The sequence below is a fragment of the Paucibacter sp. B51 genome, assembly GCF_027863535.1.
Lineage (GTDB): Bacteria > Pseudomonadota > Gammaproteobacteria > Burkholderiales > Burkholderiaceae_C > Paucibacter_A > Paucibacter_A aquatilis.
The window spans coordinates 2,836,105-3,060,706 of sequence record NZ_JAPIVN010000001.1; the positions used below are offsets into that span (position 1 = coordinate 2,836,105).

General features: G+C 66.3%; 194 protein-coding genes, 2 tRNA genes, 7 pseudogenes and 2 other annotated features (2 of these 205 running past the window's edge). Of the genes and pseudogenes, 81 read left to right on the forward strand and 122 right to left on the reverse strand.

What is annotated here, in order from left to right; all coding sequences use genetic code 11:
• Positions 1–314, forward strand: the final stretch of a protein-coding gene (locus OOB33_RS12140) for a methyl-accepting chemotaxis protein (protein WP_271008851.1). It extends 1,693 nt beyond the left edge of the window; only the last 314 of its 2,007 coding nucleotides appear in the window; its start codon lies off the left edge, out of view; the stop codon is at positions 312–314.
• An 18-nt stretch (positions 315–332) separates the two neighbouring features.
• Here OOB33_RS12140 and OOB33_RS12145 read toward each other — a convergent pair whose 3' ends face one another.
• Positions 333–989, reverse strand: coding sequence for a hypothetical protein (locus tag OOB33_RS12145; RefSeq protein WP_102769850.1), 657 nt, complete (start codon positions 987–989; stop codon positions 333–335).
• A 142-nt stretch (positions 990–1,131) separates the two neighbouring features.
• Positions 1,132–2,559 carry an argininosuccinate lyase gene (gene argH / locus OOB33_RS12150; RefSeq protein ID WP_271008852.1) on the reverse strand — a complete coding sequence of 476 codons (1,428 nt, stop codon included), beginning with the start codon at positions 2,557–2,559 and terminating at the stop codon, positions 1,132–1,134.
• 141 nt (positions 2,560–2,700) lie between these two features.
• Between argH and OOB33_RS12155 the strand changes: the two genes are divergently transcribed.
• The 4 genes from OOB33_RS12155 to OOB33_RS12170 all read left to right on the forward strand — a co-directional run bounded on the left by OOB33_RS12155 (position 2,701) and on the right by OOB33_RS12170 (position 7,523).
• Positions 2,701–3,828 (forward strand): sensor histidine kinase, encoded by a 1,128-nt coding sequence (locus tag OOB33_RS12155; protein WP_271008853.1) that lies wholly within the window; start codon positions 2,701–2,703, stop codon positions 3,826–3,828.
• 46 nt (positions 3,829–3,874) lie between these two features.
• Positions 3,875–4,723: a LytR/AlgR family response regulator transcription factor gene (locus OOB33_RS12160; protein WP_271008854.1), complete on the forward strand. Its 849-nt coding sequence runs from the start codon at positions 3,875–3,877 to the stop codon at positions 4,721–4,723.
• A 67-nt stretch (positions 4,724–4,790) separates the two neighbouring features.
• A complete protein-coding gene (locus OOB33_RS12165; protein ID WP_271008855.1) occupies positions 4,791–6,074 on the forward strand; it encodes a hypothetical protein in 1,284 nt (427 codons plus the stop codon).
• A 144-nt stretch (positions 6,075–6,218) separates the two neighbouring features.
• On the forward strand, positions 6,219–7,523 hold the full coding sequence (locus OOB33_RS12170) for a hypothetical protein (RefSeq protein ID WP_271008856.1): 1,305 nt from the start codon (positions 6,219–6,221) through the stop codon (positions 7,521–7,523).
• A 54-nt stretch (positions 7,524–7,577) separates the two neighbouring features.
• Here OOB33_RS12170 and OOB33_RS12175 read toward each other — a convergent pair whose 3' ends face one another.
• Positions 7,578–9,245, reverse strand: coding sequence for a M20/M25/M40 family metallo-hydrolase (locus OOB33_RS12175; protein ID WP_271008857.1), 1,668 nt, complete (start codon positions 9,243–9,245; stop codon positions 7,578–7,580).
• A 456-nt stretch (positions 9,246–9,701) separates the two neighbouring features.
• Between OOB33_RS12175 and OOB33_RS12180 the strand changes: the two genes are divergently transcribed.
• The 9 genes from OOB33_RS12180 (at position 9,702) to kdpE (ending at position 23,932) form a co-directional block, all read left to right on the forward strand.
• Positions 9,702–12,545: a TonB-dependent receptor domain-containing protein gene (locus tag OOB33_RS12180; RefSeq protein ID WP_271008858.1), complete on the forward strand. Its 2,844-nt coding sequence runs from the start codon at positions 9,702–9,704 to the stop codon at positions 12,543–12,545.
• 978 nt (positions 12,546–13,523) lie between these two features.
• Positions 13,524–13,613: a K(+)-transporting ATPase subunit F gene (kdpF, locus tag OOB33_RS12185; RefSeq protein WP_102767659.1), complete on the forward strand. Its 90-nt coding sequence runs from the start codon at positions 13,524–13,526 to the stop codon at positions 13,611–13,613.
• A gap of 1 nt (position 13,614) precedes the next feature.
• Positions 13,615–15,423, forward strand: a complete 1,809-nt coding sequence (gene kdpA / locus OOB33_RS12190; RefSeq protein WP_271008859.1) for a potassium-transporting ATPase subunit KdpA — start codon at positions 13,615–13,617, stop codon at positions 15,421–15,423.
• Between the two features lie 10 nt (positions 15,424–15,433).
• A complete protein-coding gene (gene kdpB / locus OOB33_RS12195) occupies positions 15,434–17,614 on the forward strand; it encodes a potassium-transporting ATPase subunit KdpB (protein ID WP_271008860.1) in 2,181 nt (726 codons plus the stop codon).
• 13 nt (positions 17,615–17,627) lie between these two features.
• On the forward strand, positions 17,628–18,224 hold the full coding sequence (gene kdpC / locus OOB33_RS12200; RefSeq protein WP_271008861.1) for a potassium-transporting ATPase subunit KdpC: 597 nt from the start codon (positions 17,628–17,630) through the stop codon (positions 18,222–18,224).
• A gap of 128 nt (positions 18,225–18,352) precedes the next feature.
• Positions 18,353–19,195, forward strand: a complete 843-nt coding sequence (locus tag OOB33_RS12205; RefSeq protein WP_271008862.1) for a TorF family putative porin — start codon at positions 18,353–18,355, stop codon at positions 19,193–19,195.
• Positions 19,196–19,222: 27 nt separating this feature from the next.
• A complete protein-coding gene (locus OOB33_RS12210) occupies positions 19,223–20,197 on the forward strand; it encodes a magnesium and cobalt transport protein CorA (protein ID WP_271008863.1) in 975 nt (324 codons plus the stop codon).
• Between the two features lie 211 nt (positions 20,198–20,408).
• Positions 20,409–23,156, forward strand: coding sequence for a DUF4118 domain-containing protein (locus OOB33_RS12215; RefSeq protein ID WP_271008864.1), 2,748 nt, complete (start codon positions 20,409–20,411; stop codon positions 23,154–23,156).
• A gap of 68 nt (positions 23,157–23,224) precedes the next feature.
• Positions 23,225–23,932, forward strand: a complete 708-nt coding sequence (gene kdpE / locus OOB33_RS12220; RefSeq protein WP_102767652.1) for a two-component system response regulator KdpE — start codon at positions 23,225–23,227, stop codon at positions 23,930–23,932.
• A 55-nt stretch (positions 23,933–23,987) separates the two neighbouring features.
• Here kdpE and OOB33_RS12225 read toward each other — a convergent pair whose 3' ends face one another.
• Positions 23,988–24,728, reverse strand: a complete 741-nt coding sequence (locus tag OOB33_RS12225; RefSeq protein WP_271008865.1) for a type 1 glutamine amidotransferase — start codon at positions 24,726–24,728, stop codon at positions 23,988–23,990.
• A gap of 172 nt (positions 24,729–24,900) precedes the next feature.
• Here OOB33_RS12225 and argJ point away from each other — a divergent pair, with 172 nt between their 5' ends.
• A complete protein-coding gene (gene argJ, locus OOB33_RS12230; protein ID WP_271008866.1) occupies positions 24,901–26,139 on the forward strand; it encodes a bifunctional glutamate N-acetyltransferase/amino-acid acetyltransferase ArgJ in 1,239 nt (412 codons plus the stop codon).
• Between the two features lie 238 nt (positions 26,140–26,377).
• On the opposite strand, the gene OOB33_RS12235 is transcribed toward argJ, so the two are convergent.
• The 3 genes from OOB33_RS12235 to OOB33_RS12245 form a co-directional block, all read right to left on the reverse strand.
• Positions 26,378–28,888, reverse strand: a complete 2,511-nt coding sequence (locus OOB33_RS12235) for a S8 family peptidase (RefSeq protein ID WP_271008867.1) — start codon at positions 28,886–28,888, stop codon at positions 26,378–26,380.
• Positions 28,889–28,903: 15 nt separating this feature from the next.
• Entirely contained in the window at positions 28,904–29,902 is a 999-nt protein-coding gene (locus OOB33_RS12240) for an AAA family ATPase (protein ID WP_271008868.1), read from the reverse strand.
• A 124-nt stretch (positions 29,903–30,026) separates the two neighbouring features.
• On the reverse strand, positions 30,027–30,467 hold the full coding sequence (locus tag OOB33_RS12245) for a hypothetical protein (protein WP_271008869.1): 441 nt from the start codon (positions 30,465–30,467) through the stop codon (positions 30,027–30,029).
• Positions 30,468–30,643: 176 nt separating this feature from the next.
• Here OOB33_RS12245 and OOB33_RS12250 point away from each other — a divergent pair, with 176 nt between their 5' ends.
• Entirely contained in the window at positions 30,644–31,093 is a 450-nt protein-coding gene (locus OOB33_RS12250) for a GNAT family N-acetyltransferase (protein ID WP_271008870.1), read from the forward strand.
• Between the two features lie 30 nt (positions 31,094–31,123).
• Here OOB33_RS12250 and OOB33_RS12255 read toward each other — a convergent pair whose 3' ends face one another.
• From OOB33_RS12255 to OOB33_RS12265, 3 genes are all read right to left on the reverse strand, one after another.
• On the reverse strand, positions 31,124–32,893 hold the full coding sequence (locus tag OOB33_RS12255; protein ID WP_271008871.1) for a hypothetical protein: 1,770 nt from the start codon (positions 32,891–32,893) through the stop codon (positions 31,124–31,126).
• A gap of 159 nt (positions 32,894–33,052) precedes the next feature.
• The gene (locus OOB33_RS12260; protein ID WP_442953004.1) at positions 33,053–33,718 is read right to left on the reverse strand and encodes an alpha/beta hydrolase; all 666 of its coding nucleotides are present in this window, start codon (positions 33,716–33,718) and stop codon (positions 33,053–33,055) included.
• 138 nt (positions 33,719–33,856) lie between these two features.
• On the reverse strand, positions 33,857–34,894 hold the full coding sequence (locus OOB33_RS12265; RefSeq protein WP_394341023.1) for a formylglycine-generating enzyme family protein: 1,038 nt from the start codon (positions 34,892–34,894) through the stop codon (positions 33,857–33,859).
• Between the two features lie 58 nt (positions 34,895–34,952).
• Here OOB33_RS12265 and OOB33_RS12270 point away from each other — a divergent pair, with 58 nt between their 5' ends.
• Complete coding sequence (locus OOB33_RS12270) at positions 34,953–36,215, forward strand: class I SAM-dependent methyltransferase (RefSeq protein ID WP_102767646.1); 1,263 nt, start codon at positions 34,953–34,955, stop codon at positions 36,213–36,215.
• A 682-nt stretch (positions 36,216–36,897) separates the two neighbouring features.
• On the opposite strand, the gene OOB33_RS12275 is transcribed toward OOB33_RS12270, so the two are convergent.
• The 10 genes from OOB33_RS12275 to OOB33_RS12320 all read right to left on the reverse strand — a co-directional run bounded on the left by OOB33_RS12275 (position 36,898) and on the right by OOB33_RS12320 (position 48,776).
• A complete protein-coding gene (locus OOB33_RS12275) occupies positions 36,898–38,652 on the reverse strand; it encodes a methyl-accepting chemotaxis protein (protein WP_102767645.1) in 1,755 nt (584 codons plus the stop codon).
• A gap of 141 nt (positions 38,653–38,793) precedes the next feature.
• Positions 38,794–39,312, reverse strand: coding sequence for a hypothetical protein (locus OOB33_RS12280; protein ID WP_133155153.1), 519 nt, complete (start codon positions 39,310–39,312; stop codon positions 38,794–38,796).
• Positions 39,284–40,534, reverse strand: coding sequence for a sialidase family protein (locus OOB33_RS12285; RefSeq protein ID WP_271008872.1), 1,251 nt, complete (start codon positions 40,532–40,534; stop codon positions 39,284–39,286). The genes OOB33_RS12280 and OOB33_RS12285 overlap by 29 nt, the downstream gene beginning before the upstream one ends.
• A gap of 17 nt (positions 40,535–40,551) precedes the next feature.
• A complete protein-coding gene (locus OOB33_RS12290; protein WP_271008873.1) occupies positions 40,552–42,948 on the reverse strand; it encodes a TonB-dependent receptor in 2,397 nt (798 codons plus the stop codon).
• 139 nt (positions 42,949–43,087) lie between these two features.
• A complete protein-coding gene (locus OOB33_RS12295; RefSeq protein ID WP_271008874.1) occupies positions 43,088–43,501 on the reverse strand; it encodes a DUF2946 family protein in 414 nt (137 codons plus the stop codon).
• A 52-nt stretch (positions 43,502–43,553) separates the two neighbouring features.
• Complete coding sequence (locus OOB33_RS12300) at positions 43,554–44,024, reverse strand: copper chaperone PCu(A)C (RefSeq protein ID WP_271008875.1); 471 nt, start codon at positions 44,022–44,024, stop codon at positions 43,554–43,556.
• Between the two features lie 38 nt (positions 44,025–44,062).
• Positions 44,063–45,355, reverse strand: coding sequence for a M20/M25/M40 family metallo-hydrolase (locus tag OOB33_RS12305; protein WP_271008876.1), 1,293 nt, complete (start codon positions 45,353–45,355; stop codon positions 44,063–44,065).
• Positions 45,352–47,139: a 2-oxo-4-hydroxy-4-carboxy-5-ureidoimidazoline decarboxylase gene (gene uraD, locus OOB33_RS12310; RefSeq protein WP_271008877.1), complete on the reverse strand. Its 1,788-nt coding sequence runs from the start codon at positions 47,137–47,139 to the stop codon at positions 45,352–45,354. The genes OOB33_RS12305 and uraD overlap by 4 nt, the downstream gene beginning before the upstream one ends.
• Positions 47,140–47,142: 3 nt before the next feature.
• Positions 47,143–48,084 (reverse strand): allantoinase PuuE, encoded by a 942-nt coding sequence (gene puuE / locus OOB33_RS12315; protein ID WP_271008878.1) that lies wholly within the window; start codon positions 48,082–48,084, stop codon positions 47,143–47,145.
• Positions 48,085–48,110: 26 nt separating this feature from the next.
• On the reverse strand, positions 48,111–48,776 hold the full coding sequence (locus OOB33_RS12320) for a GntR family transcriptional regulator (protein WP_271008879.1): 666 nt from the start codon (positions 48,774–48,776) through the stop codon (positions 48,111–48,113).
• A 100-nt stretch (positions 48,777–48,876) separates the two neighbouring features.
• On the opposite strand from OOB33_RS12320, the gene uraH reads away from it, so the two are divergent.
• Positions 48,877–49,233 (forward strand): hydroxyisourate hydrolase, encoded by a 357-nt coding sequence (gene uraH / locus OOB33_RS12325; RefSeq protein ID WP_102767634.1) that lies wholly within the window; start codon positions 48,877–48,879, stop codon positions 49,231–49,233.
• Between the two features lie 21 nt (positions 49,234–49,254).
• Entirely contained in the window at positions 49,255–50,091 is an 837-nt protein-coding gene (xdhC, locus tag OOB33_RS12330; protein WP_271008880.1) for a xanthine dehydrogenase accessory protein XdhC, read from the forward strand.
• A 409-nt stretch (positions 50,092–50,500) separates the two neighbouring features.
• Here xdhC and OOB33_RS12335 read toward each other — a convergent pair whose 3' ends face one another.
• The 4 genes from OOB33_RS12335 to OOB33_RS12350 form a co-directional block, all read right to left on the reverse strand.
• The gene (locus OOB33_RS12335; protein ID WP_271008881.1) at positions 50,501–52,315 is read right to left on the reverse strand and encodes a glutamine--tRNA ligase/YqeY domain fusion protein; all 1,815 of its coding nucleotides are present in this window, start codon (positions 52,313–52,315) and stop codon (positions 50,501–50,503) included.
• A gap of 96 nt (positions 52,316–52,411) precedes the next feature.
• Positions 52,412–53,266, reverse strand: a complete 855-nt coding sequence (locus OOB33_RS12340; protein WP_271008882.1) for a LytR/AlgR family response regulator transcription factor — start codon at positions 53,264–53,266, stop codon at positions 52,412–52,414.
• Entirely contained in the window at positions 53,263–54,408 is a 1,146-nt protein-coding gene (locus OOB33_RS12345; protein ID WP_271008883.1) for a sensor histidine kinase, read from the reverse strand. Before OOB33_RS12345 ends, OOB33_RS12340 begins: the two co-directional genes overlap by 4 nt.
• A 152-nt stretch (positions 54,409–54,560) precedes the next feature.
• On the reverse strand, positions 54,561–56,099 hold the full coding sequence (locus tag OOB33_RS12350; protein WP_271008884.1) for a helicase HerA-like domain-containing protein: 1,539 nt from the start codon (positions 56,097–56,099) through the stop codon (positions 54,561–54,563).
• Between the two features lie 88 nt (positions 56,100–56,187).
• Between OOB33_RS12350 and OOB33_RS12355 the strand changes: the two genes are divergently transcribed.
• The 22 genes from OOB33_RS12355 to OOB33_RS12460 all read left to right on the forward strand — a co-directional run bounded on the left by OOB33_RS12355 (position 56,188) and on the right by OOB33_RS12460 (position 75,160).
• Entirely contained in the window at positions 56,188–56,913 is a 726-nt protein-coding gene (locus tag OOB33_RS12355) for a YebC/PmpR family DNA-binding transcriptional regulator (RefSeq protein WP_271010044.1), read from the forward strand.
• 78 nt (positions 56,914–56,991) lie between these two features.
• A complete protein-coding gene (gene purD / locus OOB33_RS12360) occupies positions 56,992–58,272 on the forward strand; it encodes a phosphoribosylamine--glycine ligase (protein WP_102769913.1) in 1,281 nt (426 codons plus the stop codon).
• Entirely contained in the window at positions 58,269–58,916 is a 648-nt protein-coding gene (locus OOB33_RS12365; protein ID WP_271008885.1) for a 1-acyl-sn-glycerol-3-phosphate acyltransferase, read from the forward strand. Before purD ends, OOB33_RS12365 begins: the two co-directional genes overlap by 4 nt.
• On the forward strand, positions 58,913–59,878 hold the full coding sequence (gene hemF, locus OOB33_RS12370; RefSeq protein WP_271008886.1) for an oxygen-dependent coproporphyrinogen oxidase: 966 nt from the start codon (positions 58,913–58,915) through the stop codon (positions 59,876–59,878). The genes OOB33_RS12365 and hemF overlap by 4 nt, the downstream gene beginning before the upstream one ends.
• Positions 59,869–60,501 carry a nicotinate-nucleotide adenylyltransferase gene (gene nadD, locus OOB33_RS12375; protein WP_243392899.1) on the forward strand — a complete coding sequence of 211 codons (633 nt, stop codon included), beginning with the start codon at positions 59,869–59,871 and terminating at the stop codon, positions 60,499–60,501. The genes hemF and nadD overlap by 10 nt, the downstream gene beginning before the upstream one ends.
• Positions 60,502–60,508: 7 nt before the next feature.
• Entirely contained in the window at positions 60,509–61,324 is an 816-nt protein-coding gene (rsfS, locus tag OOB33_RS12380) for a ribosome silencing factor (RefSeq protein WP_271008887.1), read from the forward strand.
• Positions 61,325–61,354: 30 nt separating this feature from the next.
• On the forward strand, positions 61,355–61,822 hold the full coding sequence (rlmH, locus tag OOB33_RS12385) for a 23S rRNA (pseudouridine(1915)-N(3))-methyltransferase RlmH (protein ID WP_102769918.1): 468 nt from the start codon (positions 61,355–61,357) through the stop codon (positions 61,820–61,822).
• Positions 61,819–62,430 (forward strand): Maf family protein, encoded by a 612-nt coding sequence (locus OOB33_RS12390; RefSeq protein WP_271008888.1) that lies wholly within the window; start codon positions 61,819–61,821, stop codon positions 62,428–62,430. Before rlmH ends, OOB33_RS12390 begins: the two co-directional genes overlap by 4 nt.
• A 139-nt stretch (positions 62,431–62,569) precedes the next feature.
• On the forward strand, positions 62,570–64,054 hold the full coding sequence (gene rng, locus OOB33_RS12395; RefSeq protein ID WP_102769920.1) for a ribonuclease G: 1,485 nt from the start codon (positions 62,570–62,572) through the stop codon (positions 64,052–64,054).
• Between the two features lie 132 nt (positions 64,055–64,186).
• Positions 64,187–65,476 (forward strand): Tol-Pal system beta propeller repeat protein TolB, encoded by a 1,290-nt coding sequence (gene tolB / locus OOB33_RS12400; protein ID WP_442953005.1) that lies wholly within the window; start codon positions 64,187–64,189, stop codon positions 65,474–65,476.
• 136 nt (positions 65,477–65,612) lie between these two features.
• Entirely contained in the window at positions 65,613–66,149 is a 537-nt protein-coding gene (gene pal, locus OOB33_RS12405) for a peptidoglycan-associated lipoprotein Pal (protein WP_102769922.1), read from the forward strand.
• Position 66,150: 1 nt separating this feature from the next.
• Positions 66,151–66,933 carry a tol-pal system protein YbgF gene (gene ybgF / locus OOB33_RS12410; protein WP_102769923.1) on the forward strand — a complete coding sequence of 261 codons (783 nt, stop codon included), beginning with the start codon at positions 66,151–66,153 and terminating at the stop codon, positions 66,931–66,933.
• A 160-nt stretch (positions 66,934–67,093) separates the two neighbouring features.
• Positions 67,094–67,930, forward strand: coding sequence for a tRNA threonylcarbamoyladenosine dehydratase (locus tag OOB33_RS12415; RefSeq protein WP_271008889.1), 837 nt, complete (start codon positions 67,094–67,096; stop codon positions 67,928–67,930).
• Between the two features lie 169 nt (positions 67,931–68,099).
• Positions 68,100–68,175, forward strand: a tRNA-Lys gene (locus OOB33_RS12420).
• Between the two features lie 183 nt (positions 68,176–68,358).
• Positions 68,359–68,434: transfer RNA gene (locus tag OOB33_RS12425), tRNA-Lys, on the forward strand.
• A 582-nt stretch (positions 68,435–69,016) separates the two neighbouring features.
• Positions 69,017–69,310, forward strand: a complete 294-nt coding sequence (locus OOB33_RS12430) for a DUF2249 domain-containing protein (RefSeq protein WP_271008890.1) — start codon at positions 69,017–69,019, stop codon at positions 69,308–69,310.
• A 24-nt stretch (positions 69,311–69,334) separates the two neighbouring features.
• Positions 69,335–70,555, forward strand: a complete 1,221-nt coding sequence (locus OOB33_RS12435; RefSeq protein WP_271008891.1) for an NnrS family protein — start codon at positions 69,335–69,337, stop codon at positions 70,553–70,555.
• 39 nt (positions 70,556–70,594) lie between these two features.
• Positions 70,595–71,104 (forward strand): RrF2 family transcriptional regulator, encoded by a 510-nt coding sequence (locus OOB33_RS12440; RefSeq protein ID WP_271008892.1) that lies wholly within the window; start codon positions 70,595–70,597, stop codon positions 71,102–71,104.
• Entirely contained in the window at positions 71,091–72,542 is a 1,452-nt protein-coding gene (ccoG, locus tag OOB33_RS12445; RefSeq protein WP_271008893.1) for a cytochrome c oxidase accessory protein CcoG, read from the forward strand. Before OOB33_RS12440 ends, ccoG begins: the two co-directional genes overlap by 14 nt.
• A complete protein-coding gene (locus OOB33_RS12450) occupies positions 72,542–73,747 on the forward strand; it encodes an NnrS family protein (protein ID WP_271008894.1) in 1,206 nt (401 codons plus the stop codon). The genes ccoG and OOB33_RS12450 overlap by 1 nt, the downstream gene beginning before the upstream one ends.
• Before the next feature lies 1 nt (position 73,748).
• A complete protein-coding gene (locus OOB33_RS12455) occupies positions 73,749–74,093 on the forward strand; it encodes a metal-sulfur cluster assembly factor (RefSeq protein ID WP_271008895.1) in 345 nt (114 codons plus the stop codon).
• On the forward strand, positions 74,090–75,160 hold the full coding sequence (locus tag OOB33_RS12460; protein ID WP_271008896.1) for a hypothetical protein: 1,071 nt from the start codon (positions 74,090–74,092) through the stop codon (positions 75,158–75,160). Before OOB33_RS12455 ends, OOB33_RS12460 begins: the two co-directional genes overlap by 4 nt.
• A gap of 39 nt (positions 75,161–75,199) precedes the next feature.
• Here OOB33_RS12460 and OOB33_RS12465 read toward each other — a convergent pair whose 3' ends face one another.
• The 8 genes from OOB33_RS12465 to ubiU all read right to left on the reverse strand — a co-directional run bounded on the left by OOB33_RS12465 (position 75,200) and on the right by ubiU (position 83,424).
• On the reverse strand, positions 75,200–76,015 hold the full coding sequence (locus tag OOB33_RS12465) for a Crp/Fnr family transcriptional regulator (protein WP_271008897.1): 816 nt from the start codon (positions 76,013–76,015) through the stop codon (positions 75,200–75,202).
• A 217-nt stretch (positions 76,016–76,232) separates the two neighbouring features.
• The gene (locus tag OOB33_RS12470; RefSeq protein WP_271008898.1) at positions 76,233–76,964 is read right to left on the reverse strand and encodes an anaerobic ribonucleoside-triphosphate reductase activating protein; all 732 of its coding nucleotides are present in this window, start codon (positions 76,962–76,964) and stop codon (positions 76,233–76,235) included.
• On the reverse strand, positions 76,961–77,185 hold the full coding sequence (nrdD, locus tag OOB33_RS12475; RefSeq protein ID WP_271008899.1) for an anaerobic ribonucleoside-triphosphate reductase: 225 nt from the start codon (positions 77,183–77,185) through the stop codon (positions 76,961–76,963). The genes OOB33_RS12470 and nrdD overlap by 4 nt, the downstream gene beginning before the upstream one ends.
• A gap of 31 nt (positions 77,186–77,216) precedes the next feature.
• Entirely contained in the window at positions 77,217–79,271 is a 2,055-nt protein-coding gene (locus tag OOB33_RS12480; protein ID WP_271008900.1) for a ribonucleoside triphosphate reductase, read from the reverse strand.
• 152 nt (positions 79,272–79,423) lie between these two features.
• Positions 79,424–80,686 carry a putative Na+/H+ antiporter gene (locus OOB33_RS12485; RefSeq protein ID WP_271008901.1) on the reverse strand — a complete coding sequence of 421 codons (1,263 nt, stop codon included), beginning with the start codon at positions 80,684–80,686 and terminating at the stop codon, positions 79,424–79,426.
• A 150-nt stretch (positions 80,687–80,836) separates the two neighbouring features.
• Positions 80,837–81,295: a ubiquinone anaerobic biosynthesis accessory factor UbiT gene (gene ubiT, locus OOB33_RS12490; RefSeq protein ID WP_271008902.1), complete on the reverse strand. Its 459-nt coding sequence runs from the start codon at positions 81,293–81,295 to the stop codon at positions 80,837–80,839.
• Positions 81,288–82,235: a U32 family peptidase gene (locus OOB33_RS12495; protein ID WP_271008903.1), complete on the reverse strand. Its 948-nt coding sequence runs from the start codon at positions 82,233–82,235 to the stop codon at positions 81,288–81,290. Before OOB33_RS12495 ends, ubiT begins: the two co-directional genes overlap by 8 nt.
• A 163-nt stretch (positions 82,236–82,398) precedes the next feature.
• The gene (ubiU, locus tag OOB33_RS12500) at positions 82,399–83,424 is read right to left on the reverse strand and encodes a ubiquinone anaerobic biosynthesis protein UbiU (RefSeq protein ID WP_271008904.1); all 1,026 of its coding nucleotides are present in this window, start codon (positions 83,422–83,424) and stop codon (positions 82,399–82,401) included.
• A gap of 166 nt (positions 83,425–83,590) precedes the next feature.
• Here ubiU and OOB33_RS12505 point away from each other — a divergent pair, with 166 nt between their 5' ends.
• Positions 83,591–85,609: a type IV pili methyl-accepting chemotaxis transducer N-terminal domain-containing protein gene (locus tag OOB33_RS12505; RefSeq protein WP_271008905.1), complete on the forward strand. Its 2,019-nt coding sequence runs from the start codon at positions 83,591–83,593 to the stop codon at positions 85,607–85,609.
• 11 nt (positions 85,610–85,620) lie between these two features.
• Positions 85,621–86,376 carry a response regulator gene (locus tag OOB33_RS12510; protein WP_271008906.1) on the forward strand — a complete coding sequence of 252 codons (756 nt, stop codon included), beginning with the start codon at positions 85,621–85,623 and terminating at the stop codon, positions 86,374–86,376.
• 77 nt (positions 86,377–86,453) lie between these two features.
• Here the strand turns inward: OOB33_RS12510 and OOB33_RS12515 are convergent, their stop codons facing one another.
• Positions 86,454–86,879 (reverse strand): SirB2 family protein, encoded by a 426-nt coding sequence (locus tag OOB33_RS12515; RefSeq protein ID WP_271008907.1) that lies wholly within the window; start codon positions 86,877–86,879, stop codon positions 86,454–86,456.
• A 28-nt stretch (positions 86,880–86,907) separates the two neighbouring features.
• Positions 86,908–88,929, reverse strand: coding sequence for a TonB-dependent receptor plug domain-containing protein (locus tag OOB33_RS12520; RefSeq protein ID WP_271008908.1), 2,022 nt, complete (start codon positions 88,927–88,929; stop codon positions 86,908–86,910).
• A gap of 302 nt (positions 88,930–89,231) precedes the next feature.
• Here OOB33_RS12520 and OOB33_RS12525 point away from each other — a divergent pair, with 302 nt between their 5' ends.
• Entirely contained in the window at positions 89,232–90,920 is a 1,689-nt protein-coding gene (locus OOB33_RS12525) for a cytochrome D1 domain-containing protein (RefSeq protein ID WP_271010046.1), read from the forward strand.
• A 59-nt stretch (positions 90,921–90,979) separates the two neighbouring features.
• A complete protein-coding gene (locus tag OOB33_RS12530) occupies positions 90,980–91,291 on the forward strand; it encodes a c-type cytochrome (RefSeq protein WP_271008909.1) in 312 nt (103 codons plus the stop codon).
• Positions 91,292–91,370: 79 nt separating this feature from the next.
• Here the strand turns inward: OOB33_RS12530 and mobB are convergent, their stop codons facing one another.
• Positions 91,371–91,874 (reverse strand): molybdopterin-guanine dinucleotide biosynthesis protein B, encoded by a 504-nt coding sequence (mobB, locus tag OOB33_RS12535; protein WP_271008910.1) that lies wholly within the window; start codon positions 91,872–91,874, stop codon positions 91,371–91,373.
• An 89-nt stretch (positions 91,875–91,963) separates the two neighbouring features.
• On the opposite strand from mobB, the gene napF reads away from it, so the two are divergent.
• Entirely contained in the window at positions 91,964–92,437 is a 474-nt protein-coding gene (napF, locus tag OOB33_RS12540) for a ferredoxin-type protein NapF (RefSeq protein ID WP_271008911.1), read from the forward strand.
• Here the strand turns inward: napF and OOB33_RS12545 are convergent.
• From OOB33_RS12545 to OOB33_RS12650, 22 genes are all read right to left on the reverse strand, one after another.
• Entirely contained in the window at positions 92,420–93,046 is a 627-nt protein-coding gene (locus tag OOB33_RS12545) for a NapC/NirT family cytochrome c (protein ID WP_442953006.1), read from the reverse strand. The two genes, napF and OOB33_RS12545, sit on opposite strands and share 18 nt — an antisense overlap.
• A gap of 10 nt (positions 93,047–93,056) precedes the next feature.
• Entirely contained in the window at positions 93,057–93,524 is a 468-nt protein-coding gene (locus tag OOB33_RS12550) for a nitrate reductase cytochrome c-type subunit (RefSeq protein WP_271008912.1), read from the reverse strand.
• A 2-nt stretch (positions 93,525–93,526) separates the two neighbouring features.
• Positions 93,527–94,393: a quinol dehydrogenase ferredoxin subunit NapH gene (napH, locus tag OOB33_RS12555; RefSeq protein WP_271008913.1), complete on the reverse strand. Its 867-nt coding sequence runs from the start codon at positions 94,391–94,393 to the stop codon at positions 93,527–93,529.
• Positions 94,390–95,187: a ferredoxin-type protein NapG gene (gene napG / locus OOB33_RS12560; protein WP_271008914.1), complete on the reverse strand. Its 798-nt coding sequence runs from the start codon at positions 95,185–95,187 to the stop codon at positions 94,390–94,392. Before napG ends, napH begins: the two co-directional genes overlap by 4 nt.
• A 40-nt stretch (positions 95,188–95,227) precedes the next feature.
• Positions 95,228–97,774, reverse strand: coding sequence for a nitrate reductase catalytic subunit NapA (gene napA, locus OOB33_RS12565; RefSeq protein ID WP_271008915.1), 2,547 nt, complete (start codon positions 97,772–97,774; stop codon positions 95,228–95,230).
• 104 nt (positions 97,775–97,878) lie between these two features.
• A complete protein-coding gene (locus tag OOB33_RS12570) occupies positions 97,879–98,190 on the reverse strand; it encodes a chaperone NapD (protein ID WP_271008916.1) in 312 nt (103 codons plus the stop codon).
• 96 nt (positions 98,191–98,286) lie between these two features.
• On the reverse strand, positions 98,287–99,021 hold the full coding sequence (locus OOB33_RS12575) for a tetratricopeptide repeat protein (RefSeq protein ID WP_271008917.1): 735 nt from the start codon (positions 99,019–99,021) through the stop codon (positions 98,287–98,289).
• Entirely contained in the window at positions 99,018–99,455 is a 438-nt protein-coding gene (locus OOB33_RS12580; RefSeq protein WP_271008918.1) for a cytochrome c-type biogenesis protein, read from the reverse strand. Before OOB33_RS12580 ends, OOB33_RS12575 begins: the two co-directional genes overlap by 4 nt.
• A 32-nt stretch (positions 99,456–99,487) precedes the next feature.
• Positions 99,488–100,012 carry a DsbE family thiol:disulfide interchange protein gene (locus tag OOB33_RS12585; protein ID WP_271008919.1) on the reverse strand — a complete coding sequence of 175 codons (525 nt, stop codon included), beginning with the start codon at positions 100,010–100,012 and terminating at the stop codon, positions 99,488–99,490.
• Entirely contained in the window at positions 100,009–101,970 is a 1,962-nt protein-coding gene (locus OOB33_RS12590; protein WP_271008920.1) for a heme lyase CcmF/NrfE family subunit, read from the reverse strand. The genes OOB33_RS12585 and OOB33_RS12590 overlap by 4 nt, the downstream gene beginning before the upstream one ends.
• Positions 101,967–102,425 (reverse strand): cytochrome c maturation protein CcmE, encoded by a 459-nt coding sequence (ccmE, locus tag OOB33_RS12595; protein ID WP_271008921.1) that lies wholly within the window; start codon positions 102,423–102,425, stop codon positions 101,967–101,969. Before ccmE ends, OOB33_RS12590 begins: the two co-directional genes overlap by 4 nt.
• On the reverse strand, positions 102,422–102,586 hold the full coding sequence (ccmD, locus tag OOB33_RS12600; protein WP_271008922.1) for a heme exporter protein CcmD: 165 nt from the start codon (positions 102,584–102,586) through the stop codon (positions 102,422–102,424). The genes ccmE and ccmD overlap by 4 nt, the downstream gene beginning before the upstream one ends.
• Complete coding sequence (gene ccmC, locus OOB33_RS12605; protein WP_271008923.1) at positions 102,583–103,335, reverse strand: heme ABC transporter permease CcmC; 753 nt, start codon at positions 103,333–103,335, stop codon at positions 102,583–102,585. The genes ccmD and ccmC overlap by 4 nt, the downstream gene beginning before the upstream one ends.
• Positions 103,336–103,364: 29 nt before the next feature.
• The gene (ccmB, locus tag OOB33_RS12610) at positions 103,365–104,033 is read right to left on the reverse strand and encodes a heme exporter protein CcmB (protein WP_271008924.1); all 669 of its coding nucleotides are present in this window, start codon (positions 104,031–104,033) and stop codon (positions 103,365–103,367) included.
• The gene (ccmA, locus tag OOB33_RS12615; RefSeq protein ID WP_271008925.1) at positions 104,030–104,656 is read right to left on the reverse strand and encodes a heme ABC exporter ATP-binding protein CcmA; all 627 of its coding nucleotides are present in this window, start codon (positions 104,654–104,656) and stop codon (positions 104,030–104,032) included. The genes ccmB and ccmA overlap by 4 nt, the downstream gene beginning before the upstream one ends.
• A 104-nt stretch (positions 104,657–104,760) precedes the next feature.
• Complete coding sequence (locus OOB33_RS12620; protein WP_271008926.1) at positions 104,761–106,377, reverse strand: cytochrome D1 domain-containing protein; 1,617 nt, start codon at positions 106,375–106,377, stop codon at positions 104,761–104,763.
• Entirely contained in the window at positions 106,374–107,690 is a 1,317-nt protein-coding gene (gene nirJ, locus OOB33_RS12625; protein WP_271008927.1) for a heme d1 biosynthesis radical SAM protein NirJ, read from the reverse strand. The genes OOB33_RS12620 and nirJ overlap by 4 nt, the downstream gene beginning before the upstream one ends.
• Positions 107,691–107,752: 62 nt before the next feature.
• On the reverse strand, positions 107,753–108,259 hold the full coding sequence (ahbB, locus tag OOB33_RS12630) for a siroheme decarboxylase subunit beta (protein WP_271008928.1): 507 nt from the start codon (positions 108,257–108,259) through the stop codon (positions 107,753–107,755).
• Complete coding sequence (locus OOB33_RS12635) at positions 108,252–108,758, reverse strand: Lrp/AsnC family transcriptional regulator (protein WP_271008929.1); 507 nt, start codon at positions 108,756–108,758, stop codon at positions 108,252–108,254. The genes ahbB (OOB33_RS12630) and OOB33_RS12635 overlap by 8 nt, the downstream gene beginning before the upstream one ends.
• Positions 108,751–109,839, reverse strand: a complete 1,089-nt coding sequence (ahbB, locus tag OOB33_RS12640; protein WP_271008930.1) for a siroheme decarboxylase subunit beta — start codon at positions 109,837–109,839, stop codon at positions 108,751–108,753. The genes OOB33_RS12635 and ahbB (OOB33_RS12640) overlap by 8 nt, the downstream gene beginning before the upstream one ends.
• Positions 109,840–109,859: 20 nt before the next feature.
• The gene (locus OOB33_RS12645; RefSeq protein ID WP_271008931.1) at positions 109,860–111,092 is read right to left on the reverse strand and encodes a cytochrome D1 domain-containing protein; all 1,233 of its coding nucleotides are present in this window, start codon (positions 111,090–111,092) and stop codon (positions 109,860–109,862) included.
• Positions 111,089–111,466 carry a c-type cytochrome gene (locus OOB33_RS12650; RefSeq protein ID WP_271008932.1) on the reverse strand — a complete coding sequence of 126 codons (378 nt, stop codon included), beginning with the start codon at positions 111,464–111,466 and terminating at the stop codon, positions 111,089–111,091. The genes OOB33_RS12645 and OOB33_RS12650 overlap by 4 nt, the downstream gene beginning before the upstream one ends.
• A gap of 121 nt (positions 111,467–111,587) precedes the next feature.
• Between OOB33_RS12650 and cobA (OOB33_RS12655) the strand changes: the two genes are divergently transcribed.
• A complete protein-coding gene (gene cobA / locus OOB33_RS12655) occupies positions 111,588–112,469 on the forward strand; it encodes a uroporphyrinogen-III C-methyltransferase (protein WP_271008933.1) in 882 nt (293 codons plus the stop codon).
• Here the strand turns inward: cobA (OOB33_RS12655) and OOB33_RS12660 are convergent.
• From OOB33_RS12660 to OOB33_RS12730, 15 genes are all read right to left on the reverse strand, one after another.
• Entirely contained in the window at positions 112,454–113,194 is a 741-nt protein-coding gene (locus OOB33_RS12660; protein WP_271008934.1) for a Crp/Fnr family transcriptional regulator, read from the reverse strand. The two genes, cobA (OOB33_RS12655) and OOB33_RS12660, sit on opposite strands and share 16 nt — an antisense overlap.
• A 170-nt stretch (positions 113,195–113,364) precedes the next feature.
• On the reverse strand, positions 113,365–114,072 hold the full coding sequence (locus tag OOB33_RS12665) for a Crp/Fnr family transcriptional regulator (RefSeq protein ID WP_271008935.1): 708 nt from the start codon (positions 114,070–114,072) through the stop codon (positions 113,365–113,367).
• 178 nt (positions 114,073–114,250) lie between these two features.
• The gene (locus OOB33_RS12670) at positions 114,251–116,113 is read right to left on the reverse strand and encodes a nitric oxide reductase activation protein NorD (RefSeq protein ID WP_271008936.1); all 1,863 of its coding nucleotides are present in this window, start codon (positions 116,111–116,113) and stop codon (positions 114,251–114,253) included.
• 16 nt (positions 116,114–116,129) lie between these two features.
• Positions 116,130–117,125, reverse strand: coding sequence for a 4Fe-4S binding protein (locus tag OOB33_RS12675; RefSeq protein WP_271008937.1), 996 nt, complete (start codon positions 117,123–117,125; stop codon positions 116,130–116,132).
• Complete coding sequence (locus tag OOB33_RS12680) at positions 117,118–117,927, reverse strand: CbbQ/NirQ/NorQ/GpvN family protein (RefSeq protein WP_271008938.1); 810 nt, start codon at positions 117,925–117,927, stop codon at positions 117,118–117,120. Before OOB33_RS12680 ends, OOB33_RS12675 begins: the two co-directional genes overlap by 8 nt.
• A gap of 2 nt (positions 117,928–117,929) precedes the next feature.
• Positions 117,930–119,372 carry a cbb3-type cytochrome c oxidase subunit I gene (locus OOB33_RS12685; RefSeq protein ID WP_271008939.1) on the reverse strand — a complete coding sequence of 481 codons (1,443 nt, stop codon included), beginning with the start codon at positions 119,370–119,372 and terminating at the stop codon, positions 117,930–117,932.
• Between the two features lie 9 nt (positions 119,373–119,381).
• Positions 119,382–119,807, reverse strand: coding sequence for a c-type cytochrome (locus OOB33_RS12690; RefSeq protein ID WP_271008940.1), 426 nt, complete (start codon positions 119,805–119,807; stop codon positions 119,382–119,384).
• A 317-nt stretch (positions 119,808–120,124) separates the two neighbouring features.
• Positions 120,125–120,760 (reverse strand): nitrous oxide reductase accessory protein NosL, encoded by a 636-nt coding sequence (locus OOB33_RS12695; RefSeq protein WP_271008941.1) that lies wholly within the window; start codon positions 120,758–120,760, stop codon positions 120,125–120,127.
• 5 nt (positions 120,761–120,765) lie between these two features.
• Positions 120,766–121,326: a nitrous oxide reductase accessory protein NosL gene (locus OOB33_RS12700; protein ID WP_271008942.1), complete on the reverse strand. Its 561-nt coding sequence runs from the start codon at positions 121,324–121,326 to the stop codon at positions 120,766–120,768.
• A complete protein-coding gene (locus tag OOB33_RS12705) occupies positions 121,323–122,147 on the reverse strand; it encodes an ABC transporter permease (protein WP_271008943.1) in 825 nt (274 codons plus the stop codon). The genes OOB33_RS12700 and OOB33_RS12705 overlap by 4 nt, the downstream gene beginning before the upstream one ends.
• Positions 122,147–123,127: an ABC transporter ATP-binding protein gene (locus tag OOB33_RS12710; RefSeq protein WP_271008944.1), complete on the reverse strand. Its 981-nt coding sequence runs from the start codon at positions 123,125–123,127 to the stop codon at positions 122,147–122,149. The genes OOB33_RS12705 and OOB33_RS12710 overlap by 1 nt, the downstream gene beginning before the upstream one ends.
• Positions 123,102–124,421 carry a nitrous oxide reductase family maturation protein NosD gene (locus tag OOB33_RS12715; protein ID WP_271008945.1) on the reverse strand — a complete coding sequence of 440 codons (1,320 nt, stop codon included), beginning with the start codon at positions 124,419–124,421 and terminating at the stop codon, positions 123,102–123,104. The genes OOB33_RS12710 and OOB33_RS12715 overlap by 26 nt, the downstream gene beginning before the upstream one ends.
• Positions 124,418–127,069 carry a NosR/NirI family protein gene (locus OOB33_RS12720; RefSeq protein WP_271008946.1) on the reverse strand — a complete coding sequence of 884 codons (2,652 nt, stop codon included), beginning with the start codon at positions 127,067–127,069 and terminating at the stop codon, positions 124,418–124,420. Before OOB33_RS12720 ends, OOB33_RS12715 begins: the two co-directional genes overlap by 4 nt.
• Before the next feature lie 106 nt (positions 127,070–127,175).
• Positions 127,176–129,122, reverse strand: a complete 1,947-nt coding sequence (nosZ, locus tag OOB33_RS12725) for a TAT-dependent nitrous-oxide reductase (protein ID WP_271008947.1) — start codon at positions 129,120–129,122, stop codon at positions 127,176–127,178.
• Positions 129,123–129,136: 14 nt separating this feature from the next.
• Positions 129,137–129,520: a DUF2946 family protein gene (locus OOB33_RS12730; RefSeq protein WP_271008948.1), complete on the reverse strand. Its 384-nt coding sequence runs from the start codon at positions 129,518–129,520 to the stop codon at positions 129,137–129,139.
• 201 nt (positions 129,521–129,721) lie between these two features.
• On the opposite strand from OOB33_RS12730, the gene OOB33_RS12735 reads away from it, so the two are divergent.
• Positions 129,722–130,129, forward strand: a complete 408-nt coding sequence (locus OOB33_RS12735) for a c-type cytochrome (RefSeq protein ID WP_271008949.1) — start codon at positions 129,722–129,724, stop codon at positions 130,127–130,129.
• 10 nt (positions 130,130–130,139) lie between these two features.
• A complete protein-coding gene (locus tag OOB33_RS12740; RefSeq protein ID WP_271008950.1) occupies positions 130,140–131,189 on the forward strand; it encodes an FAD:protein FMN transferase in 1,050 nt (349 codons plus the stop codon).
• A 32-nt stretch (positions 131,190–131,221) separates the two neighbouring features.
• Here OOB33_RS12740 and cobA (OOB33_RS12745) read toward each other — a convergent pair whose 3' ends face one another.
• The 9 genes and pseudogenes from cobA (OOB33_RS12745) to OOB33_RS12785 all read right to left on the reverse strand — a co-directional run bounded on the left by cobA (OOB33_RS12745) (position 131,222) and on the right by OOB33_RS12785 (position 143,318).
• Positions 131,222–132,013 carry a uroporphyrinogen-III C-methyltransferase gene (cobA, locus tag OOB33_RS12745; protein WP_271008951.1) on the reverse strand — a complete coding sequence of 264 codons (792 nt, stop codon included), beginning with the start codon at positions 132,011–132,013 and terminating at the stop codon, positions 131,222–131,224.
• The gene (locus tag OOB33_RS12750) at positions 132,010–134,829 is read right to left on the reverse strand and encodes a nitrate reductase (protein ID WP_271008952.1); all 2,820 of its coding nucleotides are present in this window, start codon (positions 134,827–134,829) and stop codon (positions 132,010–132,012) included. Before OOB33_RS12750 ends, cobA (OOB33_RS12745) begins: the two co-directional genes overlap by 4 nt.
• Before the next feature lie 16 nt (positions 134,830–134,845).
• A complete protein-coding gene (gene nirD / locus OOB33_RS12755; RefSeq protein WP_271008953.1) occupies positions 134,846–135,226 on the reverse strand; it encodes a nitrite reductase small subunit NirD in 381 nt (126 codons plus the stop codon).
• Positions 135,227–135,267: 41 nt separating this feature from the next.
• Entirely contained in the window at positions 135,268–137,700 is a 2,433-nt protein-coding gene (gene nirB / locus OOB33_RS12760; protein WP_271008954.1) for a nitrite reductase large subunit NirB, read from the reverse strand.
• On the reverse strand, positions 137,697–138,497 hold the full coding sequence (locus tag OOB33_RS12765; protein WP_271008955.1) for an ABC transporter ATP-binding protein: 801 nt from the start codon (positions 138,495–138,497) through the stop codon (positions 137,697–137,699). The genes nirB and OOB33_RS12765 overlap by 4 nt, the downstream gene beginning before the upstream one ends.
• 12 nt (positions 138,498–138,509) lie before the next feature.
• The gene (ntrB, locus tag OOB33_RS12770) at positions 138,510–139,415 is read right to left on the reverse strand and encodes a nitrate ABC transporter permease (RefSeq protein WP_271008956.1); all 906 of its coding nucleotides are present in this window, start codon (positions 139,413–139,415) and stop codon (positions 138,510–138,512) included.
• Between the two features lie 8 nt (positions 139,416–139,423).
• Positions 139,424–140,653: a CmpA/NrtA family ABC transporter substrate-binding protein gene (locus OOB33_RS12775; RefSeq protein ID WP_271008957.1), complete on the reverse strand. Its 1,230-nt coding sequence runs from the start codon at positions 140,651–140,653 to the stop codon at positions 139,424–139,426.
• A 300-nt stretch (positions 140,654–140,953) separates the two neighbouring features.
• Positions 140,954–141,562 (reverse strand): ANTAR domain-containing response regulator, encoded by a 609-nt coding sequence (locus tag OOB33_RS12780; RefSeq protein WP_271008958.1) that lies wholly within the window; start codon positions 141,560–141,562, stop codon positions 140,954–140,956.
• A gap of 587 nt (positions 141,563–142,149) precedes the next feature.
• Positions 142,150–143,318 (reverse strand): annotated as a pseudogene (locus tag OOB33_RS12785) (IS3 family transposase).
• Positions 142,975–143,091, reverse strand: a sequence feature (AL1L pseudoknot). Its footprint overlaps the pseudogene before it by 117 nt.
• Positions 143,319–143,633: 315 nt before the next feature.
• On the opposite strand from OOB33_RS12785, the gene OOB33_RS12790 reads away from it, so the two are divergent.
• From OOB33_RS12790 to OOB33_RS12805, 5 genes and pseudogenes are all read left to right on the forward strand, one after another.
• The gene (locus OOB33_RS12790; RefSeq protein ID WP_271008959.1) at positions 143,634–147,569 is read left to right on the forward strand and encodes a hypothetical protein; all 3,936 of its coding nucleotides are present in this window, start codon (positions 143,634–143,636) and stop codon (positions 147,567–147,569) included.
• 31 nt (positions 147,570–147,600) lie between these two features.
• On the forward strand, positions 147,601–148,491 hold the full coding sequence (locus OOB33_RS12795; RefSeq protein WP_271008960.1) for an RHS repeat domain-containing protein: 891 nt from the start codon (positions 147,601–147,603) through the stop codon (positions 148,489–148,491).
• On the forward strand, positions 148,488–148,919 hold the full coding sequence (locus OOB33_RS12800) for a hypothetical protein (RefSeq protein WP_271008961.1): 432 nt from the start codon (positions 148,488–148,490) through the stop codon (positions 148,917–148,919). The genes OOB33_RS12795 and OOB33_RS12800 overlap by 4 nt, the downstream gene beginning before the upstream one ends.
• A gap of 81 nt (positions 148,920–149,000) precedes the next feature.
• Positions 149,001–149,375, forward strand: a pseudogene (locus tag OOB33_RS24545) (transposase); the annotation flags it as partial.
• Between the two features lie 60 nt (positions 149,376–149,435).
• Positions 149,436–150,203, forward strand: a complete 768-nt coding sequence (locus tag OOB33_RS12805) for a hypothetical protein (protein ID WP_271008962.1) — start codon at positions 149,436–149,438, stop codon at positions 150,201–150,203.
• Positions 150,204–150,496: 293 nt separating this feature from the next.
• Here the strand turns inward: OOB33_RS12805 and OOB33_RS12810 are convergent, their stop codons facing one another.
• The 3 genes from OOB33_RS12810 to OOB33_RS12820 form a co-directional block, all read right to left on the reverse strand.
• A complete protein-coding gene (locus tag OOB33_RS12810) occupies positions 150,497–151,399 on the reverse strand; it encodes a nucleotidyl transferase AbiEii/AbiGii toxin family protein (protein ID WP_271008963.1) in 903 nt (300 codons plus the stop codon).
• The gene (locus OOB33_RS12815; protein ID WP_271008964.1) at positions 151,396–151,995 is read right to left on the reverse strand and encodes a type IV toxin-antitoxin system AbiEi family antitoxin domain-containing protein; all 600 of its coding nucleotides are present in this window, start codon (positions 151,993–151,995) and stop codon (positions 151,396–151,398) included. Before OOB33_RS12815 ends, OOB33_RS12810 begins: the two co-directional genes overlap by 4 nt.
• A 319-nt stretch (positions 151,996–152,314) precedes the next feature.
• On the reverse strand, positions 152,315–152,935 hold the full coding sequence (locus OOB33_RS12820; protein ID WP_271008965.1) for a hypothetical protein: 621 nt from the start codon (positions 152,933–152,935) through the stop codon (positions 152,315–152,317).
• On the opposite strand from OOB33_RS12820, the pseudogene OOB33_RS12825 reads away from it, so the two are divergent.
• The 3 genes and pseudogenes from OOB33_RS12825 to OOB33_RS12835 form a co-directional block, all read left to right on the forward strand.
• Positions 152,934–153,985 (forward strand): annotated as a pseudogene (locus OOB33_RS12825) (IS3 family transposase); the annotation flags it as partial. The gene OOB33_RS12820 and the pseudogene OOB33_RS12825 sit on opposite strands and share 2 nt — an antisense overlap.
• Positions 153,212–153,328, forward strand: a sequence feature (AL1L pseudoknot). It overlaps the preceding pseudogene by 117 nt.
• A 169-nt stretch (positions 153,986–154,154) precedes the next feature.
• A complete protein-coding gene (locus OOB33_RS12830) occupies positions 154,155–155,189 on the forward strand; it encodes an IS110 family transposase (RefSeq protein WP_442953044.1) in 1,035 nt (344 codons plus the stop codon).
• Positions 155,190–155,216: 27 nt separating this feature from the next.
• A pseudogene (locus OOB33_RS12835) lies at positions 155,217–155,432 on the forward strand (integrase core domain-containing protein); the annotation flags it as partial.
• A gap of 362 nt (positions 155,433–155,794) precedes the next feature.
• On the opposite strand, the gene OOB33_RS12840 reads toward OOB33_RS12835, so the two are convergent.
• The gene (locus tag OOB33_RS12840) at positions 155,795–156,007 is read right to left on the reverse strand and encodes a hypothetical protein (RefSeq protein ID WP_271008967.1); all 213 of its coding nucleotides are present in this window, start codon (positions 156,005–156,007) and stop codon (positions 155,795–155,797) included.
• A 273-nt stretch (positions 156,008–156,280) separates the two neighbouring features.
• Positions 156,281–156,487, reverse strand: a pseudogene (locus tag OOB33_RS12845) (IS3 family transposase); the annotation flags it as partial.
• Between OOB33_RS12845 and OOB33_RS12850 the strand changes: the two are divergent.
• The gene (locus tag OOB33_RS12850) at positions 156,441–156,749 is read left to right on the forward strand and encodes a hypothetical protein (protein ID WP_271010094.1); all 309 of its coding nucleotides are present in this window, start codon (positions 156,441–156,443) and stop codon (positions 156,747–156,749) included. The pseudogene OOB33_RS12845 and the gene OOB33_RS12850 sit on opposite strands and share 47 nt — an antisense overlap.
• Here OOB33_RS12850 and OOB33_RS12855 read toward each other — a convergent pair.
• From OOB33_RS12855 to OOB33_RS12905, 11 genes and pseudogenes are all read right to left on the reverse strand, one after another.
• On the reverse strand, positions 156,678–156,896 hold the full coding sequence (locus OOB33_RS12855; RefSeq protein WP_271008968.1) for a helix-turn-helix transcriptional regulator: 219 nt from the start codon (positions 156,894–156,896) through the stop codon (positions 156,678–156,680). The genes OOB33_RS12850 and OOB33_RS12855 overlap by 72 nt on opposite strands.
• A 467-nt stretch (positions 156,897–157,363) precedes the next feature.
• A complete protein-coding gene (locus tag OOB33_RS12860; protein WP_271008969.1) occupies positions 157,364–157,711 on the reverse strand; it encodes a DUF3325 domain-containing protein in 348 nt (115 codons plus the stop codon).
• Positions 157,708–159,327 carry a PepSY-associated TM helix domain-containing protein gene (locus OOB33_RS12865; protein ID WP_271008970.1) on the reverse strand — a complete coding sequence of 540 codons (1,620 nt, stop codon included), beginning with the start codon at positions 159,325–159,327 and terminating at the stop codon, positions 157,708–157,710. The genes OOB33_RS12860 and OOB33_RS12865 overlap by 4 nt, the downstream gene beginning before the upstream one ends.
• A complete protein-coding gene (locus tag OOB33_RS12870; RefSeq protein ID WP_271008971.1) occupies positions 159,324–159,614 on the reverse strand; it encodes a DUF3649 domain-containing protein in 291 nt (96 codons plus the stop codon). Before OOB33_RS12870 ends, OOB33_RS12865 begins: the two co-directional genes overlap by 4 nt.
• Positions 159,615–159,617: 3 nt before the next feature.
• Positions 159,618–161,753, reverse strand: a complete 2,136-nt coding sequence (locus OOB33_RS12875) for a TonB-dependent siderophore receptor (RefSeq protein WP_271008972.1) — start codon at positions 161,751–161,753, stop codon at positions 159,618–159,620.
• 82 nt (positions 161,754–161,835) lie between these two features.
• Positions 161,836–162,552 (reverse strand): cobalt ABC transporter substrate-binding protein, encoded by a 717-nt coding sequence (locus OOB33_RS12880; protein ID WP_271008973.1) that lies wholly within the window; start codon positions 162,550–162,552, stop codon positions 161,836–161,838.
• A gap of 197 nt (positions 162,553–162,749) precedes the next feature.
• Positions 162,750–163,082: pseudogene (locus tag OOB33_RS12885) on the reverse strand (transcriptional repressor); the annotation flags it as partial.
• 394 nt (positions 163,083–163,476) lie between these two features.
• Complete coding sequence (gene mauJ, locus OOB33_RS12890; protein WP_271008974.1) at positions 163,477–164,460, reverse strand: methylamine utilization protein MauJ; 984 nt, start codon at positions 164,458–164,460, stop codon at positions 163,477–163,479.
• Between the two features lie 133 nt (positions 164,461–164,593).
• Positions 164,594–164,983 (reverse strand): hypothetical protein, encoded by a 390-nt coding sequence (locus tag OOB33_RS12895; protein ID WP_271008975.1) that lies wholly within the window; start codon positions 164,981–164,983, stop codon positions 164,594–164,596.
• A 536-nt stretch (positions 164,984–165,519) separates the two neighbouring features.
• Entirely contained in the window at positions 165,520–166,044 is a 525-nt protein-coding gene (locus OOB33_RS12900; protein ID WP_271008976.1) for a hypothetical protein, read from the reverse strand.
• Positions 166,045–166,160: 116 nt separating this feature from the next.
• Positions 166,161–166,556 (reverse strand): WapI family immunity protein, encoded by a 396-nt coding sequence (locus OOB33_RS12905; protein WP_271008977.1) that lies wholly within the window; start codon positions 166,554–166,556, stop codon positions 166,161–166,163.
• Between the two features lie 794 nt (positions 166,557–167,350).
• On the opposite strand from OOB33_RS12905, the gene OOB33_RS12910 reads away from it, so the two are divergent.
• Positions 167,351–168,310 (forward strand): integron integrase, encoded by a 960-nt coding sequence (locus tag OOB33_RS12910; protein WP_442953008.1) that lies wholly within the window; start codon positions 167,351–167,353, stop codon positions 168,308–168,310.
• A gap of 53 nt (positions 168,311–168,363) precedes the next feature.
• Here OOB33_RS12910 and OOB33_RS12915 read toward each other — a convergent pair whose 3' ends face one another.
• Both OOB33_RS12915 and OOB33_RS12920 read right to left on the reverse strand, forming a co-directional pair.
• Entirely contained in the window at positions 168,364–168,810 is a 447-nt protein-coding gene (locus OOB33_RS12915; RefSeq protein WP_271008978.1) for a hypothetical protein, read from the reverse strand.
• A gap of 241 nt (positions 168,811–169,051) precedes the next feature.
• On the reverse strand, positions 169,052–169,321 hold the full coding sequence (locus OOB33_RS12920; protein WP_263569006.1) for a helix-turn-helix domain-containing protein: 270 nt from the start codon (positions 169,319–169,321) through the stop codon (positions 169,052–169,054).
• A 100-nt stretch (positions 169,322–169,421) separates the two neighbouring features.
• Between OOB33_RS12920 and OOB33_RS12925 the strand changes: the two genes are divergently transcribed.
• From OOB33_RS12925 to OOB33_RS12950, 6 genes and pseudogenes are all read left to right on the forward strand, one after another.
• Positions 169,422–169,895 (forward strand): RNA polymerase sigma factor, encoded by a 474-nt coding sequence (locus tag OOB33_RS12925; RefSeq protein ID WP_271008979.1) that lies wholly within the window; start codon positions 169,422–169,424, stop codon positions 169,893–169,895.
• Between the two features lie 128 nt (positions 169,896–170,023).
• Positions 170,024–170,119 (forward strand): annotated as a pseudogene (locus OOB33_RS12930) (DUF4880 domain-containing protein); the annotation flags it as partial.
• A gap of 129 nt (positions 170,120–170,248) precedes the next feature.
• The gene (locus OOB33_RS12935) at positions 170,249–171,007 is read left to right on the forward strand and encodes a FecR family protein (protein ID WP_271010049.1); all 759 of its coding nucleotides are present in this window, start codon (positions 170,249–170,251) and stop codon (positions 171,005–171,007) included.
• A 981-nt stretch (positions 171,008–171,988) separates the two neighbouring features.
• Positions 171,989–172,468 (forward strand): DUF3828 domain-containing protein, encoded by a 480-nt coding sequence (locus OOB33_RS12940; RefSeq protein WP_271008980.1) that lies wholly within the window; start codon positions 171,989–171,991, stop codon positions 172,466–172,468.
• A gap of 160 nt (positions 172,469–172,628) precedes the next feature.
• Positions 172,629–173,429 carry a nucleotide-binding protein gene (locus OOB33_RS12945; RefSeq protein ID WP_271008981.1) on the forward strand — a complete coding sequence of 267 codons (801 nt, stop codon included), beginning with the start codon at positions 172,629–172,631 and terminating at the stop codon, positions 173,427–173,429.
• A 110-nt stretch (positions 173,430–173,539) separates the two neighbouring features.
• The gene (locus OOB33_RS12950; protein ID WP_271008982.1) at positions 173,540–174,139 is read left to right on the forward strand and encodes a hypothetical protein; all 600 of its coding nucleotides are present in this window, start codon (positions 173,540–173,542) and stop codon (positions 174,137–174,139) included.
• Positions 174,140–174,477: 338 nt separating this feature from the next.
• Here OOB33_RS12950 and OOB33_RS12955 read toward each other — a convergent pair whose 3' ends face one another.
• The 3 genes from OOB33_RS12955 to OOB33_RS12965 are packed head-to-tail and all read right to left on the reverse strand — an operon-like array spanning position 174,478 to position 176,320.
• Positions 174,478–175,317: an ImmA/IrrE family metallo-endopeptidase gene (locus OOB33_RS12955; RefSeq protein WP_271008983.1), complete on the reverse strand. Its 840-nt coding sequence runs from the start codon at positions 175,315–175,317 to the stop codon at positions 174,478–174,480.
• Positions 175,314–175,709 (reverse strand): hypothetical protein, encoded by a 396-nt coding sequence (locus OOB33_RS12960; protein WP_271008984.1) that lies wholly within the window; start codon positions 175,707–175,709, stop codon positions 175,314–175,316. Before OOB33_RS12960 ends, OOB33_RS12955 begins: the two co-directional genes overlap by 4 nt.
• Positions 175,706–176,320 carry a hypothetical protein gene (locus tag OOB33_RS12965; RefSeq protein ID WP_271008985.1) on the reverse strand — a complete coding sequence of 205 codons (615 nt, stop codon included), beginning with the start codon at positions 176,318–176,320 and terminating at the stop codon, positions 175,706–175,708. The genes OOB33_RS12960 and OOB33_RS12965 overlap by 4 nt, the downstream gene beginning before the upstream one ends.
• 165 nt (positions 176,321–176,485) lie before the next feature.
• On the opposite strand from OOB33_RS12965, the gene OOB33_RS12970 reads away from it, so the two are divergent.
• The 3 genes from OOB33_RS12970 to OOB33_RS12980 all read left to right on the forward strand — a co-directional run bounded on the left by OOB33_RS12970 (position 176,486) and on the right by OOB33_RS12980 (position 179,973).
• Positions 176,486–178,039 carry a nucleotidyltransferase gene (locus tag OOB33_RS12970; RefSeq protein WP_271008986.1) on the forward strand — a complete coding sequence of 518 codons (1,554 nt, stop codon included), beginning with the start codon at positions 176,486–176,488 and terminating at the stop codon, positions 178,037–178,039.
• 8 nt (positions 178,040–178,047) lie between these two features.
• Complete coding sequence (locus OOB33_RS12975) at positions 178,048–179,643, forward strand: SAVED domain-containing protein (RefSeq protein ID WP_271008987.1); 1,596 nt, start codon at positions 178,048–178,050, stop codon at positions 179,641–179,643.
• A gap of 141 nt (positions 179,644–179,784) precedes the next feature.
• Positions 179,785–179,973: a hypothetical protein gene (locus OOB33_RS12980; protein ID WP_271008988.1), complete on the forward strand. Its 189-nt coding sequence runs from the start codon at positions 179,785–179,787 to the stop codon at positions 179,971–179,973.
• Positions 179,974–180,944: 971 nt separating this feature from the next.
• Here OOB33_RS12980 and OOB33_RS12985 read toward each other — a convergent pair.
• Together OOB33_RS12985 and fabR are read right to left on the reverse strand one after the other, a co-directional pair.
• Entirely contained in the window at positions 180,945–182,285 is a 1,341-nt protein-coding gene (locus OOB33_RS12985) for an integrase (protein WP_271008989.1), read from the reverse strand.
• 454 nt (positions 182,286–182,739) lie between these two features.
• Positions 182,740–183,474 (reverse strand): HTH-type transcriptional repressor FabR, encoded by a 735-nt coding sequence (fabR, locus tag OOB33_RS12990; protein WP_102769925.1) that lies wholly within the window; start codon positions 183,472–183,474, stop codon positions 182,740–182,742.
• A gap of 126 nt (positions 183,475–183,600) precedes the next feature.
• Between fabR and OOB33_RS12995 the strand changes: the two genes are divergently transcribed.
• Together OOB33_RS12995 and OOB33_RS13000 are read left to right on the forward strand one after the other, a co-directional pair.
• Positions 183,601–184,713, forward strand: coding sequence for a ferredoxin reductase (locus tag OOB33_RS12995; RefSeq protein WP_271008990.1), 1,113 nt, complete (start codon positions 183,601–183,603; stop codon positions 184,711–184,713).
• 8 nt (positions 184,714–184,721) lie between these two features.
• Positions 184,722–185,831, forward strand: coding sequence for a fatty acid desaturase family protein (locus tag OOB33_RS13000; protein ID WP_271008991.1), 1,110 nt, complete (start codon positions 184,722–184,724; stop codon positions 185,829–185,831).
• A 96-nt stretch (positions 185,832–185,927) separates the two neighbouring features.
• Here OOB33_RS13000 and OOB33_RS13005 read toward each other — a convergent pair whose 3' ends face one another.
• From OOB33_RS13005 to OOB33_RS13050, 10 genes are all read right to left on the reverse strand, one after another.
• Positions 185,928–187,979 (reverse strand): M13 family metallopeptidase, encoded by a 2,052-nt coding sequence (locus OOB33_RS13005; RefSeq protein WP_271008992.1) that lies wholly within the window; start codon positions 187,977–187,979, stop codon positions 185,928–185,930.
• 49 nt (positions 187,980–188,028) lie between these two features.
• Positions 188,029–190,080, reverse strand: coding sequence for a M13 family metallopeptidase (locus OOB33_RS13010; RefSeq protein WP_271008993.1), 2,052 nt, complete (start codon positions 190,078–190,080; stop codon positions 188,029–188,031).
• Positions 190,081–190,267: 187 nt separating this feature from the next.
• Complete coding sequence (gene nagA, locus OOB33_RS13015; protein ID WP_271008994.1) at positions 190,268–191,374, reverse strand: N-acetylglucosamine-6-phosphate deacetylase; 1,107 nt, start codon at positions 191,372–191,374, stop codon at positions 190,268–190,270.
• Positions 191,375–191,424: 50 nt separating this feature from the next.
• Positions 191,425–192,201, reverse strand: a complete 777-nt coding sequence (locus tag OOB33_RS13020; RefSeq protein WP_171828313.1) for a DeoR family transcriptional regulator — start codon at positions 192,199–192,201, stop codon at positions 191,425–191,427.
• Positions 192,202–192,356: 155 nt separating this feature from the next.
• On the reverse strand, positions 192,357–193,646 hold the full coding sequence (locus OOB33_RS13025; RefSeq protein WP_271008995.1) for a D-tagatose-bisphosphate aldolase, class II, non-catalytic subunit: 1,290 nt from the start codon (positions 193,644–193,646) through the stop codon (positions 192,357–192,359).
• A 37-nt stretch (positions 193,647–193,683) separates the two neighbouring features.
• The gene (locus OOB33_RS13030; protein ID WP_271008996.1) at positions 193,684–194,646 is read right to left on the reverse strand and encodes an ROK family protein; all 963 of its coding nucleotides are present in this window, start codon (positions 194,644–194,646) and stop codon (positions 193,684–193,686) included.
• Positions 194,630–195,832: an SIS domain-containing protein gene (locus tag OOB33_RS13035; RefSeq protein ID WP_271008997.1), complete on the reverse strand. Its 1,203-nt coding sequence runs from the start codon at positions 195,830–195,832 to the stop codon at positions 194,630–194,632. The genes OOB33_RS13030 and OOB33_RS13035 overlap by 17 nt, the downstream gene beginning before the upstream one ends.
• Before the next feature lie 185 nt (positions 195,833–196,017).
• Positions 196,018–196,977 (reverse strand): L-arabinose ABC transporter permease AraH, encoded by a 960-nt coding sequence (gene araH / locus OOB33_RS13040; protein WP_223696849.1) that lies wholly within the window; start codon positions 196,975–196,977, stop codon positions 196,018–196,020.
• Between the two features lie 89 nt (positions 196,978–197,066).
• Entirely contained in the window at positions 197,067–198,605 is a 1,539-nt protein-coding gene (araG, locus tag OOB33_RS13045; protein ID WP_271008998.1) for an L-arabinose ABC transporter ATP-binding protein AraG, read from the reverse strand.
• Between the two features lie 4 nt (positions 198,606–198,609).
• Positions 198,610–199,611 (reverse strand): arabinose ABC transporter substrate-binding protein, encoded by a 1,002-nt coding sequence (locus OOB33_RS13050; protein ID WP_271010050.1) that lies wholly within the window; start codon positions 199,609–199,611, stop codon positions 198,610–198,612.
• A 643-nt stretch (positions 199,612–200,254) separates the two neighbouring features.
• Between OOB33_RS13050 and OOB33_RS13055 the strand changes: the two genes are divergently transcribed.
• The 5 genes from OOB33_RS13055 (at position 200,255) to OOB33_RS13075 (ending at position 211,512) form a co-directional block, all read left to right on the forward strand.
• On the forward strand, positions 200,255–203,725 hold the full coding sequence (locus OOB33_RS13055; RefSeq protein WP_271008999.1) for a TIM-barrel domain-containing protein: 3,471 nt from the start codon (positions 200,255–200,257) through the stop codon (positions 203,723–203,725).
• 103 nt (positions 203,726–203,828) lie between these two features.
• A complete protein-coding gene (locus tag OOB33_RS13060) occupies positions 203,829–206,786 on the forward strand; it encodes a TonB-dependent receptor plug domain-containing protein (protein ID WP_271009000.1) in 2,958 nt (985 codons plus the stop codon).
• A gap of 89 nt (positions 206,787–206,875) precedes the next feature.
• Positions 206,876–208,189, forward strand: coding sequence for a DUF3472 domain-containing protein (locus OOB33_RS13065; protein WP_271009001.1), 1,314 nt, complete (start codon positions 206,876–206,878; stop codon positions 208,187–208,189).
• Positions 208,190–208,276: 87 nt separating this feature from the next.
• Entirely contained in the window at positions 208,277–209,656 is a 1,380-nt protein-coding gene (locus OOB33_RS13070) for a Gfo/Idh/MocA family protein (RefSeq protein WP_223696835.1), read from the forward strand.
• 8 nt (positions 209,657–209,664) lie between these two features.
• Positions 209,665–211,512, forward strand: a complete 1,848-nt coding sequence (locus tag OOB33_RS13075) for a beta-galactosidase (protein WP_271009002.1) — start codon at positions 209,665–209,667, stop codon at positions 211,510–211,512.
• Between the two features lie 51 nt (positions 211,513–211,563).
• Here the strand turns inward: OOB33_RS13075 and OOB33_RS13080 are convergent, their stop codons facing one another.
• Positions 211,564–211,782 carry a hypothetical protein gene (locus OOB33_RS13080; RefSeq protein ID WP_102769940.1) on the reverse strand — a complete coding sequence of 73 codons (219 nt, stop codon included), beginning with the start codon at positions 211,780–211,782 and terminating at the stop codon, positions 211,564–211,566.
• A 466-nt stretch (positions 211,783–212,248) separates the two neighbouring features.
• A complete protein-coding gene (locus OOB33_RS13085) occupies positions 212,249–212,455 on the reverse strand; it encodes a cold-shock protein (protein ID WP_058720877.1) in 207 nt (68 codons plus the stop codon).
• A gap of 369 nt (positions 212,456–212,824) precedes the next feature.
• Between OOB33_RS13085 and OOB33_RS13090 the strand changes: the two genes are divergently transcribed.
• Positions 212,825–214,042: a serine hydrolase domain-containing protein gene (locus tag OOB33_RS13090; RefSeq protein WP_271009003.1), complete on the forward strand. Its 1,218-nt coding sequence runs from the start codon at positions 212,825–212,827 to the stop codon at positions 214,040–214,042.
• Between the two features lie 58 nt (positions 214,043–214,100).
• Positions 214,101–214,955: an alpha/beta fold hydrolase gene (locus OOB33_RS13095; RefSeq protein WP_271009004.1), complete on the forward strand. Its 855-nt coding sequence runs from the start codon at positions 214,101–214,103 to the stop codon at positions 214,953–214,955.
• A 24-nt stretch (positions 214,956–214,979) separates the two neighbouring features.
• Here the strand turns inward: OOB33_RS13095 and OOB33_RS13100 are convergent, their stop codons facing one another.
• Together OOB33_RS13100 and OOB33_RS13105 are read right to left on the reverse strand one after the other, a co-directional pair.
• A complete protein-coding gene (locus tag OOB33_RS13100; RefSeq protein ID WP_223696834.1) occupies positions 214,980–215,363 on the reverse strand; it encodes a PilZ domain-containing protein in 384 nt (127 codons plus the stop codon).
• Positions 215,364–215,500: 137 nt separating this feature from the next.
• Positions 215,501–215,947 carry a hypothetical protein gene (locus tag OOB33_RS13105; protein ID WP_102769943.1) on the reverse strand — a complete coding sequence of 149 codons (447 nt, stop codon included), beginning with the start codon at positions 215,945–215,947 and terminating at the stop codon, positions 215,501–215,503.
• Between the two features lie 161 nt (positions 215,948–216,108).
• Here OOB33_RS13105 and OOB33_RS13110 point away from each other — a divergent pair, with 161 nt between their 5' ends.
• Positions 216,109–216,726 carry a DUF1134 domain-containing protein gene (locus OOB33_RS13110; protein WP_207796048.1) on the forward strand — a complete coding sequence of 206 codons (618 nt, stop codon included), beginning with the start codon at positions 216,109–216,111 and terminating at the stop codon, positions 216,724–216,726.
• A 215-nt stretch (positions 216,727–216,941) separates the two neighbouring features.
• Complete coding sequence (locus OOB33_RS13115) at positions 216,942–217,397, forward strand: hypothetical protein (protein WP_271009005.1); 456 nt, start codon at positions 216,942–216,944, stop codon at positions 217,395–217,397.
• A gap of 53 nt (positions 217,398–217,450) precedes the next feature.
• Here the strand turns inward: OOB33_RS13115 and OOB33_RS13120 are convergent, their stop codons facing one another.
• The 4 genes from OOB33_RS13120 to ppc form a co-directional block, all read right to left on the reverse strand.
• A complete protein-coding gene (locus OOB33_RS13120; protein ID WP_271009006.1) occupies positions 217,451–218,074 on the reverse strand; it encodes a sensor histidine kinase in 624 nt (207 codons plus the stop codon).
• Positions 218,071–219,762 carry a response regulator gene (locus OOB33_RS13125; protein WP_271009007.1) on the reverse strand — a complete coding sequence of 564 codons (1,692 nt, stop codon included), beginning with the start codon at positions 219,760–219,762 and terminating at the stop codon, positions 218,071–218,073. The genes OOB33_RS13120 and OOB33_RS13125 overlap by 4 nt, the downstream gene beginning before the upstream one ends.
• A gap of 186 nt (positions 219,763–219,948) precedes the next feature.
• Positions 219,949–220,152 carry a YjfB family protein gene (locus OOB33_RS13130; protein WP_271009008.1) on the reverse strand — a complete coding sequence of 68 codons (204 nt, stop codon included), beginning with the start codon at positions 220,150–220,152 and terminating at the stop codon, positions 219,949–219,951.
• Between the two features lie 72 nt (positions 220,153–220,224).
• Positions 220,225–223,068, reverse strand: coding sequence for a phosphoenolpyruvate carboxylase (ppc, locus tag OOB33_RS13135; RefSeq protein ID WP_442953009.1), 2,844 nt, complete (start codon positions 223,066–223,068; stop codon positions 220,225–220,227).
• Between the two features lie 117 nt (positions 223,069–223,185).
• Here ppc and hemC point away from each other — a divergent pair, with 117 nt between their 5' ends.
• Positions 223,186–224,115 carry a hydroxymethylbilane synthase gene (hemC, locus tag OOB33_RS13140; RefSeq protein WP_271009009.1) on the forward strand — a complete coding sequence of 310 codons (930 nt, stop codon included), beginning with the start codon at positions 223,186–223,188 and terminating at the stop codon, positions 224,113–224,115.
• Positions 224,116–224,128: 13 nt separating this feature from the next.
• Positions 224,129–224,602 carry the 5' portion of a uroporphyrinogen-III synthase gene (locus tag OOB33_RS13145; protein WP_271009010.1) on the forward strand. The gene runs 339 nt beyond the window's last position, so the window shows 474 of its 813 coding nt (coding positions 1–474); the start codon lies at positions 224,129–224,131; its stop codon lies beyond the right edge, outside the window.

Consider the following 224,602-nt stretch of genomic DNA (forward strand, 5'->3'; position numbering starts at 1 on the left):
CGGCCAATCTGGAACGGGTGCAGGCCGGCGGCGAGCAGGTGGGCGAGGTCGAGGCCACCATGGCCCGCATTGCCCGCAGTGCCGCGGCCATGAACCAGCTGCTGGCCGAGATCGCCAGCGGCGCGGCTCAGCAGCGCGAGGGCGTGGCCCAGGTCGGCGCCTCGGTGCAGGAGCTGGACGGACTGACCCAGCGCAATGTCGCCCTGGTCGAGCGCAGCGTGGCCTCGGCCCAGGCGCTGCAGCAGGAATCGGGCGAGCTGGTGGCCGGGGTGGAGCGTTTCAAGCTGCCCGAGGGCGAGCTCTTGGCGGCCTGAGTTGCGAGAGCGCTCCGCTCAAGGCCGCTCGGCCCAGGAATCGACAGCGATGTCAAAGCGCAGATTCATGCCCTTGCCAAGGGTGTCCACCTTGAGGGTGCCGGCCACGTTCTGGGCCAGGCTGCGGCCGCGCGCGTCGGTCTGGTAGCGCGAGCTGACGTCCAGCTGGATCACCATCACGAAGCGGCCCTGGATGTCGATGCGGTGTGGGCGTCCGGTCTCGGGGTCGACCCAGGCGCGCAGCAGCACCTTGCGGGTGAAGCTCTTGTCCTCGGCCTCGAACAGGGTCCAGCTTTGGCCGTCGAGCGCGACACCCTCGCTGCGGCGCACCGGGGTGTCGGGGCTGAGCCAGTCCTGGCCGCGGCCCAGGGTCTCGCTGATCTGCTGGTTCTGGTTCTCGCGCTCGGCGTCGCCCGGCGCCAGCGGCGGCTCGGCGGCGGTGATGCGGTAGATGGGCTTGCTGCCCTCCCAATGGTCGAGCTTGCGGCGGGTCAGTGTGGTGTCGGTGTAGTTGCTGGTGGCTTCGATGCGGGTGCTCGATTCATCGGGCACCACCTGCTTTTGCGCTTCCAGATGGGCCAGGGTCTTGAGCCACAGCGGGTCGGCCGCCTGGGCCTCGAGCGGCAGCAAGGGCAGGGCAGCCAGGGACAGGAGGAGCAGGAACTTGCGGCGCATGGCAGCTTTCGAGGCAGGAAAGCCGTGGATTCTGCCGAGCAGGCGCCACACTCCCGGGCCCCGGGGGCGAAGTAGCAGCTTCAGCGCCCCGCGGTAGCAGCTTGCCTGGCCGGAGATCGGGCCAGACCTCCAGAGTAGCCGTTCAAATCAGGCGGGCGCGGTGGCGCGCCACCTGGGCCCGCACCTGGGCCGGCGCCGTGCCGCCGAGGATGTTGCGGGCGTTCAGCGAGCCGCGCAGGCTCAGCACCTCGAACACATCGTCACCGATGCGGGCATCGAACTTCTGCAGCTCTTGCAAGGGCAGCTGGGACAGATCGACGCCGCTGGCGATGGCGGTCTTGACCGCGTGGGCGACGATTTCGTGCGCGTCACGGAAGGCCAGGCCCTTCTTGACCAGGTAGTCGGCCAGGTCGGTGGCGGTGGCATAACCCTTGAGCGCCGCGCGCTCCATGGCTTCCGGTTTGACCGTGATGCCGCCGGCCATTTCGGCAAAGATGCGCAGGGTGTCTTTCAAGGTGTCCACCGTGTCGAACAGCGGTTCCTTGTCTTCCTGGTTGTCCTTGTTGTAGGCCAGGGGCTGGCCCTTCATCAGGGTGATCAGGCCCATCAGATGGCCGACCACGCGGCCGGTCTTGCCGCGCGCCAGCTCCGGCACATCGGGGTTTTTCTTCTGCGGCATGATGCTGGAGCCGGTGCAGAAACGGTCGGCGATGTCGATGAAGCCGAAGCTTTGGCTCATCCACAGGATCAGCTCTTCCGACAGGCGCGAGATGTGCACCATCACCAGCGAGGCGGCGGCAGTGAACTCGATGGCGAAATCGCGGTCGGACACGGCGTCCAGGCTGTTCTGGCAGACACCTTCCATGCCCAGCGTGCGGGCCACGCGCTCGCGGTCCAGCGGGTAGCTGGTGCCGGCCAATGCGGCGGCGCCCAGCGGCAGGCGGTTGACGCGGCGGCGTGCATCGATCAGGCGCTCGGCGTCGCGGGCGAACATTTCCACATAGGCCAGCAGGTGGTGACCGAAGGCGACCGGCTGGGCCACTTGCAGATGGGTGAAGCCGGGCAGGATGGTCTCGGCGTTCTTCTCGGCCACATCGACCAGGGCGGTCTGCAAGGCCTTGAGCAGGAGCAGCAGCTCGTCGATCTCGCCGCGCAGCCACAGGCGCACATCGGTGGCGACCTGGTCATTGCGGCTGCGGCCCGTGTGCAGGCGCTTGCCGGCCAGGCCGACCATGGCGGTCAGGCGGGCTTCGATATTGAGGTGCACGTCTTCCAGATCGAGCTGCCATTCGAACTGGCCGGCTTCGATTTCGCTCCTGATCTGGGCCATGCCGCGCTCGATGTCGGCCAGGTCCTGGGCGGCCAGGATGCCCTGGGCATGCAGCATCTCGGCGTGCGCCAGGCTGCCCTGGATGTCGGCCGCCCACAAGCGCTTGTCGAAGAACACGCTGGAGGTGTAGCGCTTGACCAGATCGCTCATGGGCTCGGAGAAGAGCGCGGACCAGGCTTGCGCCTTGTTGGCGAGCTGGTTGTCACTGGGTTGGCCGGGGGCAGGGGAGGTGGATGACATGGGCAGAGGGCGCGCAAAGCTGCTGTGGGAGAGGCGGGGCCCAGGGGTGGCTGACGCACAATCCGAGGGCGCTTGATTCTATCGAGCCCCACCGTCCGCCTTGGCCTTGCCGGCGGCCTGACTTCAGGAGCCTTGCCTCTCGTGACCTCGCCTCGTTCCAAGTCTTCCTCCTCCGATGCCGAAGGCGGCCCTTCCAGCCGCGCCAGCGTCTGGCCCGACACCACCAGCCTGACCTCCATCCTCGGCCTGCCCACCCAGCCCGCCGAGGAGACCGAGGTGCTGCCCCTGTTCGACCCCGAGCGGGTGTTCGATGTCTGCCATGTCGGCCTGGTGCTGCGCGCGGTGCTGGGGGTGCAGGGCTTGCTGGCCCTGGGCCTGGCCTTGGCGGCGCGCCATCTGGATGAGTGGATGAGCTGGGTGGCCAGCGGCACCGTTGTCACGCTGTCGGCCGTGCTGCTGTGGCTGCTGCTGGTCTGCGCCGGTAAGCGCCTGCTGGCCCAGCTCAGCGAACCCTGGCAATGGGCCAGCCTGCTGGGCTTGGGGGCACTGTGCTCCTCGGCGGGCTGGCAGTTGCTGAACCTGGCGGCGCTGGAGCCCAGCTCCGGTTTTCGCTGGATCAGCATCGGCGTGGCCGGGGCGGCGGTGGCCGCCTTGTTGCTGGCCTGGATGAAACTGCGCGAGCGCTCGCAGCGCCCGGCCGATGCCCTGGCCCAGCTGGTGGAGCTGCAGGCGCGCATCCGCCCGCACTTTCTCTTCAACACCCTCAACAGCGCCATCGCCCTGGTGCGCCTGGATCCGCTCAAGGCCGAAGGTTTGCTGGAGGATTTGAGCGAGCTGTTCCGTGTGGCCCTGGCCGACGCCACCACGGTGGTGCGCCTGGACGAAGAGGTGGAGCTGGCGCGCCGCTACCTCGACATCGAGCAGGTGCGCTTCGGCGAGCGCCTGCGCCTGCACTGGGACCTGGACCCGGCGGCCAGCGGCGCGCGCGTGCCGCCTCTGCTGCTGCAGCCTTTGGTGGAGAACGCCGTGCGCCACGGTGTGGAGCCCAACGACGAGGGCGGCGATGTCGAGATCCGCACACGCCGGCGCGGCAGCGAGGTGGAGATCTGCGTCAGCAACAGCGTGGGCCGTGCAGCGCAAACATCTGGTCACGGTTTGGCCCTGCGCAATGTGCGCCAGCGCCTGCGCCTGATGCATGATGTGGCCGCCAGCTTTGAGCTGAGCCCCTCGCCGGGGCGATTTGCCGTGCGCATCGTCCTGCCGATCTGAGCCTGCTTCCCGAGTTTCGATGTCTAAGTTTTGTTGATCTTCCGCCATGCAGCCCGCCGCCCTGTCTGTGTTCCTGGTTGATGACGAACCCCTGGCGCGCCTGCGCCTGCGCAGCCTGCTGGAGACCTGTGTGGACCCGCGGGCCGAGGTGGTGGCCGAGGCCAGCAGCGCCACCCAGGCCCAGCATTGGCTGCGCGATCACAGCTGCGATCTGATCCTGCTCGATGTGCAGATGCCCGGGGCCGATGGCCTGCAGCTGGCCGACAGCCTGCAGCAGCAGATGGCCCAGCCGCCGGCCATTGTGTTCGTCACGGCCCATGCCGGTCATGCCTTGCAAGCCTTCGAGCTGGAGGCCATGGATTACCTGACCAAGCCGGTGCGGCGCGAGCGCCTGCAGGCCGCGTTGACCCGCGTGGCCCAGCGCCTGGCCGAGCGCTCGGCCATGCAGACCTTCCAGGCCACCCAGCCGGGTGAGCTGGAGCCGGAGCAGCCGGTCATCGTCGTCAGCGACCGCGGCCGTCTGATCCGCGTGCCGCTGAACGAGGTGCTGTACTTCAAGGCCGAGCTGAAATACCTGACCCTGCGCACCGCCACGCAAAGCCTGGTGATGGACGGCAGCCTGTCCGAGCTGGAGCCACGCCTGGGCGAGCGCTTTTTGCGCGTGCACCGCAACGCCCTGGTGGCCAAGGCCGCGGTGCGCCAGCTGGAGCGCCACGCGCCCAGCCACGCCAGCCCGGACGACGGCCTGGACACCCAGCTTGGCGGCCTGGACCCGGTGCAGGCCGAGGTGGCCGATGGCTGGGCGGTGCGCATCGCCCATGTCAATGAATGGCTGTCGGTGTCGCGCCGTCAGGTGGCGGCGGTGCGGGAAGCGCTGGCCGACCGCGGCAGCTGAGCACGCCCTATCATCGGGCTCCCAACAGAACTGACCATCAGGTCAGAGGGACCCGGGGAGGGGCACCATGGCCGCAGAGCCAGGCATCCGATTTCTTCGTCATTCATCGCGCTGGCTGCTGTGGCTGGGCGCACTGCTGGCGGCTGTGGGCCTGAGCGCTTCGTGGTTCGGGCTCGGGCGTCTGCAGGAGGGCGCTGGAGCGGCCGGCAGGGCGGCGCTTCAGTCGAGGGCCCAGCCCGGCGCGGCTTCGAGTGCCTCGACCAGCCCGTTCTGGAGCCTGGCCCGCGAGGCCGAGGACCGGGTGCTGGTGGAGCATTACCGCCGGGCCGGTGTGCCCACCGTGACGCCGCCGCCGGGTTCTCGCATCGATGCCGCCGAGTGGGAGGCGCGGCGCCGCGATGCCCGCTGGTGCGCCGAGGGTGGCTTGCGCTGGGACGGTGGGGATGAGCCGCCGCCGGCGCTGGCGGACCTGCGAGCGGCCCAACAGCAGCTGGTCCGGGCCTGGGCCCGGCAGCTGCGGCAGCGTGCGGATATCCAGGCCCAGGTGGCGGCAGAGTGGCTGGACATCAGCCATCCGACGGATGCCGCTTCGGCGGCGCGCGCGCGAGCCCGCTTGCAGGATTTGGCGCGCAGCAGCCGACAGCCGGTGGCGGTGTACCTGGCTTTGCACATGGGCTGCGCCGATGCGGCTGCATGCACCCCGGTGCCTTCCTCGCTGTGGGCTGAGCTGGAGCCGGACAACCGTCAGGCCTGGTTGGCTCTGCTCGCGCGGACCGATGCGCCCGCAGCGCAACGCGTGTGGCTGGCTCGGGCCGTGCTCGCGCCCCAGCACATCGACTACGGCCGCGAGGTTTTGAGAACCTTGCAGACCTTGCCGCACGAAGTGCAGCCCGGCATGCGTCGGGCGGCTCAACACGCCGTGTGGTCGGCTGCGGCATTTGGCGTTCCCCCGCAGTTCAGCGGCGGAGCTTTTCGCTTGTGCAAAAGCAGCGAGGCGAAGCCGGGCTCGGTCTTGCACGCGCAGTGCCGCATGCTGGCCCAGCAGCTCTGGCGTGACGGCGAGGACTTGCTCAGCCACGCCGTGGCGCTCAGTCTTGCCAAGGCGATGGATGCAGACAATCCGCAATGGGTCGAGCGCCGCGCGGAACAGCAGCGCCTGGAGGCTGCATCGCCAGCGGATCTCGACGCATTTCAGCGCGAACACGGGGGGCAACCCTTTGAGTGCGTGGCGCCCGATGTCGTCGCTCTGAGGTTGGGCGATCTGGCGAGCAAGGGCGAATGGGCCATGTTGCAAGCCCATGTGGAACGGCGCGGCGCCTCTGCGCCGCGGCCGGATTCGCCGACCCGCTGAAGTGCTGACTGAGCGAAGAAAGACGAGGCTGGGCAGCGCGGCTGAGGTGGTGCCAAGCCGCCTGAGCTTTACGTATCATTCCGCCCGATCGCGCAACACACACACGGAGAACAACAACAAGCGCGGCGTGCAGGAGGAGCAGGCATGGCCAATCGAGGCCCCAAGATTCAGTTCATTCGCCACGGCCGTCGCTGGTGCGCCTGGCTGGCCGGTGGTGGCGCACTGCTGGCCGCAGGCGCCTGGCTCTGGCTGCAGGAGCCGAATGGGGCCGTGGGTGCAGCAGATGCTGTTGCGGCGCCCACTTCAGCGCATGTTGCGACCAGCGCCTCCGCAGGTGCTCCGCCCGCGCTGAGCCCTTTCTGGAGCCTCGCGCGCGATGCCGAGGACCGGGTGCTGGCCGAGCATTACCGCCAGGCCGGGGTGGCCACGGCGACCCCGCCGCCGGGCTCGCGCATCAGCCCGGAGGAATGGGAGGCGCGGCGCGTCGATGCCCGCTGGTGCGCCGAAGACGGTCTGCGCGCGGGCAATGGCTTGAGCCCCTGGCCTGGCGACAGCAAGAGTCTGAGCCAGGCGAAAAGCAAGCAGGTGGACGAGGCCATCCGTCTGCTGCGGACGCGGAGCCAACCCATGTTCAGCGCCGTGGCGGAATGGCTGCAGTACCGCTATGCCGAGGACGAGGCCGCGCGCGGGCAGGCGCAGGAGAATCTGCAGAACCTGGCGCGCAGCAGCCGCCTGCCCCTGGCTGTGTTTCTGGCCCTGCGTGCCGAGTGCGTGGGTGGCTCGGTGACTTGCACGCGGGTGCCCGCCGCCCTGTGGGCCGAGGTCGAGCCCGACAACCGCCTGGCCTGGCTGGCCCAGCTCGCGGAGACGCGCCAGCCACAGGAGCAGCGCCGTGTCTTGCTGCGCGCCGCCGAAGCGCCGCGTCAGTTCGACTACAGCCGCCATGTGCTGCACGTCTTGCTGAGCCTGCCCATGTCGGGATCGCCGGGCTTGAGGGCGGCCTCGCAAGTTTTGCTGCGCGCAGACGCGGCGGCCTCGGAAGACTTGGTCGGTGCGCCGACGCCGCAGCATCTTTGCAAGACCTTGCGTGTCCGTGACGCGGAGGTTCAGCGGGCCTGCACGGGCTTGGCCGAGCATTTGTGGCGCGACAGCGAAGACCGGCAAGGCCACAATCTCGCGCTTGCCCTGGCGGCCGATTCGGCGGTCGACAAGCTATTGTGGGGCGAGCGAGCCCAAGAGCTGAAGCTGGTGGAAGACCAGGACGCCTTCGAGACGGTGGCGGGCATCAAGGACTTGCAGCGCCAGGCCCTGGGCTGTGGTGGACACCAGGCCCAGTTTCAGCAACTGGCCGATTACGCGGCTTTCGGCGAGTGGCGCTATTTGCAAGGCCGCCAGGTCGTTCGCGCTCAGGCCGAGGCGCTGGAGCAGGCGAAAAAAAGCCAGCCCTGAGTTGGCACCCAAGGGCTGGCGGAAGTTTCACTCGTCAGGGATTCGTCGGCCTTATCAGGGCTGGTAGCTGACGGTCAGCTTGTAGGTGCCGGCGGCGTAGCCCTTGAGCAGCACATAGACCTCGCTGTTGCCGCTCAGATTGATGGCGCAATTCTCGACGGAGGTGCTGCCGTCGGACTTGCAATCGAAGCTGCTGGTGGTGGGGGCGGCGCCGACCTTGACGTAGAGGTCGATGTCGCCTTCGCCGATGGTGCTGGCCTTGAAAGCACCGGCCTTGGCCTTGAAGGGGCCGAGCACCTGGCTGGCGCCGGTGGCGAGGCGACCCTTGAGCACCTCGACCTTGTCGCTGGGCACGCTGCTGCCGGGGCCGTCGCTGCCCAGCTCCACCGCATATGACAGGCCCAGGCGGGCGAACTTCAGCGAATGGTCAGCCTGGCTGCCGGTGTTGGCGTAGGTGTCGTTGGCGGTGTGGATCTTGGGGTTGTCCTGGTTGAAGGCGGCCTCGAAGGGCATGGACGCGGCATAGCCCTGGGCGGTCCAGGAGGCATGGTCCGAGCAGCCGTAGCCGCAGACATCGGTGCCGATGCTGAGCTCAGGCTGGTAGGTCTGGATCAGGTTGTTGACGAACTGATTCTGCGCCGCATCGGTGTAGTCGGTGTAGATGTAGATGTCCTTGGGCGAGCCCTTGTAGTTGGTCATGTCCAGCTGCATCACGCCCACCACATTGGCGCCCAGGCGCTTGTGGCTCTTGGCGATTTCCTGCGAGCCGCGCAGGCCCACTTCCTCGGCCGCGTAGGCCATGAACTGGATGGTGCGTCGCGGCTTGTAGTTGTTCGCCATCAGGGTGCGCAGGATCTCGGTCAGGCTGGCCACGCCCGAGGCGTCGTCGTCAGCGCCGGGCGCCACCGTGGTTTCGGTGGTGTTGGAGCCATTGATCGAGTCCATGTGGGCGCCCAGCACGATCACTTCGCGGCTGTTGTCGCTGCCCTTGATGGTGGCAATCACCGACTTCTGCGCCCAGTTGGGGTGGTTGAACTGCACCACCGAGAAGTCGCTGCGGCCGGCGCCCAGGTTCGCCCATTGCTGCTTGATCCAGTTCGAGGCAGCCACGCCCGAGCTGGTTTTGTAGAAACGGTTGGTGAAACTGGAGAGGTCGACGATGGTCTGGCCGATGCGGCTGGCCTGCATCTGGGCCAGCATGGGCGTGACCCGGGCTTGCTGGTCGATCACATAGCTGGGGCGCGAGGGGCCGCTGGCGCGGCCTGCGGCTGCCGCACCCGTTGCCGCGCCCAAAGTGCCGCCAGTCTTGGCGGCTTCGCTGCTGTGGGCTTGCAAGGTGGCCAGGCCGTCTTCCAGGCTGGCATGGAACATATAGCCGCCGCAGCGGCGCAGTTCTTCGTGGATGGAGTCGGACAGCTGGCCGAGCAGGTCTTCGTCGATCTGCACGAGGTGGATGGATTCGAGCTGGGCGGCCGCTGCGGTGCGGGCGGCGCCACTGCTCAGGCCGGGCCGGCGCGCGCTGCTGGCGGCGCTGAATTCACCCGAGCGGCTCAGGCCGCTGCGGACGCTCAGGCGCGGGCGGGCGCTGTCGCTGTGCTTTTGCAGCTGGGCCAGGGCGGCATCACCGAGGCTGATCCAGATCTTTTCGCCGGCCAGGCTGGCGCTGCTCAGGGCGGCCAGGCTCAGGCCGAGTGCGGCCAGCAGGGGGGTGGTTTTTTTCATGGCGGAGTCTCCTCGGTTGTGCCTTCTTGCACGCTCTCTTTGTGGGGCTGTGCGCGCAGCGCAGCCGGTGCGGCTGCTAATCGACCGATCTTAGAAGTCCACCTCGGAACTGGTCAGAGGGTTTTCGTGTGCGAAATCGGCCGGCCTGGGCCTTGAAAACCTAGGGTAAACACTGGTTTTGCCGAGCTTCATGGCAGTTTTCAGCCCCACGCATGCCACAAAAATGACGCAATTTCGCTGGTTAACCCGCAGTGTGGCAAAGCTGCATCCCTTGAATCCGCTACGCAAAAACCCTGTTTTCAGCTGCCAGAATGCGGCCCGCGCGGCTGCCAGGCTGGTCTGACCAGGACAGTGGGGCAGCGCCACCGCTCGGGTGGGTGCGCGCATTTCCCGTAGTAAGCAACAAGACGCTGCGGCCGGAAACCCCGTTGCTGGCAGTGTTCTGAAGGATCCCTGATGTCCCGTACTTTCAAGCGCCAGTCTCCCCTGGCCCTGACTGGCATTGCATTTGCCAGCGCCCTGACTTGCTCCACCGCCTTTGCCGCCGAGACGCAATCGCTGGAGCGCGTTGAAATCATTGGCAGCCACATCAAGCGTGTGGACGCCGAAGGCGCTTCGCCGGTGGCTGTGTTTCGCCGCGAAGACATCGCCAAGAGCGGTGTGGCCACCGTGCGCCAGCTGGTCGAGCAACTGGCTGCCAGCACCGGCAGCCTGAGCGACCTGGGCGGCAGCAACAGCTTTGCCGGCGGCGCCTCTTCGGCTTCGCTGCGCAACCTGGGCAAGCAGTCCACCTTGGTGCTGCTGAACTTCCGCCGTGTCGCCAGCTACCCGCTGGCCGATTACAACCAGACCTTCACCAACATCGACTCCCTGCCGGTTGAGGCCATCGAGCGCGTCGAAGTGCTGAAGAGCGGTGGCTCCTCCATCTATGGCTCGGACGCCGTGGCAGGTGTGATCAATATCGTCACCCGCCGTGACTTCCAAGGCCTGATCGGCAAGGTCAACCGCGAAGCCTCGTTGCTGAACAGCCAGTTCAACGACAAGGGCCTGACCCTGACCGGTGGCTACGGCGACCTCGCCCGCGACCGCTTCAATGTGCTGGCCAATGTGGACCTGTACAAGCGCAACGGCGTGATGTGGAACGAGGTCGTGGGTGACTCCAATCCGGCCTACGCTGCTTTCTCGACGGGCTTTGGCACGCCCTCGACCTACGCTTACCCGGGCAATGTCATGAGCAAGGGTAGCAATGGCAAGAACGCACTCAAGCCTTTGGCAGGCTGCACGGAGGCGAACCTGATCGGTGGCCTGTGCCAGTACGATCGCTACGAGCGTTTCGAAGCCACGCCCAAGGCAGAGCGCGTAACCGCTCTGGTCTCGGGCAAGCTGCAGATCAATGAAGAGCTGCAGGCCTACTCGGAAGTGTTGTTCTCCACCACCAAGACTCACTACGAAAGTGCCTACAACGCTTACGGCACGGCTCTGGGCACGACCGTCTGGGGCGACCCCCAGACCAATGGTCTGAAGAGCTTCAGCAACCGTGGCCTGCCTGCCGAGCACCCCCTGAACAACACGGGCGCCGAAGCTGAGTTCCGCTATCGCTTCTCCGATTCCGATGCGCACAAACTGGTCAAGACCGATCAGTACCGCGTCCTGGCCGGCCTGAAGGGCGTCTGGGGCGCATTCGACTGGGACACCGCTGCGGGTGTGATGGGTGGCAAGACCACCATGGACCAGCGCGGCGCGTTCAGCGAATCCGGCTTCAAGGAAGTCATCGGCGACTACACCAAGACCAAGCTGGACGCTGACTTCTTCAACAAGGCCAATGGCTACAAGATCGGTCAGGTCAACTCGGCCGCCGTGCTGGCCAAGCTGTTCCCGACCTACGGCTACGACGCTGAGGTCAAGCAGTACTTCATCGACGGCAAGCTGAGCGGCGAGTACGGCAGCCTGCCGGCTGGCGCCATCAACGTGGCCACGGGCTTTGAAGTCCGTCGCGAAGAAGTGCAGATCACACCCACCGGTGGCCTGGAGCGCGGCGACATCGTCGGCTTCGGTTCGGTGCGCTCGAACGCTTCGCGCAACTACGGCGCTGTGTTCCTGGAAGGCAATCTGCCCATCTTCAAGAGCCTGGAGCTGCAGGCCGCCGGTCGTGTGGACAAGTTCCCCGGCTTCGGCGCGCACTTCTCGCCCAAGCTGGCCCTGCGCTTCCAGCCGAGCAAGGAACTGCTGTTCCGCAGCACGCTGGAAACCGGTTTCCGCGCTCCCAACCTGACCGAGAACGCGCCCTCGACCAAGTTCGCATTCAACAACGGCATCAGCGACCCGAAGCGTTGCAACCAGGCTTCGGCTTACGCCAAGGACCTGAAGGCCCAGGCTGCCGCATTGCCCGCGGGCAACCCGGACAAGCAGCTGCTGACGGCCCAAGCCGACAACGTGCTGGGCGAATGCTCGCGCGGCGTGGCCAGCATCGTGTCCTACAACCCTTCGCTGAAGCCTGAGACCAGCCGCACCGCGACCTTGGGTCTGGCCTTCTCGCCGGTCAAGGACCTGAGCGCCACCATCGACTACTGGCGCATCGAGCGTAAGGACGAGATCGGCCTGAAGAGCGTCAACGACCTGCTGAACATCGAAGACACCCTGGCTTCGGGCGTCATCGGTCGTGGCGACCTGGCCAACGATCAGATCTTCGACGCCGCTGCGCGCGCCAAGTACGGCGTGACCGCGGGCCGTCTGCAGTCGGTGACTTCGACCTTCGAGAACCTGTTCCGCACCAAGACCTCGGGCTGGGACGTGACCGTCAAGGGTCAGGTCGCCACGGAAGTCGGCAAGTTCGGCGCCGATCTGGACCTGACTTACACCACCGATCTGTACTACTGGAGCGCTGCGCGCAAGGGCTACGGCGACAACATGGCCGGCCGCTACGGCACGCCGCGTTGGAAGTCCAAGCTGACCCTGAGCCACAGTGTGGGATCGGTGGCTCAGGCCCTGACCTTCCACTACCAGAACAGCACGGCCCTGAACGGCGACTTCAACGCGCCGGCTTGGACGCCGGCCGACTGTGCCAAGACCAAGAATCTGAGCGCTGAGCAATGCCGTTATGGCGCCTACTCGCGCCTGGACTACAACGTCAGCTACAGCCCGATCAAGGCCTTGAAGCTGAGTGCCAACGTCCGCAACATCCTGGGCACCCGTGCCCCGGTGGACTACCGTGGCTTCGGCGTTGGTGGCGTGATCCCCCCGGATCGTGAAGACGTCCAAGGCCGCATGCTGCGTCTGGCTGCCGAGTACACCTTCTGGTGATCTGAGCTGCCCCGGGGGTATCGGGTTCGAGCCGACTTGCGAGAGGCGGCTTGGATCCCGAGGCACTCGAGCATGAACCTGAAAGGCCGGCTTGATGCCGGCCTTTTTTATGCCTGCCCTGTTTACGGTTTGCCGGCTTTCGGCGCAGAGCAGCCCTTGGTTTTGCTCGTGAGCCCCTGCAGCCCGCGCCGCCGCCGGGCTCATGGTTTCGGGGTCGGCCCTGGCGGGCCGACTTCCCTGCGCTGCTCGCGCCTCGGGGCTGGCGCATAACTCACTTCGCTCCCTGCGTTCGCTTCGTTCAGACAGAAGCGCCAAGTCAGAACTTGAAGCGCGCGGGTACGCGCGCGCCCCGAGGCGCTGTGCTGCTCGGCCCGACACAAATCGCCCGGCAGCGGCACGGGCTGCAGGGCGCTTGCATCGCGGTCGATGTGCCTCTTCCACGGTGGAGCAGGCCACATCCGGAGGTGGCTCGCCCGCCGAAGGGCCATTTGTGCGCGGCCGAGGGCGCAGCGGAGCGGCTCAGGCGCGTGTACTCACGCGCTTCAAGCTCTGACTCGGCGCCACTGTTTGACCACAGTGAGCGCAGCGAACGGAGGGAGTTTGGCGCCGCTGAGCCGCGCAGTGAGCACCGAGGAGAGTCGGCTCAAAGAGCCGACCCGCGAACCATGAGCCCGGCGGCGGGCCGAGCCACCGCAGCCTGAGCGATCAGCGCAAGGGACGACCGCAAAGTGCCGGAAGCCGCCCCACCTTGCGGCGGTCTTTACACCTTCTTGATACCCATCCCCCCAGCTTCTACACGGGCCTGATGCGTCTGTTTTTAAGCTGACTTCATTGCAACAAGGTCCGTCAAACGACCGTGAGGATGAAGAAGATGATGCTGATGGATGGGATCTTTCTGGTCCTGAGCCTGGCCTTGTTTGGCCTGGCTGTGGGCCTGGCCCTGGCCAGCCACAAGCTGGCTGCGGCAGGGGGCAAGCCATGAGTGCCTTGTACTGGGTCAGCGGCCTGGTGGCCGCGGGCTTGTTCGCCTATTTGCTGTACGCCCTGCTGCGTGCCGAGGAGTTCTGAGATGGACGCCTGGGCATGGATGAATTTGGCCCTGTTCATGGGCCTGCTCTTGTTGGCCGCCTGGCCGCTGTCGCGTGGCTTGAGCGCGGTGGCGGCCGGTGATCTGCCGCGCTGGATGCGCCGGGTCGAGGCGCCGATCTACCGCCTCGCCGGAGTCAATGCCGACGAAGGCATGCACTGGAAGCAGTATGCGCTGGGGCTGCTGCTGTTCAGCTTCTTCGGCGTGCTGGCCGTTTACGGCCTGCAGCGCTGGCAAGACCTGCTGCCGCTGAATCCGCAGGGCATGGCGGCGATTGCGCCGGACTCGGCCTTCAACACCGCCATCAGCTTTGTCACCAACACCAACTGGCAGGGCTATGGCGGCGAGAGCAGCATGAGCTATCTGACCCAGATGCTGGCGCTGACGGTGCAGAACTTTGTGTCGGCCGCCACCGGCATCGCCGTGGTGTTTGCGCTGATCCGTGGTTTCTCAAGCAAGGCCGCGGGTGCGCTGGCCGGCACGGTGGGCAATTTCTGGGCCGACCTGACCCGCATCACGCTGTGGGTGCTGCTGCCGCTGTCCCTGCTGCTGGCTGTGGCCATGGTGGGGCAGGGCGTGATCCAGAACTTTGACGCCTACAAGGAGGTCAGGACCCTGGAGACGCAGAGTTATGCCGTGCCGAAGTTGGGCGCCGACGGTCAGCCCCAGCTGGATGCCGAAGGCAAGCCGCTGAGCCAGACCGTCAGCAGCCAGAGCCAGACTCTGGCCATGGGCCCGGTGGCCTCGCAGCTGGCCATCAAGATGCTGGGCACCAATGGTGGCGGTTTCTTCAATGCCAACTCGGCCCATCCCTTCGAGAACCCGACGCCACTGTCGAATCTGCTGCAGATGCTGGCCATCTTTCTGATCCCGGCGGCGCTGTGCTTCTGCTTCGGCCGCATGGTCGGTGATTCACGTCAGGGTGTGGCGATCCTGGCGGCGATGAGTGCGCTCTTCATCGCCGGCGTGCTCGCCGCCACCAGCGCCGAGCAGGCCGGCAATCCGGCCCTGAGCCCCCTGGGTGTGGACCAGGCCGCCAGCGCCGTGCAGGCCGGCGGCAATATGGAGGGCAAGGAGACCCGCTTCGGCATCAACGCCAGCAGCTTGTTTGCGGTGGTGACCACGGCCGCCTCCTGCGGCGCTGTCAACAGCATGCACGACTCGATGACGCCACTGGGTGGCCTGGTGCCCCTGGTGATGATGCAGCTCGGCGAGGTGGTGTTCGGCGGTGTGGGCACGGGCCTGTACGGCATGCTGGTGTTCGCCATCCTGGCGGTCTTCATTGCCGGCTTGATGATCGGCCGCACGCCCGAGTACCTGGGCAAGAAGATCGAGGCCTATGAGATGAAGATGGTGTCCATCGCCATCCTCGTCACGCCCATGGCGGTGCTGATGGGCACAGCCCTGGCCGTGCTCAGCGAGGCTGGCCGGGCAGGAGTGGCCAATCCGGGTGCCCATGGCTTCAGCGAGATCCTGTACGCCCTGACCTCGGCCGGCAACAACAACGGCAGTGCCTTCGCCGGCCTGTCTGCCAACACGCCCTTCTACAACACCCTGCTGGGTGTGGTGATGTGGCTGGGCCGCTTCGGCGTCATCGTGCCCGTGCTGGCACTGGCCGGCAGCCTGGCCGCGAAGAAGCGCATCCCGGTCAGCAGCGGCACCTTGCTCACCCATGGCCCGCTGTTTGTCGGCCTGCTGATCGGCACCGTGCTGCTGGTGGGCTTGCTCAACTACGTTCCGTCCCTGGCCCTCGGCCCCATCGTCGAGCACCTGCTGCTCTGGAAGCTGTGAGGGTATTGCCATGACAACTCAACAAAGCCAAACACAAGGCAGCACCTTCTCGCTGCTCGACCCCTCGCTGGTCAAGCCAGCGTTGCTGCAATCCTTCGCCAAGCTGGACCCGCGGGTGCAGTGGCGCAACCCGGTGATGTTCGTGGTCTTCGTCGGCAGCCTGCTGACCAGCCTGCTGTGGTTGCTCAGCTGGCGCCTTCCTGAGCTGGCCGGCAGCGAGGGCCGCGGCTTCATGCTGGCCATCTCGCTGTGGCTCTGGTTCACCGTGCTGTTCGCCAACTTCGCCGAGGCCATGGCCGAGGGGCGCTCCAAGGCGCAAGCGGCCTCGCTGCGCGGGCTCAAGAGCAAGACCTGGGCGAAGAAGCTCGGCCGGTCCAGCGCCGGGCCGTCCCAAGCTGGACCGCGTCCCCTCGGGGGACAGGCCGACGTACCCGCCGGCCCAGGGGCGCGCAGCGCTGTTCACGGCTCCAGCTGGCACCCCGTGCAATCGGATGAACTGCGCAAGGACCATGTGGTGCTGGTCGAAGCCGGCGATCTGATCCCGCTGGACGGCGAGGTCATCGAAGGCGTGGCCTCGGTGGACGAGAGCGCCATCACCGGCGAGTCGGCACCGGTGATCCGTGAGTCGGGCGGCGACTTCTCCTCCGTCACCGGCGGCACCCGTGTGCTGTCCGACTGGCTGGTGGTGCGCATCTCGGTCAACCCGGGTGAGTCCTTCCTGGACCGCATGATCTCCATGGTCGAAGGCGCGCGCCGCCAGAAGACCCCCAACGAGATCGCGCTGACGATTCTGCTGGTGGCCTTGACCCTGGTTTTCCTGGTGGTCACCGTGACCCTGCTGCCCTTCTCGATGTTCAGCGTCTCTGCGGCAGGCGCGGGCACGGTGGTGTCCATCACCGCCCTGGTGGCCCTGCTGATCTGCTTGATCCCCACCACCATCGGCGGCCTGCTCTCGGCCATCGGCGTGGCCGGCATGAGCCGCATGATGCAGGCCAATGTGATTGCCACCTCGGGCCGCGCGGTTGAGGCGGCCGGTGATGTGGACGTGCTGATGCTGGACAAGACCGGCACCATCACCCTGGGCAACCGCCAAGCCAGCGCCTTTGTGCCGGCACCCGGTGTCAGCGAGCAGCAGCTGGCCGATGCGGCCCAGCTGGCCTCGCTGGCCGATGAAACGCCGGAAGGCCGCAGCATCGTCGTGCTGGCCAAGACCCGATTCAATCTGCGTGAGCGCGAGATGGGCACGCTGGACGCCCAGTTCGTGCCCTTCACGGCCCAGACCCGCATGAGCGGTGTCGACCTGGCCGGTGGCCGGCAGATCCGCAAGGGGGCTGGTGATGCGATTCGCCGTTATGTCGAAAGCTTGGGCGGCAGCTTCCCGAAGGAGCTGAGCGCTGCGATCGACGACATCGCCCGCCGCGGCAGCACGCCCCTGGTTGTTGCCGACGGCTCCCATGCCTTGGGCGCAGTAGAACTGAAGGACATCGTCAAAGGCGGCATCAAGGAGCGCTTCGCCGAGCTGCGCCGCATGGGCATCAAGACGGTGATGATCACCGGCGACAACAAGCTGACGGCAGCGGCCATCGCGGCCGAGGCCGGTGTCGATGACTTCCTGGCCGAGGCCACGCCGGAGGCCAAGCTGCAGCTGATCCGCGACTACCAGGGCGAGGGCCGCCTGGTGGCCATGACCGGCGACGGCACCAACGACGCGCCGGCCCTGGCCCAGGCCGATGTGGCCGTGGCCATGAACACCGGCACGCAGGCCGCCAAAGAGGCCGGCAATATGGTGGACCTGGATTCCAACCCCACCAAGTTGCTGGAGATCGTCGAGACCGGCAAGCAACTCTTGATGACGCGTGGCTCTCTGACGACCTTCTCCATCGCCAACGATGTGGCCAAGTACTTCGCCATCATCCCGGCCATGTTTGTGGGCGTCTACCCACAGCTGAGCGCGCTCAATGTGATGGACCTGCACAGCCCGAGCTCGGCCATCTTGTCGGCGGTGATCTTCAACGCGCTGATCATCATCGCGCTGATCCCCCTGGCCCTGCGCGGCGTGCCCTACCGCGCCATCGGTGCGGCCGCGCTGCTGCGCCGCAATCTCGCGATCTACGGCCTGGGCGGCCTGATCGTGCCCTTCATCGGCATCAAGATCATCGACCTGATCCTGGTCGGCCTGCGTCTGGTTTGAGGAGCTCCCCATCATGACGAATCTGTTCAAGCAAGTCCGTCCCGCCCTGGCCAGCCTGCTGCTGCTCAGCGCGGTCACCGGCCTGGTCTACCCGCTGGTGGTCACCACCCTGGGCAAGACCCTGTTCCCGGCCGAGGCGGCCGGCTCCCTGATCCGCAACAAGTCGGGCGAGGCCATCGGCTCCGAGCTGATCGGCCAGAGCTTCAGCGAGCCACGCTACTTCTGGGGCCGGCCCTCGGCCACCGCGCCCATGGCCAACAATGCCGGCGGCTCTTCGGGCTCCAACCAGGGGCCCTTGAACCCGGCGCTGAGCGAGGCCGTGGCGGCCCGCGTGGCGGCACTGCGCGCCGCCGACCCGGGCAACACCCAGCCGGTGCCGGCCGATCTGGTCACCGCCTCGGCCAGCGGCCTGGACCCCCACATCAGCATGGCCGCCGCCCGCTACCAAGCCCCTCGCGTGGCGCGTGAGCGCCAGCTGCCGATGAAAGAGGTACTGCGCCTGATCGAGGCCCACACCGCGGCGCGCGATCTGCAGGTGCTGGGCGAGCCGCGTGTTCATGTGCTCAAGCTCAACCTGGCGCTCGATGCGCTGAGCGGCACGCCGCGCTGAGCTGCCAACTTTTCCGGACCCCGTGGTCCCGATGAAGCCCCAGGCGAAAGCCAACACAGTGTTTGAACGGGGGAGGGGCTTCATCACCCTTTGTCGCCTTTTGATTTCTTGAATGTTCTGAACTTCTGATGAAAACAAGTATTTCCTTTCTGACCCTGACCCTGACCCTGGCCCTGACTGGTCTGTCCTTCAACTGCCTGGCCCAGGCCACCGCGCCGTCGCCTGCCGCCACACCCGAGCACAGCCTCACGGGCAATCTGAGCCTCAACAGCGACTACCGCTTCCGCGGCATCAGCCAGAGCTGGAAGTTGCCCGCCTTTCAAGGCGGCTTGGACTACGCCCACAGCAGCGGCTTCTACGCCGGCACCTGGGCCTCCAATGTCTCGGGCAACAGCTACCACAACGGCGCCGGCCTGGAGCTGGACCTGTACGCCGGCTTCAAGTTCCCGCTCACGCAAGACCTGACCCTGGACCTGGGCGCGCTGGCCTACGTCTATCCCGGCGCCAAGCTGAACAGTGCGCCCGGCGTGGCCACGGACAAGACCTACAACAATGTGGACCTGTACGCGGGCCTGACGGCCGGCGCCTTCAGCGCCAAGCTGTCGATTGCCGCCACCGATTACTTCGGCCTCAACAGGGACACCGCCGGCCACGCCTACTTCAGCAGCCTGCCGGCGGCGGGCGGCAGCAAGGGCAGCGCCTATCTCGACCTCAACTACAACTTTGATCTCGGCTCGGGTCTGAGCCTGGGCACGCATCTCGGTCATTTGAGCGTGAAGCACTACGGTGATCTGTCCTACAGCGACGTCAAGATTTCGCTGAGCAAGGAGATCGCGGGCCTGAACTGGACCGGCGCCCTGGTCGGCACCAACGCCAAGCGCGACTTCTACCAGGCCGGCAATGCCGCCGGCCAGAATGCCAAGCGCCTGGGCAACACCGGTCTGGTGCTCAGCGTCGCCAAGACCTTTTAAGACTGCAGCGCGGGAGAGAATGCCGGCATGCTGATCAATTGCGCGGTCTACCAAGACGGGTCCAAGCTGGCCGATCTCTCGCCCGAGCGGCCCGAGGAATTGCAGCGCTATCTGCAGCAGCCCAACAGCTTCGTCTGGGTGGCGCTGCGCGATGCCGATGCCGCCGAGCTGGAGCCCTATCGGCGGCTCTTTCACCTGCATGAGCTGGCCGTCGAGGACGCCAGCCGCGGCCAACAGCGGCCCAAGGTCGAGGAGTACGGCAGCGATCTGTTCGCCTCCATGCACCTGGTCGACTGGGTGGGCGGCGACCTGAGCCTGGGCGAGGTGGCGGTGTTTGCCGGCGCCAACTATGTGCTCTCGGTGCGGCGCGGCAGCAAGCTGCATTTCCTCGGCGTGCGTGAGCGCTGCGAGCGCGAGCCCGAGCTGCTGGTTCACGGCCCCAGCTTTGTGCTCTATGCCTTGATGGACGCGGTGGTGGACCGTTACTTCCCCATCGTCGACCGCCTGGAGCTGGAGCTGGACGAGATTGAGCAAAGCATCTTTGTGCGCGGCGCCCAGCTCGACAACATCAAGCGCCTCTACGAACTCAAGCGCCGCCTGATGCTGCTGCACCGCGCGGTGGCGCCCATGCTGGAGATGCTGTCCAAGCTGCACGGTGGCCGCATCCCGCCCATCTGCGCCCGCACCGGCGACTATTTCCGCGATGTGGCCGACCACCTGGCCCGCATCGAGGGCGCCATCGATTCCCTGCGCGACACCTTGGGCACGGCCATCCAGGCCAATCTGTCCATGGTGGCCATCGAGGACAGCAATGTCACCAAGCGCCTGGCGGCCTGGGCCGGCATCTTCGCCGCCGCCACCGCTTTTGCCGGCATCTGGGGCATGAACTTCGAGCACATGCCTGAGCTCAAGCTGAGCTGGGCTTACCCGGCTGCGCTCGGTTTGATCGTTAGCGTCTGTGGATTTTTGTGGTGGCGATTCCGTCGCGCCGGTTGGCTATGAACGCTGACCCCTCGTCCAAGCTAGCGCTTGGCCGGCCTTGCAGGCCGCACTGCGCTTTGCAAAACGCAGCCCTTCGGCAGTCACCTCGCGCCCACCGGGCGCGAGGTGTACGGCCTCAGCCCCCCGAGGGAGCGCCAGCCTGGCGGCTGGCATCGCGGGCCGGCTTGGGGCGGCCCGGCGCTCGGCCCGACAAGACCCAATCGGATCAATCATGACTGACGAACGCCCCAACCCCGACGCCCTGCTGGCCCAGATCCGCGAGCAGGAGAGTGCGGAGCAGCGGGGTCGGCTGCGCATTTACTTCGGCTCATCGGCCGGTGTGGGCAAGACCTTTGCCATGCTGCAGGCGGCTCGCAAGCTGATGGCCGAGGGGCGCGATGTTCTGGCCGGCGTGGTGGTCACCCACGGCCGCAGCGAGACCCAGGCCTTGCTCGACGGCCTGCCCCAGCTGCCCCTGCGCGAGCTGGAGTACCGCGGCAAGAAGTTGCCCGAGTTCGATCTGGACGGGGTGCTGGCGCGCCGGCCCTCCCTGGTGCTGGTGGACGAGCTGGCGCACAGCAATGCTCCCGGCTCCCGGCACCCCAAGCGCTGGCAGGATGTGGAGGAGCTGCTGGCGCGTGGCATTGATGTCTACTCAACGCTCAATGTCCAGCACCTCGAGAGCCTCAACGATGTGGTGGGCGGCATCACCGGGGTGCGCGTGCAGGAGACCCTGCCCGATACCTTCTTCGATCGCGCCGAAGAAGTGGTGATGGTGGACACCCCGGCCGATGAGCTGCTCGCGCGGCTGGCGGCAGGAAAAGTCTATTTGGGCCCGCAGGCCCAGCGGGCCGCGCAGAATTTCTTCCGCAAGGGCAATCTGATGGCCTTGCGCGAGCTGGCCTTGCGCCGCACGGCCGACCGGGTGGAAGACGATGTGCAAGCCTGGCGCAGCAACGAGCGCGTGGCCCAGGTCTGGAAGACCGAGGCTGCCATCCTCTGCGCCATCGGCCCCAGCCCCGCGGCCGAGAGCGTCTTGCGCAGCGCTGCGCAGCTGGCCCAGCAGCTCAATGTGTCCTGGCATGCGGTGTATGTGGAGACGCCGACCTTGCAGCGCCTGCCCGATGCGCAGCGCGACCGCATCCTGCGCACCGTGCGCCTGGCCCATGAACTGGGCGCGCAAACCGCGGTGCTGCCTGCGCAAGACCTGGCCCCGGCCCTGCTGGCCTATGCCCGCGAGCACAACCTGTCCAAACTGGTGTTGGGACGCAGTGAGTCGCGATCGGCCTGGCGGCGCTGGCTGGGTGCTGTGCCTTTGCAGCAGCAGTTGGCGGAAGGGGCGCCGGAGCTGGACCTGATCACCGTGGCCGCCGCGGCGCTGTCGCCGGCGCGTCGCGCGGCCGCGACCAGCCAGGAGGCCGAGGAGCGCGAGCTGCAGTGGCAGCAGCTGGCCGGCCGCTACGGCCTGGCGGCGCTGGCTTGCGCGGCCACGGCCCTGATCAGCTGGCCTTTGCAACTGGCTTTTGATCAATCCAATATCGTCATGCTGTTCTTGCTGACAGTGGCGGGTGTGGCCTTGCGCCTGGGCCGCGGGCCGGCGGTGCTGGCCAGTTTTCTGAGCGTGGGACTGTTCGATTTCTTCTTCGTGCAGCCCAAGCTGAGCTTCGCCGTTTCCGATGTCCAGTACCTGCTGACCTTCGCCGTCATGTTGGTGGTGGGCCTGGTGATCGGCCAGCTGACGGCCGGCCTGCGCTACCAGGCGCGGGTCTCGGCCGAGCGTGAGGCACGCTCGCGGGCGCTGTTCGAGCTGACCAGCGATCTGGCCGGCGCCTTGCAGACCGAGGCGGTGCTGCAGGTGGCCGAAGGCGCCTTGGCCGAAGAGGTGCACGGCGAGGCCTTGCTCTATGTGCTGGACCTCAACGACGATTTGCAGCCCTCGCCACGCCAGGCCAGTCTGGCCCTGGCCGATCAACCCGATGCCGGCACGGCGCGCTGGGCGCTCGATCATGGACAGGCCGCGGGCCTGTCCACCGACACCCTGGCCGGCAGCGCCTGGTTCTACCTGCCGCTGAAGGCGCCCATGCGCACCCGCGGCGTGCTGGCCCTCAAGCCCAAGAGCAGCCGCAGCCTGATGCTGCCGGAGCTGCGCGCCCAGCTGGAGACCTATGGCCGCATCATCGGCCAGGCGCTGGAGCGGGTGCATTACGTCGAAGTGGCGCAGCAGGCCCTGGTGCACATCGAGGGCGAACGCCTGCGCAACTCGCTGCTCGCGGCCCTGTCGCATGATTTGCGCACGCCGCTGGCCGGGCTCTACGGCCTGGCCCAGACCCTGGACCGCACGCCCGCGCTGCCGCCCCAGGCGCGCGAGCTCAGCGCCGCCCTGCAGCAGCAGGCCCAGCGCATCAGCGCCATGGTCAACAACCTGCTCGACATGGCCCGACTGCAAAGCGGGGCGGTGCGCCTGAATCCGCAGTGGCAGCCGGTGGAAGAGGTGGTGGGCACGGCCTTGCAGGCCTTGCAGCCCGCCCTGGCCGGCCATGCCTTGCAGCTGGACATTCCGGCGGGCCTGCCCTTGCTGAACCTGGACGCGGCGCTGATGGAGCGGGTGCTGTGCAACCTGATCGAGAACGCGCTCAAGTACACGCCACCCGACAGCCACCTGCGCATCTCGGCCGAGCTGGCGCCGGCCTCGGAGCAGGCCCTGCTGCTGCGCGTGGCTGACAACGGCCCGGGCCTGCCGCCGGGGCGCGAGGAGCAGCTGTTTGCCAAGTTCAGTCGCGGCGAGCGCGAAAGCAGCACGCCGGGCGTGGGCCTGGGCCTGGCCATCTGCCGCGCCATCGTGCATGCGCACGGCGGCCAGATCCACGGCGAAAATCTGCCCGGCGGCGGCGCCTGCTTCGTCATCCGCCTGCCGCTCGGTGAACCGCCGGCGCTGCCGGCGGGAGATGAGCCCGAACCCGGGGCCGACCCGGTCCTTTGAATGTAAGTGCCGCGCTGCCGCTGCTGCCACTGTTCTTGTTGTCACCGCTGCTCTCAGCGCCTGAATCCATGAGCGAACCGCATCCCATTGCCCTGATTGTTGAAGACGACGCGAGCATCCGCCGCTTCGTGCGCCTGGCCCTGGAGGCCGAGGGCTGGCAGGTGCACGAGGCCAGCACCGTGCGCCAGGGCCTGGTCGATGCCGGCACGCGCCGGCCCGAGCTGGTCATCCTGGACCTGGGCCTGCCCGATGACGATGGCCTCAACTACCTGCGCGATCTGCGTGCCTGGTCGGGCGTGCCGGTGATCGTGCTCTCGGCGCGCACGGCCGAGGCCGACAAGATCGCCGCCCTCGATGCCGGTGCGGACGATTACCTGAGCAAGCCCTTTGGCGTCGGCGAGCTGATGGCCCGCGTGCGCGTGGCCCAGCGGCGCAGCCAGGCGGCGGCGCGCAGCAGCATGGATGAGCCGGCGCAGACGGTCTTCCGTTTCGGCGAGGTGGAGGTCGATCTGGCCCAGCGCCGGGTGCTGCGGGCCGGCCAGCCGGTCCATCTGACGCCGCTGGAGTACCGCTTGCTGACGCATCTGATTGCGCACGCCGGGAAGGTGCTGACGCACCGCCAGATGCTCAAGGCCGTCTGGGGCCCCAGCCATGTCGAGGACAACCACTATCTGCGCGTCTACATGGGCAATCTGCGCCAGAAGCTGGAGGCGGTACCGGCGGCGCCGCAGTACCTGCTGACCGAAACGGCCGTGGGCTACCGCCTCGTGGCTTGAAGCTCGGCGGCAGCCGGGGCGGGCGGGGCGGGCGGGGCCATCCGGCCCCGGGGCTTCACCAGCCCCCGTGCAGATGGCTGGCCAGGGGCTGGCGCAGGCCGCGCAGCCAGTGGCCGTAGACGCTGCGGGCCAGGCGGTGCAGCTCGGCGGTGCGGGCGGGCAGCTCGCGCAGCAGCTCTTTTTCGCTCTGCACCGTGCGGCCATGGCCTTGCGCCAGGGCCTGGCGGATCTCTTCGCGCGATTCGGCGCACCAGGCACGCACGCTGTCCTCGGTCACTTCCAGATGCGATTGCAGGCCCAGGTGTCGGCCATGGGCAAAGCCCTTGTTCAGGCAATGGCTGCCGAACAGGATGCGCTGGGCGCCGCTGGGGATCTCGAAGCTGTCGTGGTGCCAGTTGAACATGGTGACCTGGGCTTGGCCGCCCAGGCGCTCGCGCCCGGCCGGCGTGGCCCAGAGCCGGCTCCAGCCGATGTGGGGCCAGGCATGGCGGTGCACCCGCGCGCCCAGCGCCCGGGCCAGCAGCTGGGCGCCGAAGCAATGGCCCAGCACCGGCACGTCCAGGGCCACGGCCTGGCGCAGCAGGCCCAGCTCGGCCTCGATCCAGGGCAGGTCGTCGTTGACGCTGTGGTTGCTGCCCAGCACGACCAGGCCGCTGTAGTCGCTGATCCAGCGAGGCAAGGCCTGACCCCGCGGCGCGTGGAAGACTTCGCAGTCCAGGCCCTGGCTGCGCAGATGGCTCAGCAGATAGCCGGGGCCTTGGTTGCACTCGTGCTGGAGGATGGCGATCGGGTTCATGAAGCGGGCCGGCATGGCGTCCGGCCACTCGTTGCGAGGGCTTCAATTTAGAAGGGCCGCCATCAAGATCCTGCTCAGTTGGCGGGTGGCGGTGTCAAGAAGCCGTCAAGCCCGCGCGCCAGGCCGCGCCCTACAATTCGCGCACCTTTTCCCCTCATTGCTTGTGCCCGCCATGCCCGTCAACCTCACCGCCCCCGATCCCGCCAGCCTGCACCCCGTTCCCGGCGTTCGCCTGGGCGTGACCATGGCGGGCATCCGCAAGGCCGACCGGCGCGACCTCAGCGTCATCGCCCTCGATGAGGGCGCCAGCGTGGCCGGCGTCTTCACCAAGAACCGCTTCTGCGCTGCGCCGGTGCAGGTCTGCCGCGAGCATCTGGCCGGTCAGACCGAGGGCGCCGGCATCCGAGCCATCCTCGTCAACACAGGCAATGCCAATGCCGGCACCGGCGAAGATGGCCTGGCCCGCGCGCGCCAGAGCTGCACGGCCCTGGCCGAGCTGATGGGTCTGCAGCCCAGCCAGATCCTGCCGTTTTCCACCGGCGTGATCATGGAAGTGCTGCCGGTGGACCGCATCATCGCCGGCCTGCCCAAGGCCATCGCCGCCCTGCGCGACGACGCCTGGGGCGAAGCGGCACTCGGCATCATGACCACCGACACCTTGCCCAAGGCCGCCTCGCGCCAGATCCAGATCCAGGGCCAGACCGTCACCATCACCGGCATCAGCAAGGGCGCAGGCATGATCCGCCCCAATATGGCCACCATGCTCGGCTATGTCGCCACCGACGCCCACATCAACCCGGGCCTGCTGCAGACCCTGGTGACCGAGGCGGCCGATGCCTCCTTCAACCGCATCACCATCGATGGCGACACCTCGACCAACGACTCCTTCGTGCTGATCGCCACCCACAAGGCCCAGCATGAGCGCATCGAATCGCTGCACAGCGCCGAGGGTCAGGCCTTGCGCGAGGCGGTGATCGCCGTGTCGCAGCAATTGGCCCAGGCCATCGTGCGCGACGGCGAGGGCGCCACCAAGTTCATCTCGGTGGTGGTCGAGGGCGGCCGCGACGAGGCCGAGTGCAAGCTGGCGGCCTATGCCATTGCCCACTCGCCGCTGGTCAAGACCGCCTTCTTCGCCAGCGACCCGAACCTGGGCCGCATCCTGGCGGCGGTCGGCTATGCCGGCATCGCCGACCTGGACCAGGCCTTGATCGATCTGCATCTGGACGATGTCCATGTGGTGCGCGCCGGCGGCCGCCACCCCGATTACCGCGAGGAAGACGGCCAGCGTGTCATGAAGCAGAGCGAGATCACCGTGCGCGTCAGCCTGCACCGCGGCGCCGCCCACACCACGGTCTGGACCTGCGACCTCAGCCACGACTACGTGACCATCAACGCCGACTACCGCTCCTGAGCGAGCGCAGCGCGGCTCATGGCTCCGCGCAGCAGCCAGCAAAAAGCCCGGCATGCCGGGCTTTTTCTTTGGCGCATGGCGTCCTGAATGTCGGTTTGCGTTCAACCCAAAACTGAAAACCGACGCTGATTTACCACTCGAGTCTGGACGGATCAACAGGCTTTGAACCTGTGTCTCACCCAAGTCTGAACTATCGGTTTCTTGTTTCACTCAACTTTGAACGCTCGGCGTCACTTGGTCATCGAGCCCGGACCTCAACCGGCACCTCGGCCGCAATGTTGATTTGCTGGGCAACGAATGCGTAAAGGTCCTGCTCCGCAGCAGGTGCCTCGATGGAGATCAGCAGGCTGTAGATCGCGGCACGATCAAAGCGACGGTGAGAGGGCCGATTGCGCCACCAGCCCATGGTCGGAAAGACGGCCAGCTGCCCACGATTGGCCAACTGCGCGGCCGTTCCCGTCCAGCTGTCGGACACAAGGGAACCTCGCGTGCGCAACCGCTCACCGAGCGTCCAGCCTTGATCGTTGCCGCCGCCGCCCGGCAGGCCCTGCTCCTCGGCTGCTGCCTGAGCGTTGATCCGACCGCGGAACGCCGCTTCGGTCTCCAGTGGGCGCCGTACGGCGAAGCGCAGCGCATGTGACTGGTAGGCGTACTTGTCAACGCCACCACGCTCTCCCGGGTTCGGCTCGATGAAATACGACAGCGTGACCCGCAGCGTGACGGGCAAGTCGCCAAGCTCCTGCAGAACGTCGATGGGCCACGGCAGGTCGTGCAGGTGCATCTCGCAAGTCTTCACATCGCCATCGACCTTGTGATATGGCTGGATCTGGTCCTGCACGATCATGGTCAGCGAGTTGCTCGCGCTGTACAGGACACGCTCCAGGCTCGGCACGCCGTAGCCACAGTGCCGCAACAACTGGCGCATGTTGGTCTGGTTGCGCTGGCCCCCTGGCGTGTAAGTGTCGAGCATTGGCTGGGTCCAGCGCGCCGAGTGCACCATCAGTCCCCGAATGGTTTCCGGCCAGAAGCCGGGATAGGCGGCGGCGATGCGCGCGCACATGCCGGCGGCCAGGCCAGTGGCTGCACTGGTGGCCCAACTGAGCGAAAACAGCCGCTCGTTCGGCTCATGGCCGGTAGTCAGCAAGGACAGGCTGTCCATCGAACTGGTGAAACCCGATGCCTCGATGGCGGCGTTGCCGCCCTCCATGACGATGTCCGGTTTGTAGGGCCAGCCTTGCTGCCAAGTGGCCGACGTCGTCGTGTACGGGCTCAGCCCGCCGGCGCTGGCGATAGGCCGGTATCCGGGCGCGTCAGCCGAGATGGTCGTCATATCGGAATACGCCCCGACGGTCAGCGCATTCCAAGCTTGGCCTGGGTCATGGACGGAGCTGGTGCTCAAGCTGTGCGGGTACGCCGCCCACGCGGCACTGTCATTGGTGTTGCCTGCGGACAGAACGAACAGCCGTCGTGTGGCGCCCTGTCCTTCGTAATCGCAAGCCAGTCGGTCCACCTCGGCTGACCAGGATGAAGGCCGACCACGGTCGCGACCGTCGGTGGAGGACACCGCCATCGCGAACACGCGACGGCGCTCGACATCGGTGATCTCCACACGAGCGACCGCCTCCGCGGTGATCGCGCCAAATGACTCGCCCTCGTTATCACCCGGCCCACGCAGCACCTTCACCGACTCAAGGCGATGCGGAACCACCAGCGGCGCGTTCTCGGCCAGCGCGGCGGTGAGGTCGCCCAGCAAGGCCAGGCCTGCGAGTTCACTCCCATGGCCGTTCGCATCGTCTGGCCCCCAGGCCGGCTCTATGGCGTGGCGGTCCTCGTCTCCCACAAACGGCGCAAGAAGTGGGTGGCCGTGATTCACGCCAGTGTCCAGCAGCGTCACGTACGCGTTACCGGTCGGTTCGGAAACCAGCCGTTGCAGCAGATCGTCCTGCCAGTCGGCCTGCTCATCAAGCGGCAGGTTGGCGAAGAACTCGGCGGTGGTCTTGGCACGCCGCAGCTCCGCGATCATGTTCAACACCAGTGACGACTGCAGGAGTTGACGCTTGGCGCCATGGACCTGGGCGACCATCCGCTCGGGAAAGTGCAGCACGCGGTCGCTGACCCGCAGCCTTGCCATCTCGGCCACCTTGCGGAAATCGGCCAGCGTGCGCTCGGCATGCCCGCCGAGCGGCAGCCATGCCTCCCACCAGATGGCTTGGTCACCGTCGTCAGGCAAGGCGGCGACGTCATCCGTCCAGAGCGAATCGAAGGTCGCCACGCGCAGCGCGCTGATGGCGTCCACGAGCGCCTGGTGATCCAGTGGGGCACCCTTCTTGTTGGTCTTGCCTTCGACGTACTCGGTGATCAGGTTCTCGAAATGGCTCAGCTTGCCTTGCGGCACGAACACGGTGGCCAGGATCTGCGTGCCCTGGTGCCGAACGTTCATCAGCTCGATGCCACGATGGTCGCGGGCAAGGCTCGCGGCGGCCATGGCCACGCCCTGCTCGCTCTCGAACTCGACCTGGATGCCGATCACACTTTGCACGCCAGCTTCGGTTTGCTCGACCATACGCTGCTGTTGCGCTACGGCGACTTGTGCCAACTGAGCGCGCAGCGCGCCTGCATGCTGCTGCCGGTCCTTTGCCGGCACCGCCGCTTTGTCTCCGCCGCCGATGGCCTTTGCGGTATAGCCCTCAACACTGCGGGTGCCTTGAGGGAGCAGGTGCGGGCGGTGCTGCAGATCTCCGGTAGCCATTCAGCGAGCGCGCACTCAGGCCTTGGCCGCCGGCGTGCGGCGACGCACGGCCTGGCGTTGTTGGAGAAGAGCCTTGACATCGTCGGCCGGCACACTGACCTGGTCATGCATCACGGCTTCCTTGACCGCATCACTCACGGCGCGCGTGATTTCTGCATGGCTCAGCCCGACGGCTTCGGTCGTCAGCGCAGAGATGGCCTTGGTCGACTTCAGATAGCTACCCAGGCGCATGCGCAGCAGCGCACGAATCTCGTCTGCGGATGGCACGTGATACTCGACCAAGTCATCGAAGCGCCGGAACAGCGCGTCATCTAGGATGTCGACGTGGTTGGTGGCTGCGACGATCACGCTGCTGGACTCGTCCTGCTCGATCATCAGCAGGAAACTGTTGAGGATGCGGCGGATCTCGCCGACGTCGTTGGCCATGCCGCGCTGGCTGCCGATGGCGTCGAACTCGTCGAAGAAATACACACCTCTGGTGGAAGCCACAGCGTCAAACACCTGGCGCAGCTTGGCGGCCGACTCGCCCATGAATTTGGTGATCAACGCATCCAGGCGCACTACGAACAACGGGATGCCCAACTCGCCCGCCAAGGCAGCAGCCGTCATCGTCTTGCCGGTGCCAGAAGGACCGACGAGCAGGAGCTTGCGACGCGGGTGCAGGCCATGGCTGCGCAATTTGCTCAGATGTCGCTGCTCCTTCAGAACGCGCTGCAGCCCGGCGAGCACGGGCGGCGCCAGCACCATGTCCGACAGCCGGCGGGACGGATAGGACACGGTCAGCAGGGAAGCCAGCTCTCCCTTGGGGCGAGCAAGCGGAATGGCGCCGTCGGGAGAGCCCGAGGGTCGGCGCGACTTGGCGGCGTCAAGCAGATCGCGCAGTTCCTCGGCGAGCTTCCCGTGGCCCTGTTTGGCCTCGTGTGCCGCCATCTGCATTGCGACCGAGTAGAAATGGCGCTCGTCTCCCTCCGCATACGAGCGGAAGAGGGCTTTGAGTTGATCGCCATTGGCCATGTAGTCATTGTCGCGTAAAGCGGCCGGCGGAAGTCGTGTCTAGGGTTTGCATGGACTTCAGCGCCCATTCAGACTTGAACGCAATCAATTCGAGCTTCAGCGCAAACCGACACTGAAGACGCCCTCAGTGCTTGCAGCCCGGGCCATGGACATGAGGCACAGACGCCGCCTGCACCGGGATGCCGACCGGCTTGCCCTTGGCATGCGAGGGGTGCGAGCAGCCGGCGTGGCCGTGGTCATGGCCGTGGTCGTGGTGGTGATGCACATGCCCATGGTCGTGGCCATGGTCATGAGAACCGCAATCCGCATGGGCCGGCGCATCGACCACGCGCAGCGAGCCATCCTCGGCCACCAGCACATCACCGGCGTGCAGATGGGTGCCCTCCGGCAGCTGAATCTTCAGCGCCTGGCCCTGTTCATCGGTCACCTCCAGCGCATGCTGGTGGCTCTGTGCTTCGTCCAGCTTGACGACGGCCGCCCGCTTGAGCAAGGCCGGGGCCAGGCCCTGGCCGCCCGGCAGGCGTTTGGTGATGAGCAGGGCAGCGGAGGACGATTGGGTGTTCATGATGGGGCAGCAGAGGATGGAAATGAAAAAGCAGCAGGGTCGAAGCCGACAATGTAGCGAAGTCTGAATCGGTGTTTGAAAAGAGGGCGAAGGCGATGCAAGAAAACGGAGGAGCCCGTGGGCAAGAAACGGTGCAGGAGGGGCAGGAGGGGCGGAGGCCTGGATTCACCATTCGTTTGGCCGGCCCGGCCGATCACCCGGGTTTGGCGGCGCTGTACCGGCGCGCATCGCTGGCCAATGAGAGGGATCGTGAGTTCCTGCTGAGTGAGCCAGACTTGCTGCAGCTGGACAGCCTTGCCATTGACTGCGCTTGCATGTGGCTGGCCGAGGCGGCCGAGACCGGCGGCCGCATTCTCGGCTTCGTCAGCCTGGAGCCCGGCCCGGTGGACACCCAAACGGTGATGCTCGACGGCTTGTTTGTCGAACCTGATCTGTGGCGCCATGGCCTGGGCCGTGCGCTTCTGGCCCATGCTTGCGAGCGAGCCCACGCTTCGGGCGCTCGCTCCATGGAAGTGCTGGCCAACACCCATGCCCTGGCCTTTTATCGGCGCGAAGGATTCGAGTCGCTGGGCGAAGAGCCCCAGCGCTTCGGCGTCGCCCATCGGATGCGTCGGCAACTCGCCTGAGGCCCTGCGGCCGGCGTCGCGGCCAAGGCCTCAGAAATCCACCGCCTTGGTCCGCAAGCCGCGGGCGATCAAGGTGGCATTGATCAGCTGGGCTTGTTCGCGGCTGGCAAAGGGCCAGATGGCGGGGCGCCAGCCCTCGGGGGTCTGGAAGACTTGCGCCTGGCTTGCGCCGCCGCCCGGGTTGGCGGCCAGGGCCACCTTCATGCGTTCCAGCATGGCCTCGGCGTCGGCCTTGTTGGCGCTGACGGGGCCGACCAGGGCCACCACGGTCGCCTTGCCGGCTGTGGCCGCCGCGTTGCCGCTCGGCTTGCCGGCGCTCACGCCTCGCTCTTCCGACGGCTTGCCACGCGAATCCTTGGCCGTGGATTTGTCCGCCGCGTTGTCGACGGCGCTGTGCAGGCTGGGGCGCTCGCCGTCACGGCTGCTGATGCGGCCGGCGGTGATGGGCGAGGGCTTGGGGCCGTTCATCAGGTCGGCCACCGGGTCGGCGGGCTTGGCCGGGGCATTCTTGTCCTCGGCCTTGGCGGCCTCGCTGCCGGGGGCCGGGGCGTCGGCCAGCATGGGCCGGGCGTTCTTGCGCGGGATGGGCTTGACCAACTGCGGCCGGATGTCGGGTTGGGGCTCGCTGGCGGCCAGCTCGGGGCTGCTGTTGGCGCTGTCCTTGCCGGCGGCCTTGTCCAGGGCCGCTTGCTGGGCGGCAGCAATCGCGGCGGCCGTGGCTGCCGCGGCTTCACGCAGATCCAGCGGGGTGGGCAGGGCCGGCTTTAAAGGGGGGGCAGCGACTGCCGCGCTGGCAGCACTGCTGGTGCTCGACGGTGCCGTGTTCTCCGCGAACTCGGCCGCTGCCGACGCGGCGCTGGCTTCGGGGGCGGCCGGCCCGGCGGCTTCGCTGGCCTCAGGCTCGGCTGCTTGGGCCACCGCACTCGCGGGCGCAGAGGCTGCCACGGCGACGGCCGCGCTGGCGGCTGCAGCGGCCGCTTCCTCGGCCTCCTTGACGGCCTTGCGGCTGGGTAGGAGCAGCAGGGCGGCGCTCATCAGCAGCACGCCCAGGGGCAGCAGGGTCACGGCGCCCAGACGCCAGGGGCTCAGGCAGCGGCGGCCGATGATTTGCGGGCGCGGGTGGCCCTGGCCGACCAACACGCGGGTGCGCGAGCGGCCGGCGTCGATGGCCGCGGTGATCAGGTAGAGCTCGAACGGCCAGGCGCCGCCATTGCCTTGCGCGTCGCCACCGGCGCTGCCGCCGCCCATCATCAGCTCGTCGATGGGCACCACGCGCTGCGGCCAGCTGCCGTCGCCCGGCTGTTCCGAGTAGCCAAAGCGCTGGGCGAAGCTGGCGATGCGGGCCGGCGTCAGGCCGGCGATGAAACGTTCGCTGAAGGCCGGCCAGGTGTCCGAGCCGGCGGCGGGCCGCGGCTTGCCGGGCTTGGGGCTGCGGCTGCGCCAGTTGCGCAGGCCGCGCTTGAAGCGCTCGCCCCAGCTGCTGCGGTGCCAGAGTTCCTGGTCGGCCAGGGCGTCGAGTTCGGCGGCGTTGCTGTTGGCGGCGATGGTCGATTCCTCGCCCCAGGCCGCCAGGCTGTCGGGCGAGACCTCGTCGGTCAGCACCGGTTCGATCGGTTCCTGCGGGCGGCCGCTGCGGCTGCTTTTGCGAGCGGCAACGTCCGAGCTGGGCGCAGCTGCGCCGCCATTGCGCATGAAGGGCAGGGCCACGACGCCGATGGTGTGGACGTCGTAGATATTGATGCGTTTCGCGAGCGGGTGGCTGTTGTGCCAGGCCACCAGATGCTCGACCAATCGATCCATGGCGTGTCGGTCGCCCTTGTGTCTTCGTTCTTGCGTTGGGCTCGACCTGGGTTTCAGGGCCCGGGCGAGCCTGTGGAGTGTGCCTTGCAACTGTGCCCCAGGCGCGCCGGGGTGTTGGTCTTTGAAAGCCGGGATTTCCAGTTCAAACCGGCGCCGGCCTCAGCCCAGGGTTTTCAGCAGCCAGGCTTGCAGATCGCGCAGCTCTTCGGGGCAGACCGAGTGTTCCATGCGGTAGTCATGCCATTCGACCGTGTGGCCCAGGGCTCGCAACTGCTCGCGCGCCGCCTCGCCGCGGGCCGGCACCACCACCGGGTCCAGCCGGCCATGGGCCATGAAGATGGGTGTCAGGCGGTTGGCGTCGCTGCGCTCGGCCTCCAAGTGCTCGGCCAGCGGGTTGTAGCCCGAGAGCGCAACGATGCCGCCCAGGCGCTCGGGGTAGCGCAGGCCGGTGAACAAGCTCATGGCGCAGCCCTGCGAGAAGCCCATCAGCACGATGCGCTGAGCCGGCACGCCGCGGGCACGTTCGGCATCGATCAGGGCGGCGATGGCTGCGCCCGAGGCGCGCACGCCGTCGGCGTCTTCCTGGCGCTGCAGATCGACCTGGCGGATGTCGTACCAGGCGCGCATCACATAGCCACCGTTGATGGTGACGGCTTGTTCCGGCGCATGGGGAAAGATGAAGCGCACGGCGCCCAGGGCGCGCAGGTCCAGCTCTTCGCACAGGGGCACGAAGTCATGGCCGTCGGCACCCAGGCCGTGCAGCACGATCAAACTGGTGCGGGGATTGGGGCCGGTGTCGTGTTGCAGGGCGGGCAGGGTCATCATGGCGGTCGGTGGAGAGAAAAGGGGATGCAAGGCCGAGCTATGGGGTCGGGGCCCGAACGCCATTGTGGCCCGACCGGCTTCCAGGCTGGGTGACTGTGGCCACGGCCCGGCTGGGCCGGGCCGGGCCGGGCCTTTGGTTCAACGCTCGGCCTCGCGCATCAGGCGAAAGCCCAGCAGCACATAGCGGGTGTCAGGCCGGTTCCAGTTGCGAAAGCTGCTGCGTGTGTAGAACGGCCAGCTGTGCCAGCTGCCGCCGCGGCGCACCCGCACCTCGCCCTCGGGCGGGCCTTGCGGGTCGATGCGGGGCGAATGGGCGTAGTAGTCTTCGCCGTACCAGTCGGCCACCCATTCCCAGGCATTGCCATGCATATCGTGCAGGCCCCAGGCGTTGGGAGCGAATTGCCCCACGGGCGCGGTGAAGACATGGCCGTCACGGCCCGGCAAGGCCTGGTCCCGCCACTGCGGCCAGAGCGCGGCTGTGTCGGCATCGAAGACATTGGCCACCCGCAGCAGGCTGGCCGGCTTGTCGCCCGAGTGGTAGCGGCTGCGCGTGCCGGCGCGGGCGGCGTACTCCCACTCGGCCTCCGTGGGCAGGCGGTAGCGCCGCCCCTCGACCCGGCTGAGCCAGGCCGCCATGGCCTGGGCATCGGCCCAGCTGACATTGACGACCGGGTGATCGTCGCCCTGCGGGAAGCCGGGGTCGCGCCAGGAGTAGCGAGGCAGGCGGCCTACGAAGGCGTCATGGCGCGGGCTGGTGGCCGGGTCGTACTGGGCGTTGTAGCCGTAGGCGCCGGTGCCGTCGGCGATCGATTCCGGCACATGGCCGGAGGCTTCAACAAAGCGGCGGAACTGACCCACCGTCACCTCGTGCACACCCATCCAGAAGGGCTTGCTGATTTGCACCCGGTGCACCGGCCCTTCGTCCTGCAGCTTGCTGAAACGTTCGGGTTCGAGCGCCGGGAAGTCGCGCGCCAGACGGGCGGGCGATTCCCCGCTGCCCATCCGGAACTGGCCCGCGGGCAAAAGCCTGAACTGCATGCCCAAGCTGTTGCGATCAAGCGCGGGCTCGCCGGCGCTGCCGGGCCTGAGCCGCGGGCCGGCAGCCGCAGCGGCGCTGTGCAGCAATGAAAGTGCCAGCAGGCTGGCCCGCATGAACTTTTGAGCGCAGGATGTCATGGCTCGGATGGTAGGCGCACGCAATGACGGAAAATCGGCTTTTGCACGGACGCCGGCCATGTTTTCCCATCTGATCTCCGACCCCCAGGCGCCTGCCGCCCCCGCAGCCCAGGCCGACGCCCGCCAGCGCTTTCTCAAGCTGCTGCACACCGCCTTGCAGGACGGCAGCTTCGTCAAGCTGCTGCTGAGCAAGTACAGCGGCTCGCAGCCCCAGCTGGAGCGCCTGACCCTGCGCCCGGTGCAGCTGCGTGGCGAGGTGGCGCTGAGCCTGCTTTGGCGCTACCAGACCAAGGACATCACCAAGAACCTGGCCGTGCCGGAGGCCCTGGCCGAAGTGGACGCGCTGCTGGGGGCAGAGTTTCAGAACGCGCACCTGCAGACCCAGAGCCACGAGGTGCAGCTGGCCTTCAGCCGCAAGGGCCGCCCCAGCCTGCGCGTGGGCCGCAGCGCCGAGTCCGCCCCGCCTCAGGCCCAGGTGCAAACCCAGGGCCATGACAAGGAAAAACAACGTTATCTGGAACTGGATCGCCCCTTCTGGCGCGATCTGGGCGTGACCCATGCCGTGCGGCGCGGCGGCGAGGACGAGCTGCAGCTGGTGCCAGCCATGTCGCGCAAATGGAAGCAGATCAACAAGTTCATCGAGATTTTTGCCGCGGCGCTGAAGAACTCGGGCTTGGCCGAAAGCCCCGATGTGCATGTGGCCGATTTCGGCTCGGGCAAGGGCTATCTGACCTTTGCCATGCACGACTGGCTGCGCGCCCAGGGCAAGCAGGCCCAGGTGACCGGTGTGGAGCTGCGCGAGGACATGGTGCGCCTGTGCAATGAGGCAGCCCGCCGCCACGGCATGGAGGGCCTGCGCTTCGATCAGGGCGATGTGCGCAGCTACACCCCGCTGCGTCTGGACGTCATGATTGCCCTGCATGCCTGCGACATCGCCACCGATTACGCCATCCATTTCGGCCTGCGCACCGGCGCCCGCGTCATCATGTGCTCGCCCTGCTGCCACAAGCAGATTCGCCCGCAGATGCAGATGCCGGCCCAGCTGCGCCCGCTGCTGCAGCACGGCATCCATCTGGGCCAGGAGGCCGAGATGGTGACCGATTCCCTGCGCGCCCTGCTGCTGGAATCCCAGGGCTACGAAACCCAGGTCTTCGAGTTCGTCGCGCTGGAACACACCAGCAAGAACAAGATGATCCTGGCCGTCAAACGCCCCCAGCCCTTGAGCGCCGCCCGCCGCGCCGAGCTCTTGAGCCAGATCGCCGAGGTCAAGGCGTTCTACGGCCTGCGCGAGCAGTGCCTGGAGACTTTGCTGGCGGATTGAAGCCACCGCTGGTTTCGTCTCGCTTGATGGGGCGTTCTCGCCTCTGTGAGGCTGATGGGTTTTGCTCGTAAGGCCCTGCAGCCCGTGCCGCCACCGGGCTCATGGTTCCGGGGTCGATGTGCCCCCCGTCGGTGGAGAACGCCCACTTCGGAGGTGGCTCGGCCCGCCGACGGGCGATTTGTGCGCGGCCAAGGGCGCAGAGGAGCGGCTCAGGCGCGCGTACTCGCGCGCTTCAAGCGCTGACTCGGCGCCACTGTCTGACCGCAGTGAGCGCAGCGAACGGAGGGAGATTGGCGCCGCTGAGCCGCGGCGTGAGCACCGAGGGGAGTCGGCTCGCAGAGCCGACCCGCGAACCATGAGCCCGGCGGCGGGACGAGACACCGCAGCGTGAGCGATCGGCACAGTGGAGGACAGCCATGTGTCGGCTTGAGCCCTGGGCCGTTCAGCGCTTGTGTGCCTCAGAAGCAAAAAAAGCCCCGACCTTGCGGCCGGGGCTTGTGAAGAGCGCATGCCACCGCCCGGGACGCCGGCTTGGGAAGCAAGCGGGCGTGGGGCTGCGGTGACCGGGTGTTGCGCGTGCAGCGCAGGCTTGTGGCGAACGCGGGCGCTGGAGCGGGCTCCAGCGGGGCGCACGCGGCCTGCTCGCTGTGAAACGGAGAGCGTCGCCGGGGCGACGCCTGGCTTAGAAGGTGTCCCAGCCCCCGTCATCGGCCGGGGCTGGCGCTGGCGCGGGTGCCGGGGCGCGAGGGGCGGCTGCCGGGGCGGGCTTGCTGGTCTGAGTGCTTGCGGGCTTCTTGGCCGCAGCCGGCTTGGCCGCGTGCGAGGCCGCCTGGTGCGTGGACTTGATCGGTTTGCGGCTGGGCGCGAGCGCGGCTTTGTGCGCGCCCTGGGCTGAGAGCTTGAAGCTGGCCACAGCGTTCAGCAGACCCTGGGCCTGGTTGCGCAGGCTTTCGCTGGCCGCAGCGCTTTCCTCGACCAGAGCGGCGTTCTGCTGGGTGGCGCGGTCGAGCTGGGTCACGGCCTCGCCGACCTGGCTGATGCCCGAACTCTGCTCGCGGCTGGCGCTGCTGATCTCGCCGACGATGTCGGCCAGGCGCTGCACCGAACCGACGATGTCCTGGATGGTCTGGCCGGCGCGGTCCACCAGCTGGGTGCCGGTCTGCACGCGCTCGACCGAGTCATTGATCAGGCTCTTGATTTCCTTGGCAGCATCGGCGCTGCGCTGGGCCAAGTTGCGCACCTCGCTGGCGACGACCGCGAAACCACGGCCTTGTTCACCCGCACGGGCGGCTTCCACGGCAGCGTTCAGGGCCAGGATATTGGTCTGGAAAGCAATGCCGTCGATGACGCTGATGATGTCCGAGATGCGCTTGGAGCTGCCTTCAATGCCGCGCATGGTCTCCACCACCTCGCCCACCACCTGGCCGCCATCGCGGGCCACCTGGGCGGCGCTTTGCGCCAGCTGGTTGGCCTGGGCGGCGTTGTCGGCGTTCTGGCGAACGGTGGCGTTCAGCTCCTCCATGGTGGCCGAGGTTTCTTCCAGCGACGAAGCCTGTTCCTCGGTGCGCGAGGACAGATCGGCATTGCCTTGGGCGATCTGGGCGCTGGCGGTGGCCACCGATTCGGCGCCGTCGCGCACATCGCTGACGGTGCCCATCAGACTGGTTTGCATTCGGGACAGGGCGCTGAGCAACTGGCCGGTTTCGTCCTGCGAATCGCTGTGGATGGCCTGACTCAGGTCACCGCTGGCGACGCGGTCGGCGGCCTGCACGGCCAGGCTCAGCGGGGCGGTGATGCCACGGATCAGGGCCGTGGCCATCATGGCGGCCGCCACCAGGGCCAGCACCGAGACGATGGCCAAACCGGTCAACGCTGATTTGTAAACTTCGTCGGCGTCCAAAGCCGCATCGTCGGCGCCCTTGACATTGAGCGCCACGATTTTTTCAGCGCTGCTGCGGGCGCCCTCAAAGGCCTGGCGAGCACCGCCGCCCAGCTGCTTGCGCGCCTCATCGGCATTGCCGGCAGCGGCCGTGGCCAGCGCTTCTTTCGCCAGGGCTTGGTAGCTGTTCCATTGCGCCGTGAACTGCTCGTAGAGCTTGCGCTCTTCCGCACTGCTGATCAGCTTCTCGTACTGGGATGCGTCTTTCTTGAGCTCGTCCTGCGCATGGCTCATGGCACTCTCGGCGGCGCTGATCTGTTCCGGGGTGCTGGCGTTCACGCGCAGCAGCACGCCGATGCGGAACTCGCTCAAGTCCCCGTTCAAAGCCGAGGCATAGCGCACCGAGGGCAACCAGTTGTGGCTGATCTCGGAAGAGTCCATTTGCACCTGGTGCACTTGCCGGTAGCCGAACAAGGCCAGCAGGACAAGCAAGCCGGCCAGCAGGCCGAAGGCAGCGCGCAGCTTGCCGGCAATGGTCAGGTTCTTCAGAAGCTGCATGGAGACATCCCCCGGACGGCTCGAGGCCGCAGAGTTGCGATGAAGGTGCGAGCCTGTTCGGGCTCAGCACGCATCATCGGGGGAAGCGCCTTGCAGGAAAGGCGAATCAGACCGGGCGTAGGGCGCTTGTTCTCAGGACGTTCACTGGCCCGGCCTGGATCGGGCCCAGGCCGCCAGGTCCTCGGCCTGCGGTGGGCCCAGCACCCATTGCACCGGCCGCCCGGGGCGCAGCAGCGCGATATAGGGGGTGATGCCACGCCAGCCGGGGTCGACGCTGTAGCGCAGGGCGGCAGCCTGGCCCTGAAAGGCGAAGACCCGGTCGGCGCGCTTGTAATGCGGGTTGGCCAGCAGCCCGCTGTCATCCTCGCCTGGGGCCTGGTCCATGACGACGGCGATCAGCGGGGCGCGCTGGCGCTTGCGCTCTGGCGCGGCTGCCAGCTGGGCCAGCACGGCGGGGCAGTGGCCGCAGTCGGTGCTGGAGAAGACCACCAGGGCCGGTGTCTTCAGGCTCGCCTGCAGCTGCGCCCAGGCCTGGCTGTCGAAGGCTTCCACCTGACGCTTGGCTTGGGCCGGCGCCGCGGCCAGCAGCAGCCAGGCCGCCAGGCCGAGGGCCTGAGTCCGCCATCTCGTTTCAGGGCGAGTTCTTGAGGGCAATGACATGGATCTGCTCCTGGGTGCGCCAGAGCGCGTAGAGCCGCTGGCCGTGGCGCAGCAGGCGGGGGTGGTCGTTGTTCAGGCCGGTGGCGGCCAGTTCGCGCAGCTGGAAGCTGCTGCCGCCGTCGCTGGACAGCCAGGCGCGCAGGCGCTGGCTCTGCGTCGCGCCGTCGAAGCTGCGCCAGACGATGGCCAGCTCTGGGCCGGCCGCGATCACATCGGCGTGCTCGGCCCCGGCATCGGGCAAGGCCTGGACGGCGCCGACCGGGCGGCCCTGGGCGTCCAGCCGGCCATAGCGCACGGCCGCCTCGCCGCCGCGCAGGCCGAACCAGACGGCGTGGTAGCCACCGCCCTCGGCCGGCGTGAGGCCTGGGCCGTGGTGCGGGCAGGCATCCACGGCCCAGCGGTCCAGGCTGGCCCGCACCGGCGCGGCGGGCGGCTCCGAGGCCGCGCCCTGCAGCAGTGCAAAGCCATGGTCACGCTCATTCGGCTCGAAGACATGGCGCCAGAGCGCCGCCATGCCGCCCTCGGGCGTGGGGCTCAGGGCGATGCGGCAGCATTCGCAGCTGTGATCGGCCACTTTCAGATCAGGCCCGAAGCTCGCGCCGCCATCCGTCGATTCATTGCGGTAGATGGCGGCGCCGCGGTAGGGCTTGCCGGTCGGCTTGCCCTGGGCCGCGGCGGTCTTGCTCAGCTCCAAATCGCGCTTGTCGATCCAGACCGTGTGCAGCACGCCGCGCGCATCGAAGGCGATCGATTCGAAGCGGTGGGTGATGACTTGCCGGTCCGCGTGCACGGTGAAGGGCGGGCCGAAGCTGGCGCCGCCGTCTGTTGAGCGCAGCATGCGGATCTCGCCGGTGTAGGGCTTGGCCAGCGGCCGCGTGTAGCTGATCACCACGGTGGCTTGCGGGCCGAAGGCGATCTTGGGCCGGTTCTCGCCGTCGGCAACCGGCTTCTCGCCGGCGATGTCCAGCAGGCGCGGTGCTGTCCAGCTGCGCCCCTCATCGGCGCTGCGCTGCACAAACAGCCGGCCTTGCGCGTCCAGGCCGCTGAGCCAGAGTTCGCCCGCGGGCGAGAAGGCCGCGCCCACGGCCAAGGCGGGCTTGCCGGTCTTGGCCGGCCGGGCTGCCGCCGCGGCGTGGTCTCCGCCATGCTGCGCCCAGGCGGCCGGCAGCAGCGTGGCCGCCACGCTGAAAGCGGCGCAGAGTCTGTGCAATCGTGTCGTCATGTGGATCCCTTCTTCACTCAGTAGCGGGCCCGGATTTCGGTGAACAGGGTGCGGCCGGGGTAGGGGTGGGCCTGGTAGCCACGGCGGTCCGTGGCATTGTCCAGACCCAGGGCCAGCTCGAACTTGGGGCTCAGCTGGACGCTGCAGCGCAGGTCCACAAAGGTGAAGGAGGAGACGCCGCCGTAGACATTCGGGTTGCTGTCGAGGTTGTACGTGTCGTTGTAGGCGCGGCCCGAGTGGCGCAGGCCGAGGCTGGCCATCCAGCGGCTGTTCGGCCGGTAGGCAGCCAGCACATTGGCGCGGACCTTGGGCACACGCAGCCACCATTTGCCCACGCTTTGCGGGTCACGTGCATTGGCCAGCACTTTGGAATGGGCAAAGGCCGCGTTGACATCAAGGCTCAGGCCCTGGATGAACAGATCCTGGGTCTGCCAGACCAGCTCCAGGCCGTAGGTGCGCACCCGGTCCACATTGGAGACCCGGGTCACGCTGGGCAGCACGCTGGTGTCGCTCTGGCGCAGGATGGCGTCGCGCACATCGTCATGGAACAGCGAGACGCGCAGGCGCTGCAGCTCCCAGTCCTTCTCGGCGCTGAACTCCAGTGCGTTTGAGCGCTCGGCCTTCAGGTTTGGGTCGCTCTGGGTTTGCGAGGTGGCGGTGAAGGTGCCGTTGTACAGCTCTTCCACATTGGGGAAGCGTACGCCACGGCCGAAGCTGGCTTTCAGCGTCAGATCGGGCTGGGCCATCCAGGCGAGCGAAGCCTTGGGCGAGGCGCCGCTGAGCTTGCGCTCGGCATAGGGCAGGCTGCGCTGGAAGCTGCCGTCGCCCATGGCCTGGCATTGCGCACCGGCCTCGGCCTTGCAGCTGGCGACGCGCAGCAGCTGCAGGCCGTCCGTCGTGCGGAACTGCTCCTGGCGCAGACCCAGGGTCAGGGTCAGGTCGGGCTGCAGCTTCCAGGCGTCCTGCGCGTAGGCGGCAATCACCTCGCTGCGGCCGCTGTAGCTTTGCGTCAGCACCGTCTCGCCGCTCAGCCAGTTCGGCGCCTTGCGGCTGGGGCTGTTGAGCAGGTAGGCATTGCGATGCAGCCCCAGGGTCAGGGCATGGCGGCCATCACCCCAGTCGCCGGCCACCGGGCTGTAGGCGGCCTGCAGCTCCAGGGTGTTCCAGCCGGTGCCGTCGCGGCGCGTCCACAGGCCTTCGCCGCCGGCTTGGGCCTGCGGCTCGGGCAGGTTCGCCTGGGCCGCGATATCGCGCAGGATGCGGTAGTTGGAATAGACCAGGGAGGCATTCCAGCCGCTGGCGTAGCGGGTCTTCAGGGTCAGGCCGCCGTGGCGGTGCAGTTCGTCGCGGCTGGACGGCGCGAAGGCGCTGTCGGGGATGACGAAGCGATTCACGCCGTCGCTGACCGCGCCCGACCAGACGGTGTTGCCGGCCGCGTCGCGCAAGAACGGCCGGTTGCTGTTCTGCGTGTCATTGGTCCACAGGCCCAGCATGGCGCTGGCCATCAGCTCGGGTGTGAAGGCATAGCCCGCCTTCAGCTTGAGCATGTCCTGCACCGTGTGGTCGATGGCGCCACCGCTGGCGCCGAAGACGGCGCGTGCCGCGCCCTTGGGGTCGCGGTCGTAGACGATGCCGGTGACGATCTTGTCGCCCGGTTTGGCCGGGTCGAAGGCGCCGGTCTTGGCGTTCACACCGGCGCTGAAGTAGTTCATCGGCTGCGAGGTCGAGTCCTGGTGGTTCAGGCTGGCCGTGTACCAGAGGCCCGAATCCAGGCGGTTGCCGACATAGGCCGAGAGCTGGTGGCCGCCGTAGCTGTCGGCCTGGCCGTACTGCGAGAAGCGCTGGCTGTAGCCGGTCAGCCTTGCTGAGGCTTCCAAGCCGCGCGGCTCGCGCTCGGTCGTCACCACCGTGGTGCCGATCGAGTTGCCGGGGTAAATGGCCGAGAAAGGGCCATAGAGCATGTCGACGCGAGCGATCGCCTCGGGCGTGATCATGTTCCAGCGCGGGCCGTCGAAGCGGCCGAGGAAGTTGCTGATCAGGTAGCCGTCCACATAGGCCAGGCCGCGGCCCGGTTGCAGGGTGCCGAAGCTGCGGCCGCCGATCATCGAGTTGCGGTCACCGATATAGCGCTTGCGGATGCTGGTGTTGGGCAGGTATTTCAGCGCGTCCTCAGGGTTGAAGAGGTTCTGATCGCGCAGGTCCTCGGCGGTCTTGCTTACGCTGTTGCTGGGCAGATGGGCGGCCAGGCCGGAGCGCAGCGCAGCGCCGGTGATCAGCACCGGGGCGAGCTGCTGGTCGGTGGCCACGCCTTGGGCCTGGGCGACGGCCAGCGGGAAGAGGGCGGACAGCGCGAGCACGAGGGCGCGGCGGCGGGGCAGGGCGGCGCAGCGGCCGGCAGAAACAGGGGACGACATGGAGCGGAATCCGGGTGGCAGTGCGCACAGCGCGGCGGCTGTGGCAGATCGATCAATCAAGGGCTGGCTGGGCCGCTGCGAGAGCGGCGGTCCGGCTCAGAGCCAGGGCGGCGGCCAAAGGCCGGCCGCATGCGGTGGATCAGGCCGCGGTGGGTGGCGCGCGCGACTGCGGCGGCGCCCAGGCATGCATGCTCTGCGGCGCGCTGAGGAAGCGCACCGGCATGGCCTGGCGGGGTGAGCCGAGCAGGGGCAGGGCCTGCTGCGCTGGCGGCGGGGCGGCCGCCTGCTGGGCCTGCAGATCGCAGGCCGGGCAATGGTGGAAGAGGCCGTGCAGCGAATCCTTGTCCGCCGCCTGGCGCGCGGCCAGCACCGACTGCTGCGCGCGCGGCGAGACCACACTGCTGCGGCAGATCTGGCTCCAGCTGCTGGGTTCGCCGCGCAGGGCGCCCAGCACCTGGCTCAGGGCCGGCGCCAGCGCCATCAGCAGCACGCAGCAGGCCACCCAGCCGCTGAAGAAGCGGGCATGGCGGCGGAGCGGGGTCAGGTGAAGCACAGGCGCGATTGTAGGCAAAGGGTCGGGGCCGGCCGCTTGCGCTGGGTCATTGTCAGTGCTTGTGGGCGTGCTCGGCAGCGGCCGGCTTGCCCATGGCGCGGGCCTCGGCCTTGATCTCCTGTTCCACGCGCTTCTTGTCGCGGCCTTCGAACACCAGGGTCAGGTCCACGGCCTCGCCGGCGGCCAGCGGCTTCTTCAGGTCCATCAGCATGATGTGGAAGCTGCCCGGCTTGAGCTCGACCAGCTGGCCGGCCGGCAGATCCAGGCCCTCAACGGCACGCATCTTCATGGTGCTGCCTTCCATCTTCATTTCGTGGATCTCGGCCACGCTGGCCACCGAGGAGCGCACCTCGACCAGGCGGCTGTCGCTCTTGGCCTTGAGCTGCACAAAGGCACCGGTGGCTTTTTGCGGGGCCACGGTGGCGCGCACCCAGGCCTGGCCGATGTCGACCTGGGCCCAGCTGCTGGCGCTGGCCAGTAGGCTGAGGGACGCGGCGGCGAAAACACGAGTCAGGAAAGTCATGGTGAGGCGCTCAATCAGGTTGCTAGGAAAAATTGATTCTAGGTGGCGCTGGGCGCCGGGCAGAGCAGATCCAGAAGCGTCCGTGCGATCACTTGGGTGGCGCGGCGCAGGTCCTCCAGTTGCAGGTGCTCGTCGGCCCGCTTGGCATTGCTCTCCAGCACCGTGCGCGGCCCGGCGCCGTAGATGGCGGCCGGGATGCCGTGTTCGCCGTAGAGCCGCACATCGGTGTAGAGCGGCGTGCCCGAGGTCGGGATGGGCTCGCCGAACACGGCTTCGCCATGCTTCTGCAGGGCCTCGACCAGAGGCTTGTTGCCGGCCTGGGGCTTGAGCGAGCGGGCCAGCAGCAAGCGCTTGATGTCCACCGTCACCCCGGCGGCATGGCCGCCGAAGCGGGCCGCGGCGCCGCGGATCAGCTCACGCAGGTTCGCTTCCACGGCCACCGGGTCTTCCTCGGGAATCATGCGTCGGTCGAGCTTGAACACCACACGGCCGGGCACGACATTGGTGTTGCTGCCGCCCTCGATGCGGCCGACGTTGAGGTAGGGATGGTTGATGCCGGGCACCTCGGAGCTGATCTTCTGGTACAGATCGTTCTGGGCGTAGAGCACTTGCAGAATGGCCACCGCGCCTTGCAGCGCGTCGATGCCGGTGCTGGGGTAGGCGGCGTGCGAGGCCCGGCCTTGCACCGTCACCTCCAGCTGCAGGCAGCCGTTGTGAGCCGTCACCACCTGGTAGCTGAAGCCGGCGGCCAGCAGCAAGTCGGGCTTGCTGAGGCCTTGCTTGAGCAGCCAGCCCGGGCCCAGCTCGCCGCCGAATTCTTCGTCGTAGGTGAAATGCAGCTCCAGGCCGCCGCGCAGGGCCACGGCGCCCTCGGCCTGCAGGGCCTCCAGCGCGCGCAGGGCGAAGGTGTAGCTGGCGAAATCGCTCTTGCTCACGGCGGCCGCGCGGCCATACAGGCGGCCATCGACGATCTCGCCGCTGTAGGGCCCATGGCTCCAGCCCTCGCCGGGCGGCACCACATCGCCGTGGGCATTGAGCGCCACCACCGGCCCGCCCTCCGCATAGCGCCGGCGCACGATCAGGTTGGTGATGCTCTCCATGCCCTGGGCCTGCACCAGCTCGGCGGGCACGGCATGCTTCTCCGCGGTCAAGCCCATGGCCGCCAGCAGCTCGGCGGTGCGCTCGGCATGGGGCGCGTTATTGCCCGGCGGTGTGTCGGTGGGCACCTGCACCAGGGCTTGCAGATAGCGCACTTCCTCGTCGAAATGGGCGTCGATCCAGGCGTCGAGCTTGTTGTAGTTCTGGGCGGCCTGTGTCATGGGTTGTGTCATGGCGTGTGGCCCTCCGCGGCCAGTTGATTCAGCAGATGAGTGAAAGCTTGGGCGGCCAGCTCGATGTCGTCGTTGTTCGTCGACTCCAGCGGGTTGTGGCTGATGCCCTCGTTCTGGCCGCGCACAAAGAGCATGGCCTGGGGCATGCGCTCGTGCAGCTTCATCGCGTCATGGCCGGCACCCGAGGGCAAGTGGAAGACCTGACAACCGGTGGCGGCCACGGCGCGCTCCCAGCGGGCTTGCCAGCTCGCGTCGCTGGGCGCGGCATTGGCGGCCAGGGTGGGCTGCAGCGTCCAGCTCAGGCTACGGCGCTCGCAGATGCGGATCAGCGCCTCGCGCACTTCCGCGTCCAGCGCGTCGCGGGCGACGTCGCTGGGTGCCCGTAGATCCAGGCTGAACTGGCAGCGGCCGGGGATCACATTGATGGAGCCGGCTGGCACGTGCAGCTGACCCACGGTCCCCACGGTGCCTGCACTGGCAGCTGCACATTGCTCGACAAACAGCAGCAGCTCGGCCACCGCGGCGGCCGCATCGCGCCGCTGGCCCATGGGCGTGGTGCCGGCATGTGCAGCCTGACCGATCACCTCGCCCAGGTAGCGCCGGCCGCCGTTGATGGAGGTGACCACGCCCAGGGCCAGGTCTTGCCCGTGCAGCACCGGGCCTTGTTCGATGTGCACCTCGACAAAGCCGAGGTAGCGGGCGGGGTCGCGTGCCAGCGCCGTGATGGCCTCCATCGTGCCGGGCAGACCGGCGGCCTGCATGGCCGCGCGCATGGTGATGCCCTCGCGGTCTTGCAGCTCCAGCCAGGCCGGGTCGAACTGGCCGGTCAGGGCGCTGGAGCCCAGGAAGGTGGCCGGGTAGCGCTGGCCTTCCTCCTCGGAGAAGGCCACCACCTCGATGGCAAAGGGCAGGCGCCGCCCGCCGGCCTGGAGCTCGCGCACGCAGGCCATGGGCAGCAGCACGCCGAGGCGGCCGTCGTGCGGGCCGGCATTGCGCACGGTGTCGTAGTGGCTGCCGGTCAGCAGGCGCGGTGCGTCGGTTTGGGCGCCGTGATAGACGCCAACGACATTGCCGACGGCATCGATTTTCACCTCGTCGAAGCCGCTCTCAGTCATCCAGGTCTGCAGCTGCGCGGCCACAGCCTGGTGGGCCTCGGTCAGGTAGGTGGCGGTCAGCTGGCCGGCTTCGAGAAAGCCGGGCTCGGAGTGCCGGGCCAGCTCATGCGCCCAGTCCCAGACCTGGTTGCCCAGACGGGGCTCGACCCCGAACTTGTCATTCAAGCGGATCTCGGCGATGCGGTGGATCTGGCGCAGGCACTCGGCCCGCTCGACGTCTGCCGGTTGGGCCAGGCGGCGCGCAAAAGTGGCGATGATCTCGGCCCGGCTCAGGCCCAGGCCCCGCGGACCGCGCACGGCCAGGATGAAGGGCCAGCCGAAGCGTGCGTTGTAGTCGGTGTTGAGCTGCTGGATGCGCGCGAACTCCTCGGGGCTGCAGTCGCTCAGGCCTGCGCGGCTTTGCTCGCCCGTGGATTCGGCCGTCAGGCTGCGCGCCAGCATGGCCTTGCCGGCCAGCTCGGGGTGGGCGCGGATCAGGCCCAGCTGCTCGGCCTCGCTGGCCTCGCGCACGACCTGGGCCAGGGCTTGCTTTAGTGCCGTCAGATTGAGCAGGGGCCGTGCGGACGCGGCGCGTCGGGCGATCCAGGGTGAGTGCTCGTAGACGCCGTCCAGCAGGGCGACGAAGTCCTCGACGCTGGCCGCGTTCAGGGTGTTCAGGTTCAGACTCATGGCTCAGCGTTCCCAGACAAAGGCGGTGTTGGCGTCGAAGGGGTGGGTGGCGCGCCAGTGGCGGGCGATGTCGATGCGGCGGCAGATCCAGACGCGATCGTGCTGCTGCACATGGTCCAGAAAGCGCTGCAGCGCCCGCATGCGGCCGGGCCGGCCGAGCAGGCGGCAGTGCATGCCTACGCTCATCATGCGAGGCGTCTCTGCGCCTTCGGCGTAGAGCACATCGAAGCTGTCGCGCAGGTATTCGAAGAACTCGTCGCCATGGCTGAAACCCTGGGGCAGGGCGAAGCGCATGTCATTGCAGTCGAGCGTGTAGGGCAGCACCAGCTGCGGCGCCAGGCTGCCGTCACTCTTGCGCACGTTCAGCCAGAAGGGCAGATCGTCGCCGTAGTAGTCGCTGTCGTACTCGAAGCCGCCGAAGTCGGCCACCAGGCGGCGGGTGTTCGGGCTGTCGCGGCCGGTGTACCAGCCCAGCGGGCGCTCGCCGAGCATGCGGGTGAGGATGTCCATGCCGCGCTGCAGGTGCTCGCGCTCGGTGGCCTCGTCCACGTTTTGGTAGCTGATCCAGCGCCAACCGTGGCAGGCCACCTCATGGCCCAGGCTTTGCAAGGCACTGCAGAGCTCGGGGTGGCGCTCCAGAGCCATGGACACACCGAACACGGTCAGTGGCAGGCCGCGCCGCTCGAACTCGCGCAGCAAGCGCCAGACGCCGACGCGCGAGCCGTACTCGTAAATGCCTTCCATGCTGAGGTGCCGCGCCGGAAAGTCCGGCGGGCTGAACATCTCGGACAGGAACTGCTCGCTGCCGGCATCGCCGTGCAGTACCGAGTTCTCGCCGCCTTCTTCGTAGTTCAGTACGAACTGCAGGGCGAGGCGGGCCTGGCCGGGCCACTGGGCCTGCGGCGGCTGGGCGCCGTAGCCGATCAGGTCGCGGGGGTAGCTCATGTCTTGGTGCTCCAGATGAGTGGGGCTCAGGATTTCAGGGCCTGGGCCAGGTCGGCCACGCGCGGCTGCAGGCGCAGGCTGGTTTCCACATGGCCCAGGTGATCGCGCAGCAGCTTTTGCACCGCGCGCTTGTCGTGCGCTTCCAGCGCGTCGACCAGGGCCACATGCTCGGCATGCGACTCGGCGGCCGAGTGGTCGCTTTGGTACATCAGCGAGATCAGCGAGCTGCGCGAGAGCAAGTCTCCGAGCAGCTGCGCCAGCACCTCATTGCCCTGCATGCGCGCCAGCAGGCGGTGAAAGTCAGCCAGAAGGCGGGTGCGGCCGGGCACATCGGTGCGGGCGATGGCCTGGGCCTCGGCCTTGAGATGCTGGCGCAGCTCGGCGAGTTGGACTGGCGTGATCCGCTCCACCAGCTGAGCCAGCAGGCTGGATTCCAGCATGCGCCGCACCTCGAAGACCTGGCGCGCTTCCTCGACGCTGGGCTCGGCCACAAAGGCGCCGCGCGCCGGCGTCAGCGTCACCAGGCGGTCGCGGCTGAGCTGATTCAGGGCCTGCCGCACCAGGGTGCGAGAAACGGAAAAAATGTCCGCCAGCTTCTGCTCGGCCAGCTTGGTGCCCGGCATCAGGCGGCGCTCGACGATGGCTGCGGTGATGGCGGCCGTGATGCGCTCGGTGCTCGAAGCCGGTTCCATATCGGCTGCTGGGCTTGAAAGGGCAGGGGGCGGGGCTTTGGCTCGCATTGTGTGCCGAAGTGTATACACTTTGCCTTCAGTCACACCAAGAGAGACCTAGATGGGCAAGCTCACCACCCATGTGCTGGACACCATGCACGGCAGCCCGGCTGCCGGCATGGCCGTGCGCCTCTACCGCATGGACGCCAGCGGCAGCCCGCAGCTGCTCCACAGCCTGACGTTGAATGCCGATGGCCGCGCCCCGGCGCCGCTGTTGGAGGGTGAGGCCTTTCAGCCCGGCCGCTACCGCCTGGTGTTTGCGGCGGCGGCTTACTTCAAGTCACGCGCCGTTGCCTTGCCGGAGCCGGCCTTTCTGGATGAAGTGCCTCTGGATTTCGGAATTGCCGATGCGGGCTCGCACTATCACGTGCCGCTGCTGCTCAGCCCCTGGAGCTATTCCACCTACCGTGGCAGCTGAGCGGGTCGGGATTCCATCGACATGAGTGCATTGAGCCGCGAGATCGCCGCGCTGGAATTGCTGTTGACGCGGCAGCCTGCGGTGCTGGTGCGCGTGGCCGACGTGCAGGGCAGTGGGCCGCGCGAGTTGGGCGCCTGGATGGCCCTCAGTGCCGGCGGGCAGATTGGCAGCATTGGCGGCGGCCGCTTGGAGTTTGACGCCAGTGCTGAAGCGCGGGCTTTGCTGGCTGCGAATGGACCCGAGCCGGGCGGCGTTCTGCGCCGCTATGCCCTGGGCCCCAGCCTGGGTCAATGCTGCGGTGGCGTGGTGCAACTGCGCTTCGAGCGCCTGGGGCCGGCAGACATCGCCGGCCTGCGCGCTCGGCTGTTGGCGCCCGAGGCGCGCCAGCCGGTGGCCTTGTTCGGCGGCGGCCATGTCGGCCGGGCCATCGTCAAGCTCTTGATCGATCTGCCCTTTGAGCTGCAATGGCTGGACAGCCGCGACGAGGTCTTCCCGCCCGAGCTGGCGGCGCAGGTCCATCTGGCCGAGCATTCGCAGCCGGTGCAGGCGGCGGTGCCAGGTCTTGCTCCGGGCTCGCAGGTGCTGATCATGAGCTTCAGCCATGCCGAGGATCTGGACATCGTCGCCGCCTGTCTGGCGCGCCAGCGCGAGCGCGGCGATCTGCCCTTCATCGGCCTGATCGGCAGTGCCAGCAAATGGGCGAGCTTCCGCCAGCGCCTGCTGGCGCGGGGTTGTAGCGAGGCCGAACTGGCCCAGGTGCGCTGCCCTATCGGCCTGGCCGGCATCCAGGGCAAGCAGCCGGAAGTGATCGCGGTGGCGGTGGTGGCGCAGTTGCTGTTGCAGCAGAGCGGCGGCTGACGGCACTGAGCGGGCGCTCAGATCGGGCTTGTGCCAAGGGTCGCCGGGCGAGTGCTTCCGCTCATGGCTGGGCCAGCGGCCCAGCCCTTCGCCGGACTCCAACAGTCCTCAGGACTGTTGGAGTCCGGGCTCAGTCCCCCGGCCCGCGCTTCGCGCGGCCCTCCTCCTTAACTTCGCTTCAGCACTCACCCGACACCTCTTGTCAGTTCAACCGGTCGGCGTCTTCGTCGAAGGGGCAAGGCCTTGCTGGATCGGGACGGCTGGGTGCTCTGCGAAGTGAAGTGAATGAGGACCCCCCAGCCGCAGGCTGGGGGGCGGGGGGCATGAACGGAGCAGAATGCCCAGTCGGCCCGATCAACAACAAGCCCAAGGCTTGCGCTGTGCCGCAAGCCGCCGCTTCAAGCCTTGTTTACTTCGCGCCCCAGTTGTCGCGCAAGCCGGTGATCTTGTTGAAGACAGGCTTGTCGCTGCGGTGGTCGACGCGATCGGCGACGAAGTAGCCGTGGCGTTCGAATTGGACCTTCACATCGGCGATGGCGCCCGCGAGCGAGGGCTCCAGGTAGCCGGTCACGACCTTGAGGCTGCTCGGGTTGATGACTTCAAGGAAGTCACGGCCGCCGGCGTCGGGTTGGGCTTCGGTGAAGAGGCGGTCGTAGAGGCGCAGCTCGGCCGCGATGGCTTCGTGCGCGCCCACCCAGGTGATCACGCCCTTGACCTTGACGGCGTCAGCGCCCGGCGTGCCGCTCTTGGTGTCAGGCACGATGGTGGCCAGCACGGCGGTGATCTCACCGGCTTCGTTCTTCTCACAGCCGGTGCATTCGATGATGTAGCCGGCCTTGAGGCGCGCCTTGTTGCCGGGGTACAGGCGGTGGTAGCCCTTGCTCGGCACTTCCATGAAGTCTTCGCGCTCGATCCACAGGGCCGGGCCGAGGCTGAAGCTGCGCTGGCCCAGCTCGGGCAGGTGCGGGTGGGCGGGCGCGCTGCAGGGTTCGCGGTGTTCCATGCTGCCGAAGATGTCCGCGTAATTCGTCAGTTTGAGCTGCACCGGGTCGAGCACGGCCATGGCGCGCGCGGCCTTGCCTTCTAGATCGCTGCGCAGGCAGCCATCCAGCACGCTGTAGTCCAGCCAGGCATTGCTCTTGGTCACGCCGGTCGCTTCCACCATGGCGCGCACGCTCTCCGGCGTGTAGCCGCGGCGGCGCATGCCGACCAGGGTGGGCATGCGCGGGTCGTCCCAGCCGGCCACATGGCCTTCGTCGACCAGCTGGCGCAGCTTGCGCTTGGAGGTGACCACATAGCTGAGGTTCAGACGGCCGAACTCGTACTGGTGCGGCAGCGGGCGCTCGAGCAGGCCACCGTCGGCCAGATGGCCGAGCAGCCAGTCGTAGAAGGGGCGCTGGTCTTCGAACTCCAGGGTGCAGATCGAGTGGCTGATGCGCTCGAGCGCGTCTTCGATCGGGTGAGCGAAGGTGTACATCGGGTAGATGCACCACTGGTCGCCGGTGTTGTGGTGGGTGGCGCGGCGGATGCGGTAGAGCGCCGGGTCGCGCAGATTGATATTGGGGCTGGCCATGTCGATCTTGGCCCGCAGCACCATCGCGCCATCGGGGTGCTTGCCGTCGCGCATCTCGCGGAAGCGGTTCAGGTGGTGCTCCACGCCCAGGTCGCGGAAGGGGCTGTTGACGCCCGGGGTGCCGAAGTCACCGCGGTTGGCGCGCATCTCTTCCGGCGTCTGTTCGTCCACATAGGCCAGGCCGGCGCTGATCAGGTGCTCGGCGGCGCGGTACATGAAGTCAAAATAATTGCTGGCATAGAACAGGTGCGAGGTACCGCCCTGGTTCCAGTCCCAGCCCAGCCAGGACACCATCTCCTTGATGGCGTCCACATACTCCTGCTCTTCCTTCTCGGGGTTGGTGTCGTCGAAACGCAGATGGCAGATGCCGCCGTAATCGCGCGCCAGGCCGAAGTTCAGGCAGATGCTCTTGGCATGGCCGATGTGCAGATAGCCGTTCGGCTCGGGCGGGAAACGGGTGCGGATCTTGGCCGGATCCAGCGGGCCGGCCGCATGGTGGGCCGCATCGCCCGGGGTGCCGGCAAAGTGACGCTGGGGCTGGCCTTCTTGCTGTGCCAGGTCGCGCTCGATGATGGTGCGCAGGAAATTGTTGCCGGGCTTGGCGGCCTCGTTCTTGGCTTCGTCTTTGGCAGCGTCGTGGGTGTGGGACATGGGGTTTCAGCCGGCCGTGCAGGGCGGGATTGGAATGCGGTGAAGGCGAAATGCCTTGTTCAAAATCGACTTGGCGGCGATTTTATCGGCCCGGGCTCACATGCCCTTGAAAAGGGGTGCGTACAGGCGGCTGACGGTCAGCGTGTCGGGGCTGCCATGCAGATGCAAAGTGAGGCGGCCGCTCTCGTCGCGCACCGCACGATCGATGGCGTCGGCGCGCACGACCACGCTGCGGTGCACCTGCCAGAAGCGCTGGCCGTCCAGCTGCGGCAGCAGCTCGCGCAGGGAGATGCGTACCAGATGTTCTTTCTGCCGTGTCAGCACCCGCACGTATTTGTCGGCCGCTTCGAAGTACAGCACCTCGTCCACCGGCACCATCTGGATGGTCGATCCGACGCTGACTTGCAGCAGGCGCAGCGGCTCGGGCCGGCCGCTGGGGCTGACACCGACGCCGTGCGCCGGTCCGCTGGCCGACAAGGCGCTCGTACCCAGCAGCTGGCGCAGCTGATCCACTGCGCTCTGCAACAAGGCTGGCGCCGGCTGCTCAGCCTGCCGGGCCAGCAAGGCCTTGCGCAAACGCTCGCAGGTCTGAGCCAGTCGTTCCGCCTGCACAGGCTTGAGCACATAGTCCACGGCCGCGTGCTCGAACGCTTGCAAGGCGTACTGGTCATAGGCCGTGACGAAGACCAGCAGCGGGAAGGGGGCGCCTTCGCTGGGCCAGTCCTCGGCCAGCGCTGCGGCGGCCTCCAGGCCGCTCAGGCCCGGCATTCGTATGTCCAGAAAGCAGATGTCGGGGCGCAGGCGCAAGGCCTGGTCGACGGCCTCCTGGCCGTGGCCGGCCATGGCCACGATGTCCAGTGCCGGCCAGAGCCGGCGCAGCTCCTGGCGCAGGCTCTCGGCCAGCAGGATCTCGTCTTCGGCAATCAGGGCGGTACAAGCGGGCAGGTTCATGGCGCAGTGTCAGGGTCAGGTCTTGTCAGAGAGGTCAAAGGCAGATGGATGTGAGCCAGGGTGCCATGCGCTGGGGCGTCCAGCTTGAGCAGACTCAGACCCGCGGCAGGGCCGAACTGCGTGGCCAGTCGAGCGCGCACCTGGTGCAGCCCGAAGCGGGTGCTCTCGGCCTCGGTGGCAGGATTGGCGACCGACAGGCCGACCCCGTGGTCCAGCACCTCCAGGATCAGCTGTCCGTTCTCCTGACGCGCGCTGATGCGCAACAGGCCGCCGGCAATGGCCGGCTCCAGCCCATGTTTGATGGCGTTTTCCACCAAGGGCTGCAGCAGCAGCGGCGGCACCGGCAGTTCGGTCAGCTCAGCCGGCAGATCCAGCTGGGGCTGCAAGCGGCTGCCCATGCGCACCTGCATCAAGGCCAGATAGTCACGCAGGCGGGCGAACTCCTCGCGCAGCGGGTGGCTGCCGCTGCGCGAGGCGTTCAGCGTGGCGCGCAGGAAGGCGATCAGGTGGTCCAGCATGCTTTGCGCCCGGGCCGCATCCATGCCGATCAGCACCCTCAGATTGGCCAGGGTGTTGAACAGCATGTGAGGCTCCAGCTGCGATTCGAGCAGGCGCAGCTGGTTCTCGGCGGCCAGGCGCTCGGCGTTCAGGGCTTGGTTGCGGGCAGCTTCGACCTGACCCCGACCGACGAAATAGATCGTCAGCGCCAGACCTGGAAGCAGGGACATGCCCAGCATGCCCAGGGTGGAACGTAAATCGGAGCGCAACGGCCCCAGCACTTTCTCTCCCGTCAAGCTGTTGCCCAGCTCCACGGCCAGCGAGTAGCCGAGCAAGGTGCCCAGCACCAGGCAGACAAGTGACAGCGGCCAACCCGGCCAAGGCAAGGTGTCCTGACCTCTCCGCGTGCGTCGCAGATTGATCAGTGCCGTGCTGGCTCTGGCCAGCAACTGGATCATCAGGGAGCAACCCACGGTGATCAGGAAACAGTACAACCACTGCCTCTGGGTGCGATCCCAGTTGCGGCCTAAGGGGTCCGGGGTTTGCACGGTCAGCAGCAGACCCATGAAGAGCGTGATGCCGGCGATGATCAAGGCCTGACGCAGGAGGATCTGGGGCCAGTTCATGGAGGCGGGAGAGGGCATGGCGGGGAGTGCGGGCTAGGGGAAGACGGCCAAGGTGTAGCGGCTGAAGTGTGGCGGCAGGCCCATGCGTCGGCCAGCACGACGCGACCGCCCGCGCCTGGACGGCGCGAAATGAAGCCGACGGGCGCCAGGCGCGCACCGGCCTGAGGTTTTCAGCGGCGCCGGCTGCTGCTCTTGCCGCCGCTGCCACCCAGCAGACTGCCCAGCACGCCGCGCACGATCTCGCGCCCGACCGAGGAGCCGATGCTGCGCAGGGCCGACTTGGCCGCCGTCTCGGCCAGGCCTTCGCGTCGGCCGCCGCGCGGGCCGGTGCTGCCGAAGAGCACGTCCTTGAGGCCGCCGAGCAGGCCGCCCTCGTCCGCACTGTCGCTGGCCACGCCGCCGCCCGCTGGAGCCGGCGCGGACGCACCCGCCGCGGGTGCCCGGCCGCGCAGCTTTTCGTAGGCCGATTCACGGTCCACCGCCTGCTCGTAGACGCCGGCCACCAGCGAGCTCTTCAGCAAGGCCTGGCGCTGCTCGGGCGTGATCGGGCCGATCTGGCTGCCCGGGGGCAGGATGAAGACGCGCTCGGTCACGCTGGGCCGGCCTTTCTCGTCCAGCAGGCTGACCAGGGCCTCGCCCACGCCCAGCTCGGTGATGGCTGACGCCACATCCAGGCCGGCATTGGCCCGCATGGTTTCGGCCGCGGCCTTGACGGCCTTTTGGTCGCGCGGGGTGAAGGCGCGCAGGGCATGCTGCACTCGGTTGCCGAGCTGGCCCAGCACGGCATCGGGGATGTCCAGCGGGTTCTGGGTCACGAAGTAGACGCCCACGCCCTTGGAGCGCACCAGGCGCACCACCAGCTCGATGCGCTCGACCAGGGTGGCCGGCGCGTCCTTGAACAGCAGGTGGGCCTCGTCAAAGAAGAACACCAGCTTGGGTTTGTCCAGGTCGCCCACCTCGGGCAGGCTTTCGAACAACTCGGACAGCATCCAGAGCAGAAAGCTGGCGTAGAGACGCGGGGCGGTCATCAGCTGGTCGGCGGCCAGGATGTTGATCACACCCAGGCCTCGGTCCTGCTGGATCAGGTCAGCGATATTGAGCATGGGCTCGCCGAAGAACTGGTCGCCACCCTGGGCCTCGATCTGCAAGAGGCCACGCTGGATGGCGCCGACGCTGGCGGCCGAGACATTGCCGTACTCGGTGGTGTACTGCGCCGCGTTCTCGCCCACATGCTGGAGCATGGCGCGCAAGTCCTTGAGGTCGAGCAGCAGCAGGCCGGCGTCGTCGGCGATCTTGAACACCATCTGCAGCACGCCTTGCTGGGTCTCGTTCAGGTCCAGCATGCGCGAGAGCAAGAGCGGGCCCATGTCTGACACGGTGGCGCGCACCGGGTGGCCTTGCTTGCCGAACACATCCCACAGCGTGGTCGGGCAGGCGAGGGGAGCGGGGGCTTCCAGGCCGCGCTCTTTCAGCACCGCCTGCAGCTTGGGCGAGAGGCTGCCCGCCTGCGAGATGCCGGTCAGGTCGCCCTTCACATCGGCCATGAAGACAGGCACGCCGATGCGGCTGAGGTTCTCGGCCAGGGTCTGCAAGCTGATGGTCTTGCCGGTGCCGGTGGCGCCCGTGATCAGGCCGTGGCGGTTGGCCAGGGCGGGCAGCAAAAAGCACTCGATCGCGTCGCGGCGGGCCAGCAGAATCGGGTCAGGCATGGGGTGTCCGGGTGGCAAAGCTAAAATCGCAGTCTATCCAACTCAAATGAGGGTGCGCGCCCGGCGCATCCAGCAGGAGCAGAGCCATATGGCTGGTCATTCCAAATGGGCCAATATTCAGCATCGCAAAGGCCGCCAGGACGAGAAGCGCGGCAAGATCTGGACCCGCATCATTCGTGAAATCACGGTCGCCGCGCGCCAGGGCGGCCCGGACGTCAAGGACAACCCCCGCCTGCGTCTGGCGGTGGAAAAAGCCAAGGCCGCCAATATGCCGGCCGACCGCATCAAGTACAACATTGACAAGGCCAGCGGCAACCTCGACGGCATCAGCTACGAGGAAATCCGCTACGAAGGCTATGGCATCGGCGGCGCGGCCGTGATGATCGACACCATGACGGACAACAAGGTCCGCACGGTGGCCGAGGTGCGCCACGCTTTCAGCAAGTACGGCGGCAATATGGGTACGGACGGTTCGGTGTCCTTCCAGTTCAAGCACTGCGGCCAGCTGATCTTTGCCCCGGGCAGCTCGGAAGACAAGATCATGGAAGTGGCGCTGGAATCCGGCGCCGACGATGTGGTGACCGACGAAGACGGCGCCATCGAGGTGCTGACCCCGCCGACCGAGTTCGAAGCGGTGAAGAATGCGCTGGAAGCCGCCGGCCTGGTGCCCGAGATGGCCGAAGTGACCATGCGTGCCGAGAACACCATCACCCTCACCGGCGATGATGCGGCTCGCATGCAAAAGCTGCTCGATGTGATTGAAGACCTGGATGATGTCCAGGCCGTCTATCACAACGCCGCGATCGAGGCCTGAGTCGGCCCGCGCGATCCGCTCCGGCATGCGCCGTCAGCTAGCAAACACAACGCTCAAGCAGCGAATGGAAGTCATCGAATGAAGGTCTTGGTACTGGGCAATGGCGGGCGCGAACATGCGCTGGCATGGAAGCTGGCGCAGGCGGAACGCGTGAGCCAGGTCTTTGTGGCGCCCGGCAACGGCGGCACGGCCCGCGATGCGCGGCTGAAGAATGTGCCCATCACCGACGTGAAGGCGCTGGCCGACTTCGCCGAGGAGCAGAAGATCGCCCTGACCGTGGTCGGCCCCGAGGCTTTCCTGGCCGCGGGCGTGGTGGACGAGTTCCGCGCCCGTGGCCTGCGCATCTTTGGCCCGACCAAGGCGGCCGCGCAGCTGGAATCGTCCAAGGCTTTCGCCAAGGACTTCATGAAGCGCCACGGCATTCCCACCGCGGCTTACGAGACCTTCAGCGATGCCGCGGCGGCTCATGCTTATGTGGACGCACAAGGCGCGCCCATCGTCATCAAGGCCGACGGCCTGGCTGCCGGCAAGGGCGTGGTCGTGGCCATGACGCTGGAGCAGGCGCACGAGGCCATCGACTGGATCCTGGCGGACAACAAGCTGGGCGTGGTGCACAACGAGGGCGGCGCGCGCGTCGTCATTGAGCAATTCTTGCAGGGCGAGGAAGCCAGCTTCATCGTGCTCTGCGACGGCAAGAACGTCGTCTCCCTGGCCACCAGCCAGGACCACAAGCGCCTGCTGGACGGCGACGAAGGCCCGAACACCGGCGGCATGGGCGCTTACTCGCCCGCCCCGGTCGTGACGCCCAATGTCCACGCCAAGGCCATGCACGAAATCATCATGCCCACCATCCAGGGCATGGCTCGCGACGGCATTCCGTTCACCGGCTTCCTCTACGCCGGCCTGATGATCGACGAGCATGGCCAGCCGCGCACGGTCGAGTTCAACACCCGCATGGGCGACCCGGAAACCCAGCCCATCATGATGCGGCTGAAGAGCGATCTGCTCGAGGTGCTGCTGCACGCCACCGATGGCACGCTGGACCAGGTCGAGCTGCAATGGGACCGCCGTGTGGCGCTGGGCGTGGTGGTGGCTGCCCACGGCTATCCGCTCACTCCACGCAAGGGCGATGCCATCAGCGGCCTGCCGGCCGACGCCGAAAACGTCATGGTCTTCCATGCCGGCACCGCCGAAGTCGAAGGCAAGCTGCAGACCTCGGGCGGCCGCGTGCTCTGCGTCACGGCCCTGGGTGAGTCGGTGCGCACGGCGCAGCAGGCGGCCTACGAGGCCCTGGTCAAGATCCAGTTCGATGGCAAGCAGTACCGCCAGGACATCGGCCATCGCGCGGTGAAACGTTGAGCGCAGACGCGGCCCAGCGGCCCTCCGTGCCGCAGTGGATCAGCGGCCCCATGCCGGTGCAGCCGCAGGGCAGCCGGCTGGCGCGTGGCTTGCTGGCGCTGGCGGGGTGGAAGCTTGATTTCCCGGGGCTGCCGGGTCAGCAAGGCGTGATCCTGGTCTACCCCCACACCTCCAACTGGGATTTCATCCTCGGCCTGCTGGGCAAGGCGGCGCTGGGCGTGCGACTGCGTTTCTGGGCCAAGGACAGCTTGTTCAAGGTGCCCTTGTTCGGCCGCTGGGTTCGTAGCTTGGGCGGGGTGGCCGTGGATCGCAGCAACCGTCATGGCTTGGTGGGCGACACGGCCGCACAGATGCAGGCGGCGGCGCGCGCGGGCCAGATGTTCTGGCTGGCCGCGGCGCCGGAGGGCACGCGCTCGCTGGCCCAGGGCTGGCGCTCCGGTGCCTACCAAGTGGCGCTGCAAGCCGGTGCGCCGGTGGGCCTGGCCACGTTTGATTTCGCCACCCGTACCATTGCGCTCAATCGCTTCGTGCGCCTGAGCGGTGATGTCGAGGCCGATCTGGCCTTGATGGCCGAGCATTTCGCCCCTTATCGCGGCAAGCGCCACCACCTGGCCAGTCCGATCCGGATGAACACCAAGACATGAGCACTCCCACCAGCCTCGCCGCCGCCCTCGACACCCAGCGGGTTCGCGACTACCTGCTCGATCTGCAGGACCGCATCATCAAGGCCTTGCAGGCGGTGGATGGCAACCCCTTCGTCAGCGACGGTTGGACGCGCGAGCCGGGCAGCCGCCTGGAGGGCGACGGCCTGTCGCGATTGATCGAGGGCGGCGCGGTCTTCGAGCGCGGCGGCTGCAATTTCTCGCATGTGCGGGGCCGGGTCTTGCCTCCCTCGGCCACCCAGCATCGGCCCGAGCTGGCCGGCGCGCCCTTCGAGGCCATGGGCGTCTCCCTGGTCATGCACCCGCACAACCCCTTTGTGCCGACGGTGCACATGAATGTGCGCATGTTTGCGGCCTTCCCCGAGGGCCAGGAACCTGTGGTCTGGTTTGGCGGCGGCATGGACCTGACGCCGTATTACGGCTTCGAGCGCGATGCCCAGCATTTCCATCGCAGCTGCGAGGCAGCCCTGCAGCCGCATGGCGAGCAGCTCTACCCGCACTTCAAGCAGTGGTGCGACGAGTACTTCTTCCTCAAGCACCGCAACGAGCCGCGCGGCATCGGCGGCATCTTTTTTGATGACCATGGCGAGGGCGGCTTCGAGGCAGCGTTCGCCTTGATGCGCTCGGTGGGCGATGCCTTCCTGCCGGCCTACCTGCCCATCGTCGAACGCCGCCAGGGCTATGCCTACGGCGAGCGTGAGCGGGATTTCCAGGCCTACCGGCGCGGACGTTACGTCGAATTCAATCTGGTCTTCGACCGCGGCACCTTGTTCGGCCTGCAGTCGGGGGGGCGCACCGAGTCCATCCTGATGTCCATGCCGCCCATCGTCAAATGGCGCTATCAGTGGACGCCGGAAGCGGGCACGCAGGAGGCCCGGCTGTACAGCGATTTCCTGCGCCCGCGCGACTGGGCGCATGAGCCGGCCACGCATCTATGGCTCTAGACCCCGCCCTGTCGGCTCCACCCGGCATGCGCCGGGCACGGGTCGGCTTGTTCGGGGGCTCGTTCGACCCGGTGCATGTGGCCCACCTGGCCCTGGCCCGTTGTGCGCTGGAGCAACTGGGCCTCGATCGCTTGCTGTGGCTGCCTGCCGGTCGGCCCTGGCAGAAGACCGGGCGCGGCTTGGCTTCGCCCGAGCATCGGCGTGCCATGGTGGCGCTGATGCTGGCGGGTGAGTCGCGTTTTGCCATCGACGACAGCGAGCTGGAGCGCGACGGCGCCAGCTACACCATCGACACCGTGCGGGCCCGTCAGGCCGCACATCCGGACGAGGACTTGTTCCTCGTCATCGGCCAAGACCAGTACGAGCGCCTGCACAGCTGGCGCGAGTGGCGCGAGTTGCTGCAGCGGGTGACGCTGGCGGTGGCGGCACGGGCCGGTCAAGAAGTTCGGGGTTCTGCCGAAGTGCAGAAGGAGCCCCATTCCTTGCTGAAACTGGCCCTGCCAGCGATGCAGGTTTCATCAACCCAAGTGCGCGAGCTGGCCTCGCGTGGCGAGGACATCCGCCCCTTGGTGGGCGACGCGGTCGCGGGGTATATTGCCCAGCACCGTCTTTACAGTGAGTAGGTACTGAATGGACATTCGTAAGCTGCAACGCGCCATCGTCGATGGTTTGGAAGATGTGAAGGCCCAGAACATCGTGGTCTTCAACACAGAGCACCTGTCGCCCCTGTTCGAACGCGTGATCATCGCGTCCGGCACCAGCAATCGGCAGACCAAGGCCCTGGCTTCCAGCGTGCGCGTGACAGTCAAGGAGCGCGGCATGGATGTGCTGCGCTGCGAAGGCGAAGAGAACGGCGAATGGATCATCGTCGACTGCGGCGCGGCCGTTGTCCACGTGATGCAGCCGGCCATCCGCGACTACTACCACCTGGAAGAAATCTGGGGCGGCAAGCCGGTCAAGCTGGCGCTGAACGATGGCAAGACCAAACTGGTCAAGGCCTCGGAAGAAGAAGACGAGGATGACGCGGCACCGGTCAAAAAGACTGCGGCCAAGAAGAAAGCCGCCGTCAAGCCCTCGCTGCCGGGCAAACCGGGCGTGAGCAAGAAGGCTGCTGCTGCTGCTGAAGCCAAGCCCGCGGCCAAGAAGGTCGCCGCAAAGAAGGCCCCGGCCAAGAAGAGCGCCAGCAGCCGCGAGGTCGATGCCAAGACGCCGGCCGCCAAGACCATCAAGGTGGGCGCCACCAAGCCGGCCGCCAAGAAGCCCGCGGCCAAGAAGGTCGCGACCAAGACCGTGGGTGTGAAGAAGGCTTCGGTCAAGACGGCAGCCAGCAAGACCACCACCAAGTCGGCTGCCAAGCCAGCGGTGAAGGCCGCCGCCAAAAAGGTTGCCGCCAAGCCGGCAGCCAAGCCGGTGGCCAAGAAGGCCGCAGCCAAGAAGAGCGCGTGATCGAGACTGAGACCTGAGTCCGACTGAACGATGCGTTTGTTCTTGATCGCCGTGGGCCAGCGTCAGCCGGCCTGGGCGGATACCGCGTATGAGGACTTTGCCAAGCGCTTTCCGCCCGAGATGCGCCTGGAGCTCAAGGTCGTCAAGGCCGAAACCCGGGGCAGCAAAACGGCCGAGCAGCTGATGGCGGCCGAAGCGCAGCGCCTGGAGGCGGCCTGCCCCAAGGGCGTGCGCCGCATCATCCTCGACGAGCGTGGCGAGCGCCGCACCAGCAAGCAGCTGGCCGAGCGCATGCAGCTCTGGATGGGCGAGGGCCGCGATGCGGCTCTCTTCATCGGCGGCCCCGATGGCCTGCACCCGGACCTCAAGGCCACGGCCGATGAAACCCTGCGCCTGTCCGACCTGACCCTGCCCCATGCATTTGCCCGCGTCCTGCTGGCCGAAGGCTTGTACCGTGCCTGGACCGTCATGACCGGCCACCCCTACCACCGCGAATGAGCAGCCCCAGCCCTTTCATCTATCTGGCCTCGCAAAGCCCGCGCCGCCGTCAGCTGCTGGAGCAGCTCGGCGTTCGCCATGAGCTCTTGTTGCCCGGTCCCGAGGAAGACGCCGAGGCCCTGGAGGCCGTCTGGCCCGGTGAGGTGCCCGAAGCCTATGTGGCGCGAGTGACCCAGGCCAAGCTCGATGCTGCGCTCCTGCGCCGCGCTGCACGCGACCTGCCCGAAGCCCCGGTGCTGTGCTCCGACACCACGGTGGCGGTGGACCAGCAGATCCTCGGCAAGCCAGCCGATGCGGAGGACGCGCTGCGCACCTTGCGCCTGCTGGCCGGGCGCCGCCACCGCGTGATCACGGCCGTGGCGGTGGGGCAGGCTGGGCGGCGGAAGGCGGCGCTCAATGTCTCCGAAGTCGAGTTCGCGCAGGTCGGCGAGGACGCCCTGCGCCGCTATGTGGACAGCGGCGAGCCCTTCGGCAAGGCGGGCGCGTATGCGATACAAAGCCAGGCGGCGGCCTGGATTTCGCGCATCGAGGGCAGCTATTCAGGCATCATGGGTCTGCCCCTGTTTGAGACCGCGCAATTGCTGAGCGCCTGGGGCTGGCGCTTCTGAAGTTCGCTCCCCGCGAGCCGCGGCGCCGACGACCACAAGACGAGTCTTGTTGCATGAAGGCCCGAACGTTTCACGGCCCTCATGCAACAGCACTTGCAAGAGCATTTGCGACAGCATTCGAGGATTGAGACGAGACGCCATGGAAGACATCCTGATCAACTGGTCGCCGCAAGAGACGCGCGTGGCCGTGGTGGAAAACGGTTCGGTGCAAGAGCTCCATGTCGAGCGCACGCTGGAGCGGGGCCTGGTGGGCAATGTCTACTCGGGCAAGGTGGCCCGGGTTCTGCCGGGCATGCAATCGGCCTTCATCGACATCGGTCTGGAGCGCGCGGCCTTTTTGCATGTCGCCGATCTTCATCTGACCGGCACCCAGGCCGGGCGCAACCATCACGGCGAGGCCGGCGTGGCCACGCCGATCGAGCGCCTGGTCTTCGAGGGTCAGACCTTGACCGTGCAGGTCATCAAGGACCCGATCGGCACCAAGGGTGCGCGCCTGTCCAGCCAGATCAGCATCGCCGGGCGCATGCTGGTGTTCCTGCCGCAGGACGATCACATCGGCATTTCGCAAAAGATCGGCTCGCACGAGGCGCGCGAGCAATTGCGCGCGCGCATGCAAGCCCTGGTCGGCAAGCCGGAGGAGGGCGGGGGTGGCGGCTTCATCCTGCGCACCAATGCCGAGGATGCCAGCGACGAGGAGCTGGCCTCGGACATTGCCTATCTGCGCAAGGCCTGGGCCGCCATCCGCGAGCGCGCCTTCAATTCCCCGCCAGGAACCTTGCTGCACCAGGATTTGAGTCTGGTCGAGCGGGTGCTGCGCGACCTGACCAGCGAGCGCACCGGCTCCATCCGCATCGACTCCAAGCTGCAGTACGACGTGCTGCATGCCTTTGGCGAGACCTTCATGCCGGCGGCCACGGCCAAGCTCGAGCATTACCGCGGTGAGCGGCCCATCTTCGACCTCAACAACATCGATGCCGAGCTGAGCCGCGCGCTGGCCCGTCGCGTCGATCTGAAGTCGGGCGGTTATCTGATCTTTGACCAGACCGAGGCCATGACCACGGTCGATGTGAACACCGGCGGTTTTGTCGGCGCGCGCAATTTCGACGACACCATTTTCAAGACCAATCTCGAAGCGGCCGGCGCCATCGCGCGCCAGCTGCGCCTGCGCAATCTGGGCGGCATCATCATCGTCGACTTCATCGACATGACGCGCGAAGAGCACAAGTCGGCGGTGCTGACCGAGTTCCGCAAGCAGCTCAGCCGCGACCGCACCAAGGTCACCCTGGGCGGCTTCACCCAGCTGGGCCTGGTCGAGATGACGCGCAAGCGCACCCGTGAGTCGCTCTCGCGCATGCTCTGCGAACCCTGCCCGACCTGCGAAGGCCGCGGCCAGGTCAAGACCGCGCGCACGGTGTGCTACGACATCATGCGCGAGATCCTGCGCGAGGCGCGCCAGTTTTCGCCCAAGGAGTTCCGCGTCGTGGCCGCCGCCAATGTGGTGGAGATGCTGCTCGATGAAGAGAGCCAGCATCTGGCCGGCCTGTCGGATTTCATCGGCAAGCCGATCTCGCTGACCGCCGAGCCGACCAACCAGACCGAGCATTACGACATCGTGCTGCTCTGAGCGGTGCTGCCCGTGCCGTCAGGCGCTACATCGCCCATGCTGCGCTTCGGCTCCGGCGCCCTCAGGCAAAATCACCGTTATCGCCCTCGGCTTGTGCCCTGGGCCCATGACTTGTTCTCCATGAGCGCTTCCATGTCCGATCTGTTTTCGCGTCGTGTCCTTTTGCAGCAGGCGGCCGCAGCCTCTGCCGCCATGCTGGCGGGGCCTGCCCTGGCCCAGTTCCGGGTGGAAATCTCCGGTGTCGGCGGTTCGCAGCTGCCCATCGCCCTGCCCGATTTCCGTGACGAGTCGGCCAGCGGCCAGGCCGTGGCCGCCATCATCCGCGCCGACCTGGAGCGCAGCGGCCAGTTCAAGATCATCGATGCCGCGCCGGGCCTGTTCGAAGGCAGCGCGCCGAACTGGAGCGAGTGGCGCGGCAAGCAGGCCGATGCCCTGGCCGCCGGTTCGGTCAGCCGCCTGGCTGATGGCCGCTTCGACCTGCGCTACAAGCTCTGGGATGTGGTCAAGGGCGCCGATCTGGGCGGCGAAGCCCATGCCGTCACCGCTGAAGATGTCCGTTTGGCCGCCCACCGCATCGCCGACACCATCTACCAAAAGCTGACCGGCGAGCGCGGCGTGTTCGCCACCCGCATGGCCTACGTCACCCGTGCCGGCGGCCGCTACAGCCTGCGCATCACCGATGCCGACGGTGAAGGCGGTCAGGTCGCCCTGGCCAGCCCCGAGCCCATCATCTCGCCGGCCTGGTCGCCCAATGGCCGCGAGCTGGCGTATGTGTCCTTCGAGACCCGCAAGGCCGTGGTCTGGGTGCAGGATCTGCAGACCGGCCGCCGCCGCAAGCTGGCCGATTTCCGCGGCAGCAACAGTGCACCGGCCTTTTCGCCCGATGGCGAATCGGTGGTGATGACTTTGTCGCGCGAAGGCGGCTCCCAGCTCTTCGTGATGAACCGTGATGGCAGCGGTGTGCGCCGCCTGACGCAGAGCTCGGCCATCGACACCGAGCCGGTGTTTGCACCCGATGGCCGCTCGATCTACTTCGTCAGCGACCGGGGCGGCAGCCCGCAGATTTACCGCGTGGCGGTGGGCGGCGGCTCGCCCGAGCGGGTCACCTTCAGCGGCAACTACAACATCAGCCCCTCGGTCAGCCCGGATGGCCGCAGCATGGCTTTCGTCACTCGCTTGAACGGCAGCCAGTTCCGCATCTCCGTGATGGACCTCGCCTCGGGCGTGGTACAGCAGATCAGCGATGGCAGCGATGACGAAAGCCCGAGCTTCTCGCCCAACGGCCGCCTGATCGTCTATGCCACCCGTTCGGGCGGCCGTGATGTGCTGATGACCAGCACGCTGGACGGTCGCATCAAGGCGAAACTGATTTCTTCGCTTGCCGATGTGCGAGAGCCGACCTGGGGACCCTTCGGTCGTTGATTTCTTTGCAGTTCTGCAGATCGAAAGATGGCAAAGCTGTATGACAATTCGCGTTTGTCAATCCGCCGTCCAGACGGGTGGCTGGCTTTACTTTGATCCGAGCTTGAACCTCGAAAACGAAACAGGAGTGCTTTTCATGAAGATGACGCGTTTTGCTCTGTCCCTCGTGGCCGCTGCCGCTCTGGCAGGCTGCAGCACTGCAGTGAAGCTGGACGAGCCGGCACCGGTGGAAACCCGTCCGGTCACGCAAGCCGCGACGACCAACCCGGCTGCCAATGCCAAGCCCATGGCCGAGTCCAAGGTCCAGACCGTGGACCTGGGTGCTCAGCTGACGGCCGCTGTGGCCAACCAGCGCGTGGTGTATTTCGACCTGGACAGCTATGTCGTCAAGGACGAGTACCGCGGCCTGGTCGATGCCCACGCCAAGCGTCTGAACAACGACCGCAAGATTGCCCTGAGCCTGGAAGGCCACACCGACGAGCGCGGCGGCCGTGAGTACAACCTGGCCCTGGGCCAAAAGCGTGCCGAAGCCGTGGCCAAGTCCCTGAGCCTGCTGGGCGTGGCTGCCAACCAGGTCGAGGCCGTGAGCTTCGGCAAGGAGCGCCCTGCCGCTCAAGGCAGCGACGAAGCTGCTTGGTCCAAGAACCGTCGCGTCGAGCTGAAGGACAAGTGAGATGAAGCTGCCGCGGCTGCTGCCGTTCTGCCTGTTGCTGGCTCTGGCCTTGAGCCAGCCGGCACGGGCTGGCTTGTTTGAAGACGAGGATGCCCGCAAGGCCATTCTCGACCTGCGCGCCAAGCTGCAGCAAAGCGAGGACGCCCAGCGTCAGCGCGCCGAGCAGCTGAGCGCGCTGGTGCAGGAGCAACTGGGCCCGTTGCGCCGCAGCATGCTTGATCTGAACAGCCAGATCGACGGCCTGCGCTCTGAGATCGCGAAGTTGCGTGGTCAGAACGAGCAACTGGCACGTGATCTGTCCGAGACCCAGCGCAAGCTCAACGACCAGCTGCAGGCTTTTGATTCGCGTCTGAAGCCAATGGAGCCCCAGAAGGTGGCGCTCGACGGGCGCGAGTTTCAGGTCGAGCCTGAGGAGCGCCGGCAGTACGAGGCAGCCATGGGTTTGGTGCGTCGCGGTGATTTCGCTGAGGCCACCAGCGCGCTGAACAATTTTGCGCGCCGTTACCCGGCCAGCGGCTACAGTGATTCGGTGCGCTTCTGGCTGGGCAATGCCCAGTACGGCAAGCGTGACTACAAGGACGCCATCGCCAGCTTCAAGGCCTTCATCTCGGGCAACCCCGAGCATCCGCGCGCCGGTGAGGCACTGCTGGCCCTGGCCAACTGCCAGATCGAGCTCAAGGATGTGAAGGGCGCACGCCGCAGCCTGGAAGACCTGCTCAAGGCCTACCCGGGCACCGAAGCTGCGCAAGCTGGCAAGGAGCGCCTGGCCTCGCTCAAGTCCTGACCGTTCGCGCGGGCAGTCGCTTCTCAGCCTTGGCTGGATGCGTGCCGTGGTGACGATATCCAGAGGCCCTGCTTGCAGGGCCTCTTTTCTTTTGCCGACCTAAAATCCAAAGCCTGCCTTTCACTCTTCACAGGGGCGCCCGCGCGTCTGACCTTTCCCCATGGATGACACGCCGCTGAACCTGGGCACCGCGCCAAACTTCACATCCGATTTCCCGCCCGACAGCGAACGCCGTTTTGGCGGCCTGCGTCGCCTCTACGGTGCGGCCGATTACCAGCGCCTGCGTGGCCTGCATCTGGCCGTGGTCGGGCTGGGCGGGGTGGGCTCCTGGGCCGTGGAGGCGCTGGCTCGCTCGGGCGTGGCCGGCCTCACGCTGATCGACCTGGATCAGGTCTCGGAATCCAATATCAACCGTCAGATCCAGGCCCTGGGTTCGACCGTGGGCATGGCCAAGGCCGAAGCGCTGCGCCAGCGCATCCAGGACATCCATCCGGAGTGCCAGGTTCGGGTGATCGAAGACTTTGTGGAGCCAGGCAACTGGCCGTCCCTGCTGGGCGGGCCGGAGCAGGAAGCACAGCTGGACGGCCTGATCGACGCCTGCGATCAGGTGCGCGCCAAAGCCTGTCTGGCTGCTTGGGCGCGAGCACGCCAGCTGCCTTTCGTGACCGTGGGCGCCGCCGGCGGCAAACGCGAGCCGCACCGGCTCAGCATCGAAGATTTGTCCGAGACCACGCACGACCCCTTGCTCGCCTCGCTGCGCCAGCGCTTGCGCAAGGAGCATGGCGCGCCGCGTCAGGGCAAGCTGGGCGTGCGCTGCGTATTTTCGCGCGAAGCGGTGCACCGCCCCGCGGCCGAAGGCGAAGGTGCCGAGCTCTGTGATGTGGACGGTACGCTGAACTGCCACGGCTACGGCTCCAGCGTGGCTGTCACGGCCAGTTTCGGCATGGCGGCGGCCGCTGATTTGATTCAGGCCACCTTGGCACGCAAAGTCCGCTGAGCGGCGTTGTTGGGCTGTCCGGCAGGGCTCCCGGATTGCCTTCGCCGCGTCAGTCTTTGGCACGCAGTTGAGACATGCCTTCGAAGGTTTTTTGGAGCCTTCAAGAAAGTCGTTCAAAGCTCTTGCGAAGGCCAAAAATTCCTGGCTATAATGATGGGCTTCGCTTGATGGGTCGTTAGCTCAGTTGGTAGAGCAGCGGACTTTTAATCCGTAGGTCGCAGGTTCGAGTCCCGCACGACCCACCATCTTTTGATTTGCGAAGGTTGAAGCGCTCAGGCGCTGACCATCGATTAAAAAGTGCGAAAAAGCTGAAAGCGGAAATTTTTAAGATTTTCATCAAAACAGTGGGAATCGCAAAAATAGATGCTATACTGCAAGGCTTGCAAGGTTGTTAAGAAATTAACGCCAAGCAAGACAAACAAAGCGTGGGGCTCTTAGCTCAGTTGGTAGAGCAGCGGACTCTTAATCCGTAGGTCGAGTGTTCGAGTCACTCAGGGCCCACCAAAATTAAGAATGAAATCAAGCACTTAGCGCCAAGCGGCACTAGGTGCTTTTTTTCGTCCGGGTGCTGGTGCCAGTCTGGTGCCAGTATTTGATGGATTGCAGTGCTTCTTGACGCTCATTGCGCTCGTGCTTCGAGACCCCAGGCTCTGGACACTTACAGCCCGATCAGCGGGCTAGCCAACGTCGCCCCCAAAGTCAAAGATGCCCGATGGTGAAAATTCCGATTTGTCCTGTCGGTGTTGGTCGCCAACGGGCGATGCAGTCCTGGCTCGGTTGATCCTTGGTGGCGGCTCGAATCGCTCCGGTTCGATTCAGACAGCATTCAACATTTGGCCATTGCGGCCTGGTTCAGTTTGAGTCAGTTCATCGAACTTTGGTTGGTCCCTACAAACTAGGTTGGCCGACCCTGCTGTTCGAGCAAGCTCATCGAGCTAAGGTTGGTGTCCATGGAATCGGCGGTCGCCCACATCATGCAGTGAAGCGAGAAGCAGGCCTCCAATAAGATTCATTTTAAATATTGCTTTTGGGTGCGGATGGTAGGATAATAGATGCATTGTAAATGCATCTTATCGGAGGTCGCTTATGAACATCGACTCCCCCACCTGTGCCGTGCCCCCCGTCATTGATGTGCGTCTGATTCCCCCCGCGCAGCGCCATGGCCTGATCTTTCAGCGCTTCGAAAGCTTGCCGATTGGGGCTTGGTTCGAATTGCACGCTGACCATGAACCTCTGCCCTTGAAGCAGCAGTTCCAGTCCTTGTGGCCCGCTCAGTTCGATTGGGAGGTTTTGGAGGCTGGTCCGACGCAATGGCGTCTTCGTATCGGTCGGCGCCCGGCGGCTCAAAGTTGCTGCGGCTGCTGCAGCGGCGCCCGCTGAGCGAAGCGGCAGGAGGAGAGCAGGATGGGCACTGTGTTCGTTCAGTTGCAGGAGCCGCCTCGGCGGCACAGGTCCGGCCAGGGGTTGGCGCTCTGGGATCTGGGCTTTCGGCCGTTTTATCTGTTGGCAGCCTTGCTGGCCATGTTGTCCGTGCCTTTGTGGGCGCTGCAATTCAGCGGCTTGCTGGTCAGTGGAGGCTTGCGCGGTTCAGCCTGGCATGCCCATGAGATGGTGTTCGGCTATGCCCTGGCCATCGTGATCGGTTTTTTGTTCACGGCCGGTCGAAACTGGTCGGGGCGGGCCACGCCGACGGGCCGCCCTTTGATGGCGCTGGCGGCGCTCTGGGTGCTCGCCCGCGTGCTGGTGCTGACACCTTGGTTGTGGGCCTCTCTGGCGGTCAATGTGGCCGTGCCTTGGCTGGCGGCTTGGGGTTTGTGGCGGGCCCTGCACGCAGGCGGCAACCGGCGGAATTACTTCTTTGTCGGCCTGCTGCTGGCCCTTGGCTTGGCCACCGCTGCTTTGCATCTCGGGCAGTTGGGCCTGTGGGCTGCGCTTCAGCTTCCGGATGCACCGTTTCAAGGCCTGGGCTTGCCACTGGCGCTCGATCTGCTCTTGTTCATGATTGCCGTCATGGCTGGCCGTGTGCTGCCCATGTTCTCCAACAATGGTGTGCCCGGCATGAACGCGCGCCGTGAGCCTCGCCTGGAGCGCGTCGCATTGGCGGCGCTGCTGCTGCTGGCCGCCTGCGACGCGATGGGCATGAGTGGCCCGGTGATGCTTCTGGCGCTGCTGCCGGCTTTGCTGGCGCACAGCCTGCGCTTCGCGCTCTGGCAGCCTTGGAAGACCCTGGGCAACCCTTTGGTCTGGGTGCTGCACGCGGCCTACGCTTGGCTCTTACTGCACCTCGCTCTGCGTGCAGCGGCGGCCCTGGGTTGGCTGCCCGCGGCCTCTGCGACCCATGCCCTGACGGTGGGTCTGATCGGACTGATGACCCTGGGCATGATCACGCGCACGGCCCTCGGGCACACGGGTCGGCCGCTGAAAGCTGGGCCGGTGGGGACGGCGGCCTACCTGGCCTTGCTCGCGGCCGCTGTGCTGCGGGTGTTTCTGCCACTGCTGCTGCCGGCGGCCTTGCTATGGGCGGTCTGGCTGTCTGCCCTGTGCTGGACCTTGGCATTTGCCCTGTATTTGTGGCGTTATGGTCCCATGCTGCTGCGGCCCAGGGTTGATGGGCTGCCCGGATGAGAACGCGGACCCGTTCATGAAAACCAACAAGGATCTGCCATGCGTTTGACCACCATGACCGACTACGCCTTGCGCATGCTGATCTATTTGGGTCAGCATCCCGATCGGCTCTGCACCACGGCTGAGATCGCTCAGGCCTATGACATCTCGGAAGCCCATCTGACCAAGATCACCCACCAGCTCGGCCTGGGCGGCTGGATTCGTACCGTGCGTGGCAAAGGCGGGGGCATGAGCTTGGCTTTGGCGCCGGAAGACATCATGCTCGGCGAACTGGTTCGCGCCGTGGAGCCCGACTTCTACCTGGTGGAGTGTCTCGGCAATGGCAATGCCTGCAGCCTGACCGGCCGCTGCCGCCTGACCGGGATCTTCAACGAGGCGCTCGCGGCCTTCCTGGAGCAGCTGGATCGCCACAGCCTGGCTGATCTCCTGAGCCCGGCCCAGAATCCCGCCAGCGCCACGTCGCGCGGCGTGCCTGTGGGCTTGTCCGGCTTGAGCATTCAGCCCGTCCCCATCAAACGGCGCAGCCGAAAGCCCCATGAGCCACTCTGACACCCCGCGCTCGCCGCTGGGTTCGACGGCGCCCCGGGTGATTCCGCTGTATGTGGCCGAGGCCAAGGTCTACCCGCGTTCGGTCAGTGGCCGCTTTGCCAACTGGCGCTGGCTGATGGTCGCCCTGACCCAGCTCTTCTTCTACGGCGTGCCCTGGCTGCAGTGGAATGAACGCCAAGCCCTGCTGTTCGATCTGGAGGCTGGGCGTTTCTATGTCTTGGGCCTGATGTTCGTGCCGCAGGACTTCATCTACCTGGCTGCCTTGCTGGTGCTCAGCGCCCTGGCCTTGTTCTTCTTCACCGCCGTGGCCGGCCGCCTCTGGTGCGGCTACAGCTGCCCGCAGACCGTCTACACCGAGATGTTTCTGTGGATCGAGCGCCATACCGAGGGCGATCGCCAGGCGCGCATGCGCCTGGACCGTTCGCCCTGGTCGGCTGAGAAGCTGGCGCGCAAGACCGCCAAACACGGAGGCTGGTTGGCCCTGTCCTTGCTGACCGGCTTCAGCTTCGTCGGCTACTTCGTGCCGATCCGCGAGCTCAGCCAACAGCTCTTGCACCTGCAGCTCGCGGCTTGGCCGAGTTTCTGGGTGCTGTTCTACGCGGGCGCCACCTATGGCAACGCCGGGTTTTTGCGCGAGCAGATGTGCAAGTACATCTGCCCCTATGCGCGCTTTCAGAGTGCCCTGATTGATGCCGATTCGCTGATCATCAGCTACGACGCCGCCCGCGGCGAGCCGCGTGGCGCGCGTTCGCGCAAAGGGCCAGAGCTCGCGCTTGGCCAGACCGCCGATTGCGTGGACTGCACCCTGTGCGTGCAGGTTTGCCCCACCGGCATTGACATCCGCAATGGACTGCAAAACGAATGCATAGGCTGCGCTGCCTGCATTGACGTCTGTGACCAGGTGATGGACAAGGTCGGAGCGCCGCGCGGCCTGATCCGCTACGCCACCGAGAACGGCATCAAGAACCACTGGACCCGCGCCCAGATGCTGGCCCGGGTGCTGCGGCCGCGGGTGCTGATCTACGGCGCCGGCCTGCTGCTGCTGAGCGCCGGCTTTGCCTTCAGCCTGCAGCAGCGCAGCGAGCTGCTGATCGATGTGGTCAAGGACCGCAACACCATGGCCCGCCAGGTGGAGGACGGCGTGGTCGAGAACGCCTACCGCCTGCAGCTGATCAACCGCACCGAGCGGCCGCTGCGCCTGGTCCTGCGCGCCGAGGGCCTGGCCGGCCTGCAATTGCGCGCCAGCGGCAGTGGCGGCGGAAACGAAGGCGAGCTGCTGCTGGCGCCGGCCGCCATCGGCGCGCTGCCGGTGCAGCTGCGCCTGCCGCCGCAGGCCGGTCTGCAGCCGGGCACCCACACTGTCTTCTTTATCGCCGAGGATCTGGACCGCCCCGGCAGCCGCTACCGCAGCAAGGCGGTGTTCTACCTGCCGCGCTGATGATCTCGCCGCACCGCCCGCTGTTTGCCGCTGCCGCCGCGCTCTGGCTGGCCAGCGCGCTCTGGTGGGCGGCGCGCCTGTTGGCTTGGCTGAGCCCTGCGGGCGGCTTGCTGCCGGCGCCGGTGCTGCATGGCTTGCTGATGAGCCTGGGCTTTATGCCGCTGTTCATCGCCGGCTTTGCCTGCACCAGCCTGCCGCGCTGGCTGGACCAGGCGCCCGTGAACGGCAAGCGGCTGCGCCTGCCCGCCTTTGCGGCCCTGCTGGGTTGGCTGGGCCTGTTGCTGGCCGAGCACCGCGGCTGGCGCGGCGCTGCTGGCGCGTTCGCGGCCCTGCCGGGCCTGCTGCTGCTGGGCCTGGCGCTGGGTCTGCTGCGCCGCTGCGGCCGGCCGGGCGCGCGCCGCTCGGTCCATGCCTGGGGCATTGCCGCCGGACTGGCCTGGCTCGGCCTGTGCCAGCTGCTCGCGGCGCTGGCGCTGGCGCTGGGGTTCGAGCAGCCGGCCCTGCTGCAGACGGCGCAGCGCCTGGGCCTGTGGCTGGGGCTGGGCAGTGTCTTCATATTGGCCGTGCAGCGCCTGACGCCTTTTGTCCACGAGCAGGGTCGGCGTGCGCCTGGCCTGCTCGGCGGCCTGCTGCTCAGCCTGCTGCTGCGCGCCGGCCTGGACCTGGCCGAACTTCACGCCTGGCCGGTGCCGGCGCCGCTGCAGCTGCAGCTGCTCGCCGCCGCCTTGCTGGCTGGCCTGGCCCTGTGCGTCTGGCGCGATGCGCAGCGGCCCGAGCTGGCCGCCGCCCGGCGCACACCCCTGGTCGCCCAGCTGCACGCCGGCTATCTTTGGCTGGGCCTGAGCCTGGCGCTGGAAGCCTCGGCGCAGCTCGCCGCCGCACTGGGCCGCGCGGATTTGCAGCGGCCGCTGGCCATGGCGGCCCTGCATGCGCTGAGCCTGGGCTTTATGGGCACGACCTTGCTGGCCATGGCCAGCCGGGTCACTGCGGTGCAGCAGGGCCGCAGCGTGGCGGTGGACCGCGGCCTGTGGCTGATGCAGGGCCTGCTGCAGCTGCTGAGCCTGGCCCGCTTGGCCGCCGCCCTGGCGCCGGCCTGGCCGCAGGCCGGTCTGCTGCTCGGTGCCGCGGCCCTGGCTTTCGCCGTGCTGGCCCTGGCCTGGGCCTTGCGCTACGGCCCCTGGCTGTTGGAAAAAAGGAGCGTTTGAGATGAGCGATCAGAACCATGACCCGCTGCGTGAGCAGATCCTGCAGGCCCTGCGCGGCGTGGCCGACCCGGAGATCGGCGAGAACATTGTCGACCTCGGCCTGATCGAGTCGCTGCAGCTGGGCCCGCAGCTGGCCTCGCTGTTGCTGATCCCGACCAGCGCGACCTGCCCCATGGCCGACCAGATCATGGACGAGGCCGGCTGTGCCATCGAGCGCCTGCTGCCGGCCGACTGGCGGGTCGAGGTCGATATGGACTGGGCCATCGCCTGGTCACCGCAGCGCATGGCGCCTGCCCTGCGCGCCCGCCTGGGCTGGGGGGCGGAGGAGGGCGGTGTCGGACCATGAGGCCGGCGCAGAGCCCGCCGCTGGCGCGGCACTGGCTGCTGCTGGCCCTGCTGCTGGCGCTGCTGAACCTGCTGGCCGGTCTGTTCGGCGGCTTGCTGCGCCTGGGCAGCCTCCACGCCGACCTGGGCGATCCGGGAGCGCAGGCCCTGCTCGGACATGGCGCCTTCATGATGGCCGGCTTCTTCGCCAGCCTGATCAGCCTGGAGCGGGCCGTGGCTCTGCGCCGCGGCCTCTGGGTGCCGCTGGGCTCGGGCGCGGCCGGCCTGCTGGCCGCGCTGGGCCTGTGGCCCTGGGCGGCCGGGCTCTGGGTGTTGACGGCCCTGGGCCTGTGCGGCCTGTACCTGTGGGCGGCGCGTTACCGCGCGCTCTCGCTGCCGCTGGCCGTGGAGGCCAGTGCGGCCCTGGCCCTGCTGTGGGCGGCGCTGGAATTTGCGCTGGGTGCGGCCACCCAGGCGCGCTGGGGCTGGAGCCTGTTCCTGGTCTTGACCATCGTTGGCGAGCGGCGCGAGCTGATGCGGCTGCGGCCGCTGCCGAGCTGGGCCGCCCGCGCCTTTCTCATCGCCTGGGGCCTGCTGGCCGGCGTGGCCCTGTTGATGGGCCCGCTGCCCGAGCTGGCGGCGCGCCTGGGCTGGGCGGTGCTGGGCCTGCTGGCCCTGTGGCTGCTGCGCTTCGACCTGGCCCGGCTGCAGTGGCGCATGCCCGGCTGGGCCGGCCACACGGCGATCTGCCTGCTGCTGGGCTATGTCTGGCTGCTGGCGGCGGCTGCGGCCGGCCTGGCCGGCCAGGGCCAGGCCGGCGGCGTGGCCTGGCATCTGCTGTGGCTGGGCTTTGTTTTCGCCATGGTCTTCGGCCATGCGCCGCTGATGCTGCCGGCCCTGGCCGGCCTGCGGCCACGCCACAGCCGCTGGGCCCTGCTGCCCCTGGGCCTGATGGGCGCCAGCCTGCTGCTGCGCAGCCTGGCCGCGCTGGCCGGCCTGCCGGCCTGGCTGGCCCTGGCCGGCACCGGCCATGCGCTGGCGCTGCTGCTGTTCGGCCTCATCATGGCCTGGCTGCTCCGCCCGGCCTGATCGCTCGGCCTGATCGCCCGGCCTGAGACCGCCTGCGCCTCAGCGCAGCCGGCCGTCCGCCGGGCGCTGGCCCAGGGCGGCCAGGCGGGCCGGCTCGGGGATGCGCAGCTCGCTGTGCTGCATCACGATCAGGCCCTGCTCATGGAACTGGCGCAGCGTGCGCGACAGGGTTTCCGGCGTCACGCCCAGCTGGGCGGCGAGATCGCGCTTCAGCTGGCCCAGGCTCAGGCAGTCACCGCAGCCCCTGAGCTTGTGCTGCTGCAGCAGCCATTCGGCCAGCCGGGCGGGGAAGTCCTGGGTGGTGAGGGCCTGGCGCGACTCCTGCGCCTCGCAGGCATGGCGGCCCAGGCTGCCCAGCAGGGCCAGCAGCAGCGAGGGATGCTCGTGGCACAAGGCCAGCATGGCGCGGGCCGGGAACTCATGGGCCAGCACCGGCGTCAGCGCCAGCGCGGTCTCGGGATAGGCGGCGCCGGGCCAGGCGCTGGCCAGGTCTATCCACTGGCCGCCGTGCAGGGCCCGGCTCTGCCGCCACTGGCCCTTAGCGGCGCGCCGGCCCATGCTGAGCTTGCCGCGCACCAGCAGCCAGAGGCTGCCGTCCTCGTTGCTGCTGCCGTCCCTGAGCAGGCGGCCGCGCTGGCGGATGCGGTGGCTGCGGCCCAGGGCCGCCAGGGCCAGCAGGGCCTCCTCGTCGCGCGCCAGGGCCGGCCAGGCCTGTTGCAGAGCCTGCATCAGCGCCAGGGAGTGCGCGGGCCTGCTGCCGGCGGCAGCGAGCGGCGGGTCCAGGTCCGCGCTGATGGACAAGGGCAGGCCAGACCCAGGGGCCTGGGCGCGTTGCGGGTGGATGCTGGGGGTCATGACGGCGGTCTCCTCGGGGCTTGGCGGGCGGCGGGCAAGAGCGCTTGGCCCCTGTGTTCCGCGAGCCGCTAGTCGACCATCAATGGCCTCAGTGTGGCCTTGAACTGGTGCAAGAAAGCGGCATCTGCCCGCCCGGGGCATCCCCCTTTTGGTGGCCCGTGCCGACTCCATCCGGTCTTGACCGTTGTCAAGAAAGGCGCCGATCTGACGGGTTATCTCAGCCGCGCCGGAGGATCAGGCCGGGCAGGGTCGCGGCCAGATCGGCCAGCAGGGCCGGCGCCGGATAGTCCGCCGGCACCGGTGGCAATGGCTGCGCGCAGCCCTCGGGCCGGGCGATCTGCAGGGCCCAGCGGCGCACGCCGGCCGCGCTCAGCTGCTCGGCCAGCTCGCGCAGCGCCCGCGGCTGATGCAGCAAGGGATGAACGGTGCTGCGGCATTCCAGCGCGATGCCGGAGGCGATCAGCAGGGCCAGGTTGGCGCGCACCGCGGCGGCTGCGCGCTCGGCCGCGGCCGTGCTGCGCAGGCCGGCGACGCGGCCCAGCAGGGCCGCGTCCTGCGGCGCCGCCTTGATGTCCAGGCCCACCCAGTCCAGCAAGGGCAGCAGCGGCGGCAGGCGCTGCGGCCGCATACCGGCGCTGTGCAGGCCGATGCGAAAGCCGAGCGCGCGCGCCTGTGCCATGGCCTGGGGCAGGGCCGGGTCCAGCGTCGGCTCGCCGCCGCTGAAGACCACGGCGTCGAGCAGGCCGACCCGCGTCTCCAGCCAGGCCAGCACCTCCGGCCAGTGCAGGCGGGCCGAGCCGCGCCGCTGCAGATCCGGGTTATGGCAGTAGCCGCAGCGCCAGGGGCAGCCGGCCAGGAAGACCACCGCCGCCAGCTGGCCGGGGTAGTCGACGCTGCTGAATCGGCTCAGGCCGGCGATGCCGAGCGTGGCGGCCGCGGCCTCGCTCATCGGCAGGGCGTGGGCGTGGGAACAAGTGCGGGTGAAGTTCGCTCCTGGAAGTGCAGACGCTGCTGGAACTCGCCCTGCTTGCCGGTGTTGAAGGAGGCGACCGGGCGGTGGTAGCCCATCACCCGGGTCCAGATCTCGCAGCGCTGGCGTTCCTCCTCGCGCAGCAGGGGCTGGCCGTCCTGCGGGGCGGGGCTGAGATGCAGTGCGGTGTTCTCGTTCATGGTCGGGTCCTTGTTGAGGTTCAGTGGGAGTTCAGGGGGTGGGGAGAAGGGACGCTGCCGCAGCCTGGGCCTGGGCCTGGCTCTTGCGCGCCAGCGCCTCGGCATCGCAATGCGGGCAGAACTCATGCCGGCCGCTCAGATAGCCGTGCGTGGGGCAGATGGAGAAGGTCGGTGTCACGGTGATATAGGGCAGGCGAAAGCGCGAAAGCGAGCGCCGCACCAGCTCGCGGCACGCCTCGGCGCTGCTCAGCGCCTCGTTCATGTACAGATGCAGCACCGTGCCGCCGGTGTACTTGCGCTGCAGCGCGTCCTGGCGCTCCAGGGCTTCGAAGGGGTCGTCGGTGAAGCCCACCGGCAGCTGCGAGCTGTTGGTGTAGTAGGGCTGCTCGGGCGTGCCTGCCTGCAGGATGGCGGGGAAGCGCTTGCGGTCTTCCTTGGCGAAGCGGTAGGTCGTGCCCTCGGCCGGCGTGGCCTCCAGGTTGTAGAGATGGCCGGTCTGCTCCTGGAACTCCACCATGCGGGCGCGCACATGGTCCAGCAGGCGCAGGGCCAGGGCATGGCCGGCCGGCGTGGTGATGTCCTCGCGGTCGGCGCTGAAGTTGCGGATCATCTCGTTGATGCCATTCACGCCCAGGGTCGAGAAGTGGTTGCGCAAGGTGCCCAGGTAGCGGCGGGTGTAGGGGAACAGGCCCTCGTCGATCAGGCGCTGGATCAGCTTGCGCTTGATCTCCAGGCTGTCGCGGCCCAGGTCCAGCAGCTGGTCGAGCCGGGCCAGCAGGCCGGCCTCGTCGCCGGCATGCAGATGGCCCAGGCGGGCGCAGTTGATGGTCACCACGCCCAGCGAACCGGTCTGCTCGGCCGAGCCGAACAGGCCGTTGCCGCGCTTGAGCAGTTCGCGCAGGTCCAGCTGCAGGCGGCAGCACATCGAGCGCACCATATTCGGCTGCAGCTCGGAGTTGAGGAAGTTCTGGAAGTAGGGCAGGCCATAGCGCGCCGTCATCTCGAACAAGGCCTCGGCATTGGCGCTGTGCCAGTCGAAGTCGGGTGTGATGTTGTAGGTCGGGATGGGGAAGGTGAAGGCCCGGCCCTTGGCATCGCCGGCCATCATCACCTCGATATAGGCGCGGTTGATCAGGTCCATCTCGGCCTGCAGCTCGCCGTAGCGAAAGGGCATCTCGCGGCCGGCGATCTGCGGCACCTGCTCGCGCAGGTCCTCGGGGCAGGTCCAGTCGAAGGTCAGGTTGGTGAAAGGTGTCTGCGTGCCCCAGCGCGAGGGCACGTTGAGGTTGTAGACCAGCTCCTGCATGCACTGGCGCACCTGGGCGTAGCTCAGGCCGTCCTTGCGCACATAGGGCGCCAGATAGGTGTCGAAGCTGCTGAAGGCCTGGGCGCCGGCCCATTCGTTCTGCAGCGTGCCGAGGAAGTTGACGATCTGCCCGACCGCGCTGCTCAGGTGCAGCGGCGGGCCTGATTCGACCTTGCCGGCCACGCCGTTGAGCCCCTCGTTCAGCAGCGTGCGCAGCGACCAGCCGGCGCAGTAGCCGCTGAGCATGTCCAGGTCATGGATGTGCAGATCGGCCTCGCGGTGGGCGCGGCCGACTTCGGGCGGGTAGACCTGGTCCAGCCAGTAATTGGCCACCACCTTGCCCGAGACATTGAGGATCAGGCCGCCCAGGCTCCAGCCCTGGTTGGCATTGGCCTTGATGCGCCAGTCACGCTGCTGCAGGTACTCGTCCATGGTGTCCTGCACAGCGACCAGGGTCTGGCGGGCGCCGCGCAGCTTGGCATGCTGCTCGCGGTAGACCACATAGGCGCGCAAGGTGCGGCGCAGGCCGGCCTCGAACAGCGCCGTCTCGACGGCATCCTGGATGTCCTCGACCGCAAGCAGGACGGGGGCCGGGCTGCCCGCTTGAGCCGCCGCGCTGGCACAGCGTGCCCACAGCTGCGGCAGCACAGATTGCTCGGTCAGCCGTGCAGCCGCTTCGCCCGCCAGCTCGCCACTGGCGGCGCCGGCACGTGCCAGGGCCTGGGTGATCTTGAGGGCGTCGAACTCAACGCGGGCGCCGCAGCGTTTGCTGATTTGCATGGCGGAATTTCTCCATATGTAGTGTCGACCGGCAGGATAGGCACTAGATATAGCGTCCGCAACAGGAAATCGTTAGCGAATCGGCAAAGCTTGCGCTGGCGCAAAAGGGGATCTGCTGGGGGCGCCGGTGGGCGCCAGCGCGCGCGGCTGGATCAGAGCAGCAGGAAAGCCGCCGCCGCCATGGCCGTGGGCCCCAGCGCGCCCAGCAGCAGGCCGCCGGCGCCGACCGACTCGTCCTCGAAGCCGCGCTTGAGCAGGGCCACGCCGGCCGGGTTCGGCGCATTGGCGATCACGGTCAGGCCGCCGCCGGCCACCGCGCCGGCCACCAGCATGTACTTGGCCGGGTCGGAGATGCCGGTGATCAGCGAGCCAAGGTAGGTCAGCGCCGCGTTGTCGGTGATAGCGGTCAGGCCGAGCGCGCCGAAGAACAGGGCCAGCGGCTCCAGGCTGGAGACGATGGGCTGCAGCCACCAGGCCTGCATGCCGCCCAGCACCACCAGGCCGGCCAGGAAGAAGGCCACCAGCAAGGCCTCCTTCAGGATCAGCGGGCTCTGGTGACGCTCGTAGGCTTGGGTGAAGCCGAGGAACATCAGGAAAAGGCCGAGAAAGGCCACCGGGTGATGGGCCAGCAGCACGACGCCGGCCAGCAGGGCCAGATGCACCAGCACCACCGTCACCGGCACGGCGGCTTCCGTGCCCCGCTTCTGCGCGTCGGCGGGCAGCAGATGGCGGCGCAGCAGGAACACCGCCACCGTCGCATTGATGGCCACGGCCACCGCCGCCTTCCAGCCGAAGTGGCTGAACATGAAGGCGCTGTCCCACTGCCAGGTGGAGGCTACCATCAGCACCGGCGGCGCGGCATAGGAGGTCAGCGTGCCGCCGATGGAGACATTGACGAACAGCACACCCAGGGCCAGGTACTTCAGGCGCTCGGGCACCTCGGGGCGGAAGATCTGCGGCGCCAGCATCAGCGCGGCAATCGTCATCGCCGCCGGCTCGGTGATCAGCGAGCCGAGTATGGGCACGGCGGCCAGGCCCAGCCAGGCGCTGGCGATCTGCGTCGGCAGTGGCAGCAAGCGGGCGATGCTGTCGACGGCCCAGATGACGGTGCGCAGCACCGGCCGCGACGCAGCCACCACCATGACGACGAAGACGAACAGCGGCTCGGTGTAGTTGCGCGACTCGGCATAGCTGAGCGCCTGGCTGCCGCCTTGCACCAGGCCCATGGCCATGATCAGCAGGATGGCCCAGAAGCCGAACACCACCTCCACCTCGCCCAGCAGATGGAAGAGACCGGCATGGCCGGGGTAGCGGTGCGAGAGACGTTCGAGCTGCTTGGCGGCGAAGGTGTGGACCAGGGCCAGGGCGAAGATGACCAGGGCGATGGTCTGGATGGTGCTGGGATCGGGATTCATAGGCATGAACAAAGACGGGCGCGCGCGCCCTTGGCTCGCGCGGCGGCCCGACCAGCGCAATCAAACCTGCTGCCCCGCGACTCGGCACAGCACCCGGGGCGCAGTGTAGCGAAGCCGCTTGCCGACCCCCGTCCTGCTGCGCCTTCCCGCTCAGAGCCGCTCGGTCCAGGCCGGCAGCAGCGGGCCGATCGCGTCCAGCGTGTTCTTCAGCACCAGGCCGTACTCGGTGTCGCCCTCCATCACCAGCGCGCGTTCGAAGAACAGGCGGTCGGCATCGTCCTGGCCGCCCAGCAGGCGCCACAGCGCGGCGCTGCGGGCGCGCAGCAGCAGGGCCGGCGCCGCAACGCGGCCGCGTACCGCCTCGAAGCCGTCGGGGCCCAGGCGCAGGCGCAGCCGCAGGCCGCTTTCCACCAGCTCCAGCTCGACGATGCGGCCCTGCAGGGCGGCGCGCTGGCCGGCGTCCAGGCGCGGCCAGAGCAGGCGGTCCAGCGCGCGCGCGGCGCACCAGGACGGCGGCTCGGTTGGCAGGCGGCGCAGCAGGGCGCGGCCGTGGCTCAGCCAGGCGGGGGCCGAGGGCTGGCGGGGCGCGCTGTGTCCGGGTTCAGACATGGTCGATCTCCCGCATGCCCGGCTGGCGCCGCGCGAAGCCGTCGACCAGGGCGCCCGGCAGCGGCAGCTGGCGCAGCCGCGCCAGTGCCGGCGCGGCCGGCGCGCCCTGGTTCAGCACCGCCTCGAACAGCTGCAGCACCTCGGCAAAGCCCTGGCTGCAGGGCGAGAGCCGCAGCCGGTCGACGCCGGCGCTGCGCAGCTGTGGCAGCTGGGTGATCAGGCAGTGCAGATCGGCCGACTGGGTGCTGATGCCGTTGAGCGCGAGAAAGGCCTGGCCCTCGCTGCTGCGCAGCAGCAGGCCGTCGGCATCGTCGCGGCAGCGGAACTCGCACTGGTCCTTGCTGAGCCGGTGGTGGCGGGCGGTGAAGCAGCGCGCCGAAAAGGCCAGAGGCATGCGGCCGAAGCCGAAGACCTCGGTCGCCACCCGGCGCCCGGGGCCGGCCGGGTTGACGCGCGCCACCGCATCGAGTGCCAGCTCCAGCGGCGCCACCCAGGTGCTGATGTCCGGCCCCTCGCGCAAGGCCTCGCGCAGCGCGCCGGCGCTGTAGAGATTGAGCTGCGGGCCCAGCACCAGCGGACGGCGCGTGGCGCCGGGCTGCTCGCTCCAGGCCTGCAGCGCGCTGGCGTCGCCGGCCTCGATGCTGAACTCCGTCTGCTCGGCGATGCGGCGCACGCCGCGCAGCTCCGCCTCGCTCATCACCAGGGGCAGCGTGGCCAGGCGCACCTGCTTGCCGCAGGCCTGCAGATCGCGGCCCAGGTCCAGCCAGTCGGCCAGGCTGAACTCATTGCGGCGCGAGCAGCAGACCTCGCCCAGCACCAGGCAGTCCGCCGGCCCCTCGGCCAGCTCGGCATAAAAGGCCAGCATCTGCGCGCGCGGCCACCAGTACTGCAGCGGGCCGACGGTCAGTTCGATGCGGTTTGATTGAGTGGTTTGTTTCATGGCGATGTCGGATTAGTGGCTCAGAGGGTGTGAACTTTTGTAGCGAGCGGCTGCCAGGCTAGGCGGGCGGAGCGCAGGAACCGGAACGTACTTCCTGTACGTGAGGATTCCGAGCACCGCCCAACGACGCATGGTGGTCGCGCAGTAGAAAGGTCGCACCCTCTCAGCGCCAGGGGCGGTCGAAGGCGCCGAGCGTGCTTTGCTGCCCCTCGGCCCAGCGGCCCAGCTCCTGCTGCCAGGCGGGCTGCACGCTGTAGCGGCCGCCGCCGGCCAGGCTGTCCAGGGCCTGGCGCCAGACGCGGGTGACGCCGGCCACATAGCTGGGGCTGCGCTGGCGGCCCTCGATCTTGATCGCGCGCACGCCGCTGGCCAGCAGCTGGGGCAGCAGGGCCAGGGTGTTCAGGCTGGTCGGCTCCTCCAGCGCGTAGTCAGCTGCATGGCCGGCCGCTGCGCTGTCGCCGACGCTGAAGCGGCCTTTGCACAGCGTCGGGTAGCCGCGCGGCTCCTGCGGTCCATAACGGTCAATCAGCACGCCCGCCAGGCGCGCCTCGACGCCGTCCGGGCCCTCCAGCCATTGCACCGCGGCCGGCGGCGAGCAGACGCCGGCGGTGTTGGGTGACTGGCCGGTGGCGTAGGAGGACAGGGCGCAGCGCCCCTCCACCATCACGCACAGGCTGCCGAAGCCGAAGACCTCGATCTCCACCTCGGTGTTGCGTATCACCTGCTGCACCTGCTGCAGCGTCAGCACCCGCGGCAGCACCGCACGCTGGATGCCGTAGCGCTGCCGGTAGAACTCGATGGCGGCATGGCTGGTCGCCGAGGCCTGCACCGACAGATGCAGGCGCAGCGCCGGATGCTGCGCATGGGCGTAGGCCAGCACCGCGCTGTCGGCGACGATCAGCGCGTCGGCACCCAGCTCGGCAGCGGCGTCGACGGCGGCATGCCAGGGCGTCTCGTCCAGCGCATCGGCATAGGTGTTCAGCGCCATCAAGACCTGGCGGCCGCGCGCATGGGCGTAGGCCAGGCCTTCGCGCACCTGCGCTTCGTCGAAGTTCAGGCCGGCGAAATTGCGCGCATTGGTGGCGTTTCTGAGGCCGAGGTAGACGGCATCGGCGCCGGCGTCGATGGCCAGGGTCAGCGCGCGCAGCGAGCCGGCCGGCGCAACCAGATGGGGAAGTTGGCTGGACATGTGTGCAAGAGAAGGAGAACGGTCTTGGGTGGCTGGAGAAATGGGTGCTGCGGCGGTGCCGGTACAGCGCCATGGAATCTAGCGGTGGGCTCCAAGCTGCTGCTTGTTCGCCCGCAAGGCTTTGGCTTGAGCGGGCTCAAGCCGCGGTCTGGCCGACAATGGGCCGATGACGCCAGCCTCTTTGTCCAGCAGCCCCAGCCATCCCGGCCACCGGCCACGCCGGCCCTGGACACTCAGCGCCAAGCTGAGCCTGATCGGGGCCGTGGTGCTCTTGCTCGCCCTGGCGGTGATTGCCCTGACCCTGTCGCTGACCTGGCGGCTGGAAGGCGGGGCGGCGGCCGTCAACGAGGCCGGCCGCATGCGCATGCAGACCTGGCGCCTGGCCCAGGCCCTGGGTGGCGGCGACTCGGGCGAGATCTCCGGCCAGCTGGAGCAGTTCGAGCACAGCCTGCGACTGCTGCGCAGCGGTGACCCGGCGCGGCCGCTGTTCCTGCCGCAGGACACCGGCTCGCTGGCCGCCTTTGCCGCGGTGCAGGCCGACTGGCAGCGCCTGCGCGCCGACTGGGCGGCCCGGCCCGCCCCGTCGCAGCAGCAGCTGGCCGCGCAGGCCGAGGCCTTTGTGCTGCGCATCGATGTCTTCGTCTCGGCCATCGAGCTGCAGCTGGCGCGGCTGACCACCTGGCTCAATGCGTTGCAATTCGCCATGGTCGGCCTGGCCCTGGCGGCGGCACTGGCCTTGCTCTATGCCGGCTATCTGCTGATCTTCAACCCGCTCGGCCGCCTGCAGGCCGGCCTGGCACGCGTGCGCCAGGGTGATCTGGACGCCCGCGTGCAGATCCACTCGGGCGACGAGTTCGGCGCCCTGTCCGAGGGCTTCAACCAGATGGCCGAGACCCTGCAGCAGCTCTACCAGAGCCTGGAGGCCAAGGTCGAGGAAAAGACGCTGGGCCTGGAGGCGCAGAACGCCCGCCTGGCCGCGCTCTACAAGGCCGCCGCCTGGGTCAGCGAGGCCGATTCGCTGGACGAGCTGGCCCAGGGCTTCGCCCGCCAGCTGCGCGCTGCCGCGCAGGCCGACGCGACCGCGGTGCGCTGGTCCGACGAGGGCAACCGGCGCTACCTGATGCTGGCCTCCGACGGCCTGCCGCCAGAGCTGCTGGACGAGGAGCAGTGCCTGCCCACCGGTGACTGTTTCTGCGGCCAGGCCCAGGGCCAGGCGCGCACCCGCATCATCCCGATCCGACCCTGGAGCGAGCAGCCGGCGGCCGGTCAGCAGGGACAGCAGGAACAGCTGGGACAGCTGGGACAGCTGGAAGAGGCCGAGCTGCTCGGCCATTGCGAACGGGCCGGCTTCCGCACGGTGATCAGCGTGCCGCTGCGCCTGCAGGAGCGCATCGTCGGCGAGCTCAATTTGTTCTACCGCCAGCCACGCACGCTGGGCGATGAGGATCGCAGCCTGCTGGAGACCCTGGCCAGCCATCTGGCCGGCGCCATCGAGAGCCTGCGCGTCGCGGCGCTGCAGCGCGAGTCGGCGCTGGCCGAGGAGCGCGGCATGCTGGCGCGCGAGCTGCATGACTCGATCGCCCAGGGCCTGTCCTTCCTGAAGATCCAGGTCGCCCTGCTGCGCCAGGCCCTGCAGCGCGCCGAGGCGACGCAGATCGCCGCCACGGTGGCCGAGCTCGATGCCGGCGTGCAGGAGAGCCTGGCCGATGTGCGCGCGCTGCTGCTGCATTTCCGCACCCGCACCAATGCCGAGGACATCGGGCCCGCCCTGCAGACCTGTTTGCGCAAGTTCGAGCACCAGACCGGCCTGAGCACCCATCTGAGCATCGAGGGCCAGGGCCTGCCGCTGGCGCCCGATGTGCAGGTGCAGGTGCTGCATGTGCTGCAGGAGGCGCTGAGCAATGTGCGCAAGCATGCGGGGGCGCGCGCCGTGTGGCTGGAGGTGCAGCAGGCGCCGCGCTGGCGCTTCGAGCTGCGCGACGACGGCTGCGGCATCGCCGACGACGCGCCCGAGCCGGACGAAACCCATGTCGGCCTGCGCATCATGAAGGAGCGCGCCGAGCGCATCGGCGCCGAGGTGGAGCTGAGCTCGGTGGCCGGGGCCGGCACCTGCGTGGTGCTGACGCTGGCGGCGCGGCCGCCGGCCGGCAAGCCAACGGAACAGCAAGCGGGCGCACAGGCCTGACGAGGATGACGATGATCCGTGTTGAAGACAGAGAAGCTGGTGCACCCGCCGAAGGCAGCGCTGGCGAAAGGAATCCCTTGCGGGTGCTGGTCGTGGACGACCACACCTTGTTCCGGCGCGGCCTGATCGCCTTGCTGGCCGGTGATGCCCGCTTCAGCGTGGTGGGCGAGGCCGGCGATGCGGGCGAGGCGCTGCGCCGGGTGGCCGAATGCCGGCCCGATGTGATCCTTCTCGACAACCACCTGCCCGGCGTGCGCGGCATCGATGCCTTGCCGGGCCTGCTCGAACAGGCGCCGGCGGCGCGGGTGCTGATGCTGACCGTCAGCGAGGACGAGGCCGATCTGGCCGCCGCGCTGCGGCGCGGCGCCCATGGCTATCTGCTGAAGACGGTGGACAGCGACGGTCTGGCCGAGGCCATCGTGCGCGTCGCCGCGGGCGAATCGGTGCTGAGTCCGGAGCTGAGCGGCACGCTGGTGCGCGCCTTCCAGGCGCTGGGGCCGGCGCGGATCGCCGCTGCCGTCGGCGGCAGCCCTGCACCGGCGCCTGAGCTTGAGCCTGCGCCTGCGCCGGCCGCACCGCCCATCTCGCCGCGCGAGCAGGAGATCCTCGGCCACATCGCCCTGGGCGCCAGCAACAAGGAAATCGCCCGCGCGCTGGGCATCGCCGAGACCACGGTGAAGATCCATGTCCAGCACATCTTGCGCAAGCTGGGCCTCAGCTCGCGCGTGCAGGCGGCGGTGTATGCGAGCACGCGCGGCGGCGCCTGAGGCGGGCCGCTGAAGCGGCTGCCGAGGCCAGCGGCCACGGCCGGCAAGCTCAGAACGGCAAGCTCAGAACGGCGAACTCACAGCGGCCAGCTGCTATGCCCGCGCGCCACGCCGACGATGGCGGCCACCAGGCCCAGGGCCAGCAGCAAGGCGACCCGGCGCAGCGCCAGCGGCCGGCCGGGCTTCATCGCCAGCGTGCCGATGACGATATAGGCCAGCAGCAGGCTGAGCTTCATCGCCAGCCAGTGCTGCTGCAGCGGATTCAGGCCCAGCAGCCACCACAGGCTGGCGCCGGCCGCCAGCAGGGCGCTGTCGACCGCCATGCTGAGCCGACGGGCGCCGGGCCGCAGCGGCCAGGCCTGGCCGGCTTGCGCGGCCAGCGCGCGCAGCAGGAAGAGGCTGACGCTGGCGGCGGCCAGGCCCATATGCAGCAGCTTGAGCTGCGGGTAGTGCGCCTGCAGCAGGGCGCTCAGGGAGAGGGTGGTGGCGGGGTCTGTGCTCATGCCTTCATCCTCGCATGGCCGGCCCGCATCACCAGCGCCCGCGCAGGCCCAGGCGCCAGGTGCGCGGTGCCTCGGCCCAGCTGAACAGCGCCGAGCGTTCGGCCAGCACCGTGTTGCCCAGATTGCTGACGCCCAGGTCCAGGTCCAGCTGCGGCCCCAGGCTGCGGCCCAGGCTGGCATCCAGCTTGTTCAGGGCCGGCACCGCCACGGCCGGCTGGCCGACCGTGGTCGAGGCCAGCAGCTGGCCCGCGCTGCGCTCCGCCCGCAGCAGCGCACGCCAGGGCCCCTGGGCCCAGCCCAGCTCGGCGCCCAGGCTGTGGCGAGGGCGCTTCTCAAGCCGCTGATGCTGGCCGTCATGGGCCTCCAGGTACTGGTAGTTCAGGCCGGCGCTGAAACCGCCGGCCAGGCGCGCGCGGCCGCTCAGCTCCAGGCCGCGCAGGCGGGCGCGCTCGACGTTCTCGAAGCGGAACAGGCTGCGCGGCCCGCTGCTGCTCACCAGCATCGGCACGATCAGATCACGCAGGCGGTTGTCGAAGACCATGGCCTGCAGGCCGGCGTCCTGCCGGTCCCAGCCCAGGCCCAGCTCCAGGCCGCGGTTCTTCTCCGGCCGCAGATCCGGCTTGGAGACATAGGTGTAAGGGCCCTCGTCCTCCTGGTAGCCGGGGCTGATCTGCTTCAGCGTCGGCGGCTTGAAGCCGGCGCTGGCGCCGCCTTTCAGCGTCCACTGCGGCGCCAGATGCCAGACGCCGTAGAGGCGCGGGCTGAGCGCCCGGCCGAAGCGCTGGTGGTGGTCGGCGCGCAGGCCCGCCGTGAGGCTGGCCTGGCGGTTCGGCGTCAGCTCGTCCTGCAGGTACAGGGCCTGGTGGCGGGCCGAGGCGCGCCCGCCGGGCAGGCCCTCGTTGTGCAGGCCCTCGCGTCGGCTCTCGAAGCCGGCCGTCAGCTGCTGGCTCCAGCCGCCGCCGCTGCCGGCAGCGATGCGCCGGCTCAGCTGCCCCTCCAGCACCTGATCCTGCAGGCGGTTCGGCCGCAGGCCGGCCACGCCATTGCTGCGCTGATTGCTCATGGCGATGCGGCTGTCGTAGGCGCGCAGCTGGCTTTGCCAGCCCGCTGCTCCGCCCCAGTCGGCCTCCCAGCCCAGGCTCAGCTGCTGGCGTTCGAGCTCGGTGTCGGAGGCGTAGACCCGCTTCTTGCCGCTGCGCTCGACCGCCAGGGCCTCGCGCTGCTCGCGGCCGCCGCGCAGGGCAAGGTCCAGCTGCTGGCCGCTGAGCGGCGTCCAGCGCAGCTGCAGGGCGGCGTCGCGGCGCTGCCGGCCTTCGATGTCGGAGATGCGTAGGTCGCTGGCGCTGGCGATGGCCGCGCGCCGGCTGTCGGCCAGCTGCAGGCTGGCGCTCAGATCCGGGCGCAGCGGCCCGCTCAGGCGCACGGAGGCGCGGTGGCCGTCGCCGCCGCGGCCGCCCTCGGCCTGGCTGCCCTCCAGATGCATGCCGCCCTGCCACTGCGCGCCGGGCGGCCGGGTGATGATGTTGACCACGCCGCCCAGGGCCTCGGCACCGTACAGCACCGACAAGGGGCCGCGCACGACTTCGATGCGCTCGATCTCGTCCGCCGACAGCCAGTCGATCTGGAAGTCCGAATGGCCGATCACCCCGTCGCTGGCACTGATGCGCCGGCCGTCGACCAGGAACAGCGTGTGCCGGGCGTCCATGCCGCGCAGGCTCAGCGTCTTGCGGCCGCTGACGGTGCGGCCGAACACTGCCACGCCGGCCTCGCCGCGCAGCGCGTCCAGCAGGTTGTCGGCGCCGCGCTGCTCGATCTGGGCTCGGCTGACCACGCTCAGCGCGGCCGGCGCGTCGATCATCGGCAGCGCATGGCGGGTGGCCGAGACCACCTGCACCAGCACCGGCGGCAGCTGCTCGGGGCCGGCCTCGGGTGCCGGCTGGGCACCGGCCTGGCCGGCCAGGCTGAAGCAGGCCAGCGCGGCGGCACGGGCCAGTGCCCGTGGCCTGGCGCCCGCTTGCATGGCGTTTGGATTGAAGGTTATGTATTTCATGTCTCGGTCTCGGCTGCTGGCGATGTCCCGAGCATGAGCAAGATCAAGTGGCGCCGCCTTGACCCAGATTGGCTTTGCAGGGCGCGGCGCGGCGGCCGCGCAACGGCAGGGGCCGGCTTCCGCGCCGTCCTTGAACCAGTTCAAGGACGGGTGCCCGGCCGGGCAGGACGATGCGCTCAAAGACCCGGGCCCCGGGTCCGCTGAAGTTCCATCCCGAAGACAAGAGGTATGACATGAAGCTGAACAGTACGACCCTTCCCCGCGCCCACCGCCGCCTGAGCCTGTTGGGCCAGCTGGCCCTGATGGTGTGCTTGCCGCTGAGCCTGGTGGCCCAGGCCCAGGAGGGCAAGAAGGATGTCAGCGCGGGCGATGTGAAGTACCACGCCGCGCCCTCGGCGCTGAGCGAGGTGCCCATGGTGCAGAGCAGCAACCCCAAGGCCCCGCCGATGACGCAGGCGGAGTTCGATGTGGCACGCAAGATCTACTTCGAGCGCTGCGCCGGCTGCCACGGCGTGCTGCGCAAGGGCGCCACCGGCAAGCCGCTGACGCCGGACGTCACCCTGGGCAAGGGCACCGACTATCTGAAGGTCTTCATCGCCTATGGCTCGCCGGCCGGCATGCCCAACTGGCAGACCTCGGGCGAGATGAGCGAGCAGCAGGTGGACCTGATGGCGCGCTATATCCAGCATGACGCACCGACGCCGCCCGAGTTCGGCATGGCCGATATGAAGGCCACCTGGAAGGTCGTGGTGCCGCCCGAGAAGCGGCCGACCAAGAAGATGAACAACTACAACATCGAGAACATCTTCTCGACCACCCTGCGCGACACCGGCGAGGTGGCCCTGATCGACGGCGACAGCAAGCAGATCATCAACATCGTCAAGACCGGCTATGCGGTGCACATCTCGCGCACCTCGGCCTCGGGCCGCTATCTGCTGGTCATCGGCCGCGATGCCAAGATCAATATGATCGATCTGTGGATGGCCAAGCCCGACAACGTCGCCGAGGTGCGCATGGGCCTGGAAGCGCGCTCGGTGGAAGCCAGCAAGTTCAAGGGTTATGAGGACAAGCTGGTGATTGCCGGCGCCTACTGGCCGCCGCAGTACGTGATCATGAAGGGCGACACGCTGGAGCCGCTGAAGATCGTCTCCACCCGCGGCAACACCGTGGATCAGCAGGAGTACCACCCCGAGCCGCGCGTCGCCTCCATCGTGGCCAGCCACTACCGGCCCGAGTTCATCGTCAACGTCAAGGAAACCGGCAAGACGCTGATGGTGGACTACACCGATCTGAACGCGCTGAAGACCATCGAGGTCGGCACCGCCCGCTTCCTGCATGACGGCGGCTGGGACAGCACCAAGCGCTACTTCATGATCGCCGCCAACCAGAGCAACAAGATCGCGGTGGTGGATGCCAAGGAGGACAAGCTGGTCAAGCTGGTCGAGGTCAGCAAGATCCCGCATCCGGGCCGTGGTGCCAACTTCATCCATCCCAAGTTCGGCCCGGTCTGGAGCACCGGCCACCTCGGCGACGAGGCGATCTCGCTGATCGCCACCGACCCGATCAAGCACAAGCAGTACGCCTTCAAGGAAGTGGCGCAGATCAAGGGCCAGGGCGGCGGCGCGCTGTTCATCAAGACGCATCCGAAGTCCAAGCATCTGTACTCGGACACACCGCTGAACCCCGATGCCGCGATCTCGCAGTCGGTCGCCGTCTTCGACATCGATGCGCTGGACAAGGGCTTCAAGGTGCTGCCGATTGCCGAGTGGGCGGGGCTCAAGGACGACGGTGCCAAGCGCGTGGTCCAGCCCGAGTTCAACAAGGCCGGCGACGAGGTCTGGTTCTCGGTCTGGTCGGCCAAGGACAAGCAGAGCGCCATCGTCGTGGTGGACGACAAGACGCTCAAGCTCAAGGCCGTGATCAAGGACCCGCGCCTGATCACGCCGACCGGCAAGTTCAACGTCTACAACACCCAGCACGACGTCTATTGATCTCAAGCGGCCCCGCTGCCTGATGGCGCTGGGGCCCATGAAGCAAGGAGTTATGAATCATGCGAATCGCATCCATCATCGCGATGGCAGGTGCCGTCCTCTTGAGTGCCTCGGCCGTGCAGGCCGACGAAGCCACGCTCAGCAAGGCCGGCTGCATGGCCTGCCATGCCAAGGACAAAAAGCTGGTCGGCCCGTCCTTCAAGGACATTGCCGCCAAGTACAAGGGTCAGGACGCCGCAGCCGCGCTGGCGCAGAAGGTGCGCAGCGGCGGCAAGGGCGTTTTCGGCCCCATCCCCATGCCGCCCAATCCGCCCGAGAAAATCAGCGATGCCGACCTCAAGGAGGGGGTGGCGTGGATCCTCAAGCAATGAGCTGACCAAGACCTCAGCCAGCCAGATGGGCGCTCATGGCCAGCTATGGGCGCCCTTTTACTTCGTGGTTCCAGCCGGCTCAGGCGCCGACCTCCAGCGCCTCTTGCAAGACCAGCTCCACCAGAGGCGCCAGTTCGGTCGCGCTGAAGTGGGGCGGCGCGTCGGCGAGGTCTGGCGCATCGCCCACCATCGCCACGATGCCCGGCCACTCGGGCCAAAGCATGGGCTTGCCCACGGCCGCACGCCAGACCTCCAGCTTGGGGAAGTCGCCGCCCTTGAAGCCCTCGACCAGGACCAGGTCGCAGTCCTGGATGCGGCTTAGGAGGTAGTCCAGATCCGGCTCGACATCGCCGCGCAGCTCATGCATCAGCGCCCAGCGCGTTCGGCCGAGCAGCAGCACCTCCTGGCAGCCGGCCTCGCGCAGGCGATAGCTGTCCTTGCCCGGGCGGTCGACTTCGATGTCCTTGTGGCTGTGCTTGATCAGCGAAACACGCAGGCCGCGGGCGCGCAGCGCTGGAATCAGGCGTTCCAGCAAGGTGGTCTTGCCCATGCCGGAGCGGCCGGCGATGCCGAAAACTTTCATGGGAGATGCTCGCTGCAAAGAGTCATGGGAATGTGCTCGGCTTGATTTCGTATAAGGCGGCGGGAGCGCGTGCGCAGCACAATGCGCGCATGGATCCTGGTCGCCGTTTTTTGTTCCGTCCCTCCATGGCGCGCGCTGCCGTCCAGAGGCCGCCCGGCGCCGTGGCCGAGCCGGCTTTTCTTGCCAGCTGTACACGCTGCGACGCCTGCATCAAGGCCTGCCCGGCCGGCGTCATCCGGCGCGGCGATGGAGGTTTTCCTGAAATGGACTTCAGGAGCGCCGGCTGTGACGCCTGCGGGGCCTGCATACCGGCCTGCACCGTGTCGGCACTGCGCCCGCCGCTGCTGTTTCGCGACTGGCAGGCCCAGATCGGCGCGCAATGCCTGGCCCAACAAGGGGTGGAGTGCCGGGTCTGCGGTGAGGCCTGTGACGCCGCTGCGATTCGCTTCAGGCCACGCCTGGGTGGCGTGGCCCAACCCGAGATCAGCCCGAGTGCCTGCACCGCTTGCGGCGCTTGCGTCGGGGTCTGCCCCTCGGGCGCGGTTTCAATGCGCCGAGCCTGAAGCAGCGCTGGCCGGCGGCAGGGTGATTTCACCGGCCTTGTGTGCGCCAATCGGCTGGGCAATCGGCGGCAAGGTGTGCGCGATGCCCTTGTGGCAATCGATGCAGGTCTGGCCCGCCGAGAAGGCCACTTGGTGCCGGGTCGCGGCGCGGCTGTTCTGCTCCGCATAGTCCATATAGCTGAAGTTGTGGCAGTTGCGGCACTCCTGCGAGTCATTGGCTTTCATGCGGTCCCACTCATGCTGGGCCAGGACGGCGCGCTTGGCATTGAACTTCTCGGGCGTGTCGATCGAGCCCAGCACCTTGTGCAGCACCTCGTTGGAGGCCTGGATCTTGCGGATCATTTTGGGCCCCCATTCCTTGGGCACATGGCAGTCCGGGCAAGTGGCGCGCACGCCAGTGCGGTTCTGGTAATGGATGGTGTTGCGGTACTCCACGTAGACGTTCTTCTCCATCTCATGGCAGGAGATGCAGAAGGCCTCGCGGTTGGTCCACTCCATGGCGGTGTTGAAGCCGCCCCAGAAGATGATGCCGCCGGCAAAGGCGAGCGCCAACAGCCAGAACAGCTTGGTGTGGGCAAAAGCCCAGGCACGTCGGATCAGGTTCTTCACAGCGGGCTCCTCACTTCATGCCCTTGGCACGCTCATAGGTGTTGGCCACCAAAGGCTTGGCATCACTCTGCGGCACATGGCATTGGGTGCAGAAGTAACGGCGTGGGCTGACGGAGTCGAGCTCAATGCCGTCGCGGGTCTTGAAGTGGGTGACGCTGATCTTGGTGGCGCCGCTTTCCTTGGTCTTCTGCCAGGCGTGGCAGTCCATGCATTTGTTGAAGTTCTTGGTGATCTGATAGCCGCTGATGGTGTGTGGAATCAGCGGTGGCATCTGCACGAAGTCACGATCACCGACAGGGTGGTCGCGCTCCTGGCGGTTGTTGGCGGGCGGGTTGTCCTGGTTCAGGGGCGTGCCTTGGCGCAGCCCTTCCAGTTTCACGGGCGCGGCCTTGTCGGCAGCCGCCGCAGGCCCGGCGGCAAACACGGAAAACGCCAGCAGCAGGCTCAGGGCGGGGCGGAGCAGGGGGGGGATCTTCATGGTCAGTCCCTTCGGGTGTCAAAGCGGTGGGTGAATCGGAAAACGGAGCTGTCGCACACATCGATGCAGCGGCCGCAGGCCGTGCAGTCGGGCGCCAGGATCAAGGGGCCGGCGTCTTGCTTGGCCTTCAGTGGGCCGACGATGATCTGCGGCTCGGGGCAGACGGCGAAGCAATCGCCGCAGTCATTGCAGCGGCTGCTGTGGGCGGCCGAGATGCGCAGCAGCGGCTTGGCGCCGATCAGGGCGTAGGCCGCGCCCATGGGGCAGACATGGCCACACCAGCCGCGCGGCGCCACCAGCAGGTCGAACAGGAAGACGGCGGCCAGCGCGCCCCAGGCCAGGCTGCCGCCGAAGATCAGCGCACGCTGGGTCAAGGTCACCGGGTTCACCTGCTCCCAGACCGGGCTACCCAGGGCCGCAGCGGCCAGCAGCACGCAGGCCAGCAAGGCGTGGCGCAGCTGGCGGCTCGGCGCACGGCCGCTGCTGATCTTCAGGCGCCGGCGCAGCCAGGCGGCCGCATCGGTCACCACATTGACCGGGCAGACCCAGGCGCAATAGGCCCGGCCCGCCAGCAGGCCGTAGAAAGCAAGGACGATGGCCGCGCCGATCAGGGCGCTGGCGGCAGGCCAGAGCCCGTGTCGCAGACCCGCGAGCAGGCTCTGGGCCAAGACGAAAGGGTCGCTCAGCGGCAGCACATCGAGGGTCAGGCTGGAGGCCAGATTGCCCTTGACCCACCACAGGCCGAACAGCGGGCCGAGCAGGAAGAGGCCGATCACGCCCAGCTGGCTGCTGCGGCGCAGGATCAGCCAGCGCTGGGCGGCCCATCGGCTGCGTGCGGGCTGCGAGGGGATGTGAGTCGGGCCGCTCATCGCTGCGGCTCCGATGAGGCTGGGGCATAGGGCTGGGCGCCGCTGCGCAACGGGCCGATGTCGTGGCCGCCTTCGGGCAGGCGTTGCTCGGGCTGAGCGAAGCGGGGCTTGCCCTGTCGGTTCTGGTCTTCCCAGCCCTTGCGGTAATGCGGGCCCAGCTCGCCCTGGGCCAAGTCGCGCGGCAGCACCTTGATGGCCGGTCGCTCCAGCACGCAGGCGCGCTCGCACTTGCCGCAGCCGGTGCAGGCCTCTGCGTGCACCGTGGGCAGCAGCATGGCGTGGCGGTCGCTGCGTGGGTTGCTTTGTTTCTCCAGCGAAATGGCGCTGTCGATCAGCGGGCAGACGCGGTAGCAGACATCGCAGCGCAGGCCGAGGAAGTTCAGGCAGCTCTCATGGTCGATCAGCACGGCCAGGCCCATGCGGGCTTCGGCGATGTCCTGCAGGCCGGGGTCAAGCGCGCCGGTCGGGCAGGCCTTGACGCAGGGGATGTCCTCGCACATCTCGCAGGGGATCTCGCGCGCTTCGAAGAAAGGCGTGCCGATCGCCACCTCGGCGGCCAGGCCGGCGCCCCATTCGCTGAGCTTGAGGTTGTGCGGCGGGCAGGCGCGCACGCACAGGCCGCAGCGCACGCAGGCGGCCAGGAAGTCGGGCTCGGCCAGCGCGCCCGGCGGCCGCAGGGCCTGGGCCGGGTGCGCTTGCGTCGGGCGCGAGAGCACGGCCGCCGCCCCGGCCAGAAGGCCGGCGCTGGCGGTGGTGCTGGCGCCTTGCAGCAGCGCACGGCGGCTCAGGTTCATGTGCTCACTCCGGCTCGGCTCGGCTCAGCTCAGCTCGGGTTCAGGCCTTGACGACCTTGACCGCGCACTTCTTGAAGTCGGTTTCCTTGGAGATCGGGCAGGTGGCGTCCAGGGTCAACTTGTTGACCAGGCGGCCCTCGTCGAAGAAGGGCACAAAGACCAGGCCGCGCGGCACCTTGTTGCGGCCCTTGGTCTCGACGGCGCAAGTGATCTCGCCGCGGCGCGAGGCCACCTTGACCTTCATGCCGCGCTGCAGGCCGCGGTCCTTGGCATCGTCGGGGTGGATGTAGAGCAGGGCCTCGGGCACGGCACGGTGCAGCTCGGGCACGCGCCGCGTCATGCTGCCGGTGTGCCAATGTTCGAGCACCCGGCCGGTGCACAGCCAGAGGTCGAACTCCTTGTCCGGGCTCTCGGCCGGCGGCTGGTAGGGCAGGGCGAAGATCACGGCCTTGCCATCCTTGTGGCCGTAGAACTTCACGCCCTCGCCCTTCTTGACATAGGGGTCGTAGCCCTCGCGGAAGCGCCACAGCGTTTCCTTGCCGTCGACCACGGGCCAGCGCAGGCCGCGCACTTCGTGATAGGTGTCGAAGGGGGCCAGATCATGACCGTGGCCGCGGCCGAATTCGGCGTACTCCTCGAACAGACCTTTTTGCAGGTAGAAGCCCAGCTCCTTGGACTCGCTGTTCATGTAGTCGGGGATGTACTTGCCGTTGATGCGGCCGACATCGGCGAGCGGGAACTTGTTGACCTTGCCGTTCTTGAAGAGCACGTCGAACATGGTCTTGCCCTTGTACTGGGGCTTCTTGGCCAGCAGCTCGGCCGGCCAGACCTCTTCCATCTTGAAGCGCTTGCTGAACTCGATGAACTGCCAGAGGTCGCTCTTGGCCTCGCCCGGTGCGCTGACCTGCTGGCGCCAGACCTGGGTGCGACGCTCGGCGTTGCCGAAAGCGCCTTCCTTCTCCACCCACATGGCGGCGGGCAGGATCAGGTCGGCCGCCATCGCGCTGACGGTGGGGTAGGGGTCGCTGACCACCACGAAAGCCTTGGGGTTGCGCCAGCCGGGCAGGATCTCGCCGTTGATGTTCGGCCCGGCCTGCATATTGTTGTTGGTCGTGACCCAGTAGCACTTGAGCTTGCCGTCCTTGAGCGCGCGGCTCTGTGCCACGGCATGCAGGCCCACCTTGTCGGGGATGGTGCCGTCGGGCAGCTGCCAGATTTCCTCGGTGTGCTTGCGGTGCTCGGGGTTGGTGACCACCATGTCCGCCGGCAGGCGGTGGGCAAAGGTGCCGACCTCGCGCGCCGTGCCGCAGGCGCTGGGCTGGCCGGTCAGGCTGAAGGGGCTGTTGCCGGGCTGGCTGATCTTGCCGGTCAGCAAATGGATGTTGTAGACCATATTGTTGGCCCAGGTGCCACGGGTGTGCTGGTTGAAGCCCATGGTCCAGAAGGACACCACCTTGACCTTGGGGTCGGCATAGAGCTTGGCCAGGTCTTCCAGTTGCTTGACCGGCACGCCCGACAAGGCGCTGACTTTTTCGGCCGTGTAGTCGGCGACGAACTTGCCGAACTCCTCGAAGCTGATCGGCGTAGCGTCGTTGGGGTTGCCCTTGGGCTTGCCGTCGGCGCCGGGGTAGCCATTGCTCTTGGCGTCTTTCTCCAAGGCATGGGCCGGGCGCAGGCCGTAGCCGATGTCGTCGGCGCCCTTCTTGAAGTTGACGTGATTCTTGACGAACTCTTTGTTGACCTTGTTGTTCTTGATCAGGTAGTGCGCGATGTAGTTCAGGATCGCCAGATCGGTCTGCGGCTTGAAGATGATGGGCTGGTCGGCCAGGTCAAAGCTGCGGTGCTCATAGGTCGAGAGCACGGCCACCTTGGTGTCCGGGTGGCTGAGGCGGCGGTCGGTGATGCGGCTCCACAGGATGGGGTGCATCTCGGCCATATTGCTGCCCCAAAGCACGAAGGCATCGGCCTGCTCGATGTCGTCGTAGCAGCCCATGGGCTCGTCGATGCCGAAGGTGCGCATGAAGCCGGTGACCGCGCTGGCCATGCAGTGGCGGGCATTGGGGTCCAGGTTGTTGGAGCGGAAGCCCGCCTTCCAGAGCTTGGCGGCGGCATAGCCTTCCCAGATCGTCCACTGGCCGGAGCCGAACATGGCGATGCCGTTCGGGCCGTCGGTCTTCAGCGCCTCTTTCCACTTGCTGGCCATCAGGTCCAGGGCTTCGTCCCAGCTGACCGGGGTGAACTCGCCTTCCTTGTCGTAGACGCCGTTCTTCTTGCGCAGCAGCGGCGTGGTCAGGCGGTCCTTGCCGTACATGATCTTGGACAGGAAATAACCCTTGATGCAGTTCAGGCCGCGGTTCACCGGGCTCTCGATATCGCCCTGGGTGGCCACCACCTTGTCGTCCTGCACGCCCACGACGACCGAGCAGCCGGTGCCGCAGAAGCGGCAGGGTGCCTTGTCCCAGCGCACGGCGCTGTTGCTGCTTGGCGCCTTGGCGGCCGCGCCATGGACGGTGATGGGGATGCCGGCAGCAGCGGCGGCAGCGGCAGCGGCCTGCATTTTCAGGATGTCGCGACGATCGACTTGCATGGGGTACTCCTGCGGGCCTCACACGCCAGATGCGCGGGGCTTGAACTGAGGGCAAAGATGGTGCGGAGTCTCGCGCGCGCTCGGGTCACGCGCCTTGACTTGCTTCAAGAAATCGGCGTGTCCAGCTCGGTCAGGCGGGTGCGCCAGCCCTGGGCCGCCTCATGGTGGGCCTGCGGCGCGGGGGCGTCGGGGCCGCTGTACTCGTAGACCAGGGAGGTGCCCAGCACGTCGGGCCAGAGCGCCATCGCGCCGAGCTGGGCGGCGGCCGAGACCTCGGCGACGTCCTCCATCACCAGCACCAGACGGCCATCGCCGGGGTTCTGGCTGATGTCCACGCCGGCCATGCCGGTCAGCCGCGCGATCACCGTCTGCAGATGTTCGGGGCGTATCCGCAGTACCACTCCCAAGACACTCATTGCATTCTCCTGATGATCCGTTGAGAGTGCAGTCTGCGCGGCGATGTGTGCCGCCGCCTTGAGACAGGTCAAGATTTTGAGCGGCGGCGCTGGGTCTCAGCGCTTGCGGGCCTCGGCCAGGCCCTGCACCGCCAGCTCGCGCAGCGGGTGCTCGGCCGGGGCGATCTCCTGCAGACGCTGCCAATGGCGGATGGCGCCGGCCGCGTCACCCTGGCGCAGGGCGCGGGTGCCGGACAGGGCCAGGGCCTTCAGATGATCGGGCGCGATCTGCAGCGCGCGCTGCAGCAGGGCCGCCGGTTCGCCTTCCAGCGAACCCTGCTGGCCACTGGCCATGACATCGGCCAGATCGGCTATCAGGTCGGCATCCTCGGGCCGCAGGGCCAGGGCTCGGCGATAGGCGGCGATCGAGGGTTCGCTGCGGCCCAGCACCAGGTAGGAGCGGCCCAGCATGGCCCAGCCGGCGGCGTCCTCGGGCTGCTGCTGCAGGCGCCGGGCCAGGCCCGCGACCATGGCCTCGGTGCGGTCCGGTGCTGCCTCGGGCGAGATGGCCTCGGGCTGACCCTTCCAGGCATAGCCACCCGCGCCGACCAGCAGCACCAGGCTCATGCAAGCAGCGATCAGGCGATGGGAAGGACGCGGCAGCGGCGCGGGCGGCGGCGCCAGCACCTGGTCGGCGATCTCCTGGCGCAGCCGGTCCAGCCGGGCTTGCAACGCGGCCTGGCCTGCAGATTCACCAGCCGTGGCGCTGCCGCTCAGCTGGGCTTGCAGAGCCAGGCCTTGGCGGCGCAGCGCTTGCAGTTCCTGCTGCTGTTCTTGCGTGGGCCAGTTCATCGGATGTCTCCCTCCTCGTCGGGCGCCGGCTCAAAGGCCTCATCGGGCTCGCGTGCCCGGCGGCGCAGGTTCAGCACCAGGCCGGCCAAGGCGGCGGCCATCAGCAGGGCCGGGCCGGCCCAGAGCAGCCAGGTGTTGGCTTGCAGCGGCGGCTTGTAGAGCACGAAGTCGCCGTAGCGCTCGGTCATGTAGTGGATGATTTCTTCGTCCCGGCGGCCGGCCTGCAGCTGCTCGCGCAGCTGGGCCTTCAAGTCCATGGCCAGCGGCGCATGGGAGTCGGCGATGGTCTGGTTCTGGCAGACCAGGCAGCGCAGCTGCTGGGCCAGGTCCTGGGCGCGGCGGTCCAGCTCGGCAGAAACGGGCTTGGCAGAGACGTGCTTGGCAGACACGGCCTCGGCCCGGGCGCAAGACATGGCGCCGAGGCTCAGCAGCATGAGGCAAGCAAGCAGACAGGCAGGCAGGCGTCTCATAGGCGGTCCAGCAAGGGTTCCAGGGTGTCGCGCAGCAGCTCGGCCGTCAGCGGGCCGACATGCTTGTAGCGAATCAGGCCCTGGCGGTCGATCACAAAGGTCTCGGGCACGCCGTAGACGCCCAGGTCGATGCCGACCTGACCACGCGTGTCCGAGCCGATGGCGCGGTAGGGGTTGCCCAGCTCTTTCAGCCAGCGGGTGGCCTGGGCGGGCTCGTCCTTGTAGTTCAGGCCCAGCAGCTGCAAGTCCGGCCGACGCCGCACCAGGTCCAGCAGCAGCGGGTGCTCCTCGCGGCAGGGGCCGCACCAGGAGGCCCAGACATTGAGCACGCTGATTTTGCCCGTCATGTCGGCCTGGCGCAGCGGCGCGCCGCCTTCCAGCAAGGGTGGCAGCACAAAGGCCGGCACCGGCTTGCCAATCAGCGGCGAGGGGATCTCGCGCGGCTTCAGCTGCAGACCGCGCGCCAGGAACAGGGCCAGCACGGCAAAGCCCAGCAAGGGGATCAGCGCTTTGAGCTTCATGGGCGTGCGCTCGCTCCTTGGCTGTTGCTGCGGTAGCGCCGGTCGCTGGCGGCCAGCAGGCCGCCCAGGCCCATCAGCAGGCAGCCGCCCCAGATCCAGTTGACGTAGGGCTTGATGGTGATGTGGACGATCCAGGCATCGGCCTGCTCATTGATCGGCTCGCTCAGCGAGACGTAAAGGTCGCGCAGCAGGCCGCTGGCGATGCCGGCTTCGGTCATGGGCATCTCCTGGCTGCGGTAGAGCCGTTTCTCGGGGTGCAGGGTGGCCACAGTCCGGCCCTCGCGCGTCACATCCACCGTGCCGCGCATGGCGCGGTAGTTGGGGCCGTCCACGGCCCGCAGCTCACTCAGGCGGAAGCTGTGCTCGCCCAGGCCGGCGCTCTCGCCGCGCTGCAGCGGCAGGTCCTGGCTCAGGGCCAGGCTGCTGACCAGGGTGACGCCGATGATGAAGACGCCGACGCCGGCATGAGCCAGCAGCATGGCGGCGGCCGAGCGCGGCAAGGCGCGCGCGCGCGTCCACCAGCCCTGGCCCGGAGTTGGCCACAGGCGTTCACCCAGCTCCAGCGCGACCGACACCAGCACCCACCAGGCCAGCAAGAGGCCGCCCCAGGCGGCCAGGCTCAGCTGCGCCGTGGCCCAGCCATGGGCGCCGGCGGCCAGCGGGCTCAGCAGCAGCGGCCAACGCAGGCGGCGCAGCAGCTCGGCGCTGTCCATGCCCTTCCAGCGCAGCAGCGGGCCCAGGCCCATCAGCAGGATCACCGGCGCCATCAGCGGCACGAACACCGCCTCGAAATAGGGCGGGCCGACCGAGATCTTCTGTCCGCTGACGGCGTCCAGGGCCATCGGGTAGAGCGTGCCCAGCAGCACCGCGCCGCAGGCGGCCAGCAGCATCACATTGTTGGCCAGCAGCGTGGTTTCGCGGCTGCGCCAGTGGAAGCGCGGCCCCAGGCCGACCGCGCCGGCGCGTGCCGCATACAGGCTCAGCGAGCCGCCCACCACCAGCACCAGAAAGACCAGGATGGCCAGGCCGCGCTGCGGGTCGGTGGCAAAGGCATGGACCGAGCTGAGCACGCCCGAGCGAACCAGAAAGGTGCCCAGCAGGGACAGCGAGAAGGTGACGATGGCCAGCAGCACCGTCCAGGCCTTGAAGACACCGCGCTTTTCGCTGACGGCCAGCGAGTGCAGCAGGGCGGTGCCGGCCAGCCAGGGCATGAAGCTGGCGTTCTCGACCGGGTCCCAGAACCACCAGCCGCCCCAACCGAGCTCGTAGTAAGCCCACCAGCTGCCCAGGGCGATGCCCAGGGTCAGAAAAGCCCAGGCCGCGCTGGTCCAGGGCCGGGCGAAGCGCGCCCAGGCGGCGTTGAGTTCACCGCCGGCCAAGGCCGCGATGGCGAAGGCGAAGGCCACGGCGAAGCCGACATAACCCATATACAGCATGGGTGGGTGCAGCACCATGCCGGGGTCCTGCAGCAGCGGGTTCAGGTCGCGGCCCTCGGGCAGGCCGGGCACCAGGCGGGCAAAGGGATTGGAGGTGACGAGCAGAAAGACCAGGAAGCCGGCCGCCAGCGCGCCCAGCACGCCCAGCACCCGCGCGCGCAGCGGCGCCGGCAGCTGCCGGCCGGCGGCCGCGACGGCCAGGGTCCAGGCCACCAGCAGCGCCACCCACAGCAACATCGAGCCCTCATGCCCGCCCCAGACCGCGGCGATGCGGTAGGCCAAGGGCAGCTCGCGGTTGGAATGTTGGGCCACATAGGCGACCGAGAAATCGCTGGCCACAAAAGCCTGGGTCAGGGCCAGATAGCCCAGGCCCACCAGGGCGGCCAAGGCCAGGGTCAAGGGCCGGTCCAGTGCCATCCAGTCGGCGCGTTGGCGCTGCGCGCCCAGCGCGGGCAGGCCGGCCAGCAGCAGGGCCACGCCCAGGGCCAGCCAGAGGGCGAGATGTCCGAGTTCGGGGATCACGGCGTGCTGCCTTTCAGGGTCCGGGCGGCGCGCTCGCGGGCCTGCTGGCTGCGCTGCAGCGCGTCGGCGGCCTCGGGCGGCATGTAGTTCTCGTCATGCTTGGCCAGCACCTCGCGGGCCAGGAACTGCCGGCCCTGCAACTGGCCTTGTGCGACCACGCCCTTGCCCTCCTTGAACAAGTCAGGCAGGGCACCGCTGAAGCTGACGGGCACCTGCTCGCTGCCGTCGCTGATCACGAACTGCACCCGCACGCCTTCGCGCCGGACGCTGCCCGGCTGCACCAGGCCGCCGATGCGGAAGCTGCGGCCTTGCGGCGCCTCTTGCGCGGCCACCTGGCTGGGCGTGTAGAAGAAGACCAGATTGCTGCGGAAGGCATTCATCACCAGGGCCGCGATGGCGCCCAGGGCCAGCAGGCCGGCAGCGATCAGCAGCAGGCGGCGGTGGCGGGTTTTCATGCGCCGTCCTCCACGTCCACCTCATGCAGGGCGCGAGCATGGCGGCGCCGGGCCAGGCCCACCTCGACCAGCATCCAGAGCAGGGCCGAGCCGTAGCTGCCCCAGACAAAAAAGCCGTAGCCGTCCATATGGAAGAAGTCGGCGGCGCTGTGCCAGTTCATGGGGTGTGTCCTTTCTTGCTCAGGGCCTGCACCCAGGCGGTGTCGCGTTCGCGCTCCAGGATCAGGCCGCGGGCGCGGGTGAAGATGACGGCGAAGGCATAGGCCCAGCAGGCCAGGCTCATCACGGCCAGGGCCTGCAACATGGTCTCGGCCATGCGCGGCGCGGCCGTCAGGCTGATGCTGGCGCCCTGGTGCAAGGTGTTCCACCAGCGCACGCTGAAATAGATGATGGGCACATTGACCACGCCGACCAGGGCCAGCAGGGCGCCGGCCGGGTCGGCCCGCTGCGGGTCCTCGATGGCATGCACCAAGGCCAGATAGCCGAGGTAGAGAAACAGCAGGATCAGCTCCGAGGTCAGGCGCGCGTCCCAGACCCACCAGCTGCCCCAGCTCGGCTGGCCCCACAGCGCACCGCTGAGCAGGGCGACCACGGTGAAGCCGGCGCCGGTCGGCGCGATCGCCCGCGCCAGCAGCGAGGCCATGCGCGCCTTGAAGGCCCAGCCGATGGCGGCCCAGAAAGCCAGGGCCAGGTAGAGCAGCATGGACAGCCAGGCCGCCGGCACATGGATGAAGAGGATGCGATAGGCCTGGCCCTGGGTGGCGTCGGTCGGCGCTACGAAGAAGGCCAGGTACAGGCCCAGGGCCGCCAGCCCCGCGGCCAGCAGCCACAGGCCCGGCAGCAGGCGGCCGGCCAGCGCGTAGAAACGCGAGGGCGCGGCATAGGTGTAGAAGCGGTGCGTGCGTGTCATGGGATGTGGGGGCGAGCTCAGCATGTCCATCAGATCAGGGCAATGCGCAGGGCCGCGGCGGTGGCCGCCGGCAGGGCGAGCAGGGCGCCGATCAGCAGGGCGGCCAGCAAGGACAGATGGCCGTCAACAGGCAGGCCGGCCTCCAGCGCGCCGACCGCGCCGCTGCCGAAGATCAGAACCGGCACCGCCAGCGGCAGCACGATCAGCAGATTGAGCAAGGCGCCGTTGCGCAGGCCCAGAGTCAGGGCGGCGGCCAGATTGCCCAGCAGGCTCAGGGTCGGCGTGCCCAGCAGCAGGCTCAGCATCAAGAGACCCAGGCTGTCGCTGTGCATGCCGTACATCAGGCCCAGCAGCGGCGTGGCCAGCAGCAGGGGCAGGCCATGGCTCAGCCAGTGCGCCAGGGCCTTGACGGCGGCCAGGCGCCAGGCCGAGTGCGGCGGCAGCAGCAACTGGTCCAGGCTGCCGTCCTGGGCATCGGCGGCATACAGGCTGTGCAGGGACAAGAGACTGGCCAGCAAGGCCAGCACCCACAGCACGCCCGGCGCCATGCGACGCAGCTGCTCGGGTTCGGGCCCCAGGCCGAGCGGAAACAGGCAGGCGGCCAGCAGCAAAAAGGCCACCGGCAGGCCGGCGTCGAGCGGCCGGCGCGCCGCCAGACGCAGCTCGCGCTGCAGCAGCAGTCGCGCTCCGCCGCTCATGGCCGGGCTCCGTCCAGCTGCAGCTGGCGCACGCCGGCCAGCGGCGCCAGCGCCTGGTGGCTGGTGAACAGGGTCGCGCCGCCGGCCGCGCCGTGGCGCTGGATCAGCTGGCAGAGCAGGGTCACGCCCTGGTCGTCGAGCGCGTCGAAGGGCTCGTCCAGCAGCCAGCAGCTGCCCGGTTGGGCCAGGGCCAGCGGCGCCAGCGCGGCGCGGCGGCGCTGGCCCTGGCTGAGGCTGCGTGCCGGCCGCCGGCGCAGCGGCAGCAGCTCGAAAAAGCGCAGCGCCTCCAGCAGCGCCGCTTCGTCTGCGGCCAAGCCCTGCCAGTGCGCCGTGAAGCGCAGGCCTTCGAGCAGGCTCAGCTCGTCTTTCAGGCCATTGCTGTGGCCCAGATAGCGCAGCGCCGCCCGGCGCTGGAGCTGGCCGCCGTCGGCGGGGCGCAGGCCGGCCAGGGTGCGCAGCAGTGTGGTCTTGCCGCAGCCATTGGCGCCGCGCAGCCAGACGCAGTCGCCGGCCTGCAGTGCCAGGTCCAGGTCTGCGAACAGTGCGACATTGCCGCGTTCGCAGCGCAGGGCGGTGGCCTCAAGCAGCAGTGCCGGGGACAGGGCGGAAACACAGGCGGGCACGGTTCGGGCTCATGATCAGAACAGGCGCTCAGTGTGTTTGAAACCGTGCTGACTTCACTTGATGTGAATCAAGATTGCAGCCGCGGCTCGCGGCCGCTGCGGACTCAGTGCGAAGTTCCTTCCTCGCGGCTGATCTTGTTCCAGACGTTGTACTTGCCGACCGGCTTGCTCATGGGCAGGCGCTTGATTTCCTTGAAACTGGCGGCGTCGTAGACGATCAGGGCGCCGTTCAGCTCCCAGAGGCTGGCCAGCACATGGCGGCCGTCCTTGCTGAATTCGACATGGGCCAGGGTCTTGCCCGGTTCGCGCACCTGGGCCACCAGGCTCAGGGTCTGCTTGTCGATGATGCTCAGCGTGTCGCGGGCCTCGGGGCCCCCCATCATCGAGTCGGTCCAGGCGTAGCGGCTGCCGGCATGGCTGCGCATGAAGAAGCCCGGCCCCGGCGTGACGATCTCCTTCAGCAGAGCCCAGGTTTTGAGGTCGATGACGCTGATGCGGCCGTCCTTCAGATTGGGGCTGGCCATCACCCGCCGGCCCTGCCAGTCGAAGCTGATGCCCGAGCCCAGATGCGGCATGCCGGCAATCGGCAGGCTGGCGACCTTGCGCCGTGCGTCGAGATTGACCACCTGGCCCAGCGTGGCGCCGCTGTCGGCGCCGGCCCGTGCCGTGCCCAGCACATGGCGGTAGCTCGGGTCGAAGAAGAAGTCATCGAGCGGCGTCTCCAGCGGCGTGCGGCGCGGATGCAGATAGCCCGGCGTGGCGATCGCCTCGCCCATGCGGAAGTCGTGCACCAGGCCCTCGTGGATGGGCTCGGCCTGCGGGTCGTAGGAGATCTCCCAGAGCTCGGCCATGTCCTTGAGCGCCAGCACAAAGCTGCGCCGCGGCGCGGCATCGTAGACGGCGGAGACGCGCGAGCCCTGCTTGCCGTCGAGGCTGCGCGTTTCGAAGCTCTTGTGCAGATTCAGATCGGCGTCGAACAGCAGCGCCCCTTGCGGCAGGTAGTTGGCCGCCATCACCCAGCGGCCATCGCCGCTGACGGCGATATTGCTCATGTTCAGGCCGGCCCGCACCTCGGCCACCAGGCGCAGGTTCCAGAGGTCGTACTTGCTGATCCAGCCATCGCGCGAGCCGAAGAAGACAAAACGCCCGTCCGGTGTGAACTTGGGCCCGCCGTGCAGGGCATAGCGGCTGGGGAAGCGGTGGATCACCTCGAAGCGGTCGCCGTCGACCAGGCTGATGTGGTGGTCGCCGCCCTCGACCACGACGAAGAGATTCATCGGGTCGGCGCGCCACTGCGGCGTGGCCGGCCAGCTGCGGCTGCTGGCTTCGAAGACGCGCGAGGCCCGCACATCGTCGGCCGTCCACTGCGGTGCCGGCCGCTGCGGCTGGTAGATCAGCTGGGCCAGGGCCTGCAGCGCGGCCTCGTCCAGGACGGTGCCGAAGGCCGGCATCTGCGTCGCCGCCCGGCCCTCGCGCATGACCTTGAGCGCCTCGGGCCGGCGCAGGCGCTCCAGGCTCTCGGGCAGCAGGGCCGGGCCCATGGCGCCCTGGCGCTGGGCGCCGTGGCAGGCGGCGCAGTGCTGCTGGAACAGGGCCTGGGGCGAAACTTCCGTGCTGGCCGTGCCGGCCGTGCCAGCCTGGGCGCGGGCATAGTCCACGCCCATCCAGAACAGGCCGGCGGCCAGGGCCAGCCTGGCCAGGGTTTTGATGTGCTCGTTCATGGCTGAAGCTCGTGGATGGGGATGGTGGTGGCCCGCGCTTCCGGGCGCTGTGCCTTGGGCGAGGTGAAGGGCCGCAGCGGCAGGCGCTGGCTGAGCTCGGCGGCGGCGGCCGGCGTGAGGCCGATCTCGGCGTCGTCCAGATAGCAGCCCGGGTCCTCGGCCCAGGGGTTGCCGCTGATCTGCTGGGCGCGCACCCGGGTGTTGCCGCCGCACAGCGGCAGGTGCTGGCAGGCGGCGCAGCGGCCCTGCACCGGCCGGGGCCGGCTCTTGAGCCCGTCCATCAGCGGGTCGCTGCGGTCGCTCCAGATGGCCGAGAACGGCCGCTCGCGCACATTGCCCAGGCGGTGGTGCCACCACATGGTGTCGGGGTGGACATCGCCGAGGTTGTCGATATTGGCCACGGCCACGCCCGAGGCATTGCCGCCCCAGGCCACCAGGCGCTCGCGCAGCGCCTCGCCCCACTGCGGCCAGCGTGCGCGCACCCAGGCCAGCAGGTAGGCGCCGTCGGCGTCGTTGTTGCCGCTGACATAGTCACGCTGCGCGCTGGCCGGCCGGTCCAGGTCCTCGCAGGCATCGCGCCAGGCGGCCTCGAACAGCAGCTCCAGCGCCTCGCGCGTGGCCTGGAAGCGGGCGTCGCGGCCGCGGTGGATATTGCCGCGGCCGGCGTAGTTCAGGTGCGAGAAGTAGAACTTGTCGACTGCCTCCTCGCGCATCAGGCGCAGCATGGCCGGGAAGTCCTGCTGGTTCAGCTCGGTCAGGGTGTAACGCAGGCCGGTCCTGACGCCGCGTTCGCGCAGCAGGCGCAAGGCCTGCAGCGAAGCATCAAACGCGCCCGCGCGGCGGCGGAAGCGGTCATGGGTCTCGGGCAGGCCGTCGATGCTGATGCCGACATAATCAAATTCCTGGGCGGCAATGCGGTCGGCCATGGCGGCGTCGATCAAGGTGCCGTTGCTGGACAGGGCGGTGTAGAAGCCCTGTGCTTGCGCGCGCGCCGCGATCTCGAACAGATCGGGCCGCAGCAGCGGCTCGCCGCCGGACAGGATCAGCACCGGCACGCCGTAGGCCCGCAGATCGTCCATCACCGTGCAGACCTCGGCGAAGCTCAGCTCGCCGGGGTAGTCGTGGTCGGCCGAGAGGGCGTAGCAATGCTTGCAGGTCAGATTGCAGCGGCGGGTCAGGTTCCAGATCAGCACCGGGCCGGGGCCTGGTCCGGCGGCTGACGCCTGGCCGGTCGTTCGCGGCTTCGGCTGCGGGTACTGGCCCTCGCGCTCGGCGCGGGCGACTTCACGCAGGTACTGGCTGATGCGCAACATGGTGGGTGGCTTTCGGCTGGAGGTGGGGGCTGCGCTTTGCAGCGGGTTTCATGCGGTGGCCCTCATTCGGCTTTCAGCCGCAGGCCGGTTTTCTTCAGGATGGCGCTGCTGTAGAGGATGTCGTGGCCCCGGCAGGCCGGGCCCAGCAAGGCCTGCAGCTGCTCGGCCTGGGCCTGCACCTCGGCGCGCGAGCGGCCGTGCAGCATGGCGAACAGGTTGTAGGGCCACAGTGGCAGGCGGCGCGGCCGGCGGTAGCAGTGGCTGACGCCGGCCTGCGCGGCCAGCAGCTCGCCCAGGCGGTCGACCTCGGCATCGTCGACGTCCCAGACCGTCATGCCATTGGCGCTGTAGCCCAGCCGGTAGTGGTTGGGCACCGCGCCGATGCGCCGGATCAGGCCCTGCGCCTTCATGCGGCCCAGCTCCGCGCAGACCTCGGCCTCGCTCAGGCCCAGCATCGCGCCCAGGGCCTCGAAGGGCCGCTCCACCAGCGGCAGGCCGCTCTGCGTGGCCAGCAGCAGCTGGCGCTGCACCGGGCTCAGGCTCGGGTTCGGGTTCGGGGCTTCAGTCATGGTGCAGGACCTCCGCGCCGGGGGCATCGGCCCGGGCCGGCAGATGCAGGCCGACAAAGTATTCGCGCTCCTTGGGGAAGGCCAGCACCGCCAGGCCGGTCAGGGCCTCGATGCGGGCGCAGCAGGGCGCGATGTCCTCGGGCCGCTCGGTGGCCAGCACGAACCACATATTGAGGGCGTGCTCGCGCCGGTAGTTGTGGGCCACCTCGGGCAGGGCGTTCAGCTGGGCGGCCACGGCGGCGAAGCGCGGTTCGGGCACCTGCATGGCCGCCAGCACAAAGAGCCCGCCGGCGCGCTCGATCTGGAACAGCGGGCCGAAGCGGCTCAGCACCCCCTCGGACAGCAGCTGCCCCAGGCGCATCAGCAGCCAGGCCTCGCTGCAGCCCAGCTCCTCGGCGACGGCGGCAAAAGGCCGCGGCAGCAGGGGCAGCTCGCCTTGCAGGCGGTTGATCAGGGCGGCGTCCAGTGCGTCCAGCCTGGCCTCTCGGTGCTCATGCATGGGCGGCCTCGCTGCTGTTCACGCCGCGGACATAGCGGGGCCCGCATTGCTTGAAACGGCGGCTGCTGAACAGCTGCTCCTGCGCAAAGCCGCCCAGGCCGGCGGCCGCCACCGCCTGCGCCAGCCATTGCCGCACCTCGGCGCGTTCGCGGCCGTGCAGCATGCAGAAGAGGTTGTAGGGCCAGCCGGCTGCGCGACTGCGCCGATAGCACAGGGTCACGCCGGGCTGGCGGGCCAGCAGGGCGGCATGGCCGTCGACCAGGGCGTCGGGCACGTCGAAGACGCACATGGCATTGGCGCCGAAGCCCAGCTCATGGTGGCGCACGATCAGGCCGAAGCGGCGCAGGCTGCCGCGTTCCAGCCAGCGCTGCAGGGTGGCGATCACGCGCGCCTCACCGCCGCCGCCGGGCTTGTCCTCGTCGCCGCCCTCGCTCCAGCCCAGCTGCCGGGCCCAGGCCTGGTAGGGGCGGTCCAGCAGCGGCAGGCCCTGCTCGACGCAGGCGGCCAGGCCGCGCTCCTCGGGGCTGAGCGCGACGTTCAGGCTGCCGTCCGCTGCGGCTTCGCCCATGCGGCTCGGGCAGTCGGGCCGTTGCGGATGGCGCAGATCGAAGCCCAGATTGATGCGGTAGGCGCGCTCCATGGGCAGGCGCAGCGTCGCCAGGCCGCACTGCCGCTCCAGCGCGTCCAGCTCGGCGGCAAGGCTCTGCGGGTCGGGGCCGGTCAGCACGAACCAGAGGTTGTAGACATGCTCGCGCTCGTAGTTGTGGTTGACGCCGGCCATGGCGTTGACCTGGGCGGCCACCGGCTCCAGCCGGTCGGCCGGCACGGCCATGGCGCAGAGCAGGGCGCTGCCGGCCGCACCCGGCGCCCAGATGCCGCCGATGCGCGAGAGGCTGCCGCGCTGCTGCAGCAGGCGCAGGCGGGCCAGCACCTGGGCCTCGCCCGCACCGTGGCTGTCGGCCAGGCCCAGGGCCTCGGCCAGGGCCGCTAACGGCCGGCGCTGCAGCGGGAAACGCTGCTGCCAGCGGTTCAGCAGCTCGCCGTCCAGCTCGCGGGCGTGCATGCTCAGGGTCTCGTCCATGGCGGCCTGCTCCCGGCGTCTCAGAAGCCGCTGCGCTGGGCGCGGCTGGTGAAGAAGATGCCGCTGGGCGAGGCGGCCGCCAGCCGCGCCTGGACGACGAAGCTGGCGGTGTCGATGACGCTGATCTGGTTGTCGTCGCGGGCCGAGATCCAGACCGACTCGCCGCGCGGGGTGAACTCCATATGCAGCACCGCGCGGCCGGGCTTCAGGGTCTGGATGATCTGGCGGCTCTGGGTGTCGATGACCTGCACGCGGTCGTAGTCGGGCAGGGCGAAGTTGACCCAGACCTGGCGCCCGTCGGGCCGCGCCATCACGAACACCGGCTGGCCGGCCACGGCGATGCGGCCGACCTCCTGCCAGCTCTCGGTATCGACCACCATCACCTCATGCCGGCCGATGGCGGGCAGATAGGCGTGGCGGCCGGCCACCGCCCAGCCGCGCAGATGCGGCATCTTGAACACCGGCAGCGCCTGCTGGCCACGGCCATAGCCGGCCAGGATGCGCTCGACCCGCGGCTCGGCCGCCCAGAGGTCGATCTTGGCCAGGCCGTCCTCGCCGAACAGGCCGGCGATGTAGTGGCGGCCGTCCGGCGTGATCAGCGCGTCATAGGGTTGGCGGCCCACGTCCTTGAACTTCTGCAGCTGCGGCGGCCGGCCGGCGGCGATGCCGCTGAGGTCGGCGATCCAGATCTCGCCCGCGTCGAACAGCGAGAAGATGAAGCGCTGGCCGGGCAGCTCGGCCAGGCCGACCACGCGCGAGCGCTGGCCTGGCGCGTACTCGGCCGGGATGTCGGCCACCTCGGCCAGGGTCACGCTGTCGAAGACCTTGATGCCGCCCGGCTGGTAGTTCTGCGCCGCCACCAGACGGCCGTCCTGCGAGATCGCGCCGCCGATCGAGTTGCCGCTCTGCTGCACCCGGGCGAGCAGGCGCCGGCTGGGCAGATGGACCTTGCTCAGCGCGCCGTCGCGTCCGAACACATAGGCGTGGGCGCCGTCGCGCGAGTAGACCAGGGAGGCGTGCGAGAGATCGCCCAGGCCCTCGATGCGGCCCAGCAGCTCGCGCCGGCTGGTGTTGAGCAGTTGCAGGCTGCCGCTGGCGCGCTCGACCACCAGGCCGAGGTCGCCGGTGCCGACGATGTGCTGCGGGCCAGGCTCGGTCGCAGCAGGGCTGGCGCAGGCGCTCAGCAGCAGGCTCAGCAGAAGACCGGACAGGCCGGCCAGGCAGCGGGTGGGGAGGTGTTTGACGGGTTTCATTTCTGAGCTTCCGTGCCGCTGGCGGCGGGTGTTACGTGCTGCAGCTGGCGGGCCAGCCAGTCGGCCTCGGCGGCGCTGATCATGCTTTTCCAGGGTGGCATCGGCGTGCCCGGCCGGCCGTGAAAGATGGTGGCGGCCACGGCCTCATGGGGCAGCTCGCGCAGCGCCTCGGCGGTCAGCGCGGGGCCCAGGCCGCCCTTCAGCTGCATGCCGTGGCAGGAGCCGCAGTCCTGGCGCAAGATGCGCAGCAGCTGCAGCTGGCGTGCGGCGCGGGGCTCAGCTTCCGCGGACTGGGTTGGCGCGGACCGGACCGGTGCGGTCGGAAGCACGCTCAAAAAACACGTTATCAGCAGGGCTTGCAGGCGGTGGTTCATGCGTCCATGCTCGCCGCTCGCTCGCTGCCTGTCCTTGAACTGCGTCAAGGACCGGGACGCCGGCCCCTGTCCACAATCAAGTCCAGCAGCAGCGGCCTTTCTGCCGATGCCGGAGCCCTCGATGAACGCCAGCCACAGCCACTCCTTGCTCTCCACGCAGCGCGCCCAGGTCACCCTGGTCGGCGCCGGACCCGGCGACCCCGAGCTGCTGACCCTGAAGGCCGCCCGCGCGCTGGCCGAGGCCGATCTGCTGCTCTACGACCACCTGGTCTCGGAGCAGGTTCTGGCCCTGGCCTCGCCGCAAGCCGAGCGTGTCTTCGTCGGCAAGCAGAGCGGCCGCCACCACCTGAGCCAGGCAGCCATCATCACGCTGATGATCGAGCTGGCGCGCGGCGGCCGGCGGGTGCTGCGGTTGAAGGGGGGCGACCCCTATATCTTCGGTCGCGGTGGCGAGGAGGCCGAGGCCCTGGCCGCCGCCGGCATCCGCTTCGAGACCATCCCCGGCATCAGCGCGGCCCAGGCCGCCGCCGCCGCGGCCGGCATCCCGCTGACCCACCGCGACCATGCCGGCACCCTGGTCTATGCCACCGGTCACCTGCGTGCCTGCACGGCCGCGCAGGCCGGAGCGGAGGGGGAAGAAGAAGCGCTGGCGCTGGACTGGGCCATGCTGGCGCGGCCGCAGCAGACCGTGGTCATCTATATGGGCCTGGCTGGCCTGCCGCTGATCAGCCGCCAGCTGATCGCTCACGGCCTGCCGGCGCAGACGCCGGCCGCCCTGGTCGAGAACGCCAGCCTGCCGCAGCAGCGCTGCGTGCGCGGCAGCCTGCAGGCCTTGCCGGACCTGGCCCTGGCGCATGGGCTGAAGTCGCCGACCCTGCTGCTGATCGGCGCGGTCACCGCCTTGCACGAGGTGCTGGCGCCGGCGATGGCGGCGCCGCCCGAGCTCAGCGATGCCGCTGGAATCTGGAGTCAGGCTTCGGCGCGAGACTATTGCAAGGTGTAGCTGGCCAGCTGCTGCGGCTGCAGGATGTGGATGTCGCGGCGCGAGATCTGGATCAGGCCCTCGTCCTCCAGCTCGCGCAGCACGCGCGAGAAGTACTCGGGCGTCAGGCTCAGGCGCGAGGCGATGGTGGCCTTGCTGACCGGCAGCGAGACGGTGTGCGGCTCGCGCCTCGCCGTTGGGCTCGCCGACGGCCGTGCCGCCTGCCGCGCTTGCGGCTCGCCGTCCAGCAAGAAGCCCACCACCCGCTGCATGCCGCTGTGCAGACAGTAGCTCTCGACATCGCGCAGCAGGCCGTGGATGCGCTGCGAGGCATCGGCCAGCAGGCGCAGGGCGAAGCTGGGGTCGCGGCTGATCTGTTCGGTGATGGCGGCCTTGGGGATGCGCAGCAGCAGCGCATCGCTGAGCACCTGGGCGCTGAAAGCCTGGGGCAGATCGTTGAAGAGGGCGGCCTCGCCGACGGTCTGGCCCGGGCCCAGCAGTTCCAGCACCTTCTCGCCGCCCTGGGCCGAGATGGCGAAGAGCTTGAGCTGGCCGGTGACCAGCAGGTGGAAGCTGTCGCAGACCTCGCCGGCACTGAACAGGCTCTGGCCGCGCGCCAGGCGCAGCAGGCTGCAACCCTGGGCCACGATGCGCGCCAGATCCGGCTCGCTGATGCCGCGGAACAGCGGCTGCACCGCCAGATAGCGCGGCAGCTCTTGGGCGGCGGAGATCGTTGTGTGGGACATCGTTGAACCTCGTTGTGGGGCTGAAGAGAAGGACGCAGCGGAGGCGATTCTGTTCAGCCCGGGCCGGGCTCATTTGATGTGCATCAAGCCGCATCTGCCAGTAGTTCCACGGAACTAGTCACCCTAGTTCCATCGGACGATGGCGGTGGCTGGCGCTTGCTGGCGGCGGCTCAGGCCTGCGCCGCGCCGGTGTAGGCGGCGAGCAGGGCGGTGTCGCGGATGTGGATGTCGCGCTTGTCGACCTCGATCAGGCCGGCCGCTTCCAGCTCGTGCAGCACGCGCGAGAAGTACTCCGGGGTCAGGCTCAGGCGCGAGGCGATGGTGGCCTTGCTGACCGGCAGGGAGACGGTGACGAACTCGCCGCTGCTGCCGTCCGCCGCCAGCTGGTCGCGCAGCAGATAGCCGATCACCCGCTGCACGCCGCTGTGCAGGGCATAGGCCTGGACATCGTGGACCAGGCCATGCAGGCGGCGCGAGATGCCGGCCAGCATGCGCAGGGCGAAGCGGCTGTCGTGCTCGATCTCGGTCAGCACCGCCTGCTTGGAGACCGAGAGCAGCAAGGTGTCGCTCAGGGCCTGGGCATTGATGATGTAGGGCCGGCCGGTGAACATCAGCGCCTCGGCGAAGCTGTGGCCGGGGCCGACCAGCTCGATCACCTTTTCCTGGCCCGCCGGCGAGATGGCGAAGAGCTTGACCTGGCCGGTGACGGTGACGTGGAACTCCTCGCAGGGCTGGCCGACGCGGAACACCGCGTCGCCGCGCGTCAGCCGGCGCAGGGTGCAGCCCTCGGCCAGGCGGGCCAGCTCGGGCGCACTGAGGTCGGTGAACAGCGGCAGCACCGAGAGATAACGAGGCAGGTCAAAGGCGCGCATGTCCATGGCGGGGCTCCGGTCTTGGGGGGCTTGAGATGCCGCCATTGTCGAGAGCGCTGCGGCGCGCGGCCTTGATCTGTCTCAAGCGCGCGGACTTGACGTTGGCCTGCTGGTTTGCTCGCTCCTTAACTCACAGAGGGTGAGAGTTTTTCGTGGCGAGCGCGCAGTAGAAAAACTCTCACCCTCAGACGCCGCGAGTCAGCCGGCTGTAGACGCCGGCGAGGCGCAGCGGCAGCTCGGTCGGGCGGGCCACACGGGCCCAGCCCTGGTGGCCGAAGAGATGGGGCAGATAGTCCTGGGCCTGCTCGTCGATGCTCAGGCAAAAGGGCTGCAGGCCGGCGCGGCGCGCCTCGCGCACCGCTTCGCGCGTGTCCTCGATGCCCCAGCGGCCCTCGTAGACATCGAGGTCATTGGGCTTGCCGTCGGTCAGCAGCAGCAGCAGGCGCTGGCGCTCGGGGCGCTCTTGTAGCCGGCGTGTGGCCAGGCGAATCGCCGCGCCCATGCGGGTGTAGTAGCCGGGCTTGATCGCGCCGACCCGGCTTTGCACCGGGCCGGACCAGGCCTCGTCAAAGCCCTTGAGTTGATGGATGCGCACCTGGCTGCGCCGCACCGAGCTGAAGCCCAGCATGGCAAAGGGGTCGCCGCAGCCATGCAAGGCCTCGCCGAAGACATAGAGCGCATCGCGGATCACATCGATCACCCGCTGCTCGTTGTTGGCATAGGCGTCGGTGGACAGGGACAGATCGGCCAGCAGCAAGGTGGCCAGGCTGCGCTCGCTGCGCTGGCGCCGGGCCCAGACTTGCGGCTCGGGGCTGCTGCTGGCCTGCAGGCTGCCCAGATGCCGCACCCAGGCATCGAGATCCAGCACCTCACCCTCGTTGCAGCCGCGCTGCCACTGCGGCGCGCTGCGCAGGGTTTCGAGCCGGCGGCGCAGGCGGCGGGCGGTCTGGCGCAGGGCGACCGGCGGTACAAAGGCGGCGCCACCGGGCCGCGCCACCAGGGTCTGCACCCGGCAATGTTCGGGCAGCAGGCATTGCCGCTTCCAGTCCCATTCGGGCAGCGACTCGCCCTCGCCCAGGGGCAGGTCGTCGGCGCTGGCGCTGGGCAGGTCGAGGTCGAACTTGATGCGGGCGGCGCTGGCCGAGCCCTCGCGCGCCAGCGTCAGCTCCTCCATATCGTCGGCCGCGGCGCGTGCCTCGTCCTCGTCGGTCTCGTCCTCGCTGGCCCGGTCCAGCGGCACATGCTCGCTCCAGCTGCGCAGCGATTCGGCCTTGGAGGCCAGCAGCAGCGGCGCCCGCTGCGAGGCCGGCTTGGCCGGGCGGGCGCGGCGGCGCTTCGCTTGCTCTTGTTCTTGTTGCGCTTGTGACCCACCGCCCGCGGCCGCGCTGCGCGCCTGGCCCGTCGCCCCCGCCGCGGCCGCAGGCAGGGCCTGCAGCCACAGCCAGACCGGGGCCAGCAGCGGGGCCTCCGCGTCGAGACTGCTATGGAGCTGGGCCAGCCCGGGCTCGGCCAGCAGCAGGGCTTGCAGGCGCGCCTCGGCCGCCCGCGCCTCTGGCGTGCGCAGTGCCACGGCCTCGGCGCGGCGTTGGGCCAGATGGGCCTCGCGCAAGCGCAGCCAGCGCGGCCGCAGGCCCGGGCAGCGCTGCAGGGCCAGCTGGCAAGCGGCGAGGTTGTCGCCCGCCCAGCTGCCGCTGGCACCGAGTTCGAAGCAGGCGGCCAGGGCGGCCAGCCAGAGGTAGAGGTCGCGGTTCAGCTCCGCCTGCTCGAACAGGGCGATGCGCGGCGGCAGGGCCAAAGTCTCGGTGTCCAGGCGTGGCAGGGCGGCGCGCGTGCCGCTGCCGGCCAGGCGCTGCAGCCAGTGGCGCGGGCCGGCTATGCGCATATCGGCCGCGGGCACGATGCGCAGGCTGTGGCTGCCGCCGGCGGCGCGGTAGAGCAGGCCGGCGGCCTGCTGCACATCGGGCAGCACCACGGCGGCCCCGGCATGGCCGCGCTCGGCGGCTCCGGTGATGAAGCGATGCCAGCGTTCGCCGATCCACTCTTCCATGGTCTAACTTCCTACTTCAAGGGTCGGTTCGCTTGCTGCTTCTTTTCGACTGACGCAGCGTCTCGCGCAGCGCGTCCAGGCCCACGGTCCATTCCAGCTGGGGCTGGGGCAGCTGCGGCTGTGCCTGTTGCGACTCGGCGCATTGGTCCACGCAGCGGCCGCACTGCACGCAGGAAAACATCAGGCGCTTGATCTGGCGCGGCCGCAGCCGCATCGGGCAGACGCGGTCGCAGGCGCTGCCCTCGGGCGCACGCTCGGTGCTGCAGGTACGGCAGTCGCTGGCGCGCTCGCGCTTGAAGGCCACGACCAGGGCGCGCGGGTTGGCCATCCAGGCCAGACTCTGGAACAGGCCGACGGCGCAGCCGAAGCGGCAGAACAGGTGGCGGGCGAACAGCAGCTCCAGGGTGAAGGCGCTGCCGGCGATCAGGATGAAGCGGCTCTGGTTGGCGGTCAGCGTGCCTTGCAGCAGGCCGCCCCAGATCGCCTGCGGCGGCAGCAGATAGCTCAGCAGGGTGATGGCCCAGAGAAAGCCGAAAGCCGCGCAGCTCAAGGCATAGACCGGCCACCAGCGGCGCTGCGCGGTCTCGCCCGGCCGCAGGCTGCTTTGCTCGTCCCAGAGGCTGAATTTGCCGCAGGCCTTGTGCAGCAAGGCGTTCAGGCCCTCGACCAGCGAGAAATGCGGGCACAGCCAGCCGCAGTAGAGCCGGCCCCAACGCCAGGCCACGCCGAGAAAGAGCGCCACCAGGGCAAGGCCCGGCAGGATGCCGCGCAGGATCAGGCTCAGGGCCGCTTGATCGGCGCTGACCTCGCCGCGCTGCAAGGCCGTAATGCCCAGACTCCAGCGCTGGCCCAAGACCCAGAGCTGGGTTTCGTTGAGGTCGAAGCGCAGCAGGTTCAGGGCCGGCGCCAGCAGGAAGAGGGCGAAGAAGGCCAGCTGCGTGGCGCGCCGACGACGCTGCAGCCGCTGGCTGTGCTGAATTGAAGAGCCCGGCGCGGGGCCAGGATCAGGCATCGCCGATCACCGCACGCAGCACCTCGTGCAGGGCGGCGCCGGTGTCGGCCTCGTCCGTCAGCGCGTCGACGATGGCCGCGCGGCAGGCGGGCAGCAGGGCCAGGCCGGCCACATGCAGGCGCGCCGCCATCACCAGCAGCCGGGTGCTGGCGGTTTCTTCCAGGTCTTGCTCGGTCAGCCGGCGCAGGGCCTGGGCCAGGCGGACCAACTGGGCAGCCACCTCGGCGGAGCAGCCACTTTCGCTGGCGACGATGGCGCGCTCGATGTCAGGCGCCGGGTAGTCCAGGCCCAGGGCGACGAAGCGCTGGCGGGTGCTGGGCTTCAGGCCCTTGAGCAGGTTCTGGTAGCCGGGGTTGTAGCTGATCACCAGCATGAAGCCGGGCGCGGCCTGCAGCAGCTCGCCGGTGCGCTCGATGGCCAGCTGGCGCCGGTCATCGGCCAGCGGGTGCAGGACCACGGTGGTGTCCTTGCGTGCCTCGACCACCTCGTCCAGATAGCAGATCGCGCCGTCGCGAACGGCCCGGGTCAGCGGGCCGTCGCACCAGCGCGTGTCGCCGCCCTGGATCAGGTGGCGGCCGACCAGATCGGCCGCGCTGAGGTCGTCATGGCAGCTGACCGTGATCAGCGGCCGGCCCAGCCGGGCCGCCATATGCTCGACCAGGCGGGTCTTGCCGCAGCCGGTCGGGCCCTTGATCAGCAGCGGCAGGCGGCTGGCATGGGCCTGCTCGAAGAGCCGGCATTCCTCGCCTTGGGGCGCGTAGAAGGGCAGTTGCTGCAACTGCCTGGCACTGTGCATTTCCATGCTCAGGCCGCGCGGGGCAAGGCGCCGTGTTGCTGGGCGCTTTCGTGCAGGGCTTCATCTTCGGCCCGGCCGGGGCCGACGAAGAAGCTGGCCAGATAAGTCAGCAGGCCCAGCAGGAACATCACGCCGCCGGCCATGCGCAGCCAGTAGAAGAAGCGCAGCTGGTCTTGCGTGGCCATGAAGCTCATCGCGCCCTCGCTGGGCATGCGCTGCAGCCAGACCTGCAGGATGCCGGCGCCGGTCAGGGCCAGCACCATCACGCCCATGCCTATGGTCATGATCCAGAAGCTCCACATCTCCACGCTCTGGGCGCGGCGTGAGTTGGCTTCGCGGCCGCGCAGCAGGGGCATGGCATAACTGATCATTGCAATGACCACCAGCACATAGGCGCCGTAGAAGGCCAGGTGGCCGTGGGCGGCGGTGATCTGGCTGCCGTGGGTGTAGTAGTTGACCGGGCTCAGCGTGTGCAGGAAGCCCCAGACGCCGGCGCCGAGGAAACCCATCACCGCGCAGCCGACGGCCCAGAGCACGGCCGCCTGGTTGGGATGCTCGCGCTTGCGCCGCTGCACCATATTGAAGGCGAACAGGGTCATCATGAAGAAGGGAATCGGTTCGAAGGCGCTGAACACGCTGCCGACCCACAGCCAGTAACCCGGCAGACCGATGAAGAAGAAGTGGTGGCCGGTACCCAGGATGCCGGTGACCAGGGCCATGGTGACGATCAGGTACAGCCACTTGTCGATCACTTCACGGTCCACGCCGGTGGTCTTGATCAGCACAAAGGCCAGCAGCGCGCCCAGGATCAGCTCCCAAGTGCCTTCCACCCAGAGGTGAACGACGAACCACCAGTACATCTTGTCGCGCACCAGATTGCTGGGGTTGACGAAGCTGAACAGGAACATCAGGGCCAGGCCCCACAAGCCCATCAGCAGCACCAGGGTGATGGCGGTCTTGCGGCCCTTCAGCACCGTCATGCTGATGTTGAAGAGAAAGGCCAGGGCGACAACGACGATGCCCAGCTTGGTCGGCAGCGGCTGCTCCAGGAATTCGCGCCCCATGGTGGCCAACAGGTTGTTGCCGGTCATCTCGGCCAGCGTGGCATAGGGCACCAGCAGATAGCCGAGTATGGTCAGCGCGCCGGCGCCCAGAAAGACCCAGAACAGGATCTTGGCCAGCAAGGGGCTGTAAAGCTCGGTCTCAGCCTCCTCGGGCACCAGGAAATAGGCGCTGCCCATAAAGCCCATCAGCAGCCACACGATCAGCAGATTCGTGTGCACCATGCGGGCGATGTTGAAGGGAATGGCCGGGAACATCAGGTCCCCGATCAGGTATTGCAGGCCCAGGGTGATGCCGAAGACGATCTGGCCGAGAAAGAGTGCCAGTGCGCCGATGAAGTAGAGCTTGGCGACGGCCTGGGATTTGTATTTGAGGGTGGTGGGTTTCATGTTGTCTCCTCAACCTTCGATGTTTGGCGGCCACTTCTCGGTGTCCACGCCATTGGTCCAGCGCAGGAACTCGACCAGGTCATCAAGCTGCTTGTCGTCGAGCTGGAAGTTGGGCATCTGGCGGCGGCCGGGGGCGCCGGTCGGCTGGGCCTTGATCCAGGCCTTGATGAAGTCAGGGCCGCGGCGCTTGTAGACATTGCCCAGCTCGGGCGCGAAATAGGCGCCTTCGCCGAGCAGGGTGTGGCAGCCAATGCAGTTGCGGGTTTCCCAGATGTGCTTGCCGCGCACCACGGCCGGCGTCAGTTCGCCGGCATTGGATCGCTTGGGAATTCTTTGTTCGGTATCGAAGATCAGCGCGGCGAACAGCAGCACGAAGAACAAGGTGCCTCCGTAGAAGATATTGCGCGCCATCTGGCTGGTGAAGCCTCGGCTCATGATGGTCCGTCCTCAGGGTCTGTTGCAGATGCCGCAAGACTAGGGACTTATGTGCGCCGCTTCCTTGAACCGGAACAAGGAAAAACCGGTCCGGCGCTTCAACACACAGTGCAAACCCTGATGGCGCCGGGGCGGCTGCCAGGCCGTCCGGCGTCGCAGGGTCGCGCTTGAATGAATGAATGAAAGAAAGAGTTGCCGCGAAAGCTGGGGGGCCCGGACCCGTAGCCTGGATGCAGGCCGCAGGCCGAAATCCGGGGCTCTTCCTCTCCGCGCGGCTGTGATGACGGACCTGGCGAACCTCTCCCGCCCCCGACGCCTCAATGCCCGAGATGCGCCCTCGGGTCCAGCCGGCGCAGCAGGGCGCTGGTCATCTCGGCCAGACGCAGCGTTTCACCGCCGCGCCGCTGCGCAAAGGCCTCCGCCGCCGCGCGGTCGGCAAAAGCCGGCAGATTGCCGGCCCGCATCGGCCCCAGAGCGTCGGAGCCGCTGACGAAGACGGCCTGGTCCGCGTCCAGCCAGGCGCCTGGCTGGTTCGGCTTGCCGCCGGCGTCGCGGACATAACGTGCCGCGACATCGGCAGCCGAGCGGCCGCGCGCATAGCGGCCGACGTCCTGCAGATAGATCAGCAGGGACACTGGCGAGTCAAAGAACTGGGTGGCGCCGTCGCTGAAGATCAGCTGCGCCGCCCATTCCGGCGAGCGCGCCGGGAACATGCCGCAGACCGGGCAGCGCGCGTCGGCCGGAATCGGCCGCGGCTGCAGCAGGCCCAGGCCCGAGCCGGCATGGTAGGGCTGTGGCGGCGCGAGCACGCAGAAGTCGCTCATGTCGGCCTGCGCGCGGGCCTCGCTGCCCTCGCGCCGGGCCAGCAGGCCGGCGCTGACACCGGCCGTCAGCAGGCCCAGGCGAAGCAGCAGCTGCCGCCGGCGCAGGTTCGGCTTGGGGACCAGGGCCATGGCGCCTACATCCGGCTGTCATGCAGGGCGCCGCCGCTGAGGTCCACCATTTCGGGGCGGATCTCGGCATAGCGCAGCAGGCGGCCGCCCCAGCTCTTGATGAAGGCCTGGGCCTGGTCCTCGCGGCTGAAGCTGGCCAGGGTCGGGCCCATGGAGCCATGGCGTTTGCTGCCCAGCACATAGAGGCCGTTCCTGGCCTCGAACCAATGGCCGCGCGGCTGTTCCCAGTCGGCCAGGCCCATGTCCTGCACAAAGGCGGCGCGCACGGCGCGCACCTGCTCGGGCCGCAGCAAGGTGTTGAACAGCTCCACCGTGTCGCAGAAGAACAGCGGTTGCGGCGTGCCCTCATAGAAGATCTGCGCCTTGGGGCCGGGGTAGTCGGCCAAGAGCATGCCGTCGAGGTCGCAGGTGCTGCGCGGGTCGATCTCGGCCGGGACCAGGGCTTGCTGGCTGTCCTCGGCCGATTTGCCGCAGGCGGCCAGGCCCAGGCCGGCCAGTCCCGCCATGCCGGCGATCAGCAGGCTGCGGCGCGGCAGCACGGGGGATGAATCAAGCAGTGTTTTCATGAACGGAATCTCCAGCGTGCCAGGGCCAGCGGCAGCACGATCCAGACCCCCATGACCAGGCCCATCAACCAGGGCTTGGCCATGGCAGGAGGCACCAGGGTGCCCAGGCCGTAGAGCGTGCGCATGTCCTCCAGCGAAAAGATATTGAGGATGCGAAACACATCGGCCGGGTTCAGCAGCAAGGCATAGGCCAGGGCGTCGCCGGCCAGCCAGCCACCCCCGGCGCCGGCTACCAGCAGGCCCAGCAGCACCAGGTCGAACACCAGCACGAAGAAGAACCAGAGGGCGATGGCCAGGCCCGAGGCCCGCGTGCGCTCGCGCGCCAGCACCGAGAGCAGCACGGCCAGGCTCAAAAAGGCCAGGCCCAGCAGCAAGGCGCTGAGCACAAAGCCCAGGTAGTGGTACAGCCCCGCCCAGCCGAATTGCTGCCACAGCAGGCCGGCCACCACGGCAAAGCCGCTCAGCGTGGACAGGCTCAAAGCTGCGGCCAGGCCCAGGTACTTGCCCAGCAGCAGCTCCAACCGGGTGATGGGCAGGGCCAGCAGCAGGTCCAGGCTGCCGCGCTCGCGCTCGCCGACCACGGCGTCGAAGCCCAGCAGCAGGGCGATCAGCGGGATCAGGTAGATGACCAGGCTGACCAGGCTGGCGATGATGAACTCGATCGAGCGCGGCCCGATCTGGCCCTGGGCGGAGCCGCCGAAGTAGGTGATGGCCAGTGAGAACAAGGTGAACACCAGGGCCACGGCCAGCACCCAGCGGTTGCGCATGCGTTCGCGGAACTCCTTGGCAGCCAGGGTCAGGATCTGTCGTGCGGCTTCCATCAGGCGGGCCTCCGGGCGGCGTCACCAAGGCCGAAGAACAGGTCTTCGAGCGAGGGCTCCAGAATCTTCAGGTCCAGCAGGCGCGAGCCCAGCTGGGTGGCAAGGGCCAGCGCGGCCATCTTGTGTTCGCGCGGGCAGCTCAGGCTGAGTCGGTGGCCCGCGCCGCTCAAAGCTTGGCAGGCCAATCCCTGGCCGGCCAGGAGCTGCTCCGCAAACAGCAGATCGGCCTCGCTGGCCAGGCTCAGCTCGATGTGCAGCGGCGCCTGCTGCTGCTCGCGCAGCGACTGCACCGTGCCCAGGGCCTGGATGCGGCCGGCCGCCATGATGGCCAGGCGGTCGACGCGCTCCTGCAGCTCGGCCAGGATGTGCGAGGTGATCAGCACCGTCACGCCCTGCTCGCGCAGCGCTTGCAGGCTGCGGTAGAAGTCGCGTATGGCTTGCGGGTCCAGGCCGTTGCTCGGCTCGTCGAGAAACAGCAGCTGGGGCCGGCCCAGCAAGGCCTGGGCAAAGCCCAGACGCTGGCGCATGCCCTTGGAGTACTCGCGCAGCGGCCGGTGGCCGGCGTCGGCCAGACCAACCTGCTCCAGCAGCGGCTGGCATTGCGCGGCCGCTGCGCCCTTCAGACGGGCGAAGAACTGCAAGGTCTCCAGTCCGCTGAGGTTGTCATACAGCACCACGTTTTCGGGCAGATAGCCCAGGCCGCGCCGGATGGCGCGGAAGTCGCCGCCGCTGATGGGCCGGCCCTGGATCAGCACCTCGCCGCTGCTGGGCGCGACCAGGCCCAGCATCATCTTGAACAAGGTGCTCTTGCCGGCGCCGTTGTGGCCGATCAGGCCGAAGATCTCGCCGCGCTGCACGCGCAGGTCGACGCCGTCGACCGCGCGCAGGCGGCCGTAATGCTTGCTCAGGCCGCGCAGCTCGATGGCCGGGCTGCCGCCCTCGCCGGACCTGCCGTCATTGGCCGGGATAGTGCTTGTCACGCCATTCACTCCATTGCTTGTGGGCCGCCCGCATCTGCGGACGGGGGTCGATCACGCTGGGCACGCGCAGCACCGGGAACTGCTGGCCGACCAGGCGCAGGGCCTGGATGGCCGGGCTGGCCAGCAGCAGCTTGAGGCCGGGGTAGCGCCAGCTGAGGCGGTCCACCATGTCATTGGCCTCGTAGGGCACGTCGCCGCGGCCGTCGCCATTGCGGTCCCAGCCGAGGTAGTTGCTCCAGTGGTTGCCGGCGCACTGCTCGGGCGGGACCGGTTTGCCACGATCCTTGCGGTCTTTGGGCAAGGGGCAGCCCCAGACCTCGTCGCGCGCGCCGATGTAGCGGATCTGCTCGCGGTTGGCGATGAAGTCATTGCCCTCGACCACATTGCGGGTCGAGCCGGCCGAGAGGTGCACGCCGACATGGTTGTCGACGATCAGATTGCCTTTCAGCGTCGCGTACTCGACGTCGTAGATGAAGAAGCCGCGGTTGTTGCCGGCGATGATGTTGTTCTCGATCAGCGAGTCCTGCAGCGTGCGCAGCATGATGCCGTGGTCGCTATTGCCCCAGGTGCGGTTGCCGCGCACCACCTGGTCGCGCACCTCCATCAAGGCCAGGCCGCCGCGGTTGTAGTAGCTGTCGTTGTCCTCCCACAGGTTGTAGTAGGAGTTCATGTAGTGGCTGCCGTAGCGGCTGTGGTGCAGCTTGTTGCCGCGGAAGACGGCGTGGTGCGAGACATCGACGTAGAGCGCGTCGCGCACAAAGCCGATGTTGTTGCCGATGATGCGGGCACCGGTGGTGTTGTAGAGCTGGATGCCGTTGCCGCGCTGCGAGCTGTTGTACTCGCGCTTGCCGGTGATCAGATTGGCCTCGATGCGCACATCGTTGGCCTTCTCGATCCACAGGCCGAAGAGGTTGTAGCTGAGGTCGCAGTTCTGCACCACGGCCCGGTGCGCGCCGGGGCGCAGATAGATGCCGGCGTTCTGGTCCTTGAGGCTGTCGCCCGAGTCGCGCACGATCAGGCCTTCGATCGTCACGTCGGCGGCCGTCACCCGCAGCGTGTCGCCCTGCATGGCGCCGCTCAGTGTCGGCCGGCCGATACCGCGCAGGATCAGCGGCTTGTCGATGATGAAGTTGCCCCTGTGCAGGGCACGCTCCACTTCCACGGTGTCTCCCGGTCTGGCGCCGTCCAGCGCCTGCTGCAGCGATTCACCGGGGCGCACGCGCACGGTGGCGGCGTCGGCCGAGGCGCCGATCAGCAGCAGCGCAAAGAGCCAGGTGGCCGTGGCTGCTCTCATGCCGACAACCCGCCCATGGACTTGAGCGCGAGGAAGAGCACGGCGCCGATCAAGAGGTTCTTGAAGCCGACATAGCTGAGCATGTCCATCACGCTGGCGCGGCGGTAGTTGGCTTTCCACCAGGGGCCGTCTTTGACATGGCGTTTGCCGGCCAGGCGAATCAGCACCTCGTAGACGCTCCAGCCGAACCACCAGGCGATGATGGCGCTCTGCGAGAGCCGGCCGCTGCCGGCCAGCACCCAGGCCATGCTGGCGGCCAGGGCCAGGGAGAAGCCGGCGATCTGCAGCGCTCGCTGGCTGGCAAAGGCGCCGGCGTTCCAGGGCCAGAGATGGTCCCAGAACTCGCGCGCCAGCCAGGCCAGGCCGCTGCGGCCGGCCTTGTGCGCGGGGCTCACCGCTTCGCTGGGCATGCGCGGGTCGGGGCCGGCGGCGACCTTGGCCGAGATCGCCGGCACCGAGTCGATGGGGATGAAATAACCGTCGCGGCCGATCGGCGTGATCAAGAGGCCGTCGCGCTCGCGCCGCTTGCGTTCCTTGGCCAGGGGCGGGCAGCCCTTGGCATCGGTGTAGAGAATCATGCAGTCCAGGCAGTGCAGGCATTCCCGGTGGTCGATGCGGCCGGCCGCGTCGATGGCCAGCGAGCCGCAGCCAACCGCGCAGGCCTTGCAGCTGTTGCAGTCCTGCTTGCGCTTGAGGCCGAACCAGCGGAAGGTGCTGGGCATGGCCAGGGCCGCGCCGAGCGGGCAGATGTATTTGCAATAGGGCCGCTCGATGAAGAGCGAGACCCCCAGGATCAGGCAGACGAAGAGGCCGTAGGGCCAGGCGCGATGGCTGATGCCGACCAGAAAGGTGGTCTTGAACGGCTCCACCTCGGCCAGCTTTTCGGCCAGGCCCATGGAGAACATGGACACGCTCAGCAGACCGAAGAAGACGCCGTACTTGAGCCATTTGAGCCGGTCGTGCCAGCGCTGCGGCAGATGGCCTTGCCAGCGCTTCAGGCCCAGCTTGCTGCCGATCTTGTAGAGCGCCTCGGACAGCGAGCCGAAGGGGCACATCCAGCCGCAGAACAGCCCACGGCCGAACAGGAAGACGGTGGCGATGATGAAGATCCAGAAGCAGAAGATGAAGGGGTCGCTGAGGAAGAGCGACCAGGTCCACTGGAACAGCAAGGCATGGAACCAGGTCAGCACCTGGGTGATGGAGGGCTGGGCCATGGCGCCGAAGCCGACGAAGACTATGCTCAGCGCCCAGGCCGTGTACTTGAAGCCATTGACCGGCCACTTGTTCTTGTGCGTGGACAGGCGTGTCAAGCGCTCGCGCAGGGCATAGACCACGGTGACCGTCAGCAGCAGGGCGACGAAGAGCGCGATCTCCAGCGCCCGACTCTTCCAGACCTGCACCCAGGGCGCGGCGACCTCGGGCAGGGCCGGGCGGCCGCCCACGAGAAGGCGATCATCGAGCCAGACCTGGGCGTCGAAATTGACAAAGCTGCGTGTGCCGGTGGCGCGCTCGACCTTGTTGCCCAGAAAGGCCAGCTTCCAGGGGTAGGCGGGCGAGAAGCTCTTGTTGCGAACGATGAAGATGGCCGACTCGTCAAAGGCCGGTGCGCCCTCGGCCTGCAGGCCGTAGAGATTGAGGTAGTCGAGGTCGCGGAAGGTGAAGGCATCGGCGCCTTGCTTGAGCTGCACCCGGTCGTAGAGACCGCCGCGCACAAAGCCCGAGCCCTTGAAGGACTCCACACCGGCGCTGCGCACCACGAAGATGGCATGCTCGCCCGGCTTGAGCGTGGCTTGCAGCTGCTGCCGGCCGCGCTCGCCCAGCAGGCTGCGGGCGACATCGGGGTGGTTGAGGTCACCGAACCAGAGTTCGATGAAGGGCTGGTCGCTGTGCGCCAGGCCCAGCTGCTCGCTGCGCACGCTCAGGCGCTGCAAGGCGCCCAGCGCCTTCAGCTGCGCCCAGCTGAGCGCCTGGCCCTGGGGCTCGGTGGCCTGGTAGCGGGCGGCTTCGCGCAGCGTGGGCGGCAGGATGCCGACCTGGCGGGCCACCGCCTGGCCCGAGGCCATCATGACCTGGTTCTGCGCGATCACGGTGACGGTGGCGCCGGAAATGGCGTCCAGGCCCAGCACGCCCTCATCGGGGCGCGACTGGCCGACCTCGATCTTGTCGGCCACCGACTTGCCCAGGTACTGCTTGTTGAAGTTCAGCAGCGCGGACTCCGGAATGCCCAGCAACAGGATGGGCTCGGAATGCTTGAGCACCTGGGTGCCGACGAAACGGCCGGCCCGGTCCATGCCGATCAGGGTGACCACCGGCTTGCCGGAGTAGGCCGGCGTGTCGGTGATGTCGGTGGACAGCATCACATAGCCCAGCAGCGGCTTCTTGCCGGCGGCGTCGGCGGCGCCATAGGCCTCGACATAGGGCGGCGTGCCCATGCGCTCGGAAAAGCTCTGCGCGCCGGGGAAGACCTTGGCGCAGGGCAGCAGGGCGCACATATCGCGTGCCTGGGCCAGGCCGGCCGGCAGCTCCGCCTCGTAGGCGCCTTCCTTGGCGCTGGCGGCGCCGGGGAGGGCGGTGAAAGCAAGCAAAAACGCGGCCAGACAGAAGCTGCGCTTCAGTGTGGCCGCCAAGAGATGGCATCGCGAAAACATGGGCACTTTCAGGGGAGCCGGCGCCCCGTCCTGTTTGAGGTCCAGGTGGGCGCCGGGGGTCAGGACGGCAGGGCTCGAGTCCGCCGTCCTGGGCTCTTCTTTTGCTTTAAGCCTCAACAATCATCCGCGTGCGCATCTCAAGATGCAGGGCATGGCAGAAGTGGGTGCAGTAGCACCAGTACACGCCCGGCTTGTCGGCCACAAAGGTCACCGAGGCGGTTTCCTGCGGGTTGACGATGAAGTTGACGTTGTACTTGGGGATGGCAAAGCCGTGCGTCAGATCCTCGATCTTGTCCAAGTTGGTCAAGGTCAGGGTCACCACATCGCCCTTCTTCAGCTTGAACTCGCGCAGGCTGAAGGCCGGGGCTTGCGAGGTCATCTTGACCTCGACCTTGTTGCCCTTGCGGAACACGCCGGATTCCTTGGGGTCCTTGATCGCATTGGGAAAGTCGTCGAGCTCGTAGACCTTCTTCGGATTCAGCAACTCGCGCTTGAAGATGATGAAGTCATGCGGCTCGCCGCGCACCGGGTGGTCGGCCATCAGCACCATCTTCTCGCCCGAGATGTCGATCAGCTGCTCGTTCTCCGGGTGCAGGGGGCCGACCGGCAGGAAGCGATCCTTGGAGAACTTGCAACCGACGGCCAGGTACTTGCCGTCCGCGGCGCGGGTTTCCGACTGGCTGGCGTTCAGGTGGCCCGGCTGGTACTGCACATCGATGCGGTCGACCACGTACTTGGCGCTCTTGTCGCCGGCATGGAACTTGATGGCGGCCTCAAGATTCCACTTGACCACCTGGCTGTCCAGGAAGAGCGTGGTGTAGGCATTGCCGCGTCCGTCGAAAGCGGTGTGCAAGGGGCCCAGGCCCAGCTCGACCTCGGCGACGATGGCCTTGTCCGGCGACTCCAGCTTGCCGTCGAAGTAATCGAGCACCTTGGCCAACTCGATCACGGTGCCGGTGGGCGAGAGCTTGCCGGCGCAGATGAAGTACCTGGCGTCCGGGCTGGCATTGACGCCGTGCGGGTTCTTGGGCACCGAGACGTAGGCGGTCAGCGCGGTCTTGGGGTCCTTGTTGGCGGCGTGCGTGCCGTCCACCACTGGCACCTTGGAGTCGCCATAGGTCTTGAACTTGCCGGCCTTGACCGCGGCCTCGATGCGGGCGATGTTGAAGAACAGGCAGGCATCGCGCTCGGAGGACATCATGTCCTCGTACTTGGCGCCCATCTCGGTGTTGTACTGGTTGGTGGCGGCCAGCTTGCCGTCGTAGGAGGTGGCGGTCAGGTCGCAGTTGCCGTCGATCAGCACTTGCCAGCGGACCTCCATGCTCTCGGCATCGACGCAGGTGAACAGCGAGTGATAGGTGCTCGCGTCTTCGTTGCCGGCCGTGTTGGGCAGGGGGACGGAGAACTCACCGCCGCAGAACACGCGGGTGGTGTAGTTGATCTTCGGGTCCACCGGGTCGGCCTTGTCGGGGAAGATGCCGTGGAAGCCCTGCACATTGGGCAGCTCGGTGATCTTGTCGCAGACGAAGTAGTCCAGGCGGATGCGGGCGATGCGGCTGTTGATCTTGTCGTTGATCCAGGCGTAGCGGCCGTCGTAGTTGCCGTCCTTGTAGGAGGCATGGGTGTGGTGGGTATCGGCGACGGTGTACTTCAGGCTTCCGTCGGCCTTGGTGCCCATGACCTTCTTGGACTCGTTGGTGTGGCCCCAGCCGACCAGGGCATCGGGCACGAAGCAGGGGATGCGGGTGATCTCGCGGCCCGAGGGCAGGCCCAGCACGCGCATATCGCCGGTGTGGCCGCCGCTCCAGAGTCCGTAGTAGCTGTCCAGCTCACCGGGCTTCAGATGTGCGGCGTTGGCGGCGCCGCTGCCTGCCGCGGCATGGCCACCCGGCGCCGGGCCGGAGGCGGCCGCCGGAGCGGCTGAGCCGGGCTTGTCGCTGCAAGCGACGGCGCCGAGGGTCAGGCCAGCCAAGGCGGCGCTGTTGACGAAGCGGCGGCGGCCCAGTGCGGGCTGTTCGATGGCTGCCGGTGTCTTGCTCTTCTTGTCGTTCATGGGGGACGTCCTCTTCAGTGGAATCGGGGGCTTGGGGGGCCGCGTGCCGGGGGCGGCGCGGCTTGGAAGGTGTGGGGAGCAGAAGGCCGCGTCGAAGCCGCCAGTCCTGCGCCTGCGAGTGGCAGGGCCGGCTGCCACAGGCAGGGACCGGGCAGGGGGCCCAGCAGCAGGCAGTTGGGGCAGTCCAGGCCCGAGGGGCTGCCGGCCTGGCCGGCTGCGCCCTCGTCATCGCCGAGCTGAACCAGGCGCATCTGCCCGGAGCCCGAGCAGACCAGGTCCAGCCTACCGTGCTCGATCAGCGGTGCCGCCCAGGCCGCCGCCATCGCCAGCAGCAGCCAGCCGAGCACGCAGCGGCGCAGCGTTCGGCTGAAGGTGGGGACGAGGGTGGCGGAGCACATGGGGCGGAGGGGATCGGGCTGGGCATCAGAAAGCTTGCAGCGATGATCCCGACCCGGGTCGCTGTACGCCTTGAACTGGTTCAAGAAAAGCAAATAGAGCGGGCTTGGCTGCAGATATCGCTGGCCGGGCCTTCTCCCGGCGCTGCACGCTGCCTAGAATCTGCGCAGAACGCCGCTTTGGTGCCACCTGAAGGATTCGTTATGTCCAAGTTTGTCAAAACCACCCTGGCGCTGGCCGGACTGCTCTTGCTGCTGAGCGCCTGCGGCAAGAAAGAAGAGGCCGCCGAACCGACGCCAACGACCACGCCCGCCGTCGTGGCGGCACCGGTGCCCAGTGCGCCGGCCGTGGCCGAGAACTCCGTCGGCAAAGGCATTTACGGCAAGACCTGCGCCATGTGCCATGCGGCCGGCGTGGCCGGTGCACCCAAGCCCGGCGACAAAGCCGACTGGGGCCCGCGCATCGCCCAGGGCAAAGACCTGCTCTACAAGCATGCGCTGGAAGGCTTCACCGGTGCCAAGGGCATGATGCCGGCCCGCGGCGGCGGTGCTTCGCTGACCGATGAGGACGTCAAGGCCGCGGTCGACCACATGGTGGCCTTGTCCCAGTGAGGATCCGACCATGAAGCGACCGGCCCCCTCCGGCGCCGCCCTGTCGCGGCGCAGCGCGTTGGCCTGGGCCTTGCCGCTGCTGGCCTCGGCGGCAGCCCTGCCACAGCCGGCGCGGGCCATGGCCGCACAGCGCCGCGATTCGCGCCCTCTGCTGGGAACCCGGGTGGACATGGTGGCCGAGGGCGGCTCGGCCGCCTTCCTGGCCGAGGCCATGGACAGCGCCTTCGGCGAGATGGCTCGTCTGAGCGCCATGATGAGCCGCTACGAGCCCGAGAGCCCGCTCAGCCGCATCAACCAGGCCGCGGGGCGCAGCGCCGTGGCGGTTCCGAGCGAGCTGATGGCCGTGCTCCAGACCGGCCTTGCGTTGCATCGGCGCACCGAGGGCTGGTTCGACATGACCGTCGGCGCGCTCAAGAGCTGGCGCTTCGAACCGGGTCAGCATGGAGCGGTGCCGAATGAAGGCATCTTGGCGCAGGAGCGCAGCTTGGTGGATGCCGCGGGCCTGCGCCTGGATCCTGCTGCAGGCCGTGCCCATTTGCTGCGGCCCGGCATGGCGCTGGATCTGGGCGGTGTCGCCAAGCTGCCGATCTTGGCGGCCGGCATGCGCCGCCTGCAAGACTGGGGCGTGGCGAACGCCTTGATCAATGGCGGCGGCGATGTGCTCTACCGCGGCCGCAACCAGGGTCGCCCTTGGCGGGTCGGCTTGCGCGACCCGCGGCGGCCGCAGCAAGTGCTCGGCGTGCTCGATCTGCAAGGTCAGGGCGTGCTGGCGGCCAGTGGCGACTACGAGCGCTACTTCATCGCTGACGGCCAGCGGCAGCACCATATTCTCAGCCCCCGCTCCGGCCGCCCCAGCCAAGGCGCTTGTGGGGTCAGCTTGTGGGCGCGCAATGTGGACCTGGTCAACGGCCTCGGTGCGGCCTTCATGCTGGGCGGGCACGGCTACAGCCGCGACTATCTGGGGCGCACTCCTGAATTGCAGGCCTTGCTGGTCTACCCCGACCAAACCGTGTGGGCCACGTCGGACATGCAGCGAGCCCTGCGCCCGTGGGCGCCTTGAGTGCCATTCCTTGAAGCCAGTTTATGTGCTTGCTAGGCGTAGCGCACGAATTCACGATAGTCCAGGCTTTGCACATAGGCAAGGCTGACCACCGTGCCAAAGACTAGAACGGCCGGGCTGGTGATGCGCTCGCTGTGCAGCTGCGCAGCCAGTGTGCCCAAGCTGCAGATCGTGGCGCGTTGCTGCGGCGTGTGTGCCGCAGCGATGGCAGCTGCCGGAGTGTCCGCTGCCAAGCCCCCGGCGCGCAGTGCCGCTACCAACTGCTCCACCCGTGCCAGGCCCATGTAAATCACCAGGGTCAGGCCGCTGCGGGCCAAGGCGTGCCAGTCTGGGTTGACGCCCGCCCCGCCGTCCTCGCGCCCATGGCCGGTGACGAAGGCCACACCGGGGGCGTGGCGGCGATCGGTGACGGGGATGCCGATGCTGGCCGGCGCGGCAATGCCGGCGGTGATTCCGCTGACCACCTCCACCGCGATGCCGGCAGCGCGAAGGGCGTCCATCTCCTCGCCGCCACGGCCGAACACAAAGGGGTCGCCGCCTTTGAGCCGCAAGACGTTCAGGCCGGCGGTGGCTTCGCGAATCATCAGCTCGTGAATAAAGCGCTGCTCGGTGGACACACAACCGCCGCGCTTGCCGACATGGATCAGCCGAGCGCCAGGTTTGATCAAGGCCAGCACGCGGGCATCGACCAGATCGTCGCTCAGCACTACGTCGGCTGCTTCGATGCGGCGCAGGGCGCGCAGGGTCAGCAGGTCCGGGTCTCCAGGGCCGGCACCGACCAGGCTGACGCAGGGGGTTTGGCTGTGCTGGCGTTGATTCATCATGATGCATGGACTTCTTCAAGAAAGGGGGTTTGCGCCTCCAGCCGCCGCAAGCTGGGCAGGCAGGAGCCGCATTGGGTGCCGCAGCGCAAGCTGGTTTGCAGGCCCTGCAAGCGCTCGTGCGGCGTGCCGGCCAGGCTTTGCAGCTGGTTGCAGATGCGGGCTTCCGACACATCCAGGCAGTTGCAGACCTGCGGGCTGCGTTGCCTCGCCTGTGGATGGCCCGGCAGCACCGGCTTGGGGCTCAGCAGCTGGGTGCCCAGCGCAGCCACTGGCTCGGCCTCGCGCCACAGTGTCAGCAACCAGGCGCTGGCGGCGCGCTCATCCATCTCGGCCCCACCCACCAGCAGCACGGCGCGCAGCCGGGCTTGCGCGCCCGAACGGTCCAGACCCAGCAGGCGACTGCGCTGGCGATGGCTGTCGGCATAGCTAAGTACCTGAACACCATGCAGACCCAGCAGCGCGCGCAGCTGGCTCAGCAGTGCGGGGGCCGGGGGTGTGGCCGCCGCCGCGTCAAAGCACCAGCCGGTTTGCTCGGGCGAGGTGCCGGCCACCGGCAGGCAGCTGGCGTAGTCGAACTCACCCATCAGCGCGCGCAAGCTAGCGCGCAGCTGCACGGCCTCGGCTGGCGCGCACCAGATTGCCGCGCTGAGCCGCCATGGCAGCGCTATCGACTTAACCTGAATGGCGGCGAACTTAAGCTCCGGCTGTCGCGAGTCGGGGCAGCATTGCTTGCCCAGCAAGGCATTGACGCCGGGCCAGACTTGGCTTTCGCCGTTTCCGTTGCTGCCGCGGCCAGACACAAACTCTTCCCCCCAGTGCATGGGCAAGTAGGCTTGGGCCGGGCGCATCAGCGAGTCGGCGCGCACCGGCAGGATGAGCTGGCCGTGGCGCGAGCTGATCAGGGCCAGCTCGCCATCCTTGAGCCCACGCAGGGGTAGGTCTTGCGGATGCAGGCGCAGGGCCGGTGCGGGCTCGTGGCCGAACAAGCGCGGCAGCAAGCCGCTGCGGCTCATGCCATGCCATTGATCGCGTAGGCGGCCGGTGGTGAGCGCCAGGGGGAAGCGGGCGTCGAGCTTGTCGACGGGCGGGCGGTAGGTCAGGCTGATGAAGCGGGCGCGGCCGTCGGCGCTGGGGAATTGGCCGTCCAGATAGAGCCGGGCCTGGCCCTGGGTGGCACCGGCCGGGTAGGGCCATTGCTGAGGGCCGTCGCGGTCCAGAATGGCCCAACTGAGGCCGCCGATATCAAGGTCACGGCCGACGGTGGCGGCGCGGTGCTCCAGCCACAGGTCTTCGGCGCAGGTGTAGGGCAAGCGATCGGGCTGGCCCAGCAAGGGGGCAAGCCGGCGGGCCAGATCGCGCACGATTTGCCAGTCGGGTCGGGCCTGGCCAGGCGGTGCAATCGCGGCACGTACGCGGCTGATGCTGCGCTCGCTATTGGTGACCGTGCCTTCCTTTTCGCCCCAGGAGGCAGCCGGCAGCAGCACATCGGCGAAGGCGGCGGTGGCGGTGTCAGCAAAGGCTTCTTGCAAGATCACCAGCTCGCAGCGGGCCAGCGCACGTCGCACCAGGGCCTGGTCAGGCATGGACTGGGCCGGGTTGGTGCAGGCGATCCACAGCACCTTGATCTCGCCCTTGGCGGCGGCCTCGAACAGCTCCACTGCCGTCTTGCCCGGCGTTTCGGGCAGGGCGTTCACGCCCCACAGGCGGGCGATCTCGGCACGATGCGCGGCATTGCCGGGCTCGCGGTGGCCCGGCAGCAGGCTGGCCATGCCGCCGACCTCGCGCCCGCCCATGGCATTGGGTTGGCCCGTGAGCGAAAACGGCCCGGCGCCGGGCCGGCCGATCTGGCCGCAAGCCAAGTGCAGATTGATCAGCGCGGTGTTCTTGGCTGTGCCGCTGCTGCTTTGGTTGAGGCCCTGGCAGTACAGCGACAGCGTGGCGGGTGATTGAGCGAACCAGCGCGCGGCGGTCAAGAGGTCAGCCTCCTGGATGCCGCAAATGCGTGCCGCATCCTTGGGCGTGCTGCTGCGCACCAGGGCTTTGAGCTCATCAAAGCCCAGGGTGTGGCGGGCCATGAAGTCGGCGTCTAGCCAGCCCTCCCAGATGCAGGCGTGCAGCAGGCCGTGCATCAGGGCCACATCGGTGCCGGGCAGTATCTGCAGATGCAGATCGGCCAGCTCGGCGCTTTCGGTGCGCCGTGGGTCAACGACGATGAGCTTGAGCGCCGGCCGCTGGGCCTTGGCGTCTTCCAGGCGGCGGAACAAGATGGGGTGGGCCCAGGCGGGGTTGGCGCCGCTGATAAAAACACAGTCGGCCTGCTCGATGTCTTGGTAGCAGGCGGGTGGCGCGTCCGCCCCCAGGGCTTGCTTGTAGCCGGCCACCGCCGAGCTCATGCACAGGCGCGAGTTGCTGTCGATATTGTTGGTGCCCAGCAGGCCGCGCGCTAGCTTGTTGAAGGCCTGGTAGTCCTCGGTCAGCAGCTGGCCGGAGATGTAGAGGCCGATGGCGTCGGGGCCATGCTCCGCATGTACGGCGGCGATGCGCTGGGCCAGGCGCTGGTTGAGGGCTTCCCAGCTCAGCACCTCGGGCGCGGCGCCGCGGCTGGGCCGCCAGGCTGGTTGCAAGAGTCGCTGGGTCTGGCGGATCAGCGGCGTGGCCGTGAGGTGCAGGGTGCTGCCCTTGCTGCACAGGCGGCCGAAGTTGGCGGGGTGGGCGGGGTCGCCTTTGACGCCGGTGATTTCACCCGCGCTGCTTTCGATGATCACCCCGCAGCCGACGCCGCAATAAGGGCAGGTGGAGCGAGTCTCCGTGCTCATGGCGCGCTGCTCATGCTCAGGCGGCCTTGGCGCAAGGGCCGGCCTTGAGCGGCGCGAGCTCCAGGCCTAGGGTGTCGAGCTCCGTCTGATCGAGTTGCACCTGGCCCTCCAACACGCGTATCTGGAAGCGCGCGGCGCAGCCCTCGTCGGGGGCGATGGCCTGGCCGCTGTCCAGTGCAATCGTCCAGCTGTGCAGCGGGCAGGCGACCGAGTGGCCAAAGACCAGGCCCTGGCTCAGCGGCCCGCCCTTGTGAGGGCAGCGGTCCAGCAGGGCGAAGACCTGGTCGTCTTCAGTGCGGAAGATGGCCACTTGCGAGCCCTGCGCGCGGGCCACGCGGCGGGCGCCAAGGACGGGGATGTCGGCCAGGGCGCAGATGGTTTTCCAGCTTGGTGTCATGGCTGTGTCTCTGTGTACGTCTGTCGGTGTGATGGCGGGGTTCAGAGCGGCTCGAACTGGCGCAAATCGACCTTGGCCTTGGCGAAGTCGAACCAGGGGTCGGGCTCGCCGGCCAGCGCGAATTGCAGTTCGTCCCAGAGGGTGCGGCGGCCGTCGCGGTCGTCCAGAATGCGGCGCTTCACATAGTCCATGCCGACCCGGGCCAGGTAGTGCACCGTGCGCTCCAGATACCAGCCTTCGGTTCGGTAGAGCTGCATGAAGGCGCCGGTGACTTCCATCACTTCTTCAGGCGTTTTGACCTTGACGAAGAACTGCGCCACCTCGGTCTTGATGCCGCCGTTGCCGCCGATATAAAGCTCCCAGCCGCTGTCCACGCCGATGATGCCGACGTCCTTGATGCCGGCTTCGGCGCAGTTGCGCGGGCAGCCCGAGACAGCGAACTTGACCTTGTGCGGCGCATACATGCGCCACATGGCGCGCTCTAGGTCCTTGCCCATCTGGGTGCTGTCTTGCGTGCCCATGCGGCACCACTCACTGCCCACGCAGGTCTTCACTGTGCGCAAGGCCTTGGCATAGGCATGGCCCGAGGGCATGCCGATATCGGCCCAGACCTGCGGCAGGTCTTCCTTCTTCACGCCCAGCAGGTCGATGCGCTGGCCGCCGGTCACCTTGACCGTGGGGATCTTGTACTTGTCTACCGCATTGGCGATGCGGCGCAACTCATCGGCCGTGGTCTCGCCGCCCCACATGCGGGGGATCACCGAGTAAGTGCCGTCCTTCTGGATATTGGCGTGGCTGCGCTCGTTGATGGGGCGCGATTGCGGGTCATCCTCGGCCTCTTTGGGCCAGGTGGAGGTGAGGTAGTAGTTCAGCGCGGGGCGGCAAGTGGCGCAGCCATTGGGGCTGCGCCAGGCCAGGGCGCTGTAGAGCTGGGGCAGGCTGATCAGATGCTGCTGGCGGACGGCATCGCGCACGTCCTGGTGGCTCAGCTCGGTGCAGGCGCAAACTGCCTTTTTCTTCGGCGTGGCCGAATAGTCGCCACCGGCGCTGAACATCAGCAGCTGCTCCACCAGGCCGGTGCAGGAGCCGCAGCTGGCACTGGCCTTGGTGTGCTTGCGCACTTCGTCCAGGGTGAACAAGCCCTTGTCCTTGATGGCTTTGCAGATCGTGCCTTTGTTGACGCCATTGCAGCCACAGACCTCGTCGCTGTCGAGCATGGCGGCGGCCTTGTTGTGGCCCTGGTGGCCGACGTCGCCGATATTGCTTTCGCCGAACATCAGCTTGTCGCGGATGTCGGCCACCTTGCGGCCTTCGCGCAAGAGCTTGAAGTACCAGCTGCCGTCCACCGTGTCGCCGTACAAGCAGGCGCCGATCAGGCGGTCGTTCTTGATCACCAGCTTTTTGTAGACACCGGCGAAGGGGTCGCTCATCACAATTTCTTCGCTACCCTCACCGCCCATGAAGTCCCCGGCGGAGAACAGGTCGATGCCGGTGACCTTGAGCTTGGTTGAGGTCTGCGAGCCCTGATAGCGGCCGATGCCAAACTGCGCCAGATGGGTGGCGCAAACCTTGGCTTGCTCGAACAGTGGCGCCACCAGGCCGTAGGCAATGCCGCGGTGGGCCGCGCATTCGCCCACCGAGTAGATGCGCGGGTCGGTGGCGGTTTGCAAGGTGTCGCTGACGACGATGCCGCGCTGGCACAGCAGGCCGGCACTTTCCGCTAATGCCGTATTCGGGCGGATGCCGGCGGCCATCACGACCAGGTCAGCGGGGATTTCGCTGCCGTCCTTGAATTGAACCGCCATCACCCTTCCGTCCTTGCCGCCGATCAAGGCCTGGGTCTGTGCGCCCAGCATGAAGCGCAGGCCGCGCGCTTGCAGGCTTTGGCGCAGCAAGTCGCCGGCCACATCGTCGAGCTGGCGCTCCATCAGCCAGTCGCCCAGGTGCACCACCGTCACCTGCATGCCGCGCAGCATCAGGCCGTTGGCGGCCTCCAGTCCCAGCAGGCCGCCGCCGATGACAACAGCGTGTTGGTATCGGGTGGCTGCATCGATCATGGCGTTGGTGTCGGCGATGTCGCGGTAGGCGATCACGCCGTCCAGGTCTTTGCCGGGCACGGGCAGGATGAAGGGGCTGGAGCCTGTGGCGATCAGCAGGCGGTCGTAGTCGGCCTCGGTGCCGTCGGCCGCCACCACCTTGCGGCGTTGCCGGTCTATCTGCGTCACCATCTTGCCCAGGTGCAGGGTGATGCCGTGCTCGACATACCAGTCCAGCGGGTTGAGCACGATCTCGTCCAGAGTCTGCTCACCCGCCAGCACGGGGCTCAGCAAGATGCGGTTGTAGTTGGGGTGGGGCTCGGCGCCGAAGACGGTGATGTCGTAGAGATCGGGCGCGATCTTGAGCAGCTCTTCCAGCGTGCGCACGCCGGCCATGCCATTGCCGATCAGCACCAGCTTGAGTTTCTTGGTCTTCATGCGGCCACCTCGCTGCGGGCATGTCGGGTGTAGAGGAAGTCGATCACCGCCTTGCGGCAACTCAGGTAATGGCTGTCATCGGCCAGGGCCACACGCTCGCGCGGCCGGGGCAGGTCCACGCGCAAGATCTCTCCGATGGTGGCGGCCGGGCCATTGGTCATCATCACGATGCGGTCGCTCAGCAGCACGGCCTCGTCCACATCGTGGGTCACCATCACCACGGTGCTCTGGGTGCGGGCCACGATCTTCAGCAGCTCGTCTTGCAAATGGGCGCGGGTCAGGGCGTCCAGCGCGCCAAAGGGCTCGTCCATCAGCAAGACCTTGGGCTCCATCGCCAGGGCGCGGGCGATGCCCACGCGCTGCTTCATGCCGCCGGAGATTTCATGCGGGCGTTTGGCGCTGGCGTGGGCCATGCCCACCAGTTCCAGCGCAGACTGGGTGCGCTCTTGCAGCCTAGGCTTGGGCTCGCTGGCACCGAACACCGACTCCACGCCCAGGTAAACGTTGTCAAAGCAACTCAGCCAGGGCAACAGGGAATGGTTCTGGAACACCACGGCGCGCTCCGGTCCGGGCGCATTGATCTCACGCCGGTCGCACAGCAGCACGCCTTGGCTGGCCTGCAGCAGGCCGGCGATCAGGTTGAGCAAGGTGGACTTGCCGCAGCCGGAGTGGCCGATCAGGGTGATGAACTCGCCCTTCTCGATTTGCAGATGGATGTCGCGCAAGGCGTGGAACTGGCCCTTGCGGGTGCTGAACACCATCTCAGCGCCCTGGACTTCGATGAATGCTTGGCTCATCGGGAACCTCCTTCAGTCTTCAAACGAGAAGCGCCGGGCCACGCTCATCAGCAGCCATTCGAGCAAGAGCCCGACGATGCCTATGACGAAGATGGCGATGATGATGTGGGCCACATTGAGGTTGTTCCACTCATCCCAGACCCAAAAGCCGATGCCCACGCCACCGGTCAGCATTTCGGCCGCCACGATCACCAGCCAGGCGGTGCCGACTGAGAGCCGCACGCCGGTGAGGATGTAGGGCAGCACGGCGGGCAACAGGATGCGGGTGATGACCTTCCACTCCGACAGTTTGAGCACCCGGGCCACGTTCAGATAGTCCTGCGGCACCCGCTGCACCCCGACGGCGGTGTTCACCACCATGGGCCAGATCGAGCAGATGAAGATGGTCCAGATCGCCGCCGGGTTGGCGCTCTTGAACACCAGCAGGCCAATCGGCAGCCAGGCCAGCGGCGAGACCGGCTTGAGCAAGCTGATCAGCGGCGACACCATGCGGCCGATGAACTCAAAGCGGCCGATCACAAAACCCAAAGGGATGCCTACCGCAGCGGCCAGGCCAAACCCCAGGGCCACGCGTTGCAGCGAGGCCAGGATGTTCCAGCCAATGCCTTGGTCATTGGGGCCGCGGCGGTAGAAGGGGTCGGCAAACAGCTGCACGGCCGAGTCCCAGGTCGCTGCCGGCGTAGGGATGCCGCTGCTGGTCTTGAGGGTGAACATGGCCCACAGCCCGGTCATCAAGGCCAGGCCCAGCACAGGCGGCAGCAGCTTCATCCACAGGCCATGCCAGTCGAAGCCAGGCTGGCTGGGGCTGGCCTTGGCCCCAGGCTTGCGGGCCAAGCGGGCCGCCCGTGGCGCTGGCACGGCCGGGGCAAGAACTTCATCATCATCGCCACGCGGCGAATGGAACACGGCGCTCACCATGATGGGCCTCAGGCTTTCAGCTTGAAACTATCGGCGTACTTGGCCGGCGACTTGCCGTCCCATACCACCCCGTCCAGCAGCTTGGCGCTGCGTAGCGCCTCCTTGGGCACGGTGATCTTGAGCTGGCTTGCAGCCTGCTTGTAAAGCTCGATCTGGTTGATCTGCGTGGCCACGGCCAGATAGTCCGGGTGCTCCTTGAGCAAGCCCCAGCGCTTGTGCTGGGTGAGGAACCACATGCCGTCGCTCAAGAAAGGGAAGTTGACCGCGCCGTCGTTGAAGAACTTCATCGCATGCGGGTCGTCCCAGGTCTTGCCCAGGCCGTTCTGGTAGCGGCCCAGGATGCGCTGGTTGATCGCCTCGGCGCTGGTGTTGACATAGGCCTTGTCGGCGATGGTGTCGGCCATCTTCAGCTTGTTCTGGAGATTGGAGTCGATCCAGCGGCTGGCCTCCAGCACGGCCATGATGACGGCGCGCGCGGTGTTGGGGTTCTTCTTGGCAAAGTCGCCGCTGGAGGCCAACACTTTCTCGGGGTGGTCGGGCCAGATGTCTTGGGTGGTGGCCGCGGTGATACCGATGCCGTCCATGATGGCGCGGTGGTTCCAGGGTTCGCCCACGCAAAAGCCGTCCATATTGCCGACCCGCATATTCGCCACCATCTGCGGCGGCGGCACGGTGATGACCTTGCTGTCCTTCAGCGGGTGAACGCCATGCGCGGCCAGCCAGTAGTACAGCCACATGGCGTGCGTGCCGGTGGGGAAGGTCTGGGCGAAGGTGTATTCGCGCTTGTCCTGGCGCATCAGCTTGGCCAGCGAGGCGCCATCCACCGCGCCCTGGTCGGCCAGCTTCTTGGCCAGGGTGATGGCCTGGCCATTGTTGTTGAGCGTCATCAGCACGGCCATGTCCTTCTTGGGCCCGGCCACGCCCAGGTGAACGCCGTAGACCAGACCGTAGAGGGCGTGCGCCATGTCGAGCTCGCCGTTGACCAGCTTGTCGCGCACACCGGCCCAGGAGGCCTCCTTGCTGGCGACGATCTTGATGCCGTACTTCTTGTCAAAGCCCAGCACCGAGGCCATCACCACCGAGGCGCAGTCGGTCAGCGGAATGAAGCCGATGCGCACTTCTTCCTTTTCGGGCTTGTCGGAGCCGGCGGCCCAAGCACCTGTTGATACCGCTGACGCGGCGGGCAGAGCGGCCGCAGCGGCGGCTCCCAGCAGCAGTTTTCGACGTGGTTCGCTCATCAAACCCTCCATGGCGTGCTTGACCTTGTGCATGAATAAAAATCTCCAAGACAAAACGAAAAAAGGCGTCGCGACCTTCAAGCCCGGCGCCAAGAAATGGCTGGGTTGAACGGTCGGACGCCTTTGCCCGAAAGAAAAATGCGGTGCAGGAAACTCGGTCTTACCAGCCCACGTCGTTGCGGGCCGCAGCTTTCATTACGCAGGAAGCGTGCCAGCGCTTTGCCCGGGCTGGCGGCCCGTAATGCACGCATTGCGTGCACTTTCGAGCGCCCTGATGTGCCAGCATGGTGCGCTGTGGCATCAAATCGGGCGCAAGAGATTGTGGGCGTCGATGATGCGGTCGGCCAGCTCCCCCAGGGGCAGGCCGCGGTCCATGGCCATGCGGCGCATCTGGCGGTGGGCGCCGTCTTCGTCCAGCGTGAGCTGGCGCATCAAGATGCCCTTGGCCTTTTCAATGCGTTTGCGTCCGGCCAGCTGCGCCTGCGTGCGACCCAGCTCCTGACGCAGGGCAAGGTCTTGCTCGAAGCGGGCAATCGCTACCTGCATCACGCCGGCCAGGCGCCCGCTTTGCAGCCCCGCCACCACATAGGCGCTGACGCCGGCCTTGAGCGCATGGCGCATTGGGTCATCGCGGCTGCTTTCCGAGAACACCAGCACCGGGCGAGGCATGCGCTCGTTGAGCGTGGCCAGGTGCTCCAGGGTGTCGCGCGAGGGTGAGGCACTGTCCACGATGACCACATCGGGCTGCAGGCGCAGCACGCAGTCGTGAATTAGGGTGGCTTCAGCAATCACCCCTACAACCTCGCAGCCCTGCGTCGCCAACTCTTGCTGAATCAGTTGCAAGTGGTGGGCGCCGTCGTTGATCAACAGCACACGAAGCACTGGGGCGTTAGGTGGCAGGCTTGGCATGGTGGCCAATGCGACGCAAAATTCGTGCCTGTCGGCTGACGAATCCAGCCTGACGTTCTGCAGATGATGACTCACGACATTAAAGAACCCCACGACGCCAACCAACTGACTTGCCTGCTTGTTGAGGTCTTCGGCAGCTTCGGCCAACTCGTCTACCAGTGCAGCGTGTTGCTGAGTGAACTGGTCCAATTGGCTGATTGGTCCAGCTCAGTGATATCGAATTGACTGGGTGGATGCCCTAGGGCATTTTCCGGCTTGGATTTCAAACCTAGGGTTTGGATGTCACACGGGTCGAGCTGCGAGCAGTGCTGAGGCTGATTTCTTCCGTCGACCAACTTGCAAGATAAATGATGCAAATGGTCGGAAACCTCTGCTGATGATTGTCGTTACTGGCATGGGATCAGTCTGCTCTGCTGGTCTGCCATTGGACTCATCATTTGACAGTAGTAAGAACACTAGAAGGCGTGCGGCAATGCAGTTCTAGTCATTGCGCTTGTATGTGGTGATCGGGAATTTGGCCTTATGGTCTGAAGGTCAAACCCAGCGCATGAATCACCCTGGGTTCCGAGGAGGCCTGTTGGTTTAAGTCAGGCGGTCGCGGCCTGACCAGCGCGGTGACGATGGTAATTGGCTTCGAACTCAGCAGGCGGCACATGGCCCAGTGGTCCCATCAGCCGGTGATGGTTGAACCAAGCGACCCATTCCAGTGTTGCCAGTTCCACCGCCTGCTTGGTCTTCCACGGCCCGCGCCGGTGAATAGCCTCGGCCTTGTACAGCCCGTTGATGGCCTCGGCCAGTGCCTTGTCGTAGCTGTCGCCCTTGGAGCCCACTGAGGGCTCGATTCCGGCCTCGGCCAGCCGCTCGCTGTAGCGGATCGACAGGTATTGCGAGCCGCGGTCGGAGTGATGCACCAGGCCATCGGACGGCTTGCGGTCGTACAGCGCCTGCTCCAATGCGTCGAGTACGAACTCGGTGTGCATCGAACTGCTCTGACGCCAACCCACGATGCGCCAGCTGAACACGTCGATGACGAACGCCACATACACCCAGCCCTGCCAGGTTGAGACATAGGTGAAGTCCGAGACCCACAGCTGGTTCGGCCGCTCGGCCCGGAACTGCCGATTGACGCGGTCCAACGGGCATGGCGCCTTGAGATCGGGAATGGTGGTGCGCACGGCCTTGCCTCGGCGCACACCCTGCAGCCCGAGCTGGCGCATCAGCCGCTCGACGGTGCAGCGCGCCACGGCGACGCCTTCGCGGTTGAGCTGGCGCCAGACCTTCTCGGCGCCGTAGACCTGATGGTTGGCCTGCCAGACGCGCTGCACCTGCGGTAGCAGTTGCACGTCGCGCTGAGCTCACAAAGAGCGCAAGGCCGGGCTGCGCTGGCACGCGACGTGGCGCCATTACGCCGATGGGGCAATCTGCAGGACGCGGCAGATCGGCTCGACCCCAAGCTGCTGGCGGTGCTGGTCGATGAAATCCTTCAGGACTTGATGCGGCGGTCGAGCTCCGCCTGGGCGAAAAACGCGCTGGCCAGCTTCAGAATCTCGTTGGCCTTGCGCAGCTCGCGCACCTCTCGTTCCAGTTCCTTGATGCGCTGAGCCTCCGCAGTCGAGACACCGTCTCGCTGGCCGGCATCGACCTCGTGCTGCTTGACCCAGGTGTGCAAGGTCTGCGGCACGCAGCCGATCTTGTCGGCGACGGACTCGATGGACGCCCACTGCGACGGGTGCTTTGTCCGGTGCTTCAGCTCCATTTGAACGGCGCGTTCTCACATTTCAGGCGAGAACTTCGGGGACTTCTTCATGGCGCCACTCTCTTTGGCTGGAGCTCCCTCGAAACCGTGGGGCGTTTCAGCCGTTGCGGGTGGGGTGCCTCGCCAACAGCAGGGTTTGGATTGCTATTGGATTGTATGGTTTGTATCAAAATAGTTAATGCAACTGAGAATGATTTGTATTTATAATTTCTTGGCAATCGATTAGGCAGCCGACAGAGCCAACCCGTCGAGAAGCTAGGCAAACGCTCGTGCGGGGTCCTCCCGCGCGACTCGCGACCATCAAGAGGGAGAGAAATGACCGTGCATTCATCGAGGCTCGAACTGCGAGCCGTGGGCGAAGTCTTGTCGCTCGCTTCCGCCAACGAGCAGAAGCAGAACCTGCTGGAAGTCTTTGCGATTCGCGTTCTTGGAGTTGCAGCTACGCTTGTGCTCGCAGCAGCTAGCTGCCCGTCGCATGCAGGCACTGCCAATGCCGAGGACGCTGACCCAAAAAGCGCGTTCAAGGTTGTGGAGCCCAGCTGGGTTGCGACTCATGGCGCAATCGAACGCATTGATCCACACAGCGGGAACCTTGCGATCACTTACCTGGATGCAATGATTCCGGGCTCCGCTGGCTTCAACATCCAAGTGATACGGAGCTATGACGTTTCGCGAATCCAAGGCTTCAGTCCTCTGCGAGGTGTTATCGAGTACTCCAATCCCCGCGATGGTCAGGTGCTTGGCCTAGGATGGAAGATTGCCGTCGCTCCGATTGTCCGGATCAGCCTCATTGGATCGGACGAGCCCTATCTGCGCGAGTACGACCCGCTGTGCAAAGGGGTGGTGGCTAGCCCAGGTAACTACATGCTTGAGATGCCAGACGGGACGTCGCGTCCAATGCATTACTCCAGCACTACATCGGCCGTGATGACGCCGGACGGTTGGTCCTTGACGTGCGCAGGTGGTAGCTACACCTTGAAGTCACCAGACGGCTTGATCCATACGTTGGGCGAGCTCTGGGAGAACCGGCCGCCCAATCCTAAAACCGGTCCCAAGGACCTGAAGATGGAGCTAGTGCTCCAGGCTACGCGTGTGACCGATCCCAACGGCAATTGGTACACCATCACCTATCGAAACTCAACCTTTTCGCAGCGACCCAAGCCTGGCTCGTATGCCTACTCGCTGGATCTGGGGTTCCGTGAGCCGGAGCGGGTGACTGCCTCGGACGGCCGCTTTGTCGACTTTCAGTACCAAGATAACTACCTCATCGACCTGCCCAGCCTCACCGTCCGAAAAACGGTTCTGTCGCATGTGGAGACGTCCAACGCCGTCGTTAGCTATACGATCGGAAGCAGCCAAATCGAAGGACTGTTGACTTCGGTCACGCTGCCTGATCAGACGCAGTGGCAATTCGACTATTACCCGGAAGTTGAAAACGATCCCGCCCGGCCGATCCAGCGGCTGACCAACTGGGCGATGTACTTGCCGGATGAAGAATACTGGACCTACACGAGAACGCCTGCTCTATCGGAATACGGATACACGACGGTTGAGGGGCGTTCAAATCGGCTGAAGGGTGTCGTCTACCCGACAGGTGGGCGCTTGGACTACGAGTACGAGGCCTCACCGTTGGTCTCTGTATGGCGCGCGCCGCAGGGACTTTCGTGCAAGGCGCAGCGTCGTGATGTGTTTGAGTTTGCTCCGCCGCTGATCAACAAGCTGTTTAATCAGAACCTCCGCGTAGCTCGAAAGGCAAGCAGCGACGGTGGCGTCTGGAACTATGTCTACTCCCTTGGAGGTAGTGGGCAGTTGGACGGAACTTCGATCTCGGGTCCCGACGGCGTTCACAGCTATAAGTTTTATGGCACTGGCTACTTTGTGCCAGCGAAATGGGCGTCTAGGCCGCTGCATGATCAGTTGGACGATGCATCTTGCGACCCTAGCGGTGTGTACACCCAGCAGAATCTCGTAGGCGACTCCTGGAAGCTGGGGCGCATAGCCTCTGAGTCCATTCCGTCAATTGGCTACCAGGTCGACTACGAGTGGACCGGGCGTAAACGAGCAGATCTGCTGGATTACTCAGTGACGTTGGGTCGCGTTCCCATGGTTGGGAGCCTTAGTAACGGGCTTCCGACGTCTGACAAGATCTACAACGTGCCCGTGTACGTATCGGACATGACCAAGCGTGTCGTCCTCATGGACGGAGCCACATATACGACGACTTACTCCGGCTTCAACGATTACGGCAAACCTACCAAGAAGCAAGAGGTGGGCCCAAATGGTGGCAACAGGAACACCTCGCTGACTTACTTCAACAGTGCCAGCAAATCGCTGTTCGGCATTGTCAAGGATGAGACCTTTGTCGGCGGCTCAACGCTGCGGGAGTTCGATGCCAATGGCAACTTGCTTTCGCAGAATGTCGACGGCGTGGTAACGAGCTATACCTATGACGGCCAAGGCAATATCGCGACGAAGACCTTGCCGCGCAATCTTGTTCACACCTACTCCGACTACAAGCGAGGAACGCCACAGCGCGAGAGTCAGCCTGAAGGAATCAACATTGTTCGTGTCGTTGATGATGCGGGCAACGTTGTGTCCGAGCAGAACGGAGAGGGCAAGACGACGGGCTACACCTACGACGGTCTGAACCGTCTTACGTCGATCACCTATCCGATCGGCAATCCCAAGAGCATCAGCTATTCAGCGACTACCAAAACGGCCACGCGCGGAGCCTTGGTGGAGAGGACGCAGTACGACGGCTTCGGACGACCTGAAAGCGTGACTCTTGGCGGCATTACGACCAGCTTCCGCCACGACGAGTTGGGCCGCAGAACGTTTGAGTCAGATCCTGATGTCAGCACCGGGCGGACCTATCAGTACGATCCGCTGGATCGGATAGTTAGGCTGGAGAACGCCGATAGCAGCTACCAGACCTATCTCTTTTCGGCCGGTGCGAAACGAGTAACCGATGAGAACAATGTGCAGACTCTCCATGAGTACCGCTCGTATGGTGATCCGCGCCAGACGTTTCTGGTTCGGTCAGTTCTGACCTCTGATGCCAACAGCGCGATCCGATTCGAGCGAAACGCTCGGGACCTTGTGACGTCAGTTCAGCAGGCGGGCTTGACTCGTAGCTATGGCTACAACGCCAACTACTACTTGACATCGGTGACTGAGCCAGAGGTCGGAACGACCACGTATGGTCGGGATGCTGCGGGCAATATGACCAGCCGTACGGTGGGCTCGTCGGAGGTCACTAACTATGGATATGACGGGCAGAACCGTCTGATTTCCATCGCCTACCCAGGCGTGACTCCGGGTGTCACAAACACCTACAACAGGTTGAGCAAGCTTCTCACGGCCAGTTCGTCTACCGGAAACCGAAGCTATGGCTATGACGACAACGGCAATCTGACGAGCGAGTCTTTGACCGTGGACGGGCACGTGCTGACTGCGGGCTATGTCTACAACACCAACGATCAGTTGAGTGCGCTCAGGTATCCCCGTTCGGGGCGCTTGGTGAACTACCAGCCTGACGTTCTTGGTCGACCGACGCAGGTCTCTGGATATGTCAACTCGGTGACCTACTGGCCAAGCGGCCAAGTGAGACAGATCCACTATGCCAATGGAACGGTGACGGCCTACGGGCAGACGTCGCGTCTTTGGCCTGGCAGCTTTGTGACGAGCAAAGCCAGCGTGATCTACTCCAGTGGCGCCTACACGTATGACGGAGTTGGCAATCTAAAGACCATCACTGACTCGGCGGACGCTAGCTACAACCGCAGCATGGGTTACGACGGCCTCAATAGACTGGTGTCGATCAGTGGCCCGTGGGGCGCTGGCACCATTGCTTATGACATGGCCGACAACATCACAAGCCAGGTTCTCGGCTCCTTGAGTTTGTACTACACCTACAGCGCCAATCGACTAACCGGCGTGTCCGGCAGTCGGGTGTCGAGCTATGGCTACGACAGTCACGGGAACATCGTCAGTGGTTCCGGGAACACCTACACATATGACGGGGTACCGAACCTTCGATGCGTGAACTGCGCTTCTCCCGGCCTCTCGATCGCTTACGGCTACGACGCGAGCAATCGTCGCTCGTCGGTGCAGAAAGCCGGCGTCAAGCGCTACGAGATGTACGACGCGAAAGGCAATCAACTGATCGAGTTCTCGCCAAGTCAAGCGAATAGGTTGGTCGAGTACATCTACCTCGGCGGCAAGCGCATAGCACAGCACGTCACTCCTTGAACTTATTGATCTACAAGGAAAGAAGAGACCAATGAAGACCTTGATCAAGCGGGCTCTGGCGATGATCGTTGCTTGCCTACTAGGGCTCACGCTTCAATCGAACGCCTCTGCCGAGGCAGTGACCTATTTTCACAACGACATCTCGGGAACCCCGATGGTGGCGACGGATGCTAGTGGCAACTTGCTATGGAAAGAAAATTACCTCCCGTACGGCGACAAGCTCAATTGGCAGCCCGCCAGCGCTGAAAACAAGATTGGCTTTCACGGCAAGCCATATGACGACAATTCGGGGCTGTCCTATGCGGGAGCCAGGTACTACGAACCGCTGACAGGGCGGTTCGTAGGTATGGATCCTCGCGGCGTTGACCCCGAGAATCGCCACAGCTTTAATCGTTACGCGTTCGCCAACAACAACCCGTACAAGTACGTCGACCCTGACGGTCACAGCCCGCTTGACGTTGCGTTCCTCGTCTTTGACCTAGGCAAGTTGGGCGTTGCCATGTACTCGGGTGTGGGAGTTGGCGCTGCAGTGACCGACGTTGCACTCAGTGTGGTGGGCGTCGCGAGCCCCATTCCCGGAACCGGGCAAGCGCTGAAGGCGGCCCGAATGGCCGAGCGAGGCGCGGAAGCAGCTCGGGCAGTGAAGACCGTGGAGAAGGTGGCGCACGGAAACAAGGTTGACGGGCGTGCCGCCACGCTTTACGAGAAGTTCGACAAGGAAGGTAACTTTCTGAAGCATGGGGTCACCAAGCACGAAGATCCCGTCAAGCGATACACCGCCAAGGAAATCGATGGGGGAACTGTTGTTCGGACCGACCGAGGACCTAGAAGTGAGATGATCAAGAAGGAACGTGATTTAGTGGAGCGGAAACCAGGGCCTGAGAACCGAGAGCCCTGGGCCGGAAAGAGGTTGGGCGAATGAGCGAGACGAGCAAGACAGTGATTACTCTGGGCGCGGACGTGGGTGGCAAGGACGCGCATGAGGCTACCCATGCGCATATCCTCGCCTTTCGGAGACTGCTGAGCGAACGCTGTACAGGGCCCTACAGCAATACGATCAAAGAGATTGCACTCGTGCTTCGCATCGATGGGGCTATCCAGTCTTGGGGAAAGCAGGGCGTCGAAGGAGTCGCCTTGCAGAAGAAGAACTCCTTCGCCACCGCGGACATCTACGTACCCCGTGAGTCATGGGCTTCGGTTGACGGTGGGGTATTTCGTAGCTTCCTGGCCGTCGCGGTGAAGGAAGCGATTTGCGCTGTCGCGGGATGCGCCAGTGGGAAAGGTGTCGATTTGAATGCAGCGGATTTGGATCGTGATGTCGCTGCGGCTGCCTTGAGTTTTCAGGATTGACGGTATTCCTCCTCCGCCCATAACTCCGGTGCCCGGAGAAGTAGAGGCTCTCTCAGGAGGGCCTCTACCAGGAAGAAATCGTGCTTCACCGACAGCCAGATCATTGACGTGCCCAAGCGGGCAGAGTCCGGCGTTGCGGTCCTCGATTTGTGCCGCGAACTGGGCATCAGTTCAGCGTTCTTCTACGAGTGGCGGGCCAAGGTCTGCAGCATGGGCCTTTCGCTCATGTCACGCAGGAGGGAGCCGGAGGAGGTGAGCCCGAGGAGCACAGCATGGTGTTTGGGGCCGTCGAATCCTGGTTCGATTTTTGTGGCGCCTGTCAGGCGTACGCATGTGGCATCGACTTGCTGCAAGTACATGCGGACCTCCCGATTGAGTTCTGGTTGCATTGCAAACAGGCTGCACCTTCTGTTGGTTCCCAGTAGTTTCCCGGTGGCTCATGCAGTGAGCCTTTGAAGCGCCAAACTTCATGGGCACTGCAAGCAGTGCTAGTGCGCCACGCAACAGGGAAATGACATGAATGACTCAGAAGTGACTTCACCGAATGCCAAGCCGAGTAGGCCCTCGGTTGAGCCACCAACATCTTCTCGCCGTGGCCTTCCTTGGGCCGCTTTGGGCAAGGCTGTTGTGGCTGCTCTGGGTGCCGTCGCGACAGCACTCCACTTCATAGGGCAAGAGGCTTACGGCCGCTATCTCGACCATTGGGGATTCGACAGTGGGCTACTGCCGTTGGATTCCCGCGATCGCGTCCACTATGGCTACAAGGCGGTGTTCGAAGGCATCCACACGCTGCTCAATAGTCCAGCCGCTGGCGTGTTCCTAGCTGCAATTTTTGTCATGGCTGTTCTGCAGTTTTGGGTCACCTCGATCACAAAACACCACCCCCCAGAGAACACACGTCTGGGCAAGTGGTTGAAGCGGAATGCAGACCGACTTCCTCGATGGCTAAAGAGCCTTTTCGCATCTCTTGGGATTTCGGGGCTGTTCGTCGGACTTCTGTACTACCTGGCTTTGGCTGCCTTCGTTGCGCTGGCCGTCGCGCCCATCATCGGCGAACACGCAGCCGAAAAATGGGCGAAGCACAAGGAGCGTCAAATTCAACTGGGCTGTCAATCTGGCGGCAAGCGGGGCGCTTGCACGGAGCTTAACGACCATGGGAAAGTAGTTGGAAAGGGGTTCATCATTTCCAGTTCGACTGCCTACATCGCCTACTTTGACGTGGCTGCCAATCGCAGTCGTCTGGTGAAGCTCGGCGATATCGAACTCACCGGGTGGATGCCCTAGCGCCTCTTCTGTCTTGGATTTCAAACCCCTGGATTGGGTGTCAGGTGGCTGGAGTTCAATGCGGCTCCGAGGCGGCTCTCTTCCACTGTCCTCCTTGTCGTATCACTGCCGCAAATGGCCAGAAGCCGCTGTAGATGATTGGTGTGACCTGCATGGGTTCAACCCGTGCTGAGAGTCTTTCATTGGATTCATCGCTCGGCACTGGCAAGAAGACCGGACGGACTGCTGAAACATGCTTCTTGAAATTGCGCTTGTATGAAGGGTTATGGCATCGATCCCCTTTGGGTTGAATGTCAAGCCCAGCTCAGCTTTTTCGTCTTCCACGTGGCTGTTGCCGGACTCATGGTCCGTGCGACGAGCGTCGGGGGCCAAAGTAAGTCGTGCAAAAGCGCTACCGTTTCATCCAAGCCGGCGGCTTCAAGGCGGTTTTTGTTCAGGAAGGCCTGCCATTGGCGCAACTTGGCGGGGTCTTGGCTGAACGCTCGGGTCAAGGCCAGGGGTGGGTCCGTAGGTAGATCGGACTGTCGCCTTGCAAAGGTGGCTGCGATGGCCGCGGCCAGTGTGGCGCCCTCCAGTTCCGTGCGTTGTGCAATCACCGCCGGGTCAAAGAAGTCCTTCATGCGGCTGTTCGCTTGTCCCAGCATCACCATGGCCTGGTACTTCTCGGCGATCACGGTGTAGACCGGATAGACGCCCAGCTTGGGGGCGGGGAAGTCGTTCAGCAGGGTAGGGTAGGCCGCGGTTTGCGGCCCGGGCGTCACCGCATCGCCGAAGCCCACATCGATCTGTAGGCTGCAACGAGCGGAGCCTATTCGAGCCAGCAGCGTGATGCGGGTACCACCATAGGTGTTGTCTTCGCGGATGGCTGTTGCCCGCACGGAGTCGGGATCAAAGGTGATCCCATCACTCAGGTCGATGGCAGTGACATCCCGGAAGGTGGCGATCAGGTTGGCTTCGTCGTCGGCTCCGAAGCCCAGCAGGTCGGCGTCACGGGTTGGGCGGTGTGGTGTGTCGTACCAGAGAGTGAAGAGCAGGGCGCCTTTGAGAAGGAATCGGTCGGCGTGTGGGGATGTGCTGATGCGGGCCAGCAGACGCTCCATTGCGAACCGGTTGAGCAGCAGGCTGTAGTCGTCTCCCCTTTGCTTGGCGAGTGTCAGCAGTCGCGCCAAGATGGAGGCCGATCGGTTGCTGGTCACTGTGTCACCGCTTCAAGGTAGGGCTGCATCACACGCTCCACGCGATTGATTTTGGCAAAGTGGCTCAGTTCGGCCATGGTGACCTTGCGGTTGCGCCAGGCGTCTTTGAGCGCCTCAAGTGCCACGTCCAGGCCGATCTTGTTGCGGAGCTTGAAGCAGTCAGTCACCGTCTTGGCTGCGCTGTACACGCGGATGGGGGCGCCGTGGTCGGTGATGGTGAGGATCCCTTCGCTGTACGCCGGTCCGCGCAGGCGCGTGACTCGCAGCGGCGGGTAGCCCAGCTTCGGGGTTTGAGTGCCTTCGGGCAGTGCGATCCACACCTCATGCGGGAGTTGTGTGCCGATCGCGTGAAACTGGAGCGCGCTGAGCAGACACAGCACAGCCTTGGGGACGCGCTGGCTGACTTCGAGAAGTGTCTGGTGTTCTGTGACCTCGGCATCGGGTAGGCCGTACAGGCCTCGGCCCAAGCGCTGCAGTTTGCCGGCTTGGTGAAGGCGAATCAGGAGCTGAGGCGACCAGCCATGCTCGCGAACATCTGCTGCCCGAAGCACTTGTTGCTGGCGGGCCAGGGCGAGGATGTGGTCAGACTGGTTCATGAGATCGAAGTTTAGTATCTGCATTACTTATCTTCAAGTAATGCGATTTTTATGCGTCTGACCTTTGCTTGAGTTTCGCGGTGAAGGGAATGGCGAGCCTCCACGGGGCGTGCAGACGGTGTTGCCACCCCCTGACGAGTGCGCATGAAACGGAGGGTTAGTGCTGTTGATTTCCCTGCACCGCATCGTCATGTGGGTTGCGGCCGAGAAACGTGCAAAAGTTGTAGGCGCAGGTCGCTTGGCCCCAAGCCGATAGGTTCGCCAGGCCAGCCTGCCCTCGGCTCAGCTCGCGCCAGTCTTGGCTTGAGGTGCCCCCATACTAAGTTCCATGGGCGTTGGCCTTCTCACTTGGCGAAGAACCTCCCATTCTGCCCAGCACTTCCTTCACTGTCGCATCGAGTCCGACGGGGAAGCCTAATCCGTGGTCCTCTTCGTCAGCAAGGTAGACCAGCGCATGCTCAGGGTACTCCGGAATCCACGCGGCGTACTTTGCATGCCAGAGGCGAAGGTGAGTGTCGAGGGGATTGAGCTTCCAGGCGAGGCGCCCGCGAGCAGTGCCTACCTCACGGGAATTCCGATATGTGATGTCGGCGCTAAGCCAATCACTCATTGCCAAGTTCAATGGCCGCAGACCATGCTCAGTGATGCTACGAATCAACCTGTGCAGCTCTCGTTCCTCGGGGGTGAAGATGGCGAAAACCTCGGTGAACTGACGCTCGTAGCCTATGCCGGGTGCAGGGCGTGTTGGAAGACGAGCGTCCAGCGCATCTTGCAGGCGGCCTATCAGCTTGCGCTGTGAGATGAATACTTCGCGGGATGCCTGAAGGAGCGAGGCCATCTGAAGTAGGCGCGCGGCTTCGATTGCCTTGTTCTTTCGCCATTGCCTGACCTGAATCGCCCCGGGTTTCGAGGAGGCTCCAACTCTGGAGAATGGAGCCATGAAGAAGTCCCCGAAGTTTTCGCCCGAGGTGCGTGAGCGTGCCGTGCGCATGGTGCTGGAGCACCGAGCAGAACACCCGTCGCAGTGGGCGGCCATCGAATCCATCGCCGACAAGATCGGCTGCGTGCCGCAGACCTTGCACACTTGGGTGAAACAGCACGAGGTCGATGCCGGCCAGCGAGACGGTGTCTCGACTGCGGAGGCTCAGCGCATCAAGGAACTGGAACGAGAGGTGCGCGAGCTGCGCAAGGCCAACGAGATTCTGAAGCTGGCCAGCGCGTTTTTCGCCCAGGCGGAGCTCGACCGCCGCATCAAGTCTTGAAGGCGTTCATCGACCAGCACCGCCAGCAGCTTGGGGTCGAGCCGATCTGCCGCGTCCTGCAGATTGCCCCATCGGCGTACTGGTGCCACGTCGCGTGCCAGCGCAGCCCGGCCTTGCGCTCTTTGCGAGCTCAGCGCGACGTGCAACTGCTACCGCAGGTGCAGCGCGTCTGGCAGGCCAACCATCAGGTCTACGGCGCCGAGAAGGTCTGGCGCCAGCTCAACCGCGAAGGCGTCGCCGTGGGGCGCTGCACCGTCGAGCGGCTGATGCGCCAGCTCGGGCTGCAGGGTGTGCGCCGAGGCAAGGCCGTGCGCACCACCATTCCCGATCTCAAGGCGCCATGCCCGTTGGACCGCGTCAATCGGCAGTTCCGGGCCGAGCGGCCGAACCAGCTGTGGGTCTCGGACTTCACCTATGTCTCAACCTGGCAGGGCTGGGTGTATGTGGCGTTCGTCATCGACGTGTTCAGCCGGCGCATCGTGGGTTGGCGTCAGAGCAGTTCGATGCACACCGAGTTCGTACTCGACGCATTGGAGCAGGCGCTGTACGACCGCAAGCCGTCCAAGGGCCTGGTGCATCACTCCGACCGCGGCTCGCAATACCTGTCGATCCGCTACAGCGAGCGGCTGGCCGAGGCCGGAATCGAGCCCTCAGTGGGCTCCAAGGGCGACAGCTACGACACTCAGTTCAAATTCCTCCCTGAACGCCGACCTGGCCTGACCCGAGCTATGACTGGCCTTGCTGCCTTTGCGTTGACCTGTCGACCATGTCGGACGTTCCCCGCGCACCGTCGGGCTCAGCGCATGTGACCTTATAGGAGCTTTGTTCTGCACCCTGAGTGTCCTGTCCGGCTGTTGAGGTTGGCGATGCCATCAGCAACTTTGGGGGCACATGCGAGTGAATCAGAACGAGGTCATTCTTGGGGTCGATACCCATCTGGATAAGCACGTTGGCGCCGTCATCAGCGTCGCTGGCAAACTCCTTGCGACGCAGGCTGTAGAAACGACGGCTGCCGGCTACCTGCAGTTGCTTGCTTGGGCACGATCGCTTGGAGATGTGCGACGTGCGGGCATCGAGGGAACCGCCACCTATGGCTCTGGCCTGACGAAGGCCCTGCGGGACAACAACATCGAGGTCTTCGAAGTCAACCGACCGGATCGCGCAACGCGGAGGTCGCGTGGAAAGTCGGATCCAACCGATGCGGAGAGTGCGGCCTGCGCTGTCTTGTCCGGGCGCGCGACAGCGATCCCTAAGGAGCAGTCTGGCGCTGCGCAGGCGATGCGTGCTGTGTCGGTTGCTCGCAGAAGTGCAGTGAAGGCGCGTACGCAGGCCATCAATCAACTACGCGGGCTGTTGGTCAGCGCGCCACAGGAGATTCGAGAACGCTTGCTGAGTGCAAGGACCGAGGAATGCGTCGGCGCTTGCGCGCGGGTCCGATCACTGGGCACGACCATCCTGTTGAAGTCACTGACCGCGACACTTCGCATCCTCGCGAAGCGCTGGCTGGCCCTTGACGCCGAGATCAAGCTCATGGACAGCCAGCTTGAGCGTCTGACGAATGACCACGCTCCAAAACTGCGAGCGGAGTTCGGAGTCGGCGCGCAGACAGCCGCCGTACTCATCTGTGTGGCGGGCGACAACCCCGACCGACTCAAAAGTGAAGCTGCGTTGGCTGCACTCTGCGGCGTGAGCCCGCTGCAGGCGTCATCTGGCAAGACGGCGCGCCACCGACTGAACAGGGGTGGCGATCGTGCTGCGAACAACGCTCTGTGGACCATCGCAATGGTTCGCATGCGTAGCGAACCGCGGACCCAAGCGTACGTGGCACGACGCACCTCCGAGGGCCTGTCGAGGAAGGAAATCCAACGCTGCTTAAAGCGCTACATCGTGCGTGAGCTATACCCCTTAATCCTTGCTGATCTGAGGCACTAGGCTCCGGCCCCTTGACATAGGAGCGTCAACGCACTGGCCGAGACCATCAACGGGCTGTACAAGGCCGAGGTCATTCACCGGCGCGGGCCTTGGAAGACCAAGCAGGCGGTGGAACTGGCAACACTGGAATGGGTCGCTTGGTTCAACCATCACCGGCTGATGGGCCCACTGGGCCATGTGCCGCCTGCTGAGTTCGAAGCCAATTACCATCGTCACCGCGCTGGTCAGGCCGCGACCGCCTGACTTAAACCAACAGGCCTCCTCGGAACCCGGGGCGATTCAACCAGGTCCGCGGCCAGCTTTGCCACGTATCCAAGCGCTGCGATGATCGCGCCGGTGACGGCTGTTCCAAGCCACTCTGGCACTGAAGCGAGTTGAGACATAGTGCTCTGTCGTTGAACTTGGGTTGCCTAATGTTATATCTACACGGGTCGAGAAGGCGGGGCTGTTGGGTCAGAGCAGGGAGAGGTTGCTGCGTACCTCAGATCGGGCCGGGGCAGTCAGCCGAGGCGAGTCCAATTGAAAGAGTTGCTAGGCATCCGTGCCGGCCAGACGGATATCGTGTGCCAGCAGTACACGGCGACTCTTCGGATTGGCTGCGTCAACTAGCCCGGAAGCTGATTTTTCGGGAGATCATAGATCCGGCCCTTGTGCGTGATGAAAGCAGTATTTCCGTCTACGCCTGCGCCGGAAATGGTTACTTGAAAGCTCGCCTTTTGCTTGTTCTTTAGTTCCTTGAGCAAAACAAGATCGCCGTCTTCGAGAACAAGCCTGTGCGAGATGCGATTGCTGTCGATGAAACTGAGGACTTTGGACATTGCTCGCTCCTAGCGTTTGCATGAAGGATTGATTGCCTCGTGAGAGGCGCGCTCGGACTGAGCGTGAGTAAGCAATATGCACCATGGTCTTGCCCGCGGCTCGGGTTTCATACTCCCGGTTGATGAAGGCGGATGCACTCCTTCGACGGACTAGCGCTGATGCTAAATGGCCGGAGCTGGCTGGCCGCGAGAAGCGATGATCAGCTGCCTAGCGTAGCGCGTCCTGAATCGCCCCGGGTTTGAACTGACCGCCAGAAGTTGGGCGGTTGGAAGCTAGCAACTCAATGCCTGCGTTCGGTACTGGGCCGGGCTCAAACCATTGAGTTTGAGCTTGATGCGTTGATGGTTTTAGTAGTGGATGTAGGGGCGCAGGCCCGTCTTCAAATCTGCGATGTCAGCGAGTTTGTTGAGGTAGAAGAACTCGGACTTGAGCGTGCCGAAGAAGCTCTCCATTGCGGCGTTGTCCAGGCAATTGCCTTTGGCTGCCTGCCGCAGCCGGACTTCGGATAGCTTGATGGTCGCGACGCCGCTAGCGCGGATTCTTGACGAGGTCGCCCTGCTGCGGCGTCAGTGCAAGGCGATGCCTGCCATTCAAGACAAGCTTCGTGCGCAGAGTAACTGGCAACTGCAGCGGCTGGGTTCCCGCCCCGTTGTGTCTCACGGGGCAAGCTCAATGCGTCGCGACACGGCCTTCGATCCAGGCCGCGAGATCTACCTGGCGCCAGGCCACCGCTCGATCTGACAGACGAATGGGACCGGGGAACTGCTTCTTAGCGATCATCCGGTAGATCGTGGAGCGGCCCAGGCCTGTCATGTGCATGACCATTGGCAGTCGAAGGAGCGTCGGTGAAGGCCTGCCTGGTTTGCTGGTGTCGTGATTCGCTTGCATAAGCTGCTCCGCAGCCTGGTTCTTTCACCTCAGGTGTGCTCAGGTCCCGCGGTTGAGCTGAAATCGAGCGAATTTCGTGCGCCTGGCATGCGCTGAGCACCAGCGTCCACGTGTCGCGTACGCGGCCTTGGTTGCGGGGGGCGCGGCCGCCCCCCCGGGGCCCTAGCCGAACGGGCTGAACTGCAAAACTTCGCGGCCCTTCCCTTTGCCAGGGTGCGTGGGCCGTCTTCCCTCACGCCTTGCGTGAGCGGGCCCCCTTGGCGAACAGGCCGACTGGAGGAAGCGCGCTTCGCGCGACGGTCGGCCAGATCGCCACCCCGTCCACCCGCCGCGCCGATGCCGGGACGCGCATGCCCATAGTGCGCAATCATCGTGGGAAGTTGTGCGCATTTCAGCGAAGGTCTAACGAGGATTGAGCCTGGCGCTTGAGCGACTTGCTCGCTCACGATTTCTACCAAGCTGCCAGTTCAGCCGGTGCTGGGAAAGAGGTTAAGGGTTGGCAGCAGTAGTGCTGCGGTGGCGCTGACGGTTGCTATGCGGGCCATCCATCGGGGCCGCCAGGTGGTCAGCGCCACCACGCTCACGGCGGCCAGCGTTAGCTGGGCCACCCACTCGACCCAGGCGATGCCGACATCGGTGCGCGGCCAGACCGTCACCCATGACAGCGCAAAGGCCAGCAGCGCCAACGCTCGCAGCCAGCGCCGCCGGCACGGCTCCAGCGGCCGCTCCATTGCGTCTTCGTGATGCCTGTCCATGGCCAGGCACAGGGCCGTGAAGGCGACCTGGCAGCACAGCAACTGATGCAGCATCGTCATCCTGCGCACCCGACCTGAGCCGCGGGCCTTTCGGGGGTAGGACTTGCCCGCCGGGCCACGGGCTTGCAGTGCCAGGCCAGCAGCCCTAGCAGCAGGGCGGTGGCCATAAAGCCTGTATCGACCGCAACGATCACAGCTGAACCCTGGGCCAGACCGGGGCCGGTCAATGCATCCAGCACCGGCAGACCGGCGAAAGCCACCGCGCCAACGGCAAACAAGCGGCGCCATCCGCAGCCGAGCGCCGAGCCGATCAGGCTCAGCCCCCAGACCGCGAAGAAGGTCTTCAGCTCGGCGTCGGGCCTCTCGGGCAGGCCCGTAGGCAGCAAGCGGTTGGCATGGAAGAAGGCGGCCATGGCCAGCGGAAGGCCGGCGATGGTGCCGATATTGAGCGTGTTCACCAGCCGGTGCCCGAAGCTCAAAGCCTGTTTGCGGCGGTCGACCTCGGCGCGGCGCTTGACGCACCACAGCACCAGGCCGGTGGCGACCATGGCGCTGCCCAGCAGGCCGAAGCCGAACAGCAGTCCGCGCAGCGGCAGGTCGGCAAAGCGGGCGATATGCAGGCCGTAGAGCACGCCATAGGTCTTGGTGGCCGGCGCGGTGACGTCGACCTGATGCAGTAGTTGCAAGGTGGCGGCATCGAACAGCAGGCGGGGGCCGCGGTACTGCAAGCGGTCGCCGTCGTGGCGATTGAGTTCGACCACGGTCCGGTCGCCTTCCCGCTGCAGGGCCACCGCCTCGATGCGTGCGCCGGGTAGCAGGGCCTGTGCCTGGCTCAGCACCCGGCCCCAGCCGGCCTCGCCGATCAGAGGCAGGGCCGCGGCCTCGGCCTTGCTGCCACCCCGCTTGCGCGGCGTCGGCTCGCCGGCCAGCTCGCTGAAATAGGCATTCGTCTGCTTGCCGTAAGCGGCGGCGATGCCTGCCGGCATGTACTGGCTGTGCAGTGTCATCAGGCCGCTGAAGGTGATCACCAAGAAGAAGGGCAGGGCCAGCACGGAGCTGAGGTTGTGCGCATCGAGCCAGGCCCGCTGCCCGGCCTTGGCGCGGGGGCGGAAGGTGAAGAAGTCCTTGAAGATGCGCCGGTGCGTGACGATGCCGCTGAGCAGGGCCACCAGCATCAACAGGGTGGCCAGGCCGACCAGCCAGCGGCCCTCCAGAATCCAGCGGCTTTGCTGGGCCGAGCGCAGCTCGAAATGGAAGCGGTAGAAGAACTCGCCGGCGCCAAACGTAGCGCGCGCCGCAACGGGCTCACCGCCGGCTGGGTCCAGCCAGCGCTGCTCGAAACGTGCGCGCTGGCCCGCCGTCGCCGGTTCGCGCCAGCTCAGGGTGGCCAGCGGTCGGCGCTCGTCGGCCGGCGTTAGGCGCCAGCTTTGCGCTTGCGGCGCGAGCCGCTGCAGCGCGGTTTCGGCATCGGCCAGCTGGATGGCCGTCACGCCGTGAGCCTCACGGCCCAGGCCATGCAGCTCGGGCCTGCTCCAGTGGTTCAGCTCCAGCTTGAAGAAGGCCATGCTGCCGCTCAGGAAGATGGCAAACAGCAGCCAGCCCAGCAGCAGGCCGACCCAGGTGTGCAGCCAGGCCATGGCCTGGCGCAGGCCCTCGCGGGTTCCGTCGATTCTCATGAAAGGGTTCCCGTTTGGATCATCACAGCCAGCCCAAGCACCAGCGCTGGCGTGAGGACATAGGCCCAGGCGCGCAGAGCGGTGCGGCAGGCAAATGCCGTCATGAAGGCCACGGCATAGACGAGGAAGGCTAGCATCACGCCACCAATCGTGGCTTCTGCCCGCGGCAGCCCCGGCCACAGCGGCAGATAGACAGCGCTGGCGGCGGCCACGGCGGCGGCCAGCAGATAGCCACCACCCAGCGCCGCCAGCGCCCGCGATGCCACGACCATGCGGTAGCGCCACATCGCTCAGAAGTGGCCGCGCAGGCTCAGCATCAGGCTGCGCGGGTCACCGTAGTTGGGATAGTCGAGATTGGCCCAGTAGGACTTGTCGAGCGCATTGCGCACCGACAGCCCCAGGCTCAGCTTGTCGTTGATGCGGTAGCTGGCATGCAGATTGAGCAGGGCATAGGCATCCTGCGTCACCGTGACCGTACCCAGCTTTGGATGCGGAATGCCATAGCCGGTGACGACGCTCTGCCAGTTGAAGCCGCCGCCCAGGGTCACGCGCTCCCAGGCGCCCGGCAGCTTGTAGCTGGTCGTCAGCTGCATGCTGTGCTTGGGCAGATTGGCATAGATCAGGTCGTTCGGATGGCGGCTGGTGCGGGTCTGGGTGAAGCCGGCATTGAGCGTCCAGCTGGGGCTCAGGCTGCCGCTGGCGTCGAACTCGAAGCCGCGGCTCTTGGTGCCGTTGACGGCAATCTGCGGATAGCTGCCGTCGGGCAGCTTGAAGCTGTCGGGCACCGACATATCGCGCACCGCGTAGTTGTCCTGCTTGGCCTGGAACAGCGCGAAGCTCAGGGCCAGCCGCTTGTCCAGCAGCTCGGCCTTCAGGCCCAGCTCGGCGTTCGAGCCCAGCACCGGCGAGAGCAGGTTGTCGTTCTTGTCCTTGGCGCTTTGCGGCTTGAAGATGTCGGTGTAGCTGGCATAGACCGACAGCTCGCGGTTCAGGTCGTAGACAAAGCCCAGGTACGGCGTCAGCTCCTTGCTGACCTTGTAGGCGCCGGTGGTGTTGACGAAGGCACCGCTGGTGTTGAAGTTGTCGGTGCGGGTTTGCCAGTTGCTGAGGCGCGCGCCGGTGATCAGGGCCAGGCTATCGCTGACACGCCAGCGTGCCGAGGCGAATACCCCCAGTTGCTCGGTGGTGGCGATGCGCGAGGCGCCGGTACGGCTGTAGGTCGGCACCGGGGCCTCGCCATTCCACTGGCGGATGTTGGGGATGGCATAGCTCCAGTTGGCCAACGAGCTCAGCGTCGGCGTCAATGTTTCGAGCTTGGAGTAGCTGGCGCCCAGCACCAGGTCATGCTCGCGGCCGAACAGTGTGAAGCGCCCGTTGGCATAGACGTCGAGGCCGTCGCGGGTGTCTTCGCTGACGCCCACGGCGGCCAGCAGGCGCAGGCCGGCACCGGTGACAAGATCCGGATAGCCGCTGCCATAGGTGCGCAGGCTCATCGAATCGCCCTGGGTGCGGTTGTAGATGGCCTTCAGATTCCAGTCCGCTCCGAGCTTTTGCTCCAAGGTGGCATAGGCGGTCCCCGACTGGCGCGCCCAGCGGGTCCAGCTCGGCGAGAAGCTGGTCGAACGCGGCAGATCGGCCAGCGAGCCGTCGGCCGCAAAGCGCGGGATGGTGCCCCAGATCGGCGCCTCGGGCACATTGTTCTGGTTCTGGTAGCCCAGCACCACCGTCGTGCCCGGCAGCAGTTCGGCCTCCACCGTGCCCAGATAGCTGGTCTTGCGCTCGCTGTAGCGGTCACGGAAGCTGTCGCGGTCCTGCACGGCGGCGACGAAGCGGCTGCGCAGGCGCCCGTCCGCCTTCAGCGGCACATTGACATCGGCTTCCAGCCGGCGGTGGTTCCAAGAGCCGAAGGTCAGGGCCGCCGAGGCGTCGAAACCCTTGTGGGCGCGTTTGCGCAGCATATTGACGGTGGCCGACGGATTGCCTGCACCGCTCATCAGGCCATTGGCTCCGCGCACGACCTCAATGCGTTCGTACAGCGCGGTGTCGTACTCCTGGTTGGTGTTGCCGCTGTAGGTCGGCACTCCATCGACCTGGAAATCGGTGATCTGGAAGCCCCGTGCGTAGTACAGCGGGCGCTGGGTGTCGTAGAAGGTGACGTTGATGCCGGTCACGTTCTTCAGCACTTCGTTGATGCTGAACAGGTTCTCGAGCTCGATGCGCTCGCGGTCGAGGATGCTGATCGATTGCGGCGTCTCGCGCACCGTCAGCGCCAGCTTGGTGCTGGCGCCCTCGAGCAGCTTGCGGGACGAGCTGACGACGACCTTGTCGAGCTTGATCTCGGCTTCCTGTGCGTTGGCGATCGAGTGACCCAGCATCAGCGCGGCGATGGCGGAGAGGGTAGGGCGGATGTGGTTTCTTGCGGGCATGAGAGGGCTCCAGGCCGTGGCCGAAGCCGGCCGGCCTTGTTTCATAAAGTGCGGGGAGGGCGCCGACGGGGGCGCGAAGGGCTTACTTGGCCGGCGTGCCGGGGGCAGGCAGCGGCAACGGGGCCAGGCCCTGTGCCAGGCTGAAGCTGAGCGTGGTCACATACTGGCCGACATCGAATTTCTGCCCCGCGCGCTCGCCGCCGCTGCGGTCGGTGTGCTTGACCTCCAGCGCATAGGCACTCTTCCACGGCAAGGTGATGCTGAGGCGGCCTGTTGTATCGGCCTGGACCGCACGGGACCAGCCCGAGGCAGCGACCACCTCCACCTTGGCCTCGGGCAAGGGCTGACCCTTGAAGAAGACCTGGAACTCGTTGGCCTTGCCGGTGGGCACCAGGTCAAGGCTCAACGATGGTTGGCGCGCGGCCAGGTCCCCGACCCAGCGCGCGGCGGGCAGCCAGACATGGCGCTCGATCTTCTCGCCCAGCTTGCGCTCCCAGGAGGGGTAGCCCAACTCCTGGGCGATCAGGGACTCACCGGTGCTGGCACGAGCAGCCAGGGCAAAGGCATTGGCCTGCTTGCTCAGCTCGACGGCACGCTCGCCCTGGGCCGTCACCACGCGGGCCGAGAGCTGGTTGAATTTGTCCAGCATGCCGGGCGAGGTTTCGCGCAGATTGTCAGCAAACTCGCCCAGATGGACGCGGGCCCCGCTGGCGTCCTGCTCTATCCAGATCTGATGGGCTTGGGACTGCAGGGCCGTGAACGCCAGCAGGGCGGCAAGCTGGGTCTTGTTCTTCAACATGGCAACTCCAAAAGAAGCGGCGCGCACCAGCGCGCCGGGCCCGATGCGGGCAGGAATGAGAAAACGTGAGGGAGCTGGCATGCCTCAGAACGAGGCGGCTGGCCGGGCAGGCGGGCGCTGGGATGCGCGCGCTGCCGGAATAATCGCTTAGATGCGAATGATTCTTATTTTATAGGTGGTTCGAGCCGAAAGTCCAGTCACTTTGACGGTTTGCAGCCGGGTCTTGAGCACAGGCCGTACAAGGCCAGCGCGTGCTCCTGCAGTTCGAAGCCGCGGGCCCGGGCCACCTCGCGATGCCGCTCTTCGATCTCGGGATCAAAGAACTCCTCAACCTGGCCGCAGTTCATGCACACCAGATGGTCGTGGTGCTTGCCCTCATTGAGCTCGAACACTGATTTGCCGGTCTAGAAATGGCTGCGTGCCAAGAGCCCGGCCTGCTCGAACTGCATCAGCACGCGATAGACGGTGGTCAGGCTCACATCCGAGCCTTGGGCCAGCAGCAGCTTGTAAACCTCTTCGGCGCTCAGGTGCCATCACTCATTCACTGAATCACAGACCCACGTTCGTAGAAGCAAAGCACAGGCTGAGCCCGGACACAAGGCGTCCTGAGAACGGCTTGTGCCTAGTGAAGGGATGAGCCTCCGGCTCGTCGCGGCCTGCAAGCCAGACCGGCAGCAGGGGAACCCGATAACCCGCCCGTGGCACGCTCGGTGCGCTGAGCCAACAACGACGAACGAATGGGGTCTTGCTGAGCGGTTCGTATCCGGGGTAGCGGCCTGATCCGCAGCAAGCCCGTTTGTAGATGTTCAGTCTGTTCCTCGTTGCGTTGCCGCTGTTCAGAACACAGGTCTAGAAATGAAAAGGGCCCTGCAGGGTCAGGTCTTGCTATTGGAGCTTGAAGCGGTGGGAAGTCCCTGTAACGGGTTAGGCGCCATTTTTGGCATGCAGCGCCTCAAGAAGCAGCGAGTGGCTTTGAATTACTTCACGAACACATAGCTCGGTGACGAACAGGACTTCGGCATAGCTATTGGCGTGCTGGAAATCGCTCATGTTGAGAATAGTTCCGGCGTCGGTAATGAAATGCGCGATAGCAACCCGAAACTGTGGGTTCAGGACTTCATCGAAGAAGCCTTTGATCGGCTTTCCAACGTGCTTTTGGTATGACTCTGCAATGTGCTCGGATGCCGGAACAACTTCCCTTCGTCCCTGAAGCGATATTCCTTTTGATCTTGCTCTGACGAACACTTCGTTCCGGACTGCGCCGAGCAAACCTTCAAGGATCTTGTAATAACACAAGAACGTGTAGAAATCGCTATGCGAATTTTTGGCTTCACGGTACATGGCATGCACCGGGGCCATCTCTGGGTAGAGATTGCTGATGTGCTGACTAAATATTGCTTGGCGATACGGCGACACGTATTCGATTGCATGTCGGTCGTTCTTCGGGTCGTGCACGCGAATTGTTGTAAGCACGATTGGGCAATTGGCCACGTAGCTTAGGTAGTCCACGAATGGCAAAACAGTCTCGGAGAACTTCCGACGAGCTTCAGCAGTGCTGGTTGCTGTGCATTCGAAAGAGACCAACGACTGCTCGCCTTTGCTGTTTTTCTTGAACTCAAACATGCCGCCCGCACACCGTACCCGGCTCATTGCTTGATCTTGCGGCAATAGGAGATACGAGCCGCCGTCCTCGACGCCAAAGTCGCCTTTGATCCCTTCGGTGGCCGAGTTTGCCTTTGCGAGAAGTGCCTCTACCTTGAAAGTGCGTGTAGACGAATCTTTTAGTCGACTCTGATCGTCTCGCTTTTCGTTCGCCATGATTGCCAGAACGTGCAGTTCACCTCTGACGCCGGCAGGACCGAGTGATTCGTTTGGGATATCGCTGGATGGTGACGATGTGTTCTTCATGGCGCCTAACGTTGAAGCTAACCGGCCAGCGACGGCAGGACGCCGAAGGGCCAGAATGAAATGAGGCCCGAAGGCGGCATGCCGTTGCGGGTCCGGTTGAGCGGCAGGTTAGAGCGCATTGGCGATTCCGCACTCACGGCAGGCCCCTACTTCGCGCACTGATGGCTTGATTGATGCGCTGCGCAACGAATCGGCTGAGGTAATAGGAAATAACAAACGGCAGCACTGACACAAAAGCACCATATGCAATGGCGTATGGAATGACTTCAATAGATCTCGCCCAAACAGCTGCAAAGACTGACAAGATGCCCAGGAATGCAGCGAATGGCCAAGCGAAGCTGAGCTTGGCGCGCTTGGCCACGACAGCAATGGGGCCGGCGACCAAACCACCACCTAAACCAAAGTAGACCAGTACACCAAGGACGACTGCTTCGCTATGCGCGTATGCCGGCGTACACCATGCAAGCGCTGCGGTGGCCGCTGCAAGGCGGAGAAGGCGATCCTTATTGCGCGGTGCAAGCATGTGCGCTCTAACGTTGAAGCTGAGGGGCCGGAGCCAGTTGGCCGCGCGGAGCTGAAAATGGCCAGGAAGCGTAGCGCGGCCAGCTGGCGCAGGTCCACTCGAGCGACCAGTTAGGCCTCGCTTGATCCATCATCTGCCTCGCAATCACAGTTGAAGCGTTGGCCACCGCAACCAGCGCATCGCTCAACATCGCAGCCTTCAACATGAAACTCACCCTTCACGGCAACACAGTCATGACACGGGCGCGCGTCGGCACCCCAGTCGTCTTCCTCTTCGCCATAGCGAACTCGGGGAACATCCTTGCCGCCAATCTCACATGTTGGTGACAGCTGCGCCTGCTGAACTCTCTCAGGCCATCCAGCGATCACCGATACGCCTCGAAAGGTGACTTTCTCAGGTTGATTCATAGCTATACGGCGACGAGGCCTAACGTTGAAGCTGAGGGGCCGCAGCCAGCTGGCCGCGCGCAGCTGAAAATGTACAGGCAGCGTAGCGCGGCCAGCTGGCGGAGGTCCACTCGAGCGAAGTGTTAGGCGTCATTTCTTTACCGTGTCCCTCACATAGTCTCGCGTAGCGATTACACCTTTGCGGCACTGATGTGCCAAGGCGATTTCAGTGCGAGATCGAGCGCGGCTCAGCGCTGTCTCAAGCTGAGATAGGTATGTCTCGATCCCCTGCGGTGGTGCTGCCGCCTCAAAGGTTTGTGTGCAAACCTCTTCGGCAGTGCTGCGATAGACGTGCATAAGGACTGGAATGACCGCAAACGGTCGCTTCGGTAGAGCTCCGTATAGCGCTAGCCCGATTTCCTCGGCTACGGCCCCGTCAGCATGTGGCTTGAGTAGCTTTGCTGCCTTCAGCCACGAGGTCTCGGCATCTTCAATGCCGAACAGAATGTCGCGATCCCAGGCCGCAGAGTGTTCGTAGGCTTTGATGAACGCAGCGGGACCATTTGAGCGAATTTGTGCGAGCGCTGCCCCGGCGCTGAGCCGCTTCTCAGAGACGGAGCTTTGGCCAGCGCCAGTAAGCGCGACCACAAGAGCGATGGCGAGGGCGGTGTTCAATGACGCCTAACGTTGAAGCTGAGCCGCGAGCTGCGGCTGGGCACGCAAGGCCCAGAATGAAATGGGGGCCTGAAGTGGCCGGCCGTTGCGAGTCGGCTCCAGCGAAGGGTTAGGCTTCACTTTGCGCTCGTGGCGACGGCCAACTGGGACAGCGTACTTGGAAGGTACGACTGATCGAGCTCTATAGCGAATGCGAGCTTGTTGCCGAAGGTAGCTTCGGACCATGCGACTCCGCTAACGGTGATATGCCCTGCCGCTTGTGCCTGGACCAGCAGCGTGAATTGCTCTTCTCGCGGTTGGAGTCTGGCTTCACCTTTGAGCGACTGGTACAACTGCTTGAGTTCGGCTTCGAAGCGCTCAATGTCGCCTGCTTCAAGCCAAGGCTCAACACGACCGCTGAAGCAGGGCACGACTATCTCCACCGACGCTTGGCACCAACCCTCGGTGGGATGCGGGTTCCGAAGCGAAATTCGAACGTACTCGGACTCCGAACCGAGCTGGATGGCGGGCATATGAAGCCTAACGTTGAAGCTAACCGGCCCACGACGGCAGGACACCGAAGGGCCAGAATGAAATGAGGCCCGAAGGCGGCGTGCCGTTGCGGGTCCGGTTGAGCGACGGGTTGGGCATCGAAGGCCGTGCCTAATGGGCTTGTCGGAGCACCCACCAAATGGGTGACGCAGAGAGCGCAATCAGCCCAATAGACTGAATGGCAGCGGCGAGCGCAGTCTTGGCTGGTTGCCGATTCAACCATACGTATGAAAGCCAGAGAACAAGTGGCATTCCTACGATTAGCCACCAACGAAGTTCCGCTTGCGACGTGATTCGGATCCCCAGTAGGGCCAGCAACGAGTCCGCCAAAATGCCCGCGAAAACACAAAGGGCGGAGAGGCCAAGAGAAAGATTGCGGACGAATGCGGTCATGTTTGCGATGCCCAACGTGTTGTAGGGAGACAGGTGTGTCCGTTTATCACGGTCAGCTGTCTCCCTAATGCGGCACCCCCTACCTGCCTGTAGGGCGCACCAAGTCTGGGTTTGCGTTGCATACATGTGTATTTATACAGTACTATCAAATCCGGCAAAAGCGGCGCAGGCAGTTTGCCAGTCCTAACGGGCTAGATCTTTGTGGTTTGCCCGACGACGGACTGCGTGCCGTTGATTGGAGGCAAGCATGCTCAGTCCGTCAATCACTCTTGCAGGGGGAGCTCGGTCAGTTGCCCGCGGCCTTCTTCGCCCGCCCCCGTCTCAACTGCCTCCGCTGCAGTCGGTCAAGCTTCTCGACCAGGTCCGTGAGCGGATCCGCTACTTGCATTACAGCCGCCGCACCGAGGAGGCTTATGTGCACAGGTGTCGGGCCTTCATACGCTTCCATGGCATTCGCCACCCGGCAGAGATGGGAGGTCCGGAGGTCGAGGCTTATCTGAGTTGGCTCTCGAACGAACGGGAAGTGGCGGTTTCAACGCACCGCCAGGCCTTGTCGGCACTGCTGTTTCTCTACGGAAAGGTTTTGGGTCTTTCTTTGCCGTGGATGACGGACATAGGGCGCCCTCAGGTGAAGCGACGCCTGCCGGTGGTCTTGAGCCAAGCCGAAGTGTTGGCCGTGCTGGATCATTTGGAGGGGACCCATCGCCTGCTGGCTCAGTTGCTCTATGGCACTGGCATGCGGATCACTGAGGCGCTGCAGCTTCGGGTGAAGGATCTGGACTTTGACCACGCGGCGGTCATCGTTCGTGAGGGCAAAGGCGGCAAGGATCGGGTGGTCATGTTGCCGCAGAGCCTGGCCCAGGGCTTGCGGTGGCAACTCAATGCGGCTCGTTCGATGTGGATGCAAGATCAAGAGGCCGGGCGGGGTGGCGTCTTCATGCCGGATGCGCTGGAGCGTAAGTATCCGAGGGCCGGTGCCTCATGGGTGTGGTTCTGGGTTTTTCCTCAGGCCGATCACTCCACTGATCCGCAGAGCGGCGTGGTCAGACGGCATCATCTGTACGACCAAACCTTCCAGCGTGCATTCAAACGGGCGACTGCTGCTGCGGGCATCCCCAAGCCGGCGACGCCACACACCCTGCGTCACGCATTTGCGACCCACCTGCTGCAAGCGGGCTATGACATCCGCACCGTTCAGGAGTTGCTGGGCCATTCCGACGTCGCAACAACCATGATCTACACACATGTGCTCAAGATGGGCGGCGCAGGCGTGCGCAGTCCGATGGATTCATTGAGCCTTCAATCGGCAGGTCGACGGCCGCAGCCATGGCCAGCCGAATAGCTGCCCTTCGTCTACGCCTGCTACTGGCCGCAAGCCGACACGCTACGCCCAACTCACCGAGACAGCCAGCTACCGTACATGTAGACCATAGAGTAGGTCTTGTCGCTAAACCCTGGAAAGTTCTGCTTCAAGTACACGGTACCCCGTCCGTCATAGTCAGCAGAGAAATATGCCGCTGCCACAAGTTGTGACGCCCGTTCCTCCGCATCTCGAATTTCTTCCTCAGTGACAGCAGGGAACTGATCCGGCAACTCTGGAAGAGCCTCGTACATCCCGCGCCAAACCGGATCTCTGAGCGTCCTTTCTCTCCAGGCTGCCGCGTCGAGAAGCGAGTCGGAAAATTGCAGCCCAGGGTTTGGGTAGAGCGTCGTTGCTCGCATCTCCGCCCGCTCATCTGGCGGGGTCGAATGCTGTCGTCGTCGAAGCCAGTTAAACATAGTCGAACCATTGTCCACCCTGGCCCGCCGATTGTCGGCATCCAGCCCGGTGCTGAGGTTCAAACGAACTTCGGCTTTGGGCACATTGCTGCCCCACGATTGCCGAGTCTGACCGACTGCAATCAGCGTCTCGGATTTGTCTTCGCGCCGCCAACGGTAGCAGTGCAACGGATGCAGCCGTTCGCCGTCAGGTACCGATTCCCGGTTTGACGGCAATGGCGGTCAATGAGACTTCTGCATTGCTTCGGCACGCGCGGCCGTTGTTAAGCATCCTGCCAAGTTGAGTTGAACCGCAGGGCCGTTCCTACCGTCGTAGCTGTGGCTGGGTGTGGGACTCCAAGCGCTGTTCAAGCGCTTTGACGAACTGCGGCAGAGACGTTCCCAGGGCTGAAACCCAAAGCCGAAGCTCGAGCACATCCAATCGCCTAACGCCTCGTTCAACGCGACTGACATGCGTCTGCTCCCAGTTCAGTTTCTCCGCGAGAGAAACTTGCGTGAGGCCTGCTTCGGTGCGCATCTCAATAAGTAGCTCGCGTAGCAGGAGCTGTTCTTGCGTGTGTAGGTTCTTTTGCATTGACCGGCATCGGGGTTTGCCGGCACCTTCCTGTAAAAAGAAAAATAGACGAAAATCGTCTATCTTGATTGGGTACGCAATCGATCTGACAGGGACGGTGATGAAGCTACCTCAAACCCTAGAGCACATTCGCGCCGCGTTGTTGCGCCGAGGTCGTTCTGTGCACGACGCTGACGACCTTGTGCAGGAGGCTTGGGTTCGCCTGGCTTGCTATGAAGGTGAGCAGGTGGTTGCCAAGCCTGAGGCTTTCATGATGCGAACGGCTCTGAATCTGTCCATTGATGCTCACCGGTCTAGCGTCTGCCACGGTGAACAGCTGATGGTGGACGAGGTTGTCCTGCTTGACACCGCTCCTGGCACTGAGGCGATCGTGCTGGCTCGGGAGCGCATGGCGCGTTTAAGCCTTGGGTTAGGGCGCTTGACTGATAAGACCCGGGACATTTTTCTGTCACACCGGATCGATGGTTTGACTTACCAAGAGATTGCCCAGAATCATGGCTTGAGCACCAGCACGGTGGAAAAGCATGTCGCCAAGGCCACCCTGCAGCTGACTAGCTGGATGGAAGGTTGGTAGTGGTCGCTGAGTTTGATGGGGAGCCCGGTAGGGCAGGGCGGGTGGACAGTGAACGTCTTGGGCTGTCTGAGGATGCGAGAGGACATTCACCGCCTTTGGTGACGCCTGACATCGCTGCTGAAGCCGCTGTGTGGGTTGCCCGATTGCATGGCCCCAGCCGGACGCAGGCCATGGAGCGCGAGTGCTTGGCGTGGCAGGCCCAGTCATCCGCGCATCAGCTTGCCTTTGAACGATGTACGGAGACATGGCTGGCGGTTGCGAATCTCAGTCTCAGTGCCTACGCCAACGCCTGGGGCAGTGCAAAAAGGTCTCCAGAGCAGCGCGTGAGAGTCGCCAGGCCTATGCAGTGGGCCTTGGCGGCACTGTTCCTGGTGCTGGCCTCCGTGCTGGTCTTGGCGCTGCAGCCATGGCAAACCGGAGAGGTGTACGCCACGGGAGTGGGGGAGCACCGGGTGGTGATGCTGGCGGATGGCAGTCGCATGTCTTTGAACACTGCCACAAAAGTCCGTGCAAGTCATAGTTCGTCTCAGCGGCTCGTTGAAGTCGAGGCTGGGGAGGCGCTGTTCGAAGTGGCCAAGGACACCAGCCGCCCCTTCTTGGTGACTGCGGGCGAGACCGAGGTCAAAGCGACTGGAACTGCGTTTCTCGTGCACTTGAGGCCGAGCAGTCAAGCGGTCAGCACCTCGCTCGAAGTGACCTTGATCGAGGGGCAGGTTGTTTTGCGGCCTCAGACTGGCCTGTTGGCCGCAGCGGAAGTTGCTGGTTCGGGTCCGGTCGTGATGAAGGCTGGGGAGCGTGTGCGCGTTGATGGCGCAATGGCTGCTCCACGGATGTCCAAGGCTCGAGTTGATCGGCCAGGTCTGGATCGGGCTGTGGCCTGGACACGTGGTGAATCCTCGTTTGACGATGTCACCCTCAACGAGGCCGTGGCCGAGATGAACCGCTATAGCTCGAAGCCCATCGTGATGGTCGATGCCGACAGGCTCAAGGCGCTGCGAGTCAGTGGCCTGTTCAGGACCGGCGACAGTGCGAGCTTTGCGCGTGCTGTGGCGGCGCTGCATGGCTTTGACGTCAGAGAGCACTCTGATCGTTTGGAGTTGGCTCCCCGCTGAAACGATGCTGCTGGTGCAGCAGCAGGGCAGGGGAGAGGCGGCCCTTTCCCGTGCCAGCGGGCGGGGGCTTCACTGCCTCCATGCGGTGCATGAACGCGCCCCCGTGCCGGACAGGCCTGTGGCCAGACCGGCACCGCTGACACTCGCCACGCTCGATGCCGGGCCGCCGGAGCCCGTTCAGGCCGACTTAATGTCGCGCCTGGGAGGCTAAACGCGCGCTGTGCTCAAAAGGGTCCGGATGCGGTCCGGATATGGTCCGCTTTTGGTCCGGATACGGTTCGCTTACGGTCCGGTTTTGGTCCGGATACGGTCCGGATATGGTCCGGATATGGTCCGGTTTCGGTTCACATCCGCCAGGTTTCTGCCGGTTGGCTAGCGACTAGGCTCACCGCGCGCTCGGAAAGTTAGGCGTTGGCGATGACTTGGCCCCGAATTTCAGCGCTTGGCCGCAGCTTTGAAGGCCAAGAACAGTAGAAAAACTGAGTGCAGGATAGGCTAGCTGCCAGCATTTGGATGCCAATCTTGCCTTTCCGCGCGCTGCTGTGGATTGGGGTTTTGGCGGACCCGGGCGCTATGTTGATCTGATGGATTTAGAAGGCAGGTTTAGGCTGAGAGCGTAAGTTCACCAGCGGCCGCTTTGCGGCGGCGCCGGTACGGACGGCGAATCCAAGGGGCCGTGCTCCGCCTTGCCGCCGATCGCCAGCAGACGGTGCAGATCATCGCGGGCAGGTGTTTGCATGCAGGTGCTAACCCGCCGAGTCGTGGCAACATACACTGCTACTGCGCTCCGGAAATGCACAGAAGTCGATGTAACAAGCTGCCGGATTTGTGGGTAAATTTGGCACTGTATGGAGTTGCAGTCATGCGGGGAGAAAGTGTCGTGCAGCAGGCACTTTGGAACGCCAACCTGTCGGAGTTTATGCAGCACGTTCCGGTGTTAGAGCGCAGTGCCTGTCTCCCTACAACACGTTGAACAGCTGAATGATCCATCGCGCTGTATTCCTGCTGGGCTTCTTGCCGACATTGGCCTTCCCAGCGCCTCCGAATGAGCTCGACCCCGTGGTGCGGCTCTATCGCGACTTCGCATGGGAAGCTGTAATCGACACGCCGACCGCTGGTCCAGGGCTTCTTTCCCAGTCTGACGCTGTCTGGTCGCGCTATTTCTCCCCTCGGCTAATCAAGCTACTTCGAAACGACCGCCAATGTGTGGCGCGAACGCGGGAAATCTGCAAGCTTGATTTCAGTCCGATCTGGGCATCACAAGATCCTGGTGCAGCTAGGCTGAAGGTCGTTCCTGGCGAGACGCCGGCAACCGTTAACGTGTACTTCGACTATCCCGGCAATGGAAAGCGCATCAGCATGAAGTTCTTGCTACAAAAGCCCGACGCCAGATGGCTCATCGACGACATCCAGTATGAAGATGGCCAGCGACTCGGGAAGCTCCTGGAGGCGCGGGAATGAGCGCTGTAGTTGGCGGTGTGGCCATCTGTTCAACCCGTCATTCGAGCCGATCGCCTTCGGCGCCAGCTCAACTTCGACGTTAGGCCTCAAAACAGCCGACCCTTGGCGCGCACGTTAAAGAACATGCGACGATTGACCCCCGAACGACTGACACCCAGCAATGAGCATTGAGTTCCTGAAGACCGACTTCGAGAAGGTGAGTTACTTACTCAACTTGCTTGTCGCGCATGCAACAGGAAAGGCCGCGGAATCCAGCGAGTACGAGCGGCTAAGACACCAATTGCTCTCTGACCCTACGATCGCAGACGCGCTTCCTGCTTGGGTAAAGACACACAGGAACCTGGAGTCCTTCTGGGGCTTCATTCAGCCAAAATTCAAATCGTATGCCGAGCGTCGGACCTACTTGTCCGAGCAGTTCACGCCCCTGCTCGACGCGCTTGAATTTGATGATCTGAAGTCGCTGCAGAACCGAACTAACGTACGGGAACGGCAGAAGGAATCCTCGATAACGCGGAACAAGCGGAAGGTTTTCATAGTTCACGGCCGTAACAATGAAGTCAAGCAGGAAGTCAGTCGCTTCATTGAACACCAAGGAATAGAGACCATCGTCCTTCACGAGCAGGCGAGCGCTGGAATGACCATCATCGAGAAAATTGAGCACTACTCGAATGATGCGGACTTTGCTTTAGTTCTCTATACCGCCTGCGATCATGGCCGCGGTGTTCATGAGACGAAGATTCCGCCGAAGAATCGCGCTAGGCAGAACGTCGTGTTCGAACACGGTTATCTGATGGCCAAACTGGGGCGCGAGAACGTCTGTGCCCTGGTCCAGGGCGACATCGAAACACCAAACGACATTAGTGGGGTTGTCTACGTTTCACTTGACCAGTTTGGAGCGTGGAAACTCGAAGTGCTCAAAGAGCTTAAGGCCTGCGGCTACCAAGTCGCTGAATCGCAGTGACGAAGGTCTTTCACCACGCGGTTAGGCCGAATCAGTCGCTTGAGCCGACTCGCGTCGGCAAGCAGCCGCTCGCGGCTCAGCTTCAACGTTAAGCCTGACAAGTGCAGCCGTTGACCTCCTACGTTCTTGATCGCGAGTCGATCAAGCTTAATTGCTATCAGCTGATTTGCCTCTTCTACGCCAACAAAGAGATCGCGCGGCACAGCGATCCAACGCACGAGTATCCTGACCCCGCCGCGCAGCTGGAACGCGCCTTCTTTCCTCGCGAACTAACACGACTGTTACTGAGTATCGCCATCGCTGTGCGAACGCTCGACGATCAGATGAATTCGCGTAGGGCAGACGATCCAGATCGAGTTAGGTACGTTGCCAACCGCGATGTCGTCAACAAGCGGCACAACTGCATGATGTTCGATAAGCTGAGCCTACGTGAGACTTGCAACAAGCTCATTCATGCTTCCACCGTCGAAACGCATACGACAGACGGCGTCGAGCCACACAAGTACGACGAGTACATGTGGGAGGGTTGGCAGCACGCCAGAGAAGGAGACCAAACAGGTGAGCAGGAGAAGACAGAGGCGATGCCTTGGCAGCACCTATCTGGGCTGGTAAGACTTGGTGGCCGCCACGGGCGACAGGAGTGGTGGCTGCTGCTTGAAGTTCCGGTCTTCGTCGACGCCGTCTGCGGACTCTTGGAAGGTGAGGCCTAACCAGCCGCTGGAGCCGACGCGCACCGGCAAGCCGACGCTTGCGGCAGAGCTTCAACGTTGAGTGATCGCTTTCAGGCGTCGAGTTCGGTAAAACGAAGGACCGCCGTTGCTGCATAGCAGCCGACCGATGGCCAATGACGCCTTCAGGCTGATTGCAGCCGGTCGCACTGAATCCGGCCATCGGACGCTTCCAACCCCAGAGCTGACGACGACATCGTCACGTGAACTGCCGAAAAGCTGCCCGCCGCCCAGTCGCAGGCCCACGGCCTGCGACACCCGGGAGATCTCCCGCGGTAAGACACGAATCCTTCCTCGCATCTGCTACGCCCCTGAGCAGTTCATCGCCTGCCTCGAGGTGCCAGGTACGACCCGTGCTCGTTGTACTTCCTGTTCCCAACGGTCGGGTCAAAGCCTGCCGAGAGCATCTTCGAATCCGCCAGATAGAGCAGCACCAGTACTTCGTCCCCTCGCAGTCGAACGCACTGCTCAAAAACCTCATACCTGTCAGCGTCCGAGTTGGTGAACCAAGCATCGGCAGACTGCTTCCCCAGGATGCGGCACTCCTTGCCCTCATAGAGCAGGTCGTAGGCGAAGCTGTCTTCGTCGACGGTGTCCTTCAGATACCACCGACGGGGGACATGCTTGGCAGTTGCTTGCCAGCGCAGCCCATCCTTGGAGTAGCAAGCAATGATGACGGGCAGCGTGTCAACGCCCACCAGGCGCAAGGCTGTGGCGGTCAAGCTGGTCTCAAACCGCTGTGCAACGTCACTCAGCTGCTTGAAGTTTGGGCGATCCACGCCGCGAAGGGCCTCGTGGAACAGGCTTGCTGGCATCAGCAGATGGGAAGCAAACGTGTCGGCTTCCTTCTCAAGCGCGGTCGACGAGGAAAAGTTGTCTTCAACGGCATCTACCCGGCACCGGAACGAACGGCCGCGGTGCAGCGTCCAATGGCCAAGTTCGTGCGCTACCGAAAAGCGCTCCCGACCACGATAGCTGGAAGGGTTGATCGTAGCGATAGCTCGATCTCCCACACCGACAAGCGTCGCTTCGCAGCCGCTGAGCTGCTCGTAGACCACTTCGACGCCGGCATCAAAGGCAATCGCTTCGACGTCCAGTTCCTCTACGCTGCTGATACCCAGACTTTCGATGACAGCTTCGGCGTGCTCACCGGGAGTCATGCCTCGTCGTCCTTGCCAGCTTGCTCAAGTCTTTTCATCTGCCAGTAAAGCCTCAGCACCTCCTCCGGTGGCATCTCGCCGAGCTTTCTGGCAGCCAACGTAAATCGAGGGTCGTTCTGAGCCTGAGCGATGAACCGCTTCGCCTCGTCAAGTGACACCGCTCCCGCCTGATGTGACGATGCATCTGACAGCGCACGGTTGGCTTCAACCCCGGCCCGAGCAGCGGCCATCCGACGCTTGCCAGCTGCAGTCCTGGCTGACTTCAGAAGTGCCTGCGCTCGGCTCTCGGTAGCGGCCATATCTACCCCCTCGAGCACCTGGTCATCAGGCATTGCAATCAACTCTGCGGCCAATGCGTCCACAAAGTTGTCAAAGTTCGAGGGCTTGTTCATTTCGTTCTCCGGTCGGGGTCCACGGTCTTCAAACGGCGCTCCAGCCGTTTGCGGGCAGCCTCGTACTTCTTCTTGTCCCAATCGAGAGCCCCGGCCGCTTCGTCGCCGCGCAGGCCGTCGGCCCAAGCCATCACCAGCATCTCCAGTTCCTCGTCACCGGCCACCGCGGCGTAGACGGCGACTAGTTGCTCCTTGCCGGACAGCGAGTCTTCGGGCGTGATAGTCACCTTGCCCTGCGCCTGGCGCCGGATATCGGTCTCATCTGCCGGCTGGCCGTCCGCCAGCGCAACGGCCTCATCCACCGGGCTCAGCTCAGCGCGCTTGCGCGCGTCGCTCGCGATGCTGCGCATGGCGTTCTTTACGACAACCACCGGATGCACGTCGGCTGGCCAGACACGCCGACCTTCCATGAAGCGGGTCAGCGCCTCGTGCAGCAGGTCGTCACCGGTCAGTTCTGAAACGCCGCCGCACAGCACGCCGGCGATGGTTTCCAGGCGGCTCCAGTCCGCTGCAGATGCCGCCAGCGCCCGGATCGCCGCATCGACCTGCGCAGGGTTCAGGCGGGCGCCGGTCACAGGCGGGTCGTCGGACTCATCGAATTCTTGGGACATGTAGGGGCTTCCTCCTTTAAAGACGCCTGGCAGCTTGCCTGCGGACGCCCTGCCTAAATTTTTTTCAAAGGTGCGTCCGCGGCGCCATTTTGGGGCGTCTTAGTCAGTGTGGCACCTGGGTTTCATCCGATGCTGCAGCTGTGTAAGACCTCGAAAGCCCGACCGATGAGCACCAACCTCCTGACCCCGGCATCCATCACCCTCGCCTCCTCTGCCTACCTGGAGCGCCTGGCGCAGGAACTCGACGTTCCGCCTTCCCGGTACGAAGAAGCCAGGCGCCGATTCAAATCTGTCGGTGAGTGGCTCTGCCGCGAGGAGTCGACGCTGAAGGACCTGGAGCCGGACGTCTACGTGCAGGGCTCGTTCAAGCTGGGCATCCCTATCCGGCCAGTGAACGAGGACGAGCACTACGACGTCGACCTGGTCTGCGAGTTGAAGGCCGCCACCAAAGCCATGTCCCAGCAGCGCCTGAAGGAGTTGCTCGGCCACGAGATGAAGCTGTACGCGAAGGCCCACGGCATGAAGCAGGTCGGGGAAAGCCGGCGCTGCTGGACGCTGGACTACGCGGACGGCGCCCAGTTCCACCTGGACGCCCTCCCCGCCATCCCGGATGCCGAGGGCCAACGTCGCGTCTTGGCATCGCGCGGCTTGACGAACACCTGGTCGGACACCGCCATCGCGATCACCGACAACGAGCACCCACGCTACCGTGAGGTGAGCGACGCCTGGCCCCACAGCAACCCGCGCGGGTACACCGAATGGTTCCGCAGCCGGATGCGCACCGTCTTCGAGGCGCGCCGCAACGCCATGGCGCTGGAAGCGCGGGCTTCCGTGGAGGACATCCCTTCGTACCGAGTGAAGACGCCCCTGCAGCAGGGCATCCAGGTCCTGAAGCGCCACCGCGACCTGATGTTCGCCGACGACCCGACTGACAAACCCATCTCCGTCATCCTGACCACGCTGTCGGCGCTGGCCTATCAAAGCGAGCCGACGGTTGCCCAGGCGCTGCAGGGAATCTTGGCGCGGATGGACTCGTTCATCCAGTACGACGCGCAGGGCTTTCCGGTCATCCTAAACCCCACCGACCCGGCCGAAAACTTTGCAGACCGCTGGCGCCAGTATCCCAAGCGCCGCGAAGCGTTTTTCACCTGGCTTCAGCGCGCTCGCGCTGACCTCAAGGAGCTTACCTCGCAATGGGAGCCCAAGGTCTTGATGGAGGCCGCAGAGCGCTTCTCTGGGCGTCGCACAGCGGTGCTGGCAAGCGTTCCCGCCACCCAGGGCAAGCGCACTTTGCTCTCCCTGGTTCCGCGCGCGGCCGCACTCTTGAGCGCCCCGCACCGCCAAGCACCTACCTGGCCCGCCGTGCGCATGGGACACGTGCGCATCGACAAGGCGACCTGGCAGAGCAATGGCTTCTCCCGCCCCATGCGCTTCTACAGCGACTCCCAGCCGTTGCGGAAAAACCTGGACCTGAAGTTCGAGGCTCACACGGACGTGCCCGCGCCCTATGACGTCTATTGGCAGGTGGTCAATTCGGGGCTGGAAGCCACGCAGGCTCGATCGCTGCGGGGCGGCTTCAACAAGGGCACAGTGGGTGTCGGCTCGCTGGTCTACCGAGACGCCACGGCGTACACCGGCACGCACACGCTGGAGTGCTTCATCGTCAAGAACGGGCTCTTGGTCGCCCGCAGCGGTGTCTTTGTCGTCAACATTGCCTGAGATCAGCCATGCCAGCTGCTGAAGCATCGAGCGTCGTTCCCGCCAGCGACAACGCCCTCGCGCAGGTCTTGCGCGACTTGGCTGCGTCCGGCGCAAAGGTCATGGTGTTGACCAACGCGTACACCGCCCGCATCGCGGCCGACGATGGTACGGGCGCGTGGAAGGAGGTTGCCCGAGGAGACTTTGGCCTCAAGAGCGGCGTGGCCGCCCAGCCCATCGCTGATGCCGCCAATCTGGCTTGGTGTGAAGTCCCCGGCGCGTTGGCAGCTATGGACTTTGCTACAGTGGTGGGCAGCCCGGTTGACGCCACCTTCGTCGATGCCTGGCTCGCAGCTGCAGACGCGCTCACCGGCTCTGACGGCCGCGGCGCTTCTCCGGCCAAAGACGATCTCAACCACCTCGGCTACCTCGCCGGCTGGCGATGCCAGTTCTCCGGCTGCGGCAAGGATCTGCGACGTGAGAGCCTGAGCGGCACGCCGGGCAACTTCTCGTACTTCGCCCACATCATTGCTTCTTCCGCCAAGGGGCCGCGCGGCGATGCTTTGCTGTCAGGCCAACGGTCGAGCGACATCGACAACATCATGCTGATGTGCGACGAGTGCCATCGCCGCATCGACCGTGTGGACCCGGATCGCTTCACCGTGGACGTGCTGAACAAGATGCGCCAGGACAGCATCAATGAGGTTCGGCGATTACTCAACACGCTGCAGTATCCGGAAGTACTTCCGCTGGTCATCATGGGCAACATCACGGCGCAGTCGCCGCGGTTCAACCAGCGCGACGCCGAAGAGGCCATGTGGACAAGGCAGCTGCGAATGGCATCCGGCGGTCCAGAGCGCCACCTGTCCAACGAGGGCCGCCTGCATGACCCGCATAGCCCGACCTATTGGGGGACCGCGTTCAACAGCTTGGCGGAGGATCTCCCGATGCTTCGCAAGCGCCTCAACGGCACGCTGAAGGACGATGGCACGCGAATGCCGGTTGCAGTCTTCCCGCTGCACGGCACGTCCTTCCTGACGCTGGCCGGGCGCGTCGTCGGCGAGGGCACCAGGGTCACGGTCTTCCAGTTCAATCGAGATCGGCCGGCCGGTCTGCCGGGTGGACCTTGGGCGTTCGACGAAAACACGCCTGCTCCCGCGCCGGGCAAGTACACCGCAACCGAGCTCGCACCGCATGCCGGCGGCAACGAAGCGTGCCTCATCGTCTCCCTGACATTTGGCTTGGCGCCGGAGCGACTTCCGCCGTCGCTCTACGCCGATGGCGCATTCAAGGTGGGTGCCATGCATGTCACGACCGCCAACGTCGACGACCTCAAGCACAGCGTGTTCTCGCATACCAGCGACATCGACCTGTTCGCTCTGGCGGTCGAGGACGCCATCCGCACGCTTCAGGACCAGTGGCACGTTTCGACGATCCACCTGTTCATCGGCGCCCCGGCTAGCGCGTGCTTCAAGGTCGGCCAGAAGCTGCAAGCGCGCAACCACGCCACGGTCATCTGCTACGAGAGCAAGCCCGGAGCAAACGGCTCATTCCTACCAACTATTGCCATCGCCAACACCACAGCAACGGAGTTGCAGACCCATCAATCGATATCGCTGGTCTGAGCAGCACGATTGCCCCCGCCGAAGACCAAGGTCCCGCCTGACAAGGCTAGACGTTCGATACTTGGAGCTCGTCCTGAAGGCTAAAACCGGTACGGATACGTTGGAGCAGACCAACTATCACGCACCAAGATGCCTATCACCATGATCCAAGACATCGAAGTAGATGCGGCCTTCCCGCAGTTCAGCGAGCTCCACAGCCTCATCTGCTGGAGAGCCCGGAACCTGGAGAGCGACGCCGCCATAGCGGTGGTCGTGCCTAACGACGCGCTCCCTGACCAACTCGGCGTCGACAGCGAGATGCTCATCATCAGCCTTCAGGATGACGTGTAGGCTTTCCTCCCCGACCTCGCAGTGGCGGAGCTGGACGTCTGCAACACCGTCAGCGCTGACCTGCAAACTTGCACGTCCATGCTAATGCTGCAGTCCCACCAACTGGCAGTGGAGATAAATGTCCGCTCGCTAAAACCCGGCTTTCCGCGCATTGGCAACTCCGGCTGGTCTTACCTCGGCGTCGCCGCAGGAAACAGGCTCGTCATCGCGCAGCACTGCATGGGCCGAGAATGGCTGGAGAGCCATCGCGCCGGCGCTCAGGGCCCCAGCGAGCGCCTTTACTACTAAACCTATGCGGAGCAGACGGGCCGGTCGGCGCATAGCAGCCGCTCGCGGGTGACCGCTGTGGGCCCGACACCTGATCGTCGGGCCGGCCGGTCTGACTGGCATCAACCGCTGCATAGATGCCGGCCGACGGCCAACGATGCCTTCAGGCTGATCTGAGACGTTCGACGCCTGAGTCCTGAGCGGCGCCAACGACGAACACCGGTGATCCAGCGCCGGCTGCCCTGACCGACAGCGTCACCGCCGATTCCTGTCGCCTGATCAAGGCCGGCCTAGCAAGCCGGCCCGAACGCCCCGGTTTGCTGCAGGCTCAAAGCGGCCCTGAGCTGTAGGTCAGTCATGCCGCGACCGTCTGACCTAAACCAACTGCCTTCCGCGGAAATCGGGGCGGTTCAGTCCGAAGTCGCGATACGGTACCGTCACCGATACCGTCGAGCGGAGGGTGAACGGAGGCGGCAATACCGTCAGTCATAGACGGGGCCAGAATCAAACTGTCAGAGCTAGCCAGCAGTGATTGAGACTAGCTCGTTGGCGTCCGGGGCGTCGCGGTCGTCGGTCAGTCCAGTGGTGCGCTCGGACGGTATTGGTGACGGTATCAGTACGGGCGAGGTATCGCGGACCTGCTCCCTTCCCGGGAGGGGCGAATTGGATTGACAATCGAGTGGGTGTGTCGGGCGGCGGCACGTTCATGCGTCTGTTGTACATGCCCTCTCTAACTCCTCTAGTGCTGCGCGCAGTTCGGGCAAGTAGTCGTACGCGTCGTAGTGGCGGTCTTGCACTCCACTGATGCCATGACTTTGGAGCCTTCCGCGTGTGTCTTTGCTGATCTTCAGGCTGGCCAGGACGGTCTCCACGCCGCTTCGAATTCGTTTGGTCTGAAAGCAGGCGATCTTGTCGCCAACCGCATCGCTGGCCCAAGCACTCAGGGTCGAACTGACGACATGGGTTGCGCCGACGTTTTCGCCCGCGGCTGTAGAGATTGCATATTCACCCGACAGGTCTAGCTGCTGAATGGCTTCTTGCGCTTTTCCGGTTAGGGGCAGGGTATGCCTTCGTGCAGGCCGACCTGGGCGCCCCTTGCCGTCGAAGATCGTGATGCTGTCAGCGGTCACGTCAGCAGACTTCAGTCGGACCATTTGTTCGATTCGCTGCCCGCCTGTCAGCAGGTGCAGTCTGAGCGTCGCGCCCTTGATGCCAGGCAAATCCTTGATGCAATTCCAATAGATCCGCATTTCGTCAGCGGATAGCGGGTTCTTGTCGGCCTTGTTGGCGTCACTGTTGGCGGCGGTTTCAGCTGCGGGGTTGTGCTTGACCTGGTAGCCCTTGAATGCAACCGGAATCTTGGGGTTCGTCTTGGCTTTGCGAGCGACCTCGTAGGCCGCTCCCATATAGGCCCGGAGCTTGTTGGCTGTACGCTCTTTGCCCGCCTCGATCAGTCTTCGGCTCATGTCCGCCACTTGCTCGTCGGTCACGTCCGTAGCAGGCTGACTTGCAGTTTCAGGAAAGGCCGCTATCGCGTGATTGGTCAGAATGGATTTGGCGTCCTTGAATGAGGTTCGGCCGAGCGATTCAAGATAGAGCCAATAGGCTCTCAGCAATTCGGCCAGCGAGTACTTGCTGCGCCGGTCAAGCTCGGCTTGAGCTTGGGCTAGTGCAGCCGCTTGGTCGTTGATGGCTTTGGCTTGGGCTTCTGCCTTGGCTTGTACAAGCCCCGCATGCCCACCTTGGCTCTTGGCATCGTCGTGCTGCAATGCCAGTCTTGTTGCTTCAGCCGTTGCTGCGGCAATAGTCCATCGGCCGTCGATGGGGGCTAGGGTCTTGGGCGGTAACTTACCGTCGTAAAGGCCAATCTCAACACGGTCAGTCCCACCTTTGAATGTGTAGCGCCAGTAGAGTTTCACCGCTCCGCTGGATAGCTTGCGAGCTTGCAGTGCGCCGTTTGGAATGACCTTTGCCATCGTGATGAACTGTCCTGGCTTCAGGCCTGCGAGTGTCTCGCCAGCAGTTTTTTGTACTTTGGTCGCCATCCCTTGCCTCTCCATCTGGTGCCAGTCTGGTGCCAGTATTGCCTCAGCGATTTGGAGCTGGTGCCAGTCTGGTGCCAGTTTTGGCGCGATTGATGTTGGAAATTCTAGGACGTTGCTGGCAGCGTTTCTATATGAATCAACAACTTACGATTGATGTGTTGTCCGGCTTCAGCCGCGAAAATCCATATTTTTCGGACTCTTAATCCGTAGGTCGAGTGTTCGAGTCACTCAGGGCCCACCAAAATTAAGAATGGAACAAGCACTAGATGCGAAAGCAGCTGGTGCTTTTTTCATTGCCGCATCGGAATCGACGCGTGCTATCCGAATTGAGTGGCTGCAATCACAAGCTCTTGCGCGAAGTCCTGTCCATGCGTTCAGCAGGACGCGCGTTGGGAAGTGGCGTAGCGATGTGAGAAAGGGAGAGGCGCGCCTGTGCGCGGGCCCAAGTGCGGCTTCAGTCGCGCGCAGCAGGCGGTTGGTCGGGCGATCCGACCACGGACATGGTCTGGGTGCCGGTGACGATCATGCGCACCATCACCACCAATTGCTCGGTCAGCTCGGGCAGCTTGTCGCGAGGCAGGTCCATGGCGGTGGAGCCGATGGCAAACACCAGGCGGGTGATCGCCTTGGCAGTCAGGCCGGGCTCGTAGAGGCCTGTGCCATTGGCTTCGGCCAGGCGGATCAGGTCTTGGCGCAACTCTTCTTCGAAAAAGCTCAGCTGTCGGTCGACCGCGTGCTTGAACGCATCCGAGCCCACCGTGCCTTCGCGCAGCAGGATGTGCAGCAGCACATCGTTGGAGCTCAGCTGGTCCATGAAGGCCTGCACCGCGCTGCGAACCACACTGGTGCCGCCGATGGAGCGGCGGCGGGCTTCGCCAATGATGTTGCGCAGAGAGAGACCGGCCAGCTCGATCAGGGCTACGGCCAGCTCGTCCATGTCACGGAACTGGCGGTAGAAGCTGTTGGGCGCAATGCCGGCTTCGCGCGCCACCTCGCGCAGGCTCAGGGAAGAGACGCTGCGGTGCGGGCCGACCAGCTTGAGGGCGGCCTGGATGATGTCGTCGCGGGTGATCAGGGCCTTGCGGCCAGGGCCGCTGACACTCGGCGCCTCGTGCGCGTCCACGGCAAGCACCGAAACCGGGGTTTCGAGGGCGGCAGCGTGGGGCAGGGGCGCGAGCGTGGGGGTCATGGAGGCGGTCGGTGCGAGGCATGCATCATACCGACGCTTTAATTAATATACGAGCGTATATAAATTTGTATGCTCATGCATATAATCGCCTCAGTCCAGTGTTTCCCCCTGGACGGAGTGTTGTTCGTGAGCGCATTGACCCCCGCAGTTTCCTCCCCGTCCGCCTCTTCTCCGCGCCAGCAGCCCCCATTGCTGCGTCGCTGGGCGGGCGCTTTTGTCGACCCCGCCGTGTTTGACTACTGGGCCGGGCACCTCAACCGCCTCTGGACCTGGGAACGCCCCCTGGCTCGCGTGGTCGAGCGCCGCGAGGCCGCGCTGGGTGCCGTCACTCTGGTGCTGCAGCCCAACCGCCACTGGCAGGGCTTCATCCCGGGCCAGCATCTGAACCTCGGCGTCGAGATCGAGGGTCGCCGGGTCACCCGCTCCTACAGCCTGTGCGATGTGCCGCGGGCCGATGGCCGCTTCGCCGTCACGGTACAGCAGGTCGATGGCGGTTTGATGTCCACCCATCTTTGTACGCGCACCCGCGTGGGCGATGTGCTGGACATCGGCCCGGCTTTTGGTGACCTGGTGCTGCCAAGCGCCCTGCAAGGCCGCTACCTGCTGCTGGCTGCGGGCAGCGGCATCACGCCGCTGATGAGCTTGGTGCGTGAACTGGCGGCGCGCCAGATGCCGGTTCCGGTCACGCTGATGTACTGGGTCAAGACCAGCGCCCATGCTTGTTTTGTGCCGGAGCTGCAGGCCCTGACTCAGCGCTTTCCGAACTTCCAGTTTCAACTGATCGCCACCCAGCAAGGCGGCCGCCGCATCGATGCCGATCTGCTCGCGCCGCGCCTGGCTGGTGTGGGCGCCGAGACCCATGCCCTGGCCTGCGGCCCGGGCGGCTTTGCGGCCCAGGCGCGCGAACTGCTCGCGGGCCAGGCGGCCAGCTTCAAGGCCGAGGCCTTCACGCCCGCCGTGCCCTTGAACACCGACAGCAAGCATCAGGTGCAGGTGGAACTGCGCCGCTCCGGCCGCACGCTGGAGGTGGCTTCGGGCATGTCCCTGTTGGCTGCGCTGGAGGCCCAAGGGGTGCGCCCGGCCTCGGGCTGCCGCATGGGCATCTGCCACAGCTGCGTCTGCACCAAGCACGAAGGCCTGGCCGAAGACATGAACACCGGCGAGCGTTGCAGCGAGCCCAACAGCGCGATTCGCATCTGCGTCAGCCGCGCCTGTACCGACCTCAGTTTGGATCTGTAAACAAGCTCATGAGCAAGTCCCTGACCCGCAATCTCTCGCCGGCCGAGCTGGAAAGCTTCGGCGCCGAAATCGAGGCCCTGCGTGCCCGCACCGTGGCCGATCTGGGCGTGCGCGACGCGCGCTACATCCGCAACATCTTCAAGGCCGTGCGCTGGACCGAGGTGATCGGCCGCGCCGCCCTGATGATCGGCGCTTTCCTGCCCATGCCCTGGCTGATCGGTTTCTGGATCGTCGGCGCGCTGAGCCTGGCGCTGTCCAAGATTCTCGACAATATGGAGCTGGGCCATAACGTCATCCATGGACAGTTCGACTGGATGGGAGACCCCAAGTTCCAGGGCAAGAGCTTTGAGTGGGACATCGTCGGCACCAGCGACAACTGGCGCAAGACCCACAACTTCCGCCACCACACCTACACCAACATCCACGGCCTCGACGACGATATCGGCTATGGCCTGCTGCGCCTCTTCCCTGAGCAGAAGTGGCAGCCCCTGGCGTTGATCCAGCCCATCGTGGCGGTGTTTTTCGCGCTCTTCTTTCAGTGGGGCGTGGCCATCCAGAACCTGCCCAAGGGCGGCTATTTCGGCAAGCACGGCCGCGCCGCGCGCCGTGAGCTCAAGCTGGCCGGCCGCAAGATCTCGCACCAGCTGATCAAGGATTACCTGATCTTCCCGGCCCTGGCTGGCCCGGGCTTCCTGGTGGTGCTGGCGGGCAATCTGGTCGCCAATATGCTGCGCAATGTCTGGACCTACACCATCATCTTCTGCGGCCACTTCACCACCGAGGTCGAGACCTTCCACCGCAATGTGCTGAAGAACGAGACCCGCGCCCACTGGTACTGGCGCCAGATCCGCGGCTCCAGCAATCTGGCCGGTGGCTTTGTGCTGAACACGCTGTCGGGCAATCTGAGCCACCAGATCGAGCACCATCTCTTCCCCGATGTGCCTGCCAATCGCTATGTCGAGATGGCGCCGGTGGTGCGCGACATCTGCCGCCGCTACGGCGTGCACTACAACACCGGCTCGCTGCCCAAGCAGTTCGGCCAGGTGATCTGGCGCATCTTGCGCCACAGCTTCCCGAGCCGGCCGCGCCGCGCGGCGGTGGCCAGCCTGCAGGGCTGATTCGTACGCGCGTCCTCCAAGCGAGGGTCGAATGAGAAAAGGGCGGAGCGCCATCGGCGCTCCGCCCTTTGTCGTTTCAGGCCCGGTGGCGGCCGCTCACCAGATGCGCAGGCGCTCGGCGGCCGGCTTGAACAAGGCGTCACCAGCCTTGGTGCCGAAGGCCTCGTGGAAGCCGTCGTGGTTGCTGACCGTGCCGTTGGCGCGGAACTCGCCGGGCGAGTGGCTGTCCGTAGTCAGCTGCTGCAGCAGGCGTTCGTCGCGGTACTTGTTGCGCCAGATCTGCGAGAAGCCGAGGAAGAAGCGCTGGGCGCCCGTCGTGCCGCCGATCACCGGCGCCGGCTTGCCGCCCAGCGAGCGCAGATAGGCCTTGTAGGCAATCTGCAAGCCGGACAGGTCGGCGATGTTCTCGCCCAGGGTCAGGCGGCCGTTGATGCGTTTGCCGGGCAGGGGCTGGTAGCCCTCGTACTGCGCCACCAGCTTGGCGGCGATGGCTTCGAAGGCGGCGCGGTCTTCCTGGGTCCACCAGTCGCGCAGCACGCCGTCGCCGTCGAACTGGCTGCCGCGGTCGTCAAAGCCGTGGCTGATCTCATGACCAATCACAGCACCGATGGCGCCGTAGTTGATGGCGTCGTCCGCTTCCATGCTGAAGAAAGGCGGCTGCAGGATGGCGGCCGGGAAGACGATCTCGTTGGCCGAGCCGCTGTAGTAGGCGTTGACGGTCTGCGGCGTCATGCCCCATTCCTTGCGGTTCACCGGCTGGCCGGCCTTGGCCACCATGCGCTCCCAGGCGAAGCGCGCCGCGCGCTGGCTGTTGCCAAAGGCATCGCCGGGCTTGACCTCGAGGCGGCTGTAGTCGCGCCATTGTTCGGGGTAGCCGATCTTGGTCGTGTACTTGGACAGCTTGTCCTGGGCCTGCGCCTTGGTGGCCGGGCTCATCCAGCTCAGGCCGTCGATCGAGTCCTTGTAGGCCGCCATCAAATTGGCCACCAGGGTCTGCATGCGGGCCTTGTAGGCGGCCGGGAAGTGGCGCGCCACCCAGAGCTCGCCCACCGCCTCGCCGAGCGCGCTGTTGGTGTCGTTGATGGACTGCTGCCAACGCGGCAGTTCCGTCTTGGCGCCGGTCAGGGCCTGGCGGAAGGCGAAGCTGGCTTCGCGCACCGCCTTGGGCAGCACATCGGCGCTGCGGCTCAGGGCGTGCAGGCGCAGGTAGAGCTTCCAGTCCTCCAGCGGCTGCTCGGCCAGCAGGCCGGCCAGGGCGCGGATGGCGCTGGGCTGGGCCACATCGATGCTGGTGGTCTTGCCCAGGCCGGCCGATTCCAGATAGGCCATCCAGTCGAAGCCGGGCGCCTGCTCGCGCAGATCGGCCACGCGGGTCGGGTTGTTGGTCTTGACCGGGTTGCGGTTGTCGACCTTGTCCCAGTGCACGGTGGCGATGCGCTCTTCCAGGGCCAGCACGCGCTGGGCGGCCGCGGCGGGCTCGGCTTCACCGGCGATGCCCGCCAGCTGGCCCAGGTAGACGCGGTAGGCCTCGCGAGCCTTGGCCATGCGGACGTCATCCTTGAGCAGGTAGTAGTCGCGGTCCGGCAGGCCCAGGCCGCTCTGGCCCATGCGCACGCCGTTCATCTTGGGGTTCTTGGCCTCGGCCGTCACACCCACGCGCACCGGCGAGGCGGCGAAGAGCTGTGAGCGGCCCAGCCATTGCGCCAGCGCCGTCCGGTCCTTGATGGCCGAGATCTCTTTCAGCAGCGGCTGGATGGGCGCCAGGCCGGCGCGCTCGATCGCCTCGGTGTCGAGGTGGCTGCGGTAGTAGTCGGCGATCTTCTGGGCATTGCTGCCGGCCGCATGCTGGCCGCGGGCCAGCTCGTCGATCAGGGCGCGCACGCGCGCGTCGGACTGGTCGATCAGCAGGTCGAAGCTGCCATAACGCGATTTGTCGGCGGGGATCTCGGTGTTCTTCAGCCACAGGCCGTTGACGGCGCGGAAGAGATCGTCCTGCGGCCGCACGCTGGGGTCGAAGCTGCTGCGGTCCAGGCCCTGGATGACCGGGGTGCTCGTGTCTGCAATCGTCGCGGCCTGGGCCGCAACGGCGCCGCAGGCCAGTGCCACCAGCAAGGGCAGGGTGGCGAGCCGGGAAGGGTGCTTCAACATGGGCGGATTCCTTGTGAATGGTGTCGGAGACTCGGTGGGGTGCATCGCCTCACCAGATGCGGATGCGCTCGCCCTCGGGCTTGAACAGGCGGTCGCCCTTGCGGGTGCCGAAGGCCTGGTGGAAAGCGTCGTGGTTGACCACGCCGCCGTTGGCGCGGAACTGGCCCGGCGAATGCGGGTCGGCCATCAGCTGTTGCAAGAGCAGGGGCGGGCGCACCTTCTCGCGCCAGATCTGCGCGAAGCCGAGGAAGAAGCGTTGCTCACCGGTGTAGCCATCCAGCACCGGCGCCGGCTTGCCGCCCAGCGAGGCCTGGTAGGCCTTGTAGGCGATCTGCAGGCCCGACAGGTCGGCGATGTTCTCGCCCAAGGTCAGCTGGCCATTGACGCGCTTGCCGGGCAGGGCCTGGTAGGCGCTGAACTGCTGGGCCAGGCGCTGGCCCAGGGCCTCGAAGGCCTTGCGGTCGGCCGGCTGCCACCAGTCGCGCAGCATGCCGTCGCCGTCGTACTGGGCGCCCTGGTCGTCGAAGCCGTGGCTGATCTCGTGGCCGATCACGGCACCGATGCCGCCGTAATTGACCGCGTCATCGGCCTTCATGTCGAAGAAGGGCGGCTGCAGGATGGCGGCCGGGAAGACGATCTCGTTGAAGGTCTCGTTGTAGTAGGCGTTGACCTGTTGCGGCACCATGCCCCATTCGCTGCGGTCGACCTTCTGGCCCACCTTGGCGGCCTCGCGGGCCCAGGCGAACTGCGCCGCGCGCTGCTGGTTGCCGATCGCGTCGCCGGCCTTGACCTGCTGGGCGCTGTAGTCGCGCCAGACATCGGGGTAGCCGATCTTGACCAGGTATTTGGACAGCTTGTCCTGCGCTTGCAGCTTGGTCTCGGGCGTCATCCAGCTCAGGCCGTCGACCGAGCTCTTGTAGGCGGCCAGCAGATTGGCCACCAGCTCCTGCATGCGCGCCTTTTGCGCCGGCGGGAAATGCTGGGCCACGTAGAGCTCGCCCACGGCTTCGCCCAGGGCCTCGTTGATCGCATCCACGCCTTGCTTCCAGCGCGGCAGCTCCTGCTGCGTGCCGCTCATGGCGCGGCCGTGGAAGGCAAAGGCCGCGGCGCGGAAGGGCTGGGGCAGCACGGCGGCGTGGGCGTCCAGGGTGTGCAGCTTGGCATAGAGCTTCCAGTCGGCCAGCGGCGCTTCGGCCAGCAGCTGGGCCAGGCCGCGGATGGCGCTGGGCTGGGCCACGGTCAGCTTGTCCACGGCCTTGAGCTGGGCGGCGGCGAAGAAGGCGTTCCAGTCCGGGCCCGGCGCGGCGGCGCTCAGCTCGGCTGGCGTCATCGGGTTGTAGGTTTTTTGCACATCGCGGCTGCTGACCACGTCCCAATGCGCCTTGGCCATGCGCGTTTCCAGGGCCAGCACGCGGCGTGCGGCTTCGGCCGGCTGGGCTTCGCCGCTCAGGCGCGCCAGCTTGCTCAGGTAGGCCAGATAGGCGCTGCGGGCCTTGGCCAGGCTGGGGTCGCGCTGGTTCAGGTAGTAGTCGCGCTCGGGCAGGCCCAGGCCCGACTGGGCCAGCTGCAGGCGGTTGACCATGGGCGCCTTGGGGTCGGGGCCTAGGGCCAGGCGGAAGGGCTGGCGCAGCTGGCCCTGGGCCGAGCCCAGCCAGACCAGCAATTGCTCGCGGCTGGCCAGTGCGGCGATCTCGTCCAGGCGCGGCTGCAGGGCGCTCAAGCCCTCGCTGTCGATGCGGGCGGTGTCCAGAAAGGCGGCGTAGAACTGGCCGATCTTGGCCTCCTTGCTGCCTTCGGCCTGAGGCTGCGCCGCCAGGCCCTCGGCCAGGGCGCGCACGCGCTGGTCGCTGAGCTCGGCCAGTTTCTCGAAGCTGCCCCAGGAGCCCTTGTCGGCCGGGATGGTGGTGGCCTTGATCCAGCCGCCGTTGGTGGCGCGGAACAGGTCGTCCTGCACCCGCACCTTGCGGTCGAAGTAGGGCAGGTCCAGGCCGGAGGCCGGTGCGTCTGCGGCCAGGGCCGCGCCGCTGGCCAGGGCGCTCAGGCCCGAGATGCCGGCGACGTGGAGCAGGGCCACCAGGGTGCAGTGTTGAAAGGCGTTCATGGCGGGAGTTCGCAAATCAAAGATCAGGTTCAGAAATGGGAAATGCCCGGCTTCCTGCGAAACCGGGCATTGGCAATCGGGGCAGACCGCGCATGTGGAGATCGGTTGGCGCGAGCCTACCCGGCATGGCCGGGCGTGCCGAAAGTCAGCGCTCGGGAGTTTCCCGAGTCGACCTTCAAGGCTGTGTTCAATCCAGCGAGACGCGCTGGCCTTGCACCCAGACCTGCTGCAACTGCAGCTCAGGGTCGAACACCACCGCATCGGCCCAGGCGCCGGCCTGCAGGCGGCCGCGCTCGGCCAGGCCCAGGTAGTCGGCCGGGTTGCGTGACAGGCGCGCCGAAGCGTCTTCCACGCTGAGCCCCACCTCGACCAGATTCCGCAAGGCCTGATCCATGGTCAGGGCGCTGCCGGCCAGGGAGCCGGTGGCCAGGCGCACGCAGCCTAGGCACTTGAGCACGCGCTGCGAGCCCAGGCTGTATTCGCCGTCCGGCATGCCGGTTGCCGCGGTGGCGTCGGTCACGCAGTAGAGCTTGGGGATGGCGCGCAGGGCCGCGCGCATGGCGCCCGGGTGCACATGCTGCAGATCGGGGATTAGCTCGGCATACTCGGCATGGGCCAGGGCCGCGCCCACCATGCCGGGCTCGTAGTGGTTGAGGCCCGGCATGCCGTTGAACAGGTGGGTGAAGCCGGCCACGCCGGCCTTGAGTGCGGCCACGCCGTCCTCGTAGCTGCCGGCGCTGTGGCCGATCTGCACGCGGATGCCCAGGGCGCTGAGCTCGGGGATCAGGGCCAGGTGGCCGGGGATCTCGGGCGCCAGGGTCAGCACCTTGATGGCCGCCAGGGCAGAAAAGGCCTGCACCGCTTCCAGCGTGGCGCGACTGACGATGTCGGGTTGGGCACCGAGCCGGCGTGAGCTCAGGTAAGGGCCTTCCAGATGCACGCCGAGGATGCGCGCCTCGTCAGCCCGCGGCTCGGCCATCACCGCGCCAATGCCTTGCAGGGCGCGCTCGATATCGCCTTGCGGCGCGGTCATGGTGGTGGCCAGCAGGCTGGTCGTGCCGTGGCGGGCATGGGCGCGCGCCACGGTGCGGGCGCTCTCGCCGCCCTCCATGATGTCCACGCCCAGGCCGCCGTGCACATGGAGGTCGACAAATCCGGGCAGGATCAGCCGGTCCTCGGGCGCGCTGGCGTCCTCGTGCAGGGCGGCGATGCGCCCATCGGCTAAGAATTCGAGATGGCCGCGCACCCAGCCCTGCGGGCCGAGGATGCGACCCGAGAGGGACTGCGGGTTCATGGATTTGAGGCGTTAGGGATTCGCATGGAAGAAGAAGCGCGATGAAGCGTTCAATCCACCACGATCAGTTCGATGCCGAGGCGCTGCAGGCCTTCGCGATACTCGGTGCTGATGCCCGCATCGGTGATGACGGTGTGCACCCGGTCCATCTGGATGATGCGGTGCAGGCTGACGCGGCCGAACTTGGAGGCGTCGCTGACGACGAAGACCTTTTTGGCGCGCTCGACCATCTTGCGGTTGATGCTGGCCTCGGCCTCGTGGTGGGTGGTGATGCCGAACTGCAGGTCCAGGCCGTCCACGCCGAGAAACAGCTTGTCGAAGTTGTAGCCGTTCAGGCTGGCCTCGGCCTGCGAGCCCTGGATGGACAGCGACTTCTTGCGCAGCAGGCCGCCGGTCAGCATCAGCTCCACGCCCTCGGCATCGGCCAGCTCCCAGGCGATGTTCAGGCCGTTGGTCATCACCGTCACGCGGGCGTCGGCGGGCAGCTGGCGCAGGTGGCGGGCCAGGGGCATGGTGGTGGTGCCCGAGTCGATGATGATGTTGTCGCCCGGCTCGACCAGGGCCGCGGCGCGTGCGCCGATGCGCTCTTTCAGCGTCGAGTTCAGCTCATCCTTCTGGCGGATGTTCTGCTCCTGCGGCGGCATGCGGTTCAAGCTGGCGCCGCCGTAGTTGCGGGTGACCAGGCCCTGGTCCTCGAAGACGCTCAGGTCGGTGCGTATGGTCACGGCCGACACGCCCATCATGGGCACCAGCTCGGCCACCTGCACGCTGCCGTTCTCCATCAGCATTTGCAGGATCTGTTCGCGCCGCTCTCGGGTATTCCTCATGGACTCGTGGCTTTCGATTCAAGGGGTTTTTGAGGCTCAAACTCAAGCTGGCTCGTGGCGGGCTCGGTTCAAAGCTTGTGATCGGAATGAATCTTAATTGAACGAAAGAATCGAGCTATTGGTACTTTCGATGTGTCGGCGCCCCGGCCGGGCGCTCAGGCGGGGTGGCGGTTGCGGGCACAGGCCCGGGCGTAGCGGGCCAACTCCAGCCCCACTTTGTGGCGGGCCAGGGCTGCGGGCTCGGCGGCCAGCTCGCCGGCCAGCACGGCCTCCAACTGCTGCGGCAGGTGCTGACTCAGCAGGGGCAGGGGAATGCCGCTGGACTTCAGATTGGCGATCAGGCGCTGCAGGGCGGTTTGCACCTCGGGCTCGCCCCAGTAGTAGCGGCAGCGGTCGCTGAAGGCAAAGCGGCGCAGCAGGCGCTGCTCGTCTGGGCTGCCGGCATAGTGCTTGGCCCAATGCTTGGGCTCGTTCAGCATGCAGCGCTCCAGCACACCGGGCAGATCAGCCTGATGCTCGGCCGGCAGCAGCTCGCGCTCGATGGCCGAGAGCGCAAACCAGGCCTCGCGCAGGGCAAAAGTGACTGCTGGGCCGACCTTGAGGATGGCGTAGTGATCTCGCACCAGGGCGTGCAGCGAGGCTTCCGTCTGGTAGTCGGTCGAGTGGGCCTCGAAGACCAGGCGCGGCTGGGTTTCGATGAAGGCCGACAGCGCCCCTGCGGCGGCCGGCTGGTAGTGCTGGACCTGGCTGTGGTCGAAATCGACGCCGGGCTGCACCACCATGGCGATCACACGTTGCCATGCTGCTTCCAGGCCCTGGGCCGCAAAGGCCTGCTCATGCACGGCCAGGGTGGCGGCGGCGGCCGCCGGCGCGGTGACGGCCACGCCGCCGCCCAGCGAGGCTTCGCCGCCCGGCACCGGCACCTCGGTGCCGATCACATAGACCGGTGGCGCCACACCCAGGCGCGCGGCCGTGGCCTCGGCCACCAGGGCCAGATCGGCCGAGCGTGCGGCCACGGTCGCGTCGCTGAGCGGCCGGGTGTCGTCGGCACAGGCCATGCTGCAGTCGAGGTGGATCTTCTCGAAGCCCGCCGCCACATAGGCCTCGATCAGCACGCGGGCATGGCCCATGGCATCGGCGGCCGGCAGATGCTGCCAGGCATTGGGGCCCAGGTGGTCACCGCCCAGGGCGATGCGATCGATCGGGAATTGAGTCTCCGCCGCCAGGGCCTGCACATAGTCGCGGAACTGCGGCGGCGTCATGCCGGTGTAGCCGCCGAACTGGTCCACCTGGTTGGAGGTCGATTCGACCAGCAGCGGTGTGTCGTAGGCGCGCGCCACCTCCATCGCCGCCTGCAGCACAAAAGGGTTGGCCGAGCAGACGCTGTAGAGGCCGACGGGCTGGCCGCTGCGGTGGGCGGTGATGGTGGCGAGCAGATGGGACATGGGGGCAGGCAGGAATGGAAATGGGGGCAGAGCGGCTTCAGCTCAGGCGCTGGCGCGCCAGCAGCGCGGCACCGCGCGCGCCGCCGGCATCGCCGAAACGCGGCGGCAGGATGGGCGGCACGCTGACGCCCTGGAAGAGATGCGGGCCTATCGCCTCGGGCAGATCGGTGTAGAGGCTTTGCAGCTTGGACAGCCCCCCGCCCAGCACCAGCACATGGGGGTCGTAGGCCATGATCAGGCCGGCCAGGGCATGGCCCAGCAGGTCCAGATGCACGGCCAGGGCCTGGTGCGCGTGGGCCTCGCCCGCATCGGCCGCGGCCACGATCTGGGGCACGGACTGGCCTGCCGGGCCGCCGAAATGCTGGAACAGGGCCGCCAGGCCGCTGCCCGAGACATAGCGCTCGACACAGCTCTGCAGCCCGCAGGCACAGGCCAGCAGGGGCAGGCGGTGGCGCTGTTGCAGCAGCGCCGGCAGGGCCCAGTGGCCCCACTCACCGGCCAGTCCGTTGTAGCCGCCGATCAGCCGGCCCTGGACGCAAAAGCCGCCGCCTGCCCCGGTGCCGAGAATGGCGCCGAACATGGACGCAAACCCTTCCGCCGCGCCGCCTTGCGCCTCGGACAGGGCAAAGCACTGGCAGTCATTGCCGATGGCCACGGGCCGGCCCAGGCGCTCGCGCAGGGCTTGCGGCACGGCGCGGCCGCTGAGCGCGGGCACGTTCGAGCTGAGCTGCAAGCCGGTCTGCGGGCTGATGATGCCGGGCAGGCCCAGGCCCACGCGGCCGCTGCAAGCCAGGACCCGGTCGGCCTCAATCACCAGCTCGGCAATCGCCTCGACAAAGGCCTCGAAATCCTGCGTCGGCGTGGCCACGCGGCGGCGGTAGAGCTCGGCGAAGCCGGGCTCGCCGCCATCAAAGGCGACCAACTCGATCTTGGTGCCGCCGATGTCCAGGCCGTAGCAGGGCGCGCCGGCCGGCGGGCTGGACTCAGTCGCAGTGGACACGGGCGGATTCGACATAGGGATAAATCTCCACACCCTGCACGACCCGGTTGACCGTGCCATCGGGGAAGGGATTGTCCGGCGTCAGGCCCAGGGCCACCGAGCGGTGCAGGGCGTACTGCTGCGCCAGGATCAGCCACAGCGTGGTCAGCCAGCTGTCGCTCAGGCCGCTGGGTTCGGCGCTCAGGGCGCGGCTCAGCAGAGGGTTGTCGCCCTGCAGCGCGCCGGCACCGGCCTCGCCGATCAGCAGCACGCGGCCGGCGATGCCGTCGCGCAGCAGCTCGTTCAGCAGGTCCTGCTCATAACGGCGCGCATGTGCGTCCTGCGATTGGAAGATCACGACCAGGCTCTGGCCATTGAGCATGGATTTGGGGCCGTGGCGGAAGCCCAGCAAGGTGTTCGAGAAGGCCAGCACCCGGCCGCTGGTCAGCTCCAGCACCTTGAGTGCCGACTCTTGCGCCAGCGCCTCCAGCGGGCCGCTGCCCAGGTAGACGATGCGGTCGAAAGGCTGGGCGGCCAGCTCGGCCAGGGTGGCCGCATGCTGGGCCAGCAAGGCCTCGGCGCGGCTCGCCACCAGTTCCAGGCGGGCCAGGCGTTCGGCCCAGGGTGCGCGGCTGAAGGCGGCCAGGGCGGCCAGCTGCATGCTGCTGAAGCTGCTGGTCATGGCAAAACCGCGGTCGCAGGAGGCGGCCGGCATCAGCAGGTTCAGGGTGTCGGCGCGGGCCGCGTTGTTGCGGTAGAGCTCGCCCTCGGCATTGCAGGTGATGTTCAGGAAGCGCGGCGCATCGATCTGCTGACGCAGCAGCTCGACGGCAGCCAGGCTTTCCGGGCTGTTGCCGCTGCGCGCGAAGGACACCAGCAAGGTGGGCTGCTCGCGCTGCAGATAGAGCTCGGGGTGGGTCAGCAGGCTGGTGGTGGCCACGGCGCGCACTTCGGCGGGCCAGTCGCGGTTGATCTCGTCGGCCAGGGTCTGGCCCACATAGGCCGAGCTGCCCGCGCCGGTCAGGATGACCCGGTGGCTGGGCTGGCTCAGCCATGCGTCGAGAAAAGCGCGCAGCTGGGCTTGATGGTCGGCCAGCGAGGCGGCCAGCTCGCGCCAGACGCGGGGCTGCTGCGCGATTTCCTCCGCCGTGGCCAGGCCTTGCAAGTGCTGCCAGTCGCTGGCGCTGCGGTTGAGAAGAGTAGTCATTGTTTTTATCGAAAGATTGTCGTGAAATTTATCGTTTAACTTTCGATTCGTCAAGCAAGCTCGCGTAAAGGAAAGAAATATCGATTAAACAAAAGAAATTGACTTTCGGGTGATCGCTTCAAGCCAGGCCGGCTGCGCCGGGCCGGCTGCGCCGGGCCGGATGCCCGCTGGCCCGTCGGGCTGCTTCAGCTGTCCTTGCGACGCAGTTGGTCCAAGGCCACGGCCAGCAGCAAGATGCCGCCGCGCACCATGTACTGGTAGAAGGCGTCGATATTGAGCAGGTTCATCGCGTTCTGCACCGTGCCCATGATGAGCACGCCCACCACCATGCCCGAGATGCTGGCGCGGCCGCCCATCAGCGAGACACCGCCCAGCACGCAGGCCGAGATCACATTGAGCTCGAAGCCCTGGGCCGCATTGGGCTGGCCGCTGGTGATGCGCGCCGCCAGGATGACGCCGGCCGCCGCCGCCACCACACCCTGGATCAGGAAGATGGTGATGCGCACGCGGGCCACGTGGATGCCGGCCAGGCGGGCGGCTTCGGGGTTGCCGCCGATGGCCAGGGTGTTGCGGCCGTAGACCGTGCGGTTGAGCAGCAGGGCGAACAAGGCCACGCAGGCGATGGTGATCCAGACCGGCACCGGCAGGCCCAGCCAGAAGGCATTGCCGAGCTCAAAGAAGGCATCGGCCGAGATGCCCACCGCCTGGCCACCCGCGGTGATGAAGGCCAGGCCGCGCACGATCTCCATGGTGGCCAGGGTGGTGATCAGGGCGTTGATCTTCCAGCGCGCGATCACCACGCCATTGACCCAGCCGATCACGGCGCCGGCCGCCAGGGCTGCGGCAATGCCCAGGGCGATGCTCTCGGTTTGGTTGATCACGGTGGCGCAGAGCACGCCGGCCAGGGCCACGGTGGAACCGATGGACAGGTCGAAATCGCGCGAGGCGATGCAGAAGGTCATGGCGCAGGCCACCATGCCGATCTGCGAGACCGAGAGTGCCAAGCCGATCATGTTCGGCACACTGAAGAAATACTCCACCGTCAGCGAGAGCACGCCGAAGAGCAGGGCGAAGATCAGCAGCAGGCTGTGCTCGTCCAGCAGGCGCAGCAGGGTCTTTCGGCGGGCGGGGGAGGCGGCTTGCATGGGCTCTGGCATGGGCGTGGAAGACAAAGAGTCGGTGCTCGTGTTCATCGGGGTCGATTCAGGATTCGGTGACAGTCGAGATCAGGGCTTCAGGCCGCTTGCGCTTCTGGGAGGGCGCCGCCATCGGGCAGGGCCAGGGCCAGCACCCGGGCCTCATTGGCCTCGCCGCGGGCCAGGCTGCCGGCGATGCGGCCCTGGCGCATGACCAGCACCCGGTCGGCCAGGCCCAGCACCTCGGGCAGCTCGCTGGAGACCACGACGATGGCCACGCCGCGCGCGGCCAGCTCATGCAGCACCTCGTAGATTTCGCTCTTGGCGCCGATGTCGATGCCGCGGGTGGGCTCGTCGATGATCAGCACCTTGAGCTCGCGCTCGGCCAGCCAGCGGGCCAGGATGGCTTTTTGCTGGTTGCCGCCCGAGAGCAGGCGGATCTCCTGCGCCGGGCTGGGCGTCTTGATGCGCAGGCGGGCGATGAACTCGGCCGCCACCTCGGCCTCGCGGCGGGCGTTGAGGAGCAGGCCCGGCGTGTTGCGCCGGCAGCTGAGGTTGATGTTCTCGGCCACCGAGCGGCAGCCGATGATGCCCTGCTCCTTGCGGTCCTCGGGGCAGAACATCAGGCCGGCGGCGATGGAGCCGGCGACCGAGTCGCCGCGCAGTGGCTCGCCGTCCAGCCACACCTTGCCGCTGCGGCGCGGGTCGGCGCCGAAGACCAGGCGCATCAGCTCGCTGCGGCCCGCGCCCATCAGGCCGAAGAAGCCGACGATCTCGCCGGCGGCGACGTCAAAGCTGGCCGGCTCGGGCAGGCTGCGGCCGCTCAGCTGCTGCACTTGCAGGCGTGGGCTGCGTGCAGCCGTTGCGGTATCCCTTGTGGACTTCTTCTTGCCGCTGCCGAACACATCCTGGATCTCGCGGCCCACCATGGCCTGCACCAGCTGATCGCGGCTGACACCTTGCAGGCTGGCGAAGCGGCCGACCGAGCGGCCGTCGCGCAGCACGCTGGCGCCGTCGCAGAGGGCAAAGATTTCATCCAGGCGGTGCGACACGTAAATCAGCACCTTGCCCTGCGCGCGCAGCTCGCGCACCAGGCGGAACAGGGTTTCGGTCTCGCTGTGCGAGAGCGAGCTGGTCGGCTCGTCCAGCGCGATCACACGCGCATCGCGCAGCACCGCCTTGCAGATCTCCACCATCTGGCGCTGGCCGATGGAGAGCTCGATCATGCGGGCGTCCAGGTCGAGCGTGATGCCGATGCGGGCCAGCTGAGCTTGCATCTGCGCGCGCGCCTCGGCAAAGCGCACAAAGCCCCAGCGCTGCGGCAGGCGGCCCAGCCAGAGGTTCTCCAGCACCGTCATCTCGGGGATGTATTGCAGCTCCTGGTGGATGACGGCAATGCCCTGGTTCAGCGCATCGGCGGCACTCTTGAACTGCAGGGTCTGGCCGGCGAACTGCAGGCTGCCGCCATCGGGGCGCAGCTCGCCGCCGAGGATTTTCAGCAGCGTGCTCTTGCCCGCGCCGTTCTCGCCCAGCAGGGCATGAACCTGGCCGGCCGGGATGTCGAGGTCCACGCCGCCCAGGGCACGCACGCCGGGAAAGGATTTGCTGAGCGCGCGGATGTGCAGGTCCTGCTTCATGAGGTCACAGGCCCAGGCTGGTTCGCACCTGCTTGAAATTGGCGCGGTCGGCCAGGGTGCCGCTGGTCAGGGTCAGCTTGGGGGGCTCTTTGCCGTTCTTGATCCAGTCGAACATGGCGACCGCCGTGTCATAGCCATGCTTGCGCGGGCTCAGCATCACGGTGGCGACGAAGCCGGTGGGCTCGGCCTTGGCGAACTCGTTGACGGCCGATTGGCTGCCGCCGATGCCCACGCCGATCACGCTGGCGGCCTTGAAGCCCTTGCCCTCGCTGGCGCGCACGCCGCCGAGCACGGCCTCGTCATTGGGGCCGAAGACCAGCCACTGCTTGAACTTGGGGTTCTGGGTCAGGGTCACGGTGGCGGCGTTGAAGGCGTTCTCGGTGTCGGCCTTGGGCATGGGGGCGCTGACGATGTTGGCGGCCGGCAGGCCGGCCTGGGTCAGCACGGCGCTGCTGCCATCGGTGCGCTCCTTGGAGGTGCTGAGCTGGTCATAAGTGACGCGCAGTGCGCCGACCTCGGCCAGCTTCCAGCCGCGCTTTTTCACTTCGGCCAGCAAGGCCTCGCCGACCTGGGCGCCGATGGCGCTGGCCGAGATGCCGACATGGGCAATCGCCTCGATCGGCTTGCCGGCGCCGTTGACCAGGCGGTCGTCCACGCTGATCAGCTTGAGATTGGCCTGGCGTGCCCGTGCCTGCAGGGCCGGGCCCAGCTTCACATCGGGGGCGCAGACGATCATGCCCTGGGCGCGCTGCGCGGCCAGGTTGTCGATGGCGGAGAGCAGCTTGTCGCCATCGGGCGCGGCGATCTTGATCAGGGTGAAGCCCTTGTCCTTGGCGGCCTGCTCGGCATGGCGCCACTCGTCCTGGAACCAGGGCTCGTCGACCTGCTTGATGATGAAACCGATCTTGACCGGCGAAGCGGCATCGGCGGCCAGGGCGGCTGTGCTCAGCAGGCCCGCAGAGAGCAGGGCGGCGCTGCCGGCCGCCAGGGCCAGGCGGCGGCAGATGGCGCGGCGGGCTGGGGGCAGAGGCAGCGCAGTGGCGGCGTCAGGGCTCGGTGTGGCGGTCGGTTTCATCGCATGTCTCCTCGGGGTCGGGCCTGCGGGCCCGTGGCGTCTGGATGGTTGGGGCGGGTGCTTCTTGCGCTGTGGCGCCTGCAAGCCGGGGCCGCAGGCGCAGAGGGCTGGCACGCAGGCCGGAGTTTCGTCTCTTTTGCGACCCGCGCCCGGCACTTCACCCGCAATGCTTCTGTTTAGTGCTTGTTTCTTTCGAAACGAAACCTTTAACTTTCGAAATTGCCGGCCAATTGCCGTCCCGTGACAGCAACATCGGCTCAGAACAAAACTTTCGAAGCAAGAATGTATCAATAAAAATCTTTCTTTTCACAAGTCCGGCAAGAATTTCTGCTAGTGGTTTCTACTGAATTTGTCTTTTTCGCAGGGGTATTGCTGGTTTTCTTCGTTGACATCTTGCTTTGTGCTGCATAGAGTCTTTCCATTGCTTTCGATTTGCGCAAACGAGCGAAGGGCTCGCGGCGCAGACGGAAAAGGCCGTTCACCCGGGCGGCCTCACCCCCACACCGCAAACCCGGCCGCGCCAGTTCCAAAGGCGGCAGCGAGGATTTGCAGGACGTCGTTGATTCAGAGGGATATGCAGATGGTCAAGAACCGCTTACCGCAGCCGACGCTGCCAAGCCATGCGCCAAGCACCGCGCTGCGCACGCCGGCCTTGGCCCTGGCTGTGCTCCAGGTCTGCGGTGGCCTGCTGCTGGCGGCGGCTGAGGTGGCGGCGGCGCCGCTGGGTGCGCTGCGCGAGATTCAGGCCGTGCCGGCTTCCGCCACGCCGGCGCCGGGCGAAGGCCTGCAGCAGTGGGATCTGCGCACCGACAGCAAGATGCGTCTGCGCATCAGCCTGCTCAAGCCCGATGTGCTGCGCCTCTGGGCCGGGGCCAAGGATCAGCTGCAGTCCGCCGGTGACAAGGCGGCGCCCATCGTCATCGAGACGGTCAGCCAGCCGGTGGCCCACAGCTGGAGCGATCAGGGCGACCACCACCTGCTCAAGACCGAGGCCCTGGCCCTGCGCGTCTACAAAAAGCCCTTGCGCCTGGCGCTGTACAAGGCCGACAACCGCAGCCTGCTCTGGCGGGAGACCCAAAGCCTGGACATCGCCGACAAGCTCAGCGTGCAGACCTTGAGCAGCCAGAAGGACGAACGTTTCTTCGGCGGTGGCCAGCAGAATGGCCGTTATGAGTTCAAGGGCAAGCAGCTTGAGGTTTCGTACTCGGGCGGCTGGGAAGAGGGCGATCGGCCCAGCCCTGCGCCTTTTTTGATGAGCTCGCGCGGCTGGGGCATGCTGCGCAACACCTGGAGCAATGGCAGCTACGACCTGCGCTCGCCCGAGCAGATCTCGCTGCAGCACCAGGAGGGGCGCTTCGACGCCTTCTTCTTCGTCGGCCCAAGCATCCGCGAGGTGCTGGCCCGCTACACCGAGCTGACCGGCCGCGCCCGCCTGCTGCCGCGCTGGGCTTATGAATACGGCGATGCCGACTGCTACAACGACGGCGACAACGTCAAGAAGCCCGGCACCGTGCCCAAGGGCTGGAGCGACGGCCCGACCGGCAAGACCCCCGATGTGCTGAGCTCCGTGGCGCGCAAGTACCGCGAGCACGACATGCCCGGTGGCTGGATCCTGCCCAACGATGGCTACGGCTGCGGCTACACCGACCTGCCCGATGTCGTGAAGGGTCTGGCCGATCTGGGCTTCCGCACCGGCTTGTGGACCGAGAACGGCGTGGACAAGATCAAGTGGGAGGTCGGCACGGCCGGCAGCCGCGCGCAGAAGCTGGACGTGGCCTGGACCGGCCAGGGCTACCAGTTCGCCATGGATGCCAACCAGTCGGCCTTCAATGGCATTCTCGACAACTCCGACGCGCGGCCCTTTTTGTGGACGGTGATGGGCTGGGCCGGCATCCAGCGCTATGCCGTGACCTGGACCGGCGACCAAAGCAGCAGCTGGGACTACATCCGCTGGCACATCCCGACCCTGATCGGCTCCGGCCTTTCGGGCCAGGTCTATGCCACCGGCGACGTGGACGCCATCTTCGGCGGCAGCCCCGAGACCTACACCCGCGACCTGCAGTGGAAGACCTTCACGCCGGTGCTCATGGGCATGAGCGGCTGGGCCGAGGCGGCGCGCAAGCACCCCTGGGCCTACGAGGAACCCTACCGCAGCATCAACCGCAAGTACTTGAAGCTCAAGATGCGCTTGACGCCGTACATGTACACCCTGGCCCATGAGGCCGAGGTCAGCGGCGCGCCCTTGGTGCGCGGCCTGATGTGGGACCACCCGCAGGACCCGGCCGCCTTCACCGAGGCGCACAAGTACCAGTTCCTGCTCGGCCGTGATCTGCTGGTGGCGCCGGTCTACCGCAGCCAGGCCGCCTCGGGCGGCTGGCGCAAGAACATCCACCTGCCGCAAGGCCTGTGGTTCGATTACTGGGACGGCCGCAGCGTCCGTGCGCCGGAAGCCGGCCGCACGATCGACCTGCAGGTCGGCCTGGACAAGCTGCCCGTCTTTGTGCGCGGCGGCGCCATCCTGCCGCTCTACCCGGAAAGCCTGTACGACGGCGAAAAGCCCAAGGACGAGCTGGGCCTGGACCTCTATCCCCACGGTGAATCGAGCTTCACCCTGTACGAGGACGACGGCCTGACACGCCAGTACCGCGAACAGGGCAAGAGCAGCCGCCAGCGCATCCGCATGAGCGCACCGCTGGACGGCGCCGGCGATGTGCGGGTGGAGGTCGGCGCGGTCGAGGGCGAGTACGCCGGCCAGCTGGCGCAGCGCCGCCTGGCCCTGAGCGTGCACACCCGCGTCAAGCCGGCTTCCGTGGAATTGGGCGGTCAGGTTCTGCCTGAGCTGGCCGATGCCCAGGCCTTGCAAGCGGCCAGCCAGGGCTGGTTCTTCGATGCGGCCGACCGCTTCGGCACGGTGCAGATCAAGACCGGCCCGCGCTCCATCCGCCAGTCGGCCAGCTTCCTGTTGAAGATCGCCGCGGGCAGCGTGCTGGCCGGCAGCGAGGATTTCCCGGCCGCCCCGGTGCTGGGCCGCCAGGTGCCGGTGGACAGCCTGACCGTGGTCAACCGCCCGGCCGAAGAGCCGGGCCACCACATCGAGCGTGCGTTTGACGGCAAGCCCGAGACCTGGTTCCGCACCACCCGCAACCAGGCCATGAAGGCCGGGCCGCATGAATGGGTGCTGGGCCTGGGCGAGCGCCGCCTGATCGACGGCATCGAGATCGCGCCGCGCAATGACAAGAACTGGAAGTACGGCCAGGTTCGCGACTTCGAGGTCTACATGGGCGACAACAACGGCGACTGGGGCGCCCCGGTGCTGGCTGGCCGCCTGCCGCTGAAGGAGGGCCTGCAGACCCTCAACTTCCCCAAGCCGGCCGCCGGCCGCCTGCTGCGTTTCCGCGTGCTGAGCACGCACAACAAGGTGGCCGATGCCGCTGCTGACGGGGCCGCGGCCGAAACGGGCGGCGAAGCAGCTGCCAAAGCCTTCAATGCCTTGCTGCCCAGCGAGGTCGAGCCCATCGCCTTGTCGGAGTTCCATGTGCTCGAACATCGTGCTGCCGAAGGCGCCGCCGAGCAGCAGCGTTACCTCTCCGAGCTGCCGGCCGTCGGCGCCGCACGCCGCGACCGACCAGCCAGCGCCGCCGCGCAGATGCGCATGAACGGCCTGCAGTTCCACAAGGGCTTGGGCGTGGGCGCCAGCAGCCGCCTGGACTTCAGCCTCAGCGGCCGCTGGAACCTGTTCCGTGCTGACCTTGGTGTGGACGACAGCTGCCGCAGCTTTGGCGGCCTGCAGTTCCAGGTCTGGGGCGATGGCCGCCTGCTCTACGACAGCGGCCGCATCCAGGCACCGGCCGTGGTCAAACCCGAGCTCGATGTGCGGGGGCTTAAGCATCTGAGCCTGCGCACCCTGCGCGCCACCGGCAGCCAGGCCCACAAGGTCTGCGCCAACTGGGCCAATGCTTCCTTGCTGGGCTTGGAAGGCGCCACCGTGAGTTTCGACGCGACGCCCTCAAGGCCGTCGCGAGCGGAAAACGCAGCACCGCGCTGACGACCCAGCCAGCACCGACCCCACCCACCCTTCACTGACCCCTGTTCGTTGGCAAAAACAGGCCAGCCGCGTTGCGGCGTGCCCAAACCTTGGAGATGAGACGATGAGAAAAACGACAAAACTGGTGGCCGTCCTGGCCGCAGCCGGCCTGGCGTCCTGGGCCCAAGCCCAAACCGCGAACCCGAGCAACAAAGAAGCGGGCGAGAAGCTCGACCGCGTCGAGGTGACCGGCTCCAGCATCAAGCGCATCAACGCCGAGACCGCCTCGCCGGTGCAGGTGGTGGACGCCAAGCAGATCGAGAACATGGGCGCCAAGACCCTGCAGCAGGTGCTGGAAAACCTGCCCGCCAATATGCCGGCGCTGCAGGACTTCCGCTCCATGTTCACCGGCACCGATGGCGCCTCGCAGGCCAATCTTCGTGGCCTGGGTGCGCAGGGCACGCTGATGCTGCTGAACGGCCGCCGCCTGTCCTTCTACGGTGCGCCGGATGGCTTCCAGACCCAGTTCGTCAATATCGACACGATTCCAGCGGCCGCCATCGAGCGCATGGAAATCCTGACCGACGGCGCCTCGGCTGTTTACGGCTCGGATGCCGTGGCTGGCGTGATCAATGTGATCACCAAGAAGGAGTTCACCGGCCTGCAGCTGAGTGCCAACACCGAAAGCTCGCAGCGCATCAAGGCCTACGGTCAGCATTCGGCCAGCGCGATGTTCGGCTTTGGCGATCTGGCGCGCGACAAGTTCAATGTCTACGGCTCGGTCAATCTCTACAAGCGTGACACCGTGTCGCCCCAGGACACGCTGGACAAGCGCCCGGCCGGCTACTACATCGACAACCCGAACTACATCAAGAACTTCCGCATCAGCGACGGCAGCACGCCGGGCGTGCTGAACCCGGGCACCTTGTTCGTGTTCGACAGCAAGAACACCCGCTCCAGCATGGCGGTGCCGGGCTGCACCAGCATCGTCACCACCGGCAGCAACACCAGCTGCGCGATCAACAACCTGCCTTACCAGCTGGCCGTGGTGGGCGCCTCCGACCGCGCCACCCTGTTCCTGAACGGCACCTATGCCGCCAGCCCCGACATGGAGTTCTTCGGCCAGGCCAACTACACCCACATCCAGCTTCACTCGATCAACCGCCCGGCTTTCTTCAACAGCGGCTCCAGCAGCAACTGGTTCTCGCGTGACACCGGCACCACGCTGAACACCTTCACTCAGCCTTTCCTGGGCCCCAACAACGTCTACAACAAGCTCACGCCTGAGCTCAAGGCCAAGATGGGCGGCGCCGCGGGCCTGACGTATTACCTGCTGGACGATCTGAACCACATTGGCCAGAAGAACGAGGACAACAGCTACCGGGTGCTGGGCGGCGTGCGCGGCAGCTTCGGCAAATGGGACTACGAGTCGGCCTTCAGCCTGGCCGGCAGCCACTCGACCCTGTTCCAGACCATCAACACCAGCAAGAAGGGCTTCGAGAAGGCCTTCGGTCCCTACACCGTCGATCCGGTCACCAAGCGCACCTATATTGCTGACAATCCGGCCTACAAGTTCGGCGAGATCAGCGCATCCAATGCGGCCCTGCTGCGAGAAGCCTTCCCGACCTTCGACATCCATTCCTGGACCCGTCTGGCCACCTGGGACGGCAAGGTCGAGGGCGAGGTCGCACAGCTCAGCGCGGGCGCCGTGCGTGCGGCTTTCGGTGCCCAGCTGATGCGTGAGGAGTTCTACACCCCGGGTAACCCGGCGGCAGCGGCCGGTGACATCACCCAGCAGGGCGGCTCCTGGTTCAAGGGCGAGCGCAATGTGGCGGCGCTGTTCAGCGAAGCCATCGTGCCCCTGAGCAAGAACCTGGAGATGGACGCTGCCGTGCGTCTCGACAAATACCCCAACTTCGCTGCCAATCTGGCGCCCAAGGTGGGCCTGAAGTACCGAGCCATGCCCGAACTGCTGCTGCGCGGCACCTATTCGGAAGGCTTCCGTGCGCCCAATCTGGCGGAGTCCGGCAACGGTGGCGTCTATGCCCAGACCGTGGTGCGCGACGAACTGCGCTGCAAGCAGACCGATGCAATCGCCAATCTGCTGAAGAGCTCCACGGTGGCTTCCGAGCGCGAGCGCGGCACCCAGCTCTTCAACAGCAACTGCAGCACCGTGGTCGGAGGCATGACCCCGCCCAATCCCAATCTGCAACCCGAGAAGGCCAAGATCTCCACCCTGGGGATCGTGCTGGAGCCGCACAAGGACTTCAATGTCTCGGCCGACTATTTCTTCGTCTACCGCCGCAACGAGATCGTGCGCGAGGACTTCGGCCGCTTGTTCCGCGAGGCGGTCGAGAAGTATGGCCCGAGCCTGGAGGGCGCACCCAATGCCCAGCGCGTGCCACTGTCAGACGCCGACAAGGCCGTGATGGCTGAAGCGGCCGCCATGTGCGCCAACCCGGCCAATGCCGCAGCCTGCGCCGCCGGCGTGCCCAAGTACACGGTCGGCAACCTGGCCGGCCTGGTCAACAAGTACCTGAACCGCGGCCGCACCCTGGTGGATGGCTTTGACCTGGACGCTCAGGGCCGCTTCAGCCTGGGTGACTACGGCCGCCTGGGTCTGGGCATCAAGACCACCATCATGAACCGCACCATCTACAACTACGACGATGGTGAGGGCTGGTCGGGCAACTACATCGGCCTGCACAGCAACCCCAAGGTCACGGCCACGCTGAATGCTGACTGGAAGTACCGGGACTTCACGACCAGCGTCTTCGTCAACTACACCGGCACCCGCAAGTGGGCCGACTACCCGGGCGACGAGACCTACACGCCGGAAGCTTGCGCGACCAAGGGTGGCGCCCTGACAGCGGACGATTGCCGCCGCGGCATTCCGTCCTACACCACGGTCAATCTGTCGATGAATTGGACGCCGATCAAGCACCTGAACCTGGGCCTGAACGTCAAGAACCTGTTCAATCGCCAGCCCTACTACGACCCCAATGGCTGGGAAGGCTATGACCACCGCTACAACATCTACGGCCGCATGTTGAGCCTGTCCGCCAGCTACAAGTTCTGGTGATCTGGTGTGGCCGGGGCAATGCCCCGGCCCGCCTTCCTGTTTCTCGACGTGCCCGGCTTGCGCCACGGACGTCTGTTGCGAGAACTGCCATGTCAGACTTTCGATCTCTGTTGCCTCATGCGCTGCTGCTGAGCGCCTGCCTCGGCCTGAGCGCCATGGCCCAGGCGGCGGCCTTGATGCCCGCCCCGGGCTCGGCCACCGTGGCCAAGCTGGCCCCAACACGTGTGGCCCTGGCCGGCAATGCCTTCATCACCAGCGCCGCGCCCGATGCGCCTGAGTGGATCTCCTACAACGAGGGGCTGATGGATTGGCGCGATGCCCGCACCGTCATCAGCAGCTGGGTTCGTGTGGCCCAGCCCGGCAAGTTCAAGATCAGCCTCAAGGGCACGGTGCCGGCGGGCAGCGTCAGCCAGGTGCGGGTCTCGGCCCTGGGCAAGTCATTCAATCTGCGCCTGACGCCGACGGCCGGCCCCTTCAACACCCTGGCCACCATCGATGTGCCGCAGGCCGGCTACGTGAGGATCGACGTGCAGGGCATCAGCCGCACCGGGCCTGAGTTTGCGCAGCTTCAGGCCATCGAGCTCAGCGGCACGGCAGCGGCCGGCCTGGTCTATGCCAACCTCGATGCCGACTGGGGCTATTACTGGTCGCGCCGTGGGCCCTCGGTGCACATGAGCTACAGCACGCCGGCCCACACCGAGTACCTCTACAACGAGCTGACCATTCCCGTCGGCGAGGATGCCGTGGGCTCCTACTTCATGGCCAATGGCTTTGGCGAAGGCTACTTCGGCATCCAGGTCAAGGAGGAAGAGCGCTGGGTGCTGTTCTCCGTCTGGGATGCCGACAGCGGCAAGACCACCTTGGTGAAGAAGGGCCCCGAGGTCGTCAGCAATGAGTTCGGCGGCGAGGGCACGGGCGGCCAGAGCTATCTGGTCTACCCCTGGAAGGCCGGCACCACCTATCCCTTCATCACCCGTGTGCGTCCGGACGGCCAGGGCAACACCTTGTACTCGTCCTGGTTCTACGCGGTGGAGCAGGGCCAGTGGCGTTTCATCGCCACCTGGAAGCGCCCGGCCACCAACACCTGGCTGACCGGCGCCCATTCCTTCTGCGAGAACTTCATCGATACCAACGGTTTCGCTGGCCGCAAGATGCTGATGGGCCAGCAATGGGCCGTCAACAAGAGCGGCGCCTGGACCGAGCTGAACAAGGGCTGGTTCACGGTGGACCCGACCGGCGGCAACCGCCAGCGCCTGGACTTTGCCGGGGGTGTCGATGCCAGCGGCCAGTTCTACCTGCGCAACGGCGGCTTCTTCAACGCCACCGTGCCCGCCAATCAATCCTTCACCCGCCCGCTGGGCGGCAAGAAGCCCACGGTGGAACTGAGCTCCTTGCCCGAATGAAGGCCCGCCGAGGCAGGCTGGCGCCACAATGCGCCGGTGCCTTCGGCTGACCGCGCCCACCGACATTCCTCCCTTTTTCTTTTCCTCATGCACGCACGCACCATGCAACGCCGCCACTTTCTTTCCTCCAGTTCCGCCGCCCTGGGCGCCGCCAGCCTGAGCACCCTGATGCCCACCGCCCGCGCCGCCGGCCGGGAACGCCTGCGCCTGGGCCTGATCGGCACCGGCATGCGGGGCCAGGTCTTGCTGACCGAGCTGCTGCGCCGCGACGATGTCGAGGTGGTGGCCCTGTGTGACATCGAGCCCATCATGCTGGGCCGTGCGCTGGCCATGGTGGAGCGCTTCAAGAAAGCCAAGCCGCAGACCTACGGCGAGAGCGGCGACAAGCTTGCCTACCGCAAGCTGCTGGAGCAAAAAGGCTTGGACGGCGTCATCATCGCCACGCCCTGGGAGCTGCATGCCTCCATGGCCATCGATGCGATGAATGCCAAGGTGCCGGTCGGCTGCGAGGTGGTGGCCGGCATCACCCTGCAAGACCATTGGGACGTGCTGCGCACGCAGCAGCGCACTGGCACGCCCTACATGCTGCTAGAAAACGTCTGCTACCGCCGCGATGTGATGGCGGTGCTGCAGATGGTGCGTGCCGGCCTGTTCGGTGAGCTGGTGCATCTGCAGGGCGGCTACCAGCACGATCTGCGCGCCGTGAAGTTCAACAACGGTGACCCGAACAAGCCTTACGGCAGCGGCGTGGAGTTCGGCGCCAAGGGCTGGAGCGAGGCGCGCTGGCGCACCGAGCATTCGGTGCAGCGCAACGGCGAGCTCTACCCCAGCCACGGCATCGGCCCCTGCGCCATGTACGCCAACATCCACCGCGGCAACCGCTTCACCCACATCAATGCCTTTGCCAGCAAGGCCCGGGGCTTGAACGACTACATCAGCAAGAAGATGGGCGCCAAGGACCACCCCAGCGCCAAGGTGAAGTTCAAGCTCGGCGATGTGGTCACCACCACCCTGGCCTGCGAGAACGGCGAGACCATCATCCTGCAGCACGACACCTCGCTGCCGCGCCCTTACTCGCTGGGCTTCCGCGTGCAGGGCACCGATGGCCTGTGGATGGACCTGAACCATTCCATCCACATCGAAGGCATCAGCAAGCCCCACCAGTGGGAGGACTTCAAGGCCTACCAGGACAAGTTCGATCACCCGCTGTGGAAGAAGTACGCGGCCAAGGCCGAAGGCGCCGGCCATGGCGGCATGGACTTCTTTGTCGTCCACGCCTTTGTCGAAGCGCTCAAGGCCAACGCGCCCATGCCCATCGACATCTACGACGCTGTGGCCTGGAGCGCGATCACGCCGCTGTCCGAGCAGTCCATCGCCGAGGGCTTCAAAACCCTGGCCTTCCCGGACTTCACCGAAGGCCTGTGGAAGACGCGCAAGCCCATCTTCGCCTTCGACGACAAATACTGAGCCGCCGCATGAGCAGCAAGCCGCGCCGCAGTTCCTGGATTGCCGGCCTGCTGGCGCTGGCCCTGGCCGGGTCGATTTCTGCCCCAGCCTGGAGTGCGCCCGCGCGCTTCGAGCTGGGCCGGGATGAGTTCCTGCTGAATGGCCAGCCCACCCAGCTCATCGGCTGCGAGATACACCCCGCGCGCATCCCGCCCGAGTACTGGAAGCACCGCCTGAAGATGGCGCGCGCCATGGGTTGCAATGCGGTGCCGATCTATTTGTTCTGGAATCAGCACGAGGCGCGGCCGGGCCAGTTTGATTTCAAGACCGGCAGCCGCGACATCGCCCGCTTCGCCCGCCTGGCCCAGGCCGAGGGCTTGCTGGTGTTGCTGCGACCCGGGCCTTACGTCTGTGGTGAATGGGATCTGGGCGGATTGCCGCCCTATCTGCTGGCCCATGCGGACATCGGCCTGCGTGGCCAGGACCCGCGCTATCTGCAGGCGGTGACGCGTTATGTGCGCGCCGTGTCCCGGGCGCTGGCGCCGCTGCAGATCCAGCGCGGCGGGCCGATCGCCATGCTGCAGATCGAGAACGAGTACGGCAGCTATGCCAATGACCGCGGCTATCTCAAGCGCTTGGCCGCGCTGTGGCGCGCCGAGGGCTGGCAGATCCCGTTCTACACCGCCGACGGCCCGACCGCCCAGATGCTGGGCGCCGGCAGCCTGCCCGGCGTGGCCGTGGGCCTGGATTCGGGCAGCGAGCCGGCCCACTTCGAGCTGGCTCGGCGCATCAACCCCGGCGTGCCGGTGTTCAGCAGCGAAACCTATCCCGGCTGGCTGACTCACTGGGGCGAGGCCTGGGCGCGGCCCGAGGTCGAGCCTTTGTTGAAGGAGGTGGATTTCCTGCTGCGCGCGGGCAAGTCCTTCAGCTTCTACGTCGCCCACGGTGGCAGCAATTTCGGCTTCACCGCCGGCGCCAACTCAGGCGGCAAGGGCTATGAGCCCGATGTCACCAGCTACGACTACGACGCGCCGATCGACGAGCAGGGGCGGCCGCGCGCCAAGTACTTCCAGCTGCGCGAGCGCATCGCGGCCCTGCGCCAGGATCGCAGCCCTTTGCCCGAATTGCCTGCACCGATCCCGGTGATGAGCCTGCCGGCCCTGCAACTGGAGCCGCATGCCTCGCTCTGGCAACACCTGCCCCCAGCACGGCGCAGCTCGCATCCCAAGACCTTCGAAGCCCTGAGCCATGAGCAGGGCTTGATGCTCTACCGCACCCGCCTGGTCGGCGCGCGCAGCGGCAAGCTGGTCCTGCATGGTTTGCATGACCTGGCCAGTGTGTATCTGGATGGCTGCTTGATCGGCCACCTCGACCGCCGCCTGGGTGAGAACAGCCTGGAGCTGCCCGCCAGCGAGGCGGCCGAGCCGCTGCTGGAGATCCTGGTCGAGGCCATGGGCCGCATCAACTTCGGCCCGCTGCTGGTCGACCGCAAAGGCATCACCGAACGGGTAAGCCTCAACGGCATGACCTTGCTGGGCTGGGACCACCACCCGCTGCCTCTGCGCGAGCGCTGGGTGCAGGGGCTGCCGGCCGCGGCGTCTGCGGCGGCGCTGGACCCGCGACCGGGTCGTTTCTTCAAGGCCAGTTTCGTGATCGCTGGCACGCCAGCCGACACCTTTCTGGACTTGTCCCAGTTCGGCAAAGGCATGGTCTGGGTGAACGGCCACAACCTTGGCCGCTACTGGGCCATCGGCCCGCAGCAGCGGCTTTACTTGCCCGCGCCCTGGCTGCGGCAGGGTCGCAACGAGCTGATCGTGCTGGACCTGCGCTCGACCGCGGGTGGTTCGGTCAGTGGGTGGGAGGCGATGAATCCCTGAAGCGCAAGCACGAGCGTTCTGCGTCGTGCAGCCTTCCAAGGTCGGCAGGTTTCAGTGGGCCTGAATCCAGGCCAGGCCTTCGGCCGTGGCGTAGCGGATGGCGGCGCGCGGGCTGTGGAAGCTGGGGGTGAATCGCATCACGCGGTCGTGGCTGGCCATGCCTTGGCCCGAGCGGATGGAGACGGAGGCGGCGAAGCTGCCATCCGATTGCGGCTTGATCATGGGTGACACCAGGTACTTGCCGACTTCGATGCTGTGCTTGTTTTGCATATTGTTTTTTTCTTGCGGTGCGGCGGGCTTGGGGCCCGTGCCGCCAGTTTCGGAATGAGAAGAGAACTCAGACCAAGGAGTACGGAAAAGCGTTCGAAACAGGGGAGGGGAGCTTGCTACGGCATGTTGGGGCATGCAGTGGATCGAGAGTCCTCAAGGTCTCCATCGATCTCAGGGCTGGGCTTGGGATGCCCGGCTTGGCTTGAGGTGCTCGGCCATGGCGAGGCCGCCTCAGCCTGCCATCATCGGCAGGGCTTGTCGGGTTCAGTGCTTGCGCTTTGACTGAATGAGCAGCAAAGCGCGATGCTGGCCCGACTTGTCTTCTTCGTTTGTTTTTCTACTTCTTGGTGTTGCGTCTTTTGCGAGTCGGGTCAGAAGCCCCGGTGGCGCAAAAAACAATGGGTTGACGCTTGCACGCCAACCCATCAGGTGAGCGGCGCCCGAGGGCACCACCCGCCGTGCTCAATTACAGAGCGCGGATGTTCGAAGCTTGCAGACCCTTGGGGCCTTGCTTGACTTCGAATTCAACCTTTTGGTTTTCGGCCAGAGTGCGGAAGCCGCCGTTGTTGCGGATTTCGCTGTGGTGGGCGAACAGGTCCTTGGAGCCATCTTCAGGCGTGATGAAGCCGAAGCCCTTGCCGTCGTCGAACCATTTCACGGTGCCAGTTTGCATTGTTGTCATGATGTGTTCCTTTTGAACAAATTAAAAATACTCCGTGGCTCGCGACAACGCAAAGCCTGCGGAGACAGAAACACTCAAGAACAGTCAAACGGGGAGTTGAAACTGAAGCGAGCCTGGCGCGACGAATGAAGCGAACGTACGGCGGGGCTGCAGATTGAAGACCTTGAAGAAACGGTCTTGTGCGTATCTATGCAGCTAATGTAGCACAGTTTGTCTGTCCCGCCCCGCGCTTTTTCTACCGAGGCCATATCCCGCTTGTTCTGCGCATGCGTAACTGGCAAGCTGCGCGGCTCCATGAAAACTGCTGTCCTTTTCTCATTTGGCAAGTGTCGCTTGCTGAGTCTCTTTCCTGCCCTTGCGATGGTAGGTCTGGCCACGGCCGTGTCGGCTGCGCCGGACGAGGAGCGCTTGGGCCGCAGCCTGGGCTACCCGGTGGGGCAGGCCAGCAACTGGTTCACCTCCGAGCTGGTGCGTGTGGGCTCGTTCACCCATCAGGCCGAGATCCCTGGGTTGATGAATGGCAGCGTGCATGAGCTGGCTCCCAGCTCCCAGGTGATGCCGCTGATGCGAAGCGCACGTGAGCCGGCGATCCGTTGGCATGTCGATGCGCTGCGCAATCTCAGTATCGATGACTATCTGGCACGCCAACGCGTCATGGGGCTCTTGGTGATCAAGGACGGTGCTGTTCAGATTGAGCGTTATCAGTACCGCCGCAGTGCGCAGGACCGATTTCTCTCGAACTCCGTGGCCAAGTCCTTGGTGTCTCTTGCGATTGGCCTGGCTTTGCAAGATGGCAGTATCAAATCGATCGAAGATCCAGCCGAGCGATACGTCAGCAGTCTGGCGCACAGCCAATTCGGACGTGTGAGTTTGAGGGATCTCTTGCGCATGGCCTCGGGCGCTCGTTTCAGTGAGCGCTATGACGGCAGCGATGATCTGGAGTACTTCGGGCGCGTGGCGGCCCGCGAAGGACTGGAGCTCGCGGCGCAGCAGATCAGCGAGCGCGCGGCTGAGCCCGGCCAGCGTTTCAACTATGCCAGCGCCGACACCATCGTCCTGACTCTGGTCCTGCGTGCGGCCACCGGAAGCAGCCTGAGTGATTATCTGCAGCGTCGACTCTGGCAGCCCATGGGCGCTGAGAGCTCCGCCTTGTGGCGCACCGACCGCCAGGGTGTCGAGATTGGCAGCGGCAACTTCAACGCCACGCTGCGCGACTACGGCCGTCTGGGCTGGCTTTTGGCCCATGACGGCCTGCGCCCGGATACCGGCCAGCAGGTGCTGCCACGCGAGTATGTGCAGGAGGCCACCGATGCCAGCCGCCATCCACCCCAGTTCGCGCCGGGCCAGGCCACGCCGTACTTCGGTTATGGCTATCAGTTCTGGACCTTCCCCGGGCGGGCACGACGCTTCGCCTTGCTGGGCGTGTATGGGCAGATGATTTTTGTCGATCCGGCGCTCAAGTTGGTGATGGTTCAAACCAGTGCCAACGCCAAGCCACGCGCGGGAGACACCAGCCTGGGGCGCGAGGCGGATGCCTTCTGGCGCGGCCTGGTCGCCCATTACGGTGGCAGTTGGTAAACCGAGGTTCGCTGTGTCGGCCTGCGGCTAGGATGCGCGCCAGGAGTGAAGTCTCATCATGCGAATTGAAATCGAAGCCGGAGTTCGGCTGTTTGTCGACGTGCAAGGCCCTGGCCTCCTGCCTGATGGGCCGCGCATGCGCGAGCTGCCCACGCTGATCTGCATGCACGGTGGCCCGGGCTTTGACCACGCGGCTTTCAAGCCTGGCTTTGCTGCCTTGGCCGATGTGGCTCAAGTGATCTTCTATGACCACCGTGGCCATGGTCGCAGCGACCCGCGCCCGCCCGAGGAGTGGAACCTGGATACCTGGGCCGACGATGTGGTGCGGCTTTGTGACGCGCTGGGTTTGGTCAAGCCCATCGTGCTGGGGCAGAGCTTTGGCGGCTTTGTGGCACAACGTTATCTGGCTCGCCACCCAGCACATGCCGGCAAGGTCATCTTGTCCAGCACTTCGCATCACATGGGGCTGGAGCGCAAGCTGGCGGCGTTTGAGCGCCGCGGTGGCGCACACGCGAGGGCCTTGGCCGAGGACTTCTGGCTTCGCCCTTCGATGCAGACCTGGCATGCCTACTGGGATGGTGTGCGCAGCCTCTACAACACCCGTCCGCCGCTGGACCCTCATGCCGGCGCGAGAACCCTGATCAAGCCCGAGATTCTTTTGCACTTCGTGGCGGGTGAAAAGCAGCAGATGCAACTGCTGCCCGGCCTGGCCTCGGCGCAGTGCCCGGTGCTGGTGATGTGCGGTGATCAGGATCCTGTGTGTCCGCCCGAAGATGCGCAGGAGATTGCGGACGCCTTGCCTGCGGGCTTGGGTGAGCTGGTGACTTTTGCTGGCGTCGGTCATGGTGCCTGGCGTGACGACCCGGACGCAGCCTATGCTGTCTTGCGTCGATTCATCATGCAGCCACTGTGACTTGGGGCCGATGCCCCCGTTCGATCAGGCGCTGAACAGCGCGGCCAGTTCCCGTTCCACCAAACTCGCGTCGCCGAGGTTCATCTCGATCAGGCGGCGCAGATGGGTGATGCTCTCAATATCGATGCTGCGGCAGAGCATGCCGGCGCGGTCGTCATGCATATGGGCCAACTCGCCGGCCATTGAGATGGTGGTTTCGCCGTCGGCCAAGGTGATCTTGAGCAGGCAGGGCGTGCCCACATTCGCGCCGCTTCCTGATGGCAAGAGCAGCAGCGCACCTTTGAGGGAGAGGTCCAGCACCTGAGCTTGCAGGGCGGTCTGCGTGGTGATGAGTTCGGCTTTGACGTCGAAAGCGACGCGGGCGAACTGGCGGCGTTCGGTGTTGATGGCAGTCTCCCAAAGTCGCAAAGCGTGGGCGCTCGAGGCGCTCGAGGCGCTCGATGGATGCTAGCAGAGGGGGCAGCCCGCAGGCGCATGGAAAAAGGCCTCGAAACAGCCGCCTGATTCTCTCGGGGCGATGCTGCACTTGAGGCGTGCAGAGGCCCTCAGCCGCTCCAGGGTTCGCAGATGGTGCTGAGCTCCACAGCCTTGCGCAGGCGCGCAGGCACCACCGATTCCAAGCCCATGGATTCCAGCGTGTACCAGGCTGCGCGCAAATAGGCAGCAGTGGATTGCCGAGCTTCACCCATCGGCAGGCCACGCGGCTCCGCGTGATCCAGCGCCCGGCCCTCGGACTGGCGGCTTTGCATATGGCTGCGCGGTTCGATCACTGGCGCCCGGTAGCGCAGGGCGATGCGTGCCAGCAAGGTCTGCACCTCGTCGCTGTGGGCATGGGGCCCCAGCAATTTGGCCAGATCGCCCAGCACTTCCTCTGCAGCGGCTGCCAACAGGCGCGCCGCATGGTCGCTGCCCCCTGCCAGATAGAGGGCGGCGGCCAGGTCGGCGTATTCCAGGGCCAGCGCCAGCTTGGGCAGGTCGGGGTTCGAACTCATGGTGTAAGAAGATGCAGCAGCGCAGGCTGTTTCAGCGCCGCACAGTGTAGGCTGCGTGCGAGTGGCTACGAAGACAGTTTCACGTGCAGGCCTTCACGCAGCGCACGTGTGTGCTGATCAATCCAGCTGCAGATGGGTTTGAACTTGCAAGGAGGTGCCCCATGGGCGAACACATGATGGACCCGGATCGGCGCTCGCAACTGCGCCGCTTGGGCGGCTGGCTTGGAGCCGCTGCCTCGCTGAGCACGCTGGCTGCGCACAACGCACTCGCGGCACCGGCGACCGAGGATGAATCCAACAGCTACGACGAGGATTCCATTCTCAAGGCTGCGACCGATTTCTTTGGCAGCACCACCGAAGGTCTGGCCCGCGTGATCGAAAAGGCCTTCAAGGAGCAGGGCCGACCCAACGCATACGTCAAGGGCGAGGAAGTCAGTGCCGCGCTGAGCATTGGTCTTCGCTACGGTGAGGGACGTTTGCAGATGAAAACAGGCGCCAGTGCCCCGGTGTTCTGGGCCGGGCCTTCGATCGGTTTTGACGCCGGCGCGAATGCCTCCAAGGTATTCACCCTGGTCTACCACCTGCCCAAGGCCTCGGCCATCTACCAGCGCTTTCCAGGTGTGGATGGCAGTCTGTACTACGTGGGCGGCGCCGGCATCAATTACCAGCGCTTGAAGGGCATCACCTTGGCGCCCATCCGTCTTGGCGTGGGCATGCGGGCCGGCGCCAGCGTTGGCTATGTCCATTACCGGCGCGAGAAGAGCATCAATCCCTTCTGAGTTCCGGGGCATGCCCTGGCGGTTTGCAGATCCAGGCGAGGTGCCGAACCATTTTCATGCCGGGTTTTGGGGTTTTGATCCTTGTTTTCCTGGTCGTCGTCCCACAGCGCTTGGCGGCTGCTGACGCGACTTCTACGCTGACTCCCAGATCACGAGTTCGGGCCTGTGCCGGCCTCAAGGGCTTGTGACACCTCTGACCTCAGAACGGAGTCCTCATGAAGAAGTCCACATCTCTTTCGGCAGCGCTCTTGGCCGCGGTGACCTTGAGTCTGAATTTCGGTATTGCACATGCTCAATCACAGTTGCAGCGCGTGGCTGTCATCGGCCCGGCTGCCGGTGATTTGAGCTTGCCGCCCCTGGGGGATGCCTGCCCCGGCTATGCGCAAGTCTTGGATGATCAGCTCAGCTGGGTGGCTGAGCAAGAGGGTCGCGAATCGGTGGTGACCGTGGCTTTCAAGCTGGAAGGCGCGGAACCGATCGACCTGCGTGTGCAGGGCGGGGGGCTCAAGTACCGCCAAGCGGTTCGACGTGCCATGAACTTCATCAACTGTGTGCCTGGCGTGGCGCAAGGTGGCGCATACAAGTTGCTGGTGAGCTTCAATGCCCGAACTGCCCAGCCGCACGCCGCCTTGCCGGCCCATGTGCTGGCTGCTCACGGTTCAGGGCGCTGAGAAGGTGGGCGCCGGAGCTTGCGCCTGCTCGCTTGAAACTCAGGCCCGAGGCCTCAGGGCAGCCAGATCTCGAACCGGGTTCCACGCTGGCGCTGTGCCGCGTCTCGTGGCTTCAACACGACTCGGCCCTGGCGTTCGCCGAGCTGATGAGCGCGGGCAACGGCCGCGCAGAGCTCCAAGCCCAGGCCCGTGGATGAGCGGGCGGCAGGGTCTTTGGCGTCCAGACCCAAACCGTCATCCTCGACGGCCAGCACCAGGAAGCCATCCTCAAGCTGGGCACTCAGGCGCACTTCGCTGCGCGCGAATCTCCAGGCGTTGTGCAGGGCCGCTTCCAGGGCCAGGCGCACCAAGCGTGGGTCGAAGTACCAGAAGGCAGGCGCAGCTGCGCAGTCATCCAGGCTCAGCGGAGCGCCGTCCGGGCGTGAGTCCACGCGCAGCATCTGCTGGAGGAATTCCCGCGGCGACTCATCCTCCATTTGCGCCGTGAGCCTGGCATGAGGGGTGGCGTAAACCGTCAGATACGCTATCAGGCGTTGGCGCAGCTGGGCGCAGTGCAAATGGGCGCGGTGGGCAGCCTCGGCCTCAGGCGCTTCAACCAGCAGGCTCAGTTCAGCCTCCAGCACGCCAAGCTGGTTCTTGAGGTCATGGACCAGCAAGGCCAGCAGCTCCCGATTCATGCGCCAGCGCGGCCAGCCGGTGCCGCAGTCGCGCTGATGCTGAAGGGCGAATTGCCCTGCAAGGCGGCCAAAGTCTCCCGCAAGTAGCGGCGCATCTGGGCCACGCGATCGTTGCCGGGCATCAGCTTTTCCAGCCGGGCCAGATAGTCGCGCACCTGGTTCAGGCGGCTGTCGTCGAGCTTCTTTTTCAAGCGCAGCGCCATGCAGTTCATCTGCGCGCATTCCAGCAGCACGGTGGTGTTCTCGGGGTACTCGGCCAGCTCCGCCTCGATGGCCTGCAGCGCTTCATCGAGTTGCCCGGCGCGCAGCAGCATTTTGGCCTCGTGCAAGCGGGTTTTGAGGCCCTTGCTGGCGGCATGGACCACGCCCTCGATCTGGTCCTTGTGGCCGGTGTCGTTCAAGGCCTTGCAGGCCAGTTGCTGGATGCGGCTGTTTTCATGGTCGGCGCTGACCGCCTGGTTGATCAGCTTCAGCCCCGTTTCGATCTGGCCCGTCAGCAAGGCGGCGCGTGCCAGGGTGACGGTGGCGAAATCGGCCTTGCCGGTCATGGGCGCTTGGGCCAGAGCCTGCTCGGCTTCGCGGGCGGCTTTCTCGCTCTCGCCTTGCAGGGCATGGGCTTGCGCGCGCAGGGCCAGGGCCACGGCTTCGAATTCGGGCTCCTGAGCGCCGCGGGTGGCTCGGGTGGCGCTGTCGGCGATCAATTCCAGCGCTTCCTTGGTTTCGCCCAGGTCGATCTGGGTCTGGGCCAGGGACAGCAGATCCTGTGCCTGCGCCGTGATCGCGCCCTGGCTGAACTTGATGGCTTTTTGCAGGCTGGCCTTGGCAGTGGCGAGGTCACCGTTGCGGTAGGCGCTCTCGGCCAGCTGGCGCTGGCGCCGGGCCGAAGGCACGACCTGGGCGCTCTTTTTCATCATCTGCATGGCGGCACCGTGGTCGCCCAGGGCTTCCAGGGCTTGGGCGGCGATGTCGTAGGCGGCCAGGTTCTTGTCGCCCTCGGGTGAGCTGAGGATGGCCTGGGCCAGGCGTTTGGCCTCCTCGAACTTGCCGGCCGCCTTCTGCGCCCGGGCGAGGCCGATCTGGGCCCACATCAGGCCGGCGCGCAGGTCCAGCGCACCCTGGTAGACCTGGCGCGCTTCATCGGCATTGCCGAGGTCCAGCAAGGTCTGTCCCTTGATCTGCAGGGCATGCATGAACCAGCGGTCTTTCTTGGCCAGCAAGGCGTCGCAGGCGAGCAGGGCGGCGGGCAGATCGTTCTTGCTCAGGGCCTTGTTGATGTCGAGCAGGGCGTGGCGCTTGTCGAGCTGGCTTTTGAGCCGGTCTTCGATGTCCCCGGCGGTGATGGGCTTGAGCAGGTAGGCGTCGGGCATGTGCTCGCTCGCTGACGCCACCGAGTTGTAGTTGCTCTCGGCCGTGATCATGAAGAACAAGGTGTCTTGCGCCAGCAGCCGACCTTCACGCAGGAACTCGAACAGCTGCTGGCCGTCGGTCTTGTGGTTGAGGTTGTAGTCGCACAGGATCAGGCCGTAGTGCTTGGCGCGCACCATGCGCAGTGCGTCTTCGGCCGAGCCTGCGGCATCGATCTTGCCGATGCCCAGCATGCCCAGCTGGCCGCGCAGCGTGGTCTGCTGGGTGGCCATATCGTCCACGACCAGGGCTTCAATCTTGGAGTACGGGGTATCGACGCGCATAAGCTCCCTTGTGCACATGGCAACGCGGTCGCTGGGCTGGTGTCGCTCGGCTTGCGTTGCAAGCCTGAGCGATCAGCGCCCAGTGTTTGATGGCAAGCTTACAGGAGCTCGGCGGCGCTGAGGCGCGGAGTTGAGGTGGGATCTAGGGCCGAAACGCCGCCCAGCAATCACCGGGCGGCGGCGGCCTCAGGCGTAGACGTTGAGCCGGGTGCCCAGCGAGCCCGAGCTGGCCAGGGCCGGCTGGGCCGGCAGTGCGTCCAGCAGTTGCAGGGCGCCCTGCGCTTGCTGGTCGATGGCTTTTTTCAGCACCAGCATCTGCGCGCTCGATTGCACGCTGCCAGGCGCGGCGGAGCCGGCGTTGTGGACCAGGGCGGTGTTGGCGAGTTCCATGCGGGGCTCCTTGGTGCGGCTGCTGCTTCTTCCGCAGTTGTCGGCCGCCCCGGCCTGGAACTTGAGCCCGGATCAGCCGGTGTTGCGCAAACCCGCGGCGATGCCGTTGATCGACAGATGGATGCCGCGCTGGACGCGTTCCATGCTGGGGTCGCTGGCGCGGCTCTCCAGCGGCACCGCGCGGTAGCGGCGCAGCAGCTCGACCTGCAGGTGGTTGAGCGGGTCGATGTAGGGGAAGCGGTGGCTGATCGATCGCGCCAGGGCCGGGTTGCCGGCCAGGCGCTCGCGCTCGCCCGTGATCAGGCGCAGCGCCAGGCTGGTGCGCTCGAACTCGGCCTTGACCGCGGCGCATATCTTCTTGCCCAGGCGCTTGTCTTCGACCAGGTCGACATAGCGCTCGGCAATCGCCAGATCGGTCTTGGCCAGCACCATGTCCAGGTTGGACAGCAGGGTGCGGAAGAAAGGCCATTGCTTGAACATGCGCTTGAGCAAGCCCAGGTTCTTGGCATGCTGCTCGCTCCCCTCGGGGCCGAGGAACTCGAGCACGGCCGAGCCGAAGCCGCACCAGCCGGGCAGGGCGACGCGGCTCTGGCCCCAGCTGAAGCCCCAGGGGATGGCGCGCAGGTCTTCGATCGCGCGGGTGGGCTTGCGCGAGGCCGGGCGCGAGCCGATATTGAGCTCGGCGATCTCGCGGATGGGCGTGGCGGCGAAGAAATACTCGGCAAAGCCGGGCGTGTCGTAAACCAGGCCGCGGTAGGCGCCGAAGCTCAGGTCCGACAAGGCTTGCGCGGCCTCCAGGAAGCTCTTGGGCGCGCTCTTGGTCGGGTGCAGCAAGGTGGCTTCCAGCGTGGCGGCCACCAGGGTTTCCAGATTGCGCCGGCCGATCTCGGGGTTGGCGTATTTGGAGGCGATCACCTCGCCCTGCTCGGTCAGGCGGATCTGGCCATTCACCGTGCCCGGTGGCTGGGCCAGGATGGCCTGGTAGCTCGGGCCGCCGCCGCGGCCCACCGTGCCGCCGCGGCCGTGGAACAGGCGCAGGGTGATGCCGCGGGCCTCGGGCAGGGTGGCGAACATCTCGACCAGGGCGATTTCGGCGCGGTAAAGCTCCCAGCTGCTGGTGAACACGCCGCCGTCCTTGTTGGAGTCGGAATAGCCCAGCATGATGTCCTGCTCACCGCCGCTGCGCTTGAGCAGGGCCGAGATGCCGGGCAGGGCGTAGAACTCGGCCATGATGAGCGGCGCCTCGCGCAGATCGCCGATGGTCTCGAAGAGCGGCGAGACGATCAGGTCGCTGACCGCTTCGCCGTCCAGCGTGCCGCGCAGCAGGCCGACTTCCTTGAGCAGCAAGAGCACTTCCAGCAGGTCGCTGACCGACTCGGTGTGGCTGATGATGTAGTGGCGCAAGGCCTCGCGGCCGAAGCGCTGCAGGCTTTCCAGCGCCGCCTCGAAGATGGCCAGCTCGCCCACGGTCTTCTCGCTGTACTGGGCGCCGTGCACGCGCAGCGGCCGCGCGTCTTGCAACAGGCGCAGCAGCAGGGCGCGGCGGCCGGCTTCGTCCAGGGCGCTGTAATCGGCCTCGACGCGGGCCGTGCTCAGCAACTCGGCGATCACGGCCTCATGCTGGTCCGAGCTCTGGCGCAGGTCCAGCGTGGCCAGGTGGAAGCCGAACACGCGCACGGCGCGCATCAGGGGTTTGAGGCGCGGCGCGATCAGGGCACCGGCATGGTGGCTGCGCAGCGAGCGCTCGATCACTTGCAGATCGGCCAGCAATTCGTCCGGGCTGGCGTAGGGCGCTTGCGGGGCCACGGCATGTCGCAGCGCCTCGGTGCCGGTCAGCTGCTGCAGGGTGGCGGCGGCGCGCGCGTACATGCCGGTCAGGGCGCGGCGGTAGGGCTCGTCCATGCGGTGTTCGTTGCGGTCCGGGCTGCGTTCGGCCAGGGCCTGCATTTCGGGCGTGACCTGGGCCAGCCGGGCCGAGATGGACAGCTCCGCGCCCAGCTCATGCAGCTCGGTCAGGTAGTGGCGCAGCGCCACCTCGCTCTGGCGCGAGAGCGCATGGCGCAAGGTGGTGGCGGTGACATTGGGGTTGCCATCGCGGTCGCCGCCGATCCAGTGGCCCATGCGCAGAAAGCTGTTGAACTCATGGCCGGGCAGGGCCTCTTCCAGCTCGGCATAGAGCTTGGGGATCTGGCGCAGGAATGTGGCCTGGTAGTAGGACAGGGCGTTCTCGATCTCGTCGGCCACAGTGAGCTTGCTGTAGCGCAGCATGCGGGTCTGCCAGAGCTGGGTCACGCGGGCGCGGATCAAGGCCTCGTTGTCGCGGCGTTCGCGCTCGCTGTGCAGGCTGTCGCGCTGCTCCACCAGCTGGGCCACGGCACGCTCGGCATCGAGGATGCTCTTGCGCTGCACCTCGGTCGGGTGGGCGGTCAGCACCGGCGAGATGAAGCCATGCTGCAAGGTCTTGGCGATCTCGGCCGGGCGCACGCCGGCCTCGTGCAGGCGCTCCAGGGCAAAGGCCAGCGAGCCCTCGGCCAGGCTGCCGGCGCGCTCGTGCACCTCGCGGCGGCGCACATGGTGGCGGTCCTCGGCGATATTGGCCAGGTGCGAGAAATAGCTGAAGGCACGGATCACGCTGACCGTCTGCTCGCCCGACAGGCTCTTGAGCAGCTTGTCAAAGCTCTTGCCCGCGGCCGCATCATGCTTGTGGCGGAAGGCCACCGAGAGCTGGCGGATGCGCTCGACCAGCTCGTAGGCCTCACGGCCCTCCTGCTCGCGGATCACCTCGCCCAGAATCCGCCCCAGCAGGCGGATGTCGTCCATCAGCGGCTGGTTTTTGTCGGCAGCCTGGCGGCTGCTGTTGGGGGCCGGAGGGGCGGACTTGGCGCGACGCGGGGCGGCTTTCGAGGAGGCGGGCATGGCGGGGCTCGGCTGGACAGGGGTGATGTAACAAGGTTACGTTAATCCAACTCTAGCAGTTTCTTCGGCTCGCCAATTTCGGCTGAGTTACAACAGCCGCCTGCTAGCATGCCGGCCATGAAAGAAACCATCGTCATCGCCACGCGCGAAAGCCGCCTGGCCCTCTGGCAGGCCGAGCATGTCAAGGCGCTGCTGGAGCGCAGCCTGCACCTGAATGTCGAGCTGCTGGGCATGACCACCCGCGGCGATCAGATCCTCGACCGCACCCTGTCCAAGGTCGGCGGCAAGGGCTTGTTCGTGAAAGAGCTTGAAACCGCGCTGGAAGAGGGCCGTGCCCATCTGGCCGTGCATTCGCTCAAGGACGTGCCCATGGAGCTGCCCGAGGGCTTCGCCCTGGCTGCCATCCTGGAGCGCGAAGACCCGCGCGATGCCCTGGTGTCCAACCGTTATGCCTCGCTGGCCGAGCTGCCGCAGGGCGCCTTGGTCGGTACCTCCAGCCTGCGCCGCGTCGCCCAGCTCAAGGCTTTGCGCCCCGATCTGCGCATCGAACCGCTGCGCGGCAATCTTGACACCCGCTTGCGCAAGCTCGACGACGGCGGCTACGACGCCATCGTCCTGGCCGCGGCCGGCCTCAAGCGCCTGGGCCTGGCGGATCGCATCCGCAGCCATTTCAGCGTCGAGGAGATGATTCCTTGCGCCGGCCAAGGCGCCCTGGGCATCGAGCTGCGCGCCGATGCGGCAGAACTCAACGCTCAGCTGGCCACCTTGATCGACCGCCCGACCTGGCTGGCCACGCAGACCGAACGCGCCGTTTCGCGCAGCCTCGGCGGCAGCTGCAGCATGCCGCTGGCAGCCCATGCGCGCTGGCAGGGCGAGCAGTTGCTGGTGGCCGTGGCCCTGGGTCATGCCGAGTCGCCCGAGCGGCCTTTGTTGAAGGCGCAGCTGCAGGCCGCGGTGCGCAGCGATGCCGAAGCCGTGGCCTTGGGTGAGCGGGCCGCGCAGGCCCTGCGTGATCTGGGTGCGGCGGACTATCTGCCCGCAGCCTGACTCGCTCGCCGCCATGGCGTCGCCCGAAACGGCCGCTTTGCAATTGATCCTGACCCGGCCGCAGCAGCAGGCCGGCGACTGGCTGCAGCGCTTGCAAGCGCAGGGCGTGCCGGCGCGCAGCTTTCCGCTGCTGGCCATCAGCCCCGCGGCGCCCGAGCAGGCGCAAGCGGCCTGGGTGGCCTTGCCACGGGCGCGCCTGGCCTTCTTCGTCAGCCCCAATGCGGTCGAGGGTTTTTTTGCGCAAGCACCGGTGGGCTTTGAATGGCCCGCGGCCTGTCTGGCCGCCTGTGTCGGGCCCGGCAGCGCGCGCACCTTGCAGGCGGCCGGTGTACCGGCCTCACTCATCATCCAGCCGCCGGCGGATGCGCCCAGCCTCGACTCCGAGCACTTGTGGCCCCAGCTCAGCGGCATGGATTGGCAAGGCCGGCCGGTGCTGATGCTGCGCGGCGAGGGAGGGCGCGACTGGCTGGCCGAGCGCTTGCGCGAG

What these genes read in the sequence shown, in the direction of transcription:
- OOB33_RS12840 (WP_271008967.1), bottom strand. Translation starts at nt 156,007, where the DNA reads ATGTCCAAAGTCCTCAGTTTCATCGACAGCAATCGCATCTCGCACAGG.
- OOB33_RS12290 (WP_271008873.1), bottom strand. Translation starts at nt 42,948, where the DNA reads ATGTCGTCCCCTGTTTCTGCCGGCCGCTGCGCCGCCCTGCCCCGCCGC.
- OOB33_RS13110 (WP_207796048.1), top strand. Translation starts at nt 216,109, where the DNA reads ATGGGCGAACACATGATGGACCCGGATCGGCGCTCGCAACTGCGCCGC.
- OOB33_RS12665 (WP_271008935.1), bottom strand. Translation starts at nt 114,072, where the DNA reads ATGGACATGCGCGCCTTTGACCTGCCTCGTTATCTCTCGGTGCTGCCG.
- rlmH (WP_102769918.1), top strand. Translation starts at nt 61,355, where the DNA reads ATGCGTTTGTTCTTGATCGCCGTGGGCCAGCGTCAGCCGGCCTGGGCG.
- OOB33_RS12455 (WP_271008895.1), top strand. Translation starts at nt 73,749, where the DNA reads ATGAGCGATCAGAACCATGACCCGCTGCGTGAGCAGATCCTGCAGGCC.
- OOB33_RS12870 (WP_271008971.1), bottom strand. Translation starts at nt 159,614, where the DNA reads ATGTGGCGCTACCGCATGGTCGTGGCATCGCGGGCGCTGGCGGCGCTG.
- OOB33_RS12705 (WP_271008943.1), bottom strand. Translation starts at nt 122,147, where the DNA reads ATGGAAGCCGCACGACAGATCCTGACCCTGGCTGCCAAGGAGTTCCGC.
- tolB (WP_442953005.1), top strand. Translation starts at nt 64,187, where the DNA reads ATGTCCGATCTGTTTTCGCGTCGTGTCCTTTTGCAGCAGGCGGCCGCA.
- ahbB (WP_271008930.1), bottom strand. Translation starts at nt 109,839, where the DNA reads ATGGACGAGACCCTGAGCATGCACGCCCGCGAGCTGGACGGCGAGCTG.
- OOB33_RS12335 (WP_271008881.1), bottom strand. Translation starts at nt 52,315, where the DNA reads ATGTCCCACACCCACGACGCTGCCAAAGACGAAGCCAAGAACGAGGCC.
- OOB33_RS13095 (WP_271009004.1), top strand. Translation starts at nt 214,101, where the DNA reads ATGCGAATTGAAATCGAAGCCGGAGTTCGGCTGTTTGTCGACGTGCAA.
- mauJ (WP_271008974.1), bottom strand. Translation starts at nt 164,460, where the DNA reads ATGAAGAACACATCGTCACCATCCAGCGATATCCCAAACGAATCACTC.
- cobA (WP_271008933.1), top strand. Translation starts at nt 111,588, where the DNA reads ATGAACGCCAGCCACAGCCACTCCTTGCTCTCCACGCAGCGCGCCCAG.
- OOB33_RS12355 (WP_271010044.1), top strand. Translation starts at nt 56,188, where the DNA reads ATGGCTGGTCATTCCAAATGGGCCAATATTCAGCATCGCAAAGGCCGC.
- kdpC (WP_271008861.1), top strand. Translation starts at nt 17,628, where the DNA reads ATGACGAATCTGTTCAAGCAAGTCCGTCCCGCCCTGGCCAGCCTGCTG.
- araH (WP_223696849.1), bottom strand. Translation starts at nt 196,977, where the DNA reads ATGCAAGCCGCCTCCCCCGCCCGCCGAAAGACCCTGCTGCGCCTGCTG.
- OOB33_RS12160 (WP_271008854.1), top strand. Translation starts at nt 3,875, where the DNA reads ATGCAGCCCGCCGCCCTGTCTGTGTTCCTGGTTGATGACGAACCCCTG.
- argJ (WP_271008866.1), top strand. Translation starts at nt 24,901, where the DNA reads ATGCCCGTCAACCTCACCGCCCCCGATCCCGCCAGCCTGCACCCCGTT.
- OOB33_RS12895 (WP_271008975.1), bottom strand. Translation starts at nt 164,983, where the DNA reads ATGCTTGCACCGCGCAATAAGGATCGCCTTCTCCGCCTTGCAGCGGCC.
- OOB33_RS12720 (WP_271008946.1), bottom strand. Translation starts at nt 127,069, where the DNA reads ATGTTTTCGCGATGCCATCTCTTGGCGGCCACACTGAAGCGCAGCTTC.
- OOB33_RS12505 (WP_271008905.1), top strand. Translation starts at nt 83,591, where the DNA reads ATGACGCCAGCCTCTTTGTCCAGCAGCCCCAGCCATCCCGGCCACCGG.
- OOB33_RS12675 (WP_271008937.1), bottom strand. Translation starts at nt 117,125, where the DNA reads ATGCCTGATCCTGGCCCCGCGCCGGGCTCTTCAATTCAGCACAGCCAG.
- OOB33_RS12945 (WP_271008981.1), top strand. Translation starts at nt 172,629, where the DNA reads ATGAGCATTGAGTTCCTGAAGACCGACTTCGAGAAGGTGAGTTACTTA.
- OOB33_RS12280 (WP_133155153.1), bottom strand. Translation starts at nt 39,312, where the DNA reads ATGTCATTGCCCTCAAGAACTCGCCCTGAAACGAGATGGCGGACTCAG.
- OOB33_RS13010 (WP_271008993.1), bottom strand. Translation starts at nt 190,080, where the DNA reads ATGAACGCCTTTCAACACTGCACCCTGGTGGCCCTGCTCCACGTCGCC.
- OOB33_RS12585 (WP_271008919.1), bottom strand. Translation starts at nt 100,012, where the DNA reads ATGAAGCTCAAAGCGCTGATCCCCTTGCTGGGCTTTGCCGTGCTGGCC.
- ubiU (WP_271008904.1), bottom strand. Translation starts at nt 83,424, where the DNA reads ATGTCCAGCCAACTTCCCCATCTGGTTGCGCCGGCCGGCTCGCTGCGC.
- OOB33_RS12925 (WP_271008979.1), top strand. Translation starts at nt 169,422, where the DNA reads ATGAAGCTACCTCAAACCCTAGAGCACATTCGCGCCGCGTTGTTGCGC.
- ccmE (WP_271008921.1), bottom strand. Translation starts at nt 102,425, where the DNA reads ATGAAAACCCGCCACCGCCGCCTGCTGCTGATCGCTGCCGGCCTGCTG.
- OOB33_RS12440 (WP_271008892.1), top strand. Translation starts at nt 70,595, where the DNA reads ATGCGTTTGACCACCATGACCGACTACGCCTTGCGCATGCTGATCTAT.
- OOB33_RS12750 (WP_271008952.1), bottom strand. Translation starts at nt 134,829, where the DNA reads ATGAGCACGGAGACTCGCTCCACCTGCCCTTATTGCGGCGTCGGCTGC.
- OOB33_RS13060 (WP_271009000.1), top strand. Translation starts at nt 203,829, where the DNA reads ATGAGAAAAACGACAAAACTGGTGGCCGTCCTGGCCGCAGCCGGCCTG.
- OOB33_RS12165 (WP_271008855.1), top strand. Translation starts at nt 4,791, where the DNA reads ATGGCCGCAGAGCCAGGCATCCGATTTCTTCGTCATTCATCGCGCTGG.
- OOB33_RS12515 (WP_271008907.1), bottom strand. Translation starts at nt 86,879, where the DNA reads ATGAGCACAGACCCCGCCACCACCCTCTCCCTGAGCGCCCTGCTGCAG.
- OOB33_RS12175 (WP_271008857.1), bottom strand. Translation starts at nt 9,245, where the DNA reads ATGAAAAAAACCACCCCCCTGCTGGCCGCACTCGGCCTGAGCCTGGCC.
- nosZ (WP_271008947.1), bottom strand. Translation starts at nt 129,122, where the DNA reads ATGAACGACAAGAAGAGCAAGACACCGGCAGCCATCGAACAGCCCGCA.
- OOB33_RS12260 (WP_442953004.1), bottom strand. Translation starts at nt 33,718, where the DNA reads ATGATGACCCTGCCCGCCCTGCAACACGACACCGGCCCCAATCCCCGC.
- OOB33_RS12645 (WP_271008931.1), bottom strand. Translation starts at nt 111,092, where the DNA reads ATGAAACCCGTCAAACACCTCCCCACCCGCTGCCTGGCCGGCCTGTCC.
- OOB33_RS12465 (WP_271008897.1), bottom strand. Translation starts at nt 76,015, where the DNA reads ATGACCCCCAGCATCCACCCGCAACGCGCCCAGGCCCCTGGGTCTGGC.
- OOB33_RS12620 (WP_271008926.1), bottom strand. Translation starts at nt 106,377, where the DNA reads ATGAACGAGCACATCAAAACCCTGGCCAGGCTGGCCCTGGCCGCCGGC.
- OOB33_RS12265 (WP_394341023.1), bottom strand. Translation starts at nt 34,894, where the DNA reads ATGACATCCTGCGCTCAAAAGTTCATGCGGGCCAGCCTGCTGGCACTT.
- OOB33_RS12580 (WP_271008918.1), bottom strand. Translation starts at nt 99,455, where the DNA reads ATGCTGCTGAGCCTCGGCGCCATGTCTTGCGCCCGGGCCGAGGCCGTG.
- OOB33_RS12510 (WP_271008906.1), top strand. Translation starts at nt 85,621, where the DNA reads ATGATCCGTGTTGAAGACAGAGAAGCTGGTGCACCCGCCGAAGGCAGC.
- araG (WP_271008998.1), bottom strand. Translation starts at nt 198,605, where the DNA reads ATGAAGCAGGACCTGCACATCCGCGCGCTCAGCAAATCCTTTCCCGGC.
- OOB33_RS12235 (WP_271008867.1), bottom strand. Translation starts at nt 28,888, where the DNA reads ATGGCTACCGGAGATCTGCAGCACCGCCCGCACCTGCTCCCTCAAGGC.
- ppc (WP_442953009.1), bottom strand. Translation starts at nt 223,068, where the DNA reads ATGCCCGCCTCCTCGAAAGCCGCCCCGCGTCGCGCCAAGTCCGCCCCT.
- OOB33_RS12205 (WP_271008862.1), top strand. Translation starts at nt 18,353, where the DNA reads ATGAAAACAAGTATTTCCTTTCTGACCCTGACCCTGACCCTGGCCCTG.
- OOB33_RS12790 (WP_271008959.1), top strand. Translation starts at nt 143,634, where the DNA reads ATGACCGTGCATTCATCGAGGCTCGAACTGCGAGCCGTGGGCGAAGTC.
- OOB33_RS12495 (WP_271008903.1), bottom strand. Translation starts at nt 82,235, where the DNA reads ATGAAACAAACCACTCAATCAAACCGCATCGAACTGACCGTCGGCCCG.
- napG (WP_271008914.1), bottom strand. Translation starts at nt 95,187, where the DNA reads ATGAACCTGAGCCGCCGTGCGCTGCTGCAAGGCGCCAGCACCACCGCC.
- OOB33_RS12170 (WP_271008856.1), top strand. Translation starts at nt 6,219, where the DNA reads ATGGCCAATCGAGGCCCCAAGATTCAGTTCATTCGCCACGGCCGTCGC.
- OOB33_RS12800 (WP_271008961.1), top strand. Translation starts at nt 148,488, where the DNA reads ATGAGCGAGACGAGCAAGACAGTGATTACTCTGGGCGCGGACGTGGGT.
- nirJ (WP_271008927.1), bottom strand. Translation starts at nt 107,690, where the DNA reads ATGTTGCGCATCAGCCAGTACCTGCGTGAAGTCGCCCGCGCCGAGCGC.
- OOB33_RS13065 (WP_271009001.1), top strand. Translation starts at nt 206,876, where the DNA reads ATGTCAGACTTTCGATCTCTGTTGCCTCATGCGCTGCTGCTGAGCGCC.
- nagA (WP_271008994.1), bottom strand. Translation starts at nt 191,374, where the DNA reads ATGAACCCGCAGTCCCTCTCGGGTCGCATCCTCGGCCCGCAGGGCTGG.
- OOB33_RS12880 (WP_271008973.1), bottom strand. Translation starts at nt 162,552, where the DNA reads ATGTTGAAGAACAAGACCCAGCTTGCCGCCCTGCTGGCGTTCACGGCC.
- OOB33_RS12390 (WP_271008888.1), top strand. Translation starts at nt 61,819, where the DNA reads ATGAGCAGCCCCAGCCCTTTCATCTATCTGGCCTCGCAAAGCCCGCGC.
- OOB33_RS12305 (WP_271008876.1), bottom strand. Translation starts at nt 45,355, where the DNA reads ATGACACAACCCATGACACAGGCCGCCCAGAACTACAACAAGCTCGAC.
- nirB (WP_271008954.1), bottom strand. Translation starts at nt 137,700, where the DNA reads ATGAAGACCAAGAAACTCAAGCTGGTGCTGATCGGCAATGGCATGGCC.
- OOB33_RS12985 (WP_271008989.1), bottom strand. Translation starts at nt 182,285, where the DNA reads ATGGCGACCAAAGTACAAAAAACTGCTGGCGAGACACTCGCAGGCCTG.
- OOB33_RS13035 (WP_271008997.1), bottom strand. Translation starts at nt 195,832, where the DNA reads ATGACTACTCTTCTCAACCGCAGCGCCAGCGACTGGCAGCACTTGCAA.
- OOB33_RS12480 (WP_271008900.1), bottom strand. Translation starts at nt 79,271, where the DNA reads ATGCAAATCAGCAAACGCTGCGGCGCCCGCGTTGAGTTCGACGCCCTC.
- OOB33_RS12685 (WP_271008939.1), bottom strand. Translation starts at nt 119,372, where the DNA reads ATGAAACCCACCACCCTCAAATACAAATCCCAGGCCGTCGCCAAGCTC.
- OOB33_RS12550 (WP_271008912.1), bottom strand. Translation starts at nt 93,524, where the DNA reads ATGAAGATCCCCCCCCTGCTCCGCCCCGCCCTGAGCCTGCTGCTGGCG.
- OOB33_RS12740 (WP_271008950.1), top strand. Translation starts at nt 130,140, where the DNA reads ATGAAGCGACCGGCCCCCTCCGGCGCCGCCCTGTCGCGGCGCAGCGCG.
- OOB33_RS12275 (WP_102767645.1), bottom strand. Translation starts at nt 38,652, where the DNA reads ATGCAGCTTCTGAAGAACCTGACCATTGCCGGCAAGCTGCGCGCTGCC.
- OOB33_RS12320 (WP_271008879.1), bottom strand. Translation starts at nt 48,776, where the DNA reads ATGGAACCGGCTTCGAGCACCGAGCGCATCACGGCCGCCATCACCGCA.
- OOB33_RS12570 (WP_271008916.1), bottom strand. Translation starts at nt 98,190, where the DNA reads ATGAGTGTCTTGGGAGTGGTACTGCGGATACGCCCCGAACATCTGCAG.
- OOB33_RS12970 (WP_271008986.1), top strand. Translation starts at nt 176,486, where the DNA reads ATGAGCACCAACCTCCTGACCCCGGCATCCATCACCCTCGCCTCCTCT.
- ybgF (WP_102769923.1), top strand. Translation starts at nt 66,151, where the DNA reads ATGAAGCTGCCGCGGCTGCTGCCGTTCTGCCTGTTGCTGGCTCTGGCC.
- OOB33_RS12215 (WP_271008864.1), top strand. Translation starts at nt 20,409, where the DNA reads ATGACTGACGAACGCCCCAACCCCGACGCCCTGCTGGCCCAGATCCGC.
- OOB33_RS12180 (WP_271008858.1), top strand. Translation starts at nt 9,702, where the DNA reads ATGTCCCGTACTTTCAAGCGCCAGTCTCCCCTGGCCCTGACTGGCATT.
- OOB33_RS12865 (WP_271008970.1), bottom strand. Translation starts at nt 159,327, where the DNA reads ATGAGAATCGACGGAACCCGCGAGGGCCTGCGCCAGGCCATGGCCTGG.
- OOB33_RS12525 (WP_271010046.1), top strand. Translation starts at nt 89,232, where the DNA reads ATGGTGTGCTTGCCGCTGAGCCTGGTGGCCCAGGCCCAGGAGGGCAAG.
- ntrB (WP_271008956.1), bottom strand. Translation starts at nt 139,415, where the DNA reads ATGGTGAGCGCCGTGTTCCATTCGCCGCGTGGCGATGATGATGAAGTT.
- OOB33_RS12765 (WP_271008955.1), bottom strand. Translation starts at nt 138,497, where the DNA reads ATGAGCCAAGCATTCATCGAAGTCCAGGGCGCTGAGATGGTGTTCAGC.
- OOB33_RS12255 (WP_271008871.1), bottom strand. Translation starts at nt 32,893, where the DNA reads ATGGATCGATTGGTCGAGCATCTGGTGGCCTGGCACAACAGCCACCCG.
- OOB33_RS12530 (WP_271008909.1), top strand. Translation starts at nt 90,980, where the DNA reads ATGCGAATCGCATCCATCATCGCGATGGCAGGTGCCGTCCTCTTGAGT.
- ccmB (WP_271008924.1), bottom strand. Translation starts at nt 104,033, where the DNA reads ATGAGCGGCGGAGCGCGACTGCTGCTGCAGCGCGAGCTGCGTCTGGCG.
- kdpF (WP_102767659.1), top strand. Translation starts at nt 13,524, where the DNA reads ATGAGTGCCTTGTACTGGGTCAGCGGCCTGGTGGCCGCGGGCTTGTTC.
- OOB33_RS12715 (WP_271008945.1), bottom strand. Translation starts at nt 124,421, where the DNA reads ATGAGAGCAGCCACGGCCACCTGGCTCTTTGCGCTGCTGCTGATCGGC.
- OOB33_RS12905 (WP_271008977.1), bottom strand. Translation starts at nt 166,556, where the DNA reads ATGCCCGCCATCCAGCTCGGTTCGGAGTCCGAGTACGTTCGAATTTCG.
- OOB33_RS13125 (WP_271009007.1), bottom strand. Translation starts at nt 219,762, where the DNA reads ATGCGCGTCGATACCCCGTACTCCAAGATTGAAGCCCTGGTCGTGGAC.
- OOB33_RS12345 (WP_271008883.1), bottom strand. Translation starts at nt 54,408, where the DNA reads ATGCCCTCTCCCGCCTCCATGAACTGGCCCCAGATCCTCCTGCGTCAG.
- ahbB (WP_271008928.1), bottom strand. Translation starts at nt 108,259, where the DNA reads ATGACTGAAGCCCCGAACCCGAACCCGAGCCTGAGCCCGGTGCAGCGC.
- OOB33_RS12855 (WP_271008968.1), bottom strand. Translation starts at nt 156,896, where the DNA reads ATGCAAGCGAATCACGACACCAGCAAACCAGGCAGGCCTTCACCGACG.
- OOB33_RS12575 (WP_271008917.1), bottom strand. Translation starts at nt 99,021, where the DNA reads ATGAACTGGCCCACGCAAGAACAGCAGCAGGAACTGCAAGCGCTGCGC.
- OOB33_RS12350 (WP_271008884.1), bottom strand. Translation starts at nt 56,099, where the DNA reads ATGCCTGACCCGATTCTGCTGGCCCGCCGCGACGCGATCGAGTGCTTT.
- OOB33_RS13085 (WP_058720877.1), bottom strand. Translation starts at nt 212,455, where the DNA reads ATGCAAACTGGCACCGTGAAATGGTTCGACGACGGCAAGGGCTTCGGC.
- napH (WP_271008913.1), bottom strand. Translation starts at nt 94,393, where the DNA reads ATGAGCGGCCCGACTCACATCCCCTCGCAGCCCGCACGCAGCCGATGG.
- OOB33_RS12775 (WP_271008957.1), bottom strand. Translation starts at nt 140,653, where the DNA reads ATGAGCGAACCACGTCGAAAACTGCTGCTGGGAGCCGCCGCTGCGGCC.
- kdpA (WP_271008859.1), top strand. Translation starts at nt 13,615, where the DNA reads ATGGACGCCTGGGCATGGATGAATTTGGCCCTGTTCATGGGCCTGCTC.
- hemF (WP_271008886.1), top strand. Translation starts at nt 58,913, where the DNA reads ATGAGCACTCCCACCAGCCTCGCCGCCGCCCTCGACACCCAGCGGGTT.
- purD (WP_102769913.1), top strand. Translation starts at nt 56,992, where the DNA reads ATGAAGGTCTTGGTACTGGGCAATGGCGGGCGCGAACATGCGCTGGCA.
- OOB33_RS12960 (WP_271008984.1), bottom strand. Translation starts at nt 175,709, where the DNA reads ATGAACAAGCCCTCGAACTTTGACAACTTTGTGGACGCATTGGCCGCA.
- OOB33_RS12730 (WP_271008948.1), bottom strand. Translation starts at nt 129,520, where the DNA reads ATGTGCTCCGCCACCCTCGTCCCCACCTTCAGCCGAACGCTGCGCCGC.
- OOB33_RS12435 (WP_271008891.1), top strand. Translation starts at nt 69,335, where the DNA reads ATGGGCACTGTGTTCGTTCAGTTGCAGGAGCCGCCTCGGCGGCACAGG.
- napF (WP_271008911.1), top strand. Translation starts at nt 91,964, where the DNA reads ATGGATCCTGGTCGCCGTTTTTTGTTCCGTCCCTCCATGGCGCGCGCT.
- ccoG (WP_271008893.1), top strand. Translation starts at nt 71,091, where the DNA reads ATGAGCCACTCTGACACCCCGCGCTCGCCGCTGGGTTCGACGGCGCCC.
- OOB33_RS12980 (WP_271008988.1), top strand. Translation starts at nt 179,785, where the DNA reads ATGATCCAAGACATCGAAGTAGATGCGGCCTTCCCGCAGTTCAGCGAG.
- OOB33_RS13070 (WP_223696835.1), top strand. Translation starts at nt 208,277, where the DNA reads ATGCACGCACGCACCATGCAACGCCGCCACTTTCTTTCCTCCAGTTCC.
- OOB33_RS12415 (WP_271008889.1), top strand. Translation starts at nt 67,094, where the DNA reads ATGGATGACACGCCGCTGAACCTGGGCACCGCGCCAAACTTCACATCC.
- hemC (WP_271009009.1), top strand. Translation starts at nt 223,186, where the DNA reads ATGAAAGAAACCATCGTCATCGCCACGCGCGAAAGCCGCCTGGCCCTC.
- OOB33_RS12430 (WP_271008890.1), top strand. Translation starts at nt 69,017, where the DNA reads ATGAACATCGACTCCCCCACCTGTGCCGTGCCCCCCGTCATTGATGTG.
- OOB33_RS12860 (WP_271008969.1), bottom strand. Translation starts at nt 157,711, where the DNA reads ATGACGATGCTGCATCAGTTGCTGTGCTGCCAGGTCGCCTTCACGGCC.
- kdpB (WP_271008860.1), top strand. Translation starts at nt 15,434, where the DNA reads ATGACAACTCAACAAAGCCAAACACAAGGCAGCACCTTCTCGCTGCTC.
- OOB33_RS12650 (WP_271008932.1), bottom strand. Translation starts at nt 111,466, where the DNA reads ATGAACCACCGCCTGCAAGCCCTGCTGATAACGTGTTTTTTGAGCGTG.
- OOB33_RS13090 (WP_271009003.1), top strand. Translation starts at nt 212,825, where the DNA reads ATGGTAGGTCTGGCCACGGCCGTGTCGGCTGCGCCGGACGAGGAGCGC.
- mobB (WP_271008910.1), bottom strand. Translation starts at nt 91,874, where the DNA reads ATGAAAGTTTTCGGCATCGCCGGCCGCTCCGGCATGGGCAAGACCACC.
- pal (WP_102769922.1), top strand. Translation starts at nt 65,613, where the DNA reads ATGAAGATGACGCGTTTTGCTCTGTCCCTCGTGGCCGCTGCCGCTCTG.
- OOB33_RS12680 (WP_271008938.1), bottom strand. Translation starts at nt 117,927, where the DNA reads ATGGAAATGCACAGTGCCAGGCAGTTGCAGCAACTGCCCTTCTACGCG.
- OOB33_RS12340 (WP_271008882.1), bottom strand. Translation starts at nt 53,266, where the DNA reads ATGAACCTGCCCGCTTGTACCGCCCTGATTGCCGAAGACGAGATCCTG.
- xdhC (WP_271008880.1), top strand. Translation starts at nt 49,255, where the DNA reads ATGAGTGCATTGAGCCGCGAGATCGCCGCGCTGGAATTGCTGTTGACG.
- OOB33_RS12695 (WP_271008941.1), bottom strand. Translation starts at nt 120,760, where the DNA reads ATGGCCCTGGTCCCCAAGCCGAACCTGCGCCGGCGGCAGCTGCTGCTT.
- OOB33_RS12940 (WP_271008980.1), top strand. Translation starts at nt 171,989, where the DNA reads ATGATCCATCGCGCTGTATTCCTGCTGGGCTTCTTGCCGACATTGGCC.
- OOB33_RS12460 (WP_271008896.1), top strand. Translation starts at nt 74,090, where the DNA reads ATGAGGCCGGCGCAGAGCCCGCCGCTGGCGCGGCACTGGCTGCTGCTG.
- OOB33_RS13055 (WP_271008999.1), top strand. Translation starts at nt 200,255, where the DNA reads ATGCAGATGGTCAAGAACCGCTTACCGCAGCCGACGCTGCCAAGCCAT.
- OOB33_RS12245 (WP_271008869.1), bottom strand. Translation starts at nt 30,467, where the DNA reads ATGAACACCCAATCGTCCTCCGCTGCCCTGCTCATCACCAAACGCCTG.
- ubiT (WP_271008902.1), bottom strand. Translation starts at nt 81,295, where the DNA reads ATGTCTGAACCCGGACACAGCGCGCCCCGCCAGCCCTCGGCCCCCGCC.
- OOB33_RS12955 (WP_271008983.1), bottom strand. Translation starts at nt 175,317, where the DNA reads ATGACTCCCGGTGAGCACGCCGAAGCTGTCATCGAAAGTCTGGGTATC.
- OOB33_RS12815 (WP_271008964.1), bottom strand. Translation starts at nt 151,995, where the DNA reads ATGAACCAGTCTGACCACATCCTCGCCCTGGCCCGCCAGCAACAAGTG.
- OOB33_RS12820 (WP_271008965.1), bottom strand. Translation starts at nt 152,935, where the DNA reads ATGGCTCCATTCTCCAGAGTTGGAGCCTCCTCGAAACCCGGGGCGATT.
- nirD (WP_271008953.1), bottom strand. Translation starts at nt 135,226, where the DNA reads ATGACACCAAGCTGGAAAACCATCTGCGCCCTGGCCGACATCCCCGTC.
- nrdD (WP_271008899.1), bottom strand. Translation starts at nt 77,185, where the DNA reads ATGAACGAGAACACCGCACTGCATCTCAGCCCCGCCCCGCAGGACGGC.
- OOB33_RS12975 (WP_271008987.1), top strand. Translation starts at nt 178,048, where the DNA reads ATGCCAGCTGCTGAAGCATCGAGCGTCGTTCCCGCCAGCGACAACGCC.
- OOB33_RS12285 (WP_271008872.1), bottom strand. Translation starts at nt 40,534, where the DNA reads ATGACGACACGATTGCACAGACTCTGCGCCGCTTTCAGCGTGGCGGCC.
- puuE (WP_271008878.1), bottom strand. Translation starts at nt 48,084, where the DNA reads ATGAGCTACCCCCGCGACCTGATCGGCTACGGCGCCCAGCCGCCGCAG.
- OOB33_RS12450 (WP_271008894.1), top strand. Translation starts at nt 72,542, where the DNA reads ATGATCTCGCCGCACCGCCCGCTGTTTGCCGCTGCCGCCGCGCTCTGG.
- OOB33_RS12735 (WP_271008949.1), top strand. Translation starts at nt 129,722, where the DNA reads ATGTCCAAGTTTGTCAAAACCACCCTGGCGCTGGCCGGACTGCTCTTG.
- OOB33_RS13075 (WP_271009002.1), top strand. Translation starts at nt 209,665, where the DNA reads ATGAGCAGCAAGCCGCGCCGCAGTTCCTGGATTGCCGGCCTGCTGGCG.
- ccmC (WP_271008923.1), bottom strand. Translation starts at nt 103,335, where the DNA reads ATGACACGCACGCACCGCTTCTACACCTATGCCGCGCCCTCGCGTTTC.
- OOB33_RS12225 (WP_271008865.1), bottom strand. Translation starts at nt 24,728, where the DNA reads ATGAACCCGATCGCCATCCTCCAGCACGAGTGCAACCAAGGCCCCGGC.
- OOB33_RS12485 (WP_271008901.1), bottom strand. Translation starts at nt 80,686, where the DNA reads ATGAATCCCGATCCCAGCACCATCCAGACCATCGCCCTGGTCATCTTC.
- OOB33_RS12690 (WP_271008940.1), bottom strand. Translation starts at nt 119,807, where the DNA reads ATGAGCCGAGGCTTCACCAGCCAGATGGCGCGCAATATCTTCTACGGA.
- OOB33_RS12920 (WP_263569006.1), bottom strand. Translation starts at nt 169,321, where the DNA reads ATGCAAAAGAACCTACACACGCAAGAACAGCTCCTGCTACGCGAGCTA.
- OOB33_RS12795 (WP_271008960.1), top strand. Translation starts at nt 147,601, where the DNA reads ATGAAGACCTTGATCAAGCGGGCTCTGGCGATGATCGTTGCTTGCCTA.
- uraH (WP_102767634.1), top strand. Translation starts at nt 48,877, where the DNA reads ATGGGCAAGCTCACCACCCATGTGCTGGACACCATGCACGGCAGCCCG.
- OOB33_RS12670 (WP_271008936.1), bottom strand. Translation starts at nt 116,113, where the DNA reads ATGGAAGAGTGGATCGGCGAACGCTGGCATCGCTTCATCACCGGAGCC.
- ccmD (WP_271008922.1), bottom strand. Translation starts at nt 102,586, where the DNA reads ATGAACTGGCACAGCGCCGCCGACTTCTTCCATATGGACGGCTACGGC.
- OOB33_RS13120 (WP_271009006.1), bottom strand. Translation starts at nt 218,074, where the DNA reads ATGAATCGGGAGCTGCTGGCCTTGCTGGTCCATGACCTCAAGAACCAG.
- rng (WP_102769920.1), top strand. Translation starts at nt 62,570, where the DNA reads ATGGAAGACATCCTGATCAACTGGTCGCCGCAAGAGACGCGCGTGGCC.
- OOB33_RS12875 (WP_271008972.1), bottom strand. Translation starts at nt 161,753, where the DNA reads ATGCCCGCAAGAAACCACATCCGCCCTACCCTCTCCGCCATCGCCGCG.
- cobA (WP_271008951.1), bottom strand. Translation starts at nt 132,013, where the DNA reads ATGATGAATCAACGCCAGCACAGCCAAACCCCCTGCGTCAGCCTGGTC.
- OOB33_RS12780 (WP_271008958.1), bottom strand. Translation starts at nt 141,562, where the DNA reads ATGCCAAGCCTGCCACCTAACGCCCCAGTGCTTCGTGTGCTGTTGATC.
- OOB33_RS12805 (WP_271008962.1), top strand. Translation starts at nt 149,436, where the DNA reads ATGAATGACTCAGAAGTGACTTCACCGAATGCCAAGCCGAGTAGGCCC.
- OOB33_RS13000 (WP_271008991.1), top strand. Translation starts at nt 184,722, where the DNA reads ATGAGCAAGTCCCTGACCCGCAATCTCTCGCCGGCCGAGCTGGAAAGC.
- OOB33_RS12470 (WP_271008898.1), bottom strand. Translation starts at nt 76,964, where the DNA reads ATGAGCGAGGCCGCGGCCGCCACGCTCGGCATCGCCGGCCTGAGCCGA.
- OOB33_RS12145 (WP_102769850.1), bottom strand. Translation starts at nt 989, where the DNA reads ATGCGCCGCAAGTTCCTGCTCCTCCTGTCCCTGGCTGCCCTGCCCTTG.
- OOB33_RS12240 (WP_271008868.1), bottom strand. Translation starts at nt 29,902, where the DNA reads ATGGCCAATGGCGATCAACTCAAAGCCCTCTTCCGCTCGTATGCGGAG.
- uraD (WP_271008877.1), bottom strand. Translation starts at nt 47,139, where the DNA reads ATGAGTCTGAACCTGAACACCCTGAACGCGGCCAGCGTCGAGGACTTC.
- OOB33_RS13080 (WP_102769940.1), bottom strand. Translation starts at nt 211,782, where the DNA reads ATGCAAAACAAGCACAGCATCGAAGTCGGCAAGTACCTGGTGTCACCC.
- OOB33_RS12660 (WP_271008934.1), bottom strand. Translation starts at nt 113,194, where the DNA reads ATGTCCCACACAACGATCTCCGCCGCCCAAGAGCTGCCGCGCTATCTG.
- OOB33_RS12300 (WP_271008875.1), bottom strand. Translation starts at nt 44,024, where the DNA reads ATGACTTTCCTGACTCGTGTTTTCGCCGCCGCGTCCCTCAGCCTACTG.
- OOB33_RS12210 (WP_271008863.1), top strand. Translation starts at nt 19,223, where the DNA reads ATGCTGATCAATTGCGCGGTCTACCAAGACGGGTCCAAGCTGGCCGAT.
- OOB33_RS13105 (WP_102769943.1), bottom strand. Translation starts at nt 215,947, where the DNA reads ATGAGTTCGAACCCCGACCTGCCCAAGCTGGCGCTGGCCCTGGAATAC.
- OOB33_RS12270 (WP_102767646.1), top strand. Translation starts at nt 34,953, where the DNA reads ATGTTTTCCCATCTGATCTCCGACCCCCAGGCGCCTGCCGCCCCCGCA.
- OOB33_RS12635 (WP_271008929.1), bottom strand. Translation starts at nt 108,758, where the DNA reads ATGCATGAGCACCGAGAGGCCAGGCTGGACGCACTGGACGCCGCCCTG.
- OOB33_RS13005 (WP_271008992.1), bottom strand. Translation starts at nt 187,979, where the DNA reads ATGTTGAAGCACCCTTCCCGGCTCGCCACCCTGCCCTTGCTGGTGGCA.
- nadD (WP_243392899.1), top strand. Translation starts at nt 59,869, where the DNA reads ATGGCTCTAGACCCCGCCCTGTCGGCTCCACCCGGCATGCGCCGGGCA.
- OOB33_RS13130 (WP_271009008.1), bottom strand. Translation starts at nt 220,152, where the DNA reads ATGGAACTCGCCAACACCGCCCTGGTCCACAACGCCGGCTCCGCCGCG.
- argH (WP_271008852.1), bottom strand. Translation starts at nt 2,559, where the DNA reads ATGTCATCCACCTCCCCTGCCCCCGGCCAACCCAGTGACAACCAGCTC.
- OOB33_RS12700 (WP_271008942.1), bottom strand. Translation starts at nt 121,326, where the DNA reads ATGAAAACACTGCTTGATTCATCCCCCGTGCTGCCGCGCCGCAGCCTG.
- OOB33_RS12965 (WP_271008985.1), bottom strand. Translation starts at nt 176,320, where the DNA reads ATGTCCCAAGAATTCGATGAGTCCGACGACCCGCCTGTGACCGGCGCC.
- OOB33_RS13020 (WP_171828313.1), bottom strand. Translation starts at nt 192,201, where the DNA reads ATGAGGAATACCCGAGAGCGGCGCGAACAGATCCTGCAAATGCTGATG.
- kdpE (WP_102767652.1), top strand. Translation starts at nt 23,225, where the DNA reads ATGAGCGAACCGCATCCCATTGCCCTGATTGTTGAAGACGACGCGAGC.
- napA (WP_271008915.1), bottom strand. Translation starts at nt 97,774, where the DNA reads ATGCAAGTCGATCGTCGCGACATCCTGAAAATGCAGGCCGCTGCCGCT.
- OOB33_RS13025 (WP_271008995.1), bottom strand. Translation starts at nt 193,646, where the DNA reads ATGTCCCATCTGCTCGCCACCATCACCGCCCACCGCAGCGGCCAGCCC.
- rsfS (WP_271008887.1), top strand. Translation starts at nt 60,509, where the DNA reads ATGGACATTCGTAAGCTGCAACGCGCCATCGTCGATGGTTTGGAAGAT.
- fabR (WP_102769925.1), bottom strand. Translation starts at nt 183,474, where the DNA reads ATGACCCCCACGCTCGCGCCCCTGCCCCACGCTGCCGCCCTCGAAACC.
- OOB33_RS13115 (WP_271009005.1), top strand. Translation starts at nt 216,942, where the DNA reads ATGAAGAAGTCCACATCTCTTTCGGCAGCGCTCTTGGCCGCGGTGACC.
- OOB33_RS12520 (WP_271008908.1), bottom strand. Translation starts at nt 88,929, where the DNA reads ATGAAATACATAACCTTCAATCCAAACGCCATGCAAGCGGGCGCCAGG.